The organism is Devosia sp. 1635 (genome assembly GCF_013185955.1).
Classification (GTDB): Bacteria; Pseudomonadota; Alphaproteobacteria; order Rhizobiales; family Devosiaceae; genus Devosia.
On the sequence record NZ_JABAOM010000002.1, the window covers coordinates 455880 to 685064 of the forward strand.

The 229185-nt window shown below is 63.3% G+C and carries 216 protein-coding genes, 1 tRNA gene and 1 pseudogene (1 of these 218 cut by a window edge); 103 read left to right on the forward strand and 115 right to left on the reverse strand.

All coding sequences use genetic code 11. From position 1 onward, the window contains the following. Window positions 1-306 precede the first annotated feature (306 nt). Window positions 307-888 carry an NAD(P)H-dependent oxidoreductase gene (locus tag HRU92_RS09065; protein ID WP_127753688.1) on the reverse strand — a complete coding sequence of 194 codons (582 nt, stop codon included), beginning with the start codon at window positions 886-888 and terminating at the stop codon, window positions 307-309. Window positions 889-1076: 188 nt separating this feature from the next. Here HRU92_RS09065 and HRU92_RS09070 point away from each other — a divergent pair, with 188 nt between their 5' ends. From HRU92_RS09070 to HRU92_RS09110, 9 genes are all read left to right on the forward strand, one after another. Next, complete coding sequence (locus HRU92_RS09070) at window positions 1077-1451, forward strand: helix-turn-helix domain-containing protein (RefSeq protein WP_127753689.1); 375 nt, start codon at window positions 1077-1079, stop codon at window positions 1449-1451. 10 nt (window positions 1452-1461) lie between these two features. Further along, on the forward strand, window positions 1462-1887 hold the full coding sequence (locus HRU92_RS09075) for a hypothetical protein (RefSeq protein WP_172123760.1): 426 nt from the start codon (window positions 1462-1464) through the stop codon (window positions 1885-1887). A gap of 176 nt (window positions 1888-2063) precedes the next feature. Further along, window positions 2064-2924: a Spy/CpxP family protein refolding chaperone gene (locus HRU92_RS09080; protein WP_172123762.1), complete on the forward strand. Its 861-nt coding sequence runs from the start codon at window positions 2064-2066 to the stop codon at window positions 2922-2924. 129 nt (window positions 2925-3053) lie between these two features. Then, window positions 3054-3959: a DMT family transporter gene (locus HRU92_RS09085; RefSeq protein WP_172123764.1), complete on the forward strand. Its 906-nt coding sequence runs from the start codon at window positions 3054-3056 to the stop codon at window positions 3957-3959. A 114-nt stretch (window positions 3960-4073) separates the two neighbouring features. Further along, on the forward strand, window positions 4074-4673 hold the full coding sequence (locus tag HRU92_RS09090; RefSeq protein WP_127753693.1) for a thymidine kinase: 600 nt from the start codon (window positions 4074-4076) through the stop codon (window positions 4671-4673). Beyond that, complete coding sequence (locus HRU92_RS09095) at window positions 4670-5065, forward strand: acyl-CoA thioesterase (RefSeq protein ID WP_172123766.1); 396 nt, start codon at window positions 4670-4672, stop codon at window positions 5063-5065. The genes HRU92_RS09090 and HRU92_RS09095 overlap by 4 nt, the downstream gene beginning before the upstream one ends. 96 nt (window positions 5066-5161) lie before the next feature. Next, the gene (locus HRU92_RS09100; RefSeq protein ID WP_127753695.1) at window positions 5162-5809 is read left to right on the forward strand and encodes an SH3 domain-containing protein; all 648 of its coding nucleotides are present in this window, start codon (window positions 5162-5164) and stop codon (window positions 5807-5809) included. A 136-nt stretch (window positions 5810-5945) separates the two neighbouring features. Next, window positions 5946-6617, forward strand: coding sequence for an SH3 domain-containing protein (locus tag HRU92_RS09105; protein ID WP_172123768.1), 672 nt, complete (start codon window positions 5946-5948; stop codon window positions 6615-6617). 134 nt (window positions 6618-6751) lie between these two features. Continuing rightward, window positions 6752-7333, forward strand: coding sequence for an SH3 domain-containing protein (locus tag HRU92_RS09110; protein ID WP_172123770.1), 582 nt, complete (start codon window positions 6752-6754; stop codon window positions 7331-7333). A 240-nt stretch (window positions 7334-7573) separates the two neighbouring features. Here the strand turns inward: HRU92_RS09110 and HRU92_RS09115 are convergent, their stop codons facing one another. Further along, entirely contained in the window at window positions 7574-8131 is a 558-nt protein-coding gene (locus HRU92_RS09115) for a DUF1003 domain-containing protein (protein WP_173088055.1), read from the reverse strand. Window positions 8132-8587: 456 nt separating this feature from the next. Here HRU92_RS09115 and uvrB point away from each other — a divergent pair, with 456 nt between their 5' ends. Both uvrB and HRU92_RS09125 read left to right on the forward strand, forming a co-directional pair. Continuing rightward, window positions 8588-11002, forward strand: a complete 2415-nt coding sequence (uvrB, locus tag HRU92_RS09120) for an excinuclease ABC subunit UvrB (RefSeq protein WP_173088234.1) — start codon at window positions 8588-8590, stop codon at window positions 11000-11002. Between the two features lie 652 nt (window positions 11003-11654). Continuing rightward, window positions 11655-11987 carry a DUF1801 domain-containing protein gene (locus HRU92_RS09125; protein ID WP_172123774.1) on the forward strand — a complete coding sequence of 111 codons (333 nt, stop codon included), beginning with the start codon at window positions 11655-11657 and terminating at the stop codon, window positions 11985-11987. A 21-nt stretch (window positions 11988-12008) separates the two neighbouring features. On the opposite strand, the gene radC is transcribed toward HRU92_RS09125, so the two are convergent. Together radC and HRU92_RS09135 are read right to left on the reverse strand one after the other, a co-directional pair. Then, window positions 12009-12605: a DNA repair protein RadC gene (gene radC / locus HRU92_RS09130; RefSeq protein ID WP_172123776.1), complete on the reverse strand. Its 597-nt coding sequence runs from the start codon at window positions 12603-12605 to the stop codon at window positions 12009-12011. A gap of 164 nt (window positions 12606-12769) precedes the next feature. After that, entirely contained in the window at window positions 12770-13462 is a 693-nt protein-coding gene (locus tag HRU92_RS09135; protein ID WP_172123778.1) for a JAB domain-containing protein, read from the reverse strand. 187 nt (window positions 13463-13649) lie between these two features. Between HRU92_RS09135 and HRU92_RS09140 the strand changes: the two genes are divergently transcribed. Beyond that, window positions 13650-13997 (forward strand): hypothetical protein, encoded by a 348-nt coding sequence (locus HRU92_RS09140; protein ID WP_173088057.1) that lies wholly within the window; start codon window positions 13650-13652, stop codon window positions 13995-13997. A 508-nt stretch (window positions 13998-14505) separates the two neighbouring features. Beyond that, window positions 14506-15012 (forward strand): pyridoxamine 5'-phosphate oxidase family protein, encoded by a 507-nt coding sequence (locus HRU92_RS09145; protein ID WP_173088059.1) that lies wholly within the window; start codon window positions 14506-14508, stop codon window positions 15010-15012. A 23-nt stretch (window positions 15013-15035) separates the two neighbouring features. Here HRU92_RS09145 and hemH read toward each other — a convergent pair whose 3' ends face one another. The 3 genes from hemH to HRU92_RS09160 all read right to left on the reverse strand — a co-directional run bounded on the left by hemH (window position 15036) and on the right by HRU92_RS09160 (window position 18690). Next, a complete protein-coding gene (gene hemH, locus HRU92_RS09150; RefSeq protein WP_172123784.1) occupies window positions 15036-16058 on the reverse strand; it encodes a ferrochelatase in 1023 nt (340 codons plus the stop codon). A 78-nt stretch (window positions 16059-16136) separates the two neighbouring features. Then, complete coding sequence (locus HRU92_RS09155) at window positions 16137-17798, reverse strand: DUF1007 family protein (RefSeq protein ID WP_210259505.1); 1662 nt, start codon at window positions 17796-17798, stop codon at window positions 16137-16139. After that, entirely contained in the window at window positions 17791-18690 is a 900-nt protein-coding gene (locus HRU92_RS09160) for a LysR family transcriptional regulator (RefSeq protein WP_173088062.1), read from the reverse strand. Before HRU92_RS09160 ends, HRU92_RS09155 begins: the two co-directional genes overlap by 8 nt. A 146-nt stretch (window positions 18691-18836) precedes the next feature. On the opposite strand from HRU92_RS09160, the gene HRU92_RS09165 reads away from it, so the two are divergent. Continuing rightward, on the forward strand, window positions 18837-19259 hold the full coding sequence (locus tag HRU92_RS09165; RefSeq protein WP_173088064.1) for a MarR family winged helix-turn-helix transcriptional regulator: 423 nt from the start codon (window positions 18837-18839) through the stop codon (window positions 19257-19259). A 99-nt stretch (window positions 19260-19358) separates the two neighbouring features. After that, window positions 19359-19814: an SH3 domain-containing protein gene (locus HRU92_RS09170; RefSeq protein ID WP_172123790.1), complete on the forward strand. Its 456-nt coding sequence runs from the start codon at window positions 19359-19361 to the stop codon at window positions 19812-19814. 35 nt (window positions 19815-19849) lie between these two features. Here HRU92_RS09170 and HRU92_RS09175 read toward each other — a convergent pair whose 3' ends face one another. Both HRU92_RS09175 and HRU92_RS09180 read right to left on the reverse strand, forming a co-directional pair. Further along, window positions 19850-20290 carry a hypothetical protein gene (locus tag HRU92_RS09175; protein ID WP_172123792.1) on the reverse strand — a complete coding sequence of 147 codons (441 nt, stop codon included), beginning with the start codon at window positions 20288-20290 and terminating at the stop codon, window positions 19850-19852. 19 nt (window positions 20291-20309) lie between these two features. Beyond that, complete coding sequence (locus HRU92_RS09180) at window positions 20310-21230, reverse strand: DMT family transporter (protein ID WP_172123794.1); 921 nt, start codon at window positions 21228-21230, stop codon at window positions 20310-20312. Window positions 21231-21439: 209 nt separating this feature from the next. On the opposite strand from HRU92_RS09180, the gene HRU92_RS09185 reads away from it, so the two are divergent. The 6 genes from HRU92_RS09185 to HRU92_RS09210 all read left to right on the forward strand — a co-directional run bounded on the left by HRU92_RS09185 (window position 21440) and on the right by HRU92_RS09210 (window position 26802). Then, a complete protein-coding gene (locus HRU92_RS09185) occupies window positions 21440-22219 on the forward strand; it encodes an SDR family oxidoreductase (protein ID WP_172123796.1) in 780 nt (259 codons plus the stop codon). Continuing rightward, on the forward strand, window positions 22216-24111 hold the full coding sequence (gene uvrC / locus HRU92_RS09190) for an excinuclease ABC subunit UvrC (RefSeq protein ID WP_172123798.1): 1896 nt from the start codon (window positions 22216-22218) through the stop codon (window positions 24109-24111). The genes HRU92_RS09185 and uvrC overlap by 4 nt, the downstream gene beginning before the upstream one ends. Window positions 24112-24358: 247 nt before the next feature. Beyond that, a complete protein-coding gene (locus HRU92_RS09195; RefSeq protein ID WP_172123800.1) occupies window positions 24359-25432 on the forward strand; it encodes a 3-deoxy-7-phosphoheptulonate synthase in 1074 nt (357 codons plus the stop codon). 98 nt (window positions 25433-25530) lie between these two features. Further along, entirely contained in the window at window positions 25531-26097 is a 567-nt protein-coding gene (gene pgsA / locus HRU92_RS09200) for a CDP-diacylglycerol--glycerol-3-phosphate 3-phosphatidyltransferase (protein WP_172123802.1), read from the forward strand. Continuing rightward, window positions 26094-26345: a MoaD/ThiS family protein gene (locus HRU92_RS09205; protein WP_172123804.1), complete on the forward strand. Its 252-nt coding sequence runs from the start codon at window positions 26094-26096 to the stop codon at window positions 26343-26345. The genes pgsA and HRU92_RS09205 overlap by 4 nt, the downstream gene beginning before the upstream one ends. A 1-nt stretch (window position 26346) precedes the next feature. Beyond that, complete coding sequence (locus tag HRU92_RS09210) at window positions 26347-26802, forward strand: molybdenum cofactor biosynthesis protein MoaE (protein ID WP_172123806.1); 456 nt, start codon at window positions 26347-26349, stop codon at window positions 26800-26802. Window positions 26803-26844: 42 nt separating this feature from the next. Here the strand turns inward: HRU92_RS09210 and HRU92_RS09215 are convergent, their stop codons facing one another. Next, window positions 26845-27735 (reverse strand): branched-chain amino acid aminotransferase, encoded by an 891-nt coding sequence (locus HRU92_RS09215; RefSeq protein ID WP_172123808.1) that lies wholly within the window; start codon window positions 27733-27735, stop codon window positions 26845-26847. Window positions 27736-27956: 221 nt separating this feature from the next. Between HRU92_RS09215 and HRU92_RS09220 the strand changes: the two genes are divergently transcribed. Continuing rightward, entirely contained in the window at window positions 27957-28394 is a 438-nt protein-coding gene (locus tag HRU92_RS09220) for a MarR family transcriptional regulator (RefSeq protein ID WP_172125080.1), read from the forward strand. 18 nt (window positions 28395-28412) lie between these two features. Here the strand turns inward: HRU92_RS09220 and proC are convergent, their stop codons facing one another. The 3 genes from proC to HRU92_RS09235 form a co-directional block, all read right to left on the reverse strand. Then, complete coding sequence (gene proC, locus HRU92_RS09225) at window positions 28413-29237, reverse strand: pyrroline-5-carboxylate reductase (protein WP_172123810.1); 825 nt, start codon at window positions 29235-29237, stop codon at window positions 28413-28415. Then, window positions 29234-29734 carry a YbjN domain-containing protein gene (locus HRU92_RS09230; RefSeq protein ID WP_127753720.1) on the reverse strand — a complete coding sequence of 167 codons (501 nt, stop codon included), beginning with the start codon at window positions 29732-29734 and terminating at the stop codon, window positions 29234-29236. The genes proC and HRU92_RS09230 overlap by 4 nt, the downstream gene beginning before the upstream one ends. A gap of 288 nt (window positions 29735-30022) precedes the next feature. Further along, window positions 30023-30283 carry an accessory factor UbiK family protein gene (locus tag HRU92_RS09235; protein WP_172123812.1) on the reverse strand — a complete coding sequence of 87 codons (261 nt, stop codon included), beginning with the start codon at window positions 30281-30283 and terminating at the stop codon, window positions 30023-30025. Window positions 30284-30372: 89 nt separating this feature from the next. On the opposite strand from HRU92_RS09235, the gene lgt reads away from it, so the two are divergent. From lgt to pth, 6 genes are all read left to right on the forward strand, one after another. Next, entirely contained in the window at window positions 30373-31218 is an 846-nt protein-coding gene (gene lgt, locus HRU92_RS09240; RefSeq protein ID WP_248307097.1) for a prolipoprotein diacylglyceryl transferase, read from the forward strand. Beyond that, window positions 31208-32290, forward strand: coding sequence for an SAM-dependent methyltransferase (locus tag HRU92_RS09245; protein ID WP_172123814.1), 1083 nt, complete (start codon window positions 31208-31210; stop codon window positions 32288-32290). The genes lgt and HRU92_RS09245 overlap by 11 nt, the downstream gene beginning before the upstream one ends. Beyond that, window positions 32287-33054, forward strand: a complete 768-nt coding sequence (gene pgeF / locus HRU92_RS09250) for a peptidoglycan editing factor PgeF (RefSeq protein ID WP_173088066.1) — start codon at window positions 32287-32289, stop codon at window positions 33052-33054. The genes HRU92_RS09245 and pgeF overlap by 4 nt, the downstream gene beginning before the upstream one ends. A gap of 116 nt (window positions 33055-33170) precedes the next feature. Next, a complete protein-coding gene (locus HRU92_RS09255) occupies window positions 33171-34103 on the forward strand; it encodes a ribose-phosphate pyrophosphokinase (protein WP_127753724.1) in 933 nt (310 codons plus the stop codon). Between the two features lie 307 nt (window positions 34104-34410). Next, a complete protein-coding gene (locus HRU92_RS09260) occupies window positions 34411-35031 on the forward strand; it encodes a 50S ribosomal protein L25/general stress protein Ctc (RefSeq protein ID WP_127753725.1) in 621 nt (206 codons plus the stop codon). Window positions 35032-35102: 71 nt separating this feature from the next. Then, window positions 35103-35816: an aminoacyl-tRNA hydrolase gene (gene pth, locus HRU92_RS09265; RefSeq protein ID WP_173088068.1), complete on the forward strand. Its 714-nt coding sequence runs from the start codon at window positions 35103-35105 to the stop codon at window positions 35814-35816. Window positions 35817-35829: 13 nt separating this feature from the next. Here pth and HRU92_RS09270 read toward each other — a convergent pair whose 3' ends face one another. Then, the gene (locus HRU92_RS09270; RefSeq protein ID WP_173088070.1) at window positions 35830-36522 is read right to left on the reverse strand and encodes an alpha/beta fold hydrolase; all 693 of its coding nucleotides are present in this window, start codon (window positions 36520-36522) and stop codon (window positions 35830-35832) included. 148 nt (window positions 36523-36670) lie between these two features. Here HRU92_RS09270 and ychF point away from each other — a divergent pair, with 148 nt between their 5' ends. From ychF to HRU92_RS09305, 7 genes are all read left to right on the forward strand, one after another. Continuing rightward, window positions 36671-37768, forward strand: a complete 1098-nt coding sequence (gene ychF, locus HRU92_RS09275; protein WP_173088072.1) for a redox-regulated ATPase YchF — start codon at window positions 36671-36673, stop codon at window positions 37766-37768. Window positions 37769-37893: 125 nt separating this feature from the next. Further along, the gene (locus HRU92_RS09280; protein WP_173088075.1) at window positions 37894-38373 is read left to right on the forward strand and encodes a MaoC/PaaZ C-terminal domain-containing protein; all 480 of its coding nucleotides are present in this window, start codon (window positions 37894-37896) and stop codon (window positions 38371-38373) included. Next, window positions 38370-38927, forward strand: a complete 558-nt coding sequence (locus HRU92_RS09285; RefSeq protein ID WP_173088077.1) for a MaoC/PaaZ C-terminal domain-containing protein — start codon at window positions 38370-38372, stop codon at window positions 38925-38927. The genes HRU92_RS09280 and HRU92_RS09285 overlap by 4 nt, the downstream gene beginning before the upstream one ends. 31 nt (window positions 38928-38958) lie before the next feature. Beyond that, window positions 38959-39303, forward strand: coding sequence for a hypothetical protein (locus HRU92_RS09290; RefSeq protein ID WP_172123826.1), 345 nt, complete (start codon window positions 38959-38961; stop codon window positions 39301-39303). 145 nt (window positions 39304-39448) lie between these two features. Continuing rightward, a complete protein-coding gene (locus HRU92_RS09295) occupies window positions 39449-40468 on the forward strand; it encodes a TerC family protein (protein ID WP_127753731.1) in 1020 nt (339 codons plus the stop codon). Between the two features lie 92 nt (window positions 40469-40560). After that, window positions 40561-40953: a VOC family protein gene (locus HRU92_RS09300; RefSeq protein ID WP_172123828.1), complete on the forward strand. Its 393-nt coding sequence runs from the start codon at window positions 40561-40563 to the stop codon at window positions 40951-40953. Window positions 40954-41020: 67 nt separating this feature from the next. Next, the gene (locus HRU92_RS09305) at window positions 41021-41419 is read left to right on the forward strand and encodes an aldehyde-activating protein (RefSeq protein ID WP_172123830.1); all 399 of its coding nucleotides are present in this window, start codon (window positions 41021-41023) and stop codon (window positions 41417-41419) included. Here HRU92_RS09305 and HRU92_RS09310 read toward each other — a convergent pair whose 3' ends face one another. From HRU92_RS09310 to petA, 5 genes are all read right to left on the reverse strand, one after another. Beyond that, window positions 41420-41953, reverse strand: a complete 534-nt coding sequence (locus HRU92_RS09310; RefSeq protein ID WP_172123832.1) for an adenine phosphoribosyltransferase — start codon at window positions 41951-41953, stop codon at window positions 41420-41422. 24 nt (window positions 41954-41977) lie between these two features. Further along, entirely contained in the window at window positions 41978-42172 is a 195-nt protein-coding gene (locus tag HRU92_RS09315; RefSeq protein WP_127753735.1) for a hypothetical protein, read from the reverse strand. Window positions 42173-42311: 139 nt separating this feature from the next. Continuing rightward, window positions 42312-43163, reverse strand: coding sequence for a cytochrome c1 (locus tag HRU92_RS09320; RefSeq protein WP_127753736.1), 852 nt, complete (start codon window positions 43161-43163; stop codon window positions 42312-42314). Window positions 43164-43180: 17 nt separating this feature from the next. Continuing rightward, entirely contained in the window at window positions 43181-44431 is a 1251-nt protein-coding gene (locus HRU92_RS09325) for a cytochrome b/b6 (protein ID WP_127753737.1), read from the reverse strand. Window positions 44432-44445: 14 nt separating this feature from the next. After that, window positions 44446-44970 carry a ubiquinol-cytochrome c reductase iron-sulfur subunit gene (gene petA, locus HRU92_RS09330; protein ID WP_127753738.1) on the reverse strand — a complete coding sequence of 175 codons (525 nt, stop codon included), beginning with the start codon at window positions 44968-44970 and terminating at the stop codon, window positions 44446-44448. A 204-nt stretch (window positions 44971-45174) separates the two neighbouring features. Here petA and HRU92_RS09335 point away from each other — a divergent pair, with 204 nt between their 5' ends. Then, window positions 45175-45678, forward strand: a complete 504-nt coding sequence (locus HRU92_RS09335; RefSeq protein WP_248305104.1) for a tRNA (cytidine(34)-2'-O)-methyltransferase — start codon at window positions 45175-45177, stop codon at window positions 45676-45678. Continuing rightward, on the forward strand, window positions 45675-46568 hold the full coding sequence (gene hemF, locus HRU92_RS09340; RefSeq protein ID WP_172123834.1) for an oxygen-dependent coproporphyrinogen oxidase: 894 nt from the start codon (window positions 45675-45677) through the stop codon (window positions 46566-46568). The genes HRU92_RS09335 and hemF overlap by 4 nt, the downstream gene beginning before the upstream one ends. A 33-nt stretch (window positions 46569-46601) precedes the next feature. Here the strand turns inward: hemF and HRU92_RS09345 are convergent, their stop codons facing one another. From HRU92_RS09345 to HRU92_RS09355, 3 genes are all read right to left on the reverse strand, one after another. Next, the gene (locus tag HRU92_RS09345) at window positions 46602-47789 is read right to left on the reverse strand and encodes a CCA tRNA nucleotidyltransferase (RefSeq protein ID WP_127753740.1); all 1188 of its coding nucleotides are present in this window, start codon (window positions 47787-47789) and stop codon (window positions 46602-46604) included. After that, window positions 47786-48406 carry a CoA pyrophosphatase gene (locus tag HRU92_RS09350; RefSeq protein WP_172123838.1) on the reverse strand — a complete coding sequence of 207 codons (621 nt, stop codon included), beginning with the start codon at window positions 48404-48406 and terminating at the stop codon, window positions 47786-47788. The genes HRU92_RS09345 and HRU92_RS09350 overlap by 4 nt, the downstream gene beginning before the upstream one ends. Window positions 48407-48495: 89 nt before the next feature. Then, window positions 48496-49038, reverse strand: a complete 543-nt coding sequence (locus HRU92_RS09355; protein ID WP_127753742.1) for an N-acetyltransferase — start codon at window positions 49036-49038, stop codon at window positions 48496-48498. A 353-nt stretch (window positions 49039-49391) separates the two neighbouring features. Here HRU92_RS09355 and HRU92_RS09360 point away from each other — a divergent pair, with 353 nt between their 5' ends. Then, window positions 49392-50351 (forward strand): glutathione S-transferase family protein, encoded by a 960-nt coding sequence (locus HRU92_RS09360; RefSeq protein WP_172123840.1) that lies wholly within the window; start codon window positions 49392-49394, stop codon window positions 50349-50351. A 3-nt stretch (window positions 50352-50354) separates the two neighbouring features. On the opposite strand, the gene HRU92_RS09365 is transcribed toward HRU92_RS09360, so the two are convergent. Beyond that, complete coding sequence (locus HRU92_RS09365) at window positions 50355-50831, reverse strand: NUDIX domain-containing protein (RefSeq protein WP_172123842.1); 477 nt, start codon at window positions 50829-50831, stop codon at window positions 50355-50357. 110 nt (window positions 50832-50941) lie between these two features. Here HRU92_RS09365 and HRU92_RS09370 point away from each other — a divergent pair, with 110 nt between their 5' ends. From HRU92_RS09370 to murD, 3 genes are all read left to right on the forward strand, one after another. Next, the gene (locus HRU92_RS09370) at window positions 50942-51832 is read left to right on the forward strand and encodes a metallophosphoesterase (protein WP_172123844.1); all 891 of its coding nucleotides are present in this window, start codon (window positions 50942-50944) and stop codon (window positions 51830-51832) included. A gap of 80 nt (window positions 51833-51912) precedes the next feature. After that, on the forward strand, window positions 51913-53247 hold the full coding sequence (locus HRU92_RS09375; RefSeq protein WP_172123846.1) for an endonuclease domain-containing protein: 1335 nt from the start codon (window positions 51913-51915) through the stop codon (window positions 53245-53247). After that, window positions 53237-54532, forward strand: a complete 1296-nt coding sequence (gene murD, locus HRU92_RS09380; protein ID WP_172123848.1) for a UDP-N-acetylmuramoyl-L-alanine--D-glutamate ligase — start codon at window positions 53237-53239, stop codon at window positions 54530-54532. The genes HRU92_RS09375 and murD overlap by 11 nt, the downstream gene beginning before the upstream one ends. 10 nt (window positions 54533-54542) lie before the next feature. Here murD and HRU92_RS09385 read toward each other — a convergent pair whose 3' ends face one another. From HRU92_RS09385 to HRU92_RS09400, 4 genes are all read right to left on the reverse strand, one after another. After that, on the reverse strand, window positions 54543-55079 hold the full coding sequence (locus HRU92_RS09385; RefSeq protein WP_172123850.1) for an MgtC/SapB family protein: 537 nt from the start codon (window positions 55077-55079) through the stop codon (window positions 54543-54545). A gap of 43 nt (window positions 55080-55122) precedes the next feature. After that, window positions 55123-56175: an NAD(P)-dependent alcohol dehydrogenase gene (locus tag HRU92_RS09390; RefSeq protein ID WP_172123852.1), complete on the reverse strand. Its 1053-nt coding sequence runs from the start codon at window positions 56173-56175 to the stop codon at window positions 55123-55125. A 78-nt stretch (window positions 56176-56253) separates the two neighbouring features. Beyond that, a complete protein-coding gene (locus HRU92_RS09395) occupies window positions 56254-57252 on the reverse strand; it encodes a DNA topoisomerase IB (RefSeq protein ID WP_172123854.1) in 999 nt (332 codons plus the stop codon). A gap of 7 nt (window positions 57253-57259) precedes the next feature. Further along, on the reverse strand, window positions 57260-57418 hold the full coding sequence (locus HRU92_RS09400) for a hypothetical protein (RefSeq protein ID WP_164854851.1): 159 nt from the start codon (window positions 57416-57418) through the stop codon (window positions 57260-57262). Between the two features lie 129 nt (window positions 57419-57547). Between HRU92_RS09400 and ade the strand changes: the two genes are divergently transcribed. Together ade and HRU92_RS09410 are read left to right on the forward strand one after the other, a co-directional pair. Further along, a complete protein-coding gene (gene ade / locus HRU92_RS09405; RefSeq protein WP_172123856.1) occupies window positions 57548-59257 on the forward strand; it encodes an adenine deaminase in 1710 nt (569 codons plus the stop codon). A 2-nt stretch (window positions 59258-59259) separates the two neighbouring features. Next, on the forward strand, window positions 59260-60894 hold the full coding sequence (locus tag HRU92_RS09410; protein ID WP_172123858.1) for a CocE/NonD family hydrolase: 1635 nt from the start codon (window positions 59260-59262) through the stop codon (window positions 60892-60894). Between the two features lie 2 nt (window positions 60895-60896). Here the strand turns inward: HRU92_RS09410 and HRU92_RS09415 are convergent, their stop codons facing one another. The 11 genes from HRU92_RS09415 to uraH form a co-directional block, all read right to left on the reverse strand. Continuing rightward, window positions 60897-63068, reverse strand: coding sequence for a malate synthase G (locus HRU92_RS09415; RefSeq protein WP_172123860.1), 2172 nt, complete (start codon window positions 63066-63068; stop codon window positions 60897-60899). A gap of 35 nt (window positions 63069-63103) precedes the next feature. Beyond that, a complete protein-coding gene (guaD, locus tag HRU92_RS09420) occupies window positions 63104-64420 on the reverse strand; it encodes a guanine deaminase (protein WP_172123862.1) in 1317 nt (438 codons plus the stop codon). Beyond that, a complete protein-coding gene (locus HRU92_RS09425) occupies window positions 64417-65643 on the reverse strand; it encodes a urate hydroxylase PuuD (protein ID WP_172123864.1) in 1227 nt (408 codons plus the stop codon). Before HRU92_RS09425 ends, guaD begins: the two co-directional genes overlap by 4 nt. A 199-nt stretch (window positions 65644-65842) precedes the next feature. Further along, window positions 65843-66928, reverse strand: coding sequence for a BMP family ABC transporter substrate-binding protein (locus HRU92_RS09430; RefSeq protein ID WP_127753756.1), 1086 nt, complete (start codon window positions 66926-66928; stop codon window positions 65843-65845). Between the two features lie 49 nt (window positions 66929-66977). Continuing rightward, window positions 66978-67901, reverse strand: a complete 924-nt coding sequence (locus HRU92_RS09435) for an ABC transporter permease (RefSeq protein WP_172123866.1) — start codon at window positions 67899-67901, stop codon at window positions 66978-66980. After that, window positions 67901-68983, reverse strand: coding sequence for an ABC transporter permease (locus tag HRU92_RS09440; RefSeq protein WP_127753758.1), 1083 nt, complete (start codon window positions 68981-68983; stop codon window positions 67901-67903). The genes HRU92_RS09435 and HRU92_RS09440 overlap by 1 nt, the downstream gene beginning before the upstream one ends. Then, a complete protein-coding gene (locus HRU92_RS09445; protein WP_172123868.1) occupies window positions 68967-70499 on the reverse strand; it encodes an ABC transporter ATP-binding protein in 1533 nt (510 codons plus the stop codon). The genes HRU92_RS09440 and HRU92_RS09445 overlap by 17 nt, the downstream gene beginning before the upstream one ends. A gap of 1 nt (window position 70500) precedes the next feature. Further along, a complete protein-coding gene (gene xdhC, locus HRU92_RS09450) occupies window positions 70501-71364 on the reverse strand; it encodes a xanthine dehydrogenase accessory protein XdhC (RefSeq protein ID WP_172123870.1) in 864 nt (287 codons plus the stop codon). 115 nt (window positions 71365-71479) lie between these two features. Further along, entirely contained in the window at window positions 71480-73807 is a 2328-nt protein-coding gene (xdhB, locus tag HRU92_RS09455; RefSeq protein WP_172123872.1) for a xanthine dehydrogenase molybdopterin binding subunit, read from the reverse strand. Next, complete coding sequence (gene xdhA, locus HRU92_RS09460) at window positions 73807-75273, reverse strand: xanthine dehydrogenase small subunit (protein WP_172123874.1); 1467 nt, start codon at window positions 75271-75273, stop codon at window positions 73807-73809. The genes xdhB and xdhA overlap by 1 nt, the downstream gene beginning before the upstream one ends. After that, the gene (gene uraH, locus HRU92_RS09465; protein ID WP_127753763.1) at window positions 75273-75629 is read right to left on the reverse strand and encodes a hydroxyisourate hydrolase; all 357 of its coding nucleotides are present in this window, start codon (window positions 75627-75629) and stop codon (window positions 75273-75275) included. The genes xdhA and uraH overlap by 1 nt, the downstream gene beginning before the upstream one ends. A gap of 155 nt (window positions 75630-75784) precedes the next feature. On the opposite strand from uraH, the gene puuE reads away from it, so the two are divergent. After that, window positions 75785-77203, forward strand: coding sequence for an allantoinase PuuE (gene puuE, locus HRU92_RS09470; RefSeq protein ID WP_173088079.1), 1419 nt, complete (start codon window positions 75785-75787; stop codon window positions 77201-77203). 330 nt (window positions 77204-77533) lie between these two features. Here puuE and HRU92_RS09475 read toward each other — a convergent pair whose 3' ends face one another. Continuing rightward, a complete protein-coding gene (locus HRU92_RS09475) occupies window positions 77534-78301 on the reverse strand; it encodes an FkbM family methyltransferase (RefSeq protein ID WP_173088081.1) in 768 nt (255 codons plus the stop codon). 447 nt (window positions 78302-78748) lie between these two features. On the opposite strand from HRU92_RS09475, the gene HRU92_RS09480 reads away from it, so the two are divergent. The 5 genes from HRU92_RS09480 (at window position 78749) to HRU92_RS09500 (ending at window position 83066) form a co-directional block, all read left to right on the forward strand. Beyond that, window positions 78749-79567, forward strand: coding sequence for a bifunctional allantoicase/(S)-ureidoglycine aminohydrolase (locus tag HRU92_RS09480; RefSeq protein ID WP_172123880.1), 819 nt, complete (start codon window positions 78749-78751; stop codon window positions 79565-79567). Between the two features lie 4 nt (window positions 79568-79571). Beyond that, window positions 79572-80072 (forward strand): ureidoglycolate lyase, encoded by a 501-nt coding sequence (locus tag HRU92_RS09485; RefSeq protein WP_172123882.1) that lies wholly within the window; start codon window positions 79572-79574, stop codon window positions 80070-80072. Window positions 80073-80150: 78 nt separating this feature from the next. After that, a complete protein-coding gene (locus HRU92_RS09490) occupies window positions 80151-80669 on the forward strand; it encodes a hypothetical protein (RefSeq protein WP_172123884.1) in 519 nt (172 codons plus the stop codon). A 185-nt stretch (window positions 80670-80854) separates the two neighbouring features. Continuing rightward, window positions 80855-81631, forward strand: a complete 777-nt coding sequence (otsB, locus tag HRU92_RS09495; protein ID WP_210258558.1) for a trehalose-phosphatase — start codon at window positions 80855-80857, stop codon at window positions 81629-81631. Between the two features lie 28 nt (window positions 81632-81659). Beyond that, the gene (locus tag HRU92_RS09500; RefSeq protein WP_127753769.1) at window positions 81660-83066 is read left to right on the forward strand and encodes a trehalose-6-phosphate synthase; all 1407 of its coding nucleotides are present in this window, start codon (window positions 81660-81662) and stop codon (window positions 83064-83066) included. 63 nt (window positions 83067-83129) lie between these two features. Here HRU92_RS09500 and HRU92_RS09505 read toward each other — a convergent pair whose 3' ends face one another. The 4 genes from HRU92_RS09505 to HRU92_RS09520 form a co-directional block, all read right to left on the reverse strand. Continuing rightward, complete coding sequence (locus HRU92_RS09505) at window positions 83130-84620, reverse strand: DEAD/DEAH box helicase (protein ID WP_248305105.1); 1491 nt, start codon at window positions 84618-84620, stop codon at window positions 83130-83132. A gap of 323 nt (window positions 84621-84943) precedes the next feature. Continuing rightward, on the reverse strand, window positions 84944-85735 hold the full coding sequence (locus tag HRU92_RS09510; RefSeq protein ID WP_173088083.1) for a molybdopterin-dependent oxidoreductase: 792 nt from the start codon (window positions 85733-85735) through the stop codon (window positions 84944-84946). Beyond that, window positions 85732-86550, reverse strand: coding sequence for a cytochrome b/b6 domain-containing protein (locus HRU92_RS09515; RefSeq protein ID WP_172125088.1), 819 nt, complete (start codon window positions 86548-86550; stop codon window positions 85732-85734). Before HRU92_RS09515 ends, HRU92_RS09510 begins: the two co-directional genes overlap by 4 nt. A gap of 118 nt (window positions 86551-86668) precedes the next feature. Then, window positions 86669-87319, reverse strand: a complete 651-nt coding sequence (locus HRU92_RS09520) for a ThuA domain-containing protein (protein WP_172123888.1) — start codon at window positions 87317-87319, stop codon at window positions 86669-86671. A gap of 363 nt (window positions 87320-87682) precedes the next feature. Between HRU92_RS09520 and HRU92_RS09525 the strand changes: the two genes are divergently transcribed. Continuing rightward, the gene (locus HRU92_RS09525) at window positions 87683-89293 is read left to right on the forward strand and encodes a bifunctional metallophosphatase/5'-nucleotidase (protein ID WP_172123890.1); all 1611 of its coding nucleotides are present in this window, start codon (window positions 87683-87685) and stop codon (window positions 89291-89293) included. A 61-nt stretch (window positions 89294-89354) separates the two neighbouring features. On the opposite strand, the gene HRU92_RS09530 is transcribed toward HRU92_RS09525, so the two are convergent. From HRU92_RS09530 to HRU92_RS09555, 6 genes are all read right to left on the reverse strand, one after another. Further along, complete coding sequence (locus tag HRU92_RS09530) at window positions 89355-89606, reverse strand: GlsB/YeaQ/YmgE family stress response membrane protein (protein ID WP_127753775.1); 252 nt, start codon at window positions 89604-89606, stop codon at window positions 89355-89357. A gap of 87 nt (window positions 89607-89693) precedes the next feature. After that, window positions 89694-90476, reverse strand: a complete 783-nt coding sequence (locus tag HRU92_RS09535) for a ThuA domain-containing protein (protein WP_172123892.1) — start codon at window positions 90474-90476, stop codon at window positions 89694-89696. A gap of 200 nt (window positions 90477-90676) precedes the next feature. Further along, window positions 90677-91684, reverse strand: coding sequence for an ABC transporter ATP-binding protein (locus HRU92_RS09540; RefSeq protein WP_172123894.1), 1008 nt, complete (start codon window positions 91682-91684; stop codon window positions 90677-90679). 158 nt (window positions 91685-91842) lie between these two features. Next, window positions 91843-92691, reverse strand: a complete 849-nt coding sequence (locus tag HRU92_RS09545; RefSeq protein ID WP_127753778.1) for a carbohydrate ABC transporter permease — start codon at window positions 92689-92691, stop codon at window positions 91843-91845. Then, complete coding sequence (locus HRU92_RS09550; RefSeq protein ID WP_248307100.1) at window positions 92691-93608, reverse strand: sugar ABC transporter permease; 918 nt, start codon at window positions 93606-93608, stop codon at window positions 92691-92693. Before HRU92_RS09550 ends, HRU92_RS09545 begins: the two co-directional genes overlap by 1 nt. Window positions 93609-93760: 152 nt before the next feature. After that, window positions 93761-95011: an ABC transporter substrate-binding protein gene (locus HRU92_RS09555; protein ID WP_172125090.1), complete on the reverse strand. Its 1251-nt coding sequence runs from the start codon at window positions 95009-95011 to the stop codon at window positions 93761-93763. Between the two features lie 328 nt (window positions 95012-95339). Here HRU92_RS09555 and sseA point away from each other — a divergent pair, with 328 nt between their 5' ends. The 3 genes from sseA to HRU92_RS09570 all read left to right on the forward strand — a co-directional run bounded on the left by sseA (window position 95340) and on the right by HRU92_RS09570 (window position 100700). Beyond that, window positions 95340-96170, forward strand: coding sequence for a 3-mercaptopyruvate sulfurtransferase (gene sseA, locus HRU92_RS09560; RefSeq protein ID WP_172123898.1), 831 nt, complete (start codon window positions 95340-95342; stop codon window positions 96168-96170). Between the two features lie 122 nt (window positions 96171-96292). After that, window positions 96293-97552: an efflux RND transporter periplasmic adaptor subunit gene (locus HRU92_RS09565; RefSeq protein WP_210258560.1), complete on the forward strand. Its 1260-nt coding sequence runs from the start codon at window positions 96293-96295 to the stop codon at window positions 97550-97552. Window positions 97553-97565: 13 nt separating this feature from the next. After that, the gene (locus HRU92_RS09570; RefSeq protein WP_172123900.1) at window positions 97566-100700 is read left to right on the forward strand and encodes an efflux RND transporter permease subunit; all 3135 of its coding nucleotides are present in this window, start codon (window positions 97566-97568) and stop codon (window positions 100698-100700) included. A gap of 440 nt (window positions 100701-101140) precedes the next feature. On the opposite strand, the gene mmsB is transcribed toward HRU92_RS09570, so the two are convergent. The 4 genes from mmsB to chvE (HRU92_RS09590) all read right to left on the reverse strand — a co-directional run bounded on the left by mmsB (window position 101141) and on the right by chvE (HRU92_RS09590) (window position 106270). Next, window positions 101141-102367 carry a multiple monosaccharide ABC transporter permease gene (gene mmsB, locus HRU92_RS09575; RefSeq protein WP_127753783.1) on the reverse strand — a complete coding sequence of 409 codons (1227 nt, stop codon included), beginning with the start codon at window positions 102365-102367 and terminating at the stop codon, window positions 101141-101143. Beyond that, window positions 102364-103896 (reverse strand): multiple monosaccharide ABC transporter ATP-binding protein, encoded by a 1533-nt coding sequence (gene mmsA / locus HRU92_RS09580; RefSeq protein WP_172123902.1) that lies wholly within the window; start codon window positions 103894-103896, stop codon window positions 102364-102366. The genes mmsB and mmsA overlap by 4 nt, the downstream gene beginning before the upstream one ends. Window positions 103897-104020: 124 nt before the next feature. Further along, the gene (gene chvE, locus HRU92_RS09585) at window positions 104021-105085 is read right to left on the reverse strand and encodes a multiple monosaccharide ABC transporter substrate-binding protein (RefSeq protein ID WP_210258677.1); all 1065 of its coding nucleotides are present in this window, start codon (window positions 105083-105085) and stop codon (window positions 104021-104023) included. Window positions 105086-105196: 111 nt separating this feature from the next. Beyond that, window positions 105197-106270 (reverse strand): multiple monosaccharide ABC transporter substrate-binding protein, encoded by a 1074-nt coding sequence (gene chvE / locus HRU92_RS09590; RefSeq protein ID WP_172123906.1) that lies wholly within the window; start codon window positions 106268-106270, stop codon window positions 105197-105199. Between the two features lie 409 nt (window positions 106271-106679). Here chvE (HRU92_RS09590) and HRU92_RS09595 point away from each other — a divergent pair, with 409 nt between their 5' ends. The 6 genes from HRU92_RS09595 to HRU92_RS09620 all read left to right on the forward strand — a co-directional run bounded on the left by HRU92_RS09595 (window position 106680) and on the right by HRU92_RS09620 (window position 112530). After that, the gene (locus HRU92_RS09595) at window positions 106680-107447 is read left to right on the forward strand and encodes a FadR/GntR family transcriptional regulator (RefSeq protein ID WP_172123908.1); all 768 of its coding nucleotides are present in this window, start codon (window positions 106680-106682) and stop codon (window positions 107445-107447) included. Between the two features lie 113 nt (window positions 107448-107560). Next, window positions 107561-110914, forward strand: coding sequence for a transglutaminase family protein (locus tag HRU92_RS09600; RefSeq protein ID WP_172123910.1), 3354 nt, complete (start codon window positions 107561-107563; stop codon window positions 110912-110914). A 219-nt stretch (window positions 110915-111133) separates the two neighbouring features. Next, window positions 111134-111301, forward strand: a complete 168-nt coding sequence (locus tag HRU92_RS09605) for a hypothetical protein (RefSeq protein WP_172123912.1) — start codon at window positions 111134-111136, stop codon at window positions 111299-111301. A 47-nt stretch (window positions 111302-111348) separates the two neighbouring features. Further along, window positions 111349-111507 (forward strand): DUF3309 family protein, encoded by a 159-nt coding sequence (locus HRU92_RS09610; RefSeq protein WP_127753789.1) that lies wholly within the window; start codon window positions 111349-111351, stop codon window positions 111505-111507. A 200-nt stretch (window positions 111508-111707) separates the two neighbouring features. After that, window positions 111708-112085, forward strand: coding sequence for a DUF883 family protein (locus tag HRU92_RS09615; RefSeq protein ID WP_164854854.1), 378 nt, complete (start codon window positions 111708-111710; stop codon window positions 112083-112085). Between the two features lie 4 nt (window positions 112086-112089). Next, a complete protein-coding gene (locus HRU92_RS09620; RefSeq protein ID WP_172123914.1) occupies window positions 112090-112530 on the forward strand; it encodes a hypothetical protein in 441 nt (146 codons plus the stop codon). Between the two features lie 31 nt (window positions 112531-112561). On the opposite strand, the gene HRU92_RS09625 is transcribed toward HRU92_RS09620, so the two are convergent. The 4 genes from HRU92_RS09625 to HRU92_RS09640 form a co-directional block, all read right to left on the reverse strand. Then, window positions 112562-114010, reverse strand: a complete 1449-nt coding sequence (locus tag HRU92_RS09625; protein WP_172123916.1) for an HWE histidine kinase domain-containing protein — start codon at window positions 114008-114010, stop codon at window positions 112562-112564. A 174-nt stretch (window positions 114011-114184) separates the two neighbouring features. Continuing rightward, on the reverse strand, window positions 114185-115102 hold the full coding sequence (locus tag HRU92_RS09630; RefSeq protein ID WP_127753793.1) for a diacylglycerol kinase family protein: 918 nt from the start codon (window positions 115100-115102) through the stop codon (window positions 114185-114187). Between the two features lie 11 nt (window positions 115103-115113). Continuing rightward, window positions 115114-116454 (reverse strand): CHASE3 domain-containing protein, encoded by a 1341-nt coding sequence (locus tag HRU92_RS09635; protein ID WP_173088085.1) that lies wholly within the window; start codon window positions 116452-116454, stop codon window positions 115114-115116. A 134-nt stretch (window positions 116455-116588) separates the two neighbouring features. Further along, window positions 116589-117281, reverse strand: a complete 693-nt coding sequence (locus HRU92_RS09640; RefSeq protein WP_172123918.1) for a Crp/Fnr family transcriptional regulator — start codon at window positions 117279-117281, stop codon at window positions 116589-116591. A 189-nt stretch (window positions 117282-117470) separates the two neighbouring features. Between HRU92_RS09640 and HRU92_RS09645 the strand changes: the two genes are divergently transcribed. Further along, window positions 117471-117839, forward strand: coding sequence for a hypothetical protein (locus tag HRU92_RS09645; protein WP_127753795.1), 369 nt, complete (start codon window positions 117471-117473; stop codon window positions 117837-117839). Here HRU92_RS09645 and HRU92_RS09650 read toward each other — a convergent pair. Both HRU92_RS09650 and HRU92_RS09655 read right to left on the reverse strand, forming a co-directional pair. Then, window positions 117836-118390 (reverse strand): RNA polymerase sigma factor, encoded by a 555-nt coding sequence (locus HRU92_RS09650; RefSeq protein ID WP_127755277.1) that lies wholly within the window; start codon window positions 118388-118390, stop codon window positions 117836-117838. The two genes, HRU92_RS09645 and HRU92_RS09650, sit on opposite strands and share 4 nt — an antisense overlap. Window positions 118391-118394: 4 nt before the next feature. Further along, window positions 118395-118595 (reverse strand): NepR family anti-sigma factor, encoded by a 201-nt coding sequence (locus tag HRU92_RS09655; RefSeq protein WP_348983115.1) that lies wholly within the window; start codon window positions 118593-118595, stop codon window positions 118395-118397. Between the two features lie 165 nt (window positions 118596-118760). On the opposite strand from HRU92_RS09655, the gene HRU92_RS09660 reads away from it, so the two are divergent. The 8 genes from HRU92_RS09660 to HRU92_RS09695 all read left to right on the forward strand — a co-directional run bounded on the left by HRU92_RS09660 (window position 118761) and on the right by HRU92_RS09695 (window position 125385). Continuing rightward, entirely contained in the window at window positions 118761-119555 is a 795-nt protein-coding gene (locus HRU92_RS09660) for a response regulator (protein ID WP_127753797.1), read from the forward strand. A gap of 114 nt (window positions 119556-119669) precedes the next feature. Then, window positions 119670-119834: a DUF1328 family protein gene (locus tag HRU92_RS09665; protein ID WP_172123920.1), complete on the forward strand. Its 165-nt coding sequence runs from the start codon at window positions 119670-119672 to the stop codon at window positions 119832-119834. 92 nt (window positions 119835-119926) lie between these two features. Then, window positions 119927-120904, forward strand: a complete 978-nt coding sequence (locus HRU92_RS09670) for a PAS domain-containing sensor histidine kinase (protein WP_127753799.1) — start codon at window positions 119927-119929, stop codon at window positions 120902-120904. A gap of 141 nt (window positions 120905-121045) precedes the next feature. After that, window positions 121046-121840 (forward strand): amino acid ABC transporter ATP-binding protein, encoded by a 795-nt coding sequence (locus HRU92_RS09675; protein WP_127753800.1) that lies wholly within the window; start codon window positions 121046-121048, stop codon window positions 121838-121840. 29 nt (window positions 121841-121869) lie between these two features. Further along, window positions 121870-122622, forward strand: coding sequence for a transporter substrate-binding domain-containing protein (locus HRU92_RS09680; protein WP_127753801.1), 753 nt, complete (start codon window positions 121870-121872; stop codon window positions 122620-122622). 75 nt (window positions 122623-122697) lie between these two features. Further along, window positions 122698-123510, forward strand: coding sequence for an ABC transporter permease subunit (locus tag HRU92_RS09685; RefSeq protein ID WP_172123922.1), 813 nt, complete (start codon window positions 122698-122700; stop codon window positions 123508-123510). Next, window positions 123510-124244 (forward strand): ABC transporter permease subunit, encoded by a 735-nt coding sequence (locus HRU92_RS09690; protein ID WP_172123924.1) that lies wholly within the window; start codon window positions 123510-123512, stop codon window positions 124242-124244. Before HRU92_RS09685 ends, HRU92_RS09690 begins: the two co-directional genes overlap by 1 nt. Window positions 124245-124248: 4 nt before the next feature. Continuing rightward, window positions 124249-125385: a succinylglutamate desuccinylase/aspartoacylase family protein gene (locus HRU92_RS09695; protein WP_172123926.1), complete on the forward strand. Its 1137-nt coding sequence runs from the start codon at window positions 124249-124251 to the stop codon at window positions 125383-125385. Here HRU92_RS09695 and uxuA read toward each other — a convergent pair. From uxuA to HRU92_RS09760, 13 genes are all read right to left on the reverse strand, one after another. Continuing rightward, window positions 125382-126602, reverse strand: a complete 1221-nt coding sequence (gene uxuA, locus HRU92_RS09700; RefSeq protein ID WP_172123928.1) for a mannonate dehydratase — start codon at window positions 126600-126602, stop codon at window positions 125382-125384. The two genes, HRU92_RS09695 and uxuA, sit on opposite strands and share 4 nt — an antisense overlap. A 65-nt stretch (window positions 126603-126667) precedes the next feature. Next, window positions 126668-127282 carry a trimeric intracellular cation channel family protein gene (locus HRU92_RS09705; protein WP_173088087.1) on the reverse strand — a complete coding sequence of 205 codons (615 nt, stop codon included), beginning with the start codon at window positions 127280-127282 and terminating at the stop codon, window positions 126668-126670. A 90-nt stretch (window positions 127283-127372) separates the two neighbouring features. Then, a complete protein-coding gene (gene lpdA / locus HRU92_RS09710) occupies window positions 127373-128779 on the reverse strand; it encodes a dihydrolipoyl dehydrogenase (protein WP_172123932.1) in 1407 nt (468 codons plus the stop codon). A gap of 196 nt (window positions 128780-128975) precedes the next feature. Next, window positions 128976-129440, reverse strand: coding sequence for a hypothetical protein (locus HRU92_RS09715; RefSeq protein ID WP_172123934.1), 465 nt, complete (start codon window positions 129438-129440; stop codon window positions 128976-128978). A 152-nt stretch (window positions 129441-129592) separates the two neighbouring features. Then, window positions 129593-130873: a 2-oxoglutarate dehydrogenase complex dihydrolipoyllysine-residue succinyltransferase gene (gene odhB, locus HRU92_RS09720; protein ID WP_172123936.1), complete on the reverse strand. Its 1281-nt coding sequence runs from the start codon at window positions 130871-130873 to the stop codon at window positions 129593-129595. A gap of 10 nt (window positions 130874-130883) precedes the next feature. Further along, window positions 130884-133886 (reverse strand): 2-oxoglutarate dehydrogenase E1 component, encoded by a 3003-nt coding sequence (locus tag HRU92_RS09725; protein WP_172123938.1) that lies wholly within the window; start codon window positions 133884-133886, stop codon window positions 130884-130886. A gap of 210 nt (window positions 133887-134096) precedes the next feature. Beyond that, window positions 134097-135005, reverse strand: coding sequence for a succinate--CoA ligase subunit alpha (gene sucD, locus HRU92_RS09730; protein WP_127753811.1), 909 nt, complete (start codon window positions 135003-135005; stop codon window positions 134097-134099). A 33-nt stretch (window positions 135006-135038) separates the two neighbouring features. Next, window positions 135039-136235 (reverse strand): ADP-forming succinate--CoA ligase subunit beta, encoded by a 1197-nt coding sequence (sucC, locus tag HRU92_RS09735; protein ID WP_173088089.1) that lies wholly within the window; start codon window positions 136233-136235, stop codon window positions 135039-135041. Between the two features lie 162 nt (window positions 136236-136397). Continuing rightward, window positions 136398-137360, reverse strand: a complete 963-nt coding sequence (mdh, locus tag HRU92_RS09740; RefSeq protein WP_127753813.1) for a malate dehydrogenase — start codon at window positions 137358-137360, stop codon at window positions 136398-136400. An 88-nt stretch (window positions 137361-137448) separates the two neighbouring features. Then, a complete protein-coding gene (locus HRU92_RS09745; protein WP_173088091.1) occupies window positions 137449-137928 on the reverse strand; it encodes a hypothetical protein in 480 nt (159 codons plus the stop codon). Between the two features lie 13 nt (window positions 137929-137941). Beyond that, window positions 137942-139054, reverse strand: coding sequence for a cell division protein ZapE (gene zapE / locus HRU92_RS09750; RefSeq protein ID WP_173088093.1), 1113 nt, complete (start codon window positions 139052-139054; stop codon window positions 137942-137944). 56 nt (window positions 139055-139110) lie between these two features. Beyond that, the gene (locus tag HRU92_RS09755) at window positions 139111-139755 is read right to left on the reverse strand and encodes an AprI/Inh family metalloprotease inhibitor (protein WP_172123946.1); all 645 of its coding nucleotides are present in this window, start codon (window positions 139753-139755) and stop codon (window positions 139111-139113) included. Window positions 139756-139874: 119 nt separating this feature from the next. Continuing rightward, on the reverse strand, window positions 139875-140102 hold the full coding sequence (locus HRU92_RS09760; protein WP_127753817.1) for a hypothetical protein: 228 nt from the start codon (window positions 140100-140102) through the stop codon (window positions 139875-139877). A 214-nt stretch (window positions 140103-140316) separates the two neighbouring features. Between HRU92_RS09760 and HRU92_RS09765 the strand changes: the two genes are divergently transcribed. The 4 genes from HRU92_RS09765 to HRU92_RS09780 all read left to right on the forward strand — a co-directional run bounded on the left by HRU92_RS09765 (window position 140317) and on the right by HRU92_RS09780 (window position 146350). Then, a complete protein-coding gene (locus HRU92_RS09765) occupies window positions 140317-141420 on the forward strand; it encodes a microcin C ABC transporter permease YejB (protein ID WP_172123948.1) in 1104 nt (367 codons plus the stop codon). Window positions 141421-141425: 5 nt separating this feature from the next. Further along, entirely contained in the window at window positions 141426-142559 is a 1134-nt protein-coding gene (locus HRU92_RS09770; protein WP_348983116.1) for an ABC transporter permease, read from the forward strand. A 262-nt stretch (window positions 142560-142821) separates the two neighbouring features. Further along, the gene (locus HRU92_RS09775; RefSeq protein WP_173088095.1) at window positions 142822-144447 is read left to right on the forward strand and encodes an ABC transporter ATP-binding protein; all 1626 of its coding nucleotides are present in this window, start codon (window positions 142822-142824) and stop codon (window positions 144445-144447) included. A gap of 52 nt (window positions 144448-144499) precedes the next feature. After that, window positions 144500-146350, forward strand: coding sequence for an extracellular solute-binding protein (locus HRU92_RS09780; RefSeq protein WP_172123952.1), 1851 nt, complete (start codon window positions 144500-144502; stop codon window positions 146348-146350). Between the two features lie 299 nt (window positions 146351-146649). On the opposite strand, the gene HRU92_RS09785 is transcribed toward HRU92_RS09780, so the two are convergent. Then, entirely contained in the window at window positions 146650-150981 is a 4332-nt protein-coding gene (locus HRU92_RS09785) for a translocation/assembly module TamB domain-containing protein (protein WP_172123954.1), read from the reverse strand. Next, window positions 150981-152966, reverse strand: coding sequence for an autotransporter assembly complex family protein (locus HRU92_RS09790; RefSeq protein WP_172123956.1), 1986 nt, complete (start codon window positions 152964-152966; stop codon window positions 150981-150983). The genes HRU92_RS09785 and HRU92_RS09790 overlap by 1 nt, the downstream gene beginning before the upstream one ends. A gap of 242 nt (window positions 152967-153208) precedes the next feature. Between HRU92_RS09790 and HRU92_RS09795 the strand changes: the two genes are divergently transcribed. The 5 genes from HRU92_RS09795 to HRU92_RS09815 all read left to right on the forward strand — a co-directional run bounded on the left by HRU92_RS09795 (window position 153209) and on the right by HRU92_RS09815 (window position 158561). Continuing rightward, complete coding sequence (locus HRU92_RS09795; RefSeq protein ID WP_172123958.1) at window positions 153209-153985, forward strand: SDR family NAD(P)-dependent oxidoreductase; 777 nt, start codon at window positions 153209-153211, stop codon at window positions 153983-153985. 69 nt (window positions 153986-154054) lie between these two features. Then, on the forward strand, window positions 154055-154951 hold the full coding sequence (locus HRU92_RS09800) for an aromatic ring-hydroxylating dioxygenase subunit alpha (protein ID WP_173088097.1): 897 nt from the start codon (window positions 154055-154057) through the stop codon (window positions 154949-154951). Between the two features lie 92 nt (window positions 154952-155043). Beyond that, window positions 155044-155493, forward strand: coding sequence for a DUF1801 domain-containing protein (locus HRU92_RS09805; RefSeq protein WP_349236871.1), 450 nt, complete (start codon window positions 155044-155046; stop codon window positions 155491-155493). A gap of 499 nt (window positions 155494-155992) precedes the next feature. Beyond that, window positions 155993-157756 carry a Rieske 2Fe-2S domain-containing protein gene (locus HRU92_RS09810; RefSeq protein WP_173088099.1) on the forward strand — a complete coding sequence of 588 codons (1764 nt, stop codon included), beginning with the start codon at window positions 155993-155995 and terminating at the stop codon, window positions 157754-157756. A 148-nt stretch (window positions 157757-157904) separates the two neighbouring features. Then, window positions 157905-158561: a glutathione S-transferase family protein gene (locus HRU92_RS09815; RefSeq protein ID WP_172123966.1), complete on the forward strand. Its 657-nt coding sequence runs from the start codon at window positions 157905-157907 to the stop codon at window positions 158559-158561. A 100-nt stretch (window positions 158562-158661) separates the two neighbouring features. Here the strand turns inward: HRU92_RS09815 and HRU92_RS09820 are convergent, their stop codons facing one another. From HRU92_RS09820 to epmA, 3 genes are read right to left on the reverse strand one after another with little or no spacing between them, the layout of a single operon-like run. Then, window positions 158662-158943 (reverse strand): hypothetical protein, encoded by a 282-nt coding sequence (locus HRU92_RS09820; RefSeq protein WP_172123968.1) that lies wholly within the window; start codon window positions 158941-158943, stop codon window positions 158662-158664. A 17-nt stretch (window positions 158944-158960) separates the two neighbouring features. Then, window positions 158961-160010, reverse strand: a complete 1050-nt coding sequence (locus HRU92_RS09825) for a lysine-2,3-aminomutase-like protein (protein ID WP_172123970.1) — start codon at window positions 160008-160010, stop codon at window positions 158961-158963. After that, complete coding sequence (gene epmA / locus HRU92_RS09830; RefSeq protein WP_210258679.1) at window positions 160007-161062, reverse strand: EF-P lysine aminoacylase EpmA; 1056 nt, start codon at window positions 161060-161062, stop codon at window positions 160007-160009. Before epmA ends, HRU92_RS09825 begins: the two co-directional genes overlap by 4 nt. Before the next feature lie 155 nt (window positions 161063-161217). Between epmA and efp the strand changes: the two genes are divergently transcribed. Continuing rightward, on the forward strand, window positions 161218-161787 hold the full coding sequence (gene efp / locus HRU92_RS09835) for an elongation factor P (RefSeq protein ID WP_127753832.1): 570 nt from the start codon (window positions 161218-161220) through the stop codon (window positions 161785-161787). A gap of 53 nt (window positions 161788-161840) precedes the next feature. Here the strand turns inward: efp and HRU92_RS09840 are convergent, their stop codons facing one another. Next, a complete protein-coding gene (locus HRU92_RS09840) occupies window positions 161841-162068 on the reverse strand; it encodes a DUF2934 domain-containing protein (RefSeq protein ID WP_127753833.1) in 228 nt (75 codons plus the stop codon). Between the two features lie 179 nt (window positions 162069-162247). Continuing rightward, on the reverse strand, window positions 162248-162973 hold the full coding sequence (locus HRU92_RS09845) for a Crp/Fnr family transcriptional regulator (protein ID WP_172123974.1): 726 nt from the start codon (window positions 162971-162973) through the stop codon (window positions 162248-162250). 107 nt (window positions 162974-163080) lie between these two features. On the opposite strand from HRU92_RS09845, the gene HRU92_RS09850 reads away from it, so the two are divergent. The 6 genes from HRU92_RS09850 to HRU92_RS09875 all read left to right on the forward strand — a co-directional run bounded on the left by HRU92_RS09850 (window position 163081) and on the right by HRU92_RS09875 (window position 170326). Next, on the forward strand, window positions 163081-163860 hold the full coding sequence (locus tag HRU92_RS09850) for an SDR family oxidoreductase (RefSeq protein ID WP_172123976.1): 780 nt from the start codon (window positions 163081-163083) through the stop codon (window positions 163858-163860). 290 nt (window positions 163861-164150) lie between these two features. After that, complete coding sequence (locus tag HRU92_RS09855) at window positions 164151-165461, forward strand: sugar ABC transporter substrate-binding protein (RefSeq protein WP_172123978.1); 1311 nt, start codon at window positions 164151-164153, stop codon at window positions 165459-165461. 165 nt (window positions 165462-165626) lie between these two features. Next, window positions 165627-166499 carry a sugar ABC transporter permease gene (locus HRU92_RS09860; protein WP_172123980.1) on the forward strand — a complete coding sequence of 291 codons (873 nt, stop codon included), beginning with the start codon at window positions 165627-165629 and terminating at the stop codon, window positions 166497-166499. A 218-nt stretch (window positions 166500-166717) separates the two neighbouring features. Continuing rightward, window positions 166718-167548 carry a carbohydrate ABC transporter permease gene (locus HRU92_RS09865; protein ID WP_172123982.1) on the forward strand — a complete coding sequence of 277 codons (831 nt, stop codon included), beginning with the start codon at window positions 166718-166720 and terminating at the stop codon, window positions 167546-167548. A 154-nt stretch (window positions 167549-167702) separates the two neighbouring features. Continuing rightward, window positions 167703-168707 carry an ABC transporter ATP-binding protein gene (locus HRU92_RS09870; protein WP_172123984.1) on the forward strand — a complete coding sequence of 335 codons (1005 nt, stop codon included), beginning with the start codon at window positions 167703-167705 and terminating at the stop codon, window positions 168705-168707. A gap of 143 nt (window positions 168708-168850) precedes the next feature. Continuing rightward, window positions 168851-170326, forward strand: coding sequence for a mannitol dehydrogenase family protein (locus tag HRU92_RS09875; RefSeq protein WP_173088101.1), 1476 nt, complete (start codon window positions 168851-168853; stop codon window positions 170324-170326). Window positions 170327-170390: 64 nt separating this feature from the next. Here the strand turns inward: HRU92_RS09875 and HRU92_RS09880 are convergent, their stop codons facing one another. Beyond that, the gene (locus HRU92_RS09880) at window positions 170391-170879 is read right to left on the reverse strand and encodes a DUF4142 domain-containing protein (protein WP_172123988.1); all 489 of its coding nucleotides are present in this window, start codon (window positions 170877-170879) and stop codon (window positions 170391-170393) included. Window positions 170880-171179: 300 nt separating this feature from the next. Between HRU92_RS09880 and HRU92_RS09885 the strand changes: the two genes are divergently transcribed. Further along, entirely contained in the window at window positions 171180-171620 is a 441-nt protein-coding gene (locus HRU92_RS09885) for a potassium channel family protein (protein WP_172123990.1), read from the forward strand. Between the two features lie 30 nt (window positions 171621-171650). Here HRU92_RS09885 and HRU92_RS09890 read toward each other — a convergent pair whose 3' ends face one another. The 9 genes from HRU92_RS09890 to HRU92_RS09930 all read right to left on the reverse strand — a co-directional run bounded on the left by HRU92_RS09890 (window position 171651) and on the right by HRU92_RS09930 (window position 181580). Beyond that, entirely contained in the window at window positions 171651-172889 is a 1239-nt protein-coding gene (locus HRU92_RS09890; protein ID WP_172123992.1) for an amidohydrolase family protein, read from the reverse strand. 15 nt (window positions 172890-172904) lie between these two features. Beyond that, a complete protein-coding gene (locus HRU92_RS09895) occupies window positions 172905-173879 on the reverse strand; it encodes an oligopeptide/dipeptide ABC transporter ATP-binding protein (RefSeq protein WP_172123994.1) in 975 nt (324 codons plus the stop codon). Next, window positions 173872-174876 carry an ABC transporter ATP-binding protein gene (locus tag HRU92_RS09900; RefSeq protein ID WP_127753845.1) on the reverse strand — a complete coding sequence of 335 codons (1005 nt, stop codon included), beginning with the start codon at window positions 174874-174876 and terminating at the stop codon, window positions 173872-173874. The genes HRU92_RS09895 and HRU92_RS09900 overlap by 8 nt, the downstream gene beginning before the upstream one ends. Window positions 174877-174913: 37 nt before the next feature. Next, window positions 174914-175858 (reverse strand): succinylglutamate desuccinylase/aspartoacylase family protein, encoded by a 945-nt coding sequence (locus tag HRU92_RS09905; protein WP_127753846.1) that lies wholly within the window; start codon window positions 175856-175858, stop codon window positions 174914-174916. 30 nt (window positions 175859-175888) lie between these two features. Further along, the gene (locus HRU92_RS09910) at window positions 175889-176731 is read right to left on the reverse strand and encodes an ABC transporter permease (protein WP_127753847.1); all 843 of its coding nucleotides are present in this window, start codon (window positions 176729-176731) and stop codon (window positions 175889-175891) included. A gap of 4 nt (window positions 176732-176735) precedes the next feature. Beyond that, window positions 176736-177716, reverse strand: a complete 981-nt coding sequence (locus HRU92_RS09915; protein ID WP_127753848.1) for an ABC transporter permease — start codon at window positions 177714-177716, stop codon at window positions 176736-176738. Between the two features lie 11 nt (window positions 177717-177727). Next, complete coding sequence (locus tag HRU92_RS09920; RefSeq protein ID WP_172123998.1) at window positions 177728-178900, reverse strand: Xaa-Pro peptidase family protein; 1173 nt, start codon at window positions 178898-178900, stop codon at window positions 177728-177730. A 64-nt stretch (window positions 178901-178964) separates the two neighbouring features. Then, window positions 178965-180503, reverse strand: a complete 1539-nt coding sequence (locus HRU92_RS09925; protein WP_172124000.1) for an ABC transporter substrate-binding protein — start codon at window positions 180501-180503, stop codon at window positions 178965-178967. 42 nt (window positions 180504-180545) lie between these two features. Further along, window positions 180546-181580: a GntR family transcriptional regulator gene (locus tag HRU92_RS09930; RefSeq protein WP_172124002.1), complete on the reverse strand. Its 1035-nt coding sequence runs from the start codon at window positions 181578-181580 to the stop codon at window positions 180546-180548. A gap of 215 nt (window positions 181581-181795) precedes the next feature. Between HRU92_RS09930 and HRU92_RS09935 the strand changes: the two genes are divergently transcribed. Further along, the gene (locus HRU92_RS09935; protein WP_172124004.1) at window positions 181796-182776 is read left to right on the forward strand and encodes an aldo/keto reductase; all 981 of its coding nucleotides are present in this window, start codon (window positions 181796-181798) and stop codon (window positions 182774-182776) included. A 29-nt stretch (window positions 182777-182805) separates the two neighbouring features. Continuing rightward, window positions 182806-183972, forward strand: coding sequence for a hypothetical protein (locus HRU92_RS09940; protein WP_172124006.1), 1167 nt, complete (start codon window positions 182806-182808; stop codon window positions 183970-183972). Between the two features lie 120 nt (window positions 183973-184092). Here HRU92_RS09940 and HRU92_RS09945 read toward each other — a convergent pair whose 3' ends face one another. Next, entirely contained in the window at window positions 184093-184560 is a 468-nt protein-coding gene (locus HRU92_RS09945) for an Lrp/AsnC ligand binding domain-containing protein (RefSeq protein ID WP_248305107.1), read from the reverse strand. A 151-nt stretch (window positions 184561-184711) separates the two neighbouring features. Here HRU92_RS09945 and putA point away from each other — a divergent pair, with 151 nt between their 5' ends. Next, on the forward strand, window positions 184712-188104 hold the full coding sequence (gene putA / locus HRU92_RS09950; RefSeq protein ID WP_172124007.1) for a bifunctional proline dehydrogenase/L-glutamate gamma-semialdehyde dehydrogenase PutA: 3393 nt from the start codon (window positions 184712-184714) through the stop codon (window positions 188102-188104). Between the two features lie 57 nt (window positions 188105-188161). On the opposite strand, the gene HRU92_RS09955 is transcribed toward putA, so the two are convergent. The 8 genes from HRU92_RS09955 to HRU92_RS09990 form a co-directional block, all read right to left on the reverse strand. Continuing rightward, the gene (locus HRU92_RS09955; RefSeq protein WP_172124009.1) at window positions 188162-188515 is read right to left on the reverse strand and encodes a RidA family protein; all 354 of its coding nucleotides are present in this window, start codon (window positions 188513-188515) and stop codon (window positions 188162-188164) included. Continuing rightward, window positions 188512-189480, reverse strand: coding sequence for an ornithine cyclodeaminase family protein (locus tag HRU92_RS09960; RefSeq protein ID WP_172124011.1), 969 nt, complete (start codon window positions 189478-189480; stop codon window positions 188512-188514). Before HRU92_RS09960 ends, HRU92_RS09955 begins: the two co-directional genes overlap by 4 nt. Continuing rightward, window positions 189480-190574: a sn-glycerol-3-phosphate ABC transporter ATP-binding protein UgpC gene (gene ugpC / locus HRU92_RS09965; RefSeq protein WP_172124013.1), complete on the reverse strand. Its 1095-nt coding sequence runs from the start codon at window positions 190572-190574 to the stop codon at window positions 189480-189482. Before ugpC ends, HRU92_RS09960 begins: the two co-directional genes overlap by 1 nt. A 22-nt stretch (window positions 190575-190596) precedes the next feature. Then, window positions 190597-191955, reverse strand: coding sequence for a M24 family metallopeptidase (locus HRU92_RS09970; RefSeq protein WP_172124015.1), 1359 nt, complete (start codon window positions 191953-191955; stop codon window positions 190597-190599). A 14-nt stretch (window positions 191956-191969) separates the two neighbouring features. Continuing rightward, window positions 191970-193178, reverse strand: coding sequence for an ROK family transcriptional regulator (locus HRU92_RS09975; protein ID WP_127753859.1), 1209 nt, complete (start codon window positions 193176-193178; stop codon window positions 191970-191972). 50 nt (window positions 193179-193228) lie between these two features. Continuing rightward, window positions 193229-194056, reverse strand: coding sequence for a carbohydrate ABC transporter permease (locus HRU92_RS09980; protein ID WP_127753860.1), 828 nt, complete (start codon window positions 194054-194056; stop codon window positions 193229-193231). Further along, window positions 194053-194952, reverse strand: coding sequence for a sugar ABC transporter permease (locus HRU92_RS09985; protein WP_172124017.1), 900 nt, complete (start codon window positions 194950-194952; stop codon window positions 194053-194055). Before HRU92_RS09985 ends, HRU92_RS09980 begins: the two co-directional genes overlap by 4 nt. Window positions 194953-195034: 82 nt before the next feature. Continuing rightward, entirely contained in the window at window positions 195035-196300 is a 1266-nt protein-coding gene (locus HRU92_RS09990; protein ID WP_172124019.1) for an ABC transporter substrate-binding protein, read from the reverse strand. Between the two features lie 412 nt (window positions 196301-196712). Here HRU92_RS09990 and HRU92_RS09995 point away from each other — a divergent pair, with 412 nt between their 5' ends. The 4 genes from HRU92_RS09995 to HRU92_RS10010 all read left to right on the forward strand — a co-directional run bounded on the left by HRU92_RS09995 (window position 196713) and on the right by HRU92_RS10010 (window position 202294). Then, window positions 196713-199013, forward strand: coding sequence for a molybdopterin-dependent oxidoreductase (locus HRU92_RS09995; protein WP_173088103.1), 2301 nt, complete (start codon window positions 196713-196715; stop codon window positions 199011-199013). A 4-nt stretch (window positions 199014-199017) separates the two neighbouring features. Continuing rightward, window positions 199018-199776: a TIM barrel protein gene (locus HRU92_RS10000; RefSeq protein ID WP_172124023.1), complete on the forward strand. Its 759-nt coding sequence runs from the start codon at window positions 199018-199020 to the stop codon at window positions 199774-199776. A 30-nt stretch (window positions 199777-199806) separates the two neighbouring features. Then, window positions 199807-200937, forward strand: a complete 1131-nt coding sequence (locus HRU92_RS10005) for a M20/M25/M40 family metallo-hydrolase (protein WP_173088105.1) — start codon at window positions 199807-199809, stop codon at window positions 200935-200937. A gap of 175 nt (window positions 200938-201112) precedes the next feature. Continuing rightward, window positions 201113-202294: a GAF domain-containing sensor histidine kinase gene (locus HRU92_RS10010; protein WP_172124027.1), complete on the forward strand. Its 1182-nt coding sequence runs from the start codon at window positions 201113-201115 to the stop codon at window positions 202292-202294. Between the two features lie 14 nt (window positions 202295-202308). On the opposite strand, the gene HRU92_RS10015 is transcribed toward HRU92_RS10010, so the two are convergent. From HRU92_RS10015 to HRU92_RS10025, 3 genes are all read right to left on the reverse strand, one after another. Continuing rightward, window positions 202309-203082, reverse strand: coding sequence for an SDR family oxidoreductase (locus HRU92_RS10015; protein ID WP_172124029.1), 774 nt, complete (start codon window positions 203080-203082; stop codon window positions 202309-202311). Then, entirely contained in the window at window positions 203060-203557 is a 498-nt protein-coding gene (locus tag HRU92_RS10020; protein WP_248307062.1) for a 2,4'-dihydroxyacetophenone dioxygenase family protein, read from the reverse strand. Before HRU92_RS10020 ends, HRU92_RS10015 begins: the two co-directional genes overlap by 23 nt. A gap of 76 nt (window positions 203558-203633) precedes the next feature. Then, entirely contained in the window at window positions 203634-204785 is a 1152-nt protein-coding gene (locus HRU92_RS10025) for an iron-containing alcohol dehydrogenase (protein ID WP_172124031.1), read from the reverse strand. A 303-nt stretch (window positions 204786-205088) separates the two neighbouring features. Here HRU92_RS10025 and HRU92_RS10030 point away from each other — a divergent pair, with 303 nt between their 5' ends. Further along, window positions 205089-206087: a Gfo/Idh/MocA family oxidoreductase gene (locus tag HRU92_RS10030; RefSeq protein ID WP_173088107.1), complete on the forward strand. Its 999-nt coding sequence runs from the start codon at window positions 205089-205091 to the stop codon at window positions 206085-206087. A 52-nt stretch (window positions 206088-206139) separates the two neighbouring features. Here HRU92_RS10030 and HRU92_RS10035 read toward each other — a convergent pair whose 3' ends face one another. The 9 genes from HRU92_RS10035 to HRU92_RS10075 all read right to left on the reverse strand — a co-directional run bounded on the left by HRU92_RS10035 (window position 206140) and on the right by HRU92_RS10075 (window position 215868). Beyond that, on the reverse strand, window positions 206140-206514 hold the full coding sequence (locus tag HRU92_RS10035) for a VOC family protein (RefSeq protein WP_172124035.1): 375 nt from the start codon (window positions 206512-206514) through the stop codon (window positions 206140-206142). A 46-nt stretch (window positions 206515-206560) separates the two neighbouring features. Further along, entirely contained in the window at window positions 206561-207265 is a 705-nt protein-coding gene (locus HRU92_RS10040) for a YafY family protein (protein WP_172124037.1), read from the reverse strand. Window positions 207266-207352: 87 nt separating this feature from the next. Next, window positions 207353-208279, reverse strand: coding sequence for an ABC transporter ATP-binding protein (locus HRU92_RS10045; RefSeq protein WP_173088109.1), 927 nt, complete (start codon window positions 208277-208279; stop codon window positions 207353-207355). Continuing rightward, the gene (locus tag HRU92_RS10050; RefSeq protein ID WP_172124041.1) at window positions 208276-209304 is read right to left on the reverse strand and encodes an ABC transporter ATP-binding protein; all 1029 of its coding nucleotides are present in this window, start codon (window positions 209302-209304) and stop codon (window positions 208276-208278) included. The genes HRU92_RS10045 and HRU92_RS10050 overlap by 4 nt, the downstream gene beginning before the upstream one ends. A gap of 2 nt (window positions 209305-209306) precedes the next feature. Continuing rightward, window positions 209307-210164, reverse strand: coding sequence for an ABC transporter permease (locus HRU92_RS10055; RefSeq protein ID WP_127753873.1), 858 nt, complete (start codon window positions 210162-210164; stop codon window positions 209307-209309). Window positions 210165-210170: 6 nt separating this feature from the next. Beyond that, on the reverse strand, window positions 210171-211175 hold the full coding sequence (locus tag HRU92_RS10060) for an ABC transporter permease (protein WP_172124043.1): 1005 nt from the start codon (window positions 211173-211175) through the stop codon (window positions 210171-210173). Between the two features lie 142 nt (window positions 211176-211317). After that, window positions 211318-213225 carry an ABC transporter substrate-binding protein gene (locus HRU92_RS10065; RefSeq protein ID WP_173088111.1) on the reverse strand — a complete coding sequence of 636 codons (1908 nt, stop codon included), beginning with the start codon at window positions 213223-213225 and terminating at the stop codon, window positions 211318-211320. 103 nt (window positions 213226-213328) lie between these two features. Then, window positions 213329-214849: an alpha-N-arabinofuranosidase gene (locus tag HRU92_RS10070; protein WP_173088113.1), complete on the reverse strand. Its 1521-nt coding sequence runs from the start codon at window positions 214847-214849 to the stop codon at window positions 213329-213331. Window positions 214850-214944: 95 nt separating this feature from the next. Continuing rightward, complete coding sequence (locus tag HRU92_RS10075; RefSeq protein ID WP_172124049.1) at window positions 214945-215868, reverse strand: helix-turn-helix domain-containing protein; 924 nt, start codon at window positions 215866-215868, stop codon at window positions 214945-214947. A gap of 119 nt (window positions 215869-215987) precedes the next feature. Between HRU92_RS10075 and HRU92_RS10080 the strand changes: the two are divergent. Continuing rightward, window positions 215988-216287: pseudogene (locus tag HRU92_RS10080) on the forward strand (substrate-binding domain-containing protein); the annotation flags it as partial. 64 nt (window positions 216288-216351) lie between these two features. Here HRU92_RS10080 and HRU92_RS10085 read toward each other — a convergent pair. From HRU92_RS10085 to HRU92_RS10095, 3 genes are all read right to left on the reverse strand, one after another. After that, window positions 216352-216428, reverse strand: a tRNA-Met gene (locus HRU92_RS10085). Between the two features lie 59 nt (window positions 216429-216487). Further along, window positions 216488-217963, reverse strand: a complete 1476-nt coding sequence (locus HRU92_RS10090) for a UdgX family uracil-DNA binding protein (RefSeq protein ID WP_172124051.1) — start codon at window positions 217961-217963, stop codon at window positions 216488-216490. Next, window positions 217960-219198 carry a putative DNA modification/repair radical SAM protein gene (locus tag HRU92_RS10095; RefSeq protein WP_172124053.1) on the reverse strand — a complete coding sequence of 413 codons (1239 nt, stop codon included), beginning with the start codon at window positions 219196-219198 and terminating at the stop codon, window positions 217960-217962. The genes HRU92_RS10090 and HRU92_RS10095 overlap by 4 nt, the downstream gene beginning before the upstream one ends. 244 nt (window positions 219199-219442) lie before the next feature. Between HRU92_RS10095 and HRU92_RS10100 the strand changes: the two genes are divergently transcribed. Both HRU92_RS10100 and HRU92_RS10105 read left to right on the forward strand, forming a co-directional pair. Next, a complete protein-coding gene (locus HRU92_RS10100; protein WP_172124055.1) occupies window positions 219443-220393 on the forward strand; it encodes a ring-cleaving dioxygenase in 951 nt (316 codons plus the stop codon). Between the two features lie 156 nt (window positions 220394-220549). Then, the gene (locus tag HRU92_RS10105; RefSeq protein WP_172124057.1) at window positions 220550-220756 is read left to right on the forward strand and encodes a hypothetical protein; all 207 of its coding nucleotides are present in this window, start codon (window positions 220550-220552) and stop codon (window positions 220754-220756) included. On the opposite strand, the gene mnmA is transcribed toward HRU92_RS10105, so the two are convergent. Further along, the gene (gene mnmA, locus HRU92_RS10110; RefSeq protein ID WP_172124059.1) at window positions 220753-221904 is read right to left on the reverse strand and encodes a tRNA 2-thiouridine(34) synthase MnmA; all 1152 of its coding nucleotides are present in this window, start codon (window positions 221902-221904) and stop codon (window positions 220753-220755) included. The two genes, HRU92_RS10105 and mnmA, sit on opposite strands and share 4 nt — an antisense overlap. Before the next feature lie 249 nt (window positions 221905-222153). Between mnmA and HRU92_RS10115 the strand changes: the two genes are divergently transcribed. From HRU92_RS10115 to HRU92_RS10125, 3 genes are all read left to right on the forward strand, one after another. After that, window positions 222154-223536, forward strand: a complete 1383-nt coding sequence (locus tag HRU92_RS10115; protein ID WP_173088115.1) for a flagellar hook-length control protein FliK — start codon at window positions 222154-222156, stop codon at window positions 223534-223536. Window positions 223537-223545: 9 nt separating this feature from the next. Then, window positions 223546-224214: a flagellar hook assembly protein FlgD gene (locus HRU92_RS10120; RefSeq protein WP_172124063.1), complete on the forward strand. Its 669-nt coding sequence runs from the start codon at window positions 223546-223548 to the stop codon at window positions 224212-224214. 138 nt (window positions 224215-224352) lie between these two features. Next, window positions 224353-224631 (forward strand): DUF1153 domain-containing protein, encoded by a 279-nt coding sequence (locus HRU92_RS10125; protein WP_035102845.1) that lies wholly within the window; start codon window positions 224353-224355, stop codon window positions 224629-224631. A 91-nt stretch (window positions 224632-224722) separates the two neighbouring features. On the opposite strand, the gene HRU92_RS10130 is transcribed toward HRU92_RS10125, so the two are convergent. Next, a complete protein-coding gene (locus tag HRU92_RS10130; protein WP_173088117.1) occupies window positions 224723-225346 on the reverse strand; it encodes a glutathione S-transferase family protein in 624 nt (207 codons plus the stop codon). 137 nt (window positions 225347-225483) lie between these two features. On the opposite strand from HRU92_RS10130, the gene fliF reads away from it, so the two are divergent. The 4 genes in view from fliF to fliN are tightly spaced (at most 51 nt apart) and all read left to right on the forward strand, a layout consistent with a single transcriptional unit that may run on beyond the window. After that, window positions 225484-227112 (forward strand): flagellar basal-body MS-ring/collar protein FliF, encoded by a 1629-nt coding sequence (gene fliF / locus HRU92_RS10135; RefSeq protein ID WP_172124067.1) that lies wholly within the window; start codon window positions 225484-225486, stop codon window positions 227110-227112. Between the two features lie 51 nt (window positions 227113-227163). Next, window positions 227164-228198 (forward strand): flagellar motor switch protein FliG, encoded by a 1035-nt coding sequence (gene fliG / locus HRU92_RS10140; RefSeq protein WP_127755283.1) that lies wholly within the window; start codon window positions 227164-227166, stop codon window positions 228196-228198. A 4-nt stretch (window positions 228199-228202) separates the two neighbouring features. Beyond that, the gene (locus HRU92_RS10145; RefSeq protein ID WP_172124069.1) at window positions 228203-228859 is read left to right on the forward strand and encodes a FliH/SctL family protein; all 657 of its coding nucleotides are present in this window, start codon (window positions 228203-228205) and stop codon (window positions 228857-228859) included. 38 nt (window positions 228860-228897) lie between these two features. Further along, on the forward strand, window positions 228898-229185 hold the 5' portion of the coding sequence (gene fliN, locus HRU92_RS10150; RefSeq protein ID WP_248307110.1) for a flagellar motor switch protein FliN. The gene runs 6 nt beyond the window's last position; the window shows 288 of its 294 coding nt (coding positions 1-288); it begins with the start codon at window positions 228898-228900; its stop codon lies beyond the right edge, outside the window.

Sequence of the window (229185 nt, forward strand, 5' to 3'; positions counted from 1 at the left end):
ACCGATTCAAGGAGTAGTGCGATAATGATCCCTCCAAGCTATCTCTTCAAATCAGTTTACTTCGATGAGTGGGAACGCCCCGCCCCTGTCGCGGCGGCTAAGCCGGCGCATTTGGGCGGTGGTGATGGCTGGCACCGGCGGGCAACAACCTGGCTCGCCAGTGCGGGCCGCCTTGCCCTGGGTTTCCGCCCTCCGCCGGTCACGCGGGGCGACCCCTGCGCCGAAGGGCCGGCCTTCGGTCACTAGCCACAAGCTTGGGGAGCGACCCGCCCCCCAAGCCCCATGCCTTGGTCCAGCGGCCCCGGCTTATGCCTGCGCCTGTGCCTCGCGCATATTCTTGAGCCCCACGGCCCATTTATGCAGCTCATTGAACATCAGGCCGGCGCCTTGCACCATTGGCTCATTGGGTCGGAACACGCCGTCCTCGCCCAGGAAATTGGCGGTAAACGGGATCGGCACGGACTGGCTGAGCGCCACGACATTGAGATTGCTCAACAGCTGGCGCAGCACCTGGCTGGCCCGCAGGCCGGCCGACACGCCGCCATAGCTGACGATGCCTGCGGGCTTTCCCGTCCATTCCTTTGACAGATACTGGATGGCATTGACCACCGAAGCTGGGGGGAAATAATCATATTCGGGGGTCACGAACACAAAGGCGTCCCCCTCCCCGACGGTCTTGCTCCAGCGCTTGGTGTGCTCATGCTCGTATTGCTGCAGCATGGGGTGCTTGGGTTCATCAAACAGCGGCAGTCCCACCTCGGCCAGATCAACCAGTTCGATGTCGAACTTGCCCTGCTCCCTGGCAAAGTCCTCCACCCAGCGGGCAACGGTTGGGCCGACGCGGCCGGGCCGGGTGCTGGCAATTATGATCTTGAGTTGGAGAGCCATTCGGAGTTTCTTTCATGAAGCAAAAAGCAGGATCGGGCCCGCCACGCTGGCGTTCCGGCTCCGACCGCTGTTGTGGTCAATTGGATGTATCTTTTGGAAACCCAGGTTTCCTTGGGATACCAACCTGTCGTATATGAGAGTGAGCAGCCGACACAAGACGGCACCTGCAAGATACCGAGGTCACTTCCATGAGACCGTCCTACCTCAGTCACAGCCATCCCCACTGCGCCGCCACCCGCGACATCCTCACCATCATTGGCAGCAAATGGGCGGTGCTCGTCGTGGCCCTGCTGCAGGAGCGCCCTAAGCGCTTTTCCGAACTCAAGCGCGAGATCGGCGACATCACCCAGAAGTCGCTCACCTCGGTGCTGCGCGAACTCGAAAAGAACGGCATCGTCGAGCGGGTCGTGACCCCCACCGTGCCCCCGCGGGTTGACTACAGTCTGACCCGATTGGGTCAGTCCTTGCTCGGTCCGATCGGGGCCTTGGGCCTGTGGGCGGCCGAGCATCACGAAACCGTGTTGCACGCCCGCGCCCGCTACGAAGCTCCCACTGCCGCCTAAGCTCGCAGCCTTGCAGTCCCGCCAAGCCGGCTTTTCGGCGTTCCGTCGGCAGCGCTTCGTGACGCTGCCCGCCACAATCGAACCGCATTGGGGTGACACTTCTGCGCTGCTCGATAGCTTCAAGGAAGATGCGACCCCCATGCGTGAATCTACACCTGCCCCGCGCAAACGCTTCAGGCTCTACGCTTTCGCCTCTGGCATGTTTCTGGTTCTGGGAGGCGCAGCTGCGGTCCTTGCCGGCATCACCCCTGCCACTGCCGCCACTCTCGCCCAGGAACCCGACACCCAGATCGCCGTCTTCATGGTGCCGCTGACGCTCCTGGTTCTCGCCATTCTGGTTGAAGTTACCCGCGTTGCCCTGCGGGGCAACCTGCCCGCCGAAGCGCCGGCCCGGATCAAGCCCAGCCGCCTGCCTCCCGCGCCGCCCCGGCGCTGAACCACCTCAGATTTGCTGCCAAATTGCCGGCCCTAGGGGCCGGCTTTTTGTTGCCCCGGCTCCGCCCACCTTACCAACCTTGCCAAGCTTTCACCTTCCCGCAAGGTTCTGCCCACGGCACTTGCTCTATCATCTGGCCAGCCGAAACCTCCGGCCAGACACCAGGGAGCAATCCGATGAACAAGATTTCCGCCGCGGCTCTCGCGGTCCTTCTCACCGCGACCACGGGCCTTGCGGCCACCGGCCCCGCCTTGGCCCAGCCTGGGAAGCCTCCTATGGGCTATCAGTCCGGCGGCGATGACAACTGCAACTGGCAGCGGGGCGACGGCTACAGCCGCGGCGGCTGGCACGGCCAGCGCAACAGCGGCTGGGACGGTCAGCATGGCGGTCGCCGCGGCGGCGGCATGGGTGGCGGCATGGACGGCCCTTCCGACCGCAACGACGGCCCCGGCATGCGCCAGAACGGCCGCCAGTTGGGCAACAGCATGACCGGCCTGTTCAACTTCCAAAGGGGCGCCGAAGCCATCGAACTGGCGCTTGTGCGGATTAGCCACCGGCTCAATCTCACCGCCGAACAGCGCCCGCTGTTTGAGCAGATGCGCACCGCGGTCATGGACGCCGTCCGCAAATATGTTGACGACACTGCGCAGGTTCGCGCCGAGCGCTCCACCCCCACGGCTCCCCTCACCATCCCCGACCTGCTGCAGCGCCGGATCGTGCTCGACAATGCCCAGCTCGAGGCGCTCACCAGCGTTGTTCCTTCGGTCACTGCATTTTACGAAAGCCTCACCCCCGAGCAGCAGGCGCTGCTGACGCCGCCCCAACGCGGCCAGCGCGGCGGCGGCAATTGGGGTGGGCAAGGCAACAATCAGCCGGACCAGTCGGACTCGCAGCCGCCCCCTGATCAACCAGCCCAGCCGCCCGTCGATCAGCCCGCCGCACCGCCCCCAACCGATCAGCCGGGCGCCGCACCCGCCGCACCGCCCAGCCAGCCTCCCGCCCCGCCGCCCAGCCCGGCTCCCGCTATCCGGGGCTAACCACACCCGCGGTGCCGCGCCTTTCTCCTCGGGGAGGCGCGGCGCCGCATTTGCCCCGGCCCCGATTGGCCGGGGTTTAATTTCGACCGGCCTTGCTCTAGCTATAGCTGGCAGCTGACCGGAACCACCATGACCCGCGCCACCGCCACCCTCTGCCTTCTGCTCGCCACTGCTCTTTGGGGCTTTGGCTTCATCGCTCAAAAGCACGCCATGCTCTCCATGGGCCCGCTCAGCTTCACCGGCGTGCGTTTCATCATCGGCGGCGCCCTCCTCCTGCCGCTCGCCCTGCGCGAGCGCCGCACCAAATCCGCAACTCTTTCGCGCCGCGACTGGCTCTTTGTCGCCGCCATGACCCTCGTCTTTTTCATCGGCAGCTGGCTGCAACAGGTGGGCCTGGCCAGCACCACCGTCACCAATGGCGGCTTTCTCACCGGCCTTTACGTGCTGTTCGTGCCGCTGATCGCCTTCCTCGTCTTTCGCACTCAGCCCCATCCTCTGGTGCTGATCGGCGTCGCCCTCGCCTTGGTCGGCATCTACCTGCTCAACGGCGCCCGCCTTGACCGGCTCAATATCGGCGACGCGCTGATCGTGCTTTGCGCCGTGTTCTGGGCCATCCATGTGCTCATGCTCGGCGCCATCGCCAGCCGCACCGGCCTGCCCCTCGCCATCACCTGCGGCACCTTTATCCTTGCCGGTCTTGGCGCGATCCTGCTCGCCTTCGTCTTTGAAGCCCCCACCCTCGCCCAGATCAGCGAGCAGTGGCTCGCCGTCGCCTACGCCGGCATTGGCTCCACCGCCATCGGCTTCACCCTCCAGGCCGTCGCCCAGCAATATGTCCCCGCCACCAATGCCGCGCTGGTGCTGTCCTCCGAAGCCCTGTTCGCCGCCCTCGGCGCTGCGCTGCTGCTTGGCGAGCGCCTCCTGCCCATCGGCTATGTCGGAGCGCTCGTGATCTTCCTTGCTATTCTCCTCGGCGAGGTGTTGCCGCCCATCCTCCTGCGCCGCCGCGCCCGCACGCAAGCCGTCACCACCTAGCCCAACAACCGAGCATAACGGCGCCGCGCAACCCCTCCCGACCGCCAGCAGTTTGTTGTGGACCACCCGGTGTTTCCCCTCGCACCCCCGGGCCCGCTCCGGCACAACCAGCCCATGGCCAAGCTTTATTTCTCCTATTCCGCAATGAATGCGGGCAAATCCACGCTCCTGCTTCAGGCGGCCTATAACTATCGCGAGCGCGGCATGAACGCGCTGCTGTTCACCTCCGGGCTTTACGCCAGTGATGGCGTCGGGCGGATCAGTTCGCGCATCGGCATCTCCGAAGCTGCCGCGCTTTATACCGACGCCGACGATCTCTATCTCGCCATCCACGACGCCACCGAGATCGCCAAGGTCGATTGCGTCTTTGTCGATGAAGCCCAGTTCCTCTCCCCCGAACAGGTCTGGCAACTCGCCCGCGTCGCCGATCGCCTGCGCATTCCGGTGATGTGCTTTGGCCTGCGCACCGATTTCCAGGGCAAGCTCTTTCCCGGCTCGGCCGAACTGCTGGCGATCGCCGATATCCTGCGCGAGATCCGCACCATCTGCTCCTGCGGCCGCAAGGCCACCATGGTGGTGCGTCAAGACCCCTCCGGCCGGGTCCTCACCGCCGGCGACCAGGTCGCCATCGAAAAGTCCGTTTATCTCTCCCTCTGCCGCATGCACTGGGAAGAAGCCGTTGGCCGCTGGCCCGTGAAAGGACCCTCCTCATGATCCCTGTCCAAACCACCCCCGCCACCGAGCCCTCGGGCGCCCTCACCATCCGCACCCTCGCCATGCCGGCCGATGCCAATCCCGCCGGCGATATCTTTGGCGGCTGGGTGATGAGCCAGATGGATATCGCCGGCGCCATCGCCGCTGTAGAACGCGTCGGCGGCCGCGTCGTCACCGTTGCAGTCGAAGCCATGACCTTTATCGCCCCGGTCAAGGTCGGGGATATCCTGTGCGTCTACACCGCCGTTGACCGCGTCGGCACCACTTCGGTCACCATCGCCATCGAAGCCTGGGCCCGGCGCGAGCGGCGCGATGATCGCGTCAAGGTCACCCAGGGCCACTTTGTTTACGTCGCCATGGGCGAAGACGGCCGCAAGCGCACCATTACCTGACTTTTTTCGAACCGGATCGTTCAGCCAGCATTCAGTTGCCATCGGGTCTTATGGACCACGCCGGCCCCAAGCGCCGGCAAGCAAGGGGAGCCCTCGATGAAGTCTGTTCGCCTCGGATTGATCACCACCTTCGCCGCCGTGCTGGCCGGCACTATTGCAGCTGCCGCCGCCCCGGCCAGCGTTTCAACCAATGTCAATGTTCGCTCTGGCCCCAGCACGCAGCATCCCGTGGTTGGTTCTCTCTTTGCCAACAACACCGTAGATGTTGGCCAGTGCAGCGCCGGCTGGTGCCAGATCTCGGCCGGGCATGTTGCCGGCTGGGTCTCGAGCGACTTCGTCGTTATTGGTCGGCAGGCCCAGGCGCAGGTCGCGCCCCGTGGCAATGGCTTTGGCGAACCCGGCTTTGATCTGGAATTCAACTTCGGCGGTCCTGGCCGTCCCTTCCCGCCCCCCCCGCCAGCGCCACCGGCACCCCCGGTCTACGATGATGAGGAAGCCGGCGCCTGCTTTTATACCCGCCCCGATTTCCGCGGTGAGCAGTTCTGCGTCACCGAAGGCGAAACCTATGACTACCTGCCGGGCCTCTGGGACGACAGCTTCCGCTCGGTCGAAATCTATGGCGGCGCCCGGGTGGATGTGTGCCGGGACGAAGAGCTTTCAGGCGCTTGCGCCACGCTGCGGCGCGACACTGCCCGGCTGCCGCGCGAACTCGACCGCCGCATCTCCTCTCTGGACGTTTACTAAGGTCTAAAGAGCATCAGAGTCTTCGTGCCGGCCCGGAACCGTTTGTTTCCATCATCGTTTGATCAACAACAACAACAGCGTCACTGCCGATCGGCCAAATACGGTTGTCGGCCAAGAATATAACAGGAGTTCAAGGATGAACCGCTACAACCGCAAGCTGCTGAAAACCGCGGCTACGGGTATTGCCGTCGCAGCCACCGCCGTGATCGTGTTCCTGCCCGCAGCTGCCCAGGCAGCTCCCGGTACCGTGACGAGCAACATCAATGTGCGTTCGGGCCCTGGCGGCAATTATGGGGTAGTGGACACCGTGCGCGCCGGCACCAATGTGGATGTGCAGCAGTGTGAAGGCTCCTGGTGCTATATCGCCAAGCCCGGCCCGGATGGTTGGGTTTCGGCTCAGTATCTGAGCGCAGGGGGTCGTCCCGTCAATTCCGGCCAGCCCGGCCTGTCCTTCGGCTTCTCCACCGGCCCCGGTGGCCCACAGATCAATATCGGCGTTGGCAATGAAGGCCGCAATCCTCCTGGCCGTCCCCGCCCACCTGCCCCGCCCGTGTATGAGGAAGAGATCGCCGAGGTCTGCTTCTATGATCGCACCCGCTTCCGCGGCGAAAGCCAGTGCCTTGAGGAAGGCGAAAGCGTGCGCAATTTGGGCGGCTTTGCCGACCGCATCTCTTCGATCGACAATCCCGATGGCCTGCGGGTTCAGGTTTGCGCTGAGGTGAACTTCCGCAATTGCCGCACCTATACCACCAGCGCTTCTTCGCTCGGTGACTACGACGACTATATCGCCTCGATCCGCGTGCGCTGATCCCAGGCGGCAGCCATTCCCGGGCGCCATCCAACGATGGCGCCCTTTTTCACATCCAGGATTCCGATAAACCTTGGCCTTGGCCCAGTGCCGCGCTAGTGTCCCCCCGCCCAGCCTTGTTGTGGAACAGCGTCATGCCTTATCTTCTTCGCACTCTCGTTTTCCTCGCCATTGCTGGCGTCTCGCTGGTCACGGGCGCTCTGCCCACGCTCGCCGCCTCCGAATCGGGCAGCCTTGCCTGGACCACCAAGCCCGCAACCCTCCACCAGGGTCCCGGCCGCGAATATCCCATTCTGGGGCAGATCCCGGCCGAACAGCGCATCAAGGTGCTGCGCTGCCAGAAGGTGTGGTGCATGATCGATGGTCCTGGCGGTCGCGGTTGGACCTCGATCCACGCCGTCGATTTCGGCAAGGACCCCCGCGGCATCGAGTGGAACGAATGGACCTTTGAGCGCCCCGCGCCCAAGCAGGTCTGCTTTTACGAGGGCGAGAATTATACCGGCGGCGCGCTCTGCCTCGACCCCGGCACCAAGATCGAAGACCTGCTGCTGATTGGCGCCGACAACCGTTATTCCTCCGTGCGCATCGAAGGCAAAGTCGCCGTCGCCGCCTGCCGCGACCGCTTCTTCCAGAGCTATTGCGAACGCATCACCCACAGCCAGCCCCGCCTCGACCAATACCTCAACAAGGCCCTCTCCTCGATCGAAGTCTACTAACCGCGCGAGCCGCGCTGGCTCCAAGGCCGATGCATCGGGCTCTGCCCTCCCTCCCCCTTGAGGGGAGGGCCGGGGTGGGGGGCCCTCGATTCCATCACCGATCTCCGACCCTCCACTAGAAGTCGCGGCGCACCGGCCCAACCGTGCCCCACCTGACGACCCCCTCCCTCAATCCCTCCCCTCAAGGGGGAGGGAAGCACCAGCCGACGTCCTGCACGAGCTGACAAAACCCCAAAAACCTCACACCTCCGCCTTCTCCTCCGCATCCGCGATCCGATCCATCACCGCTTCGGGCGACACATCCCGCTCGAGCTCGCTGAGCTCGTCATCGGCCTCCGTATGGATATCGAGCTTGCGGGCAATCGCACTCACCAGCTCGATCAGCCGGGTGGTTTCATGCTCGTTGAGCAGACTCACCTGCAGGTCGAGATCGGCCCGGATATTGTCCTCCGCCGCCATCCGGTTCTGATTGATCAGCACGAAGGTGCTGAGGAAAATCGCCTCGACCGACGCTTCCATCGCCAGCACCACCAACGATGGGTCCCAGGGCGGGATGATCGGCAACCATCCCACATTAATGCCGATCCAGAGCCCAAAAAACACGATATGGATATAAACAAACATCATCGAGCCGGCGAATTTGCTGATCGCCGCCGCGGCCCGTTCCTCGAGCGAGGCCGAGCGCGCGCTTTCGCGCCGCCGCTCCATGATGGCATCGATATTGCGCGTCAGCGCGGGGTTTAATCCCTCGGCGGCCTTTTTGGTCGGGCTATTCGCCTCGGGCTGGTTTTGGCTCATCTGCTCGAACTCCGTTGTCGCCGCCACAACGGCCAGCCCTGCCCTTTGTTCATCGGGGCAACCGGCATCAACACTGCGTGCTCCTGCCACCTGCTGTCAGCACCCCCGTTCCGTCTCCGTTCGCGACCTGCTAAGACGGGGAACGTTGCAATTTGCGGCACCGTTTCCCACATCAGGTGCCTTCCCGAGCATTGGTGTCTTATGGCCGACAAGTCCGCACGTCCCGGCAAAGCCGAATTTTCCATCGACGACTTCCTGGGCGAGATCGAAAAGGCCGAGGACCTCGCCGCCAGCAAACCCCTCTACGCCGAGCGCATGCGCAACAAGCGCGCGCTTGATCGCGCCGATCAGGCCGCCGCCGCTGCCGCTGAGGACGCCGCCAGGGAAGCGGCCAAACCAAAAACCGCGCTCGAAAAGCGGCGCACCACCAAGTCCTCGCACGACACCGTCACCGGCATGTCGCCCAAGACGGGCAAGACCAAGATCAATTCCGTCGTCCGCCCCGATTTCTCCGGCATGGGCGAAGCCCCCCAGGCCGGCTTTGGCCACGTCCCCTCCGCCAAGGCGCTGAGCGCCCGCAAGCTCACCGGCGCCCCTCATCCTGAGGAGGCGCAAAGCGCCGTCTCGAAGGACGCCGATCCCGACGCCACCGCCGAAATCCGCGCGGCCCTGACCGCCGCCACCAAGAAGGCCAAGGCGAAAAAGAACGAGGACGTCTCCAACGCTCAGACCGTGGGCGTCACCGCCACCGTCAAGGCGCTCGAACAGATCATCCTGCATGGCCGCAAGGAAGTGGAAGGCTCCTCCCCCTGGATGCCCCACAAGGCGCAGAACCGCCTCGAAAAACGCGCGCCCCGCCGCCCCTTCCGCATGGTCACCGACTACCAGCCCGCCGGCGACCAGCCCACCGCCATTGCCGAACTGGTGGAAGGCATCGAGAACGGCGAAACCGACCAGGTCCTCCTCGGCGTCACCGGTTCGGGCAAGACCTTCACCGCCGCCCAGGTGATCGCGCGCACCAATCGCCCGGCGCTGATCCTCGCGCCCAACAAGACCCTCGCCGCCCAGCTCTATGGCGAGTTCAAGTCGTTCTTCCCCGACAACGCCGTCGAATATTTCGTGTCCTATTACGACTACTACCAGCCCGAGGCCTATGTGCCGCGCACGGACACCTATATCGAAAAGGAATCCACCATCAACGAGCAGATCGACCGCATGCGCCACTCGGCGACCCGGGCGATCCTCGAGCGCGACGACGTCATCATCATCTCCTCGGTCTCGTGCATCTACGGCATCGGCTCGGTGGAAGACTACACCGCCATGACCATCGATGTGCAAAAGGGCGAAAAGATCGACCAGCGCGAGCTGCTCGCCAAGCTCGTCGCCCTGCAATACAAGCGCGGCGACACCGGCTTTGTGCGCGGCACCTTCCGGGTGCGCGGCGACACGGTCGAACTCTTCCCCGCCCACTATGAAGCCGCTGCCTGGCGCATTACCCTCTTTGGCAACGAGATCGAATCCATCACCGAATTCGATCCCCTCACCGGCAAGAAGTCGGCCGACCTCACCTTCATCCGCGTCTTCGCCAACAGCCACCACGTGACGCCGCGCACCACCATGAACCAGGCGATCAAGCTGATCCGCGCCGAGCTCAATGCGCGCCTGCAGGAGCTCAACGGCGCCGGCCGGTTCCTCGAAGCCCAGCGCCTCGAGCAGCGCACGCTCTTTGATCTCGAGATGATGGAAGCCACCGGCTCTTGCGCCGGCATCGAGAACTATTCGCGCTACTTCTCGGGCCGCAAGCCCGGCGAGCCGCCCCCGACCCTCTTCGAATATCTCCCCGACAACGCCCTCGTTTTTGTCGACGAATCCCACGTCACCATCGGCCAGCTCGGCGCCATGTATCGCGGAGACCTCCGGCGCAAGGCGACGCTGGCCGAATATGGCTTCCGCCTACCCTCCTGCATGGACAACCGCCCGCTCCGCTTCGAGGAGTGGAACGCCATGCGCCCGCAATCGGTCTATGTTTCGGCCACGCCCGGCTCCTGGGAAATGGACCAGACCGGGGGCGTTTTTGCCGAACAGGTGATCCGCCCCACCGGCCTCATCGATCCGCCCGTCGAAATCCGCCCGGCCAAAACCCAGGTCGATGACGTCATCGACGAAATTCGCCAGGTCAGCAAAACCGGCTACCGCACGCTCTGCACCGTCCTCACCAAGAAAATGGCCGAGGACCTCACCGAATACATGCACGAACAGGGCATCCGCGTGCGCTACATGCACTCGGACATCGACACCATCGAGCGCATCGAGATCATCCGCGACCTGCGCCTCGGCGCCTTCGACGTCCTTGTCGGCATCAACCTCCTGCGCGAAGGCCTCGACATTCCCGAATGCGGCCTTGTCACCATTCTCGATGCGGACAAGGAAGGCTTTCTGCGCTCCGAAACCTCGCTGATCCAGACCATCGGCCGCGCCGCGCGCAATGTCGACGGGCGGGTGATCCTTTACGCCGACAACATCACCGGCTCCATGGAACGCGCGCTCGCCGAAACCAATCGCCGCCGCGAAAAGCAGATCGCCTATAACGAGGAACACGGCATCACGCCGCAATCGGTGCGCTCCAACATCCACGACATCGTCGACAGCGTCTACGAGCGCGACCACGTCACCGTCTCGATCGGCAAGGGCCGCGACGGCAAGGAACAGCTCGCCGTGGGCGAAAACCTCGCCGCCGTCCTCAAAGACCTCGAACGCGCCATGCGCGAAGCCGCCACCAACCTCGAATTCGAAAAGGCCGCAAGGCTCAGGGACGAGATCAAGCGCCTCAAGGAAATGGAACTGGATACCCTTTCGGGCGAGGTCTCTTAGTCACCTACCGCGCGGTCTAGCTCCAGCCCCTCGGCTCCTGGCCTCCCTCCCCCTTGAGGGGAGGGCCGGGGTGGGGGTCCGTCGGCTCCTTCACCAAACTCCGAGCAGCCACCGCCAAAGAGCCCACAGCTCCCGGCACCACAGAGCCCTCCTCCACGACCCCCTCCCTCAATCCCTCCCCTCAAGGGGGAGGGAAGCCCAAACCCAGCCGCTCCTGCCCTCAACGAGAGCCCCCAATCCCATCGACTCCTGCCCTCCCTCCCCCTTGAGGGGCTTCGAGCCGTCCGCCAAAGCGGCGGATCGCTCCAGTGGAGCGATCCGAGGTGAGAAGGCCATGAGAGCTACGCTCGAATGGCCAAGGGGTGGGGGTCCGTCGGCGCCTTCACCGAACTTAGAGCAGCCCCACTGCCAAGAGATCACAGTCCCCGGCACCACCGTGCCCTCCTCCACGACCCCCTCCCTCAATCCCTCCCCTCAAGGGGGAGGGAAGCCCCAACTCATCCGCTCCTGCCAACAACGAGAGCCCCAGACCCTCGAATGGCGAAGGGTCGGGGCCCTCGCTGGCCCCGATCCCTCCCCCAAAAACCCACCCAAAACTGTCGGCCCCCAACACCCCCGCGCGTCCTATGCTGCCGAACCCGGAGCCAGGTTTATGCCCCAACCCGCCCCCGCCAGCGTCGATCTCTATCTCGCCGCCCAGCCGCCCGAGGCGCGCGCCATCCTCGAGCGCCTGCGCGCGATCATCCACCGCGCCGCGCCTGAAGTGGCGGAGTCGATCAAATACGGCATGCCGCTGTTTCGGTGGAACGAGCGCTATCTCTATCTGGGCGCCTGGAAGCACCATATCGGCCTCTACCCGATCCCGCCCCTCCCCCCGGAGCTGGAACCCGCCCTCGCCCCCTTCCGCGCCCACAAGGACACGGTGCAGTTCAGGTACACGGAGCCGGTGCCATATGAGGTGTTTGAGCGGTTGGTTGGAAACTAACTCACAGAAGAAATCTATTGGTTATGGATCAAGTAGACCAAGTTGGCCGAGTGACATCTCACCAGCTTTTCCAACAATGATGTGGTCATCCACCCTAATGTCGAAGGCAGCTGCCGCAGCAACAAGCTCCTGGGTACGCGTGACATCCGCCGACGAGGGAGAAGGATCGCCGGACGGGTGGTTATGGACTAGAATCATGCTGCGGGCGGAAAGGTCTAGAGCACGCCTAACCACCTCGCGAGGGTACACTGGCGCATGGTCCACGGTCCCCTTGTGCAATAGTTCATCGGCGATAAGCTTGCCCCAGGGGTCGATAAAGAACACTCGAAAATGTTCAACCTCCTCAAAAGCCATGGTTACGTGCAGGTAATCGCGAAGAAGCTGGCTTTGGTTCGGTACAAGGCGCTTGTCGAAGTTGATCCTACCCTGTGCCGTGCAAAGAGCGATGTCCCTGACTGCTCTCAGTAAGGCTAGAACGTCATCGGTGACACCATCCACTTCCGTGAGTCTGTTTGCAGAAGCTGAAAGGGTGGCCGGGAGGGAACCAAACCTGGACATTAGTCGGGACACCAGGGCCGAAGCGTTCACATCTGGCACAACATGCATCAGTATTTCCAAAAGCAGTCTCTCTTGCTGAGCCCCGCTCCAGAATGAACAATAACTGGCCCTAGCTGATCGCGGCATCTTGCCTCCAAAACGGCTAAAACAACAATCTCACAACCCGCGCGTATGACTTGCCGCAGGACACTAAACCTGGACTACGACCCTTCAAGCTAAGAGTTCTAGAATGATATTGGACTAGAAGACGACGGTTCCGAACTAAGAATCCCCATTTTCCGAAACGAGAGATGTTCCGAACTACCGATAATCATTCTCTCAATGACAAAGATGTTGAGCAGCCCCGCAATGGCTACCAACTTCTTAGTCAGCCGAATTTCTGCTTCTGATGGGTAGTCTACTTCTGAATTAGTTATCTGAATCAGGATCATGCTACTCGCCGAAAGCTCGAGTGCACGCCTTATAAGTTGTACAGGGGAGAACGATGAACGAGTAGCGACTTCTGCGTGCAGGATTTCATCAGCGATCAACCTCTGCCTCCTGTCGGAGAACAGAACTCTCGTTCCCCTCGTATCCCCCACTGTCATCGTTCTTTGTAGATAATCTAAAAGCTCGCTGATCGAACTCAGCCGAGGACTATTGAGTTCAATACGATTGCGAGCCATTCCCGCAGCCACTTTCTTGACGGTCTTGAGCAAGGAAGCGAGGTCACCAGTTACGCCGTTCACCTCACTTAGGCGCAAGGCAGAAGCGGACAGCGCGAGCGGGAGCGAGCCAAATCGTTCTATTATGCTTGATGCAACACTACTTGCGTCACTCACCCCTACCCCTTGCATGAGCTGCTCAAGAAGTTCTTTATGGGACATCAAACTTCGCGGGTAGTAATGCTGACTTAGTTTCTCAGTCGGTGAATGCATTCGTCACCTCCAAAACTAAGCACAAGTTATTACGTATAACTCACCCGAGCAAGTATAACCTCGCTTTAACAATGTTCTTTGTTAACTCCGCCCAGGAAGACATATTGGCCCACAGCTCGGCGGGGAGCTTATCCCCGCCTACTACCCCTTCGCTCACACTCGTGGCTCCATCACTCCGGAGCCGCCCATGCCCATTCCCGACAAAACCATCCCCTTTGCCAATCTGGCCCGCTACGAGGCCGTGCGCCCGCGCCTGCAGAACTTCGTCGCGCGGCTCAAAACCCTGGGTGAACCCGACCAGCCCGCCTCTCCAGTCGAAAAAGCCCTCGCGGCCGAGCTGATCCGGGAAACCCGTCGAACCACCTCGCGCGACGGCTTTGGCCGCGCCCTGCCCCTGCTGCAGCCCGGCGCACCGCACACCCGGGCGGCGCTGCTCGAAAAGCTGGCGGAAGCGGAAACAGCGCTCGGGGGCTTTGCGGCTCTTTATTGCCGGGGCGAGGGCGAGGACGCGCCGCGCTGGCGGCTCGACCCCTGATTTTTTTGGCCTTTGGAGGGTCGTTCAGGGCGCGGGGAAACGCGTTCACAACGCGTTCAGAACCCGTTCAGTTCGGGACCCCGGTCGTTCACTTATCCCCGCCCCTGCCAGGCCATGCGATAGTGTCTCCATTCCCGCCGAAAACACGCGGCGCCGACGAAGCGCCGGGCGGGAGGTGTGGACTGTTCGGGGTCGCCCGGACAGCCGTGGTTGTGCCGACTACCGGCCGGTTCCTGGCCCGTTTGCCCCCAAAAGATCGGGAGCGGCGGGCCGGCAAACCCCTCCCTCCGGGGAAGCCGCTCGAGGCGCTACGGTCCAAAAATCCACGCGTGCAGTGCGGTTTTGGCCTCACTCTTTTGACCACCCCGATGAGGCGAAAGCCGCACCGTGCCGTGCCTGCCCCGCTCCCAAAATCCCGCGCGGCGTCCGGCCGGGCGGCGTCCCCGCTTGCCTGCAACCCAAGCCCCCTCCGCCCCGTTCGGTTGGCAACGCAACAAGGGAGCCAAATATGGCCAACGACCAGCAGCACACCGACAAAACCCCGGACGAAGTTGAAGATCGCATCTGGGAGCTGATGAAAAAGATCGATTTTTGCATGTTCACCACCTGGAACGGCACCGAACAGCGCTCGCGGCCCCTGTCGGCGCGCGTGTTCCGCGACGAGCATGCCGTGTATTTCCTCGTGGATGCCAATGGGCACAAGAATATCGAGATCGAGCAATATCCGCAGGTGTCCTGCGCCTTTGCCGATAACTCCGGCCACAAATATGTGGCGATGAATGGCCTTGCCTTGCTCAGCAATGACCGTGCCAAGATCAAGGACCTCTGGAGCGACATGGACAAGGCCTGGTGGGACGACGAAAACGATCCCGATATCCGCCTGCTGACCGTGCGCCCCGACGGCGCCGAGCTCTGGGACAGCCCCAACCAGCTGGTCGCCACCGCCAAAATGCTCACCGCCGCCGTCACCGGCGCCAAACCCAGCTTTGGCGACAACGCCAAGGTGGATCTTTAGGCCCCAGGGCCGTTCGGGCTGGCTTACAACCAGCCCGACAATTCCCGCCGCACCATGGCCTCGATCATGTCCATGCCACCCGGCGAGTCGTTGAGGCACGGGATATAGGCAAATTCCTCGCCCCCCGCCTCCATGAAGGTTTCGCGCCCCTGCATGCTGATTTCTTCCAGCGTTTCGATGCAGTCCGCGGAAAACGCCGGCGCGAGGATGGCGATTTTTTTAATCCCCTTGCCCGGCAGCGCCGCTAAAGTCACATCCGTATAGGGCTCGAGCCACTTGGTCGGCCCGAAGCGGCTTTGGAAGGTGACCATCAGCTTTTCTTTGGGCCAGCCCAGATATTCGCGCACCAGCCGCGTCGTCTTGTAGCACTGGCAGTGATAGGGGTCGCCGCGCTCCAGATACTCCACCGGCATGCCATGGTAGGAGGTGATCACCAGGTCCGGCTCGAAGGGCAAGGCGGCGACGCCGTCGCGGATCGAATTTCCCAATGTTTCAATATACTTAGCGTCTTCGAAATAGGCCGGAGCCGTGCGCACGGCCGGCTGCCAGCGCATCTCGCCCAGCGCATCGAACGCCTTGTCATTGGCGGTCGCCGTGGTGGTCGCCGAATATTGCGGATACAGCGGCACCAGCAAGATCTTGGTGCAGCCCTGCGCCTGCAGCTTTTCGAGCACGCTCTTGGTGGAAGGATTGCCATAGCGCATGGCATAATCCACCACCACGCCCTCGCCCGACATCCGGTCGGCCAGCGCCTCGGTCTGGTTGCGCGTGATCACCCGCAGCGGGCTTTCATTGGTGCGCTGGTCCCAGATCTGGGCATAGGCATGCCCGCTTTTCTGCGGCCGGAATGAAAGGATCACGAGGTTGAGGATCGGCCACCACAACCATTTCGGCGTCTCGATCACCCGCGGATCGCTCAAGAATTCCTTGAGATAGCGCCGTACGCTCCAGTAATCGGTCGCGTCGGGCGTGCCGAGATTGAGCAGCAAGACGCCGATCTTTTGCTCTGGCACAGGCGGATGGTTGGGCGGCAGGTGATCGGACATGTCAGCCAGTTTGGAAGGATTCTAGGCTGGCGCACCATAGTTCTTCCTGCCGCGCGCGCAAGGCGGCGATGGGTCGCGCTAAAGGCTCGCCAGCAACAAAACCACCCCAAATCCCAGCACCGCAAAGGCGCCGAGCAGCTCGGCCCACCACACAATACTCACAGTAACGGGATTCTCAGCACCCCCGAGGCGTCTGGCGAGGCCTTTTGCGCCTACCGCGACGCTGGCCAATGCCGCAACCGTGATCGCCGTACCCAGCCCCATCAGGAATACAGCCGCTATGCCGGCCGCCAGCACGCCTTGCGACAGGGCAAACACCATCACCACCAGCGCCCCCGAACAGGGCCGCAACCCAACCGCCAGCACCACGGCAAGCTGTTCACGCCAGCCGCCGCTCGTTGCCTGCGGCGCTACAATATGCGCGTGCCCATGAGCAACATTGCTATGCGCGTGTGCATGCCCGTGCCCGTGCGCATGATCATGATCGTGATGATGATGATCGTGATCGTGATCGTGATCGTGATCGTGATCGTGCCCCCAGCCCAGCAGCTTGCGCAACACCAACCACAAGCCCAGCAGGGCAATCAGCGCATAGGAGCCGACGCCGATCCAGTTGGCGGCATTGCCCATGGCGAGGCTCGTCATCCCCAGCGCACCGGCAGCCACGAGCACCAATGCAACGGCCACAACCGATTGCAGCATTGCCGAAACCACGCTCAAGCGGATGCCGCGGCGCAGCTGGGTCTCGTTGGCCAGCATATAGGATGAAATCACCACCTTGCCATGCCCCGGCCCGGCTGCATGAAACACTCCATAAAGGAAACTGAGACCACCCAGCAGCCAGAATGCCGTCCAGTCGCTGCGCACAGCAGCAAGCGAGGCCGTCATGGCCTGGTAGAAGTTCCTTTGCTGCTCCTGCAGCCAGCCGAAAAAGCCGGACCGCGGCAGCGACAAGCTCGGCTCTGCGGGTGGGCCTCCAAATGGCGTGGCCGGCCGGGCCTGCGCCATGGCTTCAGCCGCCTGGACAGCGCTGGCAGGCTCAACCCCCGCGCCACCTGCTGGGCAGGTGATCCGGATCAACCCTTGCGTGCCGCGCATCGCGGCGGCGAGATCCGGTGGCAGTTCGAGCACATCGGGCCCGAGGGCGTAGAGGCGCTCCTCGACTGCCCGATCCATTGGCCGAGGCGGCTCGACAGCGGCAGCACAACCGGCTGGAGCGTTCTCTAGGTGCACACTGCCGGCACCGGGAACGGTGATCGCGACGTAATATTCTGGATCATAGATGCCCAATTCAAATCCGTCCCGGACCTCCTCTGGGGTTTCCGCCAGGACGGAATAGCTGAGGGTCGTTTTGCCGTCCGCATAAACCATGCGCTGGTCGCCCGCGGCCTCCCAGGCCATGGGCGCATCCTGCGCGCCGGCAAAGGTGTAAAACCCGAATTCCGCGAGTCCAGCCAGGTTCTCGTCGGCAAGCTCCTGCAACTCCTCCGGACTGGTAACCCCATCACCATCGGTGTCGAGGCCTTGAACTACCCAGCTGGAGAAAGCGGCATCAAAGGTCCAGTCGTGGCGCAAACCCGACACGGCGCCATTGCCATCAAAGACAATGGTGACTTGGGCGTCGATGAAAATATGGGGATGCGCGGCCGCCGGTATTGCGCCGATCAGCACCAGGCTGGCTGAGGCCAGAAGGCGTTTGACGGTGCGGCGAATGGTGGGCACGTTCATAAGATCAGGCAATAGGGTGAACCGCAAACCAGTCTACCAAGTGGTCGATTAGGGCGCGCACCTTGCCCGCCAAATGCCGGCGATGCGGATAGACCGCTTGCAGTGTCTGCCCGGTGGGCAGAAATTCAGTCAGCACGGGCGTCAATTCCCCTTTGGCCACGACCGGGTCGGCCAGATAAGAAGGCAGCACAACAAAACCAAGGCCCATCGTGGCCGCTCGTCGCGCCGCCAAGGGTGAGTTGACCCGCAGCGGCCCGGTCACTGGCACCGATATGGTCCGCCCCTCTTCGGTGAAGCGCCAGTTCGATTGCCCCTGCAGGTTTACGTCAACGATGCAGGGCAGCTTGCGCAGATCCTCAGGATGTTGTGGCGTGCCGTGGCTCTTGAGCAGCGCCGGAGCGGCGCCCACCACCACATGCATGTCAGCAATCTTGCGGGCGATCAGCGAGCTATCGGCCATAGTTGAGATGCGCAGTGCAACGTCGATGCCTTCGTCAACAAGGTCGACATAGCGGTCCTCCAGCCGCAAATCGAGCGTCACCTTGGGGCACTTGAGGAGATAGGAAAAGATCGCGGGAGCCAGCGTATCTTCGCCGAAGTTGCGCGGCGCCGACACGCGCAGCATGCCGCGGGGCTCGGCGGTCTGGTCGGTGATGGTTGCGTCGAGCTCGTCCAGCTGTTGCAGCAGCGCGCTGGCTTCCCGGTAATAAGCTTCGCCAGCTTCGGTGAGGCTGAGCTTGCGTGTGGTTCGGTTCATCAGCCGGACGCCGAGGTAATCCTCAAGATCAGTGACATATTTGGACAGCAGTGCCTTGGAGCGTCCATGCTCTCGCGCTGCCGAAGAGAAGCCGCCGGCGTCGAACACCTGCACGAAGGCACGAATGCGGGCGAGATCTTGGGTCATGGGCTCCGAACGCACACAGCAGGCTCGGATGTCGGCATAAACTATCCGGTACAAGCGAACAACAAGCCGTCTTGGCCGTTGCACGATTAACGATAGGATGCTTGCTTGTTCGACGTATCCAAGGAGTTCGGACTATTTTCCCACTCATGGCCAAACCCACATCCAGTTCCACGCTGTACCGGCTCATCGAAGCGGGTCAGTTGGCGCATAAAGCCTTACTGACTCCGTTGCTGGAACGCGGATTGGAGCCGGGGGATGACGCCGTGCTCTTTATTCTCGGACGGGCAGCGACGCTCGAAAGCGATCTTGCCAGCGAACTAGGGTTGGACGAAGCCAGCCTGGCTCCTCGCCTGCGCCGGTTGATCGAGCGCGAGCTTGTCGGCCAGCAGGCGGTCGGGCCGGAGCTGGCAGTTGGGGTCGCCTTGACCGAGCGTGGGATCCGGATCCGCAACAATCTCGCCGACCACTGGGCCCAGCTCGAGGAAGCGCTGATCGGTGAGCTCAAGCCCAAGCAGCGCAAGAAGCTGGCCAACACACTTAAGCGCTTCGTTGAGCTGCTGACCCTCTAAGCTACCAAGATGACTGCGGTATTCAGCTTGGGTTCATCGGCAATGGTGTTCTCTGCCGCCATCGGCAGGTGATGCCGGACGACAAGAGGAGTGGAGCAAATGGCCTTAAACAAGAAGCTCTTGGCTAGCGGTTTCGCTGCTTTGGCGCTGCTGGGAACCACGGTAGCAGCTTCCGCAGCCCCCGCATTTGCCAGCGCCAATGTGAATGTGCGCTCGGGCCCTGGCACCGGCTATGCCGCAGTAGACAGCCTGCAGCGCGGTCAGCCGGTGGATATCGATTACTGCCGAGGTAGCTGGTGCTATGTAACCAAGCCCGGTCCAGATGGGTGGGTTTCCGCCAGCTACCTGGAACGCGGCCGCGATCGGGGCCCTGGCTGGGATGATCGTGGCTGGGACCGCCCGCGCGGGTGGAATCCTCCCCCGCCGCCCCGCTGGCACCCGCCCCGTCCGCCGCGTCACTATGACGACTATCGGCCCTATCGGGTGTACCCAGCCGAGCCGGACGCAAGCTTCTGCTTCAACGGCCCCAATGGTTACTTCTGCGCCGGCAGCTAGCCCGGCTGGAGCGCCGCCCCTAGGCGGCGCTCCTTTTACTCGACTCGCAAGCGCTCCACATCGATCCCATGCCGCTCCAGCGGCTCGCGCATGCGTCGCGACAGGAACTCGTTGAGACCATAGACGGCGAGCGCACCCACCCCGAGAGCGATGGCAAAGCCCCGCAGTCCGTCCTGGTTGGCTGCAACAATGGCACAAAACAGCGAAGCGCCCGCGACACCTAGCAGCGTCCAGCCCTTGCGCTCGCCCGCCACCCGCAGATTGCGGGCGCCGGAGTGCAGGAGGTCGCGCAGCTCACTGTCGCTCATTGCCGCCAGCGTGGGGTTGCTGCGCTCGCGTCGGATGGTCTCGATATAGGCATCCACCCGCCGCAGCGTCAGCGCTTCGCGTCGGTCCGTGCCTTTGCCGCCAGCGAAGAGCTTCAGCCCGCCTCCAACAAGCAACAACACCAGCGCCAGTTCGATCAGCCAGATCATCACCCCTTCTCCTCTGCCTTCAGTCCTTGCCCGGCAAAATGGGTTCAACGGCCACCCGCTTGCGCCAGCTTTCACGCGCCATCACCACCAAGCCCGCGGCAACAATGATGGCGGCGCCCAGCAGCGAGATGAAGTCAATCATGTGCCCGAACACAAGCACCGAAAGCACAATGGCCCAGGGCAGCGAAAAGTAGTTGAACGGTTGCACAACGCTTGCGGGCGCCAGGGTCAGCGCCTGGACCATCAGCCCGTGCCCGATACAGGTAGTCGCCATGATGACGAGCACCAGCCCAACGTCTGGCCAAGCCATGGGCTGCCAGAAGAACACGCCAACTCCGCTGGACAACACTAGTCCGACAAAACCGGTATAGGCCATGCTGGTCGCCGCGCTGTCGTGCCGGCTGACCTTGCGCGTAATCACGATATAGAGCGAATACAGTGATGCTGAAGCCAGGGCATACAGCATCCCCCAGTCAAGGGGCAGGCCACCCGGGCGCACGATGATCATCGCCCCGGAAAAACCCACACCAACCGCAACAAGGCGGAAAACGCCGACCTTTTCACCCAGGATGGGAATGGCAAACAAGGTCACCATCAGCGGGTAAACCAACGAGATAGCCTGCAGTTCGGCCAAAGGGACTGACCGCAAGGCCATGGCGAAAAACCAGATCTCCACGATCAGCAGCGTGCCGCGCAGAAGCTGCCAAAGAGGCACCTTGGACGACAGCGCCTGCCGCAGGGGCGCCTGCCGCAGCACCAGCACCAGCGAGAAGGCAGCAAAGCCCCAGAACCGCAGCATCGTGGTTTGGAACGGGGAGTAGTTTTGTACCAGCACCTTGGAGATGGCATCCTGCACGCCAAACACCGCGATGGTGATGAGCGTCAGCATCATGGCTCGTCCGATTTGATCAGGCTTGGACTGGGCTATGACAGCGGACATGACGACGGCTCGCGCAAGATGGGAGCACCGCCGGCCGGCGCCTTCCGGCGTGAGCCATAGCGCAAGCGGTGAGTGCGCGCCACCGGACACTCGCCTCGCAGCTTTCCTCGCTGGCTTGTAAAATCCTGCCTACGCACCATGTTCTTGTGTGGTTGAAGCAGGCGGCAGAAGCGGCCTATGGTCCCTTCCCGTCCCCTAGCCCAGCACTTATGAAGAATCACTCAGTTTTGCCGCCCTCTCCTCCTGTCGCCCTGGTGACCGGCGCCAGCGATCGCATCGGCGCTGCAATTGCCCGCGTGCTGGTGCAGGCAAACCACAAGGTTGTGGTTCACTATCGCTCGGGCGCACAAAAGGCGGAGCAACTCTGCCGCGAGCTCAACCGCACCGGCTCGGCCATTGCCGTTAAGGCCGATCTGGCCGTGCGCACCGAACGCGCCAACCTTGTTGCAGCCGCAACTGCCGCCTTTGGTCCGCTCACGGTGCTGGTCAACAATGCTTCGGTGTTCGAGCCCGACAGTGCGCGTGACGTAGACGAAGCCCTGTGGGACACCCATTTCGCCCTGCACGCCGAAGCGCCGGTGTTTCTGGCCCGTGACTTTGCCGCGCAACTGCCCGAGGGCACTCGCGGCAACATCGTCAACATCGTCGACGAGCGGGTGCTGCACCCCTCACCTGCCTATTTCAGCTACACCCTGTCCAAGGCCGTACTGTGGACGGCAACCCGCACCCTGGCGCAGACCTTCGCGCCAACTATCCGCGTCAATGCGGTCGGTCCTGGCCCCGTCATGCCTCATGCCGGGCAGAGCGCGGAAGAGTTCGCGCGAGAGATCGCGAACCTGCCGCTGCAGGCGCATGCCGGCGCTCAAGGCATCGCCGATGCCGTACTCACCTTGCTCAACAACCCGTCCATGACCGGCCAGATGCTGTTGCTCGATGGTGGCGAGCATCTCCAATTTCTGCCCCGAAACGCTGCTACGCCCCGAAGATGACCGACGACACCCCAACCGGCGCCCCGCAGGCATGCGGCCCCGAAGTGATCCGTGCCTTTGTGCGCACCCTCCCGGCCGCGCCTGGCGTTTACCGCATGCTCGATTCGAGCGGCGAGGTGATCTATGTCGGCAAGGCGCGCAGCCTCAAGGCACGAGTCTCTAACTATACCCGACCTGAGGCCCTGCCGGTGCGCATCCAGCGCATGGTGGCGGCAACCTGCTCGATGGAGTTCGTGCGCACCGAGACCGAGAGCGAGGCCCTGCTGCTTGAGGCCAACCTCATCAAGCGGCTCAAGCCCCGGTTCAACGTGCTGCTGCGCGACGACAAGAGCTTCCCCTATATCCTCATTGCCACCGACCACGAGGCGCCCGAGCTGATGAAGCACCGCGGCACCCGGCGGCGCCAGGGGCACTATTTCGGCCCCTTTGCTTCGGTGACTGCCGTCAACCGCACCATCGCAAGCCTGCAAAAGGCGTTTCTGCTGCGCAACTGCTCCGACAGCTTTTACGCCGCCCGGACTCGCCCATGCCTCATGCACCAGATCAAGCGCTGCTCGGGGCCATGCACGCGCGAGATCTCCCTAGCCGACTATGGCGAGCTCGTGCACGAGGCCAAGGAGTTCCTCAGCGGCCGCTCGCAAAGCGTCCGCGATCATCTGCAAAAGGACATGAATGAGGCCGCCGAAGCGCTTGATTTCGAACGGGCGGCATTGCTGCGCGATCGCCTCTCGGCTTTGGCGCTGATCCAGTCGCAAGGCGATGCCACCGCCAAGAGCGTCGAGGAAGCCGACGTCTTTGCCATCCACCACGAGGGCGGCCAGTTCTGCGTTCAGGTGTTCTTTTTCCGCGCCTTCCAGAACTGGGGCAATCACGCATTCCGCCCCCGCGCCGACGCCAGCATGTCCGATGCCGAGGTGCTCGAAGCCTTTGTCAGCCAGTTCTACGAGTCACGGACGCCGCCCAAGCTGGTGCTGCTGAGCCACGAGCTCAGCGAACCCCAGCTCATGGAAGAGGCCCTGTCCTCTCGCGCCGACTACCGGGTCCGCGTGCAGACGCCACAGCGCGGCGAAAAACGCGACCTCGTCAATCACGCCCTCAACAATGCCCGCGAGGCACTTGGTCGCCAACTGGCGGAGGGCGCCACCAACCGCACCTTGCTTGAAGGTGTTGGCGAGATCTTTGGCCTCCAGGAAGTGCCGCGCCGCATCGAGGTCTACGACAACTCCCACATCTCGGGCACCAATGCCGTAGGCGCCATGATCGTGGCGGGCGAAGAGGGCTTTTCCAAAAAGCACTACCGTACCTACAACATCCGCTCCACCGACATCACCCCCGGCGACGATTTCGGCATGATGCGCGAAGTTCTCACCCGCCGCTTCAGCCGGCTTGCCGCCGAAAGCCCCGACGACGCGGAGGACGAAGCGACCGGCATGCCCGATTGGCCCGATGTCGTATTCATTGACGGTGGTGCCGGCCAGCTTAATGCGGTGCGCGAGGTCATCGCCAAGCTGAACCTGCCCAAGGACGTGACCTTTATCGGCATTGCCAAGGGCGAGGAGCGCGATGCCGGCCGCGAAAAATTCTTCATGGAAGGCCGGGATGCCTTCATGCTCCCTCACCGCGATCCGGTGCTGTATTATGTGCAGCGCCTGCGCGACGAAGCCCACCGCTTCGCCATCGGTACTCACCGGGCCCGCCGCAAGAAGGACGTGGTCAAGAACCCCCTCGACGAGATCGAGGGTATCGGGCCCACCCGCAAGCGGGCCCTGCTCAATCATTTCGGTTCAGCCAAGGCGGTGGGCCGGGCTTCCTTGCAGGACTTGGCAGCAGTGCCGGGAATCTCCGATCAAATGGCGCAGATGATCTACGACCATTTCAACCGCGTGGAGTGAGAGCTCCGGGATGCAGCCTTAGCCATAAGACTGAGCTCAAGGCCCTCGACTCCTCCCGAAACCCGCGCTAAGCTTTCGGTCATGATCAGCGCCGCCACCTTCTCGTTTTGGTATTTTAGCTATCCGCTCCCGGCGGAGGCTACCGCGCGCTTGCACTGATCCCGACACGATCCAGTCAAACCCGAAGCCAGCCGCCCCCAACAGGCGGCTTTTTTGTTGGCCGCCTTCCCCTACCGAGGACCAACAATTGCTCAAATCAACTGACGACCTGCGCATCACTGCCATCGCCGAGATTGCGACCCCCATCGAGGTGATGCGCCAGCATCCCCGTACCGATGCCGCCACCCGCACCGTGCTGAGCGCCCGCCACCAATTCAGCAACATCCTCAAGGGCAGCGATGACCGCCTCGCCGTTGTCGTTGGCCCCTGCTCCATCCACGATCCTCTGGCCGCCATGGACTACGCGCGCAGGCTGGCGGCGCTGCGGGACCAGCTCGGCGATCGCCTGCAGCTGATCATGCGCGTCTACTTCGAAAAGCCCCGCACCACCGTGGGCTGGAAGGGTCTCATCAACGATCCCAATCTCGATGGCTCCTTCGACATCGATACCGGCCTGCGCACCGCCCGCAACCTTTTGCTCGAGATCAACAATCTCGGGCTCCCGGCGGCGTGCGAATTCCTCGACATGACCACCCCGCAATACATCGCTGACCTTGTGTCCTGGGCGGCCATCGGCGCCCGCACCACCGAGTCGCAGATCCATCGCGAACTCGCCTCTGGCCTGTCCTGCCCAGTAGGGTTCAAGAATGGCACCGATGGCAACACCAAGATCGCCTTCGACGCGGTCAGTTCCGCCCGCGAACCCCACCACTTCCTGGCCGTCACCAAGTCGGGCCGCTCCGCCGTCGCCACCACCACCGGCAATCCGGACTGCCACATCATCCTTCGTGGCGGCAAAGCGCCGAACTATGACGCCGCCAGCGTGGCACTCGCCGCCGACCAGGCCGGCAAGTCCGGCCTGCCGGCGACCATCATGATCGATGCCAGTCACGCCAACTCGTCCAAGAAGCCCGAAAAGCAGCCCGAAGTGCTGCGCGATGTCGGCCTGCAGGTCGCCAGCGGTGATCGCCGCATCATCGGCGTCATGGTCGAATCCAACCTGGTTTCCGGCCGTCAGGACCTCGTGCCCGGCCAGGACCTCGTTTATGGCCAGTCGATCACTGATGGCTGCATAGATTGGGACACGACGGTCGCCGCACTCAGCCATCTGGCCGATGCTGTCACCGCTCGCCGCCACGCGACCAACCAGCAGGTCGCCTGAACCTGCCGCGCTGCGCCCGGGGCCACAGGGCCGCAACTGCATCAACTGGACGCGCCTCGACTCTTGACCGGTCGGGCGCCTTCCTGTCTTGTTCGCCCATGGCCAAGTCCCAGATCACCTCCATCCCGAACCTCATCACCATCGCGCGCATCTTTGCGATCGTGCCGATCGCCTGGCTGGTGATGACCGGCGACCAAAACTTGCGTGCCGTGGCACTGGTGCTATTCATCGTTGCGGCGGCCAGCGACTGGGTGGATGGCTATCTCGCCCGCAAGTGGCAGCAGGTCTCGCCCCTCGGGCGCATGCTCGATCCCATCGCCGACAAGATGCTGGTCGGCATCATGATCGCCGTGCTCGCCTGGGATGGCAGCTTTTCGGGGTGGGACATGATCCCGGTGATCGCCATCCTCTTTCGCGAGTTCTTCATCTCAGGGCTGCGCGAGTTTCTCGGTAATGTGAAGGTCGTCCTCCCCGTTAGCCAGCTCGCCAAGTGGAAAACCACCGTGCAGCTAGTCGCCCTGACCTTGGTGCTGCTGGAGCGTCTCGTGCCTGGCCTTGGCCTGATCAGCGACCTCCTGCTCTGGCTCGCCGGCATCCTGACCCTCTGGACCGGCCTGCAGTATTTCCGCGCCAGCTGGCTGCATCTGTCGGGCGAAGCGCCGTGAAGATCCTTTATTTCGCCTGGCTGCGCGAGCGCCTCAATCGCAGCGAAGACGATGTCACCTTGCCGCCCGAGGTTGAGACCGCGGCCGATGTGCTGGCCTGGCTGGCCCAGCAGGACGAGGCGCTGGCACTCGCTCTTGAAAAACCCGAGCAGTTCAAGGTTTCACGCGACGCTCATATCATCGCCCATGATGCGTCCATTCTCGGTGCCAGCACAGTGGCGATCCTCCCGCCCATGACCGGCGGCTGAAATGTCCGTACGCATCACCGACCAGCCTTTTGATCCCGGCTTGCTCAGCAATGCCTTTTTGGCCGGTGACAATGGCGCTGGAGCCGCGGTGACCTTTACCGGCATTGTCCGCTCCACCCCCGAGCACCCCATCACCGCGCTCATTCTCGAATGCTATCCCGAACTGGCGGAAAACGAGATCAGCGCCATCCTGGAGCGCGCCAAACAGCGCTTCGCCCTCACCGCCGCCTCCGTGCTGCACCGCTATGGCCGCCTCGTGCCGGGCGAGCCGATCATGCAGGTGATGACGCTGGCGCCGCATCGGCAGGCCGCCTTCGATGGCGCTCAATATCTGATGGACTATCTCAAGACCGACGCACCCTTCTGGAAGCAGGAAGAAACACCTGCGGGCACACGCTGGGTCGAAGCCAAGCCGGCCGACGACGCCGCGCGCGAGCGCTGGCTGGCAGACCGGTAACAAAAAGGCCGGGCATGATACCCGGCCTCCAATTCTCACTACTTATTCGGCGGCAGCCCGCTTGGGCTGCACTTCGGCGCCATAAGCGTCGATCAAGGTGCGGCAGCCCTGCCCCGGCGTAAACCGGAACTCGCCGATCTGCGACACGGGCGTCACTTCCGCGGCCGTGCCAGTGAGGAAGCACTCGTCGAACTGGCTCAGCTCCTCGGGCATGATGTGCCGCTCGGTCACGGTGTAGCCATTGCGCTTGGCCAGATCGATCAGGGTCTGGCGGGTGATGCCGTTGAGGAAACAGTCGGGCGTTGGAGTGGTGATTTCCTGGCCCTTGATGAAGAACACATTGGCGCCGGTCGCCTCGGCCACATAGCCGCGATAGTCCAGCATCAGCGCATCGGCATAGCCATTGGCCATCGCCGCGTCCTTGGACAGCGTGCAGATCATGTAGAGACCCGCCGCCTTTGCCGAAGACGGGATGGTCTCGGGCGACGGACGCTTCCACTTGCTCCACTCAAGGCGAATGCCCTTGAGCTTTTCTTCCACCGAAAAATAGCTCGGCCACACCCAGGCAGCGATCGCCAGATGCACAGTGTTGTTACGCGCCGGCACGCTCAGCTCTTCCGAGCCGCGCCAGGCGACGGGACGGACATAGGCGTCGACCAGGCCATTGCGCTCGAGCACGAGGCGCTTGGCTGCCTCGATCTGGTCGGCAGAATAAGGAATGGTGAAGTCCAGCGTCTTGCCGGAGCGGATCAAGCGCTCTGTATGCTCGCGCGACTTGAAGATCTCGCCGCCATAAGCGCGCTCGCCCTCAAATACCGAGCTGGCGTAATGCAAGCCATGGGTCAGGACGTGGATCTTCGCGTCCTTCCACGGCACCATTTCACCATCAAACCAAATCCAGCCATCGCGCTGGTCCATGGGCAAGCCTGCCATGATCCTCTCCAAAATCGTTTATTGATCGGTGCTGCATCCTAGGCAGACCCGCCTGGCCGGGGATCATGCCCGAGGCCCATACCCTTGGCAAACGGCAAAGGCTTTGGGATAAGAATGATCGGCGGTCGATAAGGAAGACAATGTCAGCGCAGCAGAGAAATGTCAACATAGCTGACATAAACTTGGGCGACCAAGGCCCCCCTGATCTGCCCCTCGACATCATGGGCCTGTTCTTCTTCGCCTATCGGGATTTCACCGGCGACGCCGACGCCTTGCTCGAGCGGCAGGGCTTCGGCCGGGCCCATCACCGCGTGCTGTATTTCGTTAATCTCAAGCCCGGCATGCCGGTCGCCGACCTGCTCGATATCCTCAAGATCACCAAGCAAAGCCTTGCCCGCGTGCTGCGCCAGCTGATCGACAATGGCTATATCGAACAGGAAACCGGCCAAACCGATCGCCGCCAGCGCCTGCTCTTTGCCACCGACAAGGGGCGCGAACTGTTCGCCAGCCTCTCGGCGAGCCAAGCCAGCCGCATCGAGGCTGCCATCAGCAGCCTGCCCGCAGAAGCGGGCAATATCGTGCGTCAGTTTCTCGCCGGCATGGTCGAGCCCAATGACCGGCCCGTGCTCGACGGGCTCAAGCTCACCGAAAAACTCTGAGATACGAGAGAGAGCCCTTTAGGTGCGCCCGAGTTCCTCTGAACGCTGCCGCGCCGCCGCAACCGCCCGCCCCACCAGCGGCGTCAACCCGTCCGGCGCCATCAGCACGGCCAAAGCTTCTGCCGTCACGCCCTTGGGCGAGGTCACATTCTCGCGCAACACGCTTGCCGGCGCCGGATCCGCCTCCAGCAGCGCCGCAGCACCGATCACTGTCTGCCGCGCCAGTTGCATCGCGATGGCTAGGGGCAAGCCCTGCTCTTCCCCAGCCACTGCCAAGGCTTCAACCAGGTTGAATACATAGGCAGGACCCGATCCCGACACTGCCGTCAGGGCATCAATATCGCCCTCCCGCTCGAGCCAGACCACCTTGCCCGAAGCGCGCAGCAGCGCATCGACCGAAGCTTTGTCCGCCGCACTGACCTCGGGGCCCGCAACGGCACCGGTGATGCCTTTGCCAACCTGCGCCGGGGTGTTCGGCATGCAGCGAACCACGCGACCAGTTTGCAGGGCTGCCGTCAGCTGCGCCAGCTGGATACCGGCCACTATCGAAAGTACCACCGTATGCGAACCCACCACGGGCAGCAGGCTTTCCATCACGGGACCCACAACCTGCGGCTTGACGGCAAGCACCAGCACATTGGGTTGCAGCCCAACCGCCTCGGCGTTGATCGGCAATTCATAATCCTGCGCCAGCTCCTTTGCGGCTTCGCTCGGCGAAGGATCCACCAGCACCAGATTGTGGGGCGGCAGACCAGCCTCGAGCCACCCGCGCGCGAGGGCCAGGCCCATCTTGCCCGCGCCGATCAGCATCACCGGGCCGATAGTCTGAAGGGCTGCACTCATGCTTCACCTACCGTTTCGAACATCACATGGCTCAGGGCATCGGCAGCGGTTTTGCCGGCCCAGACGACGAACTGGAAAGCCTGATAATACAGATCGCAGGCATCGGTTGCCGAACGCAGCAGCGCCTCGCATTGCTGGGGTGACACCTCGGCGCCCCCGGTCAGAAGGTGCGAATTGCGAAACAGCACCACCCCTTCCCGGTTCCAGCTGTCGAAATGTCCAATCCAGAGCTGCTCATTGATGAGGGCAATCAGCTGCTTGATCTCGTTCCGCCGCCCTTCAGGCACTTTGAGATCGAACGCGCTCGCGACATGGAGCGACTCGAGGTCTTCCATCCAGTTGAAGGAAACGTGATAGTCGCACCACCCGCCACGCACCGAGATCGAGATTTCGTCGGCGTCCTGCCGCTCGAAATTCCAGTCGTTGATCGCCGCGATCTGCTCGATGATATCAACGGGGTGGATGGTACGGTCAGCTTCGACCTGAAAAAGCGACATGGCAGCTTGGTCCTGCAACGATGATCGATGCCACGGCCAAAGGCCGCAGGTTCGGGTACGCAAGGGAACTGGCCGCACGCGGGATTGCCTACGAATCGTTCTTAACGAGAACCCTACACGCCATCGGGGATTCCGGGGACGAGGCGGGGCCTCAGAACGGCAATCTCTTGTGGAAGATTGGTGAGCCCGCATTAAGACGGCGTTAACAACGCCTCTGGCCCGGGCAGAAACAGAAAAGGCGCCGCAAACTGCAGCGCCTCCTCAAGGTTGTTGTTGCGATGAGCCTCGTTAGATCACGATCGGGCCCGTATCGGTCTCCCGCAAGGCCGCGATTTCCTTGCGCAAAGCATCGATCTCTTCGCCCTGCACCTGAACCAGTTCGCGCAGCGCGTCGAAATCTTCGCGCTTGACCAAGTCCATATCCGTCACGAAACGCTGGGCTTGACCGCGAACCACCGTTTCCACTTCCCGGCGCACGCCATCGGCAACACCGGCAGCTTCATTCATCACGCGACCCAGATCGTCGAAAATTCTCTTGCCTTGGCTCATCAGGACACCTGTTGGGTTGGCGCCAGCTGGCGCATTTGCCCCAAATGTAGGGGAGCGCTGCCGACTTGACCAGAGCGGGCGAAGCGGCAATGGTCCACGCGACCTCCATGGAGCGCTCATTGCCCTTTCCCAATATCGATCCCATCGCCTTTGCCATCGGCCCCTTTGCCATTCGCTGGTATGCCCTCGCATACCTGTTTGGCGTCGGCCTCGGCGCCGCCTATGGCTATCTTTTGCTGCGCAATACGCGGCTCTGGCCCAATGGCCGCCCGCCCTTCAAGGCCGAGGAGATCTGGGACTTCGCCTTCTGGACCATGCTCGCCATCGTGGTGGGCGGACGTGTCGGTTACGTCCTCTTCTATAACCTGCCGTTCTACCTGCAAAATCCGTTGCAGGCCTTCAACACGCTTGATGGCGGCATGTCCTATCACGGGGGCATGCTGGGCCTGATGCTCGCCGGCATCCTCTTCACGCGCTCCAAGGGCGGCAACTGGCTGTCTGCGCTCGATCTCCTGGGCGCCGTTGCTACCATCGGCATTATGCTCGGGCGCATCGCCAACTTCATCAATGCCGAACTGTATGGCGCACCGACTACCCTGCCCTGGGGCGTCATCTTTCCCACCGATCCGCTGCAAACCCCGCGCCATCCCAGCCAGCTCTATGAAGCGGCGCTCGAAGGCCTGCTCCTCTTCCTCGTGATCCGCTTCGTCACCCACGTCGCCTATGGCCTGCGTCGCCCTGGCCTTACCGCTGGCATCTTTGCCATTGGCTACTCCCTGGCGCGAATTGCCGTAGAATTCGTGCGCCTTCCCGACGAGCAGATCGGCTATCTCTATGGCGGCTGGCTCACCATGGGCCAGGTGCTGAGCCTGCCGATGCTCATTGGCGGCATCATCCTTGTTATCTATGCCTCGCGAGGCCGCCATGTCCGCTGACAAGCCGAGCCTGTCCGAAGTCATCGCCATGCAGATCCGCGAAACCGGTCCCATGTCGGTCGCGACCTATATGGGCCTGTGCCTCACCCATCCGCGCGAAGGCTATTACAAGGGCGCCGATCCGCTGGGTGCCTCCGGCGATTTCATTACCGCCCCCGAGATCAGCCAGATGTTCGGCGAGCTGATCGGGTTCTTCTTCGTCAATCTCTGGCAGCAACTTGGCCAGCCCAAGAGCTTCACCCTGCTTGAGCTCGGTCCCGGCCGCGGCACACTGATGGCCGATATGCTGCGCGTCGCCTGCCGCGCTGAAGGCTTCCGCGACGCTCTCCAGTTGCGCCTGTTTGAAACCAGTCCCGGCCTCATTGCCGAACAGCACCGCCGGCTCGAGCCCTATGAGCCGCAATGGATCAACAGCTTCGACAAGGTCGCGCCCGGGCCGCTCCTCGTGGTCGCCAACGAGTTCTTTGACGCCATGCCGATCCGGCAATTCGTGCGCACCGAACAGGGCTGGAACGAACGCCTGGTCGGGCTTTCCGAGGATAAGCTGGCCTTTGGCCTGTCACCCACTCCTATTCCCCCCACCACCATGCCCGCGGCCCTCGCCGACGCGCCGCCCAATGCCGTATTCGAGGTCGGGTTTGCCGCCGGCGAGGTGATGTCACGCCTCTCCCGCCTCGTGGCAGCGCAAGGCGGCGCCATCCTCGCCATCGACTATGGCTATGGGCGCACCCAAACCGGCGAAACCCTGCAGGGTGTGCGCCGCCATGCCTTTGCCGATGTGCTCGATGCCCCCGGTGAAACCGATCTTTCCGCCCATGTGGATTTCGAAGCCCTGGGCAATGTGGCGCGCAATGCCGGCCTTGCGGTTCAGCCGCTCGCAACGCAGGGCGAATTCCTGTCCCGCCTTGGCATCAACGAGCGCACCCGCGCCCTCAGCGCCGCCAATCCGGGCTCGGCCAAGGACCTGGAAGCGGCCCGCAACCGCCTTGTCGCTCCCGACCAGATGGGTGATCTGTTCAAGGTCTTTTGCGCCGCTAGCCCCGGCCTGCAGCCGCCAGGATTAAGCGCATGAACGTTCCCCACGAACAAAGCCCCGGCCTGATCGCCATTCCCAATGTCCGGCACGCCTTTTTCGGCCGCGAGGGTGGTCTATCGGAAGGGCCGTTCGCCAGCCTCAATCTCTCCGACACCAATGGCGACGATCCCGCTGTGGTGGCCGATAACCGCAAGCTGGTGACGGCCGCCTTGGGCTTTGCCCCCCACCGCCTGGCGCTGCTCAAGCAGACCCATTCCGCCCGCGTGGTGACGATCACCGGGCCCCATTCCGGCCCCCGGGTCGAGGCCGATGCGATGGTCAGCGCCCGTAACGGCATGGCCTTGGGCATTCTCACCGCCGATTGCACGCCCATTCTGCTCGCCGACCCGGTCGCCGGCGTTGTCGGAGCGGCCCATGCCGGTTGGCGCGGCGCCGCCGATAACATCATCAGCGCCACGCTCGAGGCTATGGCGGAACTGGGGGCCGAGCCGGCCCGGATCATCGCCGCCATCGGCTCCACCATCAGCGGTGCCAATTACGAAGTCGGCGAACAGTTCAAGGCCGATTTCCTTGCCCTTCGCCCCGGCAGCGAGCACCGCTTCAGCCAGCCGCCCGAAGGTCAGGCGCATTTTGACCTTCCCGGCTTTGTCGCCGATCAACTGGCCGCCGCGGGCGTCAGCACCATCGATAAGGTCGGGGGCTGCACCTATGCCGATCCAGCCCGCTATTTCTCCCATCGCTACGCCACGCATGCCGGCACCACGACGGGCCGGCAGATCGCCATTATCGGTCTTGGATAAATCTTCTTATCTATCCTACGTTAGGAGCGTTGCTAGTCAGGGCTTCAGCCGTTAATGCTCCGCCCGAAACTGATAGCCCCGCCTTCCCCGGGGTCGTTGAGACAGGATCACCCCATATGAAGCTGGTCACCGGCAACTCCAACCGTGCCCTCGCTGAAGCCGTCGCCTCCTATCTGGAACTGCCTTTGACCGACTGCACGGTCAAGCGGTTCGCCGATAAGGAAGTCTATGTCGAGGTGCATGAAAACGTGCGCGGCGAGGATGCCTTCATCCTGCAGTCGACGAGCTTTCCGGCCAACGACAACCTGATGGAATTGCTGATCCTGACCGATGCTCTGCGCCGCTCATCGGCCCGCCGCATCACCGCGGTTCTCCCCTATTTCGGCTATGCCCGCCAGGACCGAAAATCGGCGCCGCGCACGCCCATCTCGGCCAAGCTCGTGGCCAACCTCATTGCTGGCGCCGGCGTCAATCGCGTCATCACGCTTGATCTGCACGCCGCCCAGATCCAGGGCTTTTTCGACATCCCGACCGACAATCTTTATTCGGCGCCGGTGATGACGCGCGATATCGAACAGAACTACGACACCAACAACCTGATGATCGTGTCGCCCGACGTTGGCGGCGTTGCCCGTGCCCGGGCCATTGCCCAGCGCATCGGCGCCGATCTCGCCATTGTCGACAAGCGCCGCCCCCGCGCCGGCGTGTCGGAAGTGATGAACATCATCGGCGATGTGTCCGGCCATTCCTGCCTCTTGATCGACGACATCGTCGATAGCGGCGGCACCCTGGTGAACGCCGCTGAGGCCCTGATCAAGGCCGGTGCCAAGGAAGTCTCCGCCTACATTACCCATGGCGTGCTGTCCGAAGGCGCTTCCGCCCGTATCGCCGGCTCCAAGCTCAAGGAACTGGTGATCACCGATTCCATCGAACAGACCGAAGCTCAGCGCAATGCCGGCAATATCCGGCGCGTTTCCATTGCCCCCCTCATTGGCGAGGCCATCGCCCGCACCGCCAGCGAACAAAGCGTTTCGAGCCTCTTTGACTGATCCAGTCCCTGCGGACTGCGCCCCCGCCCGCCGGGGGCGCCAATGCTCCACGAGAGCAAAGCCGCCCAAGCCCTTGGGATGACTCGCAGTCGTCCTGCCGAGCACCTGCTGCGCCAGGCCGGCCAGCGCTCCGGCGGTCCGCAAATCCCCGCCAAAACTGACCCGCACGCTGCCGCGCGCCGAGCATTCCCTTGCTCCTCCCCCGGCTTTGGGCTATAGCCTGCCCATGAAGCGCTCGTCACCCCTGGAGGACGGGCGCGTATGCTGTTGTAAGGACGCATACACCAACCCCATGAATGGAAATTCCATGGCTGAGACCAAGGTGCTCAAGGCACAGGCGCGTGAAGGAGTGGGCAAGGGGGCCGCTCGTGAGCTGCGTCGTCAGGGACTCGTTCCCGCTGTTATCTACGGTGACAAACAACCCCCCGTCACTATCTCGCTCGCCTACAAGGACGCGATGAAGCACATCTATGCCGGCGGCTTTCTGAGCCACGTCATCGATCTGGACGTCGACGGCACCGTCCACCGCGTGATCCCGCGCGACTACCAGCTCGATCCGGTCAAGGACTTCGCCCTGCACGTGGATTTCCTCCGCGTCGGTGCCAATTCCAAGCTCCAGGTGGAAGTGCATGTCACCTTCATCAACGAAGAGCAGAGCCCCGGTCTCAAGCGCGGCGGCACCCTCAATGTGGTGCGTCACACTGTTGAAGTGCTGGCTCCCAACGATGCCATCCCCGAAGAGATCGTTGTCGATCTCACCGGCTCGGAAATCGGCGATTCCATCCACATTTCGGCTGTGCAGCTGCCAGCGGGCGTGACCCCGACCATCACCGATCGCGATTTCACCATTGCGACCATCGTTGCTCCTTCGGCGCTGAAGTCGTCTGAAGGCGGCGAGGCCGAGCCCGGCGAAGAAGCCACCGCCTGATCTGCCTGGTGTTCTGTTGCTGAATTTCGAGGCGGCCTCCGGGTCGCCTCGTTTTGTTTCGGGAGTTCCTCATGTACCTGCTGGTCGGCCTCGGCAATCCTGGCAACCAATATGCCGGCAACCGCCACAATATCGGCTTCATGGCCATCGACGCCATCGCGCGGCGCCACAATGCCGGCCCCTGGAAAAGCAAGCATGCCGGCCTGATTTCGGAAGCCACGATCAATGGCGAGCGCGTGTTGCTGCTCAAGCCGCAGACCTTCATGAACAAATCCGGCGACAGCGTGCAGCAGGTCGCCCGCTTCTACAAGATCGACCCCGCCGAGGTCATCGTGCTCTATGACGAACTCGACCTCGCCCCCGGCAAGGTGCGGGTCAAGATCGGTGGCGGCAATGGTGGCCATAACGGGCTCCGCTCAATCGACCCGCAGATTGGCCTCAACTACAAGCGCGTTCGCCTCGGCATCGGCCATCCCGGCTCCAAGGACCTGGTCACCCACCATGTGCTCGGCGATTTCAGCAAGGCCGATGCCACCTGGCTCGAGCCCCTGCTCGATGCCATCGCCGCCAATATCGGCATGCTGCTTGCGGGCGACGACAGCGGTTTCATGAACAAGCTCGCCTTGGCCACGAAGAGCGAGGGAGCCGCCTTGGCTGCGCCCAAGCCAGCCGCCAAGGCCCAGTCCCATATCCGCCAGGCTCGCCCCGCCGAGCCACAAGCCAAGCTGCCCGCCACCGGCCCAATGGCCGGCATGCTCAAGCGCCTGCTAGGCAACAAGGACTAGGCCGCGCTCGGCTTCAGGCCGTAATCCACCGGATCAGCGCCGCATTGACCGCTTCGGGCTGCTCGATCGTGGAGCCATGTCCGCAATCGGGCACCACCACGAGCTCGGCCCCGGCGATCCCTTCGGCAATTTCACGCGCCCGCTCGGGTGGCGTCAGCGGATCGCTATCCCCCACCAGCACCAGCGTCGGCACCGTGATGGCGCCAAGGCTTGGCCGCGAGTCCACCCGCGCAATGATTGCCTCCTGCTGGCGCACCATGCCCTCGAGGCCAACCGCGAGCGCCATGCGCAGGTTCACGGCCCGCAGCTCCGGATCGTCCTGCCGGTCCGGATGCAGTGTTGCGCCGGTGGCTTCAACCACCACTGCTTCGAACTCGCCGGCCTTGGCCCGCGCCAGCCGTTCCCGCCGCACCGCGGTCTGTTCTGGCGTGTCCGGCCGGGCCGACGTGTCGAGCAGGGCGAGCTTGACCACCCGTTCGGGCGCCTGCCGCATGATCTCAAGGCAGATATAGCCGCCCATCGAGATACCGGCCAAGGCAAAGCGCGGCGGCGCTGCGGCAAGGATTGCCGCCGCCATTTCCGCCATCGTGCCGCCCTCCAGCGTCGACCCGATCGTCACCGGTCCATAAGGCCACAAGGCAGTGGCCTGCGCGGCAAAGATCTCCGCCGAACACAGCAGTCCCGGCACGAGCACGATTGGGGTCATTTCACTTCCTTTGCGCCTTCAATCGGAGGCACGCTACATCCCCCTTCCCGCCCCGGGCAAGGCTGCTTCCCGCTCAGATGGGCACGCCTGCATTGACTTCCCCGCCATTCCGACCCAAGTGGGGACCAACAAATTTCCGGAGTTTCCCATGGGTTTCAAGATGGGCATTGTCGGCCTGCCCAATGTCGGCAAGTCGACCCTTTTCAATGCGCTCACGCGCACCGCTGCGGCTGCCGCCGCCAATTTCCCGTTCTGCACCATCGAGCCCAATGTGGGCGACGTCCCCGTGCCCGATGAACGCCTGCAAAAGCTTGCCGCCATCGGCAAGTCCGTCAACGTCCTGCCCGCGCGCATGAGCTTTGTCGATATTGCCGGCCTCGTGAAGGGTGCCTCCAAGGGCGAAGGCCTGGGCAACCAATTCCTGGCCAATATTCGCGAATGCGATGCCATCGCCTATGTGCTGCGTTGCTTTGAAGACGGCAACATCATCCACGTCGCCAACAAGGTCGACCCGCTCGCCGATGCCGAAGTGGTGGAAACCGAGTTGATGCTGGCCGATCTCGAAAGCCTCGAAAAGCGCCGTGCCGGCGTTGAGAAGAAGGCCAAGGGCAATGACAAGGAAGCCAAGACCACGCTCGATCTGATCGACCGCGCGCTGGTGCTGCTGCGCGAGGGCAAGTCGGCCCGCTTTGTCGAGCGCTCCCCCGAGGAAGAAAAGGCCTTCCAGGAACTGCAGCTCCTCACCTCCAAGCCCGTGCTCTATGTGTGCAATGTGGACGAAAGCTCGGCTGAAAGCGGCAACGCCATGAGCAAGGCCGTCGAGGATTACGCCCATGCCAATGGCGCCGGCGTCGTCATCATCTCGGCCGAGATCGAAAGCCAGCTGGCCCAGCTGCCCGATGACGAACAGGCCGAATATTTGGAATCGCTCGGCCTGCATGAGCCCGGCCTCAACCGGCTCATCCGCGAAGCCTATGATCTTCTGGGCCTGCAGACCTATTTCACCGTCGGCCCCAAGGAAACGCGGGCCTGGACCATCCACAAGGGCGACAAGGCCCCTGCGGCCGCCGGCGTCATCCACTCCGATTTTGAACGCGGCTTCATCCGCGCCCAGACCATTGGCTACGAAGACTTCGTCACACTGGGCGGCGAAGTTCCCGCCAAGGAAGCCGGCAAGGCGCGCGACGAAGGCAAGGAATATGTGGTCAAGGACGGCGACGTGATGCTGTTCAAGTTCAACACCTGACCTCGTCTGAACGGCACCGGATCGGGCGAGTACCACTCGCCCGTCCGCCTGCCCTCCCCGCTCGCATCCATCTTGCCCGCCACGTCTGAAGCGTGCACAACCGCCTTGACGTAAGGGGCAACTGCATGACCGAACCGGTAATTACCTCTCCCCGCTTCTGGGAGGATCTGCAGCTCGGCGAAGTGATCGAGCTTGGTCGCACCACCCTAACGCGGGACATGATCACGAGCTTTGCGCGTGAGTTCGACCCCTTCCCGTTTCACCTCGACGAAAGCGCAGCCCAAGCCTCGCTGCTTGGCGGCCTGGCCGCCAGCGGCTGGCAGACTGGCGCGCTATGCCTGCGCATGCTGGGCGATAGCTTCCTTGCCACCACCAACTCCGCGGGAATCGCCAGCGTTCGGGATCTGAAGTGGAAAAATCCGGTCATGGTTGGTGACGATATCGGCGGCACCGCTACCATTGCGGAATTGACGAGTCTGCCGAGCCAACCCGAACTCGGCATCGTGGCTCTAAACTTTGATGTCGGCAATCAAAAGCGCCAGCCGGTGCTGCAGATGCGCCTGTCGCTGCGCGTCGCCACCCGCGCCTTTGGAGTATCGGCATGACGCGCTGGTATGAAGACATCGTCATCGATGAAGCCTTCGATCTGGGCACGCACACTTTCGAGGCCGATGACATCATCCGCTTTGCCAGCCTCTACGATCCGCAGCCCGTGCACACCGATCCGCGCGCGGCCGGGGCAAGTTACCTCAAGGGCCTCGTGGCCAGCGGCTGGCACGTCGCGAGCGTTGGTCATCGCAAAATGGTCGACACCCTCTTTGCCGAGGAAGAGCGCCTGCGGGCCCTCGGGCAGGAGCCTGGAGTGTCCGGCCCCTCCCCCGGCGTCAACAGCATGGATTTCCCCACGCCAGTCCGGCCCGACGATGTGGTCAGCTTTCAGCTTGTCGTCACCGGCAAGCGCCCCTCCAATTCCCTGCCGGGTTGGGGCTTGCTGTTCAACCGGCTGACCGGCACCAATCAGCACGGCGATCTTGTTTATAGCGCCGAACTGGTCGCGTTCTCGAAATTGCGCGATTACCGGATGCCCTGGTGGCAAAAACTGTTGCAGGCACTCACCAACCTCCCGCTCATCGGCCCGCTCATCGCCCGACGCAGTTGAACAGCGCACCGAGGCGATTCACACTAACGCCATGCGCCGAATCACCCTTGCCTCCGCCTTCATCGCCCTGCTCGTTCTGCCCGCTTCAGCGCAAAGCTTTGAGGGCAACTGGAGCTGCCGCGACGAGACCGGCGGCAAGGCGGGCATTCTGACCATCTATGGTGCGGTCTATGGCTTTGCTTCCACAGCCCTTGCGGATGCAGCTTCGGGAACCGGCAGCATCACCGGCTACCAGGACGGGGTGGGCTTCAACGACGGAGGCCTCAAGTCGGCGCGCGGCATTCAGGCCGGCCGAGTCGTGCCCGACCATACCCGTGGCACTGTGATCCAGCTCGAAACAAACGACGCCGTCGTCATGCTCTGCTCTCCCCGCTGAATTAACTTGGCGGCATCCTGCCGCACCGGGTTGAACTTTTCGCCGCATTTGCGCATTCTTGCTGTGCGGCGCCGGGCCCCTCTGGTCATAGTTCACTATGGCGATGTCGGAGCTGCTCCAATGTTCACATGGAGATGGTCCGGCGATGGAATCGCTTCTTGCCGCCCTTTCGGGCGATTTTTTGGGTACCCCCGTTTATTTTTGGGCCGCGTTTATCACGGTCGTTATCGCATTGCTGGTGTTCGACCTTGGCATTCTGCACAAAGACGAACACGAAATTTCTGCGCGCGAAAGCCTGACGCTTTACGGCTTCTACGTCGCTATCGCGCTCGCCTTTGGCGGCTGGGTCTGGTGGGCCCGCGGCGCCGAAGCCGGGCTTGAATTCTATACGGGCTATTTGATCGAGCAGAGCCTGGCGATGGACAACATGTTCGTCATCGCCACGATCTTCGGTTTTCTTGGCATTCCCCGCCTCTACCAGCACCGCGTGCTGTTCTGGGGCATTCTGGGCGTGATCGCCTTCCGCGCCATTCTGATCGGCCTTGGCGCTGCTTTGGTGCACTCCTTCAGTTGGATTCTGTTCGGCTTCGGCGCCTTCCTGATCTTCACCGGCTTCCGGATGTTCAAGCATCAGGATGAAACGCCCGACATCGAGCACAACCCGATATTTCGCTTCCTGCGCAAGCACTTCCGCATCACCGACCGCCTGCATGGCCGTGCCTTCACCGTGCGTGAGCCAGACCCCAAGACGGGTAAGGTAGTGATGTTCCTGACCCCGCTGGCCGTGGCGCTGATCATGGTGGAAGCGGTCGACCTGATCTTTGCCGTGGACTCCGTGCCCGCCGTCTTTGCCGTGACCCAGGACACCTTTATCGTCTACACCTCCAACATCTTCGCCATCCTTGGCCTGCGCGCGCTCTACTTCGCCCTGGCCGCTGCCATGAACCGGTTCCGCTACCTGCAGACGGCCCTGGCGATTGTGCTGGTGCTGGTGGGTATCAAGATCTTCCTCGTCCCCCTCGAGATCAAGATCGACACCCTGCTCTCGCTAGTCGTGACCGTTGGTATCCTGGCCGGTGGCGTGCTCTTCTCCTTGTGGAAGACCCGCAACGAGCCCGATATCAGCGCTGAAGAGGCCCCCAAAACCGGTCAGCTGGAGCCCTAACCGGCCCCGCCTGACGCCCCTTGGAGCACCCCTGCCTAGTCTTGCCGCAATTCCTTTCTAAGCAATGCGGGAATTGGAACAGGAGATCGGGCATGGGTGCCATCCACGAGATCGTCTTTGACTGCGAACAGCCAACCGAGCTCGCCCAGTTCTGGGTCAATCTGCTGGACGGCTACACACTGCGCCAACAAGACGAGGCGGAACTTGCCCGCCTCGCCGCCCTGGGTCTGGCTCCCGATGCCGGCCAGATGGTTATGCTCGACGGCCCCGGACCCAGCATCTGCTTTCAGAACATCGACGGCCGCCGGCCCGACAACAACCGCGTTCACTTCGATATCGTCGCCTCAGATCGCCCCAGCGAAGTGGACAAGCTGACCCAGGCCGGCGCTGAGATTGTGCGCGTGCTACCCACTTGCACCATTCTGCGCGACCCCGAGGGCAACCAGTTCTGCCTCCTCGACAACCGGCAATCCATCGCGGCCTGAGACCTGCTGACAGGCTCTGTCATCCCTTGCTGGCAGGTTGCTCCCACAACCCTCAGGGAGAACCACCATGACACTTGTTGCAACCTGCCACTGCGGCTCCACCCGGATCGAGATGCTGCAAGCCCCCACCGAAGCCCATGAGTGCAATTGCACCTTGTGCAATCGCGTGGGCGCCGTCTGGGCCAGCTTTGCCCCTGAAGAGGTTCGCATCACCGCGACTAACGATCAGGTCTACTCGGCCAGCGAAGGGGTGAACCTGCATCATTTCTGTGCCAAGTGCGGCGGCAACACGCACAGCGACTGCCCGGACTGGGGCTCACTCTACAACCTTGACGGCACGCTCAAGCCCGGCATGACCGACGCCATCCCTGCCAACCGGATCATCACCGTCAACTTGCGCATGATCCCCGACTTCGACCCGAGCTCCCTGCCCGTTTCCCAGGTGGATGGCCGCAATAACTGGTAGTCAGTGGCCGCTGAACGCCATCAGCGAATAAATCTCGACCTGCTCGTGACGCAGCTTTTCGGCGCCGCCAAGGTCGGGCAGGTCGATGGCAAAGGCCGCATGGTCGCAGATGGCACCCGTGCGCCGCAGCAGCCCCACAGCCGCCAAGGCCGTCCCACCGGTGGCGATCAAGTCGTCCACCAGCAGCACCTTGTGCACGTCGGTCAGCACGTCGGCGTGGATCTCGATCGTGTCGACCCCATATTCCAGCACATAGTTCTGGCCGATGGTCTGGCCCGGCAGCTTGCCGCGCTTTCGAATCGGCACGAAACCCACGCCGAGCGCGATCGCCACCCCTGCCCCGAATATAAAGCCGCGCGCCTCTATTCCCGCCACATGGGTAATGCCGAGGTCGCGATGGGCCGCAGCAATACGCTCGATGCTTTCTCTGAACCCTTCGGGGTGCTCGATCAGCGTTGTGATATCGCGGAACAGGATCCCCTTCTTGGGGTAGTCCGGAATGGTGCGAACCAGCGATTGCAGGTCAAGCGGCATGAAACACTCGCAATATTGGGAAGCTTAGCGCAGCCGGCGCCGAACGATCATCCGTGCCACCACTCCGGCCTGGTAGGCGGCACCTCGGGTAACGGTCACGGCTGCATCGCGCGCCTTGGGATTGTTGGCCACCGCCCGCATGCCCGCCCGCACCACGGGATGGCGGCTGGCGGCCACGGCTGCACTCACCACGGTAACGGCAATGCGGATCGCGGACATGACGGCTCCTCGGCGAAGATTCGAGACCCATAATGCGGTCTCGCGCGAGAATAACAAGGGGATAGGCCCGAACTGGGGCATGGCGTGAAAAAAGGGTCCCGTAGGACCCTTCAACTCAACGCAGTTCGGCGGCGAGCACTCAGTGCTCGACGCTCTTCCAGATGCGGTTCTTGGTGAACCACAGCAGGCCCGCGAACACGAACAGGAACAGCAGAACCACAAAGCCGGTCTGCTTGCGCGCCACAAGGCCAGGTTCGGCCAGCCACATCATGAACGCACTCACATCCTGCGAGTACTGCTCGACTGTCTGTGGAACAGTCTGGCCGTCTTCACCGGGTTCATAGGTGATCTGGTCGTCCGCCAGGGGCGGTGCCATGCCGATGGCGTGCCCTGGGAAGTACTCGTTGTAGTACTTGCCTTCCGGTAGCTCGAAGCCTTCAGGTGGTTCGACATAGCCGTTGAGCAGCGCGTGGATATAATCCGGGCCGCCTTCAGCGTAACCGGTAAAGTAGTTGAAGATCCAGGTGGGGAACGGATCGCTGACGCCACGTGCCTTGGCCAGAACGGAGAAGTCCGGCGGCACGGAGCCGCCGTTGGCATCGCGAGCTTCCTGATCGGAGGCAAAAGGCGCCGGCCACCGGTCTGCTGGTACGGCCGGCCGAACGCCGCCCTCGGCTGCCGGATCGGCAACCTCATATTCGGCCGCCAGCGCCTTGACCTGTTCTTCCGAGAAGTGCGGGCCACCGGGCTCGGCCAGATTGCGGAAAGCAAGCAGATTGGCGCTGTGGCAGTTGGCACAAACTTCCCGGAACACCTGGAAGCCGCGCTGCAGCTGGTTCTGGTCATAGGTGCCGAAAATGCCGGCGAAGCTCCAGTCCTGCCGCTCGATATGCGGAGTGGCGTGGGTATCGGCTTCCTGGGCGACAGTCGGGACTGCGATCAGAGCGGCCGACACTGCTGCGGCGGAGATGAGTGTCTTGATATTGAACATTGACCTGATCCCAACCGTCACGGCAGTGCCTTGCCCAGTACGCTTTCCGAGATGCTGGTCGGCAAGGGCCGGGGCTTCTCGAACATCGGCAGGAAGGGCAACACAACAAGGAAGTAGAAGAAGTAGTAGAACGTCGTGATCTTGGCGAGCACCACATAGATGCCTTCAGCCGGCGCCGCGCCCAGATAGGCCAGAGCCAGGAAGTTGATGATGAACAGCCAGTAGAACCACTTGAACAGCGGGCGGAAGGTGCCCGAGCGAACCGGCGACCGATCGAGCCACGGCACGAACAGCAGGATCACGATGGAGCCGGCAAAGAAGATGACGCCGCCAAGACGCGAGTCGATGAACAGGATGTTGAAGTCGATGGCGCGCAGGATCGCGTAGAAGGGCAGGAAGTACCATTCGGGAACGATATGCGCCGGCGTCACCTGGCTGTTGGCCATGACATAGTTGTCGGGGTGGCCAAGGATATCGGGAATGAAGAACACGAACCACGCGAAAGGAATGGCGAAGACCACGACCGCGAACAGGTCCTTCATCGTGTAGTACGGATGGAAAGGCACGGTATCGCGGCTCGACTTCACATCGACCCCGGTCGGGTTGTTGTTGCCCGGCACGTGCAGCGCCCAGATGTGGAGCGCAACGAGTGCTGCGACCACGAATGGCAGCAGGTAATGCAAGGAGAAGAAGCGGTTCAGCGTCGGATTGTCGACAGCAAAGCCGCCACGCAGCAGCTCCAGGATCGGGTTACCGACAATCGGAATCGCGGCAAAGATATTGGTGATAACGGTAGCAGCCCAGAAGCTCATCTGGCCCCATGGCAGCACATAGCCCATGAAGGCCGTTGCCATCACCATGATGAAGATCAGCACGCCGATGATGTACAGGATCTCGCGCGGAGCCTTGTAGGACCCGAAATACAGGTTGCGGCCCATATGGATGTAGAGGGCGGCAAAGAACATCGAGGCGCCTACGGCGTGGGTGGCCTGGATGATGCGCCCGCCATTCACGTCACGGCGGATATGCTCAACCGAGTTGAATGCCATGGCGATGTTTGGGGTGTAGTGCATCGCCAGAATGATGCCGGTGACGATTTGCACCACCAGCATGATCGCCAGAATGGCCCCAAAGGTCCAGAAATAGTTGAGATTCTTGGGCGTCGGAAAGTCCATCAGGTGCTCTTTGGCAAACCTGACAACGGGCAACCGCTCGTCGAGCCACTTTTCTACGCCGGTACCCGGCTGGTAAGTTGAATGTTCTGACATCGGCGAAGCCCCCACTAACCGATCTGGACCAGCGTATCGCTGACGAAATTATAAGGCGGCAGCACCAGGTTCTTTGGTGCGGGACCTTTGCGAATACGTCCGGCCGTATCGTAGTGCGAGCCATGGCACGGGCAGAACCAGCCATCGAAGTCGCCGGACTGACCCACCGGCACGCAACCGAGATGGGTGCAGTTCGCGATCATGATCAGCCACTGCTCGTGGCCTTCCTGGGTGCGCTGCTCGTCCGTCTCGGGATCCTTGAGGTCTGCCAGCGGCACAGCGCGGGCTTCCTCGATCTCGGCCGGAGTGCGATGACGCACAAACACCGGCAGGCCGCGCCACATGATGGTGACCGCCTGGCCTTCTTCGATGCCGGTAAGGTTGAATTCGATGCTGGCCAGCGCCAACGTAGACGCATCCGGGTTCAGCTGATTGATCAGCGGCCAGGCCACGGCAGCGGCGCCTACAGCCCCTACGGCCCCGGTTGCCACAAACAGGAAATCCCGTCGCGTGGATGAATGTTCAGCTTGCGTAGCCAAGGTCACGATCCCCGTACAATACACTTCGACGCGGCCGGCAAGCGCAGCCAGCTCCCACCTACGCAGAATCGGCCGCCGTCCGCCCTCAAGCGGCCCGTCAGGTGCGCTCTTTTTGCACTGTCCCCGGCGCTTGTCCAGAGCGCGCGGGAATGAACGAGGCTGGCTGCGACACTATACCCGGCGCCTTTCGCCAGCTATTGGACTATGCCTGCGCGCTCCCTTGCCACGATCAAGCTCATGCCGGTCGATCTCGCCCTTTATCAACCCGATATCGCCAACAACACCGGCACCCTGATCCGGCTCTGCGCCTGCGTGGGCACGACCATCCACATCATCCATCCCACCGGCTTCCCCTTTTCACCAAAGAACCTGGCCCGTGCGGGGCTCGACTATGTGGATCGCGCCAGCGTAGTGGAGCATACCGGGTTCAGCCAGTTCGATGCCTGGCGGCAATCGGCCGGGCGCCGCTTGGTGCTGCTTACGACCAAGGCCACGACTTCCGCCTATGCTGCGAGCTACCAAGAGAACGACATTCTGCTGATGGGCCGCGAAAGCGCTGGCGTACCTGATGCGGTCGCCGAAATCGCGGATCTCAAGATTCGCATTCCGATGCAGCCCGGTTTGCGCTCGATCAATGTCGCCGTCGCGGCAGCGCTTATTCTGGGGGAAGCCAAACGACAAACTGACGGGTGGACGAGCCTGCAATGACGGTACATATCCCAAGCATGAATATCCCAGACGATATCGAGACCAAGAAAACCCGCGCCACCACCTGGTTCCGGCAGCTGCGGGATCGCATTTGCGCCGAGTTCGAGGCCATCGAGCGCAAACATCAAGGCAGCCATGCTCACCTGCCCGCCGGTCAGTTCGAGCGCTCGCCCTGGGATCGCGCGGCAGGCGGGGGCGGCGAAATGTCGATGCTCCATGGCCGCGTGTTCGAAAAGGCTGGCGTGCATATCTCGACCGTGCACGGCAATTTCTCGGGGGATTTTGCCAAGCAGATCCCCGGCACCGAGGAAGGCGCGAGCTTTTGGAGCTCGGGCATTTCCCTCATCGTGCACCCCTGGAGCCCTCATGTTCCGGCCGTGCATATGAACACGCGCATGATCGTAACCGGCAAGCAGTGGTTCGGCGGCGGTGCTGACCTCACCCCGGTGCTCGACCGCCGGCGCACCCAGACCGATCCGGACAGCGTTGATTTCCACGCCGCCATGCGCGCTGCCTGCGAAAATCGGCCGGGCGTCGACTATGCCAGACTCAAGCAATGGTGCGACGAGTACTTCTTCCTGCCCCACCGCAATGAACATCGTGGCGTCGGCGGCATCTTCTATGACCACCACAATACCGGTGACTGGGAAGCCGACTTCGCCTTCACCCAAGCCGTGGGCGAGGCCTTCCTCGACATCTACCCCCGTCTGGTGCGCCGCAATTTCGAACAGGCCTGGACCGAAGCCGACCGCCATGAGCAGCTGGTGCGTCGCGGCCGCTATGTCGAGTTCAACCTGCTTTACGACCGCGGCACTACCTTCGGCCTCAAGACCGGCGGCAATGTGAATTCGATTCTATCGTCCATGCCGCCCGAAGTGCGCTTCCCCTGACCCATCTGGACTGCTGCAGGCGCTCGGCTCCGCTCATACCTGGGCGGCTGCCAGCAGCGCCTGCCGGTCCAGCGCAAAATCGCTGGCCAGCCACAACGCTTCCAGTCGCCCCAGCTCCTGGCCCAATGCCGGGCCTGGCTTCATGCCCAGCTTAAGCAGATCGGCGCCACCAATGGGCAAGGGCGGCACGACGATTTCCCCGACCCGCCGCTGCATCTCGACGGTTGCTTCGGCACTCCAGCCACCCAATGCCGCCGCGACCAGCACCCCTTCCCCGCACCCTGCTCCAAAGCGATAAAGCGCTTCACTCAACTGGCGCTGCAACAACAGCCTTGCCGCCGCGAGCACCTCTACGGCTTCGCGGACGGTTTCATTGGCCAATCGCCAGCTGTGCTGCAGCTGTTCTGGATTGCTCTCTCCCAGCAGCAGCGCCAGCCGCCCGCTCACCGCCACCCCACCCAGTTCTTCATACCGCTCCAGCGCCGCCAGGCCTGGCACCTCAAGCTCGAGCAACCCGATACCGGCCATCACCCGCAAGGTCGCCGCGATCTGCGGCAAGGCCAGCATCCGCAGCATTTCCCCGCCCACCCGCTCGGCGGAAAGATGATCGAGCGCACCAACCGCCGCCGCACAGGCCGCCAGCGCTGCGGCATCTAGGCTCTGCCCGGCAAACCGCGCCGAAAAGCGGAAGAACCGATAAACCCGCAAACCGTCTTCGGCGATTCGTTGTGCCGGATCGCCAATGAACCGCACCCGGCCATTGAGCGCATCGTCCAATCCGCTCAGCGGGTCAAAAAGCGTCCCATCGGCAAAGGCATAGAGGGCATTGAGAGTGAAATCGCGCCGCGCCGCATCTTCCGCCCAGTCGGACCCAAACGCCACCACCGCATGCCGCCCATCGGTTTCCACATCCCGCCGCAGCGTGGTGACCTCGACCAGCGTTTCACCCAGCCGCAGCGTCACGGTACCGTGCTCAATTCCGGTCGGATAAGACGCAATCCCCGCCTCTTCCGCGCGCCGTACCACCTCGGCTGGCAACAACTCGGTTGCCATGTCGATATCAACGTCACTGCGTCCCAAAATGGTGTCGCGCACCACCCCACCCACTGCGCGGGTGCGCCCTCTCGCGCCATCCAGCGCCGCAAAGATTGCCTGGGTTTCGGCGCGCTGCCGCCATTCGGCATCGCGCAAGCGCTGCTGCGCTTCGGCTGCCTCCGTCATGGCCGTGCCCCCGTCACCAGGTCGCGAAACAGCCGCGTCAGATTGGCGGTGATGCCCCAGATTCGGTGGCCGTCATGGTCGATCTGCCAGGTGCGGTGCACTGTTCCGCCCCGCTCCACCTTGACCTCGCCATAGCTTTGCGGATCGAGCACACGGCTCAGCGGCACCTCGAAGACCGAATGCACTTCCCCGGGATTGGGCACAAAGGGGCCGCTCGGCTCCACTGCGGCGACCACCGGGGTAATGAGATAATTGGTGCCGGTGAAATAGGTCGGCATGAAGCCCAGCACCCGCGCATCGCTGCGCACCATGCCTACTTCCTCGAAGGCCTCGCGCAGCGCCGCTGCCGCCACATCGGCGTCTTGCGGGTCAACCTTGCCGCCGGGAAACGCCACCTGCCCCGAATGCGAGCGCAGGTCGGGCGAGCGCTCGGTATAAAGCACCGTGTGCCCTTCGGGCCGCCGGATCAGCCCGATCAACACCGCCGCCGGCACGGGCGGCCGATTGAACGGGCGCGCCGGCGACCAATCGGGCACCAGCAGGTGCCGCTCAGGCAATTCAGGAGGTTGCGCCAGCAGCCGTGCTGCCAGCGCATCAAGGTCTAGTTCTGCAATCAAGCGTCACCGGCGCGAACAATCATCGCCCCTATCTATGACACAGCGCCCGTCCCTGCACGCGCCTTTTGCAAGCCGGGTGCAGGCAGTACTCAGGCCCCGAAGGCGCCGATCACGCCGCTCAGCGACTTGGCCAGCGCCGGATCTTCGGCCAGCAGCAGCACGCGGTTGGGGTCGACCGGCCCGGGGAACTGGATGGCACCAGGCACGGTCGGGACCCACCCCAGCGGGCAATAATAATCCTGGTCACCCACCAGCAGCACGAATTTACCCTCGTTGCGGGCCAGGGCGCGCTTGCTGACCTCAAGCGCCAGCAGCTTGCCGGCGCCGCGCTTCCGGAAATTGGGGTGCGTTGCCAGCGGGCCCAGCAGATAGCCATTGCTGCCGCCCACGCTGATCGGGGTCATCCACACCGAACCGCATGGCACGCCATCCACTTCGGCAACAAGGCTCAGGCTCTTGTCGATCGGAAAACGCTCGCGGATGCGAAAGGCCGTCCGCGCAAACCGGCCCGGGCCAAAGGCAATGGCCTGCAGCTCATCGATGAAGGTGTCATCGGCAGGAGTTGCTGGGCGAACGGAAAGCACACCGGCATGAGGAGCAGCCGAAACGGCTGTGGACGCGGCAATGGTCATGGCAAAATCCAAAATGGAAGCAGCAGGCAGAAACCCGGCGCCACAAAAAGCGCGCCGCTCAAAAACCCTCTAGGGTCGTCGTGTTGCCAGCAAAACCTTTACCATCCTGGGCGCCTCCACGCCTGAAATCCGCATTAGCACCACCATGGCCCTGCGTAAACAAAAAGGTCGTACCGGGTGCCGGCAAAAACAAGAGCGAGCGGTCCGTGTTTCTTTTGCACAACGATTTGTTGCCGATTTGGCTGCTTATCCGGGCGGGCATTCTCCCCTATTTCCCCGTTCAATCCTGCAACAACCCGACGCTTGCGGGACTTTACCTCGCATGCGCAACAAACTCGTGAAAGAGCCTCATCATGGGACAGCTGATCGACGGAAAATGGTCCGACCAATGGTATGATACCAAGAAGACCGGCGGAAAGTTCGAGCGCTCCCAATCGGGCTTTCGCAACTGGATCACCGCCGATGGCAGCCCCGGCCTCTCTGGCGAAGGCGGCTTCAAGGCCGAAGCGGGCCGCTACCACCTCTATGTGTCCCTCGCCTGCCCCTGGGCACATCGCACCTTGATCTTCCGGCGCCTCAAGGAGCTCGATGACCTGATCTCGGTTTCGGTCGTTTCCCCCAAAATGCCCGATGAAACCGGCTGGACCTTCAAGACCGATGAAGGCTCCACTGGCGACGCCCTCTTTGGCAAGGACATGCTCTGGCAGGTCTATACCGAGGCCGACCCGCATTATACCGGCCGCGTCACCGTGCCGGTGCTCTGGGACAAGCAGCGCGGCACCATCGTGTCCAATGAAAGTGCCGAGATCATCCGCATGTTCAACTCGGCCTTCAACGAGCTGACCGGCAACACCGAGGACTTCTATCCCGCCGAGCTGCGCGAGCGCATCGATGAGCTCAACCCACGCATCTATGACGACATCAACAACGGGGTCTACAAGGCCGGCTTTGCCACGACCCAGGCCGCCTATGACGAAGCCGTGGTCAAGCTCTTTTCAGCCCTCGACTGGGTGGAGGACCTGCTCGGCCAGACCGCTTACCTCACCGGCGAGAACATCACCGAAGCCGATTGGCGTCTCTTTACCACGCTGGTGCGGTTCGACGCGGTATATGTCGGCCACTTCAAGTGCAACCGCCGCCGCATTGCCGATTATCCCAACCTCTCGCATTATCTCAAGGCGCTCTACGAGGTGCCCGGCGTCAAGGAAACGGTCGACCTCGACCATATTCGCACCCACTACTACTGGAGCCACGTCACCATTAATCCGACGCGGATCATTCCGATCGGCCCGGAACTGCCCTTTCTGAGCTAAGGCTCAGTAGCCCCAGGTCTCGCGGCGTGGCGCCCCGTCGAACACTTCGTCGACGCGCTGCGAGGTCGCGGGGGTAACCTTTTCGGGCAGTTGCGTGCGCTCAAACCAGCCCACCTCGGCGATCTCGTAGTTGGGCTTGAACTCGAACGCCTGCTCGAACTCGCGGCCGACGAAAAACGCCACATGGTCCCGGTTCGTGACCGGGCCCGTATTGTGGTAAAGCCCGAACAGCTCCAGGCGTCCCGTGCTGCGAAAGCCGGTTTCCTCGACCAGTTCGCGCTGGGCGGCCAGTTCGGCCGTTTCCCCTGGCTTCACCCCGCCGCCGGGAAACTGCCAGCCCGGCACATAAGTGTGCCGAATCAACAGCACCTTGTCGCCATCCACCAGCATCACGCGCGCGCCGATGGTCATGCGATGGGTCAGCCCCATGACGTTGAGGAATACCTTGGCCCGAATTTGCTGAAAGCGATTCATCTGCATGGCTTCACTCCGTTGGCTTAGGCGTAGCAGAGAGTGTTACCGACCACAAAATCGTGCCTTGAGTGAGTTCGTCATTTTCTTGCGGCAGTGCTTCTGGCATTACAGCGACAATGATCACCCTCGCCCACATTTCCGACATTCACCTGTCCCCCATGCCCCAGGTTGCCGTCCGCGACCTGGTCGGCAAACGGCTCACGGGCTATCTCAACTGGAAGCTGCGCCGCCATGGCGAGCTCAACAGCGGCACGCTGGCGAGCCTGGTTGCTCACCTGCAGAGCCAGAATGCCGATTTCACCGCCGTGACGGGCGACCTCACCAACCTGGCGCTGAAATCCGAAATCACCCGGGCTGGCGAATGGCTGCAAGCCTTGGGCAGCCCGGAAAAGATCTGTGTTTGCCCGGGCAATCACGACGCCTATGTTCCGGGCGCGCTGGAAGCGGCCGAGGACATCTGGGGCGACTACATGAAGGGCGAGACCGTCGACGACGCGATCTATCCCTTCGTGCGCCGCCAGGGTGAACTGGCCGTGGTCTCCTGCTCCAGCGCCGTGCCGACCCGCCCCTTCGTGGCTCTCGGCCGCTTCGACGAAAAGCAGGCCAGCCGCCTCGCGCGCATTCTCAAGGTTCTGGGCGAAGGCGGCTACTATCGCGCAGTCCTCATCCATCACCCGCCCTGCCAGGAACTGCAGCACCCCTCCTTCGGGCTCAAGGGGCATCGCCTCTTCCGTCAGGTCATCGCCGAATGCGGGGCCGAACTAATCCTGCATGGCCACACCCACCGCTCCTCGATCCACACCATTCCCGGTGTTGGCCGCGAAGTGCCGGTGGTTGGCGTTGCCGCTGCCAGCGCCGCTCAGGGCGGCACGCTCGACGATCCCGCGCGCTACAACCTCTTCCGCATCGAAAAGACCGGGGACACCTGGTCCTGCACCATGCGCGAATTCGGCTTCCAGCGTTTGGGCAACGACATCGTCATGCGCCTGCAGATGCGCCTCTACTAGGCGCCTCTCCCCCATCGCGCACAAATCAACTATATCAGGGCAAAGCCGGCCATGGGGCCGGCGCGGAGATGCGATAGGCAGTGCAGTCCCAGTTCCTTATCGAGCGGCCGATCTTTGATGCCGCCAATGCCACCGCCCGCTTCAGCTATGGGCTGGATGGCCGCCACTTCATCGAAGTGCTGGAATTCCCCGCCATCGCCGAGCCGGCGGCACTCACCTCGCCAGCCTTCCTCAAGCTGCTCGACCTGACCGCAATCGTCCTCGGCGTCAGCTACTTCAAGCTCAAGGCCCCGCTCGAAATCTGTGCGCCAAATATCGCGCTGACCCAGAGCGAAACCGCGTTCGTGCTCGACGTCTACGAGAACGGCTTGGGCGAGTTCTACGCGCGCAACAACCTGTCGCGCTTCGGCAAGCTCGTGGTCTCGACGCCCCATGATGTGACCACATCAGCCGACCGCAAGCTTGAACTACCCAACCGTGCCCTGCTGCCCATTGGCGGGGGGAAGGATTCGCTGGTCAGCGTTGAACTCCTGTCCGCCGCCGCCATCCCCTTCACCCCTTTTGCGGTCAATCCCAAGGGCCCGATCCTGACCTCGGTCGACAAGATCGGCGTGCCCCCGGTCTATGTTCGCCGCATCCTCGACAAGGAAATGATCCGGCTGGGCAAGGAGCCGGGCTTTTACAACGGCCACGTCCCCTCCACCGCCATCAATTCCATGATCGCCTCGCTCTGCGCGCTGCTCTTTGGCTTCAACCGCATCGTGCTGTCCAACGAGCGTTCCGCCAGCGAAGGCAATGTCGTGTTCGATGGCCGCGAGGCCAATCACCAATATTCCAAGTCGCTGGGCTTTGAGCGCACCATTGCCACCATCCTCGCCGAAGCCACCGGTGGCGCGCTCGAATACTTCTCGCTTCTGCGCCCCTATTCGGAAGCGCGCATCGCGGCGCTCTTTGCTCGCGAAACCCGCTATGACCGGGTCTTTTCCAGCTGCAACCAGAACTTCAAGCTGGCCGGTCATGATGGCCCGCTCTGGTGCGGCCACTGCCCCAAATGCCACTTCGTCTTCCTGATCTTCGCCCCAGTCATGGACAAGGCGCGGCTTCTCTCCATCTTTGGCCAGAACCTGCTCGACAATAGCGAGAACGAAGCCTCCTTCCGCGAACTGACCGGCCTTGCCGGCCAAAAACCCTGGGAATGCGTCGGCGAGATCCTTGAAGCTGCCGCCTGCCTATACGCTTTGGCCGAGCGCCCGGAATGGTCCGGCGACACGATCGTCGCGCGCCTCAAGCCCGATCTCGAAGCCCAGTATGGCGCTCCGGCCCTGGCTGCTGCCCTCGACGACCTGATGGCCGACAGTCCCGATCACCTGATCCCCGCCCCGGTTCTTGCCGCAGTGTCCCCCCATGCCGTTTGATGCTCCCGTGCTGCTCTACGGTGCTGGCCGCGAAGCGCTCTCCACCCGCGCCTTTCTCGCCGCCCGTCACCCCGACCTGCCCGTCTTCGTGACCACCGATAGCGGCACCGCCGATCTGCCCGGCACCACCTTTATTGCCCCGGCGGAACTGCCCGCCGCCTTTGCCGAAGGCCGCTTCGGCCTCATCGTCAAAAGCCCCGGCGTCTCGCTCTACAAGCCCGTCTTCGAGCTCGCCCGGCAAGCCGGCATCCCCGTCACTTCCAATCTCAATCTCTGGGCGCAGACCTACCGCACCGGCCGCCAGGTGATCGCCATCACCGGCACCAAGGGCAAGTCCACCACCGCCACCCTCACCCATCTGATGCTGACCCAATCAGGCGTCGATGCCGGCCTTGCCGGCAATGTCGGCCTCGCCCCGCTCGAAATCGCCGATCGCCACCAAACGGTGATCTTCGAGCTCTCGAGCTACCAGACCGCCGACATGGGTTTTGCGCCCGATATCGCCGCGCTCACCAATCTTTATCCCGAACATGTGGATTGGCACGGCTCGGTCGAGCGCTATTACGCCGACAAGCTCCATCTGCTCGCCCAGCCCGGTGACATCCGCATCGCTCTCGGCACGCCGGCGCAAACCAATCCCCGCGTCCTCGCCGCCTTGCGGGCCCCCGCCCAGCTACTGCCCGCTCTTGCTGCCGATTCTGTCGCCGCCATCACCGCCGCGGCCTGCACCTCCCGTCTCAAGGGCGCCCACAATCTCGATAACGCCAAGCTCGCCGCCCAGATCGCGCTGGCGGCAGGCGGCACTCTCGACGGTATCCTCGCCGGTATTGCCGCCTTCCAGCCCCTGCCCCATCGGCTCGAGGAACATCGCATCGGCGACCTCGTCTTTGTCGACGATTCCATCTCCACCACGCCCGAAGCCACCAAGGCGGCGCTCGCCGCCTATCGCGGGTACCGCATCGCCCTGATCGCGGGCGGCCATGAGCGCGAGCAGGACTACGGCGAACTCGCCGGCCTCCTCGCCGGCGCGGGGGTGACCACCCTCGCCTGCTTGCCCGTCACCGGCGCCCGCCTGGCCGACTCCACCCGCAGGGCCGCGCCCCAGATCACCGTGTTGACCCCACCCGATCTCGACAGCGCCATGCGCGCCCTCGTCGAACACCGGGCGCAGTTCGACGCCGTGCTCCTCTCGCCCGGCGCGCCGTCCTATAATCAGTTCAAGAATTTCGAGGAACGCGGCCGCCGCTTCATCGAGCTGGCGCAGGCGCTGTTCAGCCCGTCCTGATCCCCGGTAGCTAGCGCTCCAGATCTTGGCTTGCCTGCGCCGCCTCGCGTGGGTCCTTCACATGCCGAAGGACATTGTGCGACCAGGCGCGCAGCAGCGCCAGCACGATCACGGCGAGCACCGCAACGCCCACCGCCATCGGGTAATAACCCAGCGCGCAGGCGATGCCCACGGCACCGGCCAGCCACATGCCGGCCCCGGTGGTCAGCCCCTGCACGCTCCTCCCGCTGCGGAAAATGGCACCGGCCCCCAGGAACGCGATGCCGGCAGTTACCGCCTCGATGACACGGATGGGATCAGCCCGCGAGCCGTTGCCGCCTGCACCGCCGCCAACATCGATCGTGTGATAAATCTCGAAGGTCAGGATAGTGAACAGCGCCGCCGCCACGGCAACAAGAATATGGGTGCGCAGCCCCGCTTCGGCGGTGTTGACCTGCCGCTCAAAGCCGATCATCCCGCCCAGCACCGCGGCCATCAGCAGCCGGACCGCGATGATGTGGGTGGGCAGATAGGTGTGCACCCAGCCCCATTCATTGCCCACATCCATCGCCTGCTCCTTGTCGAAACAAGTCCGGCCGTCGGTGCTGCGATCAGGCGGTCTCCGCCACCCGGATCTGCAGCTTCACGTCGTCGGGCCGCGCTTCCACCGCCCGGTCGAACGCCTTGATCGAATCCTCGAAGGCAAACGTCTCCGAGATCAGGGGTTTGAGATCCACCCGCCCCGAAGCAAACAGCGCAATCGCCCGGTCATACTGGTGGGCATAGCGGAACACGTTTTCGATCCGCACTTCCTTGGTGGAAGCGGCTGCGATGTCCACCTTGACCGGCTCCACCGGCAAGCCCACAACGACGATCGTGCCCGCTGGCCGCGGCAAGTCCATGATGGTTTCCCACGCCTTGGGCGAGCCCGAGCATTCAAACACCACATCGGCGCCCCAGCCCTCGGTCAGACGCTTCACCTCTTCAACGAGGTTTTGTTCGCGGATATTGACCGGAATGACGCCCTGGTACTTGGCGGCGATATCGAGCTTGGGCTGCGCCAGATCGGCAACGATCACCCGCGCACAACCGCCAGCGAGGGCGGCAATTGCCACCATGGTCCCGATCGGACCAGCGCCCAGCACCACTGCGGTATCGCCAGGCTTGATCCCGGCCTTGGTGGCCGCCTGCATGCCCACGGCAAATGGCTCAACCATCGCGCCTTCGGCAAAGCTCACATTATCGGGCAGCTTGAAAGTATAATTGGCGGGATGCACGACTTCCGAAGTCAGCACCCCATGCACCGGCGGCGTCGCCCAAAAACTCACCGCGGGATCGACATTGTAGAGCCCCAGCCGTGACGCCCGCGAATTGGGATCGGGAATACCCGGCTCCATGCAGACCCGGTCGCCGACCTTGAGATGGGTGACGCCCTCGCCCACCTCGACGACGGTGCCCGCCGCCTCATGGCCCAGCACCATGGGATCGTTGACCACGAACGGCCCGATCTTGCCATGAGTGTAGTAATGTACGTCCGAGCCACACACGCCCACCGTGTGGATCGCGATCTTGACCATGCCCGGCCCGACCTCGAGTGGCAGGTCGATCTCGCGCAGCTTGAGCTCGTGTTGCCGCTCCAGCACCAGTGCCCGCACTTTTGTCATTGCTCTTCCCTATTCAAGACGCATGCTATCGTCTTGCCTAGCGCGTCCCTTATCCCGGTGCAATCGCGCAGCCTCTCATCAGCTGACGCTGGCCAGTACGGCCGCCAGCCGCTTTTCGCGCTGCAGCAATCCCGCGCGCCCCGGCCCCGCCGAGGACCACAGATCCTGCAGCTTGCCCTCGTCGAACAGCTTGAACAGGCACGGGGTGATGTAGGACTTGCGGCAGATCGCCGGCGTGTTCTTGAGCACTTCTGATACTTCGCGCGCCACCTGCGCCATCTGCCGTTTGCGCGCCGATGCCGATTTGCCCGCGTCGAGCTTGGCCAGCGATTCCGCCGCCAGCGAACTCGCCCGCAGCGTGCGGAAGTCCTTGGCGGAAATCTCGATCCCCGTGACCTCGCGCATATAGGCATTGAGTGCGCTGGTCTTGATCGGCTTGATCGCGCCCTCGGCATTGCGGAACACCAGCAGCCGCTTGCCCGGTATGGTCTTGATCCGCGCTATGGCCTGGGCCAGCCCGGCATCGGTAAAGCCATATTCGGCCCGCTTGCCGCCCTTGGCATCAAAGGCGATCACCACATCATCGCCCGACACCCGCACATCGCGCGAAAACAGCGTTCCCGCGCCGCGCGTGCCATTGGCTTCGAGATATTTTTCGCGCCCCACCCGCATGGCGGTGCGGTCGATCAATGCCACGCCGATGGCGAGCGCCAGCTCCCGGCCGCCGGCAGGCGCCAAGAGATCCTGCTGCACCTGCTTGCGCAGCCGCGGCAACACAGCGGTCATCAGCGACAACCGCTTGACCTTCTTACCCTCGCGCCGCAATTCCCAATCGGCATGGTAGACATATTGCTCGCGCCCGGCCTCATCCTTGCCCACCGCCTGGATATGCCCATTGGGCTTGGCCGAAACGCGCACATCCTTCCAGGCCGGGGGAATCCCCAACGCCTGCACGCGCGACTTGATAGCGGGATCCACAACAAGGGCCCCGGTGCTATCGAAATAGCAAAAGCCCTTGCCGCGACGCTGGCGGATAATGGTGAGATCGCTTCTGGCGACCTTAACGAGCCGAACCATGTTGGTGTCAGGTTGGGTTAGGCTGCGCTCCGGCAAAGACCATGTAGACGATGGCAAACAGCACGATCACGGCCACCAGCGACATGATCAGCACGCGCAAGTTCATCTTGCGGGGGCTGGCCTGCGTAGTTTCGGTCGTGTTCTTGTGCGGATCGTAGGTTTCCATAGAGCTCTCCCAGAGTGTGCATTGGAAACGTGTGCCATGCCGTCGCGGTTCCCCCTTGCAACCGCACGAGGGCTTGACCGCTGAGCCGCCCCGGCCGACCCTCACACCCAATTGCTTTCGGAAGGCCCCATGACCAGCTCGTCTCAACTCGCCCGCATGATCCTCGTTGGCCAGGGCAAGGCCCCTGCCGATCTGGTTATCAAAAATGTCCAGCTGCTCGATGTGATCACCGGCGCCGTCACGCCCACCGATATCGCCATCGTGGACGACCGGATCGTGGGCACGCTGGCCCAGTATGATGGACTGCAGACCATTGATGGCGCTGGCCGCTTTGCCGTGCCCGGCTTCATCGACACCCATCTGCACATCGAATCCTCGCTGGTCACCCCCTTCGAGTTCGACCGCTGCGTGCTGCCCCATGGCGTCACCACCGTCCTCTGTGATCCCCACGAGATCGCCAATGTCCTGGGCGCCGAGGGCATCCGCTATTTCCTCGATTGTGCCGAGCGCACGATCATGGACATCCGCGTCAACCTCTCCTCCTGCGTGCCCGCCACCGGCTTTGAAACCAATGGCGCTACGCTCGAGATCGAAGATCTCGCCCCCTTCCGCGACCACCCCAAAGTCGTGGGGCTCGCCGAAATGATGAACTTTCCGGGCGTGCTGGCCGGGGACCCTGGCCTGCTCGCCAAGCTCGCCGCCTTCCAGGGCGGCCATATCGATGGCCATGCGCCCTTGCTGCTGGGCATGGGGCTCAACGGCTATCTCGCCGCCGCCATCCGCACCGACCACGAAGCGACTTCCGCCGCCGAAGCGCGCGAAAAGCTCGCCAAGGGCATGGCCATCCTGATCCGCGAAGGCTCGGTGTCCAAGGACCTCGAAGCCCTAGCCGAAATCCTCGATGCCGACACTTCGAGTTTTGTTGCCCTCTGCACGGATGACCGCAACCCGCTCGATATCGCCGAGGAAGGCCATCTCGACAGCTCCATCCGCCGCCTCATCGCCCGCGGCTGCCCGCTCCATCACGTCTATCGCGCCGCCTCCCATTCGGCCGCCCGCATCTTCAACCTGCGCGATCGCGGCCTGCTCGCCTCGGGCTGGCGCGCCGATATCGCGCTCCTTGATAACCTCGAGGAGTGTCGCGTTTCCGATGTGATCGCCGGCGGCCGCCTGGTCACACCAGACCGCTTTGCCGGCAGCAGCGCCACCGATCCAGTGGGCCTCAACTCGGTCAAGCTCCAGCCGGTAACCCCCGCCACCTTCAACACCCCAGCCAATCCCGCGCGCAACCAGACGCCGGTGATCGGGGTCAAGCCGGGCCTCATCCTCACCTTCCGCGAAACCGCGACTCTCGCCTCCACCGACGAAGGGCTCCAGCCCGATCTCGCAGCCGATGTGATCAAGGTCGCCGTGGTCGAGCGCCATGGCCGCAACGGCAATATCGGCCGTGGCTTTGTGACCGGCTTCGGCCTCAAGCGCGGCGCCATCGCCTCTTCCGTCGGCCATGACAGCCACAACATCACCGTAGTCGGCACCAACAACGAAGACATGACGCTGGCCGTCAACCGCCTGATCGAGCTGCGCGGCGGCTTTGCCGTGGCCGATAACGGCGCGATCACCGCCGAACTGGCGCTGCCCATTGCCGGCCTCATGAGCCTTGAGCCCTTCGAAACCGTTGCGGCTACGCTCCATGAGCTGCGCGATGCGGCCCGCGCCATTGGCTGCGTCCTGCCCGAGCCGTTCCTGCAGGTCTCCTTCCTCGCCCTCCCCGTCATCCCCCATCTCAAGATGACCGACCGCGGCCTCTTTGACGTCGACGCCTTTGCTTTCGTGGACTGACAATGAGCCTGAGCAGCCTCTTTCTGGCCTATGTCGAGGACCTGCCGCCCCGCCGCAATGGCGTGCGGAAACACCGCAACATCCCCTTCACCATGCCCGACGGCGTGGTGCTGATGACCGACCATTTCGCGCCGCGCGCCACCGGTGAGTTCCCCACCATCCTGATGCGCCTGCCCTATGGCCGCCGCGGCTTTGGCACCATCGCCCAGGTCTATGCCGAGCGCGGCTTCCACGTCGTGCTGCAGGCCTGCCGCGGCACCGAGAAATCGGGCGGCGAATTCGATCCCCTCACCAATGAGCGCGCCGATGGGCTGGCAACGCTGGATTGGCTCAAGGCCCAGCCCTGGTTCGATGGCCGGCTCGGCCTATCCGGCCCCAGCTATCTCGGCTACGCGCAATGGGCGATCTGCGATGCACTCCCGCCCGTCTCGGCCATGGCCACCAAGGTCACCACGGCCGATTTCCGCCCCGTCGTCTTTCCCTCAGGCGCCTTTCACCTCGGGCTTTGGCTCTCCTGGCTGCAGGTGATCGAGGGCCTGCGCCAGCGCCCCCTGCACACCGCCACCCGCATGTTTTCCGGCCGCATCGAGCGCACCACCGCCCAAGCTGGCATGACCCTCCCGCTCGTTGAGGCCGACCGCGCCGCCTCAGGCCATGCCGTGCCGTTCTGGCGCCACTGGTTCGAGCATTCCGTGGGCAATGACCGGTTCTGGGACGCCATCGATCACCGCCACCGCCTGACCGCCACCACGCCCCCCGTGCACTTCATTTCGGGCTGGTACGACTTCATGCTCGACCCGCTCTTGGCCGATTACGCGCGCCTCGTCGAGCTCGGCCATCGCCCTTACCTCACGGTCGGCACCTGGTTCCACATCGCCGAGGAACTGCAGCGCGACAATCTGCGCGAAACCATCTTTTGGATGCGCGCTCACCTCGAAGGCGACAGCTCCGGCCTGCGCACCAAGCCCGTCCGCATCCACATTTCGGGCCTCGACCAATGGCGCGAGTTCGAGCACTACCCGCCCGGCCCGCCCGATCTGGAGCAATGGTTCTTGGGCAGCGACGCGGCGCTCACACCCACCGCACCTACCTCCTCCGGCGTCGATCGCTACCGCTACGATCCCGCCGACCCCACGCCCAATCTGGGCGGGGCCATCTTCGCCTTCACCGGCGCGGGTCCCGTCGACAACGCCCCCCTCGAGGCCCGCAGCGATGTTCTGGTGTATTCATCGCCACCCCTCTCCGAAACGCTGACGGTGATCGGGCAAAGCACCGTGACCCTCCACGCCCGGGCCACTCTCCCCCATGCCGATTTTTTTGTGCGTTTATGCGATGTGTCGCCCGAGGGCCGGTCGATCAATATCTGCGACGGGCTTTATCGCGTCACGCCCGCCACGCCCCGAGAGCCGGATGGCTCCTGGCGGCTGGAATTCCCGCTCCACGCCACCGCCCATGCCTTCCGGCCCGGCCATCGCCTGCGCCTCTTGATCGCCTCAGGCGCCCATCCGCGCTATGCCCGTAATCTCGGCACCGATGAGCCGATCGGCACCGCCACCACCATGCTCGCCAACACGATCGAGATCTTGCACGGTCCGGGGCAGGCGACCGCGATCACCCTGCCCCGCTACCGGCTCTAGGCTTATGCCCGGGCGCGCTCGCGCGCCTTGACCTGCAGGCGCCGCGCATGCAGCACCGGCTCGGTGTAGCCGCTCGGCTGGTCAGCGCCATGCAGCGCCAGGTCTAGCGCCGCCTGGAACGCCACCGACTGCAGATTGGGCGACATCGGCCGATACAGCGGATCGCCCGCATTCTGCTCGTCCACCACGGCAGCCATGCGCTCAAAGATCGAGGTCACCTCGTCCCGGCTCACCAACCCATGGCGCAACCAATTGGCGATGTGCTGGCTCGAAATCCGGCAGGTCGCGCGATCTTCCATCAGCCCCACATTGTTGATGTCGGGCACTTTGGAACAGCCAACGCCCTGCTGCACCCAGCGCACCACATAGCCCAGGATCCCCTGCGCATTGTTCTCGGTCTCGCGAGTGATTTCTTCGCGGCTGAGCGAATAAGGCGCCTGCACCGGCATGGAGAACAGCTCCGCCAGCGACGGCGTCGCTTCGTTGTGCCGCCGGCGCTGCGCCTCGAACACATCGACCTGGTGGTAATGCAGCGCATGCAGCGTCGCCGCCGTCGGCGATGGCACCCAGGCCGTATTGGCGCCCGATTGCGGATGGCCGATCTTGGCGGCCATCATCGCCGCCATGTCGTCGGGCCGCGCCCACATGCCCTTGCCGATCTGCGCCCGGCCCGACAGCCCGCAGGCCAGCCCGATCAGCACATTGCGGTCCTCATAGGACGCGATCCAGCGCTCGAGCTTGATCTCGTCCTTGCGCAGCACCGGACCCGCTTCCATCGAGGTATGGATCTCGTCGCCCGTGCGGTCGAGGAACCCGGTATTGATGAAAAACAGCCGGTCGCGCGCGGCATGGATCGCCGCCTTGAGATTGGCGGAGGTGCGGCGCTCTTCGTCCATGATGCCGATCTTGACGGTCAGCGGTGCCAGCCCCAGCATCTTTTCAACGGACGCAAAGATGGCGCAGGCAAAGGCCACTTCCTCGGGTCCATGCATCTTGGGCTTGACGATATAGATCGCGCCCGTCGTGCTGTTGCCGCCCTTGTCATGCATGGCGCAGAGCACCGTCACCGCCGCATCCAGCAGCCCTTCGCCGATCGGCTTGCCGTCGGCGGTCTTGACCGCATCGGTGGTCATCAGGTGCCCGACATTGCGAACCAGCAGCAGCGAGCGCCCCTTGAGCACCAGTTCCCCACCCGAACGCGAGGCGTAAACCCGATCTTCCTTGAGGCGGCGGGTGACCTGCTTGCCGCCCTTTTCGAACGTGTCTTCCAGCGTGCCCTGCATCAGGCCGAGCCAGTTGCGATAAACGCCGATCTTGTCCTCGGCGTCGACAGCCGCGACCGAATCCTCGCAGTCCTGGATCGTGGTCAGCGCCGCTTCCACCACCACATCGGCAAGCCCCGCCGCGTGCTCGGCGCCGATGGCGCTCGCCTTGTCGATGACAAGGATCACATGCAGCCCGTTATGGCGCAAAACGATCTCGGCGCTGGCGCCCTCACCGCGATAGCCGACAAAGGCCTCGGGATCGCGCAAGGTGGTCGGGCCCGCCGCGGTGTCGATCACGAGAGTGGCGGTGCCACCCTGCTCGGCCACCACATAGGACGTCACGTCGGCATGGCTGCCGCGGCTGAGGGGCAGTGCTTCGTCAAGGAACGCGGCGGCACGCGCCACCACGGCCTCGCCGCGCGCAGCATTATAGCCCTTGCTCGGCGCCAACTCGCCATCGCGGCTGATCACATCCGTGCCGTAAAGCGCATCGTAAAGGCTGCCCCAGCGCGCATTGGCGGCATTGAGCGCATAGCGCGCATTGGATACCGGCACCACCAACTGCGGCCCGCAGAGGCTCGTGATCTCCGGATCGAGCCCGGTGGTCTCGATGGTGAAATCCTCGGGCTCGGCTACAAGATAGCCGATATCCCTGAGGAAAAACTCGTAACCCTGCGGGTTGTTGGCGACTGGACCATAGCGGCGGTGCCAGTCGTCGATCTTGCCCTGCAGCTCATCACGGCGCGCCAGGAACTGGGCATTGACCGGCGCGTGTTGCGCCACCACTTCGGCAAAACCGCTCCAGAACTGATCGGCGGAAACCGGCAGGCCCGGCAGGACCTCCCGCTCGACAAAGTCCACTAGTCCCGCGTCAACGGAAAGTCCGGACTTGGTCAAATATTGGCTCATGCTTACTTCCTCTTCAGGCGCGGCACAGCTTTAGGTCAAGCAGATGCCCCTGCCAACCCAACTAAGGTCGATTTAGCTCGTCTGCCTGCCACATAAACTTCGGCAATGGCGCGATCATCGCCCATGGTTTGCAGCAGGAAAAGTTCTTCTCTGAGGTGGTTCACCGTCGCCTGCCGCAGTCGCATGGCTGGCGTCGCGCCCGCATCGAGCACGACGAGATCGGCGTCACAGCCCGGCGCAATCGTGCCGATCACGCCCTCCAGCGACAGCGCTTGCGCATTGCCCAGCGTGGCCATGAAGAACGAGTGCAATGGGCTTAGCCTTTGCCCGCGCAACTGCCCAACCTTGAATCCCTCGTCGAGCGTGCGCAGCATGCCAAAACTGGTGCCCCCGCCAATATCGGTGGCAATTCCTAGCCGCACCCCTGCCCGCGCCAGCCGCTCGCGATCAAACAGGCCACTACCCAAAAAGAGGTTGGAGGTCGGGCAGAACACCGCCACCGCCCCCGTTTCCGCGAGAACCGCGGTTTCGCGATGGTTGAGGTGAATGCAGTGCCCCAGCAGCGTGCGCGGCCCCAGCAGCCCATACTGCTCATAAATGCCCGCATAGTCCGGCGCCTCCGGATACAACTCCATCGACAAGCGGATCTCGTCCGTGTTTTCGCCGAGATGGGTTTGCACATGGCAATCGGGATGCTCGGCCGCCAGCGCCTGCGCCGCCTCCAGTTGCGCGGGGGTCGAGGTGATGGCGAAGCGGGGCGTGATCGCATAACGCGCCCGGCCGCGCCCATGCCAGCGCGCGAGGAGCGCCTTGCTGTCGTCATAGCTCGCCTGGGCGGTGTCGCAGAGCGCCTCGGGCGCATTGCGGTCCATCATCACCTTGCCCGCGACCATCAGCATGTCGCGCCGTTCCGCCTCGGCGAAGAACGCGTCCACCGATTGCGGATGGCTGGAACAATAAACGGCCGCCGTCGTCGTGCCGTTGCGCACCAACTCGTCAAGGAACCCCGCCGCCACCGCGCCGGCATGTCCCTGCTGCCCGAACTTTTGTTCTTCCACGAAAGTGTAGGTGTTGAGCCATTCCAGCAGCGAGCCGGCATAGGAGGCGATCATCTGCGTCTGCACATAATGCAGATGCGTGTCGATGAAACCTGGCAGGATCAGATGCGGCCGGTGATCGATGATCTCCGCATCACGGCTATCGACCGCACCGAAGTCCCCGACCTCGACGACCTTGCCCCCGGTAATAGCAACCGCGCCATCCTCCCACAACCGGTAGCTGTCCACATCGTCGAGCCCTTGCGGCTCGCGGACAAAGCTCAGCACCCGGCCGCGCAGAATGGTGCGGCTCACTGCCCCGAGCCCTCGCGGAACCAGGCCACCAGCAGCGCCCGCTCCTCGGGCGTGATCTCGGTCACATTGCCCGGCGGCATGGCGTGGGAATAGCCGGCCTGCATGGCGACGTCGCGGGCATGGTTGGCGATCGCCGCATCGCTGTCGAGAATGACATTCTTGGGCGCCTCATAGATCCCCGGCCAGACCGGCTCGGCGGTGTGGCACATCGAACAGCGCGTCTGCACGGCAAGGCTGGCCTCGGCAAACAGGCTCGCGGCCATGAACGGCTCGGCCGCCCGCGACGCCACCGCCTCTTCGCCGACGCCCGGCAGCTTGGGGCCGCTTGAGAGCCACGCAATGATGACGAACAAGATCACCGCCACCGCCCAGGTCCAGTGCGGATTGCCCTTCCGGGCATGGCGCGTGTTGAAATAATGCCGGATCACCACGCCCACAAGGAAGATCAGCGAGGCGATGATCCAGTTCCACTGCGTCGCGAAGGCCAGCGGGTAATGGCTTGAAAGCATGAAGAAGATGACGGGCAGCGTCAGGTAGTTGTTGTGCAGGCTGCGCTGCTTGGCGATCTTGCCATATTTGGCATCGGGCACCCGCCCGGCCTTGAGATCGGCCACCACGATCTTCTGGTTGGGGATGATGATCATCGCGACATTGGCGGCCATGATCGAGGCGGTGAACGCGCCCATATGCAGCATCGCCGCCCGGCCGGTGAAGATCTGCGTATAGCCCCAGGCCATGGCGGTGAGGATCGCAAACAGCACCAGCATCAGCCCGTTCTGCGATTCACCCAGCGGCGATTTGCAGAGCCGGTTATAGACCACAAAGCCCAGCACGATGGAGCCCATGGAAAGGAGGATTGCCCCCCAGGCCGGCACATCGAGCACATTGCGATCAACCAGATACAGGTCGGCACCGACATAATAGATCAGCACCAGCAGCATGAAGCCGGACAGCCACGTCCAGTAGCTCTCCCATTTGAACCAGGTCAGGTGCTCGGGGAGGAAGTCGGGCGCCACCAGATATTTCTGGATGTGATAAAAACCCCCGCCATGCACCTGCCATTCCTCGCCATGCGCCAGCGGCGGCAGGCTCGGCGTCTTGCGCAGCCCCAGATCGAGCGCAATGAAATAAAACGACGAGCCGATCCAGGCGATTGCCGTGACCACGTGCAGCCAGCGCACCGCAAACATCAGCCATTCCCAAGCAATCGCATAATCCGGCATTTTTCGTTCCTTCGATACACCCCTGGCGGCATGCTGGCTGTTCAGCCGCCCACCGCAGCCGCGGCGCCAGCCCTCCCTCCCCATCGAGGGGAGGGCCGGGGTGGGGGTCCCTCGGTGATGCTCCGCCTCACCTCCCCCACCCGCTCAGCAAAAGGGGCAGGCCGAAACCCGCCCCTTCCAATCCGATTCGAACCCCAGCTTATGCCGGCTGTTCGACGCCTTCCACATACCAGTCCATGCTGAGCAGTTCGGCATCCGTCATGGTCACGCCGGCGGCCACACGCTCGGTGCCGGTATTGTCCTTGATGGGGCCGGTGAAGATGTGGAAAGAGCCATCGATCTGCCCGGTCCGCACCGCTTCGGCTGCAGCCTTGACCTCTTCGGTGACCTTGGGACCATAGGGCCCGATCTGCACCACGTCTTCCTTGAGGCCTTCCCAGGTGTCGCCGGCGGTCCAGGTGCCATCGATCAAGGCCTGGGCCGAAGCCACATAGCGCGGGCCCCAGTGGTCGATAATCGAGGTCAGCTGCGTTTCGGGCGCAAAGGCGCTCATATCGGCGCCCTGGCCGAACCCGCCAATAATGCCGCGTTCCTGGGCCACCTGCAGCGCTGCCGGGCCATCGGTATGCTGGGCAATGATGTCCACGCCCTGGTCGATCAGCGCGCGGGCCGCATCGGCTTCCTTGGCCGGATCGTTCCAGGTCGAGATGTAAACCGGCTTGACCGTGATGGCGGGGTTCACCTTGCGGGCCGACAGCGCCAGCGCATTGATGCCCATCACGACTTCAGGGATCGGGAACGAGCCGATATAGGCGAGCTTGCCGGTCTTGGAGAGGTGCCCGGCAATGGTGCCGCAAACGGCGCGGCCTTCGTAAAAGCGCGCATTGTAGAGGCCGACATTGTCCGCCTTCTGGTAGCCGGTGGCATGCTCGAACTTCACGTCGGGGAACTGCTGGGCAACCTTCATCACGGAGTCGCCAAAGCCAAAGCTCGTCGCAAAGATCAGCTTGTTGCCCTGCTGGGCCAGTTCGCGCAGCACGCGCTCGCAGTCCGGACCTTCCGGCACGTTCTCGACATAGGTGGTCTCGACCAGATCACCCAGCTGCTCTTCCAGGAAGATACGGCCCTGATTGTGGGCATAGTTGTAGCCATTGTCGTTGATCGTGCCGACATAGATGAAGCCCACCTTGAGCGGTTCGCCCTGGGCGAAGGCGCGGGAGCCCAGCAGCGGCAGCGCAGCGGCGGCGGCGCCTGCCTTGAGGATAGTGCGGCGGTTAAGGGTCATGTGTCTCTCCTGATGGTCGTGGTTGCTTGAAACGGTCGTTGGCGCCGGCTCAATTCGTGGGCAGGAACGGCTTGCCGAGGCAGGCCGGAGCATTGGTGGACGCATCGCGCTTGATCGAAATCAGCACGAGCACGATGATGGTCGCGAGGTAAGGCAAGGCGGCCCAAAGTTCGGACGGAATAACCGACAGCACTCCGCCGCCCGCCTTGGCATAAAGCTCCATGGTCATCACGAGACCAAAGAGGTAAGCCCCCGCGAGCAGGCGGAACGGGCGCCAGGAGGCGAACACCACCAGCGCCACGGCAATCCAGCCGCGCCCTGCGGTCATCCGCTCGGCCCATTGCGGGGTCAGCAGCAGCGGGAAACACGCCCCGGCAATACCGGCCATCGCCCCGCCGAACAACACGGCGAGATAGCGCACGAGCTTGACGCTGTAGCCGATGGAATGGGCCGACAGGTCGTTCTCCCCCACGGCCCTCAGGATCAGCCCGGGGCGGGTTTTCTCGAGAAAATACCAGACTGCGACTACCATGAAGAACGAGAAATACACCGGCGCCGAATAGCCGAACACCACCCGCAACGCCGGATGGCTCGCAAGCTCGGCGGGAAACAGCGGCCCCATCAGCTGGATCGGCCGGGCGGAAAACGGCGCGCCGGCGAGGGCGGAAAAGCCCGTGCCGAAAATGGTCAGCGCCAGCCCAGTCGCGGTCTGGTTGGCCGACAGGCTCAACGTCAAAAAGCCAAAGATGATCGAGGTCGCCGCCCCGGCCACCGCCCCGCAAAGCAGCGCGAAATAAGGGTTGCCTGTATAAAACTGCCCCGCAAAGCCGGCAATGGCGCCCACCAGCATCATGCCTTCGACACCGAGGTTGAGCACCCCCGACTTTTCCACCACGAGCTCGCCCAGCGCGGCCAGGAGGATCGGCGTTGCCGCGAACACCAGCGTGACGATGATGGGAATGATGATTTCCATTACGCCGTCCCCGGCGCCGCGGCGCTATGAACCCGGCGCACCCGATAGCGCACCAGCAGGTCCCCACCCAGAAGGAAGAACAGCACCATGGCCTGGAAAATGCCCGTGGCGGCATTGGGCAGCCCGATCGTCGTCTGCGCCACTTCCCCGCCCACAAAGGTGATCGCCATCACGAGCCCGGCAAAGATCACCCCGAGCGGATTTAGCCGTCCGAGGAACGCCACGATGATCGCGGTGAACCCGTAATTGGTCGGAAAGCCCGGCACCATGCGCTGGAACGGCCCGGCCACTTCCAACACGCCCGCAAGCCCCGCAAGGCCCCCCGACACCAGCATGGCCAGCCAGATCGTCTTGTTCTCGGAAAACCCGCCATAGCGCGCCGCATGGGGCGCCGTGCCCACCACGCGCATCTGATAGCCGAATACCGAGCGCGACATGATGAACCACGCCACGAGTGCCACCAGCACCGCGATCGGCACACCCAGATGCACGATCGTGCCCGGCAGGATGGTGGGCAGCCGCGCCGCCTCGGCAAATAGCCGCGTCTGGGGGAAACCCATCCCCATCGGGTCCTTCCAGGGCGCGCGGATCAGGTAATAGATCAGCTGCACCGAGGCATAGGTCAGCATCAGCGAGGTCAGGATCTCGTTGACGTTGAGGCGGGTGCGCAGCAGCGCTGGGATGGCGGCGTAAGCCATGCCCCCGAGCACGCCAGCGAGCACCATCAGCGGCAAGATCCAGGGCCCGTTGAGGCCATGGGTCGCCAGCGCCACCCAGGTGCCGGCCAGCCCGCCAACCACATATTGTCCCTCGGCGCCGATATTCCACACATTGGCGCGGTAGGCGATGGAGAGCCCCACCCCGATAATGATCAGCGGCGCGGCCTTCACTCCCAGATCCTGCCATTTGTAGGAATTGGTCAGGGGCGTGAGAAAGATCTCGCGCACCGCCCCGATCCCGTCATAGCCGATCAGCGAAAAGATGATCGCGCCCACCACCATGGTCAGCACCACTGCCGCCACCGGCGTCAGATAGCGCATGAGTTGGCTGGGCTCGCGCCGTTTTTCAAGCCGGAACAGCATTGCTTGCCTCCGTGGCGCCATGGACCCCGCCCATCAGCAAGCCGATTTCTTCCACACTCACCTCGCCCACCGGCCGCGCCGCCGAGAGGCGGCCAAGATTGATCACCGCCAGCGTGTCGCACAGCGCCAGGAGCTCATCGAGGTCCTGGCTGATCACGACGATGGCGGAGCCTTCGGCGGCCAGGTCCACCAGCGCCTGGTGGATGGCCGCGGCGGCCCCGGCATCGACGCCCCAGGTCGGCTGGCTGACCACCAGCACGCTCGGGCGCTGCAGGATTTCGCGCCCCATGATGTATTTCTGCAGATTGCCGCCCGAGAGCGATCCCGCCATCGAGCCCGGGCCCAGCGCCTTGACCGCAAAATCGGCGATCACCTTGCCCGTATAGGTCTTGGCCGCGCCCGAATTGATGAGGCCCAGCATCACCATGCCGAGCCGATCGCGCGCCGTCAGCACCGAATTGTCAGCCAGCGAGAACTCGCCCACCGCCGCATGGCCATTGCGCTCTTCAGGCACGGCACACAGCCCGCGCTTGCGCCGGCCGGTCGTGTTGAGCAGCCCCAGCGGATAGCCATCGAGCGTAATGGCTTCCTTGTCATCCCCGAGGATTTCCCCGCTCAGCGCATCGAGCAGGGCGTTCTGCCCATTGCCCGCCACCCCGGCGATGCCAAAGATTTCGCCCGCCCGCACGGTAAAGCTCACATCATTGACCGGCACATCGAAATGGCCGGTCTTGTGGGTCGAAAGCCGCGACACGACCAGCTTGGGCGCGCCCAACTGCCGCCCCCTGGCCCGCACGATGTCACGCAGGCCCGTGCCGATCATCTTTTCGGCCATGGAGCGCGAGGTTTCCTGCTTGGGATCGCAGGTATCCACGAGCTTGCCGCCCCGCAGGATCGTCGCCGTATCGCACAGCGCCTTGATCTCATCGAGCTTGTGGGAAATGTAGAGGATCGAACAGCCCTGCGCCGCCAGCTTGCGCAGCACTTCAAAAAGCTGCTCCACTTCCTGCGGCGTCAAAACCGAAGTGGGTTCGTCCATGATCAAGAGCTTGGGGTCGAGCAAGAGCGCGCGCACGATCTCGATGCGCTGCCGCTCCCCCACCGATAAGGTCGCGACCGTCCGGTGCGGATCGAGCAGCAGCCCGTAGGTGGTCATCACCTCGCGAATGCGGGCCTCGAGCTCGCGCGACTTGAGCGAGCCATCCATGCCCAGCGCGATGTTTTCGAGCACGGTCAGCGCTTCAAACAGGGAAAAGTGCTGGAACACCATGCCGATGCCCAGCTTGCGGGCGGCCTTGGGATTGGTGATCACCACCGGCTCGCCGTTCCAGCGGATTTCGCCGGCATCGGGCTGCATGATCCCATAGATCATCTTGACCAGCGTCGACTTGCCGGCCCCGTTCTCGCCCAGCAGCGCATGGATTTCGCCCGGCTTGACGCCAAAGGAGATATTGTCATTGGCAAGAACGCCGGGAAACTGCTTGGTGATCCCGGTCAATTGCAGTCGCAACGGCATGCTAGCGTCCATCCACGGCCCTCAGTTCCCTGGCGCCCTGTACATGCCCAATGTCAGCTTCCCGCCGACCAATCTGAACCATAATTTCTGCCGCCGCTAGTGCCGCAATGACTTCGGGGCGCTTATCCCCAAGCCCTTGGCGGCCAATGGGTGAAACGAGCCGCTGGAGGGCAGCAGGGTCCCCTCCTTCGGCGCGAAACCAGCTGCTGAACCGGGCGCGCTTGGTCGCCGATCCCACCATGCCGATATAAGGACTGTCCGCCCGCTCCAGCGCTTCCTTGGCGAGCAGGAAGTCGAGCGCATGGTCATGGGTCAGAACCACAAAACTGCTGCCCGGCGGCGCCGACCGGATCGCCGCTTCCGGCAGTGGCGTCAGCCGCGCCTCGACGCCTGCCGGCAAGCCAACCAGCTCGCTTGCCCGCGTATCCACCACATGTGCCTGCACCGGTAAAAGCGCCAGCACCTGGGCCAATGCCCGCCCTACATGACCGGCACCAAACACGAAGACATGCGGCAACGCCCGATCTTCCGCCGCCACCCGCTCGAGCAGCGCACCGCGCAAGCCCGCATCGGCATAGCGCAACTGCACCCCGACACGGCCGCCGCAACATTGCCCGATCTCGGGCCCCAGCGGCACATCCATGGCTGCTTCCGCCTGCCCTGAGGCTAGCAGGCGCCGCGCATGGTCGATCACCATATGCTCGAGCGCCCCGCCCCCGATCGTGCCGAAAATCCCTTGCGCGCCTACCAGCATGAACGTGCCCTGCTCGCGCGGGCTCGACCCGCGCACCCGCGTCAGCTCACAGGCAATTGCCTCGCTGTTGGCGCGAAGGAAAGATTGCAGCTGGGGCAGGCGCAAGGTCATGACAGCCGTCCCTGCAAGGAGGCGTGCAGGCTGATCGCCCTGCTTTGGGCTCGTGCCCTCCCTCCCCCTTGAGGGGAGGGCCGGGGTGGGGGTCCAACCGTCGGGCGCAAAACCATCACCCCCGCGCTTCCTGCTTCAACCGCTCGCACCCCATCAGCACCCGCTCGGGGGTCACTGGCGTGTCGAGCCGCGGCGGCAGCTTGTAATCGGCCATCGCAGCCACTGCCATCGCGAGCGCTTCCACCACGCTCATCGCCAGCATCAGCGGCGGCTCGCCCACCGCCTTGGAGCGCCCGATCGTGGGCTCGCTGTTCTCGGACCATTCCGCCAGCCGCACATTGAACACCGGCGGCACGTCGCTTGCGAGCGGGATCTTGTAGGTCGAAGGCGCCTTGGTGCGCAGCTGCCCCTTGGCGTCCCACCACAATTCTTCGCTCGTCAGCCACCCCATGCCCTGGATGAACCCGCCCTCGATCTGCCCGAGGTCAAGCGCCGGATTGAGCGACTTGCCGACATCATGCAGAATATCGACCCGATCCACCTGGTATTCGCCGGTGAGCGTATCGATGGTGACCTCCGAAACCGAGGCGCCATAGGAATAATAGTAGAACGGTTGCCCGCGTCCGGTGGCCCGATCCCAATGAATCTTGGGGGTCTTGTAGAAGCCCGCGGCCCAGAGCTGCACGCGGTTGAGATAAGCCGAGGCCACCAGTTCCGTGAATGGCACGAACTCCTCGCCCGCCATGATGCCCTCGGGCACCCAGACGATCTCGGCCTCATCGCACTGGTAGAGCTTGGCGGCATGGGTGGCGAGGCGCTCCTTGATCTGCCGAGCCGCATCCCAGGCGGCCATGCCATTGAGGTCCGAACCCGAAGAGGCCGCCGTGGCCGACGTGTTGGGCACTTTGGCCGTCGAGGTTGTCATGATCTTGATGCGATCGAGCCCGACGCAGAACGCTTCCGCCAGCACCTGCGCCACCTTGGTATGGAGCCCCTGCCCCATTTCCGTGCCGCCGTGATTGAGCTGGATCGTGCCGTCCTTGTAGACATGCACCAGCGCCCCGCCCTGGTTGTACCAGGTCGCGGTGAACGAGATCCCGAACTTGACCGGCGTCAGCGCGATGCCCTTTTTCAGCACCGGGCTCGTGGCATTGAACGCCAGCACCGCGCGGCGCCGCGCCTGATAGTCCGAACTGGCTTCCAGTTCGCTCACCACCCGCGCGATCACATTGTCGGTGATCGTCTGGTGATAGGGCGTCACATTGTTGCTGTCGGTGCCATAGAAATTGGCCTTGCGGATCTCGAGCGGATCCTTGCCGAGGCTATAGGCGATTTCCTCGATCCAGCGTTCCGCCGCCAGCATCCCCTGCGGCCCACCAAAGCCGCGAAACGCGGTGTTGGACACGGTGTTGGTGTAAAGCGGCTCCGAGCGCGCCCGCACCGCCGGATACCAATAGGCATTGTCGCAGTGAAACAGCGCCCGGTCCGTCACCGGTCCCGAAAGGTCCGACGAAAACCCGGCCCGCGCGCCATACACGGCATCCACCGCCTCGATGCGGCCGGCTTCATCATAGCCCACATCATAGTCGACGACGAAATCGTGCCGCTTGCCGGTTGCCGTCATGTCGTCGTCGCGGTCCGGCCGGATCTTGCAGGCGCGGTTCCATTTCTTGGCCGCCAGCGCCGCCACAGCGGCAAAGAGGTTCCCCTGAGTTTCCTTGCCACCAAAGCCGCCGCCCATCCGGCGCACATTGATCGTGACCGCGTGGTGCCCGATATCGAGCACCTGCGCCACCATCAGCTGCACTTCGCTGGGGTGTTGGGTCGAGGCATAGATCGTCACATCCTCGTCTTCGCCCGGAATGGCAAAGGCGATCTGCCCCTCAAGGTAGAAGTGATCCTGCCCGCCAATCACGACGCTGCCCTTGACCCGCTTGGGCGCAGCCTTGAGCCCCGCCTCCACATCGCCGCGCTGCAAGGTCAGCGGATCGACCACGAGCTTGCGGCCGGCCGCCTGCGCCGCGCGCACATCGCCGATAAAGGGCAGTTCTTTGTAATCGACCACAGCGAGATGCGCCGCCCGTCGCGCCTGGTCGCGCGTTTCGGCCAAAACGGCAAACAGCGGCTGCCCCCAGAACTGCACCTTGCCTTCGGCAAAGATCGGCTCGTCATGCCGGTGGCTCGGGCTGATGTCGTTCTCGCCCGGAATATCGGCCGCTGTCAGCACCCCGATTACCCCCGGCGCCGCCAGCACCGGGGCAAAATCGATGTTGAGGATTTCTGCATGCGCCCGCGTCGACAGCGCCAGATAGGCATGCATCGTGCCCCGCGGCTCGATCATATCATCGATATATTCGGCCGTGCCCGCCACATGCTTGGGGCCGCTATCGTGCCGCGTGGGTTGATGCAGGGTGGAACGCAACAGGGTCGGATGCTTGTTCATCACGCCACCTCCCGCTTCAGCCGCACCTGACCGCCCGTGCATTCATGGAAAAACCGGCGCAACAGGTTCTGCGCCACCAGCAGCCGGTATTCGGCCGAAGCGCGCATATCGCTGATCGGCTGGTAATCCTCGGCAAAGGCCGCCACCGCGCCTTCGATCGTCTCGACGCTCCACGGCTTGCCAACCAGCGCCGCTTCCACCGCCCGAGCCCGCTTTGGCGTCGCCGCCATGCCACCAAAGGCGATCCGCGCCATCCCCACGCTCCCGGCATCGTTGACGAACACCCGGAACGCCCCGCAGACCGAGGAAATATCCTCCTCGCGGCGCTTGGAGACCTTATAAACCGCGAACCGCTCGCCCGCCGGCAGATGCGGCACGGTCACGCTTTCCACGAACTCGCCGGGCGCGCGATCCTGCTTGCCATAGGCGAGGAAATAGTTCTCGAGCTTGATCTCGCGCCGGTGCTCGCCGCGCCGCAGCGTCAGCTTGGCTCCGAGCGCAATCAGCGCCGGCGGCGTATCGCCGATGGGCGAGCCATTGGCGATATTGCCCCCGATCGTGCCCATATTGCGCACCTGCTCGCCCGCCAGCCGGCTCCACAGCTCCTCCATGGCGGGGAAATAGCTCTGCAGGATCGGCAGCGCCTCGGAATAGCTCACCCCGGCGTAAAACCGCACTTCGCTGTCGTTCTCGGCGATGCGCTTGAGCTCCGGCAAATGGTTGATGAAAATGGCCGGCCCGATCGGGCGCAGGAACTTGGTGACCCAAAGCCCCACATCGGTGGACCCAGCGACAATCGTCGCCTCCGGGTTCTGCTCATAAACCTCGGCGAAATCATCCAGGCTGGCCGGCACGATGATCCGCTCCGCCCCTTCCCCGATCTCCACCCGCCTGCCGTCATTGAGCGCGAGGATCCGCCCCTTGAGCGCGATCCGCTCCGCCCGCAGCGGATCGGCCTCGGGGGCGCCATAGGTCGAGATCGCCTGCGCGGCCCGGATGATCGGCGCATAGCCCGTGCAGCGGCACAGGTTCCCCTGCAGCGCCTTTTCCACCGCGCGCTGGCTCGGCTGCGGGTCGCGCATCCACAGACCATAGAGCGACATCACGAACCCGGGCGTGCAGAACCCGCATTGCGAGCCATGGTGATCCACCATCGCCTGCTGCACCGGATGCAGCGTGCCATCCTTGGCCGCCAGGTGCTCGATCGTCACCACATGCGTGCCATGCAGGCTCGCGACGAACCGGATACAGGCCGTGACGCTGTCATAGATGATCTCGTCGCCGATCACCCGCCCCACCAGCACGGTGCAGGCCCCGCAGTCGCCCTCGGCGCAGCCTTCCTTGGAGCCGCGCAAGCCGCGCTCGAGCCGCAGGAAATCGAGCAGCGTCTGCTCGGGCCGCACCTGGTCCAGCACTACGTCCTGGTCGTTGAGGATAAAGCGGATTGCATTTGCAGTGTCGGCCATCAGCTGCCCCGATAAGTGGAATAGGCAAAAGGGCTCACCAGCAGCGGCACATGGTAATGCTTGTCTTCGCTGATCGTAAACCGCACCGGCACCACGTCCAGAAATGCCGCTTCGGGCTCCATCCCCAGCCGGGCGAAATATTGCCCCACATGGAAATGGATCTCGAACTCGCCATGCTGGAACTGCTCGCCTTCGAGCAGCGGCTGGTCCACCCGGCCGTCGGCATTGGTATAGCTCTCGGCAATATGGTGATTATGGTCGCCATGCACAAACAACAGGTCGAGGCGCATGCCCCGCGCCGGCGTGCCGTTCATGGTATCGAGTACATGCGTCGTCAGGCGTCCTGAACCCGCCATTATTCTTCTACTTCCCTAGTCCCCGGCCCGCGAGATTAAACCAATAGCGCCAGCGGGCAACGCCTAATTTTTACCAGCTGGTCCAAATTTGTGCATCTTGGTGCGACGCCCGCGACTCATTAGTCTCGCCCCGACACTTGCCCGGAACTTCTCTCATGAATCGTTACCCCCGCGACATGCATGGTTATGGCCCCACCCCGCCCCACGCCAACTGGCCCGGCGGCGCCCATATCGCAGTGCAGTTCGTGCTCAATTACGAGGAAGGCGGCGAAAACAACATCCTGCATGGTGACGCGGGCTCGGAAGCCTTTCTCGCCGATGTCGTGGGCGCCGCCCCCTGGCCGGGCCTTCGCCACTGGAACATCGAGTCCATGTATGAATATGGCGCCCGCGCCGGTTTCTGGCGCCTGCACCGCCTCTTTACCGAAGCCCAGTTGCCCGTCACCATCTATGGCGTCGCCACCGCCTTGATGCGGGCCCCTGCCCAGCTTGCCGCCATGCAGGATGCCGGCTGGGAAATTGCGAGCCACGGCCTTAAATGGGTCGAGCACAAGGACATGCCCGCCGAGCTCGAGCGCGAGCAGATCCGTGAGGCCATCCGTCTTCACACCATCGCCACCGGCAGCCGCCCCTTGGGCTGGTATACTGGGCGCTGCTCGCTCAACACGGTCGATCTCGTCTCCGAGGAAGGCGGCTTTGCCTATGTCTCGGATACCTATGACGACGACCTGCCCTATTGGCGCGTCCACCAGAACCGCCCGCAGCTCATCATTCCCTATACGCTCTCGGCCAATGACATGCGCTTTGTCACCGCTTCGGGCTTTGACAATGGCGAGGAATATTTCCAGTTCCTCAAGGACAGCTTTGATTGCCTTTATGCCGAAGGCCAGGCCGGCTCACCCAAGATGATGTCGATTGGCCTGCACTGCCGGCTCGTCGGCCAGCCCGGTCGCTTCCAGGGGCTCAAGAAGTTCATCGACTACATCAAGAGCTTCCCCCAAGTCTGGGTCCCGACTCGCTTGGAGATCGCCGAGCACTGGGCGCGCGAGCACCCCTACCAGGCCCCGGCGCTGGTTCCGAGCCAGCTGCCCAAACCCGAATTCGTCGAGCGTTTCGGCTCGATCTTCGAGCATTCCCCCTGGATTGCCGAGCGCGCCTGGGATGGCGAACTCGCCCCCGCCAACGACACCGCGGTGGGCCTGCATTTCGCTTTGCGCACCCAGTTCCGCCTCGCCAGCGATGAAGAACGCCTCGCCGTCCTGCGCGCCCATCCCGATCTGGCCGGCAAGCTCGCCGCCGCCAGGCGCCTCACCGAGGCCTCCACCGCCGAACAGGCCTCCGCGGGCCTTGATGCCCTCACCGACGACGAACGGGCGGAATTCACCCGCCTCAACACCGCCTATGTGGAAAAATTCGGCTTCCCCTTCATCATCGCCGTGCGCGACAACACCAAGGCCACCATCCTCGCCGCCTTCCGCCAGCGCCTCGACAACAGCGCCCAGGCCGAATTCACCACAGCCTGCCGCCAAGTCGAACGCATCGCCCAACTCCGCCTCGAGGCCATCCTGCCCTAGGCCCTCTTTCTTCACCTCCCCCTCAACGGTGGAGGCCGGGTGGGGGTGCGAAAGCCCAAAGCCGCACCTGTCTCAATGCCAAAGCCCCAAACCCTCAGCTCCTGCCCTCCCTCCCCCTTGAGGGGAGGGCCGGGGTGGGGGTCGAGGAAACGGCCACGTCACTCCATCCTGCACCAGCCCTTCACGGTGCGAGTCCCCTGCCCGCACAGCCAGCGCCTCCCTCCCCCTTGAGGGGAGGGATCGAGGGTGGGGGTTCCGGCGCCCGGGCTGACCCAGGATCCACCGCAGAGACGCGACGCAAACCCCGCCACGCAGCGCGCATCAAAAGCCTCAATCCTCCACCCGCAACCAGCACTCCACCGTCAAAATCGTCTCGCGCCGCTCCAGCCCCGCCGAAGCCAGCATCAGATATAATTCCCCCAGCCGCGCTTCCCCGAACGCCAGCGGATGGAACTCGATGATCGCCACGTCGATCTGGCGCAGCAGCATCGGATTTTCGCGGCAGAACTCGTATTCGCCCCCCTCAATGTCCATGATGAGGGCGCTGAACGCCTCTCCCGCTACGGCTTCCAGCGCTTCCACCGTCGTGGTGGGCACGGGCGTGCCGCTCGCCACCACCTGGTTGCTGTCCATATCGGCATCGGTGCTGATCATGGCGCTGGGCTGCCGCGTCACCACGGCATTGACCGCGTGGAACCGGGCGCCATTGGCCATCCTGTTGGCTTCGAGCGTCGGCATCAGCAGCGGATTGGCTTCCACCGCGACATGCAGGTCCCGATTGTCCAGCAGGCTGTTGATGACGCAGGACACCACCCCGATACAGGCCCCCAGTTCCAGCACGCAGGCATTGTGCGGCAGATAGCGCTTGATCAGCGTCCTCTCGGGATACTCATAGGTATCGACAGTGAATTTGCCGCGCATTTCGCGCGATGTGTAGGCAGCGGGAATGGTGAACACCATGCCTTCGCTGCGATAGGTGCGCACAAACAGATCGAAGTATAATCCGGCCACATATTTCGCCGTCCGGTTGAGGCGATAGCCGATCCCTGATCGTGTCGCCCCCTTTAAACCATAGACCACCGTCTGAGCCAGTTTCATGGCTACCCCCCGCAGGTGTGTTCCACTGCCCGGCCCCCGCCCAACGTGGAAAATGCATACGCAAGGAAGGTGGCTTGCCTGATCCATCACGGCAAACCAGCCAGAAGAGCCTACTGGAATACGGCTATCGATCTAGATCGTGACAATGGATCGGCTGGGGTCCGGGACGAAAAAGCGTAGCGAAGTCGGAAGCTTAGCTCTTGGTCGGGGCTCAACTCAGCGCGCCACGGGCCTCTGCAGCGCTAGGACCAAGCCATTAGGGAAAGGCCACCGCGAGAACTGCGTAAGCCGCACGCCTTACGCGGGCCTCTGCCCGCACAAACCGCCAAGCGCCAACCACGGCAAAGCGAGTGTGACAATTGCCGCTCCTCACCGCCGCTTCCCCATGGCCGAGCGGCAAAACACGCTCTAGTGTTTGCCCAGCGTTCACCATCGGCACCCGAGTCCATGCCCCCATCCTATGCCAGCCCCGCTGCGGGCCTTCCGCCGCAGACTGCCCTTCACACCGGCCGCGCCGTCTTCACCGAGGCCTATGCGCTGATCCCGAAAGGCGTGATGCGCGACATCGTCACCAGCTTCCTGCCTCATTGGCACAATACCCGCTGCTGGATCATCGCTCGGCCCCTCTCGGGCTTTGCCGAAACCTTCTCGCAATACATCGTTGAAGTGGCGCCCGGCGGCGGCAGTGAGCAACCCGAGCCCAATCCCGAAGCCGAAGGCGTGCTGTTCGTGGTTGCCGGCGAGGCGAGCCTTGCCATCGAAGGCCAGCCCCACACCCTCGTCGCCGGCGGCTACGCCTTCCTGCCTCCGGGCTGTCGCTGGACCCTCGGCAATCCGGGTTCAGCCCCCCTGCGCTTTCATTGGGTGCGCAAGCGCTACGAGGCGGCCGCCGGCATCGAAGCGCCCACCGCCTTTGTCACGAACGAAACCGAGCAGCCCATCCATTGGATGCCTGGAACTTCGGAGCGCTGGGGCACCACCCGCTTTGTCGAGCCCACCGATCTTCGGCACGACATGCATGTCAACATCGTCACCCTCGAGCCCGGCGCCGTTATTCCCTTCGAGGAAACCCATGTGATGGAGCACGGCCTTTACGTGCTCGAGGGCAAGGCCGTGTATCGCCTCAACCGCGATTGGGTTGAGGTGGAAGCAGGCGACTTCATGTGGCTGCGCGCCTTTTGCCCCCAGGCCTGTTACGCCGGCCCCGAGCGCTTCCGCTATCTGCTCTACAAAGACGTCAACCGCCACGCCAAGCTGAGCTTTTAAGCCCATGAGCGACAACACCATCTTCATCGAGCCGCTGACGGCAGAGGCCTTCGCGCCCTTTGGTCAGGTGATCCAGACCGAGGGCGCCCAGCACTTTCCCATCAACAACGGCAACACCGAGCGCTTCCATGATCTGGCGCAGGTGCAATTGGCCGGCCCCAGTTCGCGCCCCATCATTTCCATTGCTCGCGGCCAGCCCTATAGCCTGCCCCTGACCCTGGCCATGGTCGAGCGCCATCCCTTTGGCAGCCAGGCCTTTCATCCGCTGTCGAACCGCCCCTTCCTTGTGATCGTCGCGCCCGACGAAAACGGCACCCCCGGCCGCCCCCGGGCCTTCCTCACCGCGCCCGGTCAAGGCATCAACTACGCCATCAACACCTGGCATGGCGTGCTGACCCCGCTGGACGAGGCTGCCGATTTCCTCCTGGTCGATCGCGCCGGCGACGGCCCCAATCTCGAGGAATATTTCTACCCCACCCCCTGGCAGGTTGTCGCGGCGAGCTGAACGGCACTGATCTTGGCTAGGCGGGAACAGGCCGGGCGGTCACCGCGTTGGTGAATGCTTGGTTAAGAGGATCCCGCAATGCACAAGACCTCCCTCCCCGCCGCGCTACTCACTGCCACCTTCCTGGCTCTTGCCGGCCCCGTCGCCGCCCAGTCGGGTCTCGGCTGGACGCGCTTGGAGGATCCCGCCCTCGGCTACCGCATCGAGGTCCCGCTCGATCATTATGGTCAGGACGGCGCGGCCGATGCTTCAGGCATCCGCACCTTTGATGCGCTCGATGGCTCGGGCCAGCTCAGCATTTTCGGCGCCCCCAACACTGACGGCCTTAGCATCGCTCAGTTGCAGGAAGCCGTCGCCTCGAGCGGGCAGATCGACAATATCACCTACCGGGCCAGCGGCAATAGCTGGTTTGTCCTTTCCGGCTACGACACCGACGAGAACGGCCGGGAACTCGTGGTCTATACCAAGTTCCTGTTCAACCGCGACCGCTCGGCCTTCGCAGCCTTCGAGATCAGCTACCCCGAAGACGAGCGCAGCCGCTACAACCCCATTGTCACCCGGATCGAAAAGAGCCTGCGCGCGCCAGCCCCGGTTTGAGCTGGCGCGGCAGGCGCACCTTGCCCCCGCGCACCCGAAGAAATTGATCGCAGGGTTGATGAACACGTTCACGATCCGTTAAGACTACGTTCATCTTCGTGGTTTTCGCATGGCGGCCTTGCCCGAGCGAACCATTCCCCTGCCACCGCGTTGGCCTTGCATCCACAGCTCGGAAGGCTTCTGGCATGTCCATGATCGATCATTCAGCGCCCCATACGACGCAGCGCCTCGCCATCTTCACCGATTTCGACGGCACTCTGGTTGAGATTGCGCCAACCCCTGATTCCATTGATGTTCCAGCGTCCCTGCCCGATCAATTGCAGCGCGCCGCACGCGAACTCGACAGCGCCTTTGCCGTGATCACGGGTCGCGAGATTGAGGACATAGACAAGTTCCTCTCTCCCCTGCAACTCCCGGTTGCCGGCGCTCATGGCACCCAGCGCCGCCGCGCTGATGGCACGATGGAAGAGATTGATTCAGAACTCCTTTCGGGCGCCGAACACATCGCACAGGCCGTCACGCCGCTCGTTATGGCGCACCCTGAACTGCTGATCGAAGCCAAGGATGGCGCCGTCGCCCTCCACTTCCGCCAGGCCCCGGAGCTCGAAGAACTCTGCCGCCAGGCCATGCAAGAAGCAGTCAACAGCTATACCGATTTCGCGCTGATCGCCGGCAAAATGGTCTTTGAAGCCCGCCCCAAGGGCATCAGCAAGGGTACCGCCTTGCGCGCCTTCATGCAGGAAGAGCCCTTTGTCGGCCGCACCCCGATCTTTATCGGCGATGACGTCACCGACGAGGACGGCTTCATCGCGGCCCAGGAACTGGGCGGCGTCGGCATCAAGTTGGGCGAAGGCGACACCCATGCGCGGATGCGCATTTCCAATGTTGCATCGGTGCATGCATTGATCCGTGGGCTGGGAGACATCGTCGCGCGCGAGCGCGATGCCCTGCCCCCACACTGAGACCAGACGAAGGGGGGCACCCGTCGCAATGAGCCGCTTGATTGTAGTTTCCAACCGGACCCCGGGCAAATCAGCCGCCGCGGGCGGACTTGCCGTTGCCTTGCGCAAAACCCTGTCTGAGCGCGAAGGGTTCTGGTTCGGCTGGTCTGGCAAATTGACCGACGCCCCCTCGGTCCAAGCGCGCTTCGAGGATGTTGAAGGGCTTTCGGTTGCGACCATCGATCTGACCCGGGACGACCATCAGGCCTATTATGCCGGGTTCTCCAACTCCATCCTGTGGCCCAGCTTCCATCTGCGCCTCGACTTGGCGCATATCGATTCCACCTGGTACGAGGGCTATCGCCGGGTAAACCAGCAATTCGCCCGGGCGCTGCTGCCCTTGCTGCAGCCAGACGACGTGATTTGGGTGCACGACTACCACCTGATCCCGCTCGCCAGCGAGTTGCGTAGCCTTGGCGCCACCAACCGCATGGGCTTTTATCTGCACATCCCCTTCCCCACTGCCGACGCGCTTTATGCCATTCCCCATCATCTCGATTTGATGCGGGACGTCTCTCGCTATGACCTAGTGGGCATGCAGGCCAATCGCGACGTCGCCGCCTTCACCGAGGCGGTGGAGAACATGACCCACACCAATCTTTCGGGCGACCCGCTGCAGCTGTTTGATTTCGCCCGCACCGAGGTTGCCGCCTTCCCCATCGGCTCCGATCCCGCCGCTTTTTCGCGCATGGCCGTAAGCCCCGCCGCCAACAAGATGGTCAAGCGCATGGACCGCGTCCTTGTCGGACAGCAATTGATCCTGGGCGTCGATCGGCTTGATTATTCCAAGGGCTTGCCGCAGCGGGTCGAGGCCTATGAAAAGCTGCTCGAGAACAATAATCGCTTCCGCCGACGCGTCCATATGCTCCAGATCGCGCCCCCTTCCCGGGACTCCATCAAGGAATACCAGGAAACCAGCGACACGCTCGACGCCATCTGCGGCCGCGTCATGGGCCGCTTTGCCGAACCCGACTGGGCGCCGCTGACCTATGTCAAACGCGCCTATGGCCAAGCCAGCCTTGCAGGCTTCTACCGCTTGGCGCGGGTGGGTCTGGTCACGCCCCTGCGCGACGGCATGAACCTTGTCGCCCACGAGTTCATTGGCTCGCAAAACCCAGCCGACCCTGGCGTCCTGGTGTTATCGCGCTTTGCCGGCGCGGCCGAGATCTTCGAGGACGCCATCCTCGTCAACCCCTTCGATACGGATGAAACGGCCGAAGCGCTGCGCCTCGCCCTCGACATGCCGCTGGAGGAGCGTCAGACCCGTTGGCGCTCATTGATGGCTGCCGCTCAGAAACACAATGTGGATGACTGGTCCAAGGCATTCCTTGAGCGCCTCTCCCCCGCGGGAGCTTCCTCGGGCACGCCCAAGCGCGACATCCTTTATCTCGCCTGAAGTGGCGAACCGACCCCGTAAGCAAAAAGGGCGGCTCCGAGGAGCCGCCCTTTTCTGTTCCGTTTAGCCGTTGGCGCGACGCGCCCGCCCGGCTTCCTTCTGGGGCTTGCCCCAGCGCTGCTTGGGCTTGCCATCCACCTTGGCACCGATCAGCTTGCCGGTATCGCCATCACGACGCACGCGGTTGACCTGCCCTTCCGGGCGGGTGCGTGGTGCAGCTTCAGCAGGCGGCCGGGTCCGTGCGGCAGGCTTGCCTTCTTCCGCAAAGGCCGCGAATGGCCGGCGCTCGGCTGGCGAGCGACGATCCTGCTGCGCCGGCTTGGGGTTGCGTGCCGTGCGCGGTCCGGGGCGATTACCGGCTGGCTTATAAGCCGAGCGCGGTGCTTCCACGACGCCGGTGTCATTGGCCAAGTGCAGGTCGCCCGAAACCGGCAGCGTGCGCCGGATCAGCCGTTCAACGTCGCGCAGCTTGCCGCGCTCGGTGCCGTCACACAGGGTAATGGCAATGCCTGAAGCGCCATTCCGGCCCGTCCGGCCGATGCGGTGAACATAGTTCTCCGGATCGTCGGGCAGTTCGTAATTGACCACATGGGTGATGCCGGGCACGTCGATGCCGCGGGCCGCGATGTCGGTTGCGACCAGGATACGCACTTCGCCGGTGGCAAAACCCTTGAGGGCTGCCTGACGCGCATTCTGCGACTTGTTGCCGTGGATCGCCGCGGCCTTGTGGCCGTCGATCTCGAGGCTCTTTGCCACCCGATCGGCACCATGCTTGGTGCGCGAGAAGATGATCACGCGCTCCATATTCTCGGTTTCGCTGGCGAGCAGTTCGTTGAGCACGCCACGCTTGGCCTTGGAGCCCGACATGATCACGCGCTGGTCGATCTTGACCACGGTCGAGCCGGCGACCTGCGCATCAACACGCACTGGATCGTTCAGCAGGCCCTTGGCCAGCTCTGCAACTTCAGGCGCCATGGTCGCCGAGAACAGCATGGTCTGGCGGCGCGTGCCAATGGCCTTGGCGATGTGCTTGACCGGGGCGATAAAGCCCATGTCGAGCATCCGGTCGGCCTCGTCGAGCACCAGCCAACGCGTTTCGTTGAGCTTGATCTTGCCGTCGTCCATCAGGTCCTTGAGGCGACCGGGAGTGGCGACAACCACGTCCACGCCCTTGGCGAGCTTCTGGACCTGGTGGTAACGCGACACCCCGCCCAGCACCAGAACGGTGGAGAGCTGCATCTTGGAGCCCGCAAACTTGCGGATGTTTTCTTCGATCTGCACCGCCAATTCGCGGGTCGGCGCCAGGATCAGCGCGCGGGCGGTCAACGGCCGCGCCTTGCCGGTCAGCGTCAACAGCCCCGCCAGGATCGGCAGGCCAAAGGCTGCGGTCTTGCCCGAACCGGTCTGGGCAATGCCGACCATGTCCCGGCCAGCCAGCAGCTTGGGAATGGCCTGGAGTTGGATCTTGGTGGGCTCGGTGAAGCCGCCGGCGGTCAGACTGTCAGTCAGGACTGCGGGCAGGCCGAGGGAAATAAAATCGTTCAATTCAATCATACTTTCTGCGCCGATGAAGCGCATCGGGCGCGCAGAACAATGCAGCGCGCCGGTCGCCAGCCGCAAAGTGCAGGTGGCGCGTCAACAGGTGCAATCGGGCGATAAAAGGAAAGTATCGCGCGGGTGCTGGCTCGAACCCGGACAAACTGTTTCCGGGCTGACTTCGCCGCTCACCGCAAGGATAAGAAGAGAAGTCCGTCACCACTGATAGCTGCCCGGTCCAAGACCGTGCGGGTGACGATGCACCCTATGTGGAGGAGCCGGGGGCAAATAGCAAGCTTCGATTGTCTCTCCGGCTGCATGGCCGCCCTGCGCCGCCGGGGTTAGATGCCGCCATACCAGTCATAGCCATAGTCTTCCCAATACCCACCATTGCCCCGGCCAAAGGATTGCAGGTCCGCCACCAATTCGATCGTGTGCAGATATTTGGGCTGTTTGTAACCCAGTGCGCGTTCGATCCGCAGCCGCACCGGGGCGCCGTTTGATACCGGCAGCACGTGGTCATTGAGGCCGTAAGCCAGGATCGATTGCGGATGATGGGCGTCTACCAGGTCCGAGCTCTCATAATAAAAGACATCGCCCGAAAGGCCCCGCTCGATATTATCAAAGCAGTGATAAACGCAGAACCGCGCGTCAGGATGGACGCGCGCGGCGTCAAGGATCGGCCCCAACGGCGTACCGGTCCATTTGGCGATGCAGCTCCAGCCCTCGACGCAATCATGCCGGGTAATCTGCGAACGGGCTGGCATATTGCGCAGCTCGTTAAGCGAGAAGCTCAAGGGCTGCTCGACCATCCCGGTGACCTGCAGCCGGTAATCGGCGAAATTACCCTCCTGCAACGCTTTGTATTCGTGCGTCGTCGGCTGGGTCGATCCATTGGGCTTCTGCCCCTGCCGGATTTCGCTGGCGGCATATTCGCGCGCTAGCGTCTGCTCGCCAACAAGGCGGCGCTGCGCCCGGTAGGTCAGCACATTGGCTTGTTCGACGAAGTTGCGGGCGGGATGGTTTTGCTGCCCGAGGAAATCGAACTGGTCGCACCCCGCTAGGATCAGCCCCGAGGCAGCCCCAGCCGAACCCTGCAGGAACCGACGGCGGGAAAGCAGGAGGCGGCTCACGGTCGATCTCCTTTGAGCTTTGGATTACCCGCGCTGATCCGGTACCAGCCGGTAACCATGGAGCGCAGTTCGTTGAACGGCCCCGCCGCAACCACCATCACGAGGTGAACCACAAAGAACAGCACCAGCAGCACCATGGCGCCAAAATGGATCGTGCGCGCCGTTTGCCTCCCGCCAAACAGATCGAGCATCCAGGGCCAGGCAGCGTTGAGCGCCGGGCTCATGGTCAGCCCGGTCAGCACGATCAGGGGAAACAGCACGAAGAGCACGACAAAATAGGTGATCTTTTGCACCGGCCCATAACTGCGATTATGGTGGAGGCGAAAGCGGGCATGATCGACGAGATCGCCTGGCGCCGCCTTGAGGTCGGCAATCCCGGGCACGATGTTGCGGCGTAAATGCCCCTGGAGGAGGCTGGCGACGAACCAGACCAGCATCGTGCCCAAAAACAGCCAGCCGAAAAAGAAATGCACCACCCGGCCGGTCCCCAAATCCCGATAGCTGGGAATGGTCACGGCGCCCGGGAAGGCGGTTAACACAGGACTTTCCGCCGAACCCGACGCGCCCAACACGCCCGTCGTATCAAAGGTCTGGCCAAAAATCCGCGTTTGCCCGCGCGGCCCCTCAGGGCTGTTCACCGCCCCGATCGCCAGCACCGAATTGTCGAATTCAAAGCCCGATTGCTCGCCGATATAAAGCGTGGGATGCGCGTTGAAGATCTGCAGCCCACTCAGCAGCAGGAAGAACAGGCAGACTGCCCATACCCAATGGGTGACGCGGGTGGCCAGCGACTGCCGGTAAACCAGGGGCCCCACGGCCTTCCTGCGGCGCCTTGTGTCTGCCTCACTCACTTGCCGCTCCACTTGTGAACCCATCAAGATACGAAGCGAACAGCACCGCAGTTTCAAGTCAACTCACGGCGATGAGGCCCGGCTATTCTTCGTCGCGAGCCGCCCAGTTGAGGCCCCGGCGCATGATTGTCGCCATGTCGCTGTTCTCGAATTCCTTGGCCCGATGCCCCAGCGTCATGTGGAACACCCGGCCCTGCCCATGGTGCCGCTTCCACACCACCGGCATGGTGACGCCTTCGATCCAGGGCGCGTGTTCGCCGCTGAACGTTGTGGTCGCGAGCACCTCGTTGGAGGGGTCCACATGCATGTAATACTGCTCGGACGTATAGGGGAACGACTTGATCCCGGCCATCACCGGGTCATCGGGCTTGGTCACGTCAACCGTATAGTCGATGATGTTCCCGGGATGGGCGACCCACTGCCCGCCCACCATGAATTGGTACTCCACCGCCTCCCGAAAGGCATCGCTCATGCCCCCGTGATGGCCCGCCAGGCCCACCCCACCTTGAACGGCCTTGGTGAGGTTCTCCACCTCCTCCTTTTCGATCTTGCTCATGGTGAAGATCGGCACGATCAAGGACAGATCGTGGATGGACGGATCCGCAAAGGCGCTCGTCTCGGTCGCCATGCGCACCGAAAACCCATCTTCGTGCAGCCACCGGCGGTAAATGGCAGCACATTCCTCAGGATCGTGCCCAGCCCAACCGCCATAAACAATCAATGCGCTTCGCATGGCATTCCCCGCAAATCAATGGGCGCGGAGATTACCGCATAAACCGCTGAATGGAACCCCGGCCCGACCGCCCTTCATGATCGATTTGGCCTCGCCATCGCCCAGAAACCACCAGCTATGCTGTTGAAGACGGACCGGCAAAGCACAACGCCACCCCTCGAAAAACCTGCCCTGCTGTTCCAGTGTTTCGGCCCAGTTTGGCGGCGGAAAGCGAGAAATCACGGCAATACAGGCCATGATGAGGGAGAGTGAAGTGAACCACTTCCACCTGTCATAAAGACCTGATTAACTTCCCTGAGGTGGTCCGGCCTCGCTTGAGGCGCCATTGCAACAGCACGGTCGAAAGCATCAAGGATGACAGGGATGAAGAAACTGCTCTTGGGCGCCAGCGCGCTCACCCTCTGCGCCACATTTTCTGGCGCAGCCTACGCCGATTGGACGCTAAACATCCTGCACATCAACGATTTCCACTCGCGCTTCGAGCCGATCACGGATTCAGACTCCGATTGCGACGCCGAAACCGATGCGGCCGGCGAGTGCTTTGGCGGTATCGCCCGCCTGAAGTCCATCATCGATACCACGCGCTCCGACATCGACGCGGCCGGTGGCAACTCGCTGCTGCTTTCGGCTGGCGACAACTTCCAGGGCTCGGTCTATTACACCACCTACAAATCCAAGGTCGTTTCCGACTTCTTCAACCAGATGAATTTCGACGTGGTTGCTACCGGCAACCATGAGTTCGACGACGGCCCCGAAGAATTTTCCACCTTCATCGCCGCCGCCGAGTTTCCCATCATCGGCGGCAATTTCGACGTGACCCGCTCCGAGGACCTGCGGGGCAAGATCAAGGGCTCCATCGTTCTCGATGTTGGCGGCGAGCGCATCGGCATCATTGGCGCCACCACCGAAGACACCCCTGAGATCGCTTCACCCGGCGCCGATGTCGAGTTCACCGACGTGATTCAGTATGTGCGGGGCGCCTCCGAAGCCCTTGATGCGGCTGGTGTAAACAAGATCATCCTCCTCAGCCATATCGGCTATACGCTCGACCAGCAGGTTGCCGCCGCCCTGCCCCTCGTCGACGTCATTGTCGGGGGCCACTCCCACACCCTGCTGTCCAACACCGCCGAAGGCGCGGCTGGCCCCTACCCCACCCTGGTCAACAACCCCATGGGCGTGGAAGTGCCCGTGGTTCAGGCCAATCAATACGGCAAGTATCTCGGCAATCTCGCTGTCACCTGGAACGACCAGGGCGAGGTGATATCAGCCGAAGGCGAGCCCTTCCTGATCGATGCTTCCGTCGATGGGAACGAGGACTTCGCCACCCAACTGACCGCACTGGCCGGCCCGATCGAGGAAGCCATGGGCGAGGTGATCGGCACCGCCACCGCGCCAATCGAAGGCTCGCGTGAAGTTTGCCGGGCCATGGAATGCGCGATGGGCAATTTGCTGGCTGACGCCATTCTCGACCGTGTCGCCGACCAGGGCGCCACAATCGCCTTCCAGAATGGCGGTGGCGTGCGTGCTTCCATTGACGCCGGCGAAATCACCATGGGTGAGGTGATCACCGTGCTCCCCTTCTCCAACACGCTCGCCACGGTCGACATCACCGGCGCCGATGTGATCGAGGCTCTCGAAAACGGGGTCAGTGACGTCGAGAACGGCGCGGGCCGCTTCGCTCAGGTCGCCGGGCTCAAATACGCCTTCGATATCTCTCAGCCCGTGGCCAGCCGGGTCAGCGATGTCATGGTCAAGGATGGCGAGAACTGGGTCCCGATCAACGAGGAGGCCACCTACAAGATCGTCACCAACAACTATGTGCGCGGCGGCGGCGACGGCTTTGCCAGCTTTGCCGGCGGCGACAACGCCTATGATTTCGGTCCCCCGCTCGAGCAGGTCGTAGCCGAATACATTGCCAAGCTCGGCGGCGAATACACGCCCTATACCGATGGCCGCATCACCGTCATCAAATAGTGGCCGCCCCGAAATACGAAAGGCGCCCCGAGGGGCGCCTTTTTTTGTTGGTTGCAACGGATTAAGCCCGCCGGGCCAACTGGCTCCAAACCAGCAGCACGATCACCGCGCCAACCACCGCCCCGATAAACCCCGCCCCATCATTGGCGTCGTAGAGCCCGATCTGCTGCCCCAGGAATGTCGCCACCAGTGAGCCGACAATGCCCAGCACCGTAGTGAGGATAAAGCCGGATGGCTTGTGATCGCCCGGCGTGATCCAGCGCGCGATCAGCCCCGCAAAGAACCCAACGAAAATACTCCAGATAATGCCCATTTCGGTCCCCCTGTTCGCGCCACTAGATGCGCAATGGAAGCCGCACTTGCAAGATCGGGAATGTTCACTGCGCTGGGCTTACCGGGCCTAGCGAAACCCTTCTTCGCGCCCATGATGCAGCTTGGGCCCGCGCTCCTCGATCTGTTCGGGCGCTTCGTCGACCGGTCGGTTGGGCGCGGTGAGCAACTGCGGATAGCTGTTGGCATTATAGGCCCAGTTCACCGCATTGCGCAGCACCAGCCCCACCGTATCGTCGTGATAGGTCGGATAGGTTTCGTGGCCCGGGCGGAAATAGAAGATATTGCCCGCGCCACGCCGATAGGTCAGCCCCGAGCGGAACACTTCCCCACCCTGGAACCAGGACACGAACACCGTTTCGAGCGGCTCGGGCACCGAGAACGGCTCGCCATACATTTCTTCCATTTCGAGCTCGAAGAACGGCGGCAGTCCCTTGGCGATGGGGTGGCCGGGATTGGTGACCCACAGCCGCTCGCGCTCGCCCGCTTCGCGCCAGGAGAGGCCGCAGGGCGATCCCATCAGCCGCTTGAAGATTTTTGAGAAATGCCCGGAATGGAGCACGATCAGCCCCATGCCTTCCCAGACGCGCTGGGCGATCCGCTCGACCACCTCGTCCTCGACCTGGCCATGGGCGGCGTGTCCCCACCAGATCAGCACATCGGTCTCGGCCAATGCCGCTTCGCTGCAGCCATGCTCGGGGTCCTGCAGGGTCGCGGTCTTGGTCGAGATATTGCTGTCGCTGGCGAGGAGCTTGGCGATCTGGTTGTGCATGCCCTCGGGGTAATTGTCCGCGACGATCTTGTTCTTTTGCTCATGGACATTTTCGCCCCAGACCAGGGTACGGATCGGCATGGTCGTCTCCTATGGATAGCTCTTGTACGGGTGGTTGGGCCGGCCCGACCTCCGCTGAACAGGCGGTTCGTCTGGAATCCAGCGCCGCCACTCGGGTCATCGAACCGGGAAAGCAACGCCAGGGCGCCTCCCGCAAGCCCAACGCTTGGCGCAATCTCCCGTTGCGCGCGCCTGCGTCGGTCAGCGCAGGCGCGCGCTCTTTAGCGGATCGGTTTGCCGGCGCCATCAAAGCGGTGGATTTTATCGTCCATCGGACTGATATGCACCGTCTCGCCCGAATGGTAGCTGTTGTTGCCATCGAGCCGCACCACTACGGGCTCTTCGGTGCCCATTTCGAGATAAACATAGCTGTCGGCACCCAGGTTTTCCGTATGGATCACCTTGCCGGTCCACAGCCCCTCGCTGGGCTTGATGATGATGTGTTCGCCCCGGATGCCCACAGTCTTGGCGCCAAAGGGCGCCGCCAGTTCCCCGGAGAGGAAGTTCATCTTCGGCGAACCGATAAACCCGGCGACGAACATGGAATCTGGCCGCTCATAGAGCTCCATCGGCGTGCCCACCTGCTCGATCATCCCGTCGCGCAGCACGCAGATGCGGTCGGCCAGCGTCATCGCTTCCACCTGATCATGGGTCACATAGATCATGGTGACGTCGTTCATCTCTTCGTGCAGCTTGGCGATCTCGATACGCGTCGCCACGCGCAGCGCCGCATCGAGGTTCGAGAGCGGCTCGTCGAACAGGAACACCCGCGGATCGCGCGTGATCGCCCGCCCGATGGCTACGCGCTGGCGCTGCCCGCCCGACAGCTGTTTGGGCAGCCGGTCGAGATAGGGCCGGATCTGCAGCATATCGGCGGCCCGCTCCACCCGCTGGCGGATCTCTTCCTTGCCCTTGCCCTTTTCCAGCGTCAGCCCGAAGGCCATGTTCTCGTAGACCGTCATATGCGGATAAAGCGCATAGGACTGGAACACCATGGCGATGCCGCGCTTCGATGGGGCCAGCGCGTTGACCACCTCGCCATCAAACAGCATCTCGCCCGAGGTAATGTCCTCGAGCCCGCAGATCAGCCGCAGCAAGGTAGATTTGCCGCAGCCCGAGGGCCCGACAAACACCATGAACTCGCCCGAGCGCACCTGCAGGTCGACGCCCTTGATCACCTCCACCACGCCAAAGGCCTTGCGGATATTGCGAAGCTCGATGCTAGCCATGTTGCGGTTCCTTTGAAAACCGATTGGTCATTCGGGTCAGGTCGAGGCGAAAATGCCGACAAGCGAGTACCGAACCGGAGCGTACATTTTGTACGTGAGGACCGGAAGCGCAGCGAATTGGCATTTGCAGCCCGGCCTCACCTGAATGAACATCGGGGTTAGCCTTTGACGCCGCCGGCGGTGAGCCCGCTGACGATCTTGCGCTGGAAAATCAGCACCAGCACCACCAGCGGCACCGTCACGATCACCGAAGCGGCCATGATCAGCCCCCAGGGCGTTTCGAACTGCGAGCCACCCGAGAGCAGCGCAATCGCCACCGGAACAGTGCGGGTATTGTTGGATGAGGTGAAGGTCAACGCGAACAGGAACTCATTCCAGGCGCTGATGAAGGCCAGGAGCCCCGTCGTCACCAGCGCCGGCCACATCAGCGGCAGGAAGACGCGGGTGATGATCACCCAGGGGGTGGCGCCATCAACGATCGCCGCTTCCTCGATCTCCACCGGCAGGTCGCGCATGAAGGTGGTCAGTACCCAGACGGTAAAGGGCAGCGTGAAGATCGTGTAGGAAAAGATCAGCGCCCAGGGGGTGTTGTAGATCCCAAGGCTGCGGATCACCTCGAACAGCCCGGCCAGCACCGCGATCTGGGGAAACATCGAGACGGCGAGGATCGTCATCAGCAATAAGCTACGGCCCCGGAACCGCACGCGGCTCAGCGCATAGGCCGCCGTCACAGCCAGAAACAGCGCCAGCAACACGGTGACGGTCGCGACAAAGATCGAGTTGAGCAGATTGCGCGGAAAGCTGCCTGAGGTCAGCACCGATTGGTAGTTCTGCAGGCTGAACGAGGTCGGCCAATAGCTGACCCGGAAAATATCCGTGCCCGATTTGAAACTGGTCAGGATCGCGTAATAGAACGGGAACACCGAGACGACGACGATCACGAGGACCAGCAGGTAGAACAGCACCCGCTTGATCAGCTTCCAGGGATGGATGGTAGCAGCGGCCATCAGCGATCTCCCCCATCGAAATTGACCCGTCCCAGCCAGATATAAAGGATGGTGAACAGCACGATGAGCACGAACAGGAATGTCGACTGCGCCGAGCCATAGGCAAAATTGTCGAAGTCGAAGAGGTTCTCGCGCGCCAGCACCGACATGGTCTTGGTGGCCGCGCTATTGGGCGTCAGCACATAGATCAGATCGAAGATGCGCAGCGCATCGAGAATGCGGAAGATGATCGCCACCATCAGCGCTGGCCGGACCAGCGGCAGCGTGATCCGGAAGAACTGCTTGACCGGATGCACGCCGTCGATTTCGGCCGCCTCATAGATGTCGCGCGGAATCATCTGCAAGCCCGCCAGGATCAGCAGCGCCATAAACGGCGTCGTTTTCCAGATATCGACGATCAGCACCGCGGTCATCGCCGTTTCGGGTGACGCCGTCCAGGCCACTTTCTGGCTCAACAGGCCCAGCTTCATGCCGAGATCGTTGATGATGCCGAACTGGTCGTTCAGCATCCAGCCCCACATGCGGGCCGAAACAATGGTCGGGATCGCCCAGGGGATCAGGATGGCCGCCCGCACAATGCCGCGGCCCTTGAACTCGGCATTGAGCACCAGCGCCACCAGCATGCCCAGCACCGCCTCGGCGGACACCGAAATGACAGCGAAACGAACGGTGTTCCAGACGGCGTTCCACCAGGCCGGATCCACCAGCAGGCCACGGTAAATCGTGCGCCCGCTTTCGAGCGTGCGGATCTGCAGATAATTGCTGAACCCCACCCATTCGGCCCCATAAAGGTCGTTGAGCGAAGCGTCGGTGAAGGAAAAATAGATCGAGCGAAGCAGCGGCCAGCCGGCCACCACCGCCAGCGCCGCCATCATCGGCAACAGGAACCAGCGCGCCGCCCGCAGGCGCTGCTGCATCAGCTGGGACTGGGCCTTGGGTCTGGCTGCGGGGACTGGCGCCGCCAGGGTTTCGGTAGCCATTTGCTGCTCCTCCCCCGTTATTTGCCCCCGGCTGGAGGCGGGCGGCTAGCGTGCCGTCCGCCCGAGCTGACGAGGGCCCGACTTCTGGCTTACCAGCCGCTGCCCTTGAGGTCGGTCAGATCGAGTTCCAGCACTTCGAGGTTCTCCGCCGCCGAGCCATTGCCCGAAAGCGTGTCATGCACAGCGCTCCAGAACAGCGAGGAGACCTGGTTGTAATCCGCCTTGGTCGGGGCCGATGGACGCGGCACCGCATTCTGGAAGATTTCCTTCCAGTTCGGCACGATCGGCGCGGCCTCGGCGATTTCGGCATCGTCATAAAGGGCTTCGATCGTGGGCAATTGCGTCTGGTTGATCGCCCGCGCTTTTTGCACTTCGGGCGAGCTCAGGAACAAGGCCAGCTCGATGGCCGCATCGGGATCCTGGGAATATTTGGATACGGCATAATTCCAGCCACCCAGCGTTGCGGCCGACCGCGCCTCGGCGCCATCGCCTGCTGGCAGGGGCGCCACGTCGAACTTGCCGGCAATGCTGGAGTCCGAGCCATTGCCCAGCGCATAAGCATAGGGCCAGTTGCGCATGAACACTGCATTGCCCAGCTGCCAGACGCCGCGGCTTTCTTCTTCGCCATAAGCGAGATTGCCTTCGGGCGAGATCGTGCCGATCCAGCTGGCCGCTTCCTCGAGCGCCGCGACCGCCTGCTCGTTGTTGATGGAAATGGTGCCGTCGGCCTCAACCACCTGCCCGCCGCCATAGGATTTGACCCATTCCAGCGCGTTGCAGGTCAGCCCTTCATAGGCATTGCCCTGGAAGACGAAGCCGAACATGTCGGGGTTCCCCGCCGCACGCTCGCCATCCATCACTTCCTGGGCGGTCGCCTTGAGCTCGGCCCAGGTGCCGGGCACTTCCTTGCCGTATTTTTCCAGCAGGTCGGTGCGGTAATACAGGGCTGGCGCGTCGGTATAGCCGGGCATGGCTACGAGCTTGCCGTCCACGGTCTGGGATTCGATGATCGAGGGGAAATGCGCCCCGATCACATCGGCAGCCGCTTCGCTGAGGTCGAGGAACTGGTCCGCCAGCTGCGGCGCCCAGATCACGTCGGTGGTATACACGTCGATATCGGCATTGCCCGCCGCCAGCCACAGCCGATACTGGCCGAACTGGTCCGAGGTCGATGACGGCATGGGCACGATGGTGACGGTGTGCCCGGTCTGCTCGGCAAACAGGTCCAGCTGGGTCTGCAGGAATGCCAGCCCCGTGCCGGTGTCCCCCGAAACAATGGACAGCTCGGCCGCTTGCGCGGCGCTCGCCACCAGGGTGACGCTCGCCAGCAGACCGGCCATCAGCTTGTTGATCTTCATTGGTATCCTCCCGAATGAAACATGCGACGAGGAAGAACCCGGCCAACACACGCGCCTCGATCCGGGCGGCGCTGCCAGCATTCCACCTCAATGCTTTAGCTCGCTGGTTGACCCAACACTTCTCCTAAAGCCTTCTTGCCACGAGACAACCAGAGGCCCCCTACACTGTCAAGCAGCGGCCAGGTTAATTTGCCCCGGCCCTGCTTTTTGACAAGAATGCCACCCCTTCCCCGCCCGAACTGTCTCGCGCCGGTTTGACGCGCGCGGGCGCCCGCGCCATGGTGGCGCGCAATGCGCAAGGAGTCGGATCATGGATAATCACTTTGTTTCAACCGACTGGCTGGCCGACCGTCTCGGCGATCCCGATCTGGTGATCGTGGATGGCTCCTGGCACATGCCCGGCTCCGTGCGCGATCCGCACGCCGAGTATCTGGAGTCCCATCTGCCGGGCGCGGTGTTCTTCGACATCGACGCGATCGCCGACAAGGACACCGACCTGCCCCATATGCTGCCCGCCCCTGCCGCCTTTGCCGGCGCCGTGGGTGAGCTCGGCATCGCCGATACCATGACCATCGTGGTCTACGACCAGCTCGGCATGGCCACTGCCCCCCGCGTCTGGTGGACCTTCAAGGTCATGGGCGCGCCCAACGTGCTCCTGCTCGAGGGCGGCTCGCCCAAATGGCGCGCCGAGGGCCGCCCCACCGAGTCAGGTCCCGTGCAGCGCGAGCCGCAATGGTTCCAAGTGCGGCTCGATCCCGACCGCGTCACCGATTTCGGCACCGTGCTCGCCCGCAGCCGCGACCGTGAAGCGCAGATCCTTGATGCCCGCCCCGCCGCTCGCTTCAACGCCGAAGTGCCCGAGCCGCGCCCGGGCCTGCGCGGTGGCCGCATTCCCGGCAGCATCAATGTGCCCGCGAGCCTTTTGACCGAAGCGGGTGCCATGCGCTCGCCTGACGAGCTGCGACAGCTTTTCGCCGAGCGCCGCATCGATCTCAGCCGCCCCATCATCACCACCTGTGGCTCGGGCATCACCGCCTCTGCCCTTGCGCTCGCGCTTGAGGTCGCCGGCGCCAAGGATGTGTCGGTTTATGACGGCTCCTGGACCGAATGGGGCGCCAATCCCGATGCTCCGATCGCCTGAAACGGCGGTGCATGGTTAATTAACGGCATTGTAACGTGCGCAGGGGGGACCAAGGCTGATATGCTGCAACCGACAGCGCTGCGGCTCCTTCGCGCGCATTAGGTGAATGGGATTAAATCAGCTTGATACGGCAGCTTCTGGCATCGGTGATCATTTTAGCCGCTGCGGCCCTGGCATGGGTCTTTTTCGCCCCCGGCGCTACACAAACCCTGGCCTCCTACGGCATCGCCCTGCCCTTTGGCTCCACCCAGGAAGTTGCCAATGCCCCTCCAGCCGGGCGCCCGGGCGGCGCTCCTGGCGCCCCTGATGGCGCTCCCCGTGGACCCGCGGCCGGCCCTGGCGCAAACCCTGGTTCAGGTCCGGGCGGGCGCGGCCCAGGTGGCCCGCGCGGCGCCAGTCGCCAAACCAATGTCGTGACCACCGGGGTCACCCTCGCCACCATTAACGACACCCTCAGCGCCATCGGCGAAGGCACCGCCGTGCGCTCGGTCACCGTGGTTTCCTCCGCCGGCGGCACGCTGACCGAAGTTCTGGTCGCGCCCGGCCAGGAAGTGGCAGCCGGCGACGTCATCGCCCGCCTCGAAGCCGATGCCGAACAGCTTGCCCTCGACCGCGCCCGCCTCGCCGCCGATGATGCCGCTGCGACCCTTGCCCGCACCGAAGGGCTCGCCAGCTCCAATGTCGTGGCCAACACCGCCCTCACCGCCGCCCAGCTCGCCGCCGCCAATGCCGACCTCGAGGTGCGCAATGCCGAACTGGCCCTCGCCCGCCGCACTATCACCAGCCCAATCAGCGGCACGGTCGGATTGATCCAGGTCACCCCCGGCAATTATGTCGGCGCGCAAACCACCGTCACCACCATTGATGACATCGCGTCGGTGCGCGTCGATTTCTGGGTGCCCGAGCGCTACACCAGCATCGTCCAGCCAGGAACGCCCATCACCGTATCCGCCCTCGCCGTGCCGGGCCGCACTTTTGAAGGCGAGATCAGCGCCCTCGACAATCGCGTCGATCCCGCCAGCCGCACGCTCCAGGTCCAGGCTGAAATTCCCAATGAGGACGGCACCCTCCGCCCCGGCATGTCTTTCCAGGTGGCCCTGCGCTTCCCCGGCGAAACCTATCCAGCCGTCAATCCGCTGGCGATCCTGTGGTCCACCGAGGGCTCTTATGTCTGGAAATATGTCGAGGGCCGCGCCGTGCGTGTGTCTGCCGAAATCGTCCAGCGCAACAGTGACGGCGTTTTGGTCCGGGCCGATCTGGAGCCGGGCGACGCCATCATCACCGAAGGCGTGCTGCAGCTGAGCGAAGGCGCTCAGGTGACGCTCCTTGAAGGGCCCGACGGCACCGGGGGCGAACAGCCCCAGGCCGCGTCGGCCAGCTAGCCCGCAAAGGATTATGCCCATGTCGATTGCAGCAAAAAACCAGCGCGGCGGCACCCTCGCCGGCCTCTTTGTGCGCCGCCCGGTCATGGCGATGGTGATCAATGCCCTCATCGTCGTGGCCGGCCTTGCCGCGCTGCTGGGCGCCGAAGTGCGCGAACTGCCCAGCGTCGAGCAGCCCGTCCTGTCCATCTCCACCCGCTTTGAGGGCGCGGCCGCTGAAACCGTTGATCGCGAGGTCACCGCGGTTGTAGAAGGCGCCGTGGCGCGCGTTCAGGGCGTCACCGCCATTTCCTCGAGTTCCTCCACCAATACCAGCCGCGTTACCCTGGAATTTACTGACGGCACCAATCTCGATGTCGCGACCTCCGATGTCCGCGATGCCCTGAGCCGCGTCACGCGCTCCCTGCCCGACGGGGTAGATGACCCCACCATCTTCAAGGCAGACTCCGATGCCCAAGCCGTTATCCAGCTTGCGGTCACGTCCGATATCGTCCCGGTAGGCGAGCTGAGCCAGCTGGTCGAGGACGTGATTTCCGAGCGCCTCGCCGCCGTCAACGGCGTGGCCGAAGTGCAGGTCTATGGCACGCGCGAAACCGCGTTCGAGATTGATGTCGATCCCGTCAAGCTCGCCAGCCTTGGGCTCACCGTCGCCGATATCCGCAACGCCGTTTCCACCATTGCCTTCGATACGCCCGCCGGCTCGATAAACGGCCCCAACCAGAATATTTCCGTGCGCGCCCTCTCCGAAGTCACCCAGCCGGAGGACTTCGAGAACATCATCATCTCGGGCAAGACGACGCTGGGCGATGTCGCGACTGTCGTCTTCGACGCCGCCGCCAGCACTTCGTCGCTCCGCTCCGATGGCAAGCCCGGCATTGGCCTCGGCATCGTGCGCCAGGCCCAGTCCAACACCATCGAGATTTCGGAAGGTGTTCATGCCGCCGTCGAGGTGCTCAACCAGACCCTGCCCGAAGGCGTCAACGTCAAGATTTCCAGCGACGACGCGGTGTTCATCGAGGGGGCACTGCACGAGGTGCAGATTGCCCTTATCGTCTCGCTACTGGTGGTCGTCGCCATCATCTATCTGTTCCTGCTCGATTGGCGCGCCACCATCGTGCCAGCACTTTCCATGCCTATCGCCCTTTTGGGCGCCGTGGCCGGCATTTACCTCGCCGGGTTCTCGCTCAACATCATCACGCTGCTCGCGCTCGTTCTGGCGACAGGCCTTGTGGTCGACGACGCCATCGTGGTGCTGGAAAATATCGTCCGCCGCAAGGCGATGGGCGCTGGACCTCGCGCCGCCGCCGTCCTGGGCACCCAGGAAGTGTTCTTTGCCGTGGTCGCCACCACACTGACCCTTGCTGCGGTGTTCATCCCGCTGTCATTCCTTGCCGGCCAGACCGGGCGACTGTTCCGCGAATTCGGCTTCACTCTCGCGATCGCCGTGCTGTTGTCTTCGGTAGTGGCGCTGTCGCTTGGCCCCATGATCGCCTCGCGCCTGCTCAAGGCCGAGCCGCATACCGATCAACCCCGCAAGGGTCTGATCGGCGGCATCGGGCGCTTCTTTGCCCGTCTTTATAACCGCACCCTCAAGCTCGCCCTCGCCAACCCCTTTGTGGTCGTGCTCGTCGCCCTGCTCTTTGCCGCCTCGTCCTATTACGTCTATGGCAATCTGCGTCAGGAGATCACCCCGCCCGAGGACCGCTCGCAGATTTCCCTGCGCGTGCAGGCCCCCAGCACAGCCAGCCTCGATTATGTGCGCAGCCAGATGACGACCATCGAGTCCATGCTGCAGCCCTTTGTCGACAATGGCGAAATCCGCTCGATCTTTGTGCTCTCCGGCTGGGGCAATGGCGGCTCGCTCACTCTTTCCCTTGCCCCCTGGGGTGAACGGGAACGTAGCCAGGCCGAAATCGCGGCCGACATCAATGCCCTGATGGCCCAGGTTCCCGGCGTGCGCGCTTCGGTCGGTCAGGGCAACAGCCTTGGCATCCGCGGCGGCGGCTCGGGCCTGCAATTTGCCGTGGTCGGCTCCAACTATGATGTGCTGGCCGACACGGCCGAAACCATCAGCGACCGGCTCGAGGAAGACGGGCGCTTCGGTCGCGTTACCGTCAATTTCGATACGACTCAGCCCCAGCTCACCTTGTCGGTCAACCGCGAACGAGCCGACGCGCTCGGCATCGATATCAACGGCCTTGCCACCACCATGCAAGCCATGATCGACGGCACCGATGTGGGCACCGTCTTCATTGAGGACACCAGCTACACCGTGCGGATGCTCTCCACCAGCAACCCGGTGAACGACCCGCGCGACCTCGAAACCCTCTTCGTCAAGACCGGCCAGGGCCGCTATGTGCCCATGTCGACCATCGCCACCATCACCGAGTCTGCCGTGCCGCCGACCTTGCGGCGCGAGCAGCAGCGGCGCGCAGTGACGGTCACTGCCAGCCTTGAAGATGGCGGCCTGGCGCTCGGCGACGCCTATACTCGGCTGCTTGAAATCGCTCGCCCGATCATGCCCGAGGGCACCGCCATCCTGCCCCTTGCCGAAGCCAAGACGCTGGGTGAAGCCAATAACGGCCTATTCCTCACTTTCGGCTTTGCGCTTGTCATCATCCTTCTGGTGCTGGCGGCGCAGTTCGAAAGCTTGTGGAGCGCCATTATCGTCATGACCACGGTGCCCTTTGGCGTTGCGGCGGCGCTCTACGCCCTGCTGGCCACGGGAGGCAGTCTCAACATCTTCAGCCAGATCGGGCTCGTCCTCGTGGTCGGCATCATGGCCAAGAACGGCATTCTGATTGTTGAATTTGCCAACCAGCTGCGTGATGAGGGCCGGTCCGTGGCTGAGGCGATCGAGGAAGCATCCAATATCCGCCTGCGCCCGGTGATGATGACCATGATCGCCACCATCATCGGCGGCCTGCCATTGGTGCTGGCCAGCGGCGCGGGCGCCGAAGCGCGGACGGCGCTTGGCTGGGTGATGGTGGGCGGCCTCAGCTTCGCCGCCATTTCGACGCTCTACCTGACGCCGGTGGCCTATCTGCTGCTGGCCCGCTTCAGCAAGCCTAAGGCCGAACAGGAAGCGCGCCTCGAGCGCGAACTCGACGCCGCCAACGCCCCGGCGGCACCGGTCCCGGCAGAGTAAGCCGGCACCGGACGCGTCGGTCGCCCCGTGGCGGCCGACCAACTTATCCCCGGTGCCAAAAGCTCGGTTATTGTTGCCCCATCTTCATGCGCAACTGCGCGGTCGCGACGAACGGTCGGCATGGGGACGCCGGATGGCATGGGGGTCGCTCCATGTCCTGTGGTTTAAAGGATGATCTGTGACCCGATTTGAGCCCCCGGGTTTGTCTTTCGGCACGGGCTTAAGCCGAGGACGGTCCTTTCCATAGAGTCTCCGGGATAGCATGGGGCAAGGCTTGCTTCACCTATACCTTTCGCCGGACGACCGGCACCGAGGCGATCCTTGCCCCATGTCGCAGCCGCTGACCTTTGGTCGAGCGGAGATTCGGCACATCCCCGCCCTTGTAAACAAAAGGCCGCCGGATTGCTCCGGCGGCCAGATTTGAATCTGCGAACAGGCGCTTAGGCTTTGTTCTTGTTGTAAACGTCGAACACCACGGCGCCCAACAGCACCAGGCCCTTGATCACCTGCTGCCAGTCGATATTGACGCCCATGATCGACATGCCATTGTTCATCACGCCCATGATGAAGGCGCCGATCACGGCCCCTGCCACCTGCCCCACGCCACCCAGGGCCGAGGCGCCGCCGATGAACACGGCCGCGATCACGTCGAGCTCGAAGCCCTGCCCTGCCTTGGGGGTCGCGGTATTGAGGCGCGCCGCAAAGATCAGCCCGGCAAGAGCCGCCAGCATGCCCATGATCACAAACACATAAAAGGTCAGCCGCTCGGTCTTGATGCCCGAAAGCTGCGCCGCCTTGCTGTTGCCGCCCAGCGCATAGATGCGCCGCCCCAGTGTCGTGCGCTTGGTCACGAACACAAAGATCGCGATCAGGATCGACATCACGATCAGCACATTGGGCAGGCCGCGATAGGAGGCCAGGAGATACGAGAAGAACAGGATCAGCGCACCCAACACCGCGGTCTTGACCGCGAACACGGCAAATGGCTCGGCCTCATAGCCATGTTCCTGGCGGCGCTTGCGGCTGCGCAGGCTGGTGAACACATAGGCCAGCGTCACGAGGATACCGATCACCAGCGTCGTCGTGTGCAGCACCAGCGGCGGGCCATCGCCCTGTGGGATGGTGATGGGGCCGATGATGTCGGGGACAAAGCCGGCGCTCAGCAGCTGGAACTCCACCGGGAACGGCCCGACCGAAGCGCCGCCCAGCAGCGCCAGCACCAGGCCCTTGAACACCAGCATGCCCGCCAGCGTCACGATAAAGGACGGGATCTTGAGATAAGCGATCCAATAGCCCTGTGCCGCGCCGATGGCAGCACCAACCGCCAGGCACAGCACCATGGTGGCGAGTGGCGGAATGCCCCAGCGCACCATCATGATCGCGGCGAGACCGCCGACAAAGCCCGAGACCGAGCCCACCGACAGATCGATATGGCCAGCGACGATCACCAGCAGCATGCCCAGCGACATGATCACGATATAGGAGTTCTGCAGGATCACATTGGTCAGGTTCAATGGCCGGAACATCGTGCCATTGGTGGTGATCTGGAAGAACACCATGATGGCCAGCAACGCGACGACCAGCCCGTAGTCGCGAAGATTGGCCTGGAGTACGGAGCGCGCCGAAGAAGTGGTGCTCGGTACCTGCGGTACGGTTTCGGTGGTCATGCGATTTTTCCTTCTGCACGCACGATAGAGCGCATGATTCGTTCCTGGCTTGCCTCGCTCCCGGCGAGCTCGCCAACGATGCGGCCTTCATTCATCACATAGATACGGTCACAGATCCCCAGCAGCTCGGGCATTTCCGAGGAGATGACCAGAATGCCCTTCCCCTCGTCAGCCAGCTTGTTGATGATCGTATAGATTTCATACTTGGCGCCAACATCGATGCCGCGGGTGGGCTCGTCGAGGATCAGCAGGTCAGGGTTGGCGAACAGCCACTTGCTGAGCACGACCTTCTGCTGGTTGCCGCCCGAAAGATTGCCCACGATCTGATAGACGCTCGAGGAGCGGATATTGGTCATCTTGCGATAATCGTTGGCGACCTTCATCTCGGCCATGTCGTCGATCACCCCGCCATGCGAGATGCCCGGCAAATTGGCCAGCGTCGTATTGTGCTTGATGTGGTCGATCAGGTTCAGCCCATAGGTCTTGCGATCCTCGGTGGCATAGGCAATCCCGGCATCCACTGCCCGGCGGACGGTGGAGGTATCCACCTTCTTGCCATGCATGAACACTTCGCCCGTAATGTTGCGGCCATAGGTCTTGCCAAAAAGGCTCATGGCGAATTCGGTCCGCCCGGCCCCCATCAGCCCGGCAATGCCCACCACTTCGCCCTTGCCCACATTGAGGTTGACCCCCTTGATCACCTGCCGCTCGCTATGGAGCGGGTGGTAGACCGACCAATTCTTGACCTCTAGCAGCACCTCACCGATCTTCGGTTCGCGCTTGGGATAACGATCCTCCAGCGAGCGCCCCACCATGGACGCGATGATCCGGTCTTCCGACATATCGGCGCGGTCCATCGTCTCGATGGTGCGCCCATCCCGGATCACCGTGACCCGGTCGGCGACACGGGCGATCTCGTTGAGCTTGTGCGAGATGATGATCGAAGTAATCCCCTGCGCCTTGAACTCCAGTAGAAGATCAAGCAGTGCCGCGCTGTCCTTCTCGGACAGGCTCGCCGTGGGTTCATCAAGGATCAGCAGTTTGACTTCTTTGGACAGCGCCTTGGCAATTTCCACCAGCTGCTGCTTGCCCACCCCGATATGGGTGACCAACGTATCGGGATCTTCCTTGAGCCCGACCATGGACAACAGCTTGCGCGCGCCATTGCGCGTCTCATCCCAGTCGATCACCCCCGCTTTTGCCTGCTCATTGCCCAGAAAGATGTTTTCGGCAATCGAGAGCAACGGCACCAGCGCCAGCTCCTGATGGATGATGACGATACCCACATGTTCGCTGTCGCGGATGGTTTTGAAGGCAACCGGTTTGTCTTGATAAATGATCTCCCCTTCGTAGCTGCCGGCAGGATAAACCCCGCTCAGCACCTTCATCAGGGTGGATTTGCCCGCGCCGTTTTCCCCCACAATCGCGTGGATCTCGGCTTCGCGCACATCCAGGTTCACATCCTGCAGCGCCTTGACCCCCGGAAAGGTCTTGGTGATGCCGCGCATTTCCAGAATGGTTTTGGTCATCGTCTTGTCTCTAACGCTCCGTAGCGCGGCGCTTAGCTTGGTTCTATCGGGTCCGGCAAGCAACGCCTTTGTGACGGGAAAGGCCCCGCAAACAAATGCGGGGCCCAGTCCTTGGTTTGCAGGATTACTGGACGTCTTCGGCCTTGATATAGCCGGAGTCGATCAGCAGTTCCTGATAGTTGGTCTTGTCGACTTCATATGGCGTCAGCAGGATCGAGGGCACGACCTTGACACCATTGTCGTAAGTGGTGGTGTCGAGGCCTTCCGGCGTTTCGCCCGAAACAACCGTTTCCACGAGGTCCGCGGTGACGCGGGCCAATTCACGGGTGTCCTTGTAAACGGTCGAGTACTGCTCGCCCGCAACAATCGCCTTGACCGACGGAGCCTCGGCGTCCTGGCCCGAAATGATCGGCCAGGCGAGGTCGGACGAACCATAACCAACGCCGCGCAGCGACGAGATGATGCCGCGAGCCAGCCCGTCATTGGGTGCCAGCACGGCATCGACGCGGGTGCCGTCCGAATAAGCGCTGGACAGCAAGTTATCCATGCGAGACTGGGCGGTGGCACCATCCCAGCGCAGGGTACCAACCGTCTGCATGCCGGTCTGCCCGGACTTGACGACGAGGTCCCCCTTGTCGATCAGCGGCTGGAACACGCTCATCGCGCCGTCGTAGAAGAAGAAGGCATTGTTGTCGTCCGGCGAGCCGCCGAACAGCTCGATATTGAACGGGCCGGGCTTCTCGGGATAGCCGAGGCCCTTGAGGATCGAATTGGCCTGCAGCACGCCCACCTGGAAGTTGTCGAAAGTGGTGTAATAATCCACATTCCCCGTGTCGCGGATCAGGCGGTCATAGGCGAACACTTCCACTTCGGACTCGCCCGCCTGCTGCAGCACGGCCGACAGCGTCGTGCCGTCGAGCGCGGCGATCACCAGGGCATCAACACCCGTGGTGAGCATGTTTTCGATCTGGGCAAGCTGGTTGGGAATGTCGTCGCCGGCATATTGCAGGTCGACCGTATAGCCCTTTTCCTCAAGCGCGGCCTTGAGCTCGGCGCCATCGGAAATCCAGCGCAGCGTGGTCTGCTCGGGCATCGAAATGCCGATCGTGCCCTTGTCCTGGGCCAAGGCCGCGCTCGAGGCCGTCATTGCCACGGCGCTCACCGCCAGAACACTGGCGAAGGTCTTCAAAAATGTCATGTATCGCATCCCTGTGGAGCAAAGAACTTTTGCAAGAACGCCGGCGGATTGCTCCGCCAGCGCAGTCATTCCTCGTCCGGGCGAGAACGAAAAGCCCGGCAGTTACTGGAGATCTTCAGCCTTGAGGTAGCCGGAATCCACCACCAGTTCCTGGTAGTTGGACTTGTCGACTTCATAGGGGGTGAGCAGGATCGAGGGCACGACCTTGACGCCATTTTCGTAGGTCGTGGTGTCGAGACCTTCGGGCGTGCCGCCAGTCAGCACGGTTTCCACCAGGTCCGCAGTCACGCGGGCCAGCTCACGGGTGTCCTTGTAGACAGTGGAATACTGCTCGCCGGCAATGATCGCCTTGACCGAGGGGGCTTCCGCATCCTGGCCCGAAATGATGGGCCACGGCTGATCGGCCGAGCCATAGCCCACGCCGCGCAGCGAGGAGATGATGCCGCGCGACAAGCCATCATAGGGGGACAGGACGGCGTCGACGCGCGAACCATCCGAATAGGTGCTCGACAGGAGGTTATCCATGCGGGCCTGCGCCACCGCACCGTCCCAGCGCAACGTCCCAACGGTTTCCATGCCCTGCTGGCCCGACTTGACCACCAGGTCACCCTTGTCGATCAGCGGCTGGAACACGCTCATCGCGCCGTCATAGAAGAAGAAGGCATTGTTGTCGTCGGGCGAGCCGCCAAACAGCTCGATATTGAATGGGCCAGGGTTCTCGGGATAGCCGAGACCCTTGAGGATCGAATTGGCCTGCAGCACGCCGACCTGGAAGTTGTCGAAAGTGGTGTAGTAATCCACATTGCCAGTGTCGCGGATCAACCGGTCATAGGCAACGACCGGGATCCCCGAGTCGGCCGCCTGCTGCAGCACGCTCGACAGCGTCGTGCCGTCGATCGACGCGACAACCAGCGCCTCGACCCCGGTGGTCACCATGTTCTCGACCTGGGCGAGCTGGTTGGGGATGTCGTCTTCAGCATATTGCAGATTGACGGTATAGCCCTTGGCCTCGAGCGCGGCCTTGAGTTCATTGCCGTCCGAGATCCAGCGCAAGGACGACTGGGTTGGCATGGCGATACCGATGGCACCCTTGTCCTGGGCAAAAACCGCTGCCGAACTGACCAGCGCCACGGCGCTGACCGTCAACAAGGTTGCAAGAGATTTGGCAAGCTTCACGTCTCGACTCCCTATGATCTTCAGTATGCAAGAATAAGCATTGGTGCTTGGGGGCGGGCGGCGCCCCACGAATGCGGGCTGCTCAAGGCATGCCGAACCGGAGCGAACCAGGCATCGGCGGCGCCCCGGCGCAGCAGCAATTTGCGTTGCATTGATTCCTCTCCCGGCAGCCGCTGTTGCAGCCGCGGCCCTCCCAAGCCCACGTCGCGGAAGCTAGTTTAATCAGATAAGACTGTAAAGCGACTTTGCTTCCCCCGCGCTCCCCCTACCCTGCCAAAGTTCAACAAGCCTCCCGGTTGCAGCCGCTCTTGCTTGACGATACCGTCCGCCCGCCCGCCAGTGCCCCGAGGCCAAAAAGCATTCGAAGCAATGCAATCTATGTCGACCTATCAGATAGGCAGGAGGAAAGTTGAGCATCGCAACGGATGGGAACTCCCCTGAGGGGGGCAGCGCCGCCAGTGTCGTGGCCGATCACCTCGCACGCCAGATCCTGACCGAGATGATCCCCGGCACAAGCCTGCCCAGCGAAGCCGAACTCGCATTGCGCTACCAGGTGAGCCGCTTGACCATTCGCGAGTCCGTCAAGCTGCTCGAAGGCCGGGGTCTGCTCGAGATCGCCAAGGGCCGCCGCGCCGTTGTGCGCGAGCCGGACGGCGCGGCCTTTACCGATTTCCTCACCTCGGTGTTGCGCTACGATCCCAAGGGCCTGTTTGACCTCATGGAAGTGCGCATGTCCCTTGAGGTGCAATCAGCAACCCTGGCGGCCAAGCGCGCGTCCCGGGCCGGCACCGCGGCCATCGAGCACGCCCTGCAAGGAATGCGCGATGCCGCGGGGGAGTCGGAAACCGCAGCGGAGACCCACGAGGTCTGCTTCAACGACCATGACCTGGCCTTCCACGAAGCCGTTGCGCTGGCCAGCGGCAATCGCGTGCTCGGCTATCTGTTCGAGGGCATGGCCCCGGCATTGCGCGAAGGCTTCACCGTCAGCCAGCGCGGCCATCAGCGGCGCGGCCACACCGTTTGGAACACCATTGCCGACCATGAGCGTATCTTTGAATGCATCAAGTCAGGCAATGGCCGCGCCGCCGGGGAAGCCATGCGCCTGCACCTCAAGGACACCGAGCGCGACATGCGTGCGGCTCTGACAATGGCCCTGCCACAAACTCCACGTTTGTAAAGAGGAGCTTGCGTCTCCCAACCGCGTTATCGGCAGTGCTGGCGGCTGCGGTCAAAGCGGACTAGGCTGCCGCCAGGCGACCCGGATTTCACCCAAGCGAGCGACGCAACCGCATGTCGATCAAAGCTGCCGTCTATCACCTCACGCACTACAAATATGACCGCCCCGTTTATTTGCAGCCCCAGATCATCCGGCTCCAGCCAGCGCCGCATTCCAAGACCAAGGTGCTCAGCCACGCACTCAAAGTCACCCCAGCAAACCACTTCGTCAATGTGCAACAGGACCCCTACGGCAACTTCCTCGCCCGCTTCGTCTTCCCCGAACCCGTAACCGAGCTCAAGATCGAGGTGGATCTTGTGGCCGACATGACGGTCTACAATCCGTTCGACTTCTTCGTGGAAGAGCGCGCCGAAACCTGGCCCTTCCTGTATCCCGAAGACATCAGCGACGACCTCGCCATCTACATGAAGGCCGAACCTGTCGGCCCGCTGGTTGAACAGTTCCTCGCCGGCATCGATCGATCGCCCACCAATACGGTGACCTTCGTCACCGGGCTAAACGCCCGCCTCCAGCAACACGTCGCTTACATCGTGCGCATGGAGCCCGGCGTCTGGAGTCCTGAGGAAACCCTGGGCAATGCCCGCGGCTCCTGCCGCGATTCCAGCTGGCTCCTGGTCAACATCCTGCGCCATTTGGGCTTTGCTGCCCGTTTCGTTTCGGGCTACCTGATCCAGCTCAAGCCCGATCTCGTGTCCCTTGATGGCCCTGCCGGTACGGACCGCGACTTCACCGATCTGCATGCCTGGTGCGAGGTCTATTTGCCCGGTGCGGGCTGGGTCGGTCTTGACCCCACTTCGGGCCTGCTCACGGGTGAAAGTCACGTCCCTCTGGCGGCCACGCCGCACTACCGCAACGCCGCCCCGATCTCAGGTCTTGCCTCCTATGCCGAGGTCGACTTTGCTTTTGACATGCGCGTTGACCGCGTCGCCGAGCATCCCCGCGTCACCAAGCCGTTCTCGGATGCCGCTTGGGACGAGCTCAATGCGCTGGGCCATCAAGTCGACGGTGTTCTGGCGGCAAATGACGTCCGCCTCACCATGGGTGGCGAGCCCACCTTTGTCTCGATTGACGACTTCGAGGCCGAGGAATGGAACACGGGAGCGGTCGGGCCGACCAAGCGCGCCCTGGCCGATGACCTGATCCGGCGCCTGCGCCAGCGCTTCGCCCCAACGGGCCTGCTGCATTATGGTCAGGGCAAATGGTATCCCGGCGAGACCCTGCCCCGCTGGACCTTCTCGCTTTACTGGCGCACCGACGGCCAGCCGGTCTGGCAAGATGAGAACCTAATCGCTCGCGAGGGAGTGGCCACCACCGCCAAGCTGGGCGACGCCGAAGCCTTCCTTGCGGCATTCGCCCGACATCTGGGGCTGTCCGGCGACACCATTGCGCCGGCTTACGAGGACCCGGGCGAATGGCTGCTCAAGGAAGCCAATCTGCCGCCCAATGTCGACCCGGCCAATTCCGAGCTCGCGGACCCCGAAGCGCGCTCCCGCATTGCCACCGTGTTCGAGCGCGGCCTGACCAATCCCACGGGCTATGTGCTGCCGGTGCAGCGCTGGAATGCACAGGCTTCCAGCCCCTGGCTGACCGAGAAATGGCAGACGCGGCGCGGCAAGCTGTTCCTGGCTCCAGGGGACAGCCCCGCCGGCTATCGCCTGCCCTTGTCTTCGCTGCCCCATCTCAAGCCAGTCGATTATCCCCATGTGGTGGCGCAGGACCCCGGCGCCCCCCGTGCGCCACTGCCGCCAGCCCACGCTATCCTGCCCCACGCCGCCCATCCCGGCCTTTCCGCCGATCCGCGCGCCCAAACGGCGGCCGAGTTCACCGCCGCCGGCGAGCAGCAGGATCGCACCGAGCAGGTCATCAGCGAAATCAAGGGTGAGGTGCGCACTGCAGTTACCGCTGAAATCCGCGACAACCGACTTTGCGTCTTCCTGCCGCCGGTGGAAACGCTCGAGGACTATCTGGGACTCGTTGCAGCCACTGAAGCCGCAGCCCGCGAAGTCGGCCAACCCGTGCACCTCGAGGGCTACGGGCCACCAACCGACCCGCGTCTCAACGTCATCCGTGTTGCCCCCGATCCCGGCGTGATCGAGGTCAACATCCATCCCGCCAATAACTGGGATGAGTGCGTCGCCACCACGACCGCCGTGTACGAGGAAGCCCGCCATTCCCGCCTTGGCGCCGACAAGTTCATGATCGACGGTCGCCACACCGGCACTGGCGGCGGCAACCACGTTGTTGTGGGCGGCGCTACGCCCGAGGACAGCCCCTTCCTGCGGCGTCCGGATCTGCTCAAGAGCCTCGTGCTCCATTGGCAGCGCCATCCTGCGATGTCCTACCTGTTCTCGGGCCTCTTCATTGGACCGACCAGCCAAGCGCCCCGGTTCGACGAGGCGCGCCATGACAGCCTCTATGAACTCGAAATTGCCATGGCGCAGGTGCCGAACCCGGTAGCGGGCGAGCCGGCGCCGCGGCCTTGGCTGGTGGATCGCCTGTTCCGCAATCTCTTGACCGACGTCACCGGCAACACCCACCGCTCGGAGATCTGCATCGACAAGCTGTTCTCTCCCGATGGCCCGACCGGCCGGCTGGGCCTTGTGGAATTCCGCGGCTTCGAAATGCCCCCCAATGCCCGCATGTCCCTCGCGCAGCAGGTGCTGATCCGCGCGTTGATCGCCCGGTTCTGGACCGATCCGCTGGAGGGCAAGTTTGTGCGCTGGGGCACGACGCTCCATGACCGCTTTATGCTGCCCCACTTCATCTGGCAGGACTTCCTTGATGTTCTGGCCGACCTTGAGCACCACGGCTTCCGGCTCGATCCCGCCTGGTTCGCCGCTCAACTGGAGTTCCGCTTTCCTTTCTGCGGCGAGGTGGAATACGAGGGCCTGCGCCTTGAACTGCGCCAAGCGCTGGAACCCTGGCACGTCATGGGCGAACAGGGTGCAATTGGCGGCACGGTGCGTTTTGTTGATTCATCGGTTGAACGGCTTCAGGTGAAACTTGAAGGCACCAATCCTGACCGCTACGCCGTGTGCTGCAACGGGCGCCCCCTGCCCCTGCGCAAAACCGACGCCGCCGGCACGGCGGTTGCGGGGGTACGCTTCAAGGCCTGGCAACCTGCCTCGGGGCTCCACCCGACACTGGAGCCAAACGCCCCCCTCGTGTTCGACATCTATGATCGCTGGACCGGACGTCCCGTCGGCGGCTGCGTTTATCACGTCGCTCATCCCGGCGGGCGCAACTACGACACTTTCCCCGTCAACGGCAACGAGGCTGAAGCGCGCCGCCTCGCCCGGTTCGTGCCCGGCAACTACACTGCTGGCGGCTTTGCACTGCACGAGGAACAACCAGCCGACGAATTTCCGCTGACACTGGACTTGCGCCGCCCCGCCAATCTGAACTGAGCACCGCTCTGGGACGCTGAACGACAACAGGGCTGCTCGCTAGCTGGTTATCATTAGCCATCTGAGGCGCCAGCTGAACCGCACTTAGATCCTTCTGGCTAGGGCGGAGAGGAGATCACCGGAACCAAGTCGTTCCATCGCCGTTATTTGATCACGCACAACAAAGCGTGATTGCCGGTCGATCCTGTTGGAAAACCTGGCTTTCACATGGAGGGCATCGTGAACAATTCTGTCCGCAACTTGAGCGAGCATGCACGCCACAGGGCACCGGCATGGTCACTCGAGGGCTATGATGGGGAGACTCACTATTCCGACGTGCTTAAAGCTTTGTCGCCTGCGTTCTTTATTTTGACCGTCGCTGCCGCTTTGATCCTCGCCATTCTTTAGCGGCCAGCGGCGATCGGAACTTTAGCGTCACTTAAAGGAGAGTTCCCATGACGTTAGGCACTATTCTCATCATCATCCTCATCTTGTTGCTGATTGGCGCGTTGCCCAATTGGGGCTATTCGCGCGGCTTTGGCTACTTCCCCTCCGGCATCCTCGGCGTGATCCTCGTGATCGTTCTGATCCTGGTGCTGATGGGACGGGTCTAACCCTCCAGCTCAACCAATATGGCGCAGCCAATGAAATTGGCCTCTGCTCAAGCAGGACGCGCCTTGCGAGCCGGGAAGCCCCCTCCCGCGCTTGCCCTGTCACCCCGATGCCTTGTCGCGTCGGGGTGTCTTTCCCATTTCAGCGGGCCGCACACCGGATCAACCCGCAATCGTCAACTCCAGAGAAGGACCGCCTCATCATGGCCAACACTACCAGCACTGATCTTCCCCCGGGCGTCCGCAAAGTCGGCGCGGCCTCAGCAGCAGAAGACGCAATCCCCGCGGCCTCCAAGGAGCAACAGCTCGAGCAGCAGGTCAGCCAGCTCCAGAACGATATTCGCGATATTGCCGCAACATTGGCCCAGCTGACCGGAGAAAAGGTCACCGAAGCGCGCGGCATCGCCGAAACCGAGATGCACCGCCTCAAGCGCCACGGCCAGAACGCTCTGGACGAAGTGCAGGATCAGGCCGGGGCGCTTGAGGAAAGCCTCAAGCAGACCATCCGTGAAAAGCCCTTCACCGCCGTGGCAAGCGCCTTGGGTGTAGGCTTCATCCTGGCGCTGCTGAGCCGGCACTAACAGCATGAACATGCTCGTGCCGCTTGCGGCCCTGCTCGGCATCGAGCTTGAGGCAATAACCGGTCGTGTCCGGCAGGCCATTATTGCTTACGCGATAATGGGCCTGTTCGGGCTGATCGCTTTCGGCTTCCTGCTGATGGCGGGCTATCTGGCCCTGGCCGATTGGCTGGGCGCCGTGCCCGCAGCCTTGATCTGCGCCGGGGTAGCGATCGTGCTGGCTTTCGCGACCTTCATCGTGATCCAGGTTAGCACCGCCCGCCGAGAGCGCGAACAGGCAGAAAAGCGGCGGGCTGCCGAGGCCAGCGCCTTTGTCACCACCGCCACGGTGACGGCCTTGCCTGCCTTGTGGAGGTCCTCGGCCCTGCGCAACATCGCCCTGCCGGCGGCAGCCGCTGCCGCAACCTTCCTGTTCAGCCGCCGGCGCGGCAAGCGCACCGACGAATAAGCACCAAGCGCGACGCTCCTGGCGTCGCGCTTCAGACTTCCTCGGGCAGCGGCATCCAGATGCTGGCTTCCACGCCAGCCGGGTTGAACTTGAGATCGACCTTGCTGTCGAGCACCTTGGCAAGGCTCCGTTCGATCAGTCGGGCTCCCAGGCCATATTCAGTGGGCGTGCTGACTCTCGGGCCGCCCCGCTCACGCCAGTTCAGCGACAAGCCGCGCACCGGCGTATCGGTGATCTCCCAAACAATGTCGACAACCCCGTTCTCGCTCGCCCAGGCGCCATAGCGATGGGTATTGGTGGTTAGCTCATGCAGGATCAGCCCCAGACCCAGGGCATGGTCGGCCGGCAACATGATGTTCTCACCCTCGACCTTGGCCCGGTCCGGCTCCTCCAGAAAATGTGGACCGAACTGCGAGCCGATCACCTCATACATGGTCACGCCCGACCAATCACGATTGGCGAGCAGCACATGGGCATCCGAGATGGTTTTCAGCCGGCCCGAAAATGCCTCGATGAAACTTTGCGGATCCGGGTTCTGCCGGATGGTCTGGCGCGCTACCGATTGGATCATCGCCAGCGTATTCTTGACCCGGTGATTGAGCTCACGCAGCAGCAGCCTGGTATTGTCGGCACTGAGCTTGTTTTCCGAGATGTCGGTGCTCGCACCCATCAGCACCAAGGGCCGACCATCGGCGTCGCGCTGGTAAACCCGACCTCGCATCGCCAGCCAACGGGTCGCATCCGCTGAGCGCGCTTCGACATTGAAGTCAGCGCCTTCTTCTAGGCTACCCTTGATCTCCTCGCGCAAGCGTTCCTGATCATTGGCATGGAGAGCGTCCAACACCTGCTGCGCATCGATTGCCTCGTTATCGGGTAATCCATACATGCGCCGGAATGTATCGTTGCAGGTGATCTCCCCGCTCGGCACATCCCATACCCAACTGCCCACCTTGCCGGCTTCCAGCGTCAAGGCGTGGCGCCATTCCTCCCGGATCAATGCTGCAGCCGTGCGCGCCCGCACCCGCGCCTCATCCTTGAGCGACAAAAGGCTGGAGACCACGCCCGCCAGATCGACCAGTTGCGCGAGTTGATCGGGGTCAACCTCGGAGCGTGGCTGGGTGTCTAGGACGCAAAGCGAACCCAGGCGCTGCCCCCGCACCACCACCGGCGCGCCAGCGTAAAAGCGCACCTTGGGCGAACCCACAACGAAGCGATTATTCTCGAACCGCGGATCGGCCGCGGTGTCGAGCACGATGAGCGGCTCGGATCCTGGCTCGGCTAGCGTATAGGCGCAAAAGGAGGCCTCCACCTCGCTGCCTTGCAGGTCATCCACGCCAAAACAGGAGCGAAACCATTGCCGCTCAGCGTCAAGAAGCGGCAGGAGCGCGAACTTGGCTCCAAACACTCTGGCAGCAATGCGGGTGAGGCGATCGAAATCGGCGTCGGGTTCGCCATACAGCAACTCAAGGCTTTCGAGCACTGCAAGTCGTTCAGGCTCTTCGAGAACTTGCCGAACGTGAGAAGGAAGAGAGCGTTGATTATCTGCCAATGTTTGTCCCGTTACCGGTTGCGGCAAATGGTGCAACGACAAGGCCGCACATCCATCAACCCAACCAAACGACCAGGATGGTATTTGGTTGCCAATATTCTGCAATCATTCGGGAACCTGCATCGCCGGCTGCGGCAGCAGCACCGGCAGGCCGCCGGGATGAACCCGCAGTTTTACCAGTTTATCCAGCCGGATCAACTCGCCATCGATCACAGCATGGGCACCGCGCTTGCGCTTGGGAAAATGCAGCACCGCTTCCTCGACCAGGGTCGAGGTAACCAGCGGACTTGATTGCCAGGTGCCGCGAAAAACATCGACTACCAGCTTGAGCAGGGCCCAGCTCGACATGGGTTCGGCGACATAAACGGCCAGCAGGCCGGCATCCAATTGATCCGGATGCGGCAGCGGGCCCGAGCCGATGGGATTGTTGGAAACGACAATGCCCGACGCGCGCCGCCGCTGGCTGCCGGTGGGCGTATGCAGATCCACTTCGAAGTTGGGGGGCCGCACCACCGTCGCGGCCACGGCCCGGAGACTGGCGAAAATCTTGCCCAGCCGGCTCCGATAAACCATGTCTTCGCGAATGCGCACCAGCCTGGCATGGACGCCCACATTGAACTGGTAGACAAAGGCGCGATCATTGGCGCTGCAAACATCGACCTGCCCGATAGTGCCCGCGGCAAGTGCCTCAAGCGCTTCATGCAGGTCCTGCGGCACTTTGAGAGACCGGGCAAACAAGTTCATGGTTCCGGCGGGAAGTACCGCCAGTGGCACCTTGGTGGCAAAGGCCACCCCCGCCGCTGCAGAAACCGTGCCGTCCCCACCAGCGGCCATAATGACGTCGACCCCCGGCGTTTCCGCCACGCGCCAAAGCTCACCCTGGACAGCTTTGCCACCAACCACCCGGCACTCGAGGGAATGACCGTGCTCGGCAAAAATCGAGATTGCCTCAGTGCTGAAGGCATCAAGGTCCATGGTGCGCAGCGTACCGCCATCCCTGTTCAGCACGGCAATGATGCGCATCCCAAGCCCTCTCAGCTGTGTGTCGGTTTTTCGGCAGAGTCTATCGTCGGCAGCGGCACCGAGATCTTCATGCCGCCTTCTTCGCGCCGCTCGTAAACCGGCACGCCGCCAAACTGTGCGGCCAATTGCTTGACGATCACACTGCCGAGCCCACCCTCGCCCATGTCCTGATCAGGCGCAATGCCCACCCCGTCATCAGCCACCGCGAGCGTGGGCACGCCATCCTCCGACCGCCGCAGCCGCACCGAGATTGTGCCACCCTGCCCGTCTGGAAAAGCATGCTTGAGGGCATTGGTGACCAGTTCGCCGACCAGGATGCCGATCGTGGTGGCATCCCTCGCGCCAATCACGAAGGGCTCCACATCCCCTTCGATATGGACCACCCCTGCATTGGCGGCGGTCAGCTTGAGATCATCAAGCACCGCTTCCATGAACTCATCGGCTCGGGCAGTTTCCAGATCGTCGCCCAAGCGCAGCCGCCGATGCGCCGACGCAATGGCATGCACCCGGGAACGAGCCGACTCCAGCGCCCTTTGCACCTCCGGCGATTTCGAACGCAGCATTTGCAGCCCCAGCATGGACGATACTGTCGCGAGGGAATTGCCGATACGGTGATTGGTGTCCTGCAGCAGCGCTTCCACGCGCTGCCGTTCATGTTCGGCATGGGCGCGCGCTTCTTCCAGCGCCTGGGTGCGCTCGCGCACATGCCCTTCGAGCACCTCGTTTTGGGATTGCAGCGCGGACTGCCCATGGGCCAGCGACACGACCATGCGCTGCGATCTGCTAAACAGCGAATAAGCCAGGATCGCCGCTGCCGCCAGGGCGGTAATCACCGCACCCACCAGCCAGCGCCGAGACGTATCAATGGCGCGGTTACGCTCGCCCAGCCGCTGGTTTTCCTCGCGGATAAACTGCTCGAGCGACTCGCGAACCGAATCCATCAGCCGTGCCCCCATGCCGGTTTGGGTGAGCGCTTGCGCCTGATCGGCCCGCATGGTCCGCACCAGTTGCACATTGCGCTCCATTTCAGCGGTGCGCATCGCGATCTCGGAGGCGATTAACGCCATCCGCTCGGCCTGGTTCGGGCGATCCTTGGTCAGCGCAGCCAGCGAGAGCATTCGGGTTTGAATTGCAGCACTCGCCCGGCGATAAGGATCAACGAAGCTTTCATCGCCCGTGAGCAGATAGCCGCGCTGGCTGCTTTCCGCTTCGGCCAAGGCGTTGGTGAGCTCACGCGCCTGGTTGCGCACCTCATAGGTGTCGATTACGTCGCGCAGTTGCCGATCAATGCCCTGCATCATCACGAGGGCCGCCGCCGCTGCCAACAAGACCAGAGCCAGCGAGGCGAACACGGCCAGCCTTTGTATTGATCCGCGCGACGATACGACCGTTCCGGTCTGACTCAACCTGCCCTCACTTCAACATGCGCTTGGCGCGGCCCCGGCACGCTCTTGGGTAATGGGGGTGGCGGTTTTGAGGCCGATCCTCAGATAAACGGCCGATTCGGCTCCACTGTCCCGTCCCAATCAGCCAATGCCATCAGCCCATCGGGGTCCAGCACGTCGCACGCCCGGTCGAGCCATCGAATCAGCATGCGGTCGGCCAGCCGGCGCAGCGTCTTGTTGGTATGCACGATGGACAAGCCCAGCGTATCGGCAACATGGCTTTGCGTAATCGGGATATGCAGCGTGCGCGACGGCGCAAGGCCCACCGAAGCCGCGCGGTGATAAAGGAACGCAATAAGATAGGCCGCCCGCTCCGTGGCACTGCGCCGGCCTACGCTCAGCAGGTGCTCATCGAGCATCCGCTCTTCGCGTGCTGCAAGCCAGGTGACGTCAAAGCCCAGCCCCGGATGATTGCGGAACACCTCGTCCAGCCGATTGCGCTGGAACACGCAGAGCACCATGGGCGACAGCGCTTCTACGGAATGCTGCATTTCCCCAAGCACGGAGCCCTGCAGCCCCACCAGGTCCCCCGGCAGCACATAGTTGAGGATTTGCCGCCGCCCGTCCGGCAGGGACTTGTAGCGGAATGCCCAGCCCGACAGCACCGTATAAAGGTGGGCGTTGTTGACGCCTTCCGACAACACGGTGGTGCCGGTCTCGGCGATCAGCTCGCCCGTCTTGAAGGTGGAAATGAATTGCAGCTCGCCAGGGGAGAATTCGCGAAAGCGCGGCATCGCCCGCAATGGGCATTGCTGACAAGGCACCCGTCGACCGGAACTGGGCAGAACGAGACTCAAACAACACCGCGAAAAGCAAAGGGGTCCCTTGGCGGGCTAGCTAAGGGTCGGCCCCCTCACATGTCAAACTTTAATGACAGGATTCGCGCCGGGAGCCATTAGAGTGGCTCACATTATCGGATCGCCATGCTCACCGGCCAAACTGTTCTCGTTGTCGAAGAAGAACTGCTCATCGCGCTGGACATCCAGCGTGTGCTGGAAGCTTTTAATGTTGGTCAAACAACCCTGGCGCATTCCGTCGATGAAGCCCTCGCGCTCCAGGACCAGTGGAGTTCATGCGCCTTGGCGATCGTGGATCTCAAGCGCGCCTCCCCCGATGAGCTGGCGCTGTGCGAGGGGTTGCGCGGGGCCGGAGTCCCCTTGGTGTTCACCACAGCCGACTACATCACTGCTCGCGGCGTTCCTGGCATGAAGGATGTCTCGGTCGTGCTCAAGCCCGTGCCCGAGCAAAAATTGACGAGCGCCATTACAGGGGCGCTCGCCGGTCGTTCCTAGAACGAGTGGTTGGACGTGGTTACCTGCGTTGAAACCGCGTCGGGACCGAAATCGGCTTCGCCGCTGATCTTGAGGATGTCCTGCAGGCGCGTGCGCGCACGGCTGACCCGGCTCTTCATGGTCCCGACGGCGCAATCGCAGATTTCTGCGGCTTCCTCATAGGAAAAGCCTGAAGCACCGATCAGGATCACCGCTTCGCGCTGGTCATCGGGCAATTGTGCCAGTGCCTTCTTGAAATCCTGCAGGTCCATGGAGCCATATTGCGAGGGATGGACGGACAGCCGCTCGGTGAACGCGCCATCGCTGTCCTGAACCTCACGGCCGCGCTTGCGCATCTGGCTGTAGAACTCATTGCGCAGGATGGTGAACAACCAAGCCTTGATATTGGTGCCCATCTCAAAGCTGGATTGCTTCGCCCAGGCCTTCATGACGGTATCTTGCACCAGGTCGTCGGCCTTGTCGTGCTTGCCCGTCAGCGATACGGCGAATGCACGCAGGCTCGGCAAGGTCGACAGCATCTCTCGCTTGAAAGAAGGAGCCTCAACTTCCATGCCGTTATTCTCCGCCATGTTGAGGATTCTTGCGTGATTGTGCCTGCTCAGCGCTGTCGAGTTTCTCAAGAAGATCGAGCAATTGCTCGGGTACGCCCTCGTCTTGAACCGCGCCATAGAGCGCGCGCAGACGCGAGCCGATGTCCGAATTCGGACCCAAGCCGTCCTCCGCCCGCCCCTGCATACGCATACGTTGCTGGGACACAAAATTATCCTTTATCATGCCTATAAAACTGATCCGATTTGCCCACTAGGTCGGTAGAATGCACCGTCCTCAAAAAAGTTCCAAGCCATTGGAACTTTCATTTCACCGGTCCGTTTATTCGGATCGTGGCCACCACAAGCTTCAAGCGTCATTTGGGAGTTGTTAATGACTTTGTCCACGCGGATCGCTCCGCACTTGCCGTATCTGCGGCGGTTTTCCCGTGCAACCACGGGTTCTCAAACCTCGGGCGACGCCTATGTTGCCGCCACCCTGGAAGCTCTGATCGCGGACATCTCATTGTTCCCTGAAGCGTCAAACGACCGGATTGCGCTTTATAAGCTCTTCTCTGCCCTGTTCTCGTCTTCCGCCGTCAAGGTTCCCGAGCCTGCCTCCACCTTCGCCTGGGAGCAGCGCGCTGCCAGCAACCTCGCTAACCTTGCCCCTCGCCCCCGCCAGGCCTTCCTGCTCGTGGCTGTCGAAGGCTTCACCCATCCGCAAGCGGCGGAAATTCTGTCCGTCTCGGACGCCGAGTTCGCCGCGCTCCTCGACGAAGCTTCGGTCGAAATCTCCCGCCAGGTTGCCACCGAGATCATGATCATCGAGGATGAGCCGCTGATCGCGATGGACATCGAGCAGCTGGTGGAAAGCCTTGGCCATAAAGTGGTCAGCGTTGCCCGCACCCACAAGGAAGCGGTCAATCTCTTCAACCAGACCAATCCCCGCATGATCCTGGCCGATATTCAGCTCGCCGATGGCAGCTCGGGTATCGACGCGGTCAACGACATTCTCAACACCCATTCGGTCCCCGTGATTTTCATCACCGCCTTCCCCGAGCGGCTGCTGACGGGCGAGCGTCCCGAGCCAACTTTCCTCGTGACCAAGCCCTTCAACCCGGACATGGTCAAAGCCCTTATCAGCCAGGCTTTGTTCTTTGACGAAGGTTCGCGCGCTGCAGCCTGAGGGTACTGCAAACCATTGATCGGGCCGGGTTTTCCCGGCCCTTTTTTGTGCCTTGCAGGAACCGCGCTATCGGCCACCCGTTACCATTGCATTGGCAGGTCCGGGAGCAAACCCATGCTGTATTACGCGCTTGTCTTCCTTGTCATTGCGGCGTTGGCCTTCATAATCGGCTTCGGCGGGTTCGCTGGCGCGATGGCCGGCGCCGCCCAACTTCTGTTCTTTTTGTTCCTGGTGCTGGTCGCCAGTTCTATCGTCGTCGGCCTTATGCGGCGTGTCTGAAGCATCCTAGGCGATCCTTGCAAGCCAAAGGCGTACGCTGTTTCAGCGCCTTTGGCTTGCAAGGCAGCCGCAAATAGTGAGCAGTTAACGCCATGCCGAGCACCTCTACCGAGCCCCCCGAAGCTCTGCGGCTGCGCGCCTTGTCTGCCGGACTGGCGGGGCAAGGGATCACCATCTTGCACCACAACTCTCAGGGCCGTTTCGATCTGGCCGAAAATCTTCCCTCCGCCTGGGCCAACTGCCCGATCATTGGCAGCACCGAACGGGAGCTATTGCCTGAGTCCGTCGCGTCCAGCTTTGCCGAGGCGGTTGCCGATTGCCGCGCCACCGGCCAAGTGCAAACCAACACGTTCGAACTGCCTGACGGCTCCCGCCGCCGACAGTTCGAGGGCCGGTTCCTGCCCGATAGCGACGGGGTTATCATCGTCCTCAATGATATCACCGACGAGCGCAGCCGCGAGGCGGCCATCGCGGCGCTGCTGCGTGAAGTCAGTCACCGCTCCAAGAACCTCCTTGCGATCGTGCAAAGCGTCGCGATGCAGACCGCCCACCACAGCGGGGGCATTAAGGACTTCCTCGACAAGTTCCGCGGCCGCCTGCACGCCCTTTCCAGCACGCAGGACCTTGTGACCGAAAGCAATTGGCAGGGCACGCACTTCCAGTCGCTTGTGACCTCACAGCTCACCCGGGTGAGTTCGGGCATGCTCAAGGAGATGCGCCTGACCGGAGACAATCCCCTGCTCGGGCCCAACGCTGCCCTGCATATCGGACTCGCCATCCATGAACTTGCCGCCAATGCCGTCTTTCACGGCGCGCTTTCGGATGGCCAGATGGGGCATGTCTGGATCGACGCACAGGTAAGCCAGGAGGACGAGCAGCCCCCATCCCTCCTCATTGAGTGGCAGGAAACGGGCATCGACACCGAAAAAACCCGCCAGGCGCCCCGCTTCGGCACCATGGTGCTCGAGCGCATCGTGCCGCTTTCTGTCGGGGGCACCGCCAGCTTCACCATCGACGAGGACCGGCTGAGCTACCGACTGCGCGTCCCGGCCGACCAGTTCGGCGCTTGAACGCAGTCATGCAGCCGCAAACACGCGTTTTCCCTTGCTTATTGCCGTGGATTTGCATTTCTTGATTGCGAATTGAGGAGCGAGCCTCAAAAACGAGCACATGACCAGAGCGGCTGCCCCCGCCACGGACGCAAGGTAAGTATGACGCAAACTCAGCCCGCTGGGGCTCGATCCCCGGTGGTGCAGCTCCAGGACCTGCATAAATCCTTCGGCGCACTCGAAGTCCTCAAGGGCATTTCCTTTGCCGCTTATGAAGGCGAGGTCATATCCCTGATCGGCTCGTCTGGTTCGGGCAAGTCGACGCTGCTGCGCTGCATCAACATGCTCGAAGTGCCCGAGCGCGGCACTGTTTGCATCGACGGTGAACCCATTGCCCTGCGCGGCGAGGGCTCGCATCGCCGCATAGCCAATGAAGAGCAGATCCGCCGCATCCGCTCGGAGCTCGGCATGGTGTTCCAGTCCTTCAATCTCTGGGCACATATGACGATCCTCCAGAACGTCATGGAAGCGCCGCTTGTGGTGCAAAAACGCGGCCGCGCCGAAGTGGAGCGTGAAGCTCTCGCCATGCTGGATAAAGTAGGCATTGCCGACAAGGCCATGAGCTATCCGGCTCAGCTTTCGGGTGGCCAGCAACAGCGCGCCGCCATCGCCCGCGCCCTCTGCATCAATCCGCGTGTCATGTTGTTTGATGAACCGACCTCGGCACTCGACCCTGAATTGCAAGTAGAGGTTCTGCGCGTCATCAAGGTCTTGGCTGATGAAGGCCGCACCATGATCCTTGTGACCCATGACATGGAATTTGCCCGCTCGGTCTCGGACCGCGTTATCTTCCTGCATCAGGGCTGCATCGAGGAAGAAGGTACGCCCGAGGAGGTGTTCAACTTCACCAAGTCCGCTCGGCTCAGGCAATTCTTCAACGCTGCCCAGCACAGCTAGGCAGCACATCAGCGAAAACGGAGACGACAATGAAAAAATTACTGCTGGCGGCGCTCGCGACCCTGTCGCTTTCCGGAGCCGTTCAAGCCCAGGAAACCCTGCGGATCGCCACCGAAGGTGCCTATGCACCCTGGAACTACCTCGACGACTCCGGCGCTCCCGCTGGCTATGAGATCGAGTTGGGCAATGCCATCTGCGAACAGGCGGGCCTCACCTGCGAGTGGGTTATCAATGATTGGGACTCCATCATCCCCAACCTGCTTGCCGGCAACTACGACCTGATCATGGCGGGCATGTCGATCACCGATGAGCGCCGCGAGTCGATCGGCTTCACCGACAACTACTTCCCGCCCGATCCGTCGCGCTTCGCTGCCCCTGCCGGCGCTGATCTGGATTTCGCCAACCTCAGCGGCGTGCGAATCGGCGTTCAGGGCGGCACCATCCAGGCCGCTTACGCCGAGCAGAACATGGCTGAAGGCAATACCATCCTGTCCTTCACCACGGCCGATCAGGCGATGGCCGATTTGGCTGGTGGCAATCTCGACGTCATCTTTGCCGACGGGGCCTATCTCGAGCCAGTCGTGAATGCCTCGGGCGGCGGGATCGAGTTCGTTGGCGAAGATGTCCTCATCGGCGAGGGCATCGGCGGTGGCATCCGCAAGGAAGATACCGAGCTCAAGGCAACGCTTGATGGTGCCCTTGCGGCCCTCAAGGCCGACGGCACCGTTGACGAGCTGATCGCCAAGTGGTTCGAAGGCCGCGGTCCCTACTTCGCCCAATAAACCATTGCTCCGGGGCAGGCACCCTGCCCCGGCTTCTCGCCAAGTCTCCTCCTCTTGCCCGGTCAGCCCTTATCTATGAGCGAAGACATCGGCTTCTGGCTGGCTTATCTGACCAATGGCAAGCACCTCACCTGGTATGCGAGCTTCCAGTTCACGATCTTTGCCGCCCTGGCCGGCGGCACTCTGGCCGTGATCTTTGGATTGCTCGGGGCCACATTCCGCAATTCGCGCTTCCTGCCGTTGCGGCTTGTGGGTGGTTTTTACGCCAACATCGTGCGCGGCGTACCTGATGTGCTGTTTTTTCTGTTTTTCCCCCTGGCCTTCGAACAAGGCGTAGAGTGGCTGCTGGCCAAGCAGGTTTGCTCACCCGAGGACATCGCGGCCCAGGCTGCAGCCTGGCCGCCCTGTCCCGGCGCAAACTGGCTCCTGGGCACACCCGAATACCTCGTCCTCGCTTCCGTCTCACTCGGGCTGGTTTACGGCGCATTCGCGAGCACGGTGATCCACGGCGCCCTGCGCTCTGTGCCCAAGGGCCAGCTTGAAGCCGCTCAGGCCTTCGGCTTTTCGGCCCGCCAGGTGCTCTGGCGCTTTCAGATCCGCCAGATGTGGGTCTATGCCCTGCCCGGCCTTTCCAATGTCTGGATGCTGATCATCAAGGCGACATCCCTGCTGTCCTTGCTACAGATCGCCGACATCGTCCTGTGGGCCGATCGGCTCGGCGCCCCCAATTTCCTGCCCACCGTCGGGCTGGTGCATGACGATTGGCGCTGGCGCTATTACCTCGTTCTCTTCGTCTTCTATATCCTCGTGACCTTCCTGTCCGAAAAGGCCTTTGCCGCCATTACCCGGCGCGTCGGCCGTGGCATCATCAGCGAAGGTCACAGCTGATGGAGCGCTTTTTCGCTGAACTGGCGCTGTTCCTGCCGGCCGTCTGGTTCAACATCTATTTTGCCGCCGCCTCCATCCCCATCGGCTTTGGCATGGCGATCCTGCTGGCGCTGGGGAAGAACGCGCGCAATGCGCTGCTGTCCCGCCTTTGCCGCGGCTATATCTACGCCTTCCGCGGCTCGCCGCTCTTCATCCAGTTCTTCATGTTCTATTCGCTGGCGCTGTCGCTCAATATCAGCGTTTGGAAGCCATGGGGCATCTCCTGGCTGGTGCTCCATCCCCTCTTCATCGGCCCGGTGGTACTGACCCTCAATACCGCCGCCTATACCGCCGAAATCTTCTATGGTGCCCTGCGCGCCGTGCCGCGCGGCTCGGTGGAAGCCGCCCGCGCCTTTGGCATGAGCCGCTGGCAACAGTTCCGCTCCGTCGTCTGGCCCAGCGCCATCCGCCTGGCCTGGCCGGCCTATACCAACGAGGTCGTCTTCCTCTTCCACGCCACGGCCATCGTGTATTTCGCGCTGCCGGTGATCGGCCAGCAGAAAGACCTGATGATCACCGCCAAGGAGTTGTTCGAGCGCGACTACAACGTCTTCCTCCACTTCTCGGTGGCCGCGTTGTATTTCCTCGTGGTTTCGCTCACCGTCTTTTTCGTGTTCGACCTCGTTTACCGCCGCCTGATGCGGCACATGCCCAACCAGCCCAAGCTGCGCTTTGCCCCCAAATGGATGCGCTGAACCCATGACCTTCGAGCTCCACCGCAACACCCTTTCCGGCGACATCCCCGGCACCAGCACCGAGCTCTTCTGGTACACGGCCGGCCCTGCCGACGCGCCCCGCGCCGTCCATCTGCAAGCGGCCCTCCATGCCGATGAACAGCCTGGCACCATGGCGCTGCATCACCTTTTGCCCATGCTGCGCGACGCCGATGGCGCCCTGCGTGCCCGCTTCACCATCTTCCCCTCGGTTAACCCGCTCGGGCTCGCCAACCGGTCGCTGCGCCACCATATCGGGCGCTACGACACCGAAACCGGGGTCAACTACAACCGCCGCTGGCCCGATCTCTACCCGCTGGTCGCCCCGGCCCTCGCCGGCCGGCTGAGCGACGACCCCACCGCCAATATCGCCGCCATCCGCTCAGCTGTTGCCGCCTGGATTGACGAACAAATCCCCAGCTCCGCCGCCCAACACCTGCGCCTCCAGGTCCTGCGCTCCGCCGCTTCCGCCGATCTCGTGCTAGACCTGCATTGCGACGACGACAGCCTCAAGCACATCTTCACCTCGCCCGAACTGATGCCGGGCCTGCAGGATCTCGCCAATTGGATGGGCGTTGCCGCGACCCTTACGGCCGAGGACAGTGGCGGTGGCTCCTTTGATGAGGTCTTCCCCTCGCTCTACCGCAAGGCCGCGGCTGCAAATCCCGGCCATCCCGTTCCGGTGGCCGTCGAGGCCGCAACCCTTGAATATCGGGGCCGCGCCGACAGCTTCGACCATTTCGGCCGCCAGGACGCTCTGGGGCTGTTCAATTTCTTTGCTGGCCGCGGCTTGATCGACGCAGCGCCCGCGGCAGCACCCGTCCCCGCTCCTGGCCCCACGCCCTTTGAAGCCACCGAAGTGCTGCGCGTCGATGCGCCCGGGCTCCTCGCCTACCGGGTCGAGCTGGGTGACCATGTCGAGGCCGGCCAGCCCGTGGCCGATCTCATCGCCATGGATGGCCCGGAAGCCTTCATGGCCCGCCGCCCGATCCTCGCCGGAACGAGCGGCATCGTGCTCTCGCGCGTTTCGGCCAAATATGTTCGGCGCGGCGCGGGTATCGCCAAGATCGTGGGCTCCACCATCCTGCCCACCCGCGCCGGCGCCTATCTGCTGGAAGACTAGCGCGCCGCTAGTCCCAGTTCCCGATGCTCGAACGCGGTCATCACCCCGCGCAGTTCCGCCAGCCCCTTCATGCGGCCAATCGTCGGGTAACCCGGCTGCGCCCGCCGGTTGAGGTCATCGAGAATGTCCTGCCCATGATCGGGGCGCATGGGAATGGTGTGGTCGCTCCGCCCGGCAATGCGCCGCCGGTTTTCCTCGCGCACAATGGCCGCGATGAGGGCCACCATGTCCACATCCCCACCCAGATGCTCGCTCTCGAAAAACGAGCCCATGACGTCGTCGGTGTCCCGCTTGACGTTGCGCAGATGCAGGAAGTGCACCCGGCTTCCCAGCCGCTCCATCATGCCCGGCAGGTCGTTGTCCGGCCGTGCCCCCAGCGAACCCGAGCACAGCGTCATGCCATTGGCGTGGCTGTCCACCGCCTGCAGAATGGTGGTGTAATCCGCTTCGGTCGACATCACCCGCGGCAAACCCAGCAGCGCGAACGGGGGATCGTCGGGATGGCAGCAGAGCCGCACGCCCAACTCCTCGGCCGTCGGCACCACTTCCTCGAGGAAGTCGATGAAATGGGCCCGCAACTGTTCTGCGCTGATCTGGCCATATTCCGCCAGGTGGGCGCGCACATCGTCGAGCGTCATCGACTCCGTTGAGCCCGGCAGCCCCATGGTCACATTGCGCGCAAGTTGCTTTTTGCTGTCCTCATCCAGCTCGGCAAAGCGCCGCCCGGCCTCGTCGGCAATGGCATTGCTGTAGTCGGCGCCAGCGCCCGGCCGCTCGAGAATATGAATGTCGAAGGCGGCAAAATCATTGATGTCAAAGCGCATGCAGGAAGCGCCATTGGCGACGGTGAAGCGCAGGTCGGTCCGCGTCCAATCCAGCACCGGCATGAAATTGTAGCACACCACCTCGATGCCGCTTTCCGCCAAGTGGCGCAGCGAAATCTTGTAATTGGCGATATGCTCGCGCCAGTCGTTCTTCTGTTTCTTGATGTCTTCGGAAACCGGCAAGCTTTCCACCACGTCCCAGGTCAGGCGCGAAGCCGTGCCATCCTTGCGGGTGCCGATTTCCTGGTGCCGCTTGCGGATCTCCTCGGGCGTCCACACCACCCCATTGGGTACGTGATGCAGCGCGCTGACGACACCTTGCGCGCCAGCCTGGGTGATATCGTCAATGCTGGTCAGATCCTGGGGACCGAACCACCGCCAAGTTTGTCGCATGCCACACTCCCACTTGTATGGTAGCTCAATGCCATAAGGGGGTTAGGGACGGAAGGCCCTATGCGTTAGCGCAGATCTTTATCATAGACAAACTTGGGCATGTTCCAGTGCCAAATCAGCGCGGCAACGCGAAACGCAAAGCCGAAGGAAGCCGCCGCGACACTGACCAGTTCCGCGTTCAGGCCTGCCTTGAGCCCCAGGTAATATACCGCAGCTGTCGCCAAAGACACGGTCGCATAAAGCTCACTGCGGAAAACCAGCGGAACGTCGTTGCACAACACGTCCCGCAGGACGCCGCCGACGATGCCGGTCACCATGCCCGAAACCAGCACGATGATGGGATGGCTGCCCGATTGCATCGCCACATTGCAGCCGATGATGGTGAACACCACGAGACCCAGCGCATCCAGCAAGAGGAACGGCCAGCGCAGCCGGTCGACAAATTGCGCCAGGGCGATGGTAAGGAGTGCCGCTCCGCTGGCCAACAACAAGACATAGGGGTTGGCCACCCAGTACAGCGGATAATGTCCCAACACGATGTCGCGCACCGTACCGCCGCCAAGCGCCGTCACGCAGGCCAACACGCAAACGCCGAACCAATCCATGCTGCGCTGCCCAGCCGTCAACGCAGCCGTCATCGCCTGGGCGGCGATCGCGACATAAGAAAGCAGGGTCAACATGAACGGGCTCCGAAGCGCAAGATGCGCTCCGGCACGTTACAGAACCTAGTCCTCATGTCCAATGCGGCGGGACGCCCGCCGCCTCGGGACCTAGATATGGATGGCGCCATCACCCAGCGACAACGCCGCTTCGCGTACCGCTTCCGATAGCGTCGGGTGCGCATGGGTGGTTCGGGCGAGGTCTTCCGCCGCCCCAGAGAATTCCATCAGCGTCACCAGTTCGTGGATCATCTCGCCGGCATTCTTGCCCACGATATGGGCGCCCAGCACGCGATCGGTTTCCACATCGGCCAGGATCTTGACGAAGCCCTGGGTCGCCAGCATCGCCTTGGCACGACCATTGGCCGTGAAGGGGAATTTGCCGATCTTGTATTCGATACCCTCGGCCTTGAGCTCGTCCTCGGTCTTGCCGACGCTCGCCACTTCAGGATTGGTGTAAACCACGGCGGGGATGGCGCCGTAATTGACGTGGCCCGCCTGCCCGGCCAGGATCTCGGCCACGGCAATGCCCTCGTCCTCGGCCTTGTGCGCCAGCATCGGCCCTTCGATCACATCGCCGATGGCATAGATGCCTTCAACTGAAGTCTTGTAATGCGCATCGACGCGCACGCGCCCGCGTTCATCGAGCGCCACGCCCGCTTCTTCGAGCCCGAGCCCTTCGGTGAACGGCTTGCGCCCGATCGCCACCAGCGCCACATCGGCTTCCAGCACCTCGGCCTCGCCGCCCTGCGCCGGCTCGACCCGCACCTGCAGCGCAGCGCCTGATTTGTCGATCCCCGCGACCTTGCTCGACAGCTTGAACTCGATGCCCTGCTTGGCGAGAATGCGCTGGAACTGCCGCGCCACTTCGCTGTCCATGCCCGGCAGGATGCGGTCGAGATATTCCACCACGGTGACCTTGGCCCCAAGGCGCGCCCAGACTGAGCCAAGCTCAAGCCCGATTACGCCGGCCCCGATCACCAGCAGCTTGCCTGGCACCTTGTCGAGCGTCAGCGCGCCGGTGGAGGTGACCACGCGCGTCTCGTCGATCTCGATGCCCGGCAGGTTGGCAGAAACCGAACCCGTGGCGATCACAATGGCCTTGGCCTCGACCTCGCTGGCCTCGCCGCTTTCCGGCGTTACGCGCACCTTGCCCTGGCCGACGATTGAGCCGGTGCCGCGCAGCACGGTGACCTTGTTCTTCTTGAACAGATAATCCACCCCGCCGACATTGCTCGCCACCGTATCGGTCTTGTGCTTCATCATCTGCGGCAGGTTGAGCTTGGGCGCGGGAATGTCGATCCCCAGTTGCGCAAAGCCGTGCGCGGCCTCATCGAACAGCTCGGAAGCATGCAGCAGTGCCTTGGAGGGAATGCAGCCGATATTGAGGCAGGTGCCGCCCAGCGTCGGCCACTTCTCCACCACGCCGACCTTCATGCCCAGCTGTGCCGCGCGAATGGCTGCCACATAGCCGCCCGGGCCCGAGCCGATGATGATGAGGTCGAATATATCTGCCATGGTGATAGCCCCAAAAATCCTGCAACTGCTGTTCAGCCCCAGTCACGCTGGCGGCCTGCGGCTAGATGTAATGTTGGTCAGGAGATTTAACCACCGCTAGAGCGCGGAAAAGCCTCGCCGGACACTGTCGTCTACTAGCCGGAGTCGCGGCAAAAGCGAATTGGCAAAACGCAGCACTCCCGCTGCCCACGCAGCCTCACCGCGAGGCAATATCCTGGGCCCGCTTGAGCGGCTCGGGCAATTGCTTGTCGATGTCGAGCTCGCCGCTTTCCACCCGCTCGAGAAAGCTTTGGCAAAAGGCCCGTTTGTCGTCGGCGCTGTTATAGGCGCTCATGATCTGGGTGCCGCCATAAGTCTCGGCCGCCTCGAGCTGGCCGGGCTCCCCGCCCCCTAGCCGCGCGATCACCCGGTCGGCAAGGTCCAGAAAGCCGATATTGCGCAAATACCAGTTGTCGCGCGCCGTTTCATAGGCGCTGTTGAGCCCGGTATTTTCATAGCAATGGGTGGTCATCGCCGAAACGATCGCTTCCGAGCCGTGGAACGCCATCAACTCGCCCACAAGGGCCGGATCGGGAACAGCAGTCGCTGGTTCGATGGCCTCCTGCGCCCAGGCAGAAACGGGCAGCAACAGGCACAAGGCAATGACAGGGATCTTCTTCAAACACTCAACTCCACACTGCAACGCCCCAGCCCCTGTAGAAACCGGTTAGAGCTTAGCAAAGCGTTACCCGCCACCCGCCCCACGCCAACGTGACCAGACAAAACAAAGGCCCGCCGAAGCGGGCCTTCAACAAACCAGTGATTTGGCCCCGATCAGAGGTCCAGAACCAGGCGCTCGGGCGCCTCGAGGCTTTCCTTGACGCGCACAAGGAAGGTCACGGCTTCCTTGCCATCCACGATCCGGTGATCATAACTCAGCGCCAGATACATCATCGGACGCACGACGATTTGGCCGCCCACGACAACCGGGCGCTCCTGAATCTTGTGCATGCCCAGGATGCCCGACTGCGGGGCATTGAGGATCGGGGTGGACATCAGCGAGCCGTACACGCCACCATTGGAGATCGTGAAGGTGCCCCCCTGCATGTCGGCCATGGACAGCTGCCCGTCGCGGGCCTTCTTGCCCAGTGCGTTGATCGACTTCTCGATCTCGGCAATGCTCATCTGGTCGGCATCGCGCACCACCGGCACCACGAGGCCCTTATCGGTGCCCACGGCCACGCCGATATGGGCGTACTGCTTGTAGATCAGCTCATCGCCATCGATCTCGGCATTGATCGAGGGGATTTCCTTGAGCGCATGCACCACCGCCTTGGTGAAAAAGCCCATGAAGCCAAGCTTGACGCCGTGCTTTTTCTCGAACAGCTCCTTGTAGGAGGCGCGCAAGTCCATCACTGGCTTCATGTCCACCTCGTTGAAGGTGGTCAGCATGGCGGCGGTGTTCTGGGCGTCCTTGAGGCGGCGCGCAATGGTCTGGCGCAGCCGGGTCATCTTCACCCGCTCTTCGCGCGCGGCATCATCCGCCGCAACCGGAGCACGGGCCGCTGCTGGCGCCTTGGCCTCGGCTGCAGGGGCGGCGCCAACGCGGCTGACCGCCGCCAGCACGTCTTCCTTGAGCACCTGGCCGCGCTTGCCCGAGCCGTTAAGGTCACCCGCGCCCAGATTATTCTCGGTCATGAGCTTCTGGGCCGAAGGGCTGGCCGTCGCCGAACCGCTGCTGGCCGCCGGAGCCGGAGCTTCGCGGCTGGTCTGGTGGCCAAGCGCCGGATCGGCCTGACCAGCAGCAGGGGCTGCGGCCGGCTTTGGCGCCTCGGCTGCCTTGGCGGCGGGTGCTGGCTTGGCAGTTGCCGTCGCACCGGCAGCGCCGATCGCACCCAGCAGCGCACCCACATCGACGGTATCGCCGGGCTTGGCCGCAATCGCTTCGAGCACGCCGGCGGCAGGAGCCGGCACTTCAATGGTCACCTTGTCGGTTTCCAGCTCCACCACGGGTTCATCGGCGGCGATCGCATCGCCCACCTTCTTGAACCATTGCCCGATGGTGGCTTCGGTAACGCTTTCGCCGAGCGTCGGCACGCGGATTTCTGTCGACATTGTCAGTCCCTTATTGTGCGAAAGCTTCGTCGAGGAAGGCTTGCAGCTGTGCCAGATGCGTACGCATCAGGCCCGTGGCCGTGGAGGCCGAAGCCGGGCGGCCGGTATAGCGCACCCGCTGGCCATTGCGGCCCATCTGGTCGAACACCCATTCCACATAGGGCTGGATGAACGCCCAGGCCCCCATGTTCTTGGGCTCTTCCTGGCACCAGATGATCTCGGCATTACCAAAGCGGCCCAGTTCATCCAGCAGCGCCTTGGCCGGGAACGGATAAAGCTGCTCGATGCGCAACAAATACACATCATCGATGCCGCGCTTCTCGCGCTCTTCCAGGAGGTCGTAATACACCTTGCCGGTGCACAGCACGACGCGCCGGATCTTGTCGTCCGCCACCAGCTTGATGCTGGTCTTGGGTGCACCGGGCGCTTCGGCATCGTCCCAAAGCAGGCGATGGAAGCAGGAGTCGGCGCCCATCTCAGCCAGGCCCGAAGTTGCCCGCTTATGCCGCAGCAGCGACTTGGGGGTCATCAGGATCAGCGGCTTGCGGAAGTCACGGGTCACCTGCCGGCGCAGCGCATGGAAATAGTTGGCCGGCGTCGTGCAGTTGGCGACCTGCATATTGTCTTCGGCACACAGCTGCAGGAAGCGCTCGGGACGCGCCGAGGAGTGCTCGGGGCCCTGCCCTTCATAGCCATGGGGCAACAGCATCACGAGGCCCGACATGCGGAACCACTTGCGCTCGCCCGAGGAGATGAACTGGTCGATCACCACCTGAGCGCCGTTCACGAAGTCGCCGAACTGGGCTTCCCAGATCGTCAGCGCGCGGGGCTCGGACAGCGAATAGCCATATTCAAAGCCCAGCACCGCTTCTTCCGAGAGCATCGAGTTGATGACTTCGTAGCGGCTCTGATCGGGAGCCAGGTTGTTGAGCGGCGTAAAGGTCTTGCCGTCAACCATCTGGTCGTTGAGCACGGAATGGCGCTGGCTGAACGTGCCACGCTCCACATCCTGACCCGACAGGCGCACCGGATGACCCTCGGTCACCAGCGTGCCAAAGGCCAATGCCTCGGCAGTCGCCCAGTCGATGCCCTCGCCCGATTCGATCGCGGCGAGCCGGTTATCGAGGAACCGCTTGACCGTCTTGTGGACGTTGAAGCCCTCCGGCACCTTGGTCAGCGCGGTGCCGATCTGGTGCAGGCGATCCACTTCGACGCCGGAATGGCCGCGACGCGGACCTTCCTGCTCGGCCGGCTTAAAGTTCTTCCAGGCGCCATCGAGCCAGTCGGCCTTGTTGGGCCGATAGTCCTGCCCGGCCTCGAACTCGGCTTCGAGCTTGCTGCGCCATTCCGCCTTGAGCGCGTCGATCTCCTCGGCGGTGACCAGGCCTTCCCCGATCAGCTTTTCGCCATAGATCTCGAGCGTGGTCTTGTGCCCGCGGATCTTGGTGTACATCAGCGGCTGGGTGAAGCTTGGCTCGTCGCCTTCGTTGTGACCGAAGCGGCGATAGCAGAACATGTCGATCACGACGGGACGGCCAAAGCGCTGGCGGAACTCGATCGCGACCTTGGTGGCAAACACCACCGCTTCCGGATCATCGCCATTCACATGCAGCACCGGCGCCTCGATCATCTTGGCGACATCGGTCGGATAGGGCGAGGAGCGCGAGAATTTCGGGCTCGTGGTGAACCCGATCTGGTTGTTGATCACGAAATGCACCGAACCGCCGGTGCGGTGGCCCTTGAGGCCCGAAAGCCCCAGGCACTCGGCGATCACGCCCTGCCCGGCAAAGGCGGCATCGCCATGCAGCAGCAGCGGCAGCACCATCGAGCGGTCGGGTTTGCCCTCGGTGGCGATGTTGATGAGCTTGCCATCAGGCGAGATGTGCTGGTCCTGCTTGGCACGTGCCTTGCCCAGCACCACGGGATCAACGATCTCGAGATGGCTCGGATTGGCAGTCAGCGACAGGTGCACCTTGTTGCCGTCGAACTCGCGGTCCGAGGATGCGCCCAGGTGATACTTGACGTCGCCCGAGCCTTCCACGTCCTCGGGGTAGAACGCGCCACCCTTGAATTCATGGAACAGCGCGCGATGCGGCTTGCCCATGACCTGGGTGAGCACATTAAGGCGCCCGCGGTGGGCCATGCCGAGCACGATGTCCTTGATGCCCAGCGCGCCACCGCGCTTGATGATCTGCTCGAGCGCCGGGATCAGCGCTTCCGAGCCATCAAGGCCGAAGCGCTTGGTGCCGGTATATTTCACATCGATGAACTTCTCGAAGCCTTCGGCCTCGATCAGCTTGTTGAGGATCGCCTTCTTGCCCTCGGGGGTGAAGGTGATTTCCTTGTCGGGCCCTTCGATGCGCTCCTGGATCCAGGCCTTGGCCTCGGGATCGGAGATATGCATGAATTCGATGCCGAGCGTGCCGCAATAGGTCCGCTGCAGAATGGCCAGCATCTCGGGGATGGTGGCGTATTCGAGGCCCAGATAGTTGTCGATGAAGATCTTGCGGCTGTAATCGGCCTCGGTGAAGCCATAGCTCTGCGGGTCGAGCTCGGGCGCGGCTTCGCGCACCTGCAGCTTGAGCGGATCGAGATCGGCATGCAGATGCCCGCGCATGCGATAAGCGCGGATCATCATGATGGCGCGGATGGAATCCTGGGTCGCCTGCACCACATCCGCAGCGCTAGCCGCCGGAACGCCAGCAGCTTCGGCCTTCTTGGTGACAGCCTTTTCGGTCTTGACGGCGATCTCGCCCCAGTTCCCATCGAGCGCGCTGACCAGCTCGCTACGAGGGCTCTGCGGCCAGTCGGTGCGGCCCCAGCTCGGCCCCTCGGCGCTCTTTATGGCGTCGGCGTCACTGTCTTCGAGCTTGCCGAAAAAGCTCTTCCAGGTCTCGTCGACACTGTTTGGATCGGCCTTGAAGCGGGAATACAGCTGTTCGATATAGTCGGCATTGCCCCCGTAAAGAAACGAGGTCAGCAAGAACGTGTCGTTCTTTTCCTGTCGTGTCATCGCTTTTATGCGAGGCCCGAGCCCCGCCATCCTTCTCAACAAGCCGGCCAGCCCGGCTTACCTGTAGTCCGAATACGAAGCCTTAACCGAGTTTCGTGAGCATCTTGTTAAGCGAGACGGCGCCCTGGAGCGCCGCCGCCCGGCCCACTTGCTGGTCCCTAACATCACTCAATGGCGAAAACGGGACCGAGTTGGGGTTCTATTGCCCCATCAGCCCTTGAGCACTTCCGCCAAGGTCTTGCCGATCCGCGCCGGGGACTTGGATACTTTGATCCCCGCTGCTTCCATGGCCGCAATCTTGTCCTGCGCGCCGCCCTTGCCGCCCGAGATCACCGCGCCAGCATGGCCCATCGTGCGCCCGGCTGGTGCGGTCAGCCCCGCGATAAAGCCGGCCATCGGCTTTTTGCGGCCGCGCTTGGCTTCATCGATCAGGAACTGCGCCGCGTCTTCTTCGGCCGAACCACCGATTTCGCCGATCATGATGATCGACTTGGTCGCTTCGTCAGCCAAGAACATTTCGAGCATGTCGATGAACTCGGTGCCCTTCACAGGGTCGCCACCGATACCCACCGCCGTCGTCTGCCCAAGACCCTCATTGGTGGTCTGGAACACTGCCTCATAGGTAAGCGTGCCCGAGCGCGAAACAATACCCACCGAGCCCTTGGAGAAGATCGAGCCGGGCATGATGCCGATCTTGCATTCCTCCGGAGTCAAGACGCCGGGGCAGTTCGGGCCCAGGAGGCGCGACTTGCTCTTTTCGAGCTTGGCCTTGACCCGCACCATGTCGAGCACCGGAATGCCCTCGGTGATGCACACGATCAGCGGGATTTCCGCATCGATGGCTTCCTCGATGGCCGCGGCAGCGCCCGGAGGGGGCACATAGATCACCGATGCGGTGGCGCCGGTGCGCTCCTTGCCTTCGGCAACCGAGGCGAACACGGGCAGCGACGCCGAAGCATCGAGCCCGCTGGTCCAGGTTTCCCCGGCCTTCTTGGGGTTAACACCACCCACCATCTTGGTGCCGTAATAGGCCAGCGCCTGTTCGGTATGGAACGTGCCGGTCTTGCCGGTCAGCCCCTGCACGAGGACCTTGGTGTCTTTGTTGACGAGAATGGACATGGTTTGGGCCTACGCTTTAATCGGGTGGGGGGATCAGGCGGCCTTGACCGCGGCGACGATCTTCTGGGCAGCGTCGTCAAGGTCATCGGCGGAGATGACGTTGAGACCCGACTGGTTGAGGATCTCCTTGCCTTCCTTGACCCGGGTACCCTCGAGGCGCACCACCAGCGGCACCTGCAGGCCCACTTCCTTGACCGCAGCGATCACGCCCTCGGCGATCACATCGCAGCGCATGATGCCGCCAAAGATGTTGACGAGGATGCCTTCCACTGCCGGATCGGCGGTGATGATCTTGAACGCCGCCGTGACCTTTTCCTTGGTCGCGCCGCCGCCCACATCGAGGAAGTTCGCCGGCTCGGCGCCATAGAGCTTGATGATGTCCATGGTGGCCATGGCAAGGCCCGCCCCGTTCACCATGCAGCCGATATTGCCATCGAGCGCCACATAAGCCAGATCGTACTTGGACGCCTCGATTTCCTTTTCGTCTTCTTCCGAAAGGTCGCGCAGCTCCTTGAGCTCGGGGTGGCGGAAGGCGGCGTTGTTGTCAAAGCTCACCTTGGCGTCGAGCACCCGCAGATGACCATCGGTCATCACGATCAGCGGATTGACCTCGAGCAGGCTCATATCGGTTTCGACAAATGCCTTGTAGAGAATGGGGAACAGCTTGGCGGCATCCGCCTTGGCGTCGCCTTCGAGCGCCAGTGCGTCGGCAATCTTGGCCACATCTGCTTCGGTCACGCCCGTCTGCGGATCGATGGCCACCGAGATGATCTTTTCGGGCGTGTGCTCGGCAACCGCTTCAATATCCATGCCGCCTTCGGTGGACACAACGAAAGCCACGCGGCTGCTGCTGCGATCCACCAGCAGCGAGCAATACAACTCGCGCGCGATGTCGGCACCGTCTTCGATATAAAGGCGATTGACCTGCTTGCCCGCATCGCCGGTCTGCTTGGTCACGAGCGTGTTGCCCAGCATCTCCTTGGCGAATGCCTTCACCTCGTCGATGGAGCGTGCCAGCCGCACGCCGCCCTTGGCATCGGGCCCAAGTTCCTTGAACTTGCCCTTGCCGCGTCCACCGGCATGGATCTGCGACTTGACTACATAAAGCGGCCCGGGCAGCTTCTTGGCCGCGGCTTCCGCCTCGTCAGCCGAATAAATCACAACGCCTTCAGCCACGGGCGCACCGTAGGACTTCAGCAGCTCTTTGGCCTGGTGTTCGTGAATGTTCATTTGCTTGAACCCTGTGTGGGGCACCTGATGGTGCTCTGGGGGCTATCCGCCGCGGCGGATAGCGTGGATGTCGAGAACCGGAGCGCAGCGTACGTTGAGTACGTGAGCACCGGAAGCGCAGAAATCTGCGCTAGGCGCCCGGCGGGAGCGCTCGGAGTACCATCAGGCCAGCTTGGGTGCGATCTTCTTACAGGCCTCGATCAAGCCTTCGACGGCGTCCACCGAGCTGTCGAATGCCTTCTGCTCGGCGCCATTGAGTGCGATCTCGATGATCTTTTCGGCGCCATTGGCCCCGATCACCACGGGGACGCCGACATAGGTGCCCTTGACGCCATATTCGCCATTGAGGAACGCAGCAGCAGGCAGCACGCGCTTCTTGTCCTTGAGATAGCTCTCGGCCATCGCAATGGCCGAGGTTGCCGGCGCATAAAAGGCCGACCCGGTCTTGAGCAGGCCGACGATCTCGGCGCCGCCATCGCGGGTGCGCTGGATGATGGCGTCGAGCTTCTCGCGGCTCATCCAGCCCATCTTGACGATATCGGTCAGCGGAATGCCGGCCACGGTGGAATAGCGCGCCAGCGGCACCATGGTGTCGCCATGCCCGCCCAGAACGAACGCATTGACGTCTTCGACCGAGACATTGAGCTCATCGGCGATGAAATGCACAAAGCGCGAGCTGTCGAGCACGCCGGCCATGCCGATCACCTTGTTGGTGGGCAGGCCCGAGAACTTCTGCAGCGCCCAGACCATGGCGTCGAGCGGGTTGGTGATGCAGATCACAAAAGCGTCGGGTGCATATTTGGCGATACCCGCGCCCACCTGCTCCATGACCTTGAGGTTGATTTCGAGCAGATCGTCGCGGCTCATGCCGGGCTTGCGCGGCACGCCGGCGGTGACGATCACCACATCGGCTCCTGCGAGGTCCTTGTATTCGGAGGTGCCGGTGATCTTGGCGTCATAGCCTTCAACCGGTGCAGACTGGGAAATGTCCAGCGCCTTGCCCTGGGGCACGCCATCGACGATGTCGAACAGCACGATATCGCCCAGGTCCTTGAGCGCTGCCAGATGAGCGAGCGTTCCGCCGATCTGTCCCGAGCCGATAAGAGCGATCTTTTTGCGCGCCATAAGCCTCAATCCCCACTGCGTTGAATTGGCGCACCTCTTAACCCTGTCGCGTCACAGGGGCAAGTGAACCCTTCGTCTAAACTCCTCCTCATCCCTTGCCCATGGGGGAAGCCCCCATGCCGAGCGGGCATGGAAGGATGCGCAGAAAACCCTGCACCGCAGCCGCTGATCGAAGATCATACACCGGGATGCCACCGGCGGCGCTAAGCACCGCTTCGTCCCTGTCTCCGAGCACGCGCTCATAGCTCCAGGCGCCGCGCCACAGGCCAAGGTTAACGCCCTCACGGCGCCACAGCCGCCACAATCGCAGCAATCGCGGCAGCTTGAGGCGGATCACGCAGTCCGCACGGGCAACTCTGTCCCCATAGGTTCGGGTATTACCGCCCGCGATGATCCAGCGCGGCAGCTCTGCCGCAGCCCGGACATCCTGGTCGATGGTGTCAGCAGGCCGAAGCTTGCCACCCCTGTCATGCACAAATTGGTCAACCGAGATCACCGGTAACCCGAGCTTGACCGAAACTTGGCCCGCCAACCATGTCTTTCCCGCACCCGGCGCACCAATGATCATGATGCGTTCCATCTCAGTGCTCGGCCACCCCGACGTCGCGCAACGCCTTGCCGAGATATTCTTCCGACTGCATCTCGACCAGCCGCGATACCGTACGCTCGAACTCAAACGCCGTGCGATCGTCGCGCCCCAGTTCAGCCAGCGGAGCCGCAAAGCTCGCGCCCAGCTTGACGCCGCGGTCATAGAGATTGTCGATCAGCAGGATAAAACGTTTGGCCGCATCGCTCTTGGTGCGGTCCATCTGCGGCACGCCATCAATGATCATGGCGTCAAAACTCTGAGCAATCCGCACAAAGTCGCGCGAACCCAAGGGCTTCTCGCAGAGATCGGCAAAGCCGAACCGGGCAGCGTCGCGCGCCGCGAGCGGCACGGCAATTTCGCGCCCGGTGCTGTGGATCGTGGTCGGCCGCCCCGCCTCGCCACCGGTCAGGCGCAACCATAACCGGTCCATCGCCGCCTTGGTTTCCGGCCCGGTCCCGAAGGCAAATACCTGCTGGCCGGCAAATTTGAGCCGCCGGTAATCCTGTTCCGCGTCGAGTGACGCCACCGTCGTATACTGTTTGAGCAACGCAATAAACGGCAAGAACAACTCGCGGTTGAGCCCGTTCTCATATAGCCGGTCCGGCACCACATTGGACGTGGCCACCAGCGTCACCCCGCCCGCAAACAGCTTTTCAAACAGCCGGTTGAGCAGCATGGCATTGGTGATATCGTGCACGTGAAATTCATCGAGGCACAGCAGCCGCAACCCACCCTTGAGGATGGGCCGCACCACCGCTTCCACCGGATCGCTATCATCACCCTTGGCCTTGGCGCGCTTGCGGAACGCGGCAATGCCCGCGTGGATCTCGTCCATGAAGGCATGGAAATGAACCCGCCGCTTCTGCGGGATTTCCGTCGCCTCGTAGAACAGATCCATCAGCATGGTCTTGCCGCGTCCCACCTCGCCATAAAGGTAGAGCCCCTTGACGGGCTGCGGCTTGTCGAGCCACCGGGCCAGAAAGCCTCCGGAAGCCGAAGCGTCGAGCGCAGTGGCAATACCGTCCAGTAATCCCGCCGCCTGTTCCTGGGCGGGATCGCGGCTCAAACCGCCACGCGCGACAAGCGCCGCATAAGCAGCGCTCACCGGCCCCGACTGGGACGATGCGAATGGGTCAGCCTGGCTTGGCAAGTCAGGCGCGATCAGCGCTGCATGGAAATGGCTTGGCCGCCGCCCAGCGTACCGATATAGCGCCCGCCGCTCGGTGCAAGGAACGCGGCGATATTACCATTCTCGTCATAGAGCTGCAGCTGCGAGCCGACCTGCTGCCAGCCGCCCACCGAAGCAAGGCCCGGCACGCCGCAGCCCGGCGCCGATGCGCGGTAATAGCTGGTGCCAGTCTTGGCGGTCATGGGCAGGTTGAGCCGGCACTGCGTCGGCCCGGCCTGCACGGTCCAAACGCCCTCGGGCCCGGCGGTAAAGCCGCCCGGTGCCGCTGGCGCCGCGCCATTGGGCCCAAGTGTTACAAACGAGCTGTTGGAAGCCGTCTGGGTGGACGCACCAACCGGCGGCAGCGATGAAACGCCCCCGGCCATGCCTGGAGGGGTGCTGGGAACGCCGCCCAACACGGGCTGACCCGACAGTCCGGGAGCGGGCGCGCCAGTAGCGCCGCCGAGTGCCGGCAGCGTGCTTTGCTGCACGCTCGAAGGCTGCACCGGCTGCAACTGCGCCGGGGCGCCGATCGTGTTGAGATTTGCGGTGTTGGAGGTTGAAGAGCAACCGGCCATCAAAAGGGCCACCGCTGCCAAACCCGCTGCCGATACCGATCCGCGCATCCAAGCCGCCATGAAGTCGCTCCTGCCCGAAGGCCTGCCTAAAGGTTAACAATGGGCGCGCTTATAGCCAAACCACTGGTGTGACACAATCGCCCGCTTCGCGTGGACCACCATTCACTGATGTGGCAGTTTTAAGGCCCCTGCATTTCCTTCAACAACTCGCGCGCCAGAAGGGTTGCGTCCCCCGCCTCCTCTTCTGGCACCTGCACCGGCACGCCGCGCGGCCCGAACAGCCCGCGCACGCCCGGCAGTCCGCCTTCCCCGCCCTCGAGCGGATGAAAGCCATGCGCCCGCAGCGCCACTACCAGCACCCGCGCCATGGACAGGTCCTCGACTTGGGCAATTGTTTCGAACGCCATCGCCGGCTCCTTGTTGCTGCCCCGATTGTGCCGTTCATCCCCCTTTGCCGCAACCCCGCCCCGCCGAAGCGGCACCGAACTCAAAGCACCGCCTCGGCACTTGCCATCTTGCGGGGGAAGTGTTGCTGTGGTCGGTAAGCCATTTCACCCGCTGGTGATTTGCACATGGGCAGCTTCGGCGCTTTGCTCGGGCACAGCCAGCCATGGAGATCTGATGGGCGCCTATATTCTTCGCCGCCTCCTTCTGATGATACCGACCGTGTTCGGCATAATGGCGATCTCGTTTCTCGTGGTCCAGTTCGCTCCGGGTGGCCCGGTGGAGCAGGCGCTCGCCAATCTGAGCGGCCAGAACAGCTCCATCGCCGAACGCGTCACCGGCAGCGCCGGTGGCGATTTCGCCGCCCAGCCCGGCGCCAATCCTGGCGGCAATAACTCGGTATATCGTGGCTCACGCGGCCTGCCGCCCGAACTCGTCGCCCGCATCGAGCAGCAATTCGGCTTTGACAAGCCGCCGCTCGAGCGCTTCGGCACCATGCTGTGGAATTATCTCCGCTTTGATTTCGGCGAGAGCTATTTCCGTGACATCTCCGTGATCGACCTCATCCGCGAGAAAATGCCCGTTTCCATCTCACTCGGGCTCTGGATGACGCTGATCTCCTACGGCATCTCCATTCCCCTTGGCATCCGCAAGGCCATCAGCGACGGCTCGCGTTTCGATGTCTGGACCTCGACAGTCATCATCGTGGGCTATGCCATTCCCGGCTTCCTCATCGCCATCGCGCTGATCGTCCTCTTCGCGGGCGGCAGTTTTTGGTCCGCCTTCCCCTTGCGCGGCCTGACCTCGCCGGGCTTTGAGAACTTCCCCTGGTGGCGCCAGATTCTCGATTACGCCTGGCACCTCGTCTTGCCCATCACCGCCATGGCTCTGGGAGCCTTTGCGACGACGACCCTGCTCACCAAGAACTCGTTTCTCGATGAGATCGGCAAGCAATATGTCACCACGGCCCGCGCCAAGGGGCTGACCGAGCGACAGGTGCTGTATGGCCATGTCTTCCGCAACGCCATGATGCTGATTATCGCGAGCTTCCCCGGCGCCTTTGTCGGGGCCTTCTTTGGCGGCTCGCTCCTCATCGAAACCATCTTCTCGCTCGATGGGCTGGGCCTGCTCGGCTTCCAGTCCGTCGCCAACCGCGATTATCCCGTGGTCTTTGCCACCCTTTATATCTTCTCCCTGCTCGGCCTCGTCATCAGCCTGCTCTCCGACCTCGCCTATATGTGGGTCGATCCCCGCATCGATTTCGAAAGCCGCGGCCTATGAGCGAAATGGCCGAACAAGCTGCCGTGCTCGAAGCCCCACGCAATGGCTGGCTGTCCCCAATCAACCAGCGGCGCCTCGCCAATTTTCGCGCCAACCGGCGGGGCTTCTGGTCGCTTTGGATCTTCCTTGTCCTCTTCATCCTCACGCTGGGCTCTGAATTCATTGCCAATGACCGGCCCATCCTCGTCTCCTACAAGGGCGAACTGCTCTTTCCCGCCTTTGTGGATTATCCCGAATCCCAGTTCGGCGGCTTTCTTGCCGTCACCAATTACCGCGATCCCTTCATCGCTGACGAGATCAAGGCGAATGGCTGGGCAATCTGGCCGCCCGTGCACTTCAGCTACGCCACTGTCGACAGCTACCTGCCCTATTCCGGCGCCGTCGCGCCCAGCTGGACCATGGACCGCGCCGAAAACTGCGCGCGCTATCCCCTGGGGGTCGATGATCCCGAGTGCAATCTCGGCAATTACCACTGGCTGGGCACCGACGACCGCGGCCGTGACGTCCTCGCCCGCCTGCTCTATGGCTTTCGCATCTCCATCCTCTTCGGTCTCGTGCTGACCATTGCTTCCTCCATCATCGGCGTCGCCGCCGGTGCGGTGCAGGGCTATTTCGGCGGCTGGACCGATCTCCTGATGCAGCGCTTCATCGAGATCTGGACCTCGATCCCCGCCCTGTATCTGCTGCTGATCATCTCGAGCTTCATTGCCCCAAGCTTCTGGGTGCTGCTTGGCATTCTCTTGCTGTTTTCTTGGGTCGCGCTCGTTGGCATCGTGCGCGCCGAATTCCTGCGCGGCCGCAATTTTGAATATATCGCCGCCGCCCGCGCCCTTGGCGTCGGCAACTGGACCATCATGATCCGCCACCTCCTTCCCAATGCCATGGTCGCCACGCTGACCTTCATGCCCTTTATTCTTTCGGGCTCCGTCGCCACCCTGACCTCGCTGGACTTCCTTGGCTTCGGCCTGCCCCCCGGCTCCCCTTCGCTTGGTGAACTCCTCGCCCAGGGCAAGAACAACCTCCAAGCGCCCTGGCTCGGCCTCACCGGCTTTTTCACCATCGCCCTGATGATGACCCTCCTCGTCTTCATCGGCGAAGCCGTCCGCGACGCCTTTGACCCCCGCCGGACCCTGGCATGACCCAGTTCCTTCGCCTTCCCACTACCCCTGAGCCCCGCGCTACCCCCTCCCCCTTGAGGGGAGGGCCGGGGTGGGGGTTCAGGCCCCTCCGCAAACTGGGCTTGTGTGCTGATACGCCGGTGCCCAAACGAGCGGTCCCCTCCCCCTTGAGGGGAGGGCTAGGGAGGGGGTCCATCAACGAAACACGGCGGCCGCAACCAGCACCGGCATCCCGCCATCCGACCACTCAAGCCACCAATCACCACCATGAGGAGGCCACCCCATGACCCCTCTCCTCTCCGTGCGCGACCTCACCATCAGCTTCGGCCCTGCCGATGCTGCCCACAACATCGCCTTTGATATCGCGCCAGGCGAAACCCTGGCGCTTGTCGGTGAAAGCGGCTCGGGCAAATCCGTCACCGCCCTGTCCATCCTCAAGCTCCTGCCGCCCACCGCCACCGTTGCGGGGGAAATCCAGCTCGGCGCCACCGACCTCGTTTCCGCCTCCGCCGCCGAGCTCCGCTCCGTGCGGGGCAATCGCATCTCCATGATCTTCCAGGAGCCGATGAGCTCCCTCAATCCCGTGCACACCATCGAGCGCCAGATCGGGGAAGTGCTCGCCGTGCATCGCGGCCTGCGCCCCAACGCCGCCCGCGCCCGCACCCTGGAACTGCTCGATCAGGTCGGCATCCCCGATCCCGCCAGTCGCCTCGCCTCCTATCCGCATCAGCTTTCGGGCGGCCAGCGCCAGCGCGTGATGATCGCCATGGCGCTCGCCAACGAGCCGGACCTCCTGATCGCCGACGAGCCCACCACCGCGCTCGACGTTACCGTCCAGGCGCAGATCCTGACCCTCCTCAAGCAGTTGCAGGCGCGGCTGGGCATGGCCATGCTCTTTATCACCCATGACCTCGGCATCGTCCGCCGCATCGCCGACCGGGTCTGCGTCATGCAGGCCGGCGAGATTGTTGAAACCGGCGCAGTCAAAGCCCTCTTTGCCGCGCCCCAACACCCCTATACCCAGCGCCTCCTCGCCGCCGAGCCCAAGGGCGCCCCGCCGCCGGCCCGCCCCGATGCACCGATCGCGCTGGAAGCCAAGGACCTGCGCGTCTGGTTTCCAATCAAGCGTGGCTTGCTCCGGCGCACAATCGGCCACATCAAGGCGGTGGACGGGGTCGACCTTGCCATCCGCGAGGGCGAAACCCTGGGCGTCGTGGGAGAAAGTGGCTCGGGCAAATCGACGCTTGGGCTGGCCCTCCTCCGCCTCATCGCCTCGCAGGGCCGCATCGTCGTCCTCGGCAACGAGGTGCACGAACGCTCCTGGCGCGCCATGCGCCCACTGCGCGCCGACATGCAGATCGTCTTTCAGGATCCTTTCGGCTCGCTCAGTCCGCGCCTTTCCGTTGATCGCATCATCGGCGAAGGGCTTGAAGTTCACGCCCCAAAACTCGACGCCGCCGAGCGCGACCGCCGCGTCGTCCGCGCGCTTGAGGAGGTCGGCCTCTCGCCCGCCACCCGCTTCCGCTATCCCCACGAGTTCTCGGGCGGCCAGCGCCAGCGCATCGCCATCGCGCGCGCCATCGTGCTCGAGCCGCGCTTCTTGGTGCTCGATGAGCCGACCTCCGCACTCGACGTCTCCATCCAGGCCCAGATCGTTGATCTTCTGCGAGACATCCAGGCCCGGCGCGGCCTGACCTATCTGTTCATCTCCCACGATCTCAAAGTGGTGCGCGCACTCGCCAATACCCTCCTTGTGATGCGCCACGGCAAAGTGGTGGAAAGTGGAGCCGCCGGCGATGTCTTTGCCGCGCCCCAGACGGACTATACCCGCGCGCTTATGGCCGCGGCTTTCGACATCGCCGCCACTGACACGCGTGATCTTGATCCGCCTGCCCCTGTCGGCCCATGACAAACCAGCCTAGATTCCAACCACAGTTTCTGCCCATGTTCGGAGCCAGCCGATGAAGTTTGCGCCCCTTGTTGCCACCGCCTTGGCCCTGTTCTGCCTTGCCCTGCCCGCCGGGGCCCAGACCCCGACTGGCGTGTGGACTTCATCCTTCATTATGGAGGGCGAGCCCAAATACCCCGATGGATTCCCCCGTTTCGATTACGTCAATGTCGATGCGCCAAAGGCCGGCACGGTGCGGCTGGGCAGTCTGGGCGGCTTCGATACCTTCAACCCAATCCTCCCCAAGGGTGAGCCCGCCGACGGCGTCGGCCTGCTGTTCGAAACCCTGCTGACCCCGTCCCTTGATGAGGTCAGCGCCTATTACGGCCTGCTCGCCGAAAGCCTGCAGATCGCCCCGGACTATGGTGCAGTCACCTTCCGGATGAACCCCAAGGCGCGCTGGCACGATGGCCAGCCGGTCACAGCCGAAGACGTGGTCTGGACCTTCGAAAAGAACATCGAACTCAATCCCGACCGCATGCAGTACTATGCCAATATCGAAAGCGCCGAAGTCACCGCGCCCGGCGAGGTGACCTTCACCTTCAACCAGACCGGCAACCGCGAATTGCCGCTGATCCTCGGGCAATTACAGGTGTTTCCCAAGCACTGGTGGGAGGGCACCGACGCCAATGGCAAGCAGCGCGACATCGCCCAGTCTACCCTTGAGCCGCCCTTGGGCTCGGGCCCCTATCGCCTCGCCAGCTTCGATGCGGGCCGCACCATCACCTATACCCGCGTCGAGGATTACTGGGGCGCCGACCACCCAACCCAGATCGGTCAGAACAATTTCAACGAATACCGCATCGAGTACTTCCTCGATCTGACCGTGCAGTTCGAGGCCTTCAAGGGCGACCAGTTCGATTGGTGGAACGAGAATTCCGCGCGCCGCTGGGCCACCGCCTATGATTTCCCTGCCGTCGCTCAAGGCCGCATCATCCAGGAACTCTTCCCCCAGGATTATGCCAATTCCGGCCTCATGATCGGCTTTGTGCCCAATCTGCGTCGCGAAAAATTCCAGGATCAGCGCGTGCGCCAAGCCCTCAACTACGCTTTCAACTTCGAGGAGCTGAGCAACACCCTGTTTTATGGCCAGTATGAGCGCGTCGACAGCTACTTCTTCGGCCTGCCCTTCCGCTCCACCGGCTTGCCCGAGGGCGAGGAACTGGAAGTGCTGGAATCCGTGCGCGACCTCGTGCCCGCCAGCGTCTTCACCGAGCCCTACACCAATCCAGTCGGCGGCGATCCAACCAAGCTGCGCGCCAATCTGCGTACCGCGCTCGGCCTCCTCACCGACGCCGGCTACCGCCTCGAGGGCAACCGTCTCATCGATGCCAATGGTCAGCAGCTGAGCTTTGAAATCCTGCTCAACGGCCCCACCATCGAGCCTGTCGCCGCCAACCTCGTCACTAACCTCGCCCAGATCGGCGTCGCCGTCTCGCTGCGCACCGTCGACAGCCCGCAATACATCAACCGCCTGCGCTCCTTCGACTACGACGTCACCTATGCCGGCTGGCCGCAATCCTTCTCGCCGGGCAACGAGCAGCGCTACTTCTTCGGCTCCTCAACAGTCAACGAAGAGGGCTCACAGAACTATGCCGGCATTGCCGATCCCGGCATCGATGCGCTGATCGACAAGCTCGTCGTCGCCGATGACCGCGCCACCCAGGAAGCCGTCACCAAGGCGCTCGACCGGGTGCTGCTTGCCCATCATTTCGTGGTGCCGTCCTATTCCCTGCGCACCTCGCGCATCGCGCACTGGGACCGCTTCAGCCACCCCGAGCCCCTGCCCGAATTCTCCAGCGGCTTCCCCACCATCTGGTGGTGGGACGAAGCCAAGGCCGCCCAAACCGGTGGCGCTCGCTAGCAAAAAAACCGGGCCGGCAACAGCCGGCCCTCGCCGCACAGCAATCAGGCAAGGGCTTGACCCGCCCTCAACCGCGATTGTGACCCCGACCTTGAGCCAGGGCCCATCCTGATCTTGCAGAGGGCGCCCCTATACAACGCCCCCCACAGCACCAAAGCTGAGGGCGAACCCTCCACTCCCCCTTGCGGGGAGGGGCCGGGGGTGGGGGGCCCTCAGCAACGCACCGACCTTTACCGACCCCAGCTCTGGGCCGGAGCCCAGCACGAGATCGCTCGGCCAACCAACACAGGCAAGCCCCCTCAATAATCCTTCTCGTAATACACCCCGAGCGCGGATTCGCCGTTCTGTCCAGCAGCGCCCGTCACCTTGAGGTCGTCAGTCACATCGAGATTGATCGTCACCCGGCTCTGCCCGCCGGCACCAGCCTGCACGCCCAGATACACATTGTCCTGGATATAAGTGCCGGCTTGCACGGCCACATTGCCTTCCGCGTCGGTGACCACATCGAGATCATCGAGCCCGGCAGCACCGCGCAAGGAGTCCACGAGGCCCCCGCCGCCGCCGCCCATCAGTTCGGCCGCCGCGCCCGCCAGCCGCGCCAGCTGCAGCGGCGACAGTTCGCCCATAGAGCGCTTGAAGATCAGCCGCGCCAGCACTTCATCCTGCGGCAACACCGGATTGGAGGTGAAGGTCACCTCGACATCCGACACCCGGCCGGCGACCGTGACGAACACCGTAATGTCGTCGCCCTCGGTGCTCGCGACAAAATTGATCACGGGATCCAGGTCGCCCACCAGCGTGACAATGCCGCTATCAAACACGATGCGCTGGCCCAACAGGCTCAACCGCCCGCGATTGAGCTCGAACGCCCCCACCGGCTGAATATCGTTGAGCGGTCCGGTGAGCCGCACCGTGCCCCCCACTTCCGCATCAAGCCCGCGGCCGCGCACAAAGATCTGGTTGGGTGCGTTGACATTGACATCAAGCACGACGCCGGCTGGCCGCGTACGCGGCACCGGTGCCCCGCCGCGGGTGGTCACCTCCGCCCGGGCCAGGGTTTGCGCCACATCGCGCGGCGGGCGCACATGCTCCACCTCGACCAGCGCCGCACCGCCACCGAAATTCTCGGGCACGGTGATATTGGCTTCCTCTACGAGGAGATTGCCGCTCAGCAGGGGCGAACCGGTCAGATTGCCCGTCAGTGCCAGATCGCCCGATGCGGTCGCCACGAACAGGTCGCCATCGGCGTAACGGGCCGAACGCAGCGCCAGCCGCAGATCAGCCGGGAAACCACCGGTCAGTCCCACCGTACCGGAGGCCGCAACCGTGCCCCCCGTGGCGAGCTGCGCCCCAAGGCTATTGATCGCCAGCTGCGTGCCCGAAAGGCTCGCCGAGCCGGTGATCCCCACCAGCCGCAGATTGAGCTCCGGATCGACATAGCCAGCATTGCTGGTGGAAACCGAGCCGCCAAATTGCGGCGCCTGCAGGCTCCCCCTCACCTGGGTGTCAAGTTGCACCGTGCCGCTCAACTGCGCGCCGCGATCGGCGACGAAGCGGTTGGCCAGGGTCAGCGGCGCCGCCCCCTGCAAGCGCAGATCGAGCCCCTCGCCCGCCAGCGGCACGCTGCCGCTACCCGAAACGGTCAGCCCGCCCGCGCCATTGGCCTGCACCGACCCAAGCCGCACCACCCCCCCGGCAAAACTGCCTTCGGCGGTCAGCGCCAGCGGGGCCACCCCATAATCGCGGATCGCGGCTGCATTGATCCCCGCCCCCCGTGCGGTAAACTGCACCTGCGGATCGCTGCCGCTGCCGGTAATGCGGGCCTGCCCATCGAGCGTTCCCGCCAGGCCCAAATCCGGGGCCACCGCATTGGCTATCGACAGCGGCAGGGAATTGACCTCGAGCGCAATGTCGAGCACCTCCCCGGCCGAGCCGGTCGCTGTGATCGAGCCCGACCCAACATCGAAGCGCACTGCCTGCAGCGCAACATTGTTGCCACTCACCTGCAGCACGGTTGGCTGCGCCAGGCGCGCCGAAAGTTCCCCTTGCGCCAGCTGCGCCCGATCGAGCGCCAGCCGATAGCCGCCCTCCACCGGAGCCAGGGATCCCGCCACGTCCACATCGGTGCCCGTCGCCAGCCGCGCCTGTGCGTCAAATGCGGTGGTGTCGCCGGTCTGGTTCGCCGTCGCCTCGAGGGTCTGGATCGTCACTCCCGCTGCCGCGACCGTGCTCGCATTGACCCGGCCATCAACCGCCGGCACTCCAAAGAGATCACCGATCTCGGCGGTAAAATCGGCGGCGCCCACCTGGATATCGTTGATCCGAAGGCCGGAGACATCGCCATTGACGCTGGCATTCTGCTTGCCATCAACACCCGACAACACTGCCCGAGCATTGATCGCGCCGCGCGCTTCCACCAGCGCCAGCGCTGCCGCCACCGAAATATCGGGCGCCGCAACCACGAGATCACCATCGATCAGCCCGCTGGCCACATTGCGCACCAGCCCGCCAGTGATTTCCGCGCCCACAGTCTGGAACGCAATGTTGCGTAGAGCCTGGGTATCGGCATTCACATCCACATCGGCCCCGAGGCTCGAGCGGTGTCCGTCCACAAACGCGGTGCCGGTAACGGCGCCCGCGAGCCGCGCGTCCTGGTATTGCCCGGCAAAACCCAGCGCCGCTTCGCGCAAGGGCCGTCCGGCCAGCGTGCCACTGGGAATGGTGGCGTCAAGATCAAGCGCAATCACGCCCTCCTGGCCCTTGGCGGTGCCGACAACACTGAGCGCGCCGGTTGCTTCGGGCGAGAGCAGCGCCAGGTCGGCCAAGCCGAGATTGAAGGTGAAATCGGCCGCGCTGGACGAGAAGGTGCCGTCCGCCAGCACCTGCACCTGCTGGTTGGCGATGCGGAATTCCTTGGCGGTCAGCCCCGCCTCGGTGCGCGCCACCAGGCCGGACAGGGCAACCTCGCCCTGCAACAGATTGTCTGCCAACTCGTCATCGATCTGGAGATCGCGCCCGGTGCCGTCGAGTTCGAGCGTGAACACCCCGGTCACCGGCATGACGCTACCGGTCGCCCGCAGCGTCAGCCCGCCATCGAGCTCCCGCCCAGCCAGTCCCGAGAACGGCGCAATGCTGGCCGTTTCGATCGCGATGTCGCCGGTAAAATCGAGGCCCGAAATGGTGCCCGACAGCGCCGCTGTCAGGGCTTCCCCGACAACGCGCAACTCGGCCAGCTCAACGGGCTGGCCGGCATTCCATAGGCCCGCAATGCCAACGCCGATCCCGTCGCCCAGCGCCGCTTCCACCTCGGGCGATGCTGCAATGCCGCCCAGCGTGCCATCGCCATTAAAGGTCAGGCGGCGAGTGGCTGGGTCGGACAGATTGGCCGCAACGCCACCCAGATTGAACGCCAGCGTATCGGCTGCAAAGCCCTCGGTTGCGTATTGCGTTACCGAAAAGCTCGAACTCCAGTCCTCGCTGTCGCCCACCCCGTAATCCACTGCGAGCACGGCCGATTGCACCGTAGTTGCGGCGCCCGGCACCGGCAGCGTCACCGGCGCGCCTGTGCTGTCCGCGATATTGGCGCGCAGCACCAACTCACGCAGGAAATTGTCCGGCGTGGTTTGCGCCGAAGCTTCCAGCGCCAGTTGCCCGCCGCTCAGCCGCAAGCCACTGATGCTCAACCCGCCTTCCGAGCGCACCAGCGCATCGGCCGACAGCACCGATTCAGCACCAAAGAAGGGCCGGTAAGGCTCGGCCACCAGCATGGCGAGCGGCCCGCGCACATCCAGGTCGATATTGTGCCCCTCGCCCGTCTGGGTAACCCGGGCGCCGCCCGACAGCGCGGTTTGCCCATTGGCCACCAGCGTCAGCTGCGTTTGCAGCCCGGCCACCGGGCCCGACCCCGTCAGCCGCAGTTCCACCGCCGGCCGCCCATCGATGCGCAACAGATTGGCCAACACGCCGTTTTCCGGCTCCACCAACGCGAGCGCCAGCTCGATGCTGCTGGTTTCATTGCTATAGGCAACATCGAGATCGAGGGTTCCCCCCGGCCCGTCGAGCCGGATAATATCGAGCTGCGCATCAAGATTGCCGTCTGCGAGCGTAAAACCGCCGGCCAGCGAAATCTCGGAGGCCAGGCCAAACACGTCCTCGCCAAAGCTCACCCGCGGAACAGCCAGTTCCTCAATGGTGATGGCGACGGGAAATTCAGGCACGCTGAACGGCACGGCCTCGGGGGCCGGCAGGTCGAGCTGGTCATTGGGTATAGCATTGCGCAGGTATTCGATGGAATCGGCTGCAAGCGAACGCACTTCCAGGCGCCCCAGCAGCAGCGCGCCTTGGTTCCAGTTCAGCCGCGCATTGTTGACGCGCAGCCATACGCCCTCTGCGTCGGCTATGGTGATCTCGCGGATCACCACATTGGAGCCGAGCGCCCCTTCGATATTGGACAGCTGGATTTGCCGCTCAGGCGTCGATAGCCGATCCTGCACGAAATTGGTGATCCAGTTCTTCTGCTCCTCTTCGGCCCCGTCCTGGGACAGCGACAGCGCCGTGGCGCCAAACAGGAGCGCGAGCGCCAGAACCACAAGCGCCGCAAACCGCCGCCGAAAGAACGGGAAAAGTGCCATCAAAAGCTTTGTCCTATGCCGACATAAATGGCGTAGTCAGGGTCTTCGTCCCGCTTGTTGAGCGGCACCGCCACGTCGAGCCGCAGCGGCCCAAGGCCCGTGTAATAGCGCAACCCGAGACCCGCGCCCAATTGCAGGTCATCAATGCCCGGGAATTCGTCTGCGGCCACATAGCCCCCGTCGAGAAACGCCACGGCACCGATCGTGTCGGTAATCTTGGCGCGCGCTTCGATCGAGCCTTCCAGCAGATAGCGACCACCGGTGACAATCCCATCGGGGCCTTCAACGCCGATGGACTTGAACCCATAGCCACGCACCGAGCCGCCACCGCCGGCAAAGAACAGCCGGTCAGGCGGAATTTCCGCCAGGTCCGGGCCTGCCAGCAATCCGCCCTTGAGCCGCCCGGCCAAAACGAACCGCTCGTCCTCGCCAAAACCCCAATAAGCGCGCCCTTCAACCGTCAGCTGTGCCGCCGCATTGCCATAGCTCAGCTCGTAGAACGGCTCGACATTGCCCGCTAGGTAAAAGCCCCCGGTCGGATCGACCTTGTCGTCGCGCGCATCGTAAATGGCGCCCGCATAAACACCGAGCAGCGAGAAATCGCGCGTGCCGAAATCATCCTCGTAGCGGCCCCGCTCATAGAACGTGCCGCCTTCAACGGTCAGCTGATCCGAGAAGATATGGGTCAGCCCGACCCGCCCGGTCGCCGATGTCTCGATATAGGTCGGATTAACCGTCCGCTCGGCCGAAATCACCGCCACCAGATCCGTATCGGGCGTCCAGATCCCGGGCTTGGTGAAGGTGCCGCCAAAGAAATAGTCGAACTCTTCGGTTTCTACCGGATAAGCAATGCTCGCGACGCGCGCATCGAGCCGCAGCCGCTCGGCCTGCCCGAAGAGGTTGCGCCAAAGGTGATACCCTTCCACTCCCAGCCCATCGATGCTGGAATAGCTGGCGCCCACGCCAAAGCGGCGCCCCGGCAACTCCTGCACCAGCAATTGATAAGGCAGCAAACCATCCGCGCCCACCGCTTCGGCCGCTTCAAACCGGGCCGAACGGAACACTTCGAGCCGGTCGAGGCGCTTTTGCGCCCGGTCCAGCGTATCGGGATCGTATTCCTCACCCACTTCGATGCCGGTCTGGCGGCGCACGAACTCGGGGTCCATCCGCTCGGTACCCGATACAGTGATGTCACCGAACCCGGCATGCCGCCCCGGATCCACCGTGATCGCCACATCCACCGTGCGTGTCGCGTGATCGGCCACGACCTCGCGGCTGCGAATCTGCGCCTTGGGGTAGCCTTGCTCCTGCCAAGCCTCGATAGCTAGTTTTTCAGCCGCGAGAATGACGCTCGACTTGGCCACCTCACCGGACCCAAAGCCGCGCTCCTCGGGCAGCTCCACCAGATCCGCGGGATCGCTGGTCAAGGGCGCTTCGTTGACCACTGCAACCCGGTTGAAGTTGAACAACGGGCCGGGATCCACGGTAATAACGACCCCGACTGGGTCGGGCAGCGACACGTCAGGCGCAAGATCGCTCGCTTCGCGTCCCGCCACCAGGACATGGACCGTGCCGCCGTAATAACCTTCATTATAAAGCGCGGCGATGATCCGTCGGTAATCGCCCCGCGCCTTGGCCAGCAACCCGGCTGCACCCGAAGCAGGCTCGTCCGCATCGGCCACGAGAGCCGAAGCATTGCGTACCGCGCTTTCCACCTCCCCTTCGCCCGCGACGGTGACCTCGACCGTATAGGGCTGCGGATCGGCAATCACCGCCTCGGCATCCGCCTCCGTCTGGTCTTCAAACAGCTTGATGCCGAAAATCTCGAACGCGGCAGCCGCCGGCACAAACACCGGCCCGGCTAAGGCCGCAGCAAGACAAAGGGCGCTTAAACTCGTTACAATCCGCGCGTTTTGCAGTGAACCCGCCCCCAGTTCGCCTGCGCCGCCACCAAGATTGGTCGCCCGCGCCAGGCCTTCGCTCATCGTCCCGCACCGGCCAGACAGGCCTGCAGCAAGCCTGTTTACCTTACCGGGCAGTGTAGAGCGACCCCAGCGCCGGAACAACCGGTCCGCGCAATTTGTTCCTAATTGTGACCACCGGAGTTGCCGAATCGCCGCACCCATTCCGCTTATGGTTAGCACGGGGTTAACGCCCGCCGCTGCTTGACCCCCGCCGCCGCCCGGTCCACCTTCCCGGCTCGCCCACACCATTTGCAGGACCCCTCATGTACCAGATGCTCGATCCCACGCGCTTTGTTGTCTTCATCACCGGCGCGACCTCGGGCTTTGGCGCGGCAGCTGCCCGCCGCTATGTCGCCGCCGGCGGCAAGGTCATTGCCACCGGCCGCCGCACCGAGCGCCTGCAAGAGCTCCGCGACGAGCTGGGCGCCGACAACTGCCATATCATCACCCTCGACATCCGCGACCGCGCTGCGCTGGAAGCGGCCATCACCGCCCTGCCCGAGCCCTTTGCCGCCATCAACATCGTCATCGCCAATGCCGGTCTTGCCCTCGGGCTGCAGCCCGCCGCCCAAACCGACATCGCCGATTGGGAAACCATGGTCGCGACCAATATCAACGGCCTCATCTACACCGTGCGCGCCCTCCTGCCCGGCCTCATCGAGCGCGGCGGCGGCCATATCGTCACCCTGGGCTCGGTCGCCGGCGACTACCCTTATCCCGGCGGCAGCGTTTATGGCGCCACCAAGGCCTTCGTGAAGCAGTTCGCCCTCAACCTGCGCTCCGATGTGCAGGGCAAGCAGGTGCGCGTCACCAATATCGAGCCGGGCCTGACCGAAACCGAGTTTTCCCTTGTGCGCTTCAAGGGCGACGAAGCCCAGGCCGGCAAGCCCTACCAGGGCACCCAGCCCATGACCGCCGAGGACATCGCCGAGTCCATCTTCTGGACCACGACCCTGCCCGCCCACGTCAACGTCAACCGCCTCCAGCTCATGGCCACCACCCAGGCCTTTGGCCCCTTCGACATCTTCCGGGAAAGCTGATCGCCCCTCGAACTTGGCACCGCGCCGCCCAGCCCTTATGCTGGCGCGGTGTCACCATTGGACCTGCCCATGCCCTCGCCCATCGATCCCGTAACCCTCGACCTCTGGCACGTCATTGCCGCCACCGATGAAGTGCCCCAGGGCCTTGTGGAAACCACCATGCTTCTGGGCCAAAAGCTCGCGCTCACCCGCGATGCCGCGGGCAATCCCGTGGTCTGGCGCCGCACCGATGAAGAGCAAGGCGACGAGATCGATCCAGCCGAAATTACCGAACGGCTGCCCGTGCGCACCGGCTATGGCTATACCTGGACCAGCCTTGGCACCCCGCCTGCCGAGCTCTTCCCCATCCCCGAATACAGCGAGCCTGACCGCGTCAACATGAGCTGTGGCTCCATCGGCATCCATGTTTCGGCCCCGCGTGCCGTCGAGAACTTCCTCGATATGGGCCACTTCCCCTATGTCCACACCGATATCCTCGGCTCCGAGCCCCATACCGAGGTCAAGGAATACGACGTGGAAGTCTCCGAAGAGCGCGACGAGGTGCTGGCCACCCGTTGCCGCTTCTTCCAGCCCCGCGCCGCCCTCTCGGCGACCGAAGGGATCGAGGTGGAATATGTCTATCGCGTGCCCCATCCCTTCTGCTCGGTGCTCTACAAATCCTGCCCCGAGGATGAATCGCGCCGCGACGTGATCGGCATTTTCCTGCAGCCCGTGACCGAGGAAAGCTGCCGCGCCCATCTGCTGCAATCAATGATCGACTCGACCTCCACCATCACCGATCTGCGCCGCTTCCAGCAGACCATTTTCGGTCAGGACAAGCCGATCCTCGAAAACCAGTTCCCCAAGCGCCTGCCGCTCGATCCTCGCGCCGAAACCCCCATCCGTGCCGACAAATCCGCCATCGCCTATCGCCGCTGGCTCAGCCAGAAGGGGATCACCTACGGCACCATCCCCGTCGCGGGATAAGCGGGGAACACCGGAGGCGAGGCGGCGCACGCTAAGAGGAGACAACAATGTCACCAGTCAAGCAGTCGTCTCCCTCCCCCCTGAGGGGAGGGATCAAGGGTGGGGGTTCAGGCCCGTCCGCAACTCCTCAAGCAACGGGCGAACCAAAACTCCTCTCCGGCGGTAATCCCCAAATCCCCAAAGGCCACGGCAACGAGCCAATCCAGGCCTACCTCGCCGCCATGCCCGGCTGGAAGCGCGCCGTCGGCGAGCAACTCGATAGCCTGATCGCAGCCGCCCTGCCGGGCGTCCACAAGGCCGTCAAATGGAACTCCCCCCTTTACGGCGCCACCGAAGGCCGCTGGTTCCTCTCGCTCCATTGCTTCACCAAATACGTCAAGGTGACCTTCTTTGACGGCCACGCCCTGACCCCACCCCCACCAATCGTCTCCACCCAACCCAAGGTGCGCGCCTACCATATCGGCGAACACGACCCCATCGACCCCACCCAGTTCACCGCCTGGATCCACCAGGCCGCCCAACTCCCCGGCGAAAAGATGTAATCTGGCTGAGCCCCCGCTTCACCCTCCCCCACGCGGGGAGGGCCGGGGTGGGGGGACGCGAGCCCCGGACCTCAGTGCTCGAACAAGACCATCCGTCCGCGAGCCATCGGCCCCATCGCCTCCCTCCCCCTTGAGGGGAGGGATCGAGGGTGGGGGTTCAGGCCCCTCCGCGGTCCGGATTTCGAAGCAAAGCACATATTCAGCACTTCCAGCTCCCCCAACGCCATCCGCTTCTGCCTTCCCTCCCCCCTGAGGGGAGGGACCGAGGGTGGGGGTCCCTCAGTGACCCACCGCACCACCCCCCAACAAACCTCCTCTCAAGGGGAAGGAAGGCCACAGCCCCGCCGCCAACCGCCCCTGCGACCCTCTTTCTTCACCCGCCCCCTTGTGAACAGCCCCGCCCTAAGGGTAACCCTCACCAAGGTCTCCCGTACGCCAGGAGAGCCCCGCCTGTTTGCCCCCGATCGTGGCGCGATCCCCACTTGCCCTGGGTTGACCCATGCCCCTAGACCTCGACGACACCACCTGGCATCCCATCGCCTCGAGCGATGACCTGCCCTTCCGCCATGTTTATCAGGGCCAGCTGCTGGGCCGCGAACTGGCCGTCTGGCGGGCCGATGACGGCAATGTCAATGTCTGGGAAAACCGCTGCCTGCACCGTGGCGTACGCCTCTCGATCGGCATCAACGAGGGCGCCGAACTCAAATGCCAGTATCATGGCTGGCGCTATGCCAATCGCTCGGCCGGCTGCACCTATATCCCCGCCCATCCGGCCGACGCGCCGGCCCGCCGCATCACCAACCGCACCTATCCCGCCCATGAGGCCTTTGGCCTCGTCTGGTCCGCCGCGGCCGACGCCCAGCCCTTTGCCCCATTTGCCGGTAGCGATGGCGCCGACTGGGTCGCGCTGCGCCCCGTCCCTCTGAACGCCGCCCCCCAAGACGTAGCGCTCGCTCTGGAAAAATACCGCTTCCAGCCAGCCGAGGCGCTGGATGGCGAAGCCGCCCGCACCATGATCGAGCGCCTGTCGCCCCTTTCGGTCCGCCTCACCGCCCAGTCGGGTGAGGTCATCGAGCGCGCCGTGTTCTTCGTGCAGCCCGTCGACGCCGGCCGCGCCGTGATCCGGGGCCTTATCGAAGGCTCGCCCACCCGCCCCCTGCCCGTGCTGCGCCACCACAATGAGCGCCTCACCCAATTGCGGGATCGGCTGGAGCGCGCCGCCCGCCGCAAGCCGGCGCCCGAGCCGCTGCAGCCCGCCTTCGCCCCGGTCTCGGCCGAACTTTCCACCATGCCCGATATCGCCGTGCCGCGCGGCAACACCCTGCGCGTCGTGGTCAAGCGCAAATGGGACAGCGCCGATGGCATCGTCGCCTTTGAGCTCGCGGCGCTCGATGGCGGCCATCTGCCAACCTTCCAGCCCGGCGCGCATATCGATCTGCATCTCCCCAACGGCCTCGTCCGGCAATATTCCATCACCAATGGCCCGGGCGACCTGCTGAGCTATACCATCGGCGTCAAGCGCGAGAGCGCCTCCAAGGGCGGCTCGCAGATCCTCATCGAAAGCGTCAGGGAGGGCGACGTGCTGGCCATCAGCGAGCCGCGCAACAACTTCCCGCTGCGCCGCGACGCCACCCGCACCGTCCTCATCGCCGGCGGCGTCGGCATCACGCCGATCCTCTCCATGGCGCGCTTTCTCGACAAGTCTCACCTGCCCTACGAGCTGCATTACTTCGTGCGCCAGGGCGAACACGCCGCCTTCCGCGAGGAACTGGGCCAGCTCGCCGGCAACATCACCATCCATGCCGGCCTGCCCCGCGGCGACAGCAGCCGGACCATTGCCGAGGCGCTCGGCCACTGGAGCCGCGCCCAGCATGTCTATATCTGCGGCCCCGCATCCATGCTCGAAACCGTCCGCACTACCGCCGCCGCGCAAGGCTGGCCCGATGAGGCCGTGCATTTCGAATATTTCAAGAACGACAAGGTTATCGACCAGTCCTCGGCCTTCAAGGTGGAACTGGCCCGCTCGGCCATGACCCTGCAGATCCCTGCCGGCAAGACCATCCTCGAAGTGATGCGCGAAGCGGGCCTGCAAACCCCCAGCTCCTGCGAACAAGGCGCCTGCGGCACTTGCCTCACCGGCGTGATCGAAGGCGAGGTCGACCACCAGGACGTTTACCTCAACGACACCGAGAAACGCTCCAATCGCGCCATCCTCACCTGCGTCAGCCGCGCCAAGGGTAAGCGGCTGGTCCTCGACATCTGATGCTGGCGTTGATTGCACCGGATCTCTCGGCGCCATCCCTCCCCTCCCCCTTGAGGGGAGGGGCCGGGGGTGGGGGTCCATCAGTGATTCACCGCCCCTCACCCTGCGCTACCTTTCCCGGTAGACTGAGCAAGACCGAGCCCAACCCATGACCATCACGCTTTACGATTTCGAGCTCTCCGGCAATTGCTACAAGCTGCGCTTGCTGATGAGCATTCTCGGCCTGCGCTATGACATCGTGCCGGTGGACTTCTTTCCCGGCCGCCAGCACAAATCCGACTGGTTCCTGCGCCTCAATCCCTTTGGCCAGTTGCCGGTGCTGGTCGATGACGGGCTGACCCTCTCCGACTCCGGCGCCATCCTCGCCTATCTCGCCAAGAAATATGACGCCTCCGGCCAGTGGTTCCCCGAGGACCCGGCCATCACCGCTGAAGTGCTGCGCTGGCACGCCGTGGCCGATGACATCACCGCCACCAGTTCCGCCGCCCGCCTCGCGCTCGGCTATGGCTATGATTTCGACGTCGAAAAATCCCAGGCCGGCGCCCACCGCATTTTCCGCATCATGGACGAGCATCTCTGGTTCGGCGAACGCGAAGGGCGCGACTGGCTGTGCTCGCCCGCCCACCCGACCACCGCCGACATCGCCTGCTTTCCTTATGTGATGCTGTCCGAGGAAGGCGGCATCAGCCGCGCCGATTACCCCGCCCTGCGCCGCTGGAGCGACCGCGTCCGCCGCATCCCCGGTTTTGTGGTGATGTCCGGCATCTTCCCGGCCGGCCGCCCGCTCGAAACCGTCCAGCAGTAAGCCCCCTTTCTTCACCTCCCCCTCAAGGGGGAGGCCGGGAGCGGGGGAGGCGAGCCCGACCGCCTTGAAGGGTAAGCAGAAGGTGGCCATACGCCTTCCCTCAATAGCGCACGCCCCGCTTGGCCTTGATATGGGCAATCCGTTCGGCGTCGCTCGCCTGCAAAAACCGCCCGCGCTCGAGCAGTTCAAGCGTATATTCTTCATAGGTCAGCCCGAGCAGCGCCGCCCGTTCCGCCCGCATGCGCGCAATCTCCATCGGCACGCCGTAAAACGCCTGCTGCTTGGCCGCCTTCCATTCGAAATACGTGCCGATGGAGCCATTGCCCCATTCATGCTCGGGCTCGTCCAGCGGCGGCCCGCCATTGCCCTCTTTACCAGCCAATTACGCCTCGCCGTGATCTATCCGGCAGGCGGATAGCGATGCTCCTGCCCCTGCCAGTCCCGCACCGTAAAGCATCCATCCCCGCCCGCAATCGCCGCTTTGCCGATATCAGCCTTGCCATGGCCGCCGGGCAGGTCGAGCACATAGGTCGGTTGCGCCAGCCCGGAAATGCGCCCGCGCAACGCCGCCACCAGCGCCTGCCCCTCCTCGATGCTGACCCGGAAGTGGCTCGTCCCTGGCGCGAGGTCCGGGTGGTGCAGATAATAGGGCTTGATCCGGTTCTCGACAAAGCACCGCATCAGCTCGGCCAGCACCGCCACATCGGCATTCACCCCCTTGAGCAGCACCGACTGGCTGACCAGCGCAATGCCCCCATCGGCCAGCCGCGCCACCGCGGCCCGTGCCCCCGGGGTGAACTCCCGGGGATGGTTGGCATGCACGGCAAGATAGGTGGTCTTGCCACTCGCCTTGAGCGCTGCCACCAGTTCATCATCCACCCGCCCCGGCTCCACCACCGGCACCCGCGTATGAAACCGCACCACCCGCACATGCGCAATGTCGGCCAGCTTCTCGGTGATCGCCCGCAGCCGCCGCGGCGACAGCACCAGCGGGTCGCCCCCGGTCAGGATCACTTCCCAGATTTCATCATGCGCGCGGATATAATTGAGCGCCCACTCCAGCGCTTCGGGTGCGAGCGTCCCCAGCCCCTGCGGGCCTACCATCTCGCGCCGGAAGCAGAACCGGCAATATACCGGGCACACATGCACGGCCTTGAGCAGCACCCGGTCTGGATAGCGATGCACGATCCCCTCCACCGGCGAATGGCTGAGGTCCCCGATCGGGTCGGCCCGCTCCTCGGGCGTCGTGTGCAACTCCGACAGCTGGGGGACGAACTGCGCCGCGATCGGGTCCGCCGCATCCGCCGGATCGATCAGTTCCACGAGCTCAGGCGTCAGGGCAATGGCATAGCGCGCCGCCACCGCCTCGAGCCCGACCACCTCGCCCGGCGCCACCAGCCCTGCCGCCGCGAGCTCGCCCGCCGTCCGGATCGGCCGCCCGTCGCTCATGCGCCAAACTCCGCCACCGGCACCCATTGCACCAGATCGATCCGCGGCGCCCCGGTGGCCAGCATCACCAGCCGGTCGAACCCCAGGGCAATCCCGCTCGCCGCCGGCATCAGCGCCAGCGCGGACAGAAACTCCTCGTCGATCGGGTAACGCTCCCCATAAAGGCGCTGCTTTTCATTCATCTCGGCCTCGAAGCGCTGCCGCTGCTCCTCTGGATTGGTCAATTCGCCGAACCCGTTGGCCAGCTCCACCCCACAGGCATAAAGCTCGAACCGTTCCGCCACCCGCGCATCATCCGCGCAGCGCCGCGCCAGCGCCGCTTCCGCCGCTGGATAGCGATCCAGGATCGTCACCCGCCCCAGCCCCAGATTGGGCTCGACCTTTTCGGTCAACACGAGGCTGAAGAGATAGCTCCAGCTATGCTCCGCCGGCACCTGCAGCCCCTGCCCCCGCATCTGCGCGGCCAGCGCTGCCGCATCCGTCTCACCCTCAGCGTCCATCGTCGCCAAAAGATCAATCCCGGCAAAGCGCGCAAACGCGTCCACCACGCTCAACCGCTCCGGCTCGGCGACTGGATCGGCTTCCCGCCCGCGAAACCGCAGCCGCTCTGCCCCTGTCGCCGCGACCGCCAAACGCAACAGCGCCATGCAGTCAGCCATCAGCGCGGTATAGTCCTCGCCCACCCGATACCATTCGAGCATGGTGAACTCCGGGGCATGCAGCGCCCCCCGCTCGCGATTACGCCAGACATGCCCGAGGCTGGCGATCCTGTGCTCGCCTGCCGCCAGCAGCTTTTTCATCGCAAATTCGGGCGAGGTATGCAGGAACGCGCGATGCCCCACCCCGTCATTGCCAATGGCAGTGGTCTCAAACGCATGCAGATGGGTTTCATTGCCCGGCGAGCGCTGCAAGCCGGGCGGATCCACGAGGATAAAGTCGTGCTCGGCCAGGTATCCCCGCACCCCCGCCTCAGTCCGGTTGCGCGCCAGCAGCACGGGCCGACGGTCCCGATGCAGCTCGGGCGTCCACCATGGCGACGGGGCAACTGGCAAGGATTGGCGGGGCAACTGCGCCTCTTTCATGCTCGGGGCTGGTGAATTTGCCGGATTTGGGGTATCGGGCGGCACCGAACAACCCATCCACGTCCCGGCCGGCGCTCTGTGCCAACGCTTTAGGCCGCCCGGTCGGCGTGAACAAGGAAGAAATAATGGTCAAGGTCATCGCCTCTTCGCTGCGCAAGGGCAACGTCGTCGAGCAGGACGGCAATCTGCACGTCGTCCTGACGGCTGAGAACGTGCATCCCGGCAAGGGCAACTCCATCACCAACGTCAACATGCGTCGCATCAGCGATGGCGTGAAGGTCGTTGGCCGCTGGCGCACCGTCGAAATGGTCGAAAAGGCCGACGTCGATGACCGCGAATACGACTATCTCTACTCCGATGGTGAAGGCCACCACTTCATGAACCCGGAGAACTACGAGCAGATCACCGTGGCCGATGACGTGATCGGCGACCAGAAGGCTTATCTCATCGATGGAATGAAGGTTCACCTCAAGACCTTTGAGGGTACTGCCCTTTCCATGGAATTGCCCCAGCGCCTGACCTTCGAAATCGTCGAGACCGAGCCGGTGGTGAAGGGCCAGACGGCGTCCTCCTCCTATAAGCCCGCCGTTCTCAACAATGGCCTGCGCGTCATGGTCCCGCCCCATATTGGCGCCGGCACCCGCATCGTCATCCTGACCGAAGACAATTCCTATGTGGAACGCGCCAAGGACTGATCCCTGCCGCCATTCCAGCTTACGCAGCGGGCCCCTGTTCGGGGCCCGTTTGCTTATGCGTCGTCGTCTTCGATTTCCTCGGCCACATCGCGCCAAATCTCTTCGGCGCGGCCAATGGGCGTGCCTTCCGCCAGCCAGCGGTCATAGGCCATCTGGCGCAAATGCATTTCCTTGGCCTTGACCCAGTACTCAAAGCTTCGCCCTTCCGGGCGGCCATCCTGTTCCCACAGAAAATAGGCCGTGTTCCTGACCGCCTCGGCCAGCTCGGTATTCTTCAGCATCTGATTAGTCAGTCACCCTGTGACGTTGTGAACAACCGCCAGCTCCCGCTGCCAGCGACTTGCCATATGTTAGCTTGCCACGAGCCGCTCGCGAAAGCCTTCACCTAGGTTGGATATCGCCGATTTGATGGCGCCATGCGTCACCCTATCTTGGTCCGGCCGCTTCGGCCCGCCCAAGCTCAGCCGCAAAGCGCCTGCAGACGCTTGAGATCGGGCACTTCGACTTGCCGGTTATGGGTCACCTCAATCACCCCGAGCTGGCGCAATTTGCTGATCTGCCGGGACACGGTTTCAAGGGTCAGCCCGAGAAAATCCCCGATATCGGCCCGCGTCAGCGGCAGCTCGAACCGGGCGCCGGCCTTGAGGTCCGCCACTGGATCCGAGTGCGTGGCCAGCAGGTAAAGAAAGCTCGCGAGCTTTTCCTGGGCGCTCTTGCGGCCCAGTGTCACCATCCAGTCTCGCGCTTCGTCCAGTTCGCGCAGCGTTTGCTGCATCAACCGATGTTCGAGCGCCGGGTTCTCCGCAATCAATCCCTCCAGCGCCCGCTTGGGCACCACGCAAAGCTCCACCGTCGAGGCCGCTTCCGCCGCCACTGCATTTTCGTGTCCGAACAAGCGCCCCAGGAAATCGGGAGCGAATTGCAGCCCCACCACCTGCTGGCGCCCATCCTCGAGCACCTTGGTCAGCTTGACCACGCCGCGCATCACATTGGCATAGGACTGGATCTTGGTGCTTTCCCCGATCAGCTCGGTTCCGGGCTCGTGGCGCGCCTTGTGCGTCGCCTTGGCCAGCGCCACCAATTGCTCGGGCTCCAGCACGCCGCACATGCCCCGGTGCCGCGCTTCGCAACTGCGGCACAGCACTGGCACGTCCGAATTGTGGATATCCTTGCGATCGGCAGCCATGCGCACTCCTGCTAAACGCTGTGTTTAGCGGCGATGCGCCCTAAAAACCAGTGGACAAGCCGTGATCCAGTCGCAACGCTGGGCTCCACTTCCTGGAGGACCACACTGTGCCCGCATCTACGCTCACCATTCCCGACCTTGCCGGCAAGGCCGTTCTGATAACCGGCGCCTCGACGGGCATCGGCGCCGCCCTCGCCCAGGCCTTTGCCGAACAGGGCGCTCTTGTGGGCTTGCACTACAACAGCAGCGCCGATCAGGCCACCACCCTGGCCCAGTCCATCGAAGCCGCCGGCGGCACCGTCTTCCTGGTTCAGGCCGATGCGTCTCGCCAGGGTGAACTGGCTCGCGCCGTCGAAGACACCGCCGCACGATTCGGCCGCTTGGACGGGCTCATCAACAATGCCGGCGGCATGGTCGCACGCCAGCCTTATGCGGAATGGACCGACGAGCTTTATGACGCCGTCATGGACCTCAACGCCCGCTCGGTGCTCTCGGCCACCCGCGCGGCCATTCCGCACCTCAAGCGCAATGGTGGTTTCATCATCAACACCACCTCGATCGCAGCGCGCAACGGCGCCAGCAATGGCGCGGGGCTTTACGGTTCCTCCAAGGCCTTTATCGGCAATGTCACCCGCGGCATGGCCAAGGAGCTGATCCCCTTTGGCATTCGGGTCAATGCCGTAGCGCCCGGGGTGATCACCACGCCCTTCCATGAGCGCTATTCCACCCAGGCTCAACTTGATGCCGCTCTTGCTACCATCCCGCAGGGCCGCCTGGGCGTCGCCGAGGACTGCGTCGGCGCTTACCTGTTTTTGGCCTCCGACTCCCTGTCGAGCTATGTCATCGGCCAGACTATCGAGGTCAATGGCGGCCAGCTGATGCCCTGATCGACCCACCCTGCCGCACCGCATTTTCCCCGCCGATCGCCCCCAAAGCGGTCGGCGGCGTTCATTCCAGCCCCCCCAATCGAAATGCTTAGCCGCCCTCCGGAGGGCGGCGCCCAATGTCTCATCAGCATTACCACAGATAAATCTGTGGATCGGCGCAATTTGCCGTAGTTTATCTCAGGCGGAAGCCATCCCTTGCCAAGCATAGCAGGCTTGACAACTAGCCACGGAAGGCGAGTACTTGCCCCATCGCCGCAGCAACAAAATTGTTGCGGCTTTGGGAGGAAACAATGCAACTCACACCCCTGTTTGTGGGCGCGTTCACACTTGCGCTCGCCGCTTCCGCTTCGGCCCAGACCCTCACCATCGCGACCGTCAACAATGGCGACATGGTGCGCATGCAGGGTCTCTCGCCGGCCTTCACCGAACAAACCGGCATTCAGCTCAATTGGGTGATCCTGGAGGAGAACACCCTGCGCCAGAACGTCACCACCGACATCGCCACCAATGGCGGGCAGTATGACGTGATGACCATCGGCACCTATGAAGCGCCGATCTGGGCGCGCCAGGGCTGGCTCGTGCCCCTCGACGTGCTGAGCGCCGATCCCGAATATGATGTTGACGACATTCTTCCCCCGGTGCGCGCGGGCCTCTCCTACGAGGACAAGCTTTATGCCGCCCCGTTCTATGCGGAATCCTCCTTCATCATGTACCGCAAGGACCTGATGGAAAAAGCCGGGCTCACCATGCCCGATGCGCCCACCTGGGAGTTCGTAGGCCAGGCCGCCCGCGCCATGACCGACCGCGCCAACGACATCAACGGCATCTGCCTGCGCGGCAAGGCGGGCTGGGGCGAAAACGTCGCCTTCATCACCGCCATGGCCAATAGCTTTGGTGCCAGTTGGTTCGACGAAAACTGGCAGCCCCAATTCGATTCCCCCGAATGGAAGGAAACGCTCGACACCTATCTGGCTCTCATGGCCGATGCTGGGCCGTCCGGTGCATCCTCCAATGGCTTCAACGAAAACCTGACCTTGTTCCAGCAGGGCAAGTGCGGCATGTGGATCGATGCCACGGTCGCGGGCTCGTTCGTCACCAATCCCGACGATTCCACCGTCGCCGATCAGGTGGCCTTCGCCCTGGCGCCCGATGCCGGCCTCGGTAAACGCTCCAACTGGCTCTGGGCCTGGTCGCTGGCCATTCCCAATTCCAGCCAGCAAAAGGAAGCGGCCGAGCAGTTCATCAACTGGGCGACCAGCAAGGACTATCTCAATACCGTCGCCGCACAGGACGGCTGGGCCAATGTGCCTCCGGGCACCCGCACCTCGCTCTATGAAAACGCGGAATATCTGGAAACCGCGCCCTTCGCGCAGATGACCATCGACTCCATCAACGCGGCCGACCCGAGCAAGCCCACGGTCAATCCGGTGCCCTATACCGGCATCCAGTTCGTCGCCATTCCCGAGTTCGCCGGCATCGGCACCAATGTCGGCCAGCTCTTCTCGGCCGCCCTTGCCGGCCAGATGAGCGCCGACGACGCCCTCGCCCAAGCCCAGGACGCCACCCTGCGCGACATGACCCGCGCCGGCTACATCAAGTAAAACCAGCGGCCACATCGCCGTGCCGCGGCTCTTGCCCTTCCCTCCCCCCTGAGGGAAGGGATCGAGGGAGGGGGTCCCTCAGTGGACAACTGCACCCCCCCACCCCACCCCCCCCTCAAGGGGGGAGCAAAGACGTCGGTACCCAATGGCGGGGAGACAAAAAGCATGGCCACAGCCCAGACCCGCACCCTGTCGCGCCTGATGATGGCCCCGGCCGTGATTGTCCTTTTCATCTGGATGATCGTGCCGCTGGTGATGACCCTGTGGTTCTCGTTCCAGAACTACAATCTGCTCAACCCAATGATGACCGGTTTCGCCGGTTGGGCGAACTATGTCTATGTCATCGGCGATCCCAGCTTCACCCAGGCTCTCGTTAATACGCTGCTGCTGGTCGGGGGCGTGCTGCTGATCACCGTCATTGGCGGCACCTTCCTCGCGCTGCTGCTCGATCAGCCCATCTGGGGCCAGGGCATCTTGCGCATCATCGTCATCTCACCCTTTTTCGTCATGCCCCCGGTCGCCGCGCTGGTCTGGAAAAACGGCTTTATGCACCCGGGCTATGGCATGCTGAGCCACCTCTGGCGCGCCTTTGGGCTGCAGCCGATCGACTGGTTCAACCAGTTTCCCCTGCAGTCCATCATCGTCATCGTCGCCTGGCAGTGGCTCCCCTTCGCCACCCTGATCCTGCTGACGGCTCTCCAGTCCCTCTCCGAAGAACAGCGCGAAGCCGCCGAAATGGATGGCGCCAAGGCGGTCAACCGCTTCCGCTACATCATCCTGCCCCATATGGCCCGGGCGATCACCATCGTGATCCTGATCCAGACCATCTTCCTTTTGGGCATTTTCGCCGAAATCCGCGTCACCACCGGCGGCGGGCCCGGCTACGCCTCCACCAACCTCACCTTCCTCGTCTTCCGCACCGGCATTCTCTCCAACGACATCGGCGCCGGCTCCGCGGGCGGCGTGGTCGCCGTCATCCTCGCCAACATCGTCGCCATCTTCCTCATGCGCGCGGTGGGAAAGAACCTCGATGAGTAGCGTGCTTAGCAAGACGCTCCTACCATGCCCTCCCTCCCCCTTGAGGGGAGGGCAGGGGTGGGGGTCCCTCCGTGCTCACCTGCAGGTAACGGCGAAGGCAATCCTTTGCGGGAACACCATCCCCCATCACGAACCCGATCTCACCCTCCCCCTTGTGGGGAGGGCCAGGGAGGGGCTTGCTGCAGCTGCCTCCCGCACCTCGCTCGGGAGAACCTGACATGGCCCGCAACGCCTCCACCGGCACGCGCATCGGCTTCACCCTCCTCGCCTGGGTGATCGCCCTCCTCTTGTTCTCGCCCATCCTTTGGACGGTGCTCACCGCCTTCAAGACCGAGGCTGAGGCCATCGCCGCCCGCCCGACCTTTTTCCCGCAAACCTTCACCCTCGAAAACTTTGCCGCCGTCCAGCAGCGCAGCGACTACATCAAGCACGCCACCAATTCGGTGATCGTTTCGCTGGGCTCAACGCTGCTCGGCCTCCTGATCGGCATCCCCGCCGCCTGGGCCATGGCCTTCGCCCCCACGCGCCGCACCAAGGACGTGCTGATGTGGATGCTCTCCACCAAGATGATGCCGGCCGTCGGCGTGCTCATCCCGATCTACCTGATCTTTCGCGACCTGCGCCTGCTCGACACGGTGCACGGGCTGACGATCATCATGACCCTGATCAACCTGCCCATCATCATCTGGATGCTCTACACCTACTTCAAGGAAATCCCGGTCGATATCCTTGAAGCCTCGCGCATGGATGGCGCCGAGCTCTGGAACGAGATCGTCCATGTCCTCGTCCCCATGGCCGTGCCCGGCATTGCCTCGACGCTCCTGCTCAACGTCATCCTCGCCTGGAACGAAGCCTTCTGGAGCATCACCCTGACCTCGGGCCGCGCCGGCACGCTCACCGCCTTCATCTCCTCCTTCTCCTCGCCCCAGGGCCTGTTCCTCGCCAAACTCTCCGCCGCCTCGCTCCTTGCCATCGCACCCATCCTGCTCCTCGGCTGGTTCAGCCAAAAACAACTCGTCCGCGGCCTCACCTTTGGAGCGGTGAAATGATGTTTGTCCTCCCCGCGAATGCATCGGCTCCTGTGCACCCCTCCCCCTTGAGGGGAGGGGAAGGGGTGGGGGTTCAGGCCTCTCCACACATCCGGCGCTCACCCGATCGCCCGCATCCTGCGCCTCAGTTGAATACACCGGAGGGCTAACAATCATGGGCTCCATCACCCTCGAACACGTCCAGAAATCCTTCGGCGATGTGCATGTCATCCCCGATATCTCCCTCGATATCCGCGAAGGCGAGTTCGTGGTCTTTGTCGGCCCCTCCGGCTGCGGCAAGTCCACGCTGCTGCGCCTGATCGCGGGGCTCGAGGACACGACAGGCGGCCGCATCCTGCTTGACGGACAGGACATGACCAAGGCGCCCCCGGCCCGGCGGGGCCTCGCCATGGTGTTCCAGAGCTACGCGCTCTACCCGCACATGACCGTGCGCGACAACATCGCCTTCCCCCTCAAAATGGCCAAGGCGCCCAAGGAGGTGATCGAGCAAAAGGTCGAATACGCCGCGCGCACGCTCAACCTTTCCTCCTATCTCGATCGCCGCCCCCGCGCCCTCTCCGGCGGCCAGCGCCAGCGCGTCGCCATCGGCCGCGCCATCGTGCGCGAGCCCAAGGCCTTTCTCTTTGACGAACCGCTTTCCAATCTCGACGCCGCCCTGCGCGTCAACATGCGCCTCGAGATCACCGAACTGCACCAGCAGCTCAAGACCACCATGGTTTACGTCACCCACGACCAGGTCGAGGCGATGACCATGGCCGACCGCATTGTCGTGCTTAATGCCGGCAAGGTCGAACAGTTCGGCTCCCCGCTCGAGCTCTACAAGCGCCCCGCCAACCGCTTTGTCGCCGGCTTCATCGGCTCGCCCAAGATGAACTTCATCGACGGCCCGGAAGCGGGCAAGCACGACGCCCATTCCATCGGCATCCGCCCCGAACACTTCGCCATCAGCACCACCCCCCTGCCCGGCGGCTGGCGCGGCGTTGTCGGGGTCGCCGAACAGCTGGGCTCCGACACGTTCCTCCATGTCCATCTCGAAGGCATGGGCCTCATGACCGTGCGCACTGACGGCGAGCAGATCTTCAGCCACGGCGACGAGGTTTATCTTGCCCCCGATCCGACCCGCATCTACCGCTTCGATGCGGGTGGTGTGGCGATCTAGTCAGTCGCGCAATGGCGGGACCATCGACGCCCTCCTCTCGCGGGAGGGATTGAGGGTGGGGTCGGCCAATGCTACGCGACATCAGCGCGACTCCGGCCCCTCTTTGCCGGAGGAACCGCTCCCCGAGGCATCGAGGACCAGATATGACCACCAAGCTTTCCGCCGCCACCCTCGCCACCCTCTCCACGGCGTCTGTCCCCGCCTATGATCGCGCGGCCCTCACCCCCGGCATCGTGCATTTCGGCGTCGGCAACTTCCACCGCGCCCACCAGGCGGTTTATCTCGATGATCTCTTTGCCACGGGCCGCGACCATGATTGGGCGCTGATCGGCGCTAGCGTGCGCGAGGCCGATGAAGCCGTCCGGCAAAAGCTCGGGGCCCAGGATTGGCTGACCACCGTGGTGGAGCAGGAAGCCGACCACAGTTCCGCCCGCGTCACCGGCGCCATGATCGACTACATCCAGCCTGGCGACAGCGCCGCGATCCTCGCGCGCCTCGCCAATCCGGCCACGCGCATCGTCTCCCTCACCATCACGGAGGGCGGCTATTATATCGATCCGGCGTCCCAGCGCTTCGATCCGACCCACCCCGATATCGTCTATGACGCCGCCCATATGGATGCGCCCAAGACCACCTTCGGGCTGATCCTGGCCGGCCTCCTCGCCCGCCGCAACGCCGGCATCACTCCCTTCACCGTGATGAGCTGCGACAACATCCCGGGAAATGGCCATGTCACCCAGAATGCCGTAGCGGGCCTTGCCGAACTCGTCGACCCGGCGCTTGCCCAATGGGTGCGCACCGCCGTTGCCTTCCCCAATGGCATGGTCGATCGCATCACGCCCGCCACCTCCGAGCGCGAACGCGCGCTGCTGCTCGAGCAGTTCGGCATCGAGGATAATTGGCCTGTCCTTTGCGAAAGCTTCCGCCAATGGGTGCTGGAGGATAATTTCCCTGCCGGCCGCCCGGCGCTCGAAACGGTCGGCGTGCAATTCGTCGACGATGTTGCGCCCTACGAGCACATGAAGATTCGCATCCTCAATGGCGGCCACGCCACCATCGCCTATCCTGCGGGCCTGCTCGACGTGCATTTCGTGCACGAAGCCATGGAACATCCCCTCGTCTCGGCCTTCCTCGCCAAGGTCGAACAGGATGAAATCATCCCCGTCGTCCCCCCGGTGCCCGACACCGACCTGGGCGACTATTTCGCGCTCTGCCAGCGCCGCTTCGCCAATCCCAAGATCGGCGACACCATTCGCCGCCTCGCGCTCGATGGCTCCAACCGCCAGCCCAAATTCATCATCCCGACCGCCATGGATCGGGTGGCCGCCGGCCAATCCGTCGCCGGCATCGCGCTGGTGTCGGCCCTTTGGTGCCGCTATTGCTTTGGCACCACCGATAGCGGCGCCACCATCGCGCCCAACGATCCTTCCTGGGATCGCCTCACCCAACAGGCCGCCGTCGCCAAAACCGACCCACAAGCCTGGCTCGGAATGACCGATATCTATGGCGATCTCGGCCGCAACCCGGCTTTCGCCGCCGCCTTCGGCACGGCGCTCAACAGCCTCTGGCAGCACGGCACTTCCGCAACGCTCGAGCGCTATCTCGCCGGCGCGCTCTAGCCTGCAACAAAAAAGGCTCCGTCGCGCAGACGGAGCCTTTCGACAAAACTCGGCAATCGGGAGCTTATGTGAGCGAATTGCGGATCGAGTTCAGCATCACCAGATGCGTCTGGATGCCGGTAACCCCGACCATGGACGCGCCACGCGCCATCGGATCATCGCCATTCTTGGCATAGGTCTGGTGGATCTTGAGCAGCTCTTCATGGCCTTCGATCTGGCCATCGATATACATCGCGTCGAACTCGGCGCCATCGGCAGCTTCAAGTGCTGCCAGCTTTGCCGCGTGCTCTTCGCTAAGGCCCGCTGCACCGGGCTCGGAGCCAAAGGCTTCGGCAACAGCCTCCTGCTCGGCGATTTCAAGCTCGGCAAAGGTCTTGACCGAACGGTTGGTAGCCTTTTGCGCCGCCAGCTTGCTGGTGGCGGTCGCATAGTCGCCGCCCATCAGCGCCGGCAGCTTGGCCTGGTCGACACTCGAGGTCTGGGCAAAGGCAACGCTGGCCATCGGCAGCAAGGCAAGGGCGGCCGTGCCGGCCATAATGGTACGTCTGTGCATGTGTTCTCCTTTCGGGAAGATGATGCCCAAACAACCCCGCCCTATACTGGCTGTTCCGCCCCTATAACTTGCGGCAGCAAAGATCGTCTGCCACAATTTCCAGCGTGCACAGCAAAACAGTACTGACACCACCACCGCCGCGGAGAAGTCGGTGTAAAGGCGGTCGCAAATAGTCAAAACTGTTTTGTTACCACCTCTAACAGGAACCAATTCACCCGCCCATGTCTCTCGGCGATTGACTAAGGTCCGCCCAGCCCTGCCTAGTTCGGCCGACATCGACCAACACACCGAACCCCCACCATGCCAGCTTCGATCTCTATTCTCGCGCTCGGAACCGGGCTGATCGCCGCCACGGTCTTGATCCACGTCCTGGGGTTGATCTCCATCACCCGGACCGCAACGGGGCTCGCCAAACGCTTCCGGCTGGCCCGCTCACACCACCGCATCGGGCTCATGATTGGCGTGGTGCTCGGTCTCTTCGCCGTCGCGACGGTGGAGATCTGGCTTTGGGCCTTTTGCTTCTGGGCGCTTGGCGTCGCGCCCGATTTCGACACCTCGCTCTATCTCTCCACCATCACCTATTCCACCGTCGGCTTTGGCGATGTTGTCCCCGCCCCTTCCTGGCGCCTGCTCGCGGCCCTCGAAGGCGTCACCGGCTTTTTGATGATCGGCTGGTCCACCGCCTTCCTCGTCACCGCCGGCATCCGCTTTGGCCCCTTCCGCCCGGGCGAACACTTCTAGCGGCCGCAGTCTCGGCCCGGCGCGGCCTGCTCAAGCCCTAGCGAACTCGTCCTTGAATACAGCGCCATCGCGCATGATCAGCGCCAGGTTCTCAGCCTTGCCCAGCACTTCGATGTCGCTGAGCGGATCACCATTCACCACCAGCAGATCGGCGAGAGCTCCCGGTGTAATCGTGCCCAGTTCGCCTGCCATGCCGCAAAGTCGCGCTCCAATCAGCGTGGCCGACTGGATGATCTCGGCCGGGGTAAGCACCTCGGCCAAGAGCCCGAACTCGCGGGCATGATATGCGCGCAACTGCCCCAACAGATCCGAGCCAAAGGCCATGGGCAAGCCGGCATCGCGCATGATGGCGAGGGACGCGAGCCCACCCTGGCGCACCGTATCGATCTTGGCGAACTCCGCCTCTCCCAGCCCGAGCGCCTTGCCCTCCAGCCACAGCGCCTCATAGGCCACCAACGTTGGGACGGCGATGCACCCGCGCTTCGCGGCCATCTCCGCGGTTTCGCGTGTGATCAGATTGCAGTGCTCGAGCGAATGCACACCCAGTTCCACGCAGCGCCGGATTGCAGCATCGGTGTAAACATGGGCAGAGACATAAAGCCCGGCATTCTCGGCCTCCTCCACCATCGCGGCGATCTCGTCGCGCGAATACTGGATGGAGTGAATGGGATCGTTGGGCGAAGACACCCCGCCATTGGCCATCACCTTGATGAACCGGGCGCCTTCCTTGATCATGGTCCGGCAGGCCGCCCGCACCTCGTCAACGCCATCGGCGATCAGGCCCATCGAGCCCAGCCGGTCCGACATCATCCCCGGCCGGGCATCGGTGCGCGGACGCAGATCGGCATGCCCGCCGGTCGTGGTCAGCCCCTTGCCGCAAATAACGAGGCGCGGGCCGTCGATCAGCCCCTCCTCGACGCCCCGAACCAGGCCGTGATCGGCCCCACCAAGGTCGCGCAGGGTGGTGAAGCCGCGTTGCAGCGCTTCTTCCATCACCCGTGCCGAGCGCAGCCCGGCCAGCGAGGACGGGGCCACCATATTGGACCAGAGATCGAGGCTTTCCGCCACCACATGCACATGGCAGTCGATGAGCCCCGGCATCAGCGTGGCGCCATTGAGTTCCACCCGCCGCGCCTGCGACGGCGCCTCGATGCTCTCCCCCACCGCAACGATCCGCTTGCCGTCAACCAGCACGTGCAGGTTGTCGCGCAAGACGCCGGCCTCGGTATCGAGCACGCGCCCGCCGGTCAAAAGAATGGGCTGGTTCATCGAATTACTCTCGCTCTAGCGGTGGTGGCAGGCGGCGAAGCGGTCCTCGCCCCGCGGCGTGAGCGCCGGCTCCTGCGTCTTGCAGATTTCGGTCGCAAGCGGGCAGCGCGTATGGAACGGGCAGCCCGAAGGCTTGTTGATGGCGCTCGGCATGTCATCGCTGCTGGCGCTGAACCGATGCCGCTGGCGCGGATCAAGGCTTGGCGCCGAGCGCATCAGCAATTCGGTATAAGGGTGCACCGGCGCGGCAAAGATGGGTGCCTTGGGCGCGAGCTCGACGATCTTGCCCAAATACATCACCGCCACGCGGTGCGAGATATGCTCCACCACGCCCAGATCGTGCGAGATGAACAGAAACGACACGCCCAGATCCTTTTGCAGATCACCCAACAGGTTGAGGATCTGCGCCTGCACCGACACGTCGAGCGCCGACACCGGCTCGTCGCACACGATGATATCGGGCTTGAGCGCCAAGGCACGCGCAATGCCAATGCGCTGTCGTTGCCCGCCGGAAAACTGGTGCGGGAAATTGTCGGCCTGATCGGGCCGCAGCCCAACCCGGTCCATCAGCCGCCGCACTTCGGCATCGCGTTCGGCCGGCGTGCCAATGCCGTGGATATCGAGCGGCGCCCGGATCGCCTGCCGGATGCGCTGGCGCGGATTGAGCGAGGAGAACGGGTCCTGGAACACGATCTGCATGCGCCGGCGATAATCGCGCAGCGTGCGGCGGTTAAAGGTTGTGATCTCCTGACCATCAAAGGACACGCGCCCGCCCGTGGGGGATACCAGCCCCATCAGCGCGAGGCCGGTCGTCGACTTGCCACAGCCCGATTCCCCCACCAGCGACAGCGTTTCGCCCCGTCCGATGGCAAAACTCACCCCATCCACGGCTTTGACGGCGCCCACCTGGCGCTGGAGAATCCCGGCGCGAACCGGAAAATGCACTTCGAGATTTTCAACGGCGAGGAGCGGCGAAGCGTTATCAAGCATCAACATGTTCCCAACAAGCGGCCAGGTGTCCGGGGCGCTTCTCGACCAGGGGCGGACGTTCCTCGAAGCACCGCTGCGAAGCGCGCGGACAGCGCGGCGCAAAGGCACAGCCCTTCGGCAAGTCCCAGAGCGGAGGCACCGTGCCGGCGATATCCACCAGCCTTTCGCCGATCTGCTGGCCCGGCACCGAGCGCGGAATGGCCCCCATCAGGCCCAGCGTATAGGGGTGGATGGGTCGATCGAAGAGGTCATAAACACTGGCCTCCTCCACCCGGCGCCCCGCATACATCACCACCACCCGGTCGGCGACCTCGGCCACTACGCCCAGGTCATGGGTGATCAGCACCAGCGCCGTGCCCAGTCGCTCCTGCAGGTCCGAGATCAAACCCAGGATCTGTGCCTGGATGGTCACATCCAGCGCCGTGGTCGGCTCGTCGGCCACGATGATGCGCGGATCGCAGGCCAGCGCCAAAGCGATCATGGCGCGCTGCCGCATGCCGCCCGAAAGCTGGTGCGGATATTGCCGGGCCCGCCGCTTGGGGTCGGGCATCTGCACCAATTGCAAGGTCTCGATCGCCCGCGCCATGGCATCGCGATGGCTGATCTTGCGGTGCTGCCGCACGGCCTCGGCGATCTGCTCGCCGATGGTCAGCACCGGGTTGAGCGCGGTCAGTGGCTCCTGGAAGATCATGGCGATCTGCTCGCCCCGGAAATCCTCCACTCGCCGCTCACCCATGGCGAGGAAATCCTCGCCATTGATGTGGATCTGCCCCGAGGCGACATAAGCCGCCTCGGGCAGGAGGCGCAGCAACGACAGCGCCGTCATCGACTTGCCGCACCCTGATTCACCCACGATGCAAACGGTTTCGCCGGGCGACACCGTCAGCGCCATTTCCGAAACAACAGCGAATGAGCCATGCTCGCCGCGAATGCGCACTTCGAGGTCCGCAACGGCCAGCACGGGTTCGGCAGCAATCGGGGCGGGTGTTGGGCTCATAGGCGTTGTTCCTTTTGCGGGGCGCGGCGCGAACTGGCTATTGCTCGGCGCCGTCGAGATTGCCGACCATGAAGCCATAGTCACCCGCTTCCACGAGATTGCGCGTCAGGTGCTGCATGACCATGATGCCGTTCTCGAACGGGGTTACGATCTCCTCGATGGTCTCGAAGTCATAGGGGCTGACCACACGGCCCAGCAGGCTGCCGCCCTTGATGATCTCGCCATTGGCCGGCGCCAGGGGCTCGAGCCAGCCGCCATGCTTTGGCCGGATGCCGGCAAGTTCGGTCACCACCACCTGCTGGGGATTGGGCATCACCTCGCCCTCGATGGAGCCAATCACGCGCAGCTGGTTGAGGAGCCCCGCGACGGTGCGCTCCACATAGGGGGTCTGGTCGACAATGCCGCCACCCAACTCGATGGTGACGACCTTGGTGCCATGCCGGTCCATCGACACGCTCTTGCTGGTACCCGCATAAACCGTGCCCGCCTTGCCGCTCACCGGGCGATACAGGATCTTGGAGCCAAAGGCGCGCGAGAGCGGCTCGTCGTTCCAGATATAAACATAGTCGACCGTCGGCCGGTCAGTGCCCGAATGCAGGTCAAGATTGAAGTCGAGCTTGGCAAAGAACTCCTCTGCCAGCGCATGGGCCAACTGCTGCGAATAAGGGCCGCGCGGATCGCCGGGGAACTCACGGTTCAGGTTCAGCTGGTCCAGCGGGTTGTGACGGTGATTGACCGCAAAGGAGCGCGGATTGGCCACCGGCAGCAGGATGATGCGGCCCTTGAGCTTGACGTCCTTGATCTGCCGGTAAAGCTCGAGAATGGCCTGCGAGCCGGTGTTTTCATTGCCATGAATTGAAGCGCAGATGCCAACGGTCGGCCCGTCCTCTTCGCCAACCAGTTCGTGCATGAACAGCACGGCGTCGCTGCCATCGGCATGGGTGGTGAATTTGGGGCGGAGCTTGTTGATCGCCTTGACCATTGGGTAGTCCTTTGTTCGCAGAAAGATTGGTTACTTGTTGCCAGCCGAGCGGCTGAGCTGGCGTGGGTCGAGAATGTCGCGCAACCCGTCGCCAAGCAGATTGAAGCCCAGCACCGTGACCATGATGGTCGCGCCCGCGATGATGGAGAGCCAGGGCTCGTCGCGGATGAAGCGGGTGCCATAGGAGAGCGTCCAGCCCCAGGTTGGAGTTGGGGGCGGCAGCCCGAAGCCGAGAAACGAGAGCGCCGATTCAGCAATGATCGCGGTGCCCAGCCCCAGCGAAGCCAGCACGATGATTGGCCCCAGCGCATTGGGCAGGATTTCCCGGAAGATGATGCGGAGCGGCGAAGCCCCGAGCGCGCGGGCTGCCTGCACATAGTTCTGCTCGCGCAGCACCAGCGTCGTTGCCCGCACCACTCGCGCATATTCGGTCCAGAACACGATCACCAGCGCCAGCGAGATATTGTAGATCCCAGGCCCCAGCACCGCGATGATCGCCAGCGCCAGGACAATGGCGGGGAAGCCGAGAAAGATGTCGGTGATCCGCATCAACAGCAGGTCGACCCAGCCGCCGAAATAGCCGGCAACCAGCCCAACCGTGGTGCCGATCACCACGGCCCCGCCAACCGACATCAATGCTACGGACAGGGACACCTGCGCCCCGAACACGAGGCGCGACCACAGGTCCCGCCCGAAATTGTCCGTGCCCAGCCAGTGCTCGGCCGTAGGCCCGGCAAAGCGGTTGCGCATATCCATCTGCTCAACGCCGTGGGTAGCCATATAGGGCGCGAGGACAGCGCAAAGCACGATGAACAGCGTAATCAGCGCGCCCACGACAAGCGAAGTGTTGCGGAAGATCTTGGGAATACGCATCGGATCACCCCAACCGGATCCGCGGATCAACCGCGGCGTAAAGCAGGTCAACCACGAGGTTCACCAGCGCATAGATGATGGCAAAGGTCAGCACGATGCCCTGGATCAGCGGCAGGTCGCGTTGCGCGATTGCCCCGATCGTCAGCTGCCCGAGGCCCGGCCAGGCAAAGATGGATTCCACCAGCACCGCTCCGCCCAGCAAGGCGCCAAAGCGCAGCCCGATCACCGAGATCACCGGCAGCAGCGCATTGCGCAGCGCATGGCGCACGACCACGCGGCCCCGGCGCAAACCCTTGGCGTAGGCGGTGCGCACGAAATCCTCGCGCAGCACTTCAAGCATGGAGGTCCGCACCAGCCGGGAGATGATCGCCGACGTATTGGCGGCAAGCGCCAATGCGGGCAGCAGGATGTGAGACAACGAGTCCAGCAGCACGCCCGGACGCCCGCTCAACGCCGCAACCAGCGCCATCGGCAAGGGCTCGCCCCGGCCCACCGCCGGCAACCAGCCCAGCACTACCGCAAAGGCCAGCATCAAGAGCAGCCCCAGCCAGTAGATCGGCATGGAAACGCCCAACTGTGCAAACAGCATCGCCGCGGTATCGATGATCGAGCCCTGCCGCATGGCCGCAACCACGCCCAGCGTCATCCCGATGATGATGGACAATACCAGCGCCACCACCGCCAATTCCAGCGTTGCGCCGAGACGGCCCGCAATGATGGTGCTGACAGGCTGGGTCTGGAAGATCGACTGCCCCATGTCGCCATGCAGCAGCGCCACGAAGTAATCCCACAGCCGGATAAACCAGGGATCATCCAACCCCATGGCCGTGCGCAGGCTCGCCACTGTTTCGGGCGTCGCGTTCTGCCCCAGCAGCACCGAGGCGGGATCGCCCGGCACCAGCAAGAGCAGGCCAAAAGTCAGAATGACGATGCCGATTGCGGTTGGGATCAACAACAGCAATCGCCGGGTGATATAAGCCAGCACCTGCCCTGCCCTCAGCCGATAACGATTTGCGCGAGCTCGCGCGGATAATGCGTCAAGCTATCGGGCCCGGTTTGGGTGACGAGCACCGTGTCGGAGATGCGAAAGCCCCCCAGACCCTGCACGTAAAGCGCCGGCTCGGAGGAAAACACCATGCCGGGCTGCATGATCGTGTCGTCCCCGCCCTCCACCCAAGGCGGCTCGTGGAACATCACGCCCATGCCGTGCCCAACCCGATGCAGGCAGTATTCGCCGACGCCCTCGCCTTTGATGTAACCCAGCGCCGCATCGTCGGCCGAGGCGCAGGTAGCGCCCGCGACAAGGCCCTCGCGGCCAATCTGCTGGGCTTTTTGCGCGATGGTGTAATAGCGCTCCTGCTCGGGGCTCGGCTCGCCTAGGATGAAGGTGCGCTCGCTTTCGGCCGCGCGTCCCCCGACCCGGCAGCCCAGCGACAGGATGATGCTTTCCCCGCGCTGCGGCCGGTGCCCCGATGGCATGCCGTGGGGAAAGGCCGAGCGGGCGCCCGAATAAACGAGCCCGCCGGCAATGCCCTGCACCAGCATCACATTGTCATGCTCGCGATACATGGTGTCGAGCGCATGGCGGATAACATGGGCTTCGAGCTCGATCTCGGTGGGCATCTCGCCATTGCCGCGCAGGGCCTCAGCGATCAGGTCCACCCCGGCCGCCACCATGGAATCGGAGATACGCCCCGCCTCACGCATCAACGCCACTTCTTCAGGGCGTTTGAGAACGCGCATCTGGCTGACGATGTTGGAAGCGAGCACGCGCGCATTGGGGAAGGCAGCAGCGATCTGGGGCACCCGCGCCAGCGAAATGCCGCCGGAATGGCCAACGACGCCACCGATATTGCCAATGGCGCGGCCCAGCACGTCGAAGGGACGGTCACGGCCCGGAAATTCGAAATAAACAACGAGCTCCGCCGCCGCCTGCTGGTCGAGCGCATGATGACGCTCCAGCTCTGGCACCAGCAGATAGGCGCTGTCTTGTGTCAGCGCGAACACCACCGGCCGCTCGGTCGTATAATGGGAAAAGCCGGTGGTATAGATAATGTCGTCATTGGCATCGAGCAGCAGCAGGTCGATCCCGTCCGCGGCCATGCGGGCACGCATATCGCGGTGCAGATCGGCATAATACTGGGCGCTCAGGCGCTGCGAAAAACCCATGACATTTCCCTCGGTGGCAGAATGCGGCCGGCACGGGAGCGCCGGCCGCGGGAACAAATCCGACTTAGCTTGGCATGCCGATCAGGCCGCGCAGATTGCCACGCGGCGTCGCTTCAACCGTGCCGGGCAGGTCCTTGGCATAGAACAGCTGATAGCCCTGGTAGGAAACGATGTAGTACGGCACCTCTTCGGCAAGGATCGTGGCCGCTTCCTGGTAAGCCTGAGTGCGGGCCGCCTGGTCCAGCGACGAGCGCCCGGCCTGGAGCAGTTCATCCACCTTGGGATTGCTGTAGCCGCCCCAATTATTGCCGCCACCCGTGGTCAGCTGCGCAAACAACAGCCGGTCGGGATCAACGATGTTGACCCAGCCCAGCAGCGCGATCTGGTGCTGGCTCTTTTGCACATAATTGGTCGAAAAGGTCGGCCAATCGCTGATCTGCGCCTGCGCATCCACGCCCGCCTGGGCAAAGATCGCCTGCATATATTCAATGGTCTGCACGCGATTGGGGTCTTCGCTGTGGGTCGAGAGCGTCACCGTCAGCGGCTGGCCGTCCTTGTCGAGGAACCCGTCCGAATTGCTGTCGGTCCAGCCCAGTTCAGCAAACAGCGCCTTGGCGCCTTCGGGATCAAACTGCGGCTGCTGCACTTCAGCCGAATACGCCCAGGACGAGGGCAGGATCACCGAATTGGCGACGGCATCGGCGCCCTGGTAGATGTCATTGACGATGGTCTGCTGGTCGATCAGCATCGAAAACGCGCGGCGCATCTTGGGATCGGCGAGCAGCGGGTCATTGGCGTTGAAGTTGACATAGGTCACGGCCAGGCCCGGGATAACCACATTGCCGAACCGGTCATCGGCGGCAAGGCGGGTAATATCCTGCGGCGAGAGCGGCGACTGGATCACGTCCAGATCCCCCGCTTCGAACGCCTGCGCCCGCGAGGAATTGTCCGCGATCAGCCGCATCGTGACATTCTCGACTGCCGGAGCGCCTGCCCAGTATTCTGGATTGGCTTCGAGCACGATCTCGGCGCCGCGGTTCCAGCTGACGAGCTTCATCGGGCCCGCGCCAATGGGCTCGGCCGCAATGTCGCGCCCGGCTTCCACCAGCTCCTGCGGCACAATGCCGACATCGAGATAGGACAGCAACGGTGCATAAGGCGCGCTCAGCACGAACTTGACCGTGCGGTCATCGACCTTCTCGACACTCGCGATCGGCGTATAAAGGGCGCGCATCGGCGAGTTGAAGTCGGGATTGATCAGGGACTGGTAGGTGAACACCACATCGTCGGCCGTTAGCGGCGTGCCGTCCGAGAACTTGAGGCCCTCGCGCAGGTGGAAAATAAAGGTCTGCGGATCAGGCGTTTCCCAGCTTTCCGCCAGGTCGGGCTCGGCTTGGAGGCTGGGCGTGATGGTCACGAGGCCCGAATAGATCAGGTCGGCGGCACGGAATGCCGTGGTATCGCGGGTCAGGCGCGCATCAAGCGTGCCGGCATCCACATCCACGCCCACCACCAGCGTGTCGGCGTCCTGCGCGACCGCCACACCCAGCGGCATAAAGCTCAGTGCCACAATGGCGCTGGTCGTCAATAAAAACTGCTTCATTCTTTTCTCCCTCAGTCGTGTCTAATCTGTTGGCGGTACGATCTATTTGGCGCGCGCAACGGGCTGCCGCTCCCGCGCCCCATGGGGCTCGTTTCCGGCAATCTTGTTCTGGCGCAGCTCGGCCAGGCACGGCACGAGCACGCTTTCCAACGCCCCCTGGTCGGGCGCATGCCGAAATTCGAAACACGGCTTGCCCGGTCCCACCAAATCGATCACGTGATCGGCCCCCGAGGCATAAATCACCGCATCGCACTGCGCGATTGTCTCGGAAATGTCCGCCGCGGCCGACCAGGTCACCTTGATGTCGGCAATGTGGGGCGCAAACTCGCGCACGCTGGGCCGCATTATCGCGATATATTCGGGGAAATAGGTGACCGCAGCCACCCGCATGCGTGGATCGAGCCCGGCCAGCGCCTGCCGCGTTTTTTCCGATGGAATGAACCGCAACCCCAGCAGGCGCGCCGCCGGAACCAGCGCACGCACTTCGGCTTCGCGATTAACGAAGGTCAGCACCAGATCGGCATCGAGCGCAACGCGGCGCGCGTCCTCGGACACTTTGAGCGTATCCAGCGTCAGGATCTGCACCTGGTCAGTGGCGCCCAGCACCGGCTTGATCTGGGCCACATAGTCCCGCCCCGGCTCTTCAAAGATCGCCACAAACACCAGCCGCAACCCTGTCTTGGGCTTACGCAGCTGCGATTGCGCATTGATCATCGACACCAGTGCCATGGGGGAAACGCCGAGCTTTTCGGCCTTGCTGATCAGGATTTCGATATCGGCGCGCAACGCGCTTACCGGCAGGTCACCGCCCGCACTGGTCTTTTTCGGATCACGAGCAGAAAACGCCCCGAGCCCCTGGCGCATCTCGACAAGCCCTGCATCGCGGAGCCGCTGATACACCTGGCTCACCGTCATCGGGGCAATGCCCAGTTCCGCAGCCAACTGGCGCACCGACTGCAGCTTGCTGCCATAGGGGATCCCGCCAAAGGCCAGCGCATAGGTCAAAAGCCCATGCAACTGTGTGCCGACCGGGACCGGCAGCGACTTGTCTATGCTGGATGCGTCGATACGGAACATGTGTACTATCCAAGCGATACACCCAGACCGTATCAACTCTCTCCCGAAACACAATGGGGCCGCACGTTTTTTATCCACAGCAACTTAATGCCTAGTCACTGAGCAAAGCTTTGCGCTTGCACCGGCTGATTTTCGGTGTTCTCTAAGCTTCAACGCGCGCCGCCAGTCGGCTGCGTGTTGGACTCCGAACCCGCGGGCGCGAAAAGGGTGTACTAATGGAATATGTCAATCTCGGCCGATCCGGCCTCAAGATCTCTCGTCTGGCCTTGGGCTGCATGACCTTTGGCTCCCCCAGCTGGGCCCCTTGGGTCCTCGACGAGGAGAATTCCCGCCCCATCATCGCCCGTGCACTCGAGCTCGGGATCAATTTCTTCGATACCGCCGACATGTATTCCCTGGGCGCCAGCGAGGAAGTGCTGGGCCGCGCCCTTGCCGATCACCCCCGCCACAAGCTGGTGCTCGCGAGCAAGCTCTACAATCCCATGAGCCAGGACCCCAATGACCGGGGCCTGTCGCGCAAGCACATCTTCGAATCGGTGGATGGCAGCCTGCGCCGCCTCGGCACCGATTACATCGATCTCTACCAGCTGCACCGCTTCGACTACGAAACGCCGCTCGAGGAAACGCTCGACGCCCTCAACGATCTCGTCCGCGTCGGCAAGGTGCGCTATCTCGGCGCCTCCTCCATGCATGCCTGGCAGTTCATGAAGGCCCTGGGCCTGCAGCGCCAGCACGGCTGGGCGCAGTTCATCTCCATGCAGCCGCACTACAATCTGATCTATCGCGAGGAAGAGCGCGAAATGCTGCCCCTCTGCCGCTCCGAAGGGGTCGGCGTCATTCCCTGGAGCCCGCTGGCCCGCGGCGTTCTGGCCGGCAAGCGCGGCGAAGACGGCAAGGGCAGCACCCGCGCCCAGACCGACCGCACCGCCACCGCGCTCTATGAGGCGACCAAGGCGCAGGACGATCAGGTCGCGGCCGCCGTCAAGGCCGTCGCCGAACGGCACAACTGCCCCATGGCGCAGGTTGCCTATGCCTGGGTCGCGAGCCGCCCCGGCATCACCGCTCCGATCATCGGCGTGTCGCGCCTCACCCAGTTCGACGATGCGGTAGCCGCGCTCAGCCTCAAGCTGACCGACCAGGATATTGCCGAAATCGAAGCGCCCTACCGGCCCAAGCCCGTGGCCGGGCATCAGTAGCGCCATCCTATTTGCCGAGGACTGACCCAATGAAACTTGGACGCGAACTGGCCGAACTGACCGCCGGCCTTGATGCTCTTTACCGCAGCCACAACACCGCTGCTGGCTTTCTGGATCGCGAGGGGCTGATCCCGGTTGCAGTCGCCGATGTGGCGCCCCGCCCCTTGCGCGATTACGCCGAAGCGCGCGCCGCGCTCGAAGCGCTGCAGGCGCGCATTCCCGCCGAGGCAGAAAGCGATCTGCGCCGCGACTACCTGCTGGAAATGGTCGACTCGCTCCTCGCCCTGGTGACCACATTTGAGGGAGCGCCCATTTCCTTTGCGGATCGGGTGCGCCGCCAGATCCGGGTCGAAACCACCAAGGTGCCACCCGCGATCATCGAGGCCTATCGGGACACTATCCGCGACAAGCTGATCGAGATTGGTCAGTGGACCGGCGACATTTCAGCCGATGTGCGTCGCTGGGAAGCCTCGGTTCGCGTCCCGGCCGACCAGGTCATCGACACCATGCGCGAGCTGACCAAGGTGGTGCGCGAGCGGGTCAGCGCCCGCATGTATGATTTCCGCCATGAATGGATCGAGCCCCAGGAGCTGCGCGATGTGCCCTTCTCGGCTTACTGCGATTTTCCCGCGCGCAAGCAGTATCTCAACCTCGACCATCCCTACACGACCTACGCGCTCAAGCACCTGGCCTGCCACGAAGCCTTTCCCGGACACCTCGTGCACCTCGCCCTGCGCCAGCAATATGTGGCCGAAGGCACCATGCCGCTCGATGGAGCGCAGGTCGTTACCAGCTCGGCCAGCAGCGCGCTGTTTGAGGGTATTGCCGACAACGGCCTCTTCTTCATCGATTGGGTGGAAACCCCCGAGGACGAACTGGCCGTCGCCCTCCAGCGCATGCGCGCCGCCCTGCGCTGCAATGCCGCCTGGATGCTGCACAACGACAACATGTCGGCCGATCTGATCGCGCCGATCATGGCCGAACAGAGCTTTGAGGAGCTTCACGCCATCAAGTCCAAATTGCGCTTCCTGCGCCATGGGCTGCGGGCACCCTTTGTTTATTCCTATTGGTGCGGCGACATGGCGGTGCACGACCTTTGGAAGACTGTTCCCAAGGAACGCCACGCCGAGTTCTGGGCCTATCTCTATGGCAACATGCATACGCCAACCACACTGGCGCGGTACTGGAAGTCCTGAAGCACCCGATCCTGACCACCGGCAAGCCTCCCATTGCCGATGGTCATCACCGCTGCATTTATTCCAACCTGCCCGAGGCCGGTCCGGTCTCGGTCACCAGGCGCTCCGCCCCTCCGTGCCCTATTCCGCCTGATCCTTGACCGCCTCCATCGACACATGCGTGCTGGTATGGGCGACATGGGGCAGGCTGCTGATGCGCTCGCCCAACACTTCGCGATAATCGGCGATATCCTTGGTGCGCACCTTGAGCAGGTAATCAAAGCTCGAAGCGATCATATGCGCCTGCTCCACTTCGGGAATGGCGCGCACTGCCTTGTTGAACGCGTTGAGCGCCGCCTTGCGCGTGTCGCTGAGCTTGACCTCGACAAAGGCGACATGGGGCAAGCCCATCCGGTCCGGATTGATCACGGCCCGATAGCCCAGGATGTACTTGGCATCCTCCAGCCGCTTGATCCGCGCCTGGCACGGCGTCTTGCTCAAATTCACCCGCCGGCTCAACTCGGCCACGCTGATCCGGCCGTTCTGCGCCAACTCGTGCAGGATGCGACGGTCGATCGGGTCCAATGCGTCGTGATCGGCAAGGTTCACAGGCGTTTCTCCTAGAAGCTGCCCCAACTATATTGCATTAGGCCGGATCGAGCCACCATATCGGGCGAAATGCCTTTAGGCGCAGCATTATCTTCTACCTGCCTTCCGGCCGAGATACTCGACCGGGAAGGGTTGCCCTGGAGCCCCCCAATTGTCTGAAATCGCTGCTGCCCGCCAAACTCTTCACGCCCGCAATCTGGCCGACGAGACTGCTCTCGTTGGGCAGCTGATTGCCGATACTGGCCTGTCTCCCGCCGAGCGCAGCGCGATCTCGGCCCAGGCCGAAAAGCTGGTGACGACCGTGCGGACCGGCAATCGCCTCGGCCTCATGGAATCCTTCCTCGCCGAATATGGTCTCGCCACGGACGAGGGCGTGGCCCTGATGTCGCTGGCCGAAGCGCTGCTGCGCGTCCCCGACGCCGAAACCGTTGATGCCCTCATCCACGACAAGGTAGGCGGCTCCGACTGGGCCAGCCATTTCGGCGGCTCCTCCAACCAGCTCGTCAACTTCTCCTCCTGGGCCCTCAGCCTCACCGCCGATGTGCTGGGCGACCCCGAAGTCGGCCCCAAGAATGCGCTCCATCGTGCTGTAGCGCGCCTGGGCGAACCGGTGATCCGTACTGCCGTCGGCCAGGCCATGCGGCTCCTCGGCTCCCAGTTCGTCTTTGGCCGCACCATCGACGAAGCCATCACCAATGCCCGCAAGCCCGAGGCTCTGGGCTACCGCTATTCCTATGACATGCTGGGCGAAGCCGCCCGCACCTCCGCCGATGCCGAGCGGTATGCGGAAGCGTATAGCCGCGCCATCGCCACTCTCGCTCCCCGCTGCACCGCCCCGTCCGTGCGCGACAATCCCGGCATTTCGGTCAAGCTTTCGGCCCTTCACCCCCGCTACGAGTTCGCGCAGCGCGAGAGGGTGATGAGCGAACTGGTTGCCACGACTCGGCAATTGGCGCTCGCCGCCCGCGCCGCCAATATGGGCTTCAACATCGATGCCGAGGAAGCCGACCGGCTTGATCTGTCGCTCGACATCATCGCCGAAGTGCTCGCCACGCCCGAACTGGCCGGCTGGGACGGCTTTGGCATCGTGGTGCAGGCCTATGGCAAGCGCGTCCTGCCCCTGATCGATTGGCTCGATGCCACCGCCCGTTCGCTCGATCGCCGCATCATGGTGCGCCTCGTCAAGGGCGCCTATTGGGACGCCGAAATCAAGCGCGCGCAGGTGCTAGGGCTCGATGGCTATCCCGTCTTCACTCGCAAGGCCGCAACCGATGTCAGCTACATCGCCGCCGCCCGCAAGCTCCTTGCGGCCGAGGCGATCTACCCGCAATTTGCCACCCACAACGCCCACACGGCCGCCGCCGTCCTCCATCTCGCCGCCCAAGCCGGCAAGCCCAAGGATAGCTTCGAGTTCCAGCGCCTTCATGGCATGGGCGAGCGCCTTCACGAAGTGCTGCGCACCGCCCACGGCACCCGCACCCGCATCTATGCCCCCGTCGGCGCGCACAAGGACCTGCTGGCCTATCTCGTCCGGCGCCTCCTCGAAAACGGCGCCAACGGCTCCTTTGTCTACCAGATCGCCGACGAGAACATCCCGGCCGCTGTGGTCGCCGAGGACCCCATCGCCAAGCTTCTCGCTTTGGGCGACGCCATCCCCAATCCGGCCATCCCCGCCCCGGCCAATATCTTTGCCCCCCGCCGCAACTCGGCCGGGCTCGATCTCACCGACCCCGTCGCCTTCCCCGCCGCCGAGGGAGCGCGCAACGCCTTTGCCACCACCCAATGGCACGCCCACGCCCTGACCGCGCTCAGCAGCGAACCCGCCCCGGGCGCGCAAGCGCAAACCCTCACCAACCCCGCCAAACCAGCCGACATTCTGGGCACCGTGGTCGACGCCCTCCCGCACGAGATCGAAGGCGCCATCGCCGCGGCCACCCACTCCGGCTGGTCCAAGGAGCCCGTCGCCCGCGGCGCCGAGCTCTTGCGCGCCGTCGCCGATCTCTACGAAGCCAACCGCGCCGAGTTCTTCGCCCTCCTCACCCGTGAAGCGGGCAAGACCTGGGCCGACGCCGTGGCGGAGGTGCGCGAAGCGGTCGACTTCCTGCGCTACTATGCCCGCGGCGCCGAACGGCAGACCCTGGGCGCCCCCCGCGGCCCCTTCACCGCCATCTCGCCCTGGAACTTCCCCCTCGCCATCTTCACCGGCCAGATCGCGGCCGCGCTGGTGGCGGGCAATCCGGTGCTGGCCAAGCCCGCGCCCCAAACCCCGCTGATCGCCTTCCGCGCGATCCAGCTGATGCACGAAGCCGGCATCCCCCGCGACGCCATCCAGCTCCTCACCGGCGCCGGTGAAGTGGGCACCGCGCTCACCTCCCACCCCGCCATTGCCGGCGTCGTTTTCACCGGCTCCATCGCCACCGCGCGCCGGATCGACCAGGCCATGGCCGCCAATCTGGCCCCCACCGCGCCCCTCATCGCCGAGACCGGTGGCCTCAACGCCATGATCGTTGACTCCACCGCCCTGCCCGAACAGGCCGTGCGCGACATCATCGCCTCCGCCTTCCAGTCCGCCGGCCAGCGCTGCTCGGCCCTGCGCGTGCTTTACGTGCAGGAAGAAGCGGCCGAGCGGACCCTCGAAATGCTCAAGGGCGCCATGGACGAGCTGACCCTGGGCGATCCCTGGCACCTCAGCACCGATATCGGCCCCGTCATCGATGAGGCCGCCCGCAGCAAGATCGAGGCGCATATCGAGAGCTTTGCGCGCGCGGGCAACCTCATCCATCGCCTGCCCACCCCAGCCGGCGGCACCTTTGTCGCTCCCGCCGTGCTGCGCGTGCCCGGCATCGAGGCTCTGGCCGAAGAGATCTTTGGCCCCGTGCTCCATGTCGCGACCTTCAGGGCCACTGAGCTCGACGCCGTCATCGCCGCCATCAACCGCTCGGGCTACGGGCTGACCTTTGGCCTGCACACCCGCATCTCCTCGCGGGTGCGTCTCGTGTCCAGCGCCGTCCAGGCCGGCAATATCTATGTCAACCGCAACCAGATCGGCGCCGTGGTCGGCTCGCAGCCCTTTGGCGGCGAGGGCCTTTCGGGCACCGGCCCCAAGGCGGGCGGCCCGCACTACCTGCCCCGCTTCACCATCGGTGCCGCCGAAGGCAAGACCATGCCCCTTCCCCTGCCCGGCCCCACCGGGGAGTCCAACGTCATGCATGTGAGCCCGCGCGGCACCGTGCTCTGCCTTGGCCCCACCCCGGCCGATCAGCAGGCCCAGGCCAATCTGGCCGCCACGCTCGGCAACACCGCTGTTCTGGCCGAACTCGACCTCGACGTGCTCCAGCACGCCCAGACCTTTGATGCGGTGGCCTATTTCGGCGCGGACGGCCAGCTCGGCGCCATCCGCCAGGCCCTGAGCCAGCGCAGCGGCCCCATCCTGCCGCTGGTCACCAGCAAGGATGACGCCCTGCGCCTCGTGGTGGAGCGTCATGTCTGCATCGACACCACAGCGGCGGGCGGCAACGCCACCCTGATGGCCCAGGCCGGCTAGCCAAGCCGGCTAACCGCCCCAACAAAAAAAAACCGCTGGCATCACCAGCGGGCTTTTTTACCCTTGCGCGACCGCCGCCGTCGCCACGAACTCGACCTTGTAGCCGGGGTCCGCCAACAGCGCCTGCACGCAGGCGCGCGTCGGCTTGTTGTCCGGATCGATCCAGCTGTCGTAAACGCTGTTCATCCCGGCAAAGTCCCTGATATCGGCGAGATACACCGCCATCGTCAGCAGCTGCGCCTTGCTGCTCCCGGCCTCCGCCAGCAACCGCTCCACTGCCGCCAACGCCTGCTGGGTTTGCCCCAAGATATCGAGGCTCGTATCCTCGGCCACCTGCCCGGCCAGGTACACGACCCCGCCATGCACCACGGCCTGGCTCATGCGCTTGCCCATTTCCATTCGCTTGATCATGCGATCTCCTCGGCGCCCAGGCGCTCCATCACCAATTCCGCCCCCGCCAGATCTTCGAGGGCATGCCCCGCCGATTTGAACAGGGTGATATCCTCCGGCGCCCGCCGCCAGCGCGGCGCTTCGCCCAGCAATTCGGCCAGCTCCGTTACGTCAGCTGCATCCAGCACACCAGCCGCTATGGGCTGGGCGATGTCGCCGGTTTCGGTTTTTGTGTGCGGCACGTCGACCACCACCCGCGCCCTGCGCACCAGGGCATCATCGCTTTCGCGCATGTCGCGGCGGAACCCGCCGACGAGGTCGATATGCGTGCCCGGCCGCACCTGCTCGCCCAGAATAATGGGCTCGCGCGCCAGCGTCGCCGCTGAAACAATCTGCGCCTGCCCTACGGCCTCGGCCAGTTCCCCGGCCGCGCTCGCGGCAATCCCGCGCGCATGGAGGCTCGCGGCCAGCGCCTCGGCCTTTTCCACATTGCGCCCCCAGATCAGCACCCGCTTGGGCCGCAACACCGCCCAATAGGCTTCTGCCAGTGCTTCGGCGACGCTCCCGGTGCCCACCACAAGGAGAGTTTCGGGCTCGGGATTGGCCAGCACCGAAGCCGCCAGCACCGAAGCGGCGGCCGTGCGCCGCGTGGTCAGCGCGTGCCCGTCGATCGTGCCCAGCGGCTCGCCGCTGGCGGCATCGAGCACCATATAGATCGCCCGCAGTGCCCCACCCGGCCGGTTCCCCAGTTCAGGCAACACAGTCACGAGCTTGACCCCGATCAGCTTTCCCGGCCGCACGGCCGGCATCACCAGCAGCGTGCCCGCAGTTTGCCCCGGCGCCGCCTCGATCGGCACGGCCTGCCGGCTCGGCGCCGTGGGTGGCGCCAAAAACGCCTCGCGCAGTTTTGCCACCAGCGATGGATAATCCAGCAACCGCTCGACCGTCGCCGCGTCGATCACCTTGAGTGCGGTTGTCCCCGCCATCAGTAGATAACCTTGTCGGTCGCAGGATCGATCAGGTGCATGCTGTCCATATCGACGGTTAGGGCAATCGTCTGCTTGGGCGCGGCCTGATACGACGGCGCCACCCGCGCACAGACATTGTCCGTGCCCACCCGCATATAGAGCAGTGTCTCGGCCCCCAGCGGCTCCACCAGATCCACGGTCCCGCTGAGCGCCGCCGTATTGGGGCGGTCATGCACATTGCTGAAAGCTTCGGGCCGCAGCCCCAGCACCACGTCGCGCCCGGCAAATGGCGCATAGGCATCCCGGCGCGACGCCGGCACGGCGAGCCGCTGCTCGCCCGGCAGCTGCACGAACAGCCCGTCGCCCTCGCCCACCAGCCGGCCATTGAGGAAGTTCATTGCCGGCGAGCCGATAAAGCCCGCCACGAACCGGCTCACCGGTCGGTTATAGAGTTCCTGGGGCGGCCCCGCCTGCTCGATGGTGCCATTATTCATCACCACCACCCGGTCGGCCATGGTCATGGCCTCGATCTGGTCATGGGTCACATAAACCGTGGTGGTCGGGATCTGCTGGTGCAGCCGCTTGATTTCGGTGCGCATCTGCACGCGCAGCTTGGCATCGAGATTGCTCAGCGGCTCGTCGAACAGAAACACTTTGGGGTTGCGCACAATGGCGCGCCCCATGGCCACGCGCTGGCGCTGCCCGCCCGAGAGCATGCGCGGCTTGCGTTTGAGCAGGGGCTCGATCTCGAGCACGCGGGCAGCCTCGGCGACCCGCGCCGCCACTTCGGCCTTGGGCATGCGTCGTTGTCGCAAGCCAAAGGCGATGTTGTCGTAAACCGTCATATGCGGATAAAGCGCATAATTCTGGAACACCATGGCGATGTCGCGCCGCCCCGGCTCGACATCGTTGATGGTCTTGTCGTCGATGCGGATCTCGCCACCCGAAATAGTTTCGAGGCCCGCGATCATGCGCAGTGTCGTGGATTTGCCGCAACCCGAAGGGCCCACCAGCGCCACGAACTCGCTATCGGCGATTTCGAGATCGATGCCCCGGACGGCCTGGAAGGTCTGGTAGGACTTGGTCAGGTTGCGGATCGAAAGATGGGCCATGTCGGCTCCTTCGTGTGAGAGCTTAGGCGCGAGCCAGCAGCATGTTGGACGCCAGCCAGAAGGGCGGCAGGCAGAGCGGGGTCGAGGACATCGGCAGGATGGCATCGTGAATGGCGACCCCGAGCTCGTCGCGCATAAAGGCGCGGCGCTGCTCGATGCGGGCATAGACCTGCGGATGGCGCGTGCGCAGCTCTTCGCGCAGCGCCGCATCGGCAAAGGTCACCGCGTCTTCGCAGTTGAGCGCCCAGCCATTGGGCATCGGCACCGGGATCACGTCGATCTGGAAGGGCATGCCCGAAGCGATACGGCTTTGCGAACCCGGCCGCACCGGCGAGTTCAGCCATTCGTCATGGCCCGTCAGGTGCCCGGGATTGAGCGCTGAACCAAGGCCGCCGCGCGCCAGCGCGCCGGTCACCGCATCATGGATTTCGCCACCCGTGACCCCGAGATCGGCCGTTTCATACCAGGTGATCAGCCCCTCGAAATAGCTCTTGGCGGTGGCGAGGAACGCCTCGTCATGGTCGGTCACGAGCCCGGCGCGCGAGGCAAGCCCACCCCAAAAGCTCACCGCCGCCGAAATGCCATTGCCCTTGCCGATGATGCGCCCGGTTGGGCTCGAGAGCCCGATCACCGGCCCCGTAGCATCGCTGGTGGTCAGCATGGGGTGGCAGTTCATCGGCTCGCCGGCATAGCCCATGCGGCTCGCCGCCAGCAATTCGCTGTCCCCGGCCTGGATACCCGTCACCATGCGCCACACCGCTGCCGAGGCGCGCGCCGCGCCCCATTCATAGGCGGCGATCTGGTCGGCATCCACCACCGAGCGCAGGCCTTCGGTTTCATGCATCAGCACCGGAGTGGCTTCCGCCGGGCTTTGGCCGGTGATCCGCTTCAGGAGGATCGGCAGGTAAGCGGGCACGAACAGGCCCGGCTCCTCGCCGTCCCATTCCGTCCCCTCGAAATACTTCCACCCGACAACCCCCACGCTGTCGCCGCTCTTGATGCCGCATTCACGCAGCACCGCCTCGACGCTCGGACGGCGCGAGCGGTCCTGGGCCAACAGGCTCATCGACTGGGCCAGCATCACCTGCTTGCCCGGCAGCGGGGAAATGGCGGTATAGCTTTCATCCTCATTGCCCACGACGAAGATGCGCTGCTCGCCGGGGCCCAGCAGCAGCAGGGCCTCCTCAAAGCGCGGATCAAAGCCCGACATGAAGATGATATTGGCGTTGTGCTCGCGGTCGGCATAGATCACGAGCCAATCATGGCCGGCACGCCGATAGGCCTCGTTGCACCGCGCCGCATAGGTCGCGCCCGGAATGGCGGGCTGCTGCAGGGGAACCTCAATGGCCGGCGCGGCAATCGAACGAAGGGCAATGCTCATCAATAAAGGTCCTTTCAGCTCGCCGCAGATTCTGCGGCAGATGGGTCGGCAGCGCTGGGCGCATGCCAGAGCGGCGCCTTGGCGCCCGAAAAATTGGTGCAGCCTTCCAGCGCCAGGGCGACCCCGCCCAGCGGCACATTGTTGGTGCTGAGGCTCGAGAATTCGATCCGGCAATCCTGCAGCGCTGCGGGCAGCGCCAGCTCCTCGACGGCGTGGATCATCGAGTTGCGGATAAAGGGCGCCAGCCGCGCCAGACTCCCCCCGAGGATCACCCGCGGCGGATCGAAGATATTGATGAGGTTGGACACCCCGATCCCGAGATAACTGCCCATTTCAGCTAGCACATGCAGCGCCAGCTCGTTGCCCGCTTCGGCGAGGTTGAGCAGCTCGGCGGTCGAGGACACCTGCACCCCGTCCTGCTGCAGCCGCTGCGCCAGCGCGAAATCCGACACATAGGCCGACAGGCACCCGGTATTGCCGCAGCGGCACAGCCGCCCATTGGGCACGATCTTGGTGTGGCCGAACTCGCCGGCATAGCCGCCATGGCCCCGAAACAGCGCGCCATCGAGAAACAGGCCCGCGCCCACGCCCGAGGAGCTGTCGAGATAGATAAAGGTCTCGTCCTCGGCTGCGCTGCCGAACAGATATTCGGCCATCGCATCGGCATTGCAGTTGTTGTCGATGTACAGCGATGCCTCGACGGCATTGTCGAGCAGGCTGCGCAATTCGAGGTCGCGCCATCCCAGGTTGGGCGAATGGGCGAGGTGCCCGTCGCGCCCCACCAGGCCCGGCACCGACACCCCCACGGCGCGCACTTCGTTCATGCTGCGACCGATGCTGGCCACCAGCTCGCCAATTCCGGCGCGCAATTCGGCGGCGAGTTCGGAGCGATGCGGCAGCGTGCGCGTCACCTGTCCCAGCGGCGCCCCATCGAGCCCCGTTACCACATAGCTGATCTCACCGGGCACGGGATGCACCCCGACCAGCAGGCCCCCATTGGCCGAGATCGAAATGCGCTCCCCAGGCCGCCCGCGCCCCTTGCCCGCGACCTTGGTGGCGCGCTCGATCAGACCGATGGCCTCGAAATCCTTGAGGATCGCCGACACCGTCGACTTGTCCGTCTCGGCCTTGTCGGCGATCTCGCGCTGCGAGGCATTGGGATTGAGCCGGATCGCATGGAAGATGCGCGAGGCATGGATCTGGCGAACAACAGATGGATGCATGAGCTAGTCCCTCTCGGGCGGGCGTGGCGAGGCAGCCAGGGAATGGGTCATCATTTCGACGAGCCACCCAGCAGGCCCCGCGTGAATGCCTTCTGGAACAGCAGGAACGCAATCATCATCGGAACGATCGAAATGATCGTCGCCGCCATCATCGGGCCGTCATCCACGTCGAGCCCGCCGATCATCGCATAAAGGCTGACCGGCGCCGGGCTGTTCTGCCCGCTGGTGAGCGTCAGCCCGAAGAACAGATCGTTCCAGGCCGAGCGGCTCTGCACGATGGCGATCGCCGCCAGCCCCGACACCGATGCGGGCAGCAGGATCTTGAAGAAATACCCCGCCGGCCCGCAGCCATCGAGCTGCGCCGCCTCGAACATCGAGCGGGGCACCGTCGCAAAATAGTTGCGCATGAAAAACGTCACGAAGGGCAGACCATAGGCGGTATGGACCAGCCACATCCCCGGAATGGTGTTGTAGAGCCCGAGCGAACGCATGATCATGAACAGCGGGATCTGCACCGCCTGGTAAGGCACGAGCATGCCCGCCAGGATCAGCAGATACACCACCCGCCCGCCCGGAATATTGACCTGCGATAGCGGATACGCCGCCAGCGAGCCCACAAACACCGACAGCACGACCGAGGGAATGGTGATGAGGAAACTGTTCCACACCGAGCGCCCGATCCGCTCCCAGCCCTCGGCATAGTTCTGCCAATAGATTTCGCTGGGCAATTGCAGCGAATAGGGGATTTCGGCCGGGCTCTTGAGGCTGGCATTGAACGCCATCAAGAGCGGCGTCAGATAGAGGATCGCCAGCACGACGAGGATGAAATAGCGCAGCCCGGTGGAAAGCGCAGGGCGACGGACGGCAAAGGCGCTCATTCGCGCACCTCCTCGACCTGGGTGGACATGTAATAAACATAGGGCATCACCACGATGGCCGCGAGCACCAGCAGCAGCACCGCGATCGCCGCGCCCTGCCCCATCTGGAAGCGCGAGAACGACGTTTCGTACATATCGACGGCCAGCACATAGCTCGATTCAAACGGCCCGCCCTGGGTCATCGACCAGACGATATCGAAGACACGCATGGAGTCGACGCCAGCAATCCCCAGCACCACTACGGTCGAGGGCAAGAGCAGCGGCAGCTTGATCTTGGTCAGGATGGTCCAGGGCGACGCCCCATCGATCCGCGCCGCCTCGATATATTCGGTGGGCAGGTTCCGCAGCCCGGCAAAGTAGATGAGGAAGGTGAACCCGCTCCAGGCCCAAAGCGAAGCCGCCATGATCGAATAGGTCACGATCTGCGGGTCGCCGAGCCAGTTCTGGTTCCATTCCGACAGCCCCAGACTATTGAGCACGGTCGAGAATAGCCCCGTCGTCGGCCGATACAGCCACCGCCAGGCCGACGCCACTGCCACGGTCGTGATGGTGAAGGGCAAAAAGAAGATGGTCCGGAAAATATAGGCGCCTTTGACGTCGCTATCGAGCAAGAGCGCGAGCCCCAGCCCCACGATCGTGGGCAGCACCAGGAAATAGATCAGCCACTGGAAATTGTTGAACAGCGCATGCATGGTACGCGGCTGGTTGAGGATCTGCTGGAAGTTCGCCAGTCCAACCCATTGCCGCTCCACCGACATTCCGTCCCAGGAATGCAGCGACAGCCAGATCGTATCGATCACCGGGTAAATGAAGGCGGCGATAAACAGCGCGATCGGGCCCAGCAAAAACAGCGCATAAACCAGGTTGCGCCTGGCTCTGAAATCAAGTCCGCCCATGACTGGCCCCTTCCTGCATTCCCAACCCGGCGCCCGCGCGCGCCGGACGATCGGCCCCCGTCGCAACGGGGGCCTTGTGTCATCACCAGGCGTAGAACAGCTTCTGGTCGGCCATCGAGAGGCGCATTTGCTCGAGCATGGCGAGCGAAGTCTCGAGCCCTTCCGGCGTCGGATTGGCCGCGTATTTCTCGATCTCGGTGCCGATCGCCATGCGGTAATCCACCGGCAACAGGATCATGAGGCTGGGCAGTGCCATGGTGGCGAACCGCTCCGCTTCGCGCTTGCCGATCACGTCATAGATGTCGGTGGACACTTCCACATTGGGCGCGAGCGAACCCTTGGGCTGGTTGAACGCGGTTTGCGCTTCCACCGACACCACCGAGCGCACGAACTGCTTGCCCTGCTCCTGCAGGTCGCCCTTGAGCACCACCACCGTATCGGTCTGGAAGATCGACTGGTCCTCGGTGCCCGGCGCGACAAAGAAGTCGTAATCCTCGCCCGGCGTCCAGCCGCGGCCCTTCATATAGCCAGAGATCCAGTTGCCGGCCTGATACATGCCGATCTCGCCGCGCATCAGCTGGTCCGAGCTGTCAGCCCAGGCCGCCGCCGTCCAGTTGGGCGCATAATGCTCGGCATAGTTCTCGCGGAAGATCTCGAAGGCTTCGCGCATTTCGGGACCGGTCCAGGACAGCTCCCCGCGGGCAAACTGCCAATAGCCCTCTTCACCCACAACGCTCAGCAGCGGGGCATAAAAGTTGTAAAAGCTCCAGGGCCAGCCCGCCGAATTGCCGAGGCACGCCACATTGTTGGCCTCGAGCGTTTCGCACACCGTGTTCCACTCTTCCCAGGTCGTGGGCGGGGTCAGGTTGAGCTTTTCAAACAGCGCCTTGTTGTAGAACACGTCATTGACGATGCTCAGCGAAATCGGCAGCGCCGTATGCACGCCACCAAAGGTGATGATGCGGCGCAGCCCTTCGGGGAAGATTTCATCGCCCCGGATATCCTGCCACACATCCTCGATGTCGAGAATGCGGCCCGAATTGGCCACCTGGGTCAGGTCAAAGCCCGAGTTGAACTGATAGGCCATCGGCGGGGTGCCACCCATCAGCGACACCTGCACCTGCTGGCGCAAGCCCTGGGTATGGCCCGGGATCACCCGCTCGGTCACCGGGGCGTCCGGGTTCTGCTTGTTGATCTCGGCGATCATGGCTTTGACGCCATCATACTCGCCGCCAACGCCCATATAGTGCCAGAACTCGGGCACCTGCTGGGCCGAAGCGGGCGCGCTGCCGGCCGCGACCGACAGCGCGAGGAGGGATACGGCAAGAAACTTGGATCTGCTGGACATGGGTTAAACCTTTTGCTGGCCGGTCGTGACATCCAAAAACTGCGCACCCCATAATTTGTTGGAGTGTAGGATTATTGATTGACCGGCTAAGCGTGGCTGTCAATCGGGCCTGCTTGCTTTTAGTGCAATTTTTCTGCTGCTACAAAACTAGCCACCGCGAGAGCACCAGAGTCGGTATCGGGTGGAAACCGGCCGAAACGCCCGCTGATCCTGGTAAAAACCAGTAAATATCGCGTCCGTCGCGCGGTTCAATCCGGCGCGCTCGAGCATGAACCCTCGCCTACCCTGTGGAAAATCCATCCTGGGAAACCTCAAAGAACGGTTTGACATCTCCCAAAAATAGGTTTGATTATCAAAAGAAATAAACCTGAGGCTGCGGAACGCTGATCCGCAGCAGCGTGGAGAGCACGGCATGGCCTATACCTCGACCCATTGGGGCGTGTACGAGGCAAAGAACACCGGCGGCACGGTGGAACTGACCCCGGCTCCCTGGGACCGCGACCCCTCCCCCCTTAGCCGCTCCCTCACCTCCGGCCGCGATGCGCCCGCCCGCATTCGCCGCCCCGCCATCCGCGCCGGCTTCCTCAAATCCGGCGCCGCTTCGCGCGAAGGCCGCGGGCGCGAAGCCTTTGTGGAAGTGCCATGGGACGAAGCCTTCGACATCACGGCCCACCACATCGCCCGCGTGCGCGAGCAATACGGCAATGAGAGTTTTTATGGCGGCTCCTATGGCTGGTCGAGCGCCGGCCGCTTCCACCACGCCCAAAGCCAGTTCAACCGCTTTTTCCGCCTCACCGGCGGCTATGTCGACAGCGTCGACAGCTATTCCCTCGCGGCCGCCCGCGTGATCCTGCCCCATGTGGTCGCGCCTTGGGGCGAGCTGTCCCAGGGCCATACCGATTGGAACAATCTGGCCGAGCATACCGACCTCTTCATCGCCTTCGGTGGCTTGCCCGCCAAGAACACCCAGGTCAATCCGGGTGGCGCGAGCGACCATGTGGTGCGCGAAGCGCTGCGCCGCATGGCGGCCGGCAAAACCCGGTTCGTCAATGTCAGCCCGAGCCGCTCCGACCTGACCGATGCCGAGGGCTGCGAATGGCTGCCGATCCGGCCTGGCTCCGACACTGCCCTGATGCTCGCGCTCGCCTATGTGCTGATCGCCGAAGACCTGCACGACCAGCCTTTCATCGAAAGCCACAGCGTCGGCTTCGAGCAGCTGCGCGATTACCTCTTTGGCGCCGCCGACAACCAGCACAAGACCCCCGCCTGGGCCGCCCCGCTCTGCGACATCCCGGCCGACACCATCACCGCGCTCGCCCGCCGCATGGCCAAGGGGCGCACCATGATCAATGTTGCCTGGTCGCTCCAGCGCGCTGAAAACGGCGAGCTGCCCTATTGGATGGCGGTCAACCTTGCCGTGCTGCTGGGCCAGATCGGTCTGCCCGGCGGCGGCTTTGGCGTTGGCTATGCCTGCATGCAAAGCGTCGGCTCAGGCCGCTTCCCCTTCTCCGGTCCCCGCCTGCCCCAGGGCACCAACCCGGTCACCACCTTCATCCCGGTGGCCCGCGTCTCCGACATGCTGCTCAATCCCGGTGGGTCCTTCACCTATGATGGCGGCAGCTTTACCTATCCCGATATCCAGCTGGTTTACTGGTGCGGTGGCAACATCTTCCACCACCACCAGGACCTCAACAAGCTGATCGAGGCCTGGCGCCGCCCCGAAGTGACCATCATCAATGAGAGCTTCTGGACACCGCACGCCAAGTTCTCCGATATCGTCTTGCCCGCCACGACGACGCTTGAGCGCAACGATATCGGCAGCGCCTCGCTCGACCGCTTCATGGTCGCCATGAAGCGCGTTGCCGATCCCGTCGGCGAAGCCAGGGACGACTACGATATCTTCAGCGGCATTGCCGAGCGCCTCGGCTTTGCCGAGCAACTGCGCGAAGGCCGCACCGCCGAGCAATGGCTCGAAGTGCTCTACGAGGAATGCCGCCCCCGCGCCGAGGTCTTCGGCATTACCCTGCCGCCCTTCGATCAGTTCTGGGAAGAGGGGCTCTTTGATCTGCCCGCCCCCGAGCAGGATACGATCATGCTCGAAAGCTTCCGCAGGGATCCCGAGGATTTCCCCCTCAACACGCCCTCGGGCCTGATCGAGATGACCTCGACCAAGATCGCGGGCTTCCACCTGCCCGATTTTCCGGGCACCCCGGAATGGCGCGAACCGCGCGAATGGCTTGGCGCCTCGCGCGCCCAGACCTATCCCCTCCATCTCCTCTCCAACCAGCCCAGCACGCGCCTACATAGCCAGTACGATCATGGCGTCGTCAGCCGCGAATCCAAGATCAATGCCCGCGAACCCCTCACCATGAACCTCGCCGATGCCAGTGCGCGCGGCCTTGCCCATGGCGATGTGGTGCGCGTCTTCAATGATCGCGGCGCGTTCCTTGCCGGTCTCGTCGTCAGCGACGCCATTCGCCCGGGCGTCGTCCAGATCGCCACCGGCGCCTGGTATGATCCGCTGATGCCCGGCGAGATCGGCACCCTCGACAAGCATGGCAACCCCAATGCCGTCACCCAGGATGTCGGCGCCTCGAGCTTGAGCCAGGGCTGCGCCGCCCAAAGCGCGCTGGTGCAGGTAGAGCGCTTCGCGGGCGAACTGCCGCCCATTACCGCTTTCCAGCCCCCGCAATTCGTCGCCAAGGAGCCTTAGCCCCATGCGCTTTTCCGCCTGCCTCGAAATGCTGTTTGTTCCCGAAACCGCCGATTTCACCGCCCGCATCGCCCTCGCCCGGTCAGCCGGCTTTGATTTGGTGGAATTCTGGCGCTGGACCAACAAGGATCTCGATGCGGTGGAAGCGGCGCTGCGCAAGCATGGCGTTGCCCTTTCGGGCATCGTCGCCGAACCCATGATCCCGCTGACCGATCCCACCCGCCATGCCGAGTTTCTCCTCGGGCTCGAGGACAGCATCGCCACCGCCCAGCGCCTGGGCGCACCGCTTCTCATTGCCCAGGCCGGCAACGAGATCGATGGCCTCACCCGGGCCGAACAGCACGACGCCATCGTCACCGTCCTGCGCCGCGCCGCTCCCCTGCTGGAGCGCGCCAACATCATTCTGGCGCTCGAGCCGCTCAACACCTTGGTGGATCACGCCGGCTATTTCCTCCATTCCACCGCCGAAGGGCTCGATATCGTCGATGCCGTCGGCAGCCGCCATGTGCGCCTCCTCTATGACATCTACCATTCGGCCGTGATGGGCGAGAACATCGCCAGTGTGCTCGACGGCCGGCTCGATCGCATCGCTCATATCCACCTCGCCGACGCCCCCGGCCGCAACGAGCCCGGCAGCGGCGAGATGGATTGGCAGGGCAAGCTCGATTGGCTGGAGCGCGCCGGCTACGATGGCGCCGTCGGCCTCGAGTTCCGCCCTACCGGTCCGACGGTCGACGCGCTCGAACTCGTGCTTTCCCGCTAACCCTCCCTCATCTCGGGCCCTTCTTTACCCATGGACTACACCACCCTCCCCCTCGACGCCGGAGCCATCCTTGCAGGCGTGCGCCCATGGGTCGAATGCGAAAGCCCCTCCTGGGACGCCGCCGCCGTCAATCGCATGATGGATCTGGCCGCCACGCACATGCAGAGCATGGGCGCGACCCTCGAGCGCTTCCCCGGCGACAAGGGCTTTGGCGATTGCCTTTATGCTGATTTCAATCCCGAGGACCCGCGCCCGGGCATCCTCCTCCTCGGCCATCTCGATACCGTCCATCCTATCGGCACCCTCGCCGGCCCGCTCAGCTGGCGCCAGGACGGCAACAAGGCCTATGGCCCCGGCCTTTACGACATGAAGAGCGGCAACTATCTCGCCCTCGAAGTGCTGCGCCTGCTGCGCGAAGGCGGCGCCAATTTCCACCTGCCCGTCCGCATGCTCCTCGTGTCGGACGAAGAATCGGGCAGCCCTTTCAGCCGCCCGCTGATCGAGCACATCGCCCGCGACCAGCGCTTTGTGCTCGTTGTTGAAGGCGGCGACACCAGCGGCAATCTCGCCGTCGGCCGCTATCCCGTCGCGCGCTTCCGCATCCGCACCTATGGCAAATCCAGCCACGCCCTGATCGAGCCCGGCATCGGCGTTTCTGCCCTCTCTGGCCTCGCCCGCATCGTGCCGCGCGTCGAAGCCCTGGCCCAGCCCGGCCGCTCGCTCACCGTCAACTATATCCAGGCCGGCCAGCACGTCGCCATCATCCCCACCGAAGGCACGATCGGCCTCGTCTCCACCGCCAAGACCCTCGACCTCCTAGAAGACGTCTACCACCAGCTCGTGCGCATCGTCGAAGAAGAGATGGGCGAGCGTGGCGAAGTCATCCGCTTCTCCAACCGCCCGCTCTGGACCCCGACCGCCGCCGACCACGCGCTTTGGCAGCAAGCCCGCACCCTCGCCGACCCGCTCGACCTTCCATTCGGTCACGACATGATGTTCGGCGGCTCGGACGGCAACATCACCGGCGCGTTGGGTGTCCCGACCCTCGATTGCCTCGGACCATTGGGAGCCGATGCGCACCAATTGACCGAGCACATCCTGCTCGATTCCGTTGTCCCGCGCGGCCGCCTGCTCGCCGGCTTGCTGCTCACCCTCCAATAGCAGTCTAGGGCCGTTCAGAACCCGTTCATCTTCATGGCAATAACGTGACTAGGAGCCCCTTTCGCCGACTCTCGACACTGGCAAGTTTCGCGCTAATATAGTTTCTGACCATGTTGCGACGACACGATCGAGCGTCATGCGACACCGTGTTGTCCAAAACTAGCCGCGAGTAACCATGGCCCACGCCTTCCAGCAAGACGTTGATGCTGTTCAAAGAATTGGCGCCGTCCCCACCATCCTCGACGTCGTTTGCCGCGCCACCGGCATGGGCTTTGCCGCCGTCGCCCGCGTTACGGAAGACCGCTGGGTTGCTTGCCAGGTCCTTGACAATATTGGCTTCGGCCTTCCCGCGGGTGGTGAACTCAAGGTAGAAACGACGCTCTGCCACGAAATCCGCCAGCACCGGCAAGTCATAGCGATCGACAATGTTGCGGAAGATCCAGTTTATTCTTCCCACCACACACCACAGATCTATGGCCTCCAGAGCTATATCTCTGTGCCCATTACCATGCCCGATGGCCGGTTCTTCGGAACACTTTGCGCCATCCATCCTGAACCGGCTGAGGTCAACAACCCCCAGGTGATCGGCACGCTCACCCTTTTTGCCGAGCTTCTCGCCTATCACCTTGAAGCCGAAGACAAACTCGCCGCCGCCGAAACCCGCGCCACCGATCAGCAAGCCAACTCCGACCTGCGCGAACAATTCATCGCCGTGCTCGGCCACGACCTGCGCAACCCCCTCGCCGCCATCGACGGCGGCGCCAATATCCTGCTGCGCGAGGGCGCCTGGACCGAGAAAACCCCCGTCATCTTGCGCCTGATGAAGAACAGCGTCACGCGCATGAGTGGCCTCATCGACAACGTGCTGGATCTGGCACGCAGCCGTTTGGGCGGCGGCATCGCCCTCAACCTTGACGCCGAAAGGCCGCTAAAACCCACGCTGGAACAAGTAGTTGACGAAATCCGCGCCGCCAATCCGGCGCGCGTGATTGACGCGGAGATCGACATTCCCCGCGCTATCAAGGTCGACCATCACCGCATCGCTCAGATGTTTTCCAACCTGCTCGGCAACGCCATTACCCACGGCGCCGACGACCAGCCGATCCACGTCCAGGTCAAACTGGAAGACGAAGCCACCCTCGCGCTATCGGTCATCAACGCCAGCGAACCCATCCCTCCCGAGATGATGGAGCACCTGTTCAAGGCCTTCCATCGCGGCCAGGTGCGCAGCAATGCCGAAGGCCTCGGCCTCGGTCTCTACATCGCCGCCCAGATCGCCGAAGCCCATGGTGGCAAGATCGACGTCCACTCCGACGCCGAAGCCACCCGCTTCACCTTCCGCATGCCCTTGGGCTAACTAGCTGCAGCTGCTCAACTAATTGAATAGCCGCCATCGACGACAAGGGTTGATCCGGTGACAAACTCGGCCGCCGGCGAGCACAGATAGAGCACCGCATTGGCCACGTCCTCGGGCCGACCCCACCGCCCCATCGGCGTGCGCGCCAGGATCGGGTCCGAACGCGCAGGATCGTCGCGCAGCGCCTGTGTCAGTGGCGTTGCGATCCAGCCCGGCGCCACCGCATTGACGCGGATGCCGTCCTTGGCAAAGGCAATAGCCAGCGACTTGGTCAGCTGATTGACGCCGCCCTTGCTCGCCGCATAGCCCGGCACCAGCCCCCCGCCGAAAAACGACAGCATGGAAGCGAGATTGACGATGCTCCCCTGCCCCGTCGCGGCTAGCAGCTGCCGGGCCGCCGAACACATCCGCATCGTGCCATTGAGATTAACATCGAGCACCTGCTCGAACACCTCTGGATCCAGCTCCTCGCCCCGCCGGATCATCCCCGCGCAATTCACCAGGATATTGAGCGCCGGCAGCTTGCCTACGAGCTCTCCGATGGCCGCGGCATCGCGCACATCGAGGAGGCCCAGTTCCGTCCCGGCAAAATCCGCATCCCCGGACAGCGCATCGATCTCGCGCTGCGCCACGCCCGTCGCAGTCACGTGGGCACCCGAAAGCGCAAACGCCCGCGCCACCGCCGCCCCGATCCCCGAGGTCCCCCCGGTCACCAGTACCCGCTTGCCCGCATACCAGCCGCGAGCCCAGTCGTAGCTCACCGCCTCAGCGGACGAACTGGTCGACATAGTCCGCCCCCAACCCGATCTTGTCGTAATGGGCGCGGCACATGTCGATCTTGGTGAACACGTCCTCGTAGCCGACATGCTGGTTGTTCTCGTCGAGATAAACCATCGAGCCGGTGATGTTGAAGAAGGTGATCATCTCCTCCACATTCTCGGGCACCAGCAGCGTGTGAATTTCGCCGGGCGGCTCGAACACATAAGAACCCGTCTCGGCCACCCAGTCATGCTCGCGATAATGCCAGCGCCCCTTGATCACATAGCCATGCACCGGGTTGGGATGCAGGTGCCGCGACAGCACGCCCGAGCGGCGCACCCGCAACAGATTGCACCACTGTCCCACCAGCGTATTGAGCATCAGCGGCCGAAACCACACGCCTTGCGCCTGCGGCACCCAGACCCGCTCATCATCGGGCACCGCCTTGACCGCAATCTCGGGCGGCGCTAGGGGATGGGCTGAACCGTTCATGACGCTGTACATTGCTAGGCTTTCCTCCACGCAGGCGCGTTTGGCGCCCGCAAAAACTTGGGTGTTGTCTAGACCCGATCCCGGGGCCTTAAGCGGATTGGGTGACTCCACCATCCGCCATGGCCGCTTCCAGAATGGCGCGATAGTCCTCGGCCGACGCCTCCCGTGGATTGGTGGGATGGCTGTGATCGGCGAGTGCCCGCTCGATGACCCAATCAAACTGGTCACGGCTCAGCCCCATCTGCGCGAGCCCCGTCGGCAGACCAAATGAGCGATTTAGCGCCTCGAGCGTATCGGCAAGATCTTCATCTGGGCCGAGCCCCATTGCCGCTTTGAGCCGCTCGAGCTTGTCGGCCACAGCAGGCGCGTTGAACCGGACCACGAGCGGCATCAGGATGGCATTCAGTGTGCCATGATGAAGTTTGAGATCCTTCAATCCGCCTAGAGCGTGGCTCAGTGAATGCACTGCTCCCAAGCCCTTCTGGAACGAGAGCCCGCCATGCAGCGCCCCAAGCATCACCTCGGTGCGCGACCCGATATCTGCCCCATTGGCAAAGGCCAGCGGCAGATTGCGCCAGACCCGCCCCGCCCCGTCGAGCGCGATGGCCTCGGCCGTTGGATTGAAGCGCGGAGAAAAGAACGTTTCGATGCAGTGGGACAATGCATCGAGCCCCGTCGCCGCCGTCAGGTAAGGCGGCAGCCCCAGCGTCAGCTCGGGGTCGCAAATAGCGCGGCGCGGGATCAGATGCGGGCTGATGATCCCGAGCTTGCGGCCATCCTCCAGCGTCAGCAGCGCCGCTCGGCCTACTTCCGCGCCGGTTCCGGCCGTCGTGGGAATAGCAATTGTCGGCGCCACCGCGGGGGTGATCCGCTCCAGCCCGCCATAAATCGCCGCATATTGCTCCAGACTACCCGGATGGGTCGCGAGCAGCGCCACGCCCTTGGCCAGATCGATGGGCGACCCCCCGCCCAGCGCCACCACGCCATTGCAATTGCCGGCGCGGTACGCCACCAGCGCCGCATCGACTGCGCCTTCGGTGGGGTTGGGCGGCGTCTCAAGAAACACTGCGCCCCCCTCTGGCAGCAAGCTCTCCACCCGCGCCAGCAGCCCGGACGCGGCAATACCGCGATCCGACACGAGCAGCGGCCGGGTGATCTTGAGTTCGGCCAAAGCGGCTGGCAGCGAAGCCAGCTCCCCCGCCCCGAAATCAATCGTAGTCAGATAAGCAATACGTGCCATGCTAGTGTCCTACTCTGCCGGCAAGGTTTTTCCCACGCATGCTCTTAACGGTGTCGCGCCAGCTCTGCCAAACCTTCATCCAAGTCCTCCCATGGCGACGTTGCGCCCTCTCGAACCGCTTGGCGGCCGGCCCTCGCTAATGGTCGATCTCGAAGGCCTTTCGTCAACTACGCAGCGCCTGCTTCAACAGCGCTTGGCGGCGGCGCGGCCTGCCGCTATCACTGGCACCACGTTGCAGGCGCGACGGGCCAGTCGCAGCCCTCGCTTCGCGCCAGCCCGGAACCAAGGCCAAGGAGAGAGCCGTTGAAGAAGATTCGTTGGGGCATTTTGTCGACGGCTAATATCGGCATGGAAAAGGTGACGCCCGCCATCATGCGCTCGGCCCATTCGGAAGTGGTGGCCATCGCTTCGCGTGACCTCGGCAAGGCGCAGGCTGCCGCGGCAAAGCTGGGTATTACCAAGGCTTATGGCTCTTACGAGGAGCTTTTTGCTGATCCCGACATCGACGCGATCTACAACCCGCTGCCCAATCACCTCCATGTCCCTATGACCCTGGCTGCCGCCCAGGCGGGCAAGCATGTGCTCTGCGAAAAGCCCATCGCTCTCTCGGCTGCCGAGGCCGAACAGCTGCGCCAGATCCCATCCGACCGCATCGTGCTCGAAGCCTTCATGATCCGCTTTCATCCGCAATGGCTGCGGGCACGCGAGATCATCCGCTCGGGCGAACTGGGCGAGGTGCGCGCCATCAATGCGGTTTTCACCTACTTCAACGCCGACCCCGCCAATGTGCGCAACCAGGCCGATATCGGCGGCGGCGGCATCATGGATATCGGCTGCTATCCAGTCACGACCGGCCGCTTCCTGTTTGAGGCCGAACCGCAGCGGGTCGTGTCCCTCGTCGAGCGAGATCCGCAATTCGGCACCGATCGGCTCGCCAGCGTCCTGATGGATTTCGGCGGTGGCCGGCAGCTCAACTTCATCTGCTCGACCCAGCTCACCGGTGAGCAGAGCGTTCAGGTGCTGGGCACCAAGGCAAAGCTCGAGATCATCATCCCCTATAACGCTCCCGCCAACGAGCGGACCGCAATCACGGTCGACACTGGCGCGCCATTTGATGGCTCCCTCGCCCGGCGTGAAATCCTGCCCGTCTGCGATCAATATACCGAGCAGGCCGAAGCCTTCGCCCTTGCCGTGCTTGGCGAACAGCCCCTGCCCTGGGGAGTCGAGGACGCAATCAGCTCAATGAAAGTGCTCGATGCCGTTTTTGCCAGCGAGAAATCGGGCGGCTGGGCCACGGTCTAACCCCTTGCCCTTGCTCTGGCGCCGCCCACCGGCGCCAGAGCACGCTTACACCTCAGCTTGGCCTGGCAGCCGGCACAAACGGGCGGAGCCGGTGCCCATCGGGATCTTCGGCGACAAAGGTGAAGCCGAAGGGCAGCTCGGCCGGCTCCTGCAGGACGGTCAGGCCCAGCGCCTGCCAGTGTCGGTAAGTGGCCAGCAAGTCCTCGCGGCTGCCTTCGGTAAAGGAGATCTCGCTGCCGCCCACCGGCTTGGGCGCCGGCTGGATCTGGTCCTTGGCCCAAAGCCCGATCTTCATGCCGTTGGGCAGCACGAACAAGGCAAATCCCGACCGGTTCTGCACCGGCGCGACGCCCAGCAGCTTCTGGTACAGCTCGGCGCTCGCTTCGGTATCGGCCACCGCCAGCAACAGATAATTCAACACACGCATCGTCTAGCTCCTTTTTGGCTGGAGCCAGACCTACGGCACCGGACTGTCAGTTTCCGGCAGGGTCGGGGTGGCGGATTCCTTCGCGCTCTCGCCACTGCTTGAGAAGCGCCGCGCGCCGCGCCGCGTATCGCTCGGGCAGCACGTCGAGCCGCGTGATCCGATCGAGCCGGAATGCCCGGAAATCCTGCCGCAGCTCGCACCAGGCCAGCACCACCCGCACGTGCTCGAAGAACGCCACGGCGAAGGGCCAAACGACGCGCTCGGAGCCGGCGCCATCACCTTTGTCATAGGCAAGTGCGAGCTTGTTCTGGCCCCGGATAGCGGCACGGATCGCTCCCAGATCCACAATAGTAGGCACCACATCGCTGCGCGCGACGAGGAGGCTCGTCGCTTCCACAGTATCGCGGATGGAGTCAGGCAAGACGGCGCTGACTTTACTTAAAAGGCTCGCCGCCGCCGCGCTCAGCCTCGGGTCCTCGCGACGCTGCTCCACCCAGCGCGAACCGAGCACCAGCGCTTCGATCTCCTCCACCGAGAACATCAGCGGCGGCAGGGTGAAGCCCGGCCGCAGCACATAACCGAGCCCGGGCTCACCACGGATATCGGCCCCCTGCGCCTGCAGTGTCGCGATATCACGATACAGAGTACGGATCGAAATACGCAGTTCCTGTGCCAACTGCTCACCCGCAACGGGGCTGCGCCGATTGCGCAGCAATTGCAGCAGATCAAGCAGGCGTTCGGTGCGGGACATCGGCATCCGGACTTGGGTTCAATCAGGACCACTTCCTAGCATATCCCGCCCCCACTGACAGCAGCACCGCGCCCCTGCTCCGCAGGGCTAACCCGCTACCAGTCCGGGGCTGCGCACCAGCCGCCCATCGGTACGCTCGAGCAACTTGCCCCTGTCGCTGAGAGCCTTCTGGCTTAGCTCCATTAAGTCCCGGGCCGGTTCGAGCTGCCCGTCACCAGCATCGGCGGGATCGAGCACCGAGGCCTTGAGCAGCCGTGAATAGGGATGCTCGGGTGCATCCAGCACCACTCGGGCTGGCCCCATTTCGACCACCATGCCCTTTTGCATGATGATCAGGCGGTCCGAAATATAATAGGCCGTGGCAAGGTCGTGGGTGATGTAGATCACCGACACCCGGAAGTCGTCACGCAGGGAGCGCAGCAGGTTGACGATCGACATGCGCAGCGACGCGTCCACCATGCTGACGGGCTCGTCGGCGATCAGCAGCGCCGGATTGGGGATCAGCGCCCGCGCGATTGCCGCCCGCTGCAACTGTCCCCCGCTCAACTCATGGGGGAACCGGCCTCGCACTTCCGCAAGGCTCAGCCCGACCTTTTGCAGCGCCTCGTCCATAGCGGCATCGATCTCCCCACGCTGCCTCAAACCAAGAAACTGCCGCGCCGTGGACTCGAGGTAACGATCGACCCGCTTGAGCGGGTTAAACGCTTCGAACGGGTTTTGGAACACGGGCTGCACCTTGGCCATGAAGGCCTGCCGCTCGGCGCGGCTCACATGATGGCTGATCGTCTTGCCGCGAAAGCGGATTTCCCCGCTCGTGGGGGTTTCCAGCCCCAGGATCATGCGAGCCACCGTCGTTTTGCCCGATCCGCTTTCCCCGATAACGGTAAAGATCTCGGGCGTGTCGAGCGCGAGCGAAAAACTGGCATCCTGAACCGCATCGACCATTTTGCGGCCAAACAGTCCGCCCATCGCATAGCGCTTGCTGACATCGCTGACGTCGAGAAGATCGCTCATGCCGGCTCCCTCAGCTTGACGGCAGGCGCCACGAGCGGCTCCACATCGCGCCAGCGCCAGCAAGCTGTGCGGTGGTCGGGCGCGACCGTTTCCAGGGGTGGCGCCTCCTGCCGGCATTTGTCCACCGCCAAAGGACAGCGCGGATTGAACCGGCACCCAGACGGCGGCTCCGCCAGATTGGGTGGCCTCCCCTCAAGCGCCGGCCGCTGCACCGTGTCGCCGATGCGCGGCAGGCTTGCCACCAGATGGGCGGTATAGGGGTGTTTGGGGTGGAAGAACATCTCCCGGGTCGGCCCCTCTTCCACGAGCCGCCCGGCATAGATGATCCCGACACGATCAGCGACATTGGCATGAACGCTCATGTCATGAGTCACGAACACCACGGAAGAGCCCATCTCCTGCTGGATTTCCCGGATCAGCCCGAGCACTTCCTTTTGCACAACCACATCGAGTGCCGTGGTCGGCTCGTCGGCGATGATGAACTGCGGGTGGCACACTGTCGCCAACCCGATGGTAACCCGCTGGCGCATCCCGCCCGATAATTCATGTGGGTAAGCATTGAGCACCTCGGGCCCGAGCTTCAGGCGCCCCAGATGCGTCACCACCCGCTCGCGCAACTCGTCGCCCTTGAGGCCCAGCTGACGGGCGGCATAATCATCGAAGATCTTGCCGATCCGGCGCACTGGGTTAAGCACGCTCATCGAGCCCTGCATGATATAGGACAGATACCGCCAGCGGATCGCCTCAATCTGCGCCTTATCGGCACTCGCCACATCTACGGTGAGCCCATCGAAGTCATAGCGCACCACCCCCTCGATGATGCGCAGCGGCGGCCGGATCGCCGCCGCCAGCACCTTGATGAAGCTGGTCTTGCCCGAAGAGCTTTCCCCCGCAATGCCATAAACCTCGTTGCGGCGTACGCTCATGGTGATGTCGTCCACCGCCCGGACCTCCCGGCGCACGCCGAAATAGTTCATCTGGTAATAGGCCTTAAGCCCCCGAACGGTGAGCAGGTCCTCGCTCATGGCTAAGCTCCCATCCGCCGCAGCCGGCTGCGCGGATCGATATATTCGTTGAGGGACACGGCTAGCAGGAAGAGCCCAATGAAGGTGATGACGATCAGCACCACCGGGATCACCAGCCACCACCAGGTGCCCACCACCATCGCCGAATGGTTGTTGGCCCAATACAGCGTCGTGCCAACGGTGGGGATGTTGATATTAGTGAACCCCAGCACCGCCAGCGTCACCTCCATTCCGATCGACCAGATCATGTTGGCCATCGCCGTCGCAAAGATGATCGGCATGACATAAGGCAGGTGTTCCTGCAGCAAGATCTTGGGTGTCGACATCCCTGAATAGCGGGCATGGCGGGTAAATTCGCGATGTTTGAGGCTCAGCGTCACCGAGCGGATCAGCCGCGCATCATAGGCCCAGCCCAGCACCGCCATGACGGCGGCCAGGGTGTAGGTATTGAGCCCCGAGCGCATCACGAAGTAAAACAGCACCAGCACCGGAAAGGACGGCACCGCCACGAAGATGTCGTTGATGAACATCAGCACGCGGTCGACCCACCCCCCAAGATAGCCTGACAGCAGCCCCACGGTAATCGAGATCACTCGCGAGATCGCCGCCACGATCAACCCGAAAGTCAGCGTGTTGCGAAAGGCAAAGCTGAGGTTCCAGAACATGTCCTGCCCGCGCGAATTGGTGCCGAACCAATATTGGGCCGAAGGCGGCTGGTCCGGGATAGCCAGATAGATCTGGGTGGGATCGACCGGGGAGAAAAAGCTCAGGCAGGCATAAAGAACGATGATCCCCACCAGCACCAGACCAATGGCAAATTCGATGTTGTAGCGGATGAGGTCGCGCAGCACGGCAAACATGGCTGGCTACTCCGCTTTTACGCGTGGATCGAGCACGGGATACAAGAGATCGACAGCAAGGATCGCGATCCCCACCGCCGCGATCGACACCGACGATACCGCCAGCACCAGGCCATAGTCGCCGCCATTGACCGCATCGATCAGCAGCGAGCCCAGCCCGGGATAATTGAACACCTCCTCGGTGATCACCGTGCCCGAAAATATTCCGCCCAGGCTCATCGCCAACCCCGTCAACTGCGGGATCATGGCATTGCGCAGAACATAGGAGCTCACGATACGTCCCGGCCGCACGCCGGCGAGTTCGGCATAGGTGACATAGTCCTCGGTCACCACATTGGACACCAGCGCCCGCATGCCCAAAAACCAGGTACCAATTCCCACCAGGACCAGCGAGGTCGCGGGCAAGATGGCATGCTGGAGCACCGAAAAGGCGAATTCCCAGCTCCAGCCCATCCGGACATTCATGGCAAAGCCGCCTGAAATGGGCAGCACCGGCCACAAGAACCCGAAGATGATGAGGAGGATGAACGCCACGATATAGTAAGGAATCGGCTGCAGCCCCATGGTCAGGATACCGAACGCCTTGAGGAAGCGGTTGTTCTGATAGTAACCAGCCAAGCCCCCTAGCAGATTGCCTACGACCCAGGTGATGATCACCGTTACGGCCAGCAAGCCCGCCGTCCAGGGCAAGGCGCGCATCACCAGGTCCATGGCGGGCGTAGGAAAGGCGATCAGCGAAGGCCCTAGGTCACCCTGGAGCAGGCGCCCCCAGAAGCTGAAAAACTGCGTCAACAGCGGCGCGTCGGTGCCGTAAAGCTCCGTCAGCGCCGCCCGGAGTTCGGCAATGGCATCAGGCCGGAAACCCGAGCGCGCCGTGATGCGATCAACTGCCTGGTCAACCGGATTGACCGGCGACAAATGGGTGATGAAAAAACTCGCCGAAATGCCAGCCGCGATCACCCCGATCAGCTGCAAAATGCGTTTAAGCACGAAGGATAGGTAGCCGGTCATAGGCGGATCTCTTGCTGAAGGTCCCGCCGCTCGCTCCAATTAATGGAAGCAAGGTTTGGCACGGTCCCGGTTCAAGCCGACAATTCGCTGCGGGCTGGACGGCGGGCGTAAACCCGCCGTCGGCATGGTTGAGCCCAGGGCGTCAGTTGCCCGCCACGGGCTTTAACTGGGTCAGGATGTAGCGCGAGTTCGCCCAGTTGTTGACCGGGTTGGCATAGGGGTTCTCCGAATTGGGATAGCCCGTCCAATAGCGCTCCGACACCACCGAGAACACGTTGTAACTCATCAGCGGGATAATGGGCATTTCGTCCACCATCAGCCGGACGAACTCCTGTCCGTATTCCACATTCTTGGGATCGTTGAAGTCGATGACGCGGATCTTTTCGATGATCTCATCGAGCCGCGGATCGCTCCAGCGCTGCCAGTTGCGGGCGGGCTGCACTTCGCCCGGGGGCGCAACGAACTGTGAGTGCCAGCTGTCAAGGAAGTAAGACAGGTCGGGGTGGCCGCCCCAGCTTTCCACGCTCCACCAGATATAGCTGTCGTAGCGGCCAGCATTGCGTAGATCAGCGTGGTCGGACGCCACCTGCAGTTCCACCTGGACGCCATTCTGGTTCCAGTTCTGGGCGACCATGGTGCCGGCGCGATTGATCACGCCATCGGAGGGGATCAGCAGGGTGAAGGCAAAGGGTTGCCCATCCGGCATCATCCACTGGTTGCCGTTGCGGGTGAACCCGGCCGCTTCCAGCAACTCGGTTGCCGCCTGCACATCCTGCTTCCACCAGCCATAGCCAAAGGCGTTGCGGATGGCCCCCTCATCAGTCGGCACCTGGTCACCATATTGCGGGCGAACCATTTCAGCGATCTGCAAGCCGACATTGGGATCATAGGGCTGGATGGTGCGGCTGCCGGTATCGAGCTGATAATCGATCAGCCATTGCTGCATCGGCCCATGATAGTCCTGCGGATGGGTGCCGGTGGGCGGAATGGCGATCGGCGACAGCGTTGCTGCGCCCCGATAGCTGGCCATGGAGATTGCCCGTGCGTCCAGCAACAGTGCCAGGGCCCAGCGCACGCGCTTGTCCTGGAACTTCTCGTTTTGCGTGTTGAAGATCACGCTGGGCAGCGTGGGGTCCGGATGAGCATAGGGGAAGCCCGGGAACCAGCCCTTGGCGTTCTCGTCCTCGGCAATGATGGAGAAGGTGCCTTCGGGCGAAAGATCGTGGATCATGTCGAGATTGCCATTTCGCATCTCGATCAGCCGGTTATCGATATTGATATTGTTGCGGTACACGACGTGTTCGGGCGTGGGTTCGCCCACGAGGCCCAGCGTTGTGTTCTGCCAATCCTCGCGCTTGTCCCAGATATACCAGGTGCCATTGGGATCAAAGCTGTTGAGGGTATAAGCACCTAGCGTTACGGGTGGGTTGAAGTCGAATTCGAGCACATTGTCGACTTGGCTGAACACATGCTCGGGCATGATCCAGGCCCCGTTCCAGCGCACTGAAAAGACAGAGTGGAAGCGCGAATTGGGTGCTTTGAGCGTGAACTTGACGGTGTAGGGGTCAATCGCCTCGACTGTTTCCACCTGGGTGGAGAATGCGCCGCTCCACACCATGCCGGGCGTGTTCTTCTGCGTCTCGACCGTGAACACCACGTCGTCGGCGTTGAAATCCTCGCCGTCGCTCCATTTTATGCCCTCGCGCAGCCGCACGGTCATCTCGGTGAAGTCGTCATTATATTCGGCCGGCCCGGTAGCGAGCGTGTTGTAGATGGCACCATCGAGACCCGCATCGGGATCGATGAACCACAACGTGTCCATTGCCAGCTGCTGTAGACCCGTGCTGAGCCCGCCTCCGGCATTCACCCAGATGTTGAACCAACCGGGATTCGGGATAGTTGCTTCCGGGTTTTGCAGGATCAAGGTCTCGTTACGCGGAAAGTCGTTGAGCGGTGGCGCGGCGGGCGCTGCGTCCTGCGCCGTGGCTAAACTGCCCACCGCAAAAGACGCAAAAGCAACCGACGCCAGAAGCATCTTCCAGTTTCGCATAATCTCCTCCCAAAGGGGCGTTCCTCAACAGCCCCAACCGTCATGCTATATTAAGAGTTACTCCTGTCAACCATTTGCCCGATACATACCCGCAAACCTGATACTAACCGCGGGCGACGCTGACCCGCACCATCTGATAGGAATGCGGCGGAAGGCTCACACTCAACTTGTCCTCCTCCGCAACTGCGCCCCGCCCTTGTCTTGGGGCTACATTATCCGGGTTTGCTGCAGTGTTGACGGCGTTGAGATCGTCGTGCGTCATCACCTGGTGCTCGAGCACCCTTGCATCGCGGTAGCCTTGCAAGGACAGCTCGACGTCGAGTTCCTCTTCGCCATTGCGGTTGACGAGAAAGAAAGTGAGCGTGCCCTCGGCCTCGTTTTCCACCCCGGCCACATCGAGATAGGGGATTTCCCCAATCAGTTCGACTTCGTAGCTGGGGCAGCGGGCGACGAGGTTGAGCGCCCGGCCGCGTCCGAACATGGATGCGAAATAGAGCGGATAATAGGTGGTCTGCTTCCAGGACCTGCCGCCCGGCTCAGTCATGATCGGAGCAATAACATTGACCAGCTGGGCAATGCAGGCGAGCTTGACCACGTCGGACTTGCGGATAAAGGTGTTGAGGCAACACCCGACCTGCAGCACATCCTCAAAATTATAGATGTCTTCCAGCAGCGCTGGCGCATGCGGCCAGCCGTGCTTGCCGTCAAGGATCGCCCGGTCCTGCTTGCGCGAATGATACCAGACATTCCACTCATCAAACGCGATCGTCACCTGGCGATTGCTGCGCTTCTTGGCCTTTACATAGTCGATTGTGGCGGCAACCGTGCTGATATAGGCCTCGAGCTTGACATTGTGCGCGAGGTAACCCGGCGTGTGCTTGTCGTAATTGGACGAATACATATGCAGCGAGATGTGGTCGACCGTTTCATAGGTGTGCTCCAGCACCACCCGCTCCCATTCGGGATAGGTGGGCATGTTGGAATGCGATGACCCGCAGGCGATGAGTTCGAGCGAACTGTCAAAAGCGCGCAGCGCCTTGGCGGTTTCACTGGCGAGGCGCCCATATTCGTCCGCTGTTTTGTGGCCGATCTGCCAAGGCCCGTCCATCTCATTGCCCAGGCACCACATCTTGACGTACCAAGGGTCCGCCCGTCCATTCTTCTTGCGCAGATCCCCCCAATAGCTGCCCGTCGGCCCGTTCACGTATTCAACGAAATTACGCGCTTCCTCGAGCCCGCGCGAACCCAGATTGACTGCCAGCATCATCTGGGTGCCAACCGTCTCGCACCAGTCGGCAAATTCGTGAATGCCGACTTGGTTACTCTCCGAAGTGTGCCAGGCCAAGTCCAGCCGCGTGGGTCGTTGCTCGCGTGGGCCGATCCCGTCTTCCCAGTTATAGGCGGAAACGAAATTACCCCCGGGATAGCGCACCATCGGCACATCGAGCCCCCGGACCAGCTCGGCCACATCCGCCCGCATGCCGTTCTTGTCAGCGGTTGGATGATCGGGCTCATAGATACCCGAATAAATGGCCCGGCCAAGATGCTCGAGAAACGCTCCGTAGATTCGATTGTCGATCTCGGAAATCACATAGTCCCGGTTGGCAATAACGCTGGCGCGCACAACTCTCTCCCTCTTGTGCCGATTGTCTGATTTGTATCAGAACTTTCGGTTACTAGAGCCAAGAAGCGGTCCCGCGTCAACCGGGAAGCGGCGCGCTAGCGCAAAATCAACCGCAGCACGATGTCCTGGTCATAATTGCCAAAGCCGCGCCCGAAGATATTCATACCACCGGGATGATGGGCGCTTTCCTCGACGCCAATCCGCACGCGAATGGAATGGTGCGAAGTCAGGTCGAGGTCATCCAGCGTTACTGGCGAGATCCGCACCCCATCGACAAACGTGCCTTCTGCCGAGGTTCGCCAAGTCTTGAGCTTGCCGTATTGGCTGCCCTTGAGCTTCCACCATTGCGGCGTGTAAACCCCGCGCTTGTCGCCGAAATCGCCGGGACTGGTCCAGGTTCCCACTGCCTTGCCGTTAAGCGTTAGCGTAATGTCGGAGGGCCAATCGGCCGACGTGCCTGGCACTTCCGAGGACAGCTCAAGCGAAATCTCGATCGCTTCAACTTCTCCTCGCGTCAGCTTGGAATTGTTGGGAAACTGGTATTCCACATACCCGCGCGTCAGCCACAACAGCCCCGCTTTCATTCGGTCTGGATCAAGAAATGTATCGGGTACATCGAGGAGCCCGATCACCCCCTCGCTTGAGCAAACTCCGCAAGGCGCGGTCACCTCGAACCCCGTATAAAGCCCCAGCGGCATGGATACTTCGATGGTCTTGTCGCTGATCTGCGCCGACGGCTCCTTGAAGCGGATCAGCACTTCCTCAAAGGTCGAGCGGCAAATCTTCTGGCTGCCCTTGCGCGCCTTTTGCGCCTCGGTGGCGATCAACCCCGCTTCCTCGAGGATCTGCACATTGGTCGACACCGTTGATTGCGGCAGCTCCAGCCGCGCCGCAATTTCGTTGACGTTGAGCGCCCCCCCTTGCAGGATCTTGAGGATCTGCGCCCGCACCGGCGAAGCCAGCCCCCGGATCACGGCCATATCCTCCTGGGGATCAACGACGAGGAAATTTCCGGCCATGGCAGGCGCTCACTGTGGCAACGATATCAAGAATGTTGATATAGCCTAGCCGCGCCAACCGTAAAGCCAAATCCTTCCCGCGCCCCCCTCTAGCGCGTCGCCCAAAGCAGCCCTCGCCGCAGGAAACCGCCGCCTTTATCTGGAATGACATTGCGGCGGTGGAAATGCTCGAGGGCCTTTACGGGCCCGGAAGCCCGCTCCCACCCGGCTTTTCCATTATCGGCTTCGATGATCTGCCCATCGCTGGCATGGCTACCCCCCGCCTGAGCACCGCGCGGGTGGATCGCGAAGCGATCGGTCGGGGCGCGGTACGGCTTCTGGTGCATCATATGGACGGCGAGCGCGCCGTGCAGCAACTCGAAATCGGCGTCACCATGGTGGAAGGCGAAACCATCTTCCCCCTCCTCGCCGGCAAGTGATGGGCCCGGCACACCATCCCGACAGAAGGCAACAAAAAACCCCCGGTTTCCCGGGGGTTTTGATTGGTAGCGAAGCCCAGATTTGAACTGGGGACACACGGATTATGATTCCGCTGCTCTAACCAACTGAGCTACTCCGCCTCACGGCTCAGCCTCGATAAGGCCGATGCGCGAATACCTAGTTTTGGCGAGCGGCGCTGTCAAGTGTGTGACGCAACTGAGTTCTGCGCTGTTCTGACCCGCTCAATTGCCTCGCTCACCAAAACGAGGTCCGCTTCGAACTTGGCCCGCTCTTCGTCCTGGCGCTCCCGCTCGGGAATGCGCAGCAAATAGGAGGGATGATTGGTCACAAACAGCATCGTGCCATCATCCATGGTAATCGGCGCACCGCGCAGCCGTGAAATCGTTGCCGCTTTCCCCAACAGGCTCGACGCCGCCGTGGCGCCCAGCGCCACGATCACCTTGGGCTTAACGAACGCCCGCTCCAGATTAAGCCAGAATCGGCACGCCTCCACCTCCCCCCCATTGGGCTTTTGGTGGATGCGCCGCTTGCCACGCGGCTCGAACTTGAAATGCTTGACCGCATTGGTGACATAGACCTGCTCGCGGTCGATCCCCACCTTTTCAATTGCGGCATCCAGCACCTTGCCCGCTGGTCCCACGAAGGGCTGCCCCGCCAGATCCTCCTGGTCCCCCGGCTGCTCGCCGACAAACATTACATCGGCGGCTTCAGGTCCCTCCCCGAACACGGCTTGCGTCGCAAATTCGAACAGCGGGCAGCGCCGGCATTCCTGGACGGCCGCGCGTGCCTCGGCGAGCGAGGCGACCTCGCGCTCCCCATCCTGGACTGCCGGCGCCTCTGTCGGGCGCCGCAGATGCCGTGCCGGTGGTTGGCTCGAAACCCGCTCGATCATTTCCCGCTCCGCTTCTCTTGCGCCCCGGATCAGGGGAGCAATGAGTTCGGCCTCGGGCAGGTTGCGCCAGTATTTCATGGGCATCTCCCCCTTCATCGCGCCGATCTTGAGCCGGGCAGGATTGAAGATGGAGGCGAAATAGGTCTTCCAGTCGCCCTCAACCGCATCGTCCTCGGGCACGTCGCTTTTCTGCCCGCCCGGCCCGAACAACAGTTCCTGCCCGTCCCAGAAGGCCGAGCGATAGGGCGTGATGATCGCCCAGATCATGCCGGCAAAGCGGCGCTCGAAAAACGGCGCCGTGCGTTCAAGGATAAAATGCTCGGGCTCGAACCAGGCGGCAAAGCGCTCGAGCCCGCTATCGTCGATAACAGCCTTGAAGCGCACAAAGGCCTTCATCTTGTGGCTGTCGCGCCGGACCGCTGAAGCCAGACCGGTCAGCCGCTGCAAATCGGGGTCGGAGGCCGCCGTCATCAGCCCGCGATCCTCCAGCAGGCGCCACAAGAAGCGATACAGCAGAGCAAACCGCTCGGGATCATTGTTGCAGATGGCCAACTGCCCCTGCTCGATAAAGGCGGGCGGCACGCTGCCCACCGCCCCTTCCCCGCTTGGCAGCATGGAATCGCCCGCTTCGAACAGCCCGTTTTCTTCCCCCGGCCCCCGCCAAATCACCTGATCAGGCCGCACGCCTGCTAACAACAACTGCCGCGCCTTGCCGCGCCATTCGGCAAAGTCGTTACGCTCCTCCAGCCGCACCGAAATCATGCAAACAGGCTCAGCTGTTCGGGCTGCGGCGTCAGCTTGGCCTTGAGCCGCGCATCATCGGTCATCCCGCCCGGCGTCCAGTCCACCGCTTCGATGAACGGGCGCACCGCATCGATCGAGCCCACAATGCGCGCCACATCTTCGAGGCGCAAACTGTGGTGGCGCCGCGTCGTGATGATCCGCTCGATGCTCTTGGTCCCCAGCCCCGGCACCCGCAACAGCAGTTCGCGATCGGCGCGGTTCACGTTGACGGGAAAGCGCTCGCGATGCTTGAGCGCCCAGGCCAGCTTGGGATCGATCGCCAGATCCAGCAACCCGCCCTCCCCGCCCGCCACGATCTCGGGAACGTCAAAGCCATAAAACCGGATGAGCCAATCGGCCTGGTAGAGCCGGTGCTCGCGCAGGAGCGGTGGCGCCTTGAGGGGCAGCTTGGCGCTGGAATCGGGAATGGGCGAAAAGGCCGAGTAGTAGACCCGCTTGAGCTTGTAGCCCGAATAGAGCCCCGCCGCGCGCGTCAGGATGGCTTCGTCATTGGCGGCATCGGCACCCACGATCATCTGCGTGGATTGCCCCGCCGGCGCATATTTGGGCTTTTCGGCTTTGGTCTTTGCCTCCGGCGCGGCTTCCGCCAGCTTGCCGCGAATGCGCGCCATAGCCGTGCGGATCTCGCTTGGCTTTTTTTCCGGTGCCAGCGCTTCAAGGCCAAGATCGGTCGGCAACTCGATATTGGTTGAGAGCCGATCCGCCCAGCGCCCGGCTTCCGCCAGCAGTTCAGGCGCGGCATTGGGAATGACCTTGAGATGGATATAGCCCGCGAAATGGTGATCCTCGCGCAGGCTGCGCGCCACCCGCACCATTTCTTCCATCGTGTAGTCGGGCGAACGGATGATCCCCGAGGACAGGAACAGCCCCTCGATATAGTTGCGTTTGTAGAAGTCGAGGGTCAGTCCCACCACTTCCTCGACGGAAAAGCGCGCCCGCTGCACATTGGACGAGGAGCGATTGATGCAGTAGCTGCATTCATAAATGCAGAAATTGGTCAGCAGCAGCTTGAGCAGCGAAATGCAGCGCCCGTCCGGCGCATAGGAGTGGCAAATGCCATTGCCCTCGGTGGAGCCAATGCCGCCGCTCACCTTGCTGTTGCGTTTCTCGGTGCCGCTGGAAGCGCAGGAGGCATCATATTTGGCGGCGTCCGACAACACGGCCAACTTGCGACGAAGGGTTAAAGCCGCCATCCACGTTCCTCATCTGTTCACGCCAGTCTTAACGCGCGACCCGAATAAAAGCACCGGCGAAAACCTGTTCTAGCCAGCTTGTGATCGCCTCCTCGCCCTGGAAACGATGGGGTTCCATTGTTCGCTCAGGCGCAACAACCCGTTATGGCGCCGTGGGCTGACGGGATGGGGCAACTTCACCTATCTTGGGGGCAACGGCACCAAGGCTCGGCTGACGAGCATGTGCACTCCAAGGAGAACACCAATGGACCTTCAGCTTGGCGGCATCCACCACCTGACCGCAGTCACCGCCCAGGCGGCCAAGAACCTGCAGTTCTACACCCAGACCCTGGGCATGCGGCTGATCAAGAAAACCGTCAACCAGGACGACACCACTGCTTACCACCTATTCTATGGTGACGGCGTGGCCTCACCTGGCGCAGACCTGACCTTCTTTGATTTTGACGCCGCCCGCGAGCAGCGCGGCAACCACACTGTCAGCCGCACTGGCCTGCGCGTCGGTAGCGAGGACAGCCTGCAATGGTGGAAAGAACACCTGCAGGCGCAGGGCGTCGGCACCTCGGCCATCAAGGAACGCAATGGCCATGTCTCGCTCGATTTTGAGGATTTCGAAGGCCAGCGCTTCCGCCTGGTGCTCGACCCCGCCAACAAGGTCGTGCCCTGGGCCAAGTCGCCCGTTCCTGCCGATCGGCAGATCATCGGCCTTGGGCCGATCAGCCTTGCCGTGCCGCGCCTCGATCGCACCGAAGTGGTCCTGACGCAGGTGATGAACATGCGCAAGGTGCGCACCTATCCCGCCCGCGAGCGCAATGGGGAAACCCATGTGTTCGAGATGGGCCCCGGTGGCCCCGCGGCCGAACTGCATGTGGTGGTTGACCCAAGCCTGGCCCCCGCACGGCCCGGCGCCGGCGGCGTGCACCATGTGGCCTTCCGCACGCCCGACCAGGATACGCTCCGGCAGTGGATCGCCCATGTCAACTCGTTCGGCATCCGCTCGAGCGGGGAAGTCGAGCGGTTCTACTTCACCTCGCTTTATTTCCGCGAGCCCAATGGCATTCTGTTCGAGATCGCGACGGACGTGCCCGGTTTTGCTGCCGACGAGCCGATGGAAACCCTGGGTGAAAGCCTGGCGCTCCCGCCCTTCCTCGAAAGCCGGCGGGCGAGCATCGAAGCGGGCCTCAAGCCCCTGGTCTAAACCGCTTCAGTCCACAAGCTCTCCTCCCCGCTGAGGGAGGAGAGCCTATCGGCGCGGCGCGTCATCAGGGCCTTAGCCAAAGCGCAGCGAAGGTGCTAAACCCGGCGCGCATCCCGTAGGGTGCGCCCCCGTTGACCCCCTTCAAAGGCAACTGCCATGCCCGTGCGAAAACTCAATTCCAGCCAGTGGGTGCTCGCGATTTTCATCGGGCTGGCCGTGATCACGGTGGCAGCGACGGTGTTCACCAATCTCGTGCAATGGCGCAACTACGACACGATCGAGGCAGAACAGAACATCGCCCCCGAAGACGCGATCCCCCTGCAAAAGGGCTTCACTGAGCCAACGCCCGCCCCCGCCAACTAGGCGGCAAACACCGCCGGCACCGCTTCCGCGATGAACCCACCGCCCAGTACTTCGGACGTGGCGCTGTCATCGGCGTAGAACACGCAGGCCTGGCCCGGCGAAATGCCATATTCGCCGGCCACCAGCGTCACATAAACCGCGCCATCGCGCATCTGGATCACGGCCGGCTGCGGCCCGCGCGTCGAGCGCACCTTGACCTCGACCGGTGCACCATTGCCGGCAGCAGCTTCGGCCAGCGGCCGCGCCCCCAGCCAGTTCACATCTCGCAACCGCACCGTATGGGTCTTGAGCGCCTCGCGCGGCCCCACAATGACGCGCCCGGTCTTGTGCTCGAGCTTGATCACGTAGAGTGGCTCGGCAGCCGCCACGCCCAGGCCCTTGCGCTGTCCCACCGTGTAATTGACGATCCCGGCATGCCGCCCCAGCACCCGGCCATCGAGATGGACGATCTCGCCTTGCGCCACCGCTTCGGGATGCATCTTGCGGATGATGTCGGCATATTTGCCCTGCGGCACAAAGCAGATGTCCTGCGAATCGTGCTTGTCGGCAATCTCGAGCCCCATTTCGCGCGCGAGCTCGCGCACCGCAGCCTTGCTCATCCCCCCCAGCGGAAAGCGTAAGAAGTCGAGTTGCGCCTGGGTGGTCGCAAACAGGAAATAGGTCTGGTCACGATCGCCATCGACGGGACGGAACAGTTGCCGCCGCCCATCTTCGCCCAGCCGCGACTGCACGTAATGGCCGGTCGCCAGCACATCAGCGCCAAGATCCTTGGCCACTTCCAGCAGGTCGACGAACTTGACCGACTGGTTGCAGGCAATGCACGGCACCGGCGTTTCACCCTGCTGATAGGCATTGGCGAACGGCGCTATCACCGAGCGCTGGAAGCGCTCTTCATAGTCCAGCACGTAATGGGGAATATCGAGTGCCGCCGCCACCCGGCGGGCATCATGGATATCCTGCCCGGCGCAGCACGCGCCTTTACGATGGGTGGCCTCGCCATGATCATAAAGCTGGAGCGTCACCCCAACTACATCATAGCCCTGCCGAGCCAGCAGGCCCGCCACAACCGAGGAATCCACGCCCCCCGACATCGCGACAACAACGCGCGTGCCTTGGGGACGCTTGGCGATATCAAGCGAATTCAGCATCTTTCTTGCATCCGGTTGGGTTCAAGGGCCAGCGGACAACTGTCCCGCGCCTCTTAGCCCTTTCAGCAATGCGCTGCAACGCCGCCCGGCAGTTTTTGCCGCCCGTGCGGCGCAATGCACCCTCCCGGCTCGAGCCATGTCCCTCGAGCCCAAAACACAGCTCTGCGCAAACAAGCACTTAGCCGCCTTGGCTCACTGGCAAGCTCCTTGCATGGCACGGGGCGAGTAGTTGCAGGATTTTTCGGCAAAGTGGCATCCCATCTTACCCTTTCGGTCGCAACCGGTGCAGGCAGCATCACGCGAAGCTTCGGCGCGCCTGCCGATGCCGACGCTTTCGCCAGTCTGCTCGCCGGCGCGAACGCCGGCACCACGCCAAGCACCACCTCTGCCTCGAGCTTCAACCTGAGCTTGGGCAAGGCGCTTGAAATCGGGCTCGAAACTGCGGGCGAAGCCGACATCGAAGCCGAAGATCTTGGGCTGGCTGTGGGAGCCGAAGCCGCCCTCGCTCCGGAGCCGCCGGCCCTGCCCCAGCTGCTCGACAGCCTCGCCAACATCGCCCAAAGCCTCGCTGCCGGCCAGTCTCCCGCAGGCGACGACCTCGGCGCGGCCAGCACCGCTCTCAGCCGGCTCGCCGACCAGCTCGGCATTTCACTGTCCACCCCCGCCCAGCCAGCAACCGGTGGCGAACCGGCCAGTGATTTCGCGCAACAGCTAGCCAATGCCCTTGCCCCGCTGGCCGACCAGCTTCTTGGCAGCGATGCCGCCGAGGGCGGCCCCGAGCTGGGTCAAAAGCTCGCCGCACTACTCGCCGGCCTCAAGCAAGCCGGTCCCGGCCTTGATCAGCAGACCCTTGCCGCCGGCGCCGCCGCGCTCGAAGACGCGTTGGCGAAGCTGACCCGCGCCACCCCGGGCGCCCCTCCCGCCGATCCGGCTGCCCCGGCCGCCAGCACTGCCACGCCCCTCACCCCGACGACCCCAACAGCACCGACGCTCGCGCAGCCCAGCATCGAGCCCGACCCGGCTCTCGGCACCGACAGCCAGCCCACCGCGGAAACCGACGCCAAGCTCGCTCCCGCTGCCGCCGAACCCCCGCTTGATGCTGCCGCGGCCAAAAGCCTGCCCAGCGCGCTCAACCGGGCCGAGGTCGCCGCCGCCGCCCTGCGGCCCGTGCAGCCCGGCTACCAGACCACCCAGCAACAGCTCAACCTGCCCCAGCTCGCCTTTGAGCTGGTGCACCAGGCCAATGCCGGCAATTCCCATTTCCAGATCCGCCTTGATCCGCCCGAGCTCGGCCGCATTGAGGTCAAGCTCGAATTCGATGCAGCGGGGCAGGTCAATGCCCGCCTCATCGTCGACAAGAGCGAAACCCTTGATCTGATGCAGCGCGACCAGCGCGGGCTGGAACGCGCCCTGCAGCAGGCCGGGCTCGATGCCAGCAAGACCAACCTCGAATTCTCCCTCCGGCAAAACCCATCCCCAGGCGACGGGCGCCAGGGCAATGGGCAGGAGCAGGAACGCCGAGGCTCGTTCGGTGGCGGCCCGAGCGGCGGCGATGCCGACCCGCTACCCCTTCCCAGCGTCAATCTTTACCGCGGCAGCCTTGCGGCTGGCGGCGTCAACATCATCGCCTGAGGAACAATCATGGCTGTTAATGGCATATCCGCAACCTCTGCCGCCGGTGCGATCAGCAACTCGCGCAACACCATTGCCGATAATTTCGACACCTTCCTCAACATCCTGACCACCCAGCTCAAGAACCAGAACCCGCTCGAGCCGCTGGATACCAACCAGTTCACCCAGCAACTGGTGCAGTTCACTGGCGTGGAACAGCAGCTCAAGACCAACGACTTCCTTGAAGCCATGATGATGGCCAGCCAAAGCGCCGGCAAAACCGACGCGGTCAACTATATCGGCAAGGAAGTCACCGTCGCCGGCACCTCCTCCGAGCTCAAGGGCGGCAAGGCTCTGTGGGGCTATGTCGCCTCGGGGGCCGTGCAGAACGCCAAGGTGAACATCAAGAACGCCGCCGGCAGCATCGTTTACTCCGAGAACGGCTCGCTTCCCGCGGGCAACGGCCAGTTCGCTTGGGACGGCAAGGGCTCCAACGGGCTAGCTCAACCTGCTGGGTTGTATTCCATCGAGATCACCGGTACCGATCTGAGCGGAAATACGGTCGGCATCACCACGGCGGCGGTCGGGATCGTGAACGCAGTGGACTTTTCGGGCACGGAGCCGCTGCTGACCATCGGCACCTCCAAATACCCCCTTTCCCAGGTCCAGGATGTGCGCACCCCCACGCCGGGCACCTGACCCGTCGCGACACGCTTTGCGTCCCGAATACCTTGATTTTCCTTCTAATTCTTAACCTGTTGTTCGTTTCCCCTTAGCTGAATTTTAAGTCAGCATCGCTACTCTGCCTTCCTATGGTCAGGTTGAGTAGAGAGTAAAATGACCGTACAGATGCGTCCTCGCGTTAAGTACGTTATCGGACCGGACGGAAGTCCGCTCACGATCGCAGATCTTCCCCCCGCCAATACGCGGAGGTGGGTCATTCGGCGAAAAGCCGAAGTTGTTGCTGCGGTGCGCGGTGGTCTGCTCAGCCTCGAAGAGGCCTGCGACCGCTACACACTCAGCGTCGACGAGTTCCTGAACTGGCAGGCTGCCATCGACAAGCATGGACTTGCCGGCCTGCGGACCACCTGGATCCAGCATTACCGCGAGGGCTGATCCGGTCCAAACCGATAACGAGCACCAAAGCCCGCCGGGTCCACCCTGCGGGTTTTTTGTTTTCTTGGCACAAGGCCCGCAACCCGTCCCCCTAGGGCGTCTCCGCCCCCATCCATCTTGCCCCCGCCTCCCGGCCCAGCAACCGTTCATAATACTCTCGCACTGCTGCAAACACGGGCTTGTCCGCCTGCACGCTCATCCAGCGATGCACCGAAAGGCCCAGCGCAATATCGGCAATGCTGAACTCAGCCCCGGCCACAAACGGCGAGCCTTTGGCCAGATGCCCGTCCAGCAACGCCATCTTGGCGCCCCAGGCTCGCAGTGACGCCGCAATCTGCTCGGGATCATCATAGCCGGGCGTCTTGCGGATCAGCGCATTCACGGCATAGCCCCAGGGCGGATTAAGCTCGCTCGCCTGCCAGCCCAGCCATTGCAGCACCCGCGCCCGCTCCTGCAGCCTACCCGGCAGCAAGCGCCCGTCACCTGCCTTTTCCGCCAGATAGATCAGGATCGCATTGCTTTCCCACAGCCCGAATCCATCATCGATCAACACCGGGATCTGCCCATTGGGGTTGAGCGCCAGGAACTCGGGCACCTTGGGATCGCGCAAGGGCAGGCCCCAATCCTCCCGCTCATAGGGGAGTCCCAACTCGCCGGCCGCCCACAAGACCTTGCGCACATTGATGGATGTGACCCGCCCCAGCACTTTCAACACGCTTGCTCTCCCGTCCGGCAATTTTTGCCCGCGCAACCGCTGGGCACCCACAAGTTAAGACAATGTTTACCAAACACTAGGTAATTTTTGCCGGGCGGCAGCTTTCATCGCCGGTGACGTGAACCTCGAGTACCGACTTGAATAACCTGACCCAGCTCATCAACCGCATTGGCCTGCCGCGCCTTGCTGCCATGGCCACCGTAGCGGTGCTGATGTTGGGCTTCTTCGCCTTCCTGATGATGCGCGCCTCAGCCCCCAACCTGGCACCGCTTTACACCGGGCTGACGCTGGAAGATTCGTCCGCGATCACTACCGAACTGCAAACCCTCAATATCCCATTCGAGCTGCGCGGCGAAGGCGATACCATCCTCGTGCCGCGCGAGCAGATCACCAAGCTGCGCATGGATCTCGCCGGGGCCGGGCTCCCCACTCGCGGCCAGGTTGGCTACGAGATCTTCGACGAGCAGAACACGCTTGGCGCCACGAGCTTTGTGCAGAACATCAACAATGTTCGCGCGCTTGAAGGTGAACTCGCCCGCACCATCTCTTCGCTGGCCCGCATCAAGTCCGCCCGGGTTCACCTGGTTCTGCCCGAGCGCGAATTGTTCCGGCGCGAGCGCAAGGATCCTTCCGCCTCGATCGTCCTGTCCGTGCGCGGCGAACTGGCTGCCGGCGAAATCCGCGCCATCCAGCACCTCGTCGCCTCCGCCATCGAGGGTCTCTCGCCGACCCGCGTCTCCATTGTCGATGATGCCGGCACCCTCCTCGCCTCCGGCACCGGTGACAGCGCGCAGGGCGCCCTCGCCGGCGAAGCGGCCGAAAAAACCCTTGGCTACGAAAACCGGCTCCGTACGCGCCTTGAAGACATGCTCGCCAACATCGTTGGCGTTGGCCGTGCCCGCGTCGAAGTTGCGGCCGAGATGGACTTCAACCGCTCCACCACCACTTCGGAGACCTTTGACCCCGAAGGCCAGGTCGTCCGCTCCACCCAGCTGCGCGAGCAGGAGAACCAGTCCGGCGCCAATCAGAACCAGGTGACCATCGCCAACGAGCTGCCCGGCGCTTCCCAAACTGCCGCCGATGGCACGCTCGAGCAGGGCACCACGTCCGAAGAAGTCACCAACTACGAAATCTCCAAGACCACCCAGACTGCCGTCACCGAAGCGGGCAGCATCAAGCGCCTTTCCGTCGCTGTGGTGGTGGATGGCGTTTATGCCGATGATGGCGCGGGCAATCTGACCTACAGCCCCCGTTCGGCTGAAGAGATTGCCCAGGTGCTCACCCTGGTACGCTCGGCCGTGGGTTATTCGGAAAGCCGCGGCGACAGCGTCGACGTGGTCAACATGCAGTTTGCCGAACGGCCCGAGCTCAACCTGCCGGGCACCGACAGCGCCGCGGGTCTCCTCGACTTCACGCGCGACGACCTGATGAATGCAGCCGAAATGGCCGTGACCCTGCTGATCGCCCTGGCCCTCGTGTTCTTCGTGCTGCGCCCCCTGCTCAAGCGCGCCTTGGTCCCTGAACCCCAGCCTCTCGCCCTCCCCTCCGGTGCCGAACTGGGCGCACCCGTCGCGCTGGGCCCCGAAGGTCAGCTCGTGCCCATCGAAGCGCCCGAATCGGTTACCGGCGCGCCCGATTGGATGGCCAATGCCCGCACCTTGGGCGAAAGCCAGCTCCAGACACTCAAGACCGTGGGTAGTCTGGTTCAGGAAAATCCCAAGCAGGCCGCACTTATCGTGCGCGACTGGCTGAGCAGCGCGGCATAACCCATGGCTCTGGTCTCCCAATCCCTCGACACCACCGACGCCATAGGTTCCATGGGCAAGCAGCTGGTGGTCGGCAACGATGCGCCACACCGCTCGCTCAGGGGCGACGAAAAGGCTGCAGCGCTTCTCCTTGCGCTCGGCCCCGATCACGGCAAGCCCATCTTCGATGAGCTCGACGAGGTCGAGATCCGCCAGCTCAGCCGCGCCATGGTGCGCCTCGGCCCCATCACCCAAGCCATGCTGGACGAGTTGATGGTGGAGTTTGTCACCAGCGTGTCGGCCAATGGCTCGCTATCGGGCAACACCGAAACCACCGAGCGCCTGCTGCTGTCCTTCCTCCCCTCCGATCGTGTCAGCTCCATCATGGAGGAAATTCGCGGTCCCGCCGGCCGCAATATGTGGGAAAAGCTCTCCAACGTTCAGGAAGACGTGCTCGCCGCCTATCTCAAGAACGAATATCCCCAAACCATCGCCGTGGTGCTGTCAAAGATCGCGCCTGAGCACGCCAGCAAGGTGCTCGCCGTTCTGCCCGAAGCACTCGCTATGGACGTGATCCAGCGCATGCTCGGGCTTGATCCCGTGCAAAAGGACATTCTCGAAAAGATCGAGAACACGCTGCGCACCGAATTCATGTCGACCCTGTCGCATACCAAGCGCCGCGACAGCCACGAGCAGATGGCCGAGATCTTCAATTCCTTCGACCGCCAGACCGAAGCCCGCTTCATCACCGGCCTCGAGGAAAACAGCCGCGAAGACGCCGAGCGCATCAAGTCACTGATGTTCACCTTCGAGGACCTGGCCAAGCTCGATGCTTCGGCGGCGCAAACTCTGCTGGCGCGCATGGACAAGGCCGAGCTGGCGCTCGCCCTCAAGGGCGCCAACGAAACGATGAAGGAATTTTTCTTCAAGAACATGTCCGCCCGCAGCGGCAAGCTCCTCAAGGATGACATGGAAGCGCTTGGCCCCGTGCGCCTCAAGGATGTCGATGAAGCCCAGGGCCGCATGGTCGCCACAGCCAAGGATTTGGCCGCTCAGGGTGAGATCATCATCCTCAAGGGCAAGTCCGACGAGCAGATGATCGCTTAGCACCATGGCCAGTCACGCTCGCTTCACCTTCGATCTCGACCTCGGCAAGCGCCCCAGTGCTGCCGCGGTCTCACCGCGCGCCGGCATGGCCGAAGACCTTGTGGCCCGCCTGGTCGCCGAAGCGCGCGAAGAAGGCTATGCCGAAGGCTTTGCCGCCGGCGCCCAGAACGCCGCCGCCATGGCCGCGCAAACCATCGCCGCTGCTGCGGCGACCCTGGCTACCCGCAGCGCCGAAATGGCCGCGGCCCTGGACGATGCGACCGCCAATAGCCGCCGCGAAGCGGTGGAACTGGCCGCCAGCATCGGTCGCAAGCTCGCCTTGCAACTCTTGGCCCGCGAACCCACCGCGGAGCTCGAGGGCCTCATCGCCGAATGCATGGCCAATCTCGAAGGCGTGCCGCACCTTGTGATCCGTTGCCACCCCGATATTGCCGATGGCGTGCGCGACATTGCCACCGCCCATATGACCACCTCCGGCTTTAACGGCCGCCTGATCGTCATGGGCGATCCCGAACAGCGCCTGGGCGACGGCCGGCTCGAATGGGTCGATGGCGGCCTCGTGCGCGATCTTGATTCCATTTCCACCGACATCGACCGGCGCATCGCCGCCTATCTCGAGGGCGGCCACCCGCAGATCAGCCATGAGGAACCCCATTCATGAGCGCCCCCAACGACAGCGACAACATGAACTTTGAGGAAATGGCCGCCGCCAGCGGCATGGCTCGTGGTCCCGAAGCTCATCTCGAGCGCACCGCAGCCGACCTCGAAGCCGTCTTCGATGTGCCCGTGCGCATCTCCGTCGTATTAGGCCGCACCAAGATGCCGGTGTCCCAATTGCTGCGCATGGATATCGGCACCGTCATCGAACTCGACCGTCAGGTCGGCGAAGCCGTCGAGATTCTCGTCAATGACCGCCTCGTCGCTCGCGGCGAAATCGTGCTGGTCGAAAACCGGCTCGGTGTCACCATGACCGAAGTCATCAAGCCA

Bases quoted from the DNA above. Each gene is read 5' to 3' on its own strand.
- HRU92_RS09090 (WP_127753693.1), top strand. From the start codon at position 4,074: ATGGCCAAGCTTTATTTCTCCTATTCCGCAATGAATGCGGGCAAATCC.
- HRU92_RS10120 (WP_172124063.1), top strand. From the start codon at position 223,546: ATGGCTGTTAATGGCATATCCGCAACCTCTGCCGCCGGTGCGATCAGC.
- HRU92_RS09325 (WP_127753737.1), bottom strand. From the start codon at position 44,431: ATGTCAGAACATTCAACTTACCAGCCGGGTACCGGCGTAGAAAAGTGG.
- HRU92_RS09100 (WP_127753695.1), top strand. From the start codon at position 5,162: ATGAAGTCTGTTCGCCTCGGATTGATCACCACCTTCGCCGCCGTGCTG.
- HRU92_RS09110 (WP_172123770.1), top strand. From the start codon at position 6,752: ATGCCTTATCTTCTTCGCACTCTCGTTTTCCTCGCCATTGCTGGCGTC.
- HRU92_RS09910 (WP_127753847.1), bottom strand. From the start codon at position 176,731: ATGCGTATTCCCAAGATCTTCCGCAACACTTCGCTTGTCGTGGGCGCG.
- HRU92_RS10045 (WP_173088109.1), bottom strand. From the start codon at position 208,279: ATGAGCGATCTTCTCGACGTCAGCGATGTCAGCAAGCGCTATGCGATG.
- HRU92_RS09415 (WP_172123860.1), bottom strand. From the start codon at position 63,068: ATGAGCCAATATTTGACCAAGTCCGGACTTTCCGTTGACGCGGGACTA.
- HRU92_RS09305 (WP_172123830.1), top strand. From the start codon at position 41,021: ATGACACTTGTTGCAACCTGCCACTGCGGCTCCACCCGGATCGAGATG.
- HRU92_RS09955 (WP_172124009.1), bottom strand. From the start codon at position 188,515: ATGATCAAGCGAATGGAAATGGGCAAGCGCATGAGCCAGGCCGTGGTG.
- sseA (WP_172123898.1), top strand. From the start codon at position 95,340: ATGGATAATCACTTTGTTTCAACCGACTGGCTGGCCGACCGTCTCGGC.
- lpdA (WP_172123932.1), bottom strand. From the start codon at position 128,779: ATGGCAGATATATTCGACCTCATCATCATCGGCTCGGGCCCGGGCGGC.
- pth (WP_173088068.1), top strand. From the start codon at position 35,103: ATGTACCTGCTGGTCGGCCTCGGCAATCCTGGCAACCAATATGCCGGC.
- HRU92_RS09435 (WP_172123866.1), bottom strand. From the start codon at position 67,901: ATGGAAATCATCATTCCCATCATCGTCACGCTGGTGTTCGCGGCAACG.
- HRU92_RS09615 (WP_164854854.1), top strand. From the start codon at position 111,708: ATGGCCAACACTACCAGCACTGATCTTCCCCCGGGCGTCCGCAAAGTC.
- HRU92_RS09260 (WP_127753725.1), top strand. From the start codon at position 34,411: ATGGCTGAGACCAAGGTGCTCAAGGCACAGGCGCGTGAAGGAGTGGGC.
- HRU92_RS09320 (WP_127753736.1), bottom strand. From the start codon at position 43,163: ATGTTCAATATCAAGACACTCATCTCCGCCGCAGCAGTGTCGGCCGCT.
- HRU92_RS09485 (WP_172123882.1), top strand. From the start codon at position 79,572: ATGAGCGACAACACCATCTTCATCGAGCCGCTGACGGCAGAGGCCTTC.
- HRU92_RS09670 (WP_127753799.1), top strand. From the start codon at position 119,927: ATGCCGAGCACCTCTACCGAGCCCCCCGAAGCTCTGCGGCTGCGCGCC.
- HRU92_RS09430 (WP_127753756.1), bottom strand. From the start codon at position 66,928: ATGACCCTTAACCGCCGCACTATCCTCAAGGCAGGCGCCGCCGCCGCT.
- HRU92_RS09680 (WP_127753801.1), top strand. From the start codon at position 121,870: ATGAAAAAATTACTGCTGGCGGCGCTCGCGACCCTGTCGCTTTCCGGA.
- HRU92_RS10015 (WP_172124029.1), bottom strand. From the start codon at position 203,082: ATGTCGACCAGTTCGTCCGCTGAGGCGGTGAGCTACGACTGGGCTCGC.
- HRU92_RS09530 (WP_127753775.1), bottom strand. From the start codon at position 89,606: ATGGGCATTATCTGGAGTATTTTCGTTGGGTTCTTTGCGGGGCTGATC.
- HRU92_RS09990 (WP_172124019.1), bottom strand. From the start codon at position 196,300: ATGTCCAGCAGATCCAAGTTTCTTGCCGTATCCCTCCTCGCGCTGTCG.
- mnmA (WP_172124059.1), bottom strand. From the start codon at position 221,904: ATGCTGAATTCGCTTGATATCGCCAAGCGTCCCCAAGGCACGCGCGTT.
- HRU92_RS09385 (WP_172123850.1), bottom strand. From the start codon at position 55,079: ATGGATGTGGGCAATGAATGGGGCTGGGTGCACACCTATCTGCCCACC.
- HRU92_RS09925 (WP_172124000.1), bottom strand. From the start codon at position 180,503: ATGAAGCAGTTTTTATTGACGACCAGCGCCATTGTGGCACTGAGCTTT.
- HRU92_RS09410 (WP_172123858.1), top strand. From the start codon at position 59,260: ATGAGCCTGAGCAGCCTCTTTCTGGCCTATGTCGAGGACCTGCCGCCC.
- HRU92_RS09210 (WP_172123806.1), top strand. From the start codon at position 26,347: ATGTCCGTACGCATCACCGACCAGCCTTTTGATCCCGGCTTGCTCAGC.
- HRU92_RS09095 (WP_172123766.1), top strand. From the start codon at position 4,670: ATGATCCCTGTCCAAACCACCCCCGCCACCGAGCCCTCGGGCGCCCTC.
- mdh (WP_127753813.1), bottom strand. From the start codon at position 137,360: ATGGCGCGCAAAAAGATCGCTCTTATCGGCTCGGGACAGATCGGCGGA.
- HRU92_RS09425 (WP_172123864.1), bottom strand. From the start codon at position 65,643: ATGCCGGATTATGCGATTGCTTGGGAATGGCTGATGTTTGCGGTGCGC.
- HRU92_RS09180 (WP_172123794.1), bottom strand. From the start codon at position 21,230: ATGTCCGCTGTCATAGCCCAGTCCAAGCCTGATCAAATCGGACGAGCC.
- HRU92_RS09505 (WP_248305105.1), bottom strand. From the start codon at position 84,620: ATGATTGAATTGAACGATTTTATTTCCCTCGGCCTGCCCGCAGTCCTG.
- HRU92_RS09920 (WP_172123998.1), bottom strand. From the start codon at position 178,900: ATGGGTTTTTCGCAGCGCCTGAGCGCCCAGTATTATGCCGATCTGCAC.
- HRU92_RS09665 (WP_172123920.1), top strand. From the start codon at position 119,670: ATGCTGTATTACGCGCTTGTCTTCCTTGTCATTGCGGCGTTGGCCTTC.
- HRU92_RS09520 (WP_172123888.1), bottom strand. From the start codon at position 87,319: ATGCGAAGCGCATTGATTGTTTATGGCGGTTGGGCTGGGCACGATCCT.
- HRU92_RS09995 (WP_173088103.1), top strand. From the start codon at position 196,713: ATGGCCTATACCTCGACCCATTGGGGCGTGTACGAGGCAAAGAACACC.
- HRU92_RS09860 (WP_172123980.1), top strand. From the start codon at position 165,627: ATGGCCACAGCCCAGACCCGCACCCTGTCGCGCCTGATGATGGCCCCG.
- HRU92_RS09705 (WP_173088087.1), bottom strand. From the start codon at position 127,282: ATGTTGACCCTGCTTTCTTATGTCGCGATCGCCGCCCAGGCGATGACG.
- HRU92_RS09370 (WP_172123844.1), top strand. From the start codon at position 50,942: ATGATCACCCTCGCCCACATTTCCGACATTCACCTGTCCCCCATGCCC.
- HRU92_RS09985 (WP_172124017.1), bottom strand. From the start codon at position 194,952: ATGGGCGGACTTGATTTCAGAGCCAGGCGCAACCTGGTTTATGCGCTG.
- HRU92_RS09795 (WP_172123958.1), top strand. From the start codon at position 153,209: ATGTACCAGATGCTCGATCCCACGCGCTTTGTTGTCTTCATCACCGGC.
- HRU92_RS10105 (WP_172124057.1), top strand. From the start codon at position 220,550: ATGCCCGTGCGAAAACTCAATTCCAGCCAGTGGGTGCTCGCGATTTTC.
- otsB (WP_210258558.1), top strand. From the start codon at position 80,855: ATGTCCATGATCGATCATTCAGCGCCCCATACGACGCAGCGCCTCGCC.
- xdhB (WP_172123872.1), bottom strand. From the start codon at position 73,807: ATGAACAAGCATCCGACCCTGTTGCGTTCCACCCTGCATCAACCCACG.
- HRU92_RS09845 (WP_172123974.1), bottom strand. From the start codon at position 162,973: ATGGCTGCCGATCGCAAGGATATCCACAATTCGGACGTGCCAGTGCTG.
- HRU92_RS09355 (WP_127753742.1), bottom strand. From the start codon at position 49,038: ATGACCATTGCCGCGTCCACAGCCGTTTCGGCTGCTCCTCATGCCGGT.
- HRU92_RS09335 (WP_248305104.1), top strand. From the start codon at position 45,175: ATGCCTGCGCGCTCCCTTGCCACGATCAAGCTCATGCCGGTCGATCTC.
- HRU92_RS09690 (WP_172123924.1), top strand. From the start codon at position 123,510: ATGGAGCGCTTTTTCGCTGAACTGGCGCTGTTCCTGCCGGCCGTCTGG.
- pgeF (WP_173088066.1), top strand. From the start codon at position 32,287: ATGAACGTTCCCCACGAACAAAGCCCCGGCCTGATCGCCATTCCCAAT.
- HRU92_RS10035 (WP_172124035.1), bottom strand. From the start codon at position 206,514: ATGCGTGTGTTGAATTATCTGTTGCTGGCGGTGGCCGATACCGAAGCG.
- HRU92_RS09960 (WP_172124011.1), bottom strand. From the start codon at position 189,480: ATGGCGGGGACAACCGCACTCAAGGTGATCGACGCGGCGACGGTCGAG.
- HRU92_RS09785 (WP_172123954.1), bottom strand. From the start codon at position 150,981: ATGGCACTTTTCCCGTTCTTTCGGCGGCGGTTTGCGGCGCTTGTGGTT.
- HRU92_RS09905 (WP_127753846.1), bottom strand. From the start codon at position 175,858: ATGGTCAAGGCGATCAACAAGCTCCGCCCCAAATTCACCACCCATGCC.
- HRU92_RS09235 (WP_172123812.1), bottom strand. From the start codon at position 30,283: ATGAGCCAAGGCAAGAGAATTTTCGACGATCTGGGTCGCGTGATGAAT.
- HRU92_RS09270 (WP_173088070.1), bottom strand. From the start codon at position 36,522: ATGACCCCAATCGTGCTCGTGCCGGGACTGCTGTGTTCGGCGGAGATC.
- HRU92_RS09970 (WP_172124015.1), bottom strand. From the start codon at position 191,955: ATGAGCATTGCCCTTCGTTCGATTGCCGCGCCGGCCATTGAGGTTCCC.
- fliG (WP_127755283.1), top strand. From the start codon at position 227,164: ATGGGCAAGCAGCTGGTGGTCGGCAACGATGCGCCACACCGCTCGCTC.
- HRU92_RS10100 (WP_172124055.1), top strand. From the start codon at position 219,443: ATGGACCTTCAGCTTGGCGGCATCCACCACCTGACCGCAGTCACCGCC.
- HRU92_RS09280 (WP_173088075.1), top strand. From the start codon at position 37,894: ATGACCGAACCGGTAATTACCTCTCCCCGCTTCTGGGAGGATCTGCAG.
- uxuA (WP_172123928.1), bottom strand. From the start codon at position 126,602: ATGCGACAAACTTGGCGGTGGTTCGGTCCCCAGGATCTGACCAGCATT.
- HRU92_RS09295 (WP_127753731.1), top strand. From the start codon at position 39,449: ATGGAATCGCTTCTTGCCGCCCTTTCGGGCGATTTTTTGGGTACCCCC.
- HRU92_RS09555 (WP_172125090.1), bottom strand. From the start codon at position 95,011: ATGGCCGGTCTGCTGGCGAGCGTCACCCTGGTGGCGAGCGCCGCGCAA.
- mmsB (WP_127753783.1), bottom strand. From the start codon at position 102,367: ATGACCACCGAAACCGTACCGCAGGTACCGAGCACCACTTCTTCGGCG.
- HRU92_RS10065 (WP_173088111.1), bottom strand. From the start codon at position 213,225: ATGCGAAACTGGAAGATGCTTCTGGCGTCGGTTGCTTTTGCGTCTTTT.
- HRU92_RS09500 (WP_127753769.1), top strand. From the start codon at position 81,660: ATGAGCCGCTTGATTGTAGTTTCCAACCGGACCCCGGGCAAATCAGCC.
- HRU92_RS09115 (WP_173088055.1), bottom strand. From the start codon at position 8,131: ATGAGCCAAAACCAGCCCGAGGCGAATAGCCCGACCAAAAAGGCCGCC.
- pgsA (WP_172123802.1), top strand. From the start codon at position 25,531: ATGGCCAAGTCCCAGATCACCTCCATCCCGAACCTCATCACCATCGCG.
- HRU92_RS10010 (WP_172124027.1), top strand. From the start codon at position 201,113: ATGGCCCACGCCTTCCAGCAAGACGTTGATGCTGTTCAAAGAATTGGC.
- HRU92_RS09660 (WP_127753797.1), top strand. From the start codon at position 118,761: ATGACTTTGTCCACGCGGATCGCTCCGCACTTGCCGTATCTGCGGCGG.
- HRU92_RS09935 (WP_172124004.1), top strand. From the start codon at position 181,796: ATGGAATATGTCAATCTCGGCCGATCCGGCCTCAAGATCTCTCGTCTG.
- HRU92_RS10025 (WP_172124031.1), bottom strand. From the start codon at position 204,785: ATGGCACGTATTGCTTATCTGACTACGATTGATTTCGGGGCGGGGGAG.
- HRU92_RS09630 (WP_127753793.1), bottom strand. From the start codon at position 115,102: ATGCGCATCATTGCCGTGCTGAACAGGGATGGCGGTACGCTGCGCACC.
- HRU92_RS09170 (WP_172123790.1), top strand. From the start codon at position 19,359: ATGGCCTTAAACAAGAAGCTCTTGGCTAGCGGTTTCGCTGCTTTGGCG.
- HRU92_RS09220 (WP_172125080.1), top strand. From the start codon at position 27,957: ATGGGCCTGTTCTTCTTCGCCTATCGGGATTTCACCGGCGACGCCGAC.
- HRU92_RS09675 (WP_127753800.1), top strand. From the start codon at position 121,046: ATGACGCAAACTCAGCCCGCTGGGGCTCGATCCCCGGTGGTGCAGCTC.
- lgt (WP_248307097.1), top strand. From the start codon at position 30,373: ATGGTCCACGCGACCTCCATGGAGCGCTCATTGCCCTTTCCCAATATC.
- sucC (WP_173088089.1), bottom strand. From the start codon at position 136,235: ATGAACATTCACGAACACCAGGCCAAAGAGCTGCTGAAGTCCTACGGT.
- HRU92_RS10020 (WP_248307062.1), bottom strand. From the start codon at position 203,557: ATGTACAGCGTCATGAACGGTTCAGCCCATCCCCTAGCGCCGCCCGAG.
- HRU92_RS09880 (WP_172123988.1), bottom strand. From the start codon at position 170,879: ATGCACAGACGTACCATTATGGCCGGCACGGCCGCCCTTGCCTTGCTG.
- HRU92_RS09400 (WP_164854851.1), bottom strand. From the start codon at position 57,418: ATGGAAACCTACGATCCGCACAAGAACACGACCGAAACTACGCAGGCC.
- HRU92_RS09885 (WP_172123990.1), top strand. From the start codon at position 171,180: ATGCCAGCTTCGATCTCTATTCTCGCGCTCGGAACCGGGCTGATCGCC.
- HRU92_RS09300 (WP_172123828.1), top strand. From the start codon at position 40,561: ATGGGTGCCATCCACGAGATCGTCTTTGACTGCGAACAGCCAACCGAG.
- HRU92_RS10050 (WP_172124041.1), bottom strand. From the start codon at position 209,304: ATGAGCGAGGACCTGCTCACCGTTCGGGGGCTTAAGGCCTATTACCAG.
- uvrB (WP_173088234.1), top strand. From the start codon at position 8,588: ATGTCGCCCAAGACGGGCAAGACCAAGATCAATTCCGTCGTCCGCCCC.
- sucD (WP_127753811.1), bottom strand. From the start codon at position 135,005: ATGTCCATTCTCGTCAACAAAGACACCAAGGTCCTCGTGCAGGGGCTG.
- HRU92_RS10145 (WP_172124069.1), top strand. From the start codon at position 228,203: ATGGCCAGTCACGCTCGCTTCACCTTCGATCTCGACCTCGGCAAGCGC.
- HRU92_RS09760 (WP_127753817.1), bottom strand. From the start codon at position 140,102: ATGGCGTTCGAAACAATTGCCCAAGTCGAGGACCTGTCCATGGCGCGG.
- HRU92_RS09865 (WP_172123982.1), top strand. From the start codon at position 166,718: ATGGCCCGCAACGCCTCCACCGGCACGCGCATCGGCTTCACCCTCCTC.
- HRU92_RS10090 (WP_172124051.1), bottom strand. From the start codon at position 217,963: ATGATTTCGGTGCGGCTGGAGGAGCGTAACGACTTTGCCGAATGGCGC.
- ychF (WP_173088072.1), top strand. From the start codon at position 36,671: ATGGGTTTCAAGATGGGCATTGTCGGCCTGCCCAATGTCGGCAAGTCG.
- HRU92_RS10005 (WP_173088105.1), top strand. From the start codon at position 199,807: ATGGACTACACCACCCTCCCCCTCGACGCCGGAGCCATCCTTGCAGGC.
- HRU92_RS09600 (WP_172123910.1), top strand. From the start codon at position 107,561: ATGTCGATCAAAGCTGCCGTCTATCACCTCACGCACTACAAATATGAC.
- HRU92_RS09345 (WP_127753740.1), bottom strand. From the start codon at position 47,789: ATGACGGAGGCAGCCGAAGCGCAGCAGCGCTTGCGCGATGCCGAATGG.
- HRU92_RS09775 (WP_173088095.1), top strand. From the start codon at position 142,822: ATGACCCCTCTCCTCTCCGTGCGCGACCTCACCATCAGCTTCGGCCCT.
- HRU92_RS09980 (WP_127753860.1), bottom strand. From the start codon at position 194,056: ATGAGCGCCTTTGCCGTCCGTCGCCCTGCGCTTTCCACCGGGCTGCGC.
- uvrC (WP_172123798.1), top strand. From the start codon at position 22,216: ATGACCGACGACACCCCAACCGGCGCCCCGCAGGCATGCGGCCCCGAA.
- HRU92_RS09070 (WP_127753689.1), top strand. From the start codon at position 1,077: ATGAGACCGTCCTACCTCAGTCACAGCCATCCCCACTGCGCCGCCACC.
- HRU92_RS09535 (WP_172123892.1), bottom strand. From the start codon at position 90,476: ATGCCGATCCGTACCCTGGTCTGGGGCGAAAATGTCCATGAGCAAAAG.
- HRU92_RS09245 (WP_172123814.1), top strand. From the start codon at position 31,208: ATGTCCGCTGACAAGCCGAGCCTGTCCGAAGTCATCGCCATGCAGATC.
- HRU92_RS09745 (WP_173088091.1), bottom strand. From the start codon at position 137,928: ATGATCATTGGTGCGCCGGGTGCGGGAAAGACATGGTTGGCGGGCCAA.
- HRU92_RS09725 (WP_172123938.1), bottom strand. From the start codon at position 133,886: ATGACACGACAGGAAAAGAACGACACGTTCTTGCTGACCTCGTTTCTT.
- HRU92_RS09790 (WP_172123956.1), bottom strand. From the start codon at position 152,966: ATGAGCGAAGGCCTGGCGCGGGCGACCAATCTTGGTGGCGGCGCAGGC.
- HRU92_RS09550 (WP_248307100.1), bottom strand. From the start codon at position 93,608: ATGCAGCAGCGCCTGCGGGCGGCGCGCTGGTTCCTGTTGCCGATGATG.
- HRU92_RS09185 (WP_172123796.1), top strand. From the start codon at position 21,440: ATGAAGAATCACTCAGTTTTGCCGCCCTCTCCTCCTGTCGCCCTGGTG.
- HRU92_RS10055 (WP_127753873.1), bottom strand. From the start codon at position 210,164: ATGTTTGCCGTGCTGCGCGACCTCATCCGCTACAACATCGAATTTGCC.
- mmsA (WP_172123902.1), bottom strand. From the start codon at position 103,896: ATGACCAAAACCATTCTGGAAATGCGCGGCATCACCAAGACCTTTCCG.
- HRU92_RS09875 (WP_173088101.1), top strand. From the start codon at position 168,851: ATGACCACCAAGCTTTCCGCCGCCACCCTCGCCACCCTCTCCACGGCG.
- proC (WP_172123810.1), bottom strand. From the start codon at position 29,237: ATGAGTGCAGCCCTTCAGACTATCGGCCCGGTGATGCTGATCGGCGCG.
- HRU92_RS09255 (WP_127753724.1), top strand. From the start codon at position 33,171: ATGAAGCTGGTCACCGGCAACTCCAACCGTGCCCTCGCTGAAGCCGTC.
- HRU92_RS09145 (WP_173088059.1), top strand. From the start codon at position 14,506: ATGGCCAACGACCAGCAGCACACCGACAAAACCCCGGACGAAGTTGAA.
- HRU92_RS09650 (WP_127755277.1), bottom strand. From the start codon at position 118,390: ATGGAAGTTGAGGCTCCTTCTTTCAAGCGAGAGATGCTGTCGACCTTG.
- HRU92_RS09940 (WP_172124006.1), top strand. From the start codon at position 182,806: ATGAAACTTGGACGCGAACTGGCCGAACTGACCGCCGGCCTTGATGCT.
- HRU92_RS10000 (WP_172124023.1), top strand. From the start codon at position 199,018: ATGCGCTTTTCCGCCTGCCTCGAAATGCTGTTTGTTCCCGAAACCGCC.
- HRU92_RS09390 (WP_172123852.1), bottom strand. From the start codon at position 56,175: ATGACAAAAGTGCGGGCACTGGTGCTGGAGCGGCAACACGAGCTCAAG.
- HRU92_RS09695 (WP_172123926.1), top strand. From the start codon at position 124,249: ATGACCTTCGAGCTCCACCGCAACACCCTTTCCGGCGACATCCCCGGC.
- HRU92_RS09780 (WP_172123952.1), top strand. From the start codon at position 144,500: ATGAAGTTTGCGCCCCTTGTTGCCACCGCCTTGGCCCTGTTCTGCCTT.
- HRU92_RS09975 (WP_127753859.1), bottom strand. From the start codon at position 193,178: ATGCATCCATCTGTTGTTCGCCAGATCCATGCCTCGCGCATCTTCCAT.
- HRU92_RS09620 (WP_172123914.1), top strand. From the start codon at position 112,090: ATGAACATGCTCGTGCCGCTTGCGGCCCTGCTCGGCATCGAGCTTGAG.
- murD (WP_172123848.1), top strand. From the start codon at position 53,237: ATGCCGTTTGATGCTCCCGTGCTGCTCTACGGTGCTGGCCGCGAAGCG.
- HRU92_RS09315 (WP_127753735.1), bottom strand. From the start codon at position 42,172: ATGTCCGCGATCCGCATTGCCGTTACCGTGGTGAGTGCAGCCGTGGCC.
- HRU92_RS09870 (WP_172123984.1), top strand. From the start codon at position 167,703: ATGGGCTCCATCACCCTCGAACACGTCCAGAAATCCTTCGGCGATGTG.
- HRU92_RS09645 (WP_127753795.1), top strand. From the start codon at position 117,471: ATGCTCACCGGCCAAACTGTTCTCGTTGTCGAAGAAGAACTGCTCATC.
- HRU92_RS09160 (WP_173088062.1), bottom strand. From the start codon at position 18,690: ATGACCCAAGATCTCGCCCGCATTCGTGCCTTCGTGCAGGTGTTCGAC.
- HRU92_RS09810 (WP_173088099.1), top strand. From the start codon at position 155,993: ATGCCCCTAGACCTCGACGACACCACCTGGCATCCCATCGCCTCGAGC.
- HRU92_RS09855 (WP_172123978.1), top strand. From the start codon at position 164,151: ATGCAACTCACACCCCTGTTTGTGGGCGCGTTCACACTTGCGCTCGCC.
- HRU92_RS09175 (WP_172123792.1), bottom strand. From the start codon at position 20,290: ATGATCTGGCTGATCGAACTGGCGCTGGTGTTGTTGCTTGTTGGAGGC.
- HRU92_RS09755 (WP_172123946.1), bottom strand. From the start codon at position 139,755: ATGGCGGCTTGGATGCGCGGATCGGTATCGGCAGCGGGTTTGGCAGCG.
- HRU92_RS09215 (WP_172123808.1), bottom strand. From the start codon at position 27,735: ATGGCAGGCTTGCCCATGGACCAGCGCGATGGCTGGATTTGGTTTGAT.
- HRU92_RS09080 (WP_172123762.1), top strand. From the start codon at position 2,064: ATGAACAAGATTTCCGCCGCGGCTCTCGCGGTCCTTCTCACCGCGACC.
- HRU92_RS10125 (WP_035102845.1), top strand. From the start codon at position 224,353: ATGACCGTACAGATGCGTCCTCGCGTTAAGTACGTTATCGGACCGGAC.
- HRU92_RS09365 (WP_172123842.1), bottom strand. From the start codon at position 50,831: ATGCAGATGAATCGCTTTCAGCAAATTCGGGCCAAGGTATTCCTCAAC.
- HRU92_RS09475 (WP_173088081.1), bottom strand. From the start codon at position 78,301: ATGAAACTGGCTCAGACGGTGGTCTATGGTTTAAAGGGGGCGACACGA.
- efp (WP_127753832.1), top strand. From the start codon at position 161,218: ATGGTCAAGGTCATCGCCTCTTCGCTGCGCAAGGGCAACGTCGTCGAG.
- HRU92_RS09290 (WP_172123826.1), top strand. From the start codon at position 38,959: ATGCGCCGAATCACCCTTGCCTCCGCCTTCATCGCCCTGCTCGTTCTG.
- HRU92_RS09480 (WP_172123880.1), top strand. From the start codon at position 78,749: ATGCCCCCATCCTATGCCAGCCCCGCTGCGGGCCTTCCGCCGCAGACT.
- HRU92_RS09440 (WP_127753758.1), bottom strand. From the start codon at position 68,983: ATGCTGTTCCGGCTTGAAAAACGGCGCGAGCCCAGCCAACTCATGCGC.
- HRU92_RS09085 (WP_172123764.1), top strand. From the start codon at position 3,054: ATGACCCGCGCCACCGCCACCCTCTGCCTTCTGCTCGCCACTGCTCTT.
- HRU92_RS09360 (WP_172123840.1), top strand. From the start codon at position 49,392: ATGGGACAGCTGATCGACGGAAAATGGTCCGACCAATGGTATGATACC.
- HRU92_RS09135 (WP_172123778.1), bottom strand. From the start codon at position 13,462: ATGCATTCACCGACTGAGAAACTAAGTCAGCATTACTACCCGCGAAGT.
- HRU92_RS10060 (WP_172124043.1), bottom strand. From the start codon at position 211,175: ATGACCGGCTACCTATCCTTCGTGCTTAAACGCATTTTGCAGCTGATC.
- HRU92_RS09640 (WP_172123918.1), bottom strand. From the start codon at position 117,281: ATGCCGCGCTTTCGCGAATTCTCCCCTGGCGAGCTGCAATTCATTTCC.
- HRU92_RS09490 (WP_172123884.1), top strand. From the start codon at position 80,151: ATGCACAAGACCTCCCTCCCCGCCGCGCTACTCACTGCCACCTTCCTG.
- HRU92_RS09840 (WP_127753833.1), bottom strand. From the start codon at position 162,068: ATGCTGAAGAATACCGAGCTGGCCGAGGCGGTCAGGAACACGGCCTAT.
- HRU92_RS09165 (WP_173088064.1), top strand. From the start codon at position 18,837: ATGGCCAAACCCACATCCAGTTCCACGCTGTACCGGCTCATCGAAGCG.
- HRU92_RS09815 (WP_172123966.1), top strand. From the start codon at position 157,905: ATGACCATCACGCTTTACGATTTCGAGCTCTCCGGCAATTGCTACAAG.
- HRU92_RS09525 (WP_172123890.1), top strand. From the start codon at position 87,683: ATGAAGAAACTGCTCTTGGGCGCCAGCGCGCTCACCCTCTGCGCCACA.
- HRU92_RS10040 (WP_172124037.1), bottom strand. From the start codon at position 207,265: ATGTCCCGCACCGAACGCCTGCTTGATCTGCTGCAATTGCTGCGCAAT.
- HRU92_RS09065 (WP_127753688.1), bottom strand. From the start codon at position 888: ATGGCTCTCCAACTCAAGATCATAATTGCCAGCACCCGGCCCGGCCGC.
- HRU92_RS10075 (WP_172124049.1), bottom strand. From the start codon at position 215,868: ATGGCCGGAAATTTCCTCGTCGTTGATCCCCAGGAGGATATGGCCGTG.
- HRU92_RS09890 (WP_172123992.1), bottom strand. From the start codon at position 172,889: ATGAACCAGCCCATTCTTTTGACCGGCGGGCGCGTGCTCGATACCGAG.
- HRU92_RS09105 (WP_172123768.1), top strand. From the start codon at position 5,946: ATGAACCGCTACAACCGCAAGCTGCTGAAAACCGCGGCTACGGGTATT.
- puuE (WP_173088079.1), top strand. From the start codon at position 75,785: ATGAATCGTTACCCCCGCGACATGCATGGTTATGGCCCCACCCCGCCC.
- HRU92_RS09825 (WP_172123970.1), bottom strand. From the start codon at position 160,010: ATGAGCGACGGGCGGCCGATCCGGACGGCGGGCGAGCTCGCGGCGGCA.
- HRU92_RS09770 (WP_348983116.1), top strand. From the start codon at position 141,426: ATGGCCGAACAAGCTGCCGTGCTCGAAGCCCCACGCAATGGCTGGCTG.
- HRU92_RS09685 (WP_172123922.1), top strand. From the start codon at position 122,698: ATGAGCGAAGACATCGGCTTCTGGCTGGCTTATCTGACCAATGGCAAG.
- HRU92_RS09765 (WP_172123948.1), top strand. From the start codon at position 140,317: ATGGGCGCCTATATTCTTCGCCGCCTCCTTCTGATGATACCGACCGTG.
- HRU92_RS10095 (WP_172124053.1), bottom strand. From the start codon at position 219,198: ATGGCGGCTTTAACCCTTCGTCGCAAGTTGGCCGTGTTGTCGGACGCC.
- HRU92_RS09930 (WP_172124002.1), bottom strand. From the start codon at position 181,580: ATGTTCCGTATCGACGCATCCAGCATAGACAAGTCGCTGCCGGTCCCG.
- HRU92_RS09900 (WP_127753845.1), bottom strand. From the start codon at position 174,876: ATGAGCCCAACACCCGCCCCGATTGCTGCCGAACCCGTGCTGGCCGTT.
- HRU92_RS09125 (WP_172123774.1), top strand. From the start codon at position 11,655: ATGCCCCAACCCGCCCCCGCCAGCGTCGATCTCTATCTCGCCGCCCAG.
- HRU92_RS09570 (WP_172123900.1), top strand. From the start codon at position 97,566: ATGCCCATGTCGATTGCAGCAAAAAACCAGCGCGGCGGCACCCTCGCC.
- ade (WP_172123856.1), top strand. From the start codon at position 57,548: ATGACCAGCTCGTCTCAACTCGCCCGCATGATCCTCGTTGGCCAGGGC.
- xdhA (WP_172123874.1), bottom strand. From the start codon at position 75,273: ATGGCCGACACTGCAAATGCAATCCGCTTTATCCTCAACGACCAGGAC.
- HRU92_RS09310 (WP_172123832.1), bottom strand. From the start codon at position 41,953: ATGCCGCTTGACCTGCAATCGCTGGTTCGCACCATTCCGGACTACCCC.
- odhB (WP_172123936.1), bottom strand. From the start codon at position 130,873: ATGTCGACAGAAATCCGCGTGCCGACGCTCGGCGAAAGCGTTACCGAA.
- HRU92_RS09800 (WP_173088097.1), top strand. From the start codon at position 154,055: ATGCCCTCGCCCATCGATCCCGTAACCCTCGACCTCTGGCACGTCATT.
- ugpC (WP_172124013.1), bottom strand. From the start codon at position 190,574: ATGGCCCATCTTTCGATCCGCAACCTGACCAAGTCCTACCAGACCTTC.
- xdhC (WP_172123870.1), bottom strand. From the start codon at position 71,364: ATGACCTTGCGCCTGCCCCAGCTGCAATCTTTCCTTCGCGCCAACAGC.
- HRU92_RS09140 (WP_173088057.1), top strand. From the start codon at position 13,650: ATGCCCATTCCCGACAAAACCATCCCCTTTGCCAATCTGGCCCGCTAC.
- HRU92_RS09540 (WP_172123894.1), bottom strand. From the start codon at position 91,684: ATGGCTAGCATCGAGCTTCGCAATATCCGCAAGGCCTTTGGCGTGGTG.
- hemF (WP_172123834.1), top strand. From the start codon at position 45,675: ATGACGGTACATATCCCAAGCATGAATATCCCAGACGATATCGAGACC.
- HRU92_RS09395 (WP_172123854.1), bottom strand. From the start codon at position 57,252: ATGGTTCGGCTCGTTAAGGTCGCCAGAAGCGATCTCACCATTATCCGC.
- HRU92_RS09545 (WP_127753778.1), bottom strand. From the start codon at position 92,691: ATGGCCGCTGCTACCATCCATCCCTGGAAGCTGATCAAGCGGGTGCTG.
- HRU92_RS09285 (WP_173088077.1), top strand. From the start codon at position 38,370: ATGACGCGCTGGTATGAAGACATCGTCATCGATGAAGCCTTCGATCTG.
- HRU92_RS09610 (WP_127753789.1), top strand. From the start codon at position 111,349: ATGACGTTAGGCACTATTCTCATCATCATCCTCATCTTGTTGCTGATT.
- hemH (WP_172123784.1), bottom strand. From the start codon at position 16,058: ATGTCCGATCACCTGCCGCCCAACCATCCGCCTGTGCCAGAGCAAAAG.
- uraH (WP_127753763.1), bottom strand. From the start codon at position 75,629: ATGGCGGGTTCAGGACGCCTGACGACGCATGTACTCGATACCATGAAC.
- HRU92_RS09895 (WP_172123994.1), bottom strand. From the start codon at position 173,879: ATGCTTGATAACGCTTCGCCGCTCCTCGCCGTTGAAAATCTCGAAGTG.
- HRU92_RS09445 (WP_172123868.1), bottom strand. From the start codon at position 70,499: ATGCCGTTGCGACTGCAATTGACCGGGATCACCAAGCAGTTTCCCGGC.
- HRU92_RS09230 (WP_127753720.1), bottom strand. From the start codon at position 29,734: ATGTCGCTTTTTCAGGTCGAAGCTGACCGTACCATCCACCCCGTTGAT.